Here is a 230,686-nt window from a genome sequence, read left to right as displayed (position 1 = left end):
CCGGTGCTGCTCCATGGTCTGGCGCAGCAGCGCCCCCAATATCGTGACCTTGACCACGCTCGCCGAGTCGAAGGCGGCGTCGGCCCGGAAGCTGCACGAGGTCGCCGAGGTGCGGTCGTACAACGCGAGCGCCGCGGCGCGGTCCCGCCCGTGCAGGGCGCCCGCGAGGTCCTTCGAGAGCCGGGCCGCGAGCCCCGGCCGCTGAGAGGTGCACTTCACCTGGGAGCCGCCGACGGTGACGGTGGCGGTGGACGCGGCGTCGGCGGTGCTCGCCTGGGCCGGCGTGGCGGCACACAGCGCCGCGAGCGCTGTCCCCACGGCCGCGGTCGCGGCCAGTCCACGCCGCGCGCGGCGCAGTGCGTGCATTTCCGGCATGAAGGTTCCCCGCTCCGTGTCTGCGGTCACATCGGCAGCCCGCTCATGGGCACGTTCCGATTCCCGAACGACGGCGACGCTACAGGGACAGCCGAGACGCCGGAGCTCGGTAGATGTAGATATGTCTGAATTGCGAGATTTTTAGCTGTGTGACATTCATCAACCCATTCATCCCGACGGACGTCCGCAAGCCGACGCCTCATTCCTGGTGCACGTCACACCTGGGGGGACGCCTGAGAAGGAGCCTTCACCACTGTGCGCCGACGGCGCGGCACGGGCCCCAGCAGGACGTAGCCCGCCGACCCCGCGGCGAACGCCAGCCGGATCAGGCCGCAGATCCGGTCGGAGGGCACCAGCAAGGTGCTGCCGTACAGGGAGAGCAGGGCGATCCAGCTCCACCACGGCACCAGACGACGCTGTCCGACCGCGTCCCACAGCAGGGTGCCGAGCAGGATCGAGGCGCTGTAGTACGTGTAGACGCTCGGGTCTAGTGCGATGCGGGCGTCGGCGCCGAGCAGCACGACCGCGGGCCAGCGGCCTCTGAGTACCGCCAGTGTGCCGAGCCCAAGTCCCAGTAGCAGTTGGGCCGGGCGGTCCCACCAGGGCGTGGCCGGGGCCGGCACCCCCAGCCAACGCAGCGCCGAAGCTGGCTGGTTGGCGATGGTGAATCTGGCGGCGGCCGCCGAGTTGAGATGGGTGACGTAGAACGGCAGCCATGCGACGGCCACGAGGCCGACCGTCCAGAGTGCGGAGTTGCGGCGTTGCGCGGCGGGCAGGGCGAGCAGCAGAGCCGCGAACGCCAACGCCCAGGGTTTCGAGTCCACCGCGAGGGCCAGCATGATGCCCACCGTGCGTCCCTGGCCGCGCACCAGGGCACGTACGGCCAACGTGGTGAAGAACAGCGCGAGCACGTCGTCCAAGTGGGCGAAACGGACGGCGACTTCGACCCACATCGGAATGAAGGCCACCCCTGCCACCAGCACCCGCTGCTGAAGCCGGCGATGGTTGAGTCCCGTGCCGCGGTTGTGGTCGGCGGCGCTGCGGCCGACGAGAACCAGCATGTAGAGGCCGAGCGCGGACATCACCGCCTCCGCCAGCATCTCCGCCAGGTGGGGTGGCAGGGGGGCGAACAGCGCGGCCGCCAGGAAGCTCACGGGGCCGATCTGCAGCTCCGGATGGTTGGCGTAGATGGCCAGGCCGCCACCGGGCGCGGCACCGAAGAGCAGCTCACCTCCGGTTCGCAGGTAGTGCCAGGAGATCCCCCCGTGTCTCCGCACGAACAGGAACCAGAGCAACGTCCATGCCGCCAGGACGACGATATGCGGTCGTATGCCCCTGCGCTCCTGTCGCACACCCCGGGCGACGCCGCGGGCCGGCGCGCACCGGTTCCCCACTGGAAGATCCGCGCCTTCCATCAACACCCCTTGCCGTTGCCGCACCCGCGGCACAGACCACGGACGGTTCCCCGCGGGCTCCGACGCCAAGGGGCCTGCCGCCACGACAACCGCTCTCAGGTGCGAGGCACTGAAGTCGCGTTGTCCGTACCGCCGGAGACATGATGCGAGGTCCTGGTCACGGCCCTCGCCGCTTTCCCGCGCTTACGGATCAACCCTAGGCACACATGCGGGCGCGACTTGCGACACAAGGGAAACACACACCCCACTCTCACCAGCCGCGCTACTCGGTGGACGCACGCGAGGCCGCGGCGAGGACTCCGTCCAGGATGACGTCCAGAGCCCAGTCGGTGCGGGTCGGGCCGTCTCCCGACATGAGTGTGTCGCCGAGCCGGGCGACGTGGGGGTAGCGCGCCGGGTCCGCCGCGGCGATCTTCGCGGCCAGGGCGGAGAACTCGTCGACCTCCTGTGTGACGGGCTTCGGGGAGCTGTGTTCGACGGCCACGGCGGTGGGATACAGCAGCAGCAAGTCCAGGGCCCAGGCCGCTTCCCGGCCCGACACCCCGCCCTCGTCGAGGAGGCCGAGGATCGCGTCGGCCAACGCCAGGTAGTTCGGGCCGCTCGGCTGCGTGGACATCGCCATCCGGGCGATCTCCGGGTGGCGGAAGAGCACCTCGCCATAGCCGGCCAGCAGCGCCTTCAGCCGGTCCCGCCATGTCCCGGCCTCCGGTGCGGGCACCTTGACCGGCGCCAGCAGGGAGTCGAGGATCTGGGCGTGCAGGTCCCCGGTGTTGCGGACGTAGACGTAGAGCGACGCGGGCCCGGTGTCGAGGGCCGTGGCGATGCGACGCATCGTCACCTTGCCCAGGCCCTCGTCACGAAGGATCGTCAGCGCGGCGTCGATGATTCCCTGCCTGGTCAGGGCGGGCTTCGCCGGTCGTTCGCGCCGGCTGATCGGAGCGGGCTTCTCTGAGGTCATGACACAAAACGATAACGAACGCGTTCGTGTAAAACAAGTTCGTACCGTACGCCGCGAGCGAGCCGGCGCGGTGGTGCTCACACCGCGATCCCGTTCAGCTCGGCCAGCTCCTTCTCGGGAAGGACCAGGGCGGCAGCGGCGAGGTTGTCGCGCAGGTGTGCCACCGAGGAGGTGCCGGGGATGAGCAGGATGTTCGGGGAACGCTGCAGCAGCCAGGCCAGGGCGACGGCGACCGGAGTGGTCTCCAGTCGGCCCGCGACCGCGTGCAGGGTGTCCGACTGCAGCGGGGAGAAGCCGCCGACGGGGAAGTAGGGCACATAGGCGATGCCCTGTTCGGCCAGGGAGTCGATCAGGGCGTCGTCGGCGCGGTTCGCGAGGTTGTAGAAGTTCTGCACACACACCACGGGCGCGATGGACCGGGCTTCCTCGATCTGCTCGGCGGAGACGGTGCTGACACCGAGATGCCTGATCAGACCCTCCTGCTGCAGCTCCGCGAGCACGGTGAACGGTTCGGCGAGCGAACCCGGCTCGGGGGCGTCGAGCCCTCCGACCCGCAGGTTGACGACGTCGAGTGTGTCCAGGCCGAGGTTCTCGAGGTTGCTGTGCACGGCCTGGCGCAGTTCGTCGCGCGACAGCGCCTTGGGCCAGCCTCCCTCGGCGTCCCGCAGGGCTCCGACCTTGGTCACGATGTGCAGGTCTGCCGGGTAGGGGTGCAGCGCTTCCCTGATGAGCTGGTTGGTGACGTACGGGCCGTAGAAGTCGGAGGTGTCGATGTGCGTGATCCCCCGCTCGACGGCCTCGCGCAGGACGGCCAGGGCGGCGTCCCGGTCGGCGGGCGGCCCGAACACATGCGGCCCTGCGAGCTGCATGGCGCCGTAGCCCACGCGGGTCACTGTCAGGTCCTTGGCCATGGTGAACGTTCCGCCGGGAAGTGACCGCACGGTCATGTCGATGCTCCTGTTTTCTGGGGGCTGGGGATCTGGTTTTTCTGGGGGCGGGCTGGGGATCTGGTCGGAGGATGCGCGACGCGTACGTGGTGACGTACTCGGACTACCAGGGAAGGGTGCCTTCGGCGTCGAAGAAGACCCCGGTGGGACCGTCGGGGCCGATCTGCGCCGTCCGTACGATGATCTCGGCGCCCTGCTCGACGGTCTGGATGCCGGTGTTCCCGTTCAGGTCGGTCTTGGTGAAGCCGGGCTCCACCGCGTTGATCCTCATGTTCGGGAACGCCTTCGCGTACTGCACCGTGAGCATGTTGACGGTGGTCTTCGACGCCGGGTAGGCGACGCCCGGGTAGGCGTACGTCGGGGTGCCCGCTTCGCTCACCCGGGCCAGCGAGGCCAGCCCACTGCTGACGTTGACCACCACCGGGGCGGCCGAGCGCCGCAACAGCGGGAGGAACGCGTGGGTGACGCGCACCATGCCGAAGACGTTCGTCTCGAACGTCTCACGCATCATGTCGGCGGTCACGTCCGCGGCGCCGATCACGGTGTTGCCGTCGCCCCTCGCCTCGATGCCCGCGTTGTTGATCAGTACATCCAGCCCGCCCTCGGCCTCGATGGCCTTCACGGCGGCCCGCACCGAGTCGTCGTCGGTGACATCGAGTTGGACGGTCCGGGCGCCCAGCCGTTCGGCGGCCCGGAGCCCGCGTTCGGCGTCCCGGCTGCCGACGTAGACGGTGTGGCCCGCGGCGACGAGTCGGCGGGCGGTCTCGTAACCGAGACCCTTGTTCGCTCCGGTGATCAGTGTTGTCGTCATGACTCCACCCTGCGAGCGGACGACGCGCACAGCCAGTGTCCCTGCCGTCCTGGGACTGCCGGTACCAGGCTCGTCCACCTCCCGCGCCGGCCGCCGCGCCATCCCCCACAGACGGGCCCTGCCGAAACGATCGCAGCGTGGGTGCCAGACTGCACGACGGGACCCCCGTGATCAGGTGGCCGCCGGAGATACGCGGGGCACCCCGAAACACCGAGGGACACCCGAGAGACAGTCGAGACAAGAAAGAGGACACCCATGACCGGCGTACGTGAAGTGCGGGGAACCTCCGTGAACATCCCCACCCAGGACGGCTCGGCCGACGCCTATCTGGCGCACCCCGACGACAACTCCGCCCACCCCGCGGTGCTGTTCTACATGGATGCCTTCGGACTGCGGCCTCAGCTGAAGGAGATGGCCGACCGGCTCGCCGGGGCCGGCTACACCGTGTTGGTCCCCAACGTCCTCTACCGCCATGGGCCGGCACCGGTGGTGGAACTGCCCGACGTCATCGACGCGGACCGACGTCCGGCGCTGTTCGAGCAACTCATGCCGATCATCCGGAAGTTGACCCCCAACCTGGCCATGCGCGACGCCGGCGCCTATCTGTCCTGGCTGGCCGCCTGCCCGCAGGCCACCGACGGACCGGTCGGCATCACCGGCTACTGCATGGGCGCCGGCCTGGCCCTGCGCACCGCCGGTACCTACCCCGAGCGGGTCGCGGCCGCGGCCGGCTTCCACGGTGCCCGGCTGGCGACCGATGCCCCCGACAGCCCGCACCTGCTGGCCGACCGGGTCACCGCGGAGCTGTACTTCGGCCATGCCGACCAGGACGCCTCCCTGCCTCCCGAGCAGATCGAGCGCCTCGACAAGGCGTTCACCGCGGCTGGTGTCCGCCACCACACCGAGGTCTACACCGGTGCGCACCACGGCTACACCATGGCCGACACCGCCGTCTACGACGCCAAGGCCACCGAACGCCACTGGGCAGCCCTGCTCGACCTCCTCAACCGCACGCTCTGAACACGCTGTTCCACCGAGCACGCGGGCGGCCGTTCCCGGTCCGGGACCGTCAGCGCGATTGAGACCTCGGACCCCGCGTACGCCCCTCACCACTTGGCGGGAACAGCCCCTCCAGGCCACTGCGTGACCACACCGCGAAGAGCAGGGCCCCGAGGGAATGCCACAGTCTTCGGCAGCGCCCGTGCAGCATCGCCAGGACGATCGCCGAGCCCACGGCGATCAGGTGCTCACGGCCTGCCAGATTGGGTTTGACGATCGACTCCCACACCATCGAGCCGCCGGTGAGCACGAACACGATGGGGGCGCGCCGGATGACCGAGAGGTAGGTGAACAGTCCCACCACAGCGGCCGACGGTCCGGTGTCGAGCACCTGCCCGATCTCGGGCGGCAGGCCCAGCCCCCACCAGCCCGGGCCGAGCGCGATCATCACGCGGACCATAAGGGTGCCGGCCAGGGTGGTGGCGTACGCGATGACCAGTGTCCGCGCCCGGCCGAGGGCGAGTTCCGCGAGAGCGAACGCGAAGAACAGCTGGGTGATGCCCGCCCACACGGGCAGGTCCAGGGCGGGGACGTACAACGACACCGGCGTACGCAGCAGGACCAGGGGCAGCGGCAGGCAGGCCTTCACTCCGCCGACCAGCCGCACGGCCACCGCACCGGTGGGATGTTGGGCGAGCGCGTGGAAGAAGATGACCCCGAAGACGGCCACGAACGCCAACAGGAGTCCGGACAGCCCACGGCGCACGAGTTGCCGTACAGGATCCACGACGATGCCGTGCCACTCGCCGTACAGCGTGCGCACGACGAACAACGCGAGCCGGCGAAGCGCGCCGCGCGGCCGCACGCCCGCATCGTCACTCGTGTCGGCCGCCGACCGGTCGTCCCCGGACCCCTCGCCGTACGCATGACCGTCCCCGGCATCACCGCGACGCTCGTCGACCGCCCAGCCCAAGGCTCTCTCCCCCAACCCCCCACAGGACGCCTCATCGTATAGACCGACAAAGGCCGCCCTGTGGAGCCCCCGGCCGCCGTTGCGACGTGTTGTGCGCAGTGCTGATGGAGGGGCCCATGTCCGAGCACGGGGACGGGGCGAGAGCGGGCGTGCGTGCGTACCGGACTGTCCGCGGGCACCTGCTACGGGACCGAGCGGTACGTCGAGGGTCGAGGGTCGAGGGCGGGAAGGGAGGGTCGGAGTTCCTCGTCCTTCCGCCCGCATCCGGCGGAAGTGGGATCGGCTGGGTAGGAGTCACCGATCCGGTCGGCGAACACCTGCCTCTACCGGATTGTGCGGAGTTCAGTCGGCCACTGCCTCCGGCTGCGGCTCGGCGGGAGCGGGCTCCGAGGCGGCCACGGTGGTGTAGAAGACCGACGATCCCTGCTTGGTGCGGTGGGCATGGCTCTTGGCGACCAGCCCTTCGAGGGTGGTGCGCACGACCGTGGTCTTCACGCTGCGGTCGGGGTGGGCCTGCGTGAGCGCGGTAGTGATCTCGGCGGCGGAACGCGGCTCGCTCTGCTGCTCCAGGTGGCCGCGGATCAGCTCGACGAGGGTCGGCTTGGTCGCTGCCGTGGGTGCCTTCACGGCCGCGGCCTTGACTGCGGCCTTGACCGCGGGCTTGGCTGCGGGCTTCTTGGACGCCGTCTTCTTCGCGTCGGTGGCGGCCGCCTTCTTCCCCTTGCTCGGCTTGCGTTCGGCAGATGCCTGGTGAGGCACCGACGGCGCACCCGCGACATCCGCCTCGACGACGGGGTTCGGACCGCCGAGCGCCTCCTGCATGTTCACCAGCACGGTGTGATCGTGCTGCAGGGCACGCAACTGCTCCTGCAGTGCTTCGATCTCCGCACCGACACGCTCCTGCTCCTTGGCATTGCGCTCAAGGTCACCCGTCACCTGAGCGACGTACTGTGACGTCAGTTCTGTGGCGTGGGAGTTGACTTCAGACATGACACGGACCAATCACTCGCGGGACACAACTGCCACGGCCTGCAGCAGTTTAGAGATAGTACGCACGAGTGGAACGGGATGCTCCTGTCGTGCCGGCATACGCGACACATGTGCCGCACAGGAGAGCCTCATGTCCAGGTGTGGTGACCGGTGAGCACGGGCGTGACCACGTGGGGGGCGGGTCACCGCCGTCTCGAACCGCTGACCGCGCCGTCAGCTGCCTCAGCCGTGCCCTTGGGCCACCCATCCCGTCGGAGATGCGTTCGAAGCGTTCCACGTACGTCACTGGCTCACCAGTGCGTCCCGCTTACGAGTGAACCTCGGCGAGGCCGGTCCATGTGACCCGACCCGGCCCCAGCCGGCGGCCTCGCCGTTCTCGAGCATCAGCGTCGGCGGCATGCATCCCGCGCTCGGGCTACGCCCCCCGACGAACCCGAGCGGCCTTGCGGGCCTCGGCTGTCTGGCGTGCCTCGGCGGCCCGGCGGGACTCGCCACCTGCACGGCCCGGGCGGGTGCCCAGGCCACGGAAGGGGGCACCACCGCGCTCGGGGCGCTCCGTGACCGGCCGGCTGCCGCCGATGGGAACACCGGAGGGAGCCTGCGCGCCGGTGATACGGCTCAACTCCGCCTCGCCGGAGCGGACCTGGGTGACATGGGGCCTGATGCCCGCGTCGGACATCAGACGGATCACGTCGCGGCGCTGGCCGGGCAGAACGAGCGTGACGACACTGCCGGACTCACCGGCACGGGCGGTACGGCCGCCTCGGTGCAGGTAGTCCTTGTGGTCACTGGGCGGGTCGACGTTGACGACGAGGTCGAGATCGTCGACATGGATGCCGCGGGCCGCGACATTGGTCGCCACCAGGGTCGTGATGTGACCGGTCTTGAACTGTGCGAGCGTGCGCGTGCGCTGGGGCTGCGACTTGCCGCTGTGCAGCGCCGCGGCCTTCACCCCACTGCCCAGCAGGTGCCTGGTGAACTGGTCGACGGCGTGCTTGGTGTCCAGGAACATGAGCACGCGCCCGTCGCGGGCGGCGATCTCGGTGGCGGTGGCGTACTTGTCGGCACCGTGCACCTGCAGTACGTGATGCTCCATCGTGGTCACCGCACCCGCCGAGGGATCGACCGAGTGGACCACCGGGTCATGGAGATACCGACGGACCAGGAGATCGATGTTGCGGTCGAGCGTGGCCGAGAACAGCATGCGCTGACCGTCGGGGCGTACCTGGTCGAGCAGTTCGGTGACCTGGGGCATGAAGCCCATGTCCGCCATCTGGTCAGCCTCGTCCAGGACGGTGATGCTCACCCGGTCGAGACGGCAGTCGTTGCGCTCGACGAGATCCATGAGGCGGCCCGGGGTCGCGACGACGACCTCGGCCCCGGTGCGCAGCGCACCGGCCTGCCTGCCGATCGACATGCCACCAACCACGGTGGCCAGCCGCAGCTTCAACAACCGGGCGTACGGAGTGAGCGCATCGGAGACCTGCTGGGCCAACTCGCGCGTGGGTACGAGGATCAGGGCCAGCGGCTTGCGGGCTTCGGCCCGTCGTCCGGCCGTACGCACGAGGAGCGCGAGGCCGAATGCGAGCGTCTTGCCCGATCCGGTGCGCCCGCGGCCCAGGACGTCCCGTCCCGCGAGGGAGTTCGGCAGCGTGGCGGCCTGGATCGGGAACGGCTCGTTCACGCCGAGGCTGGTGAGCGTCTCCAGCAACTCGACGGGGAGGTCCAGTTCACCGAAGGTCGCCACCGCGGGGAGGGCCGGGGTGATGGTCTCCGGCAGTGCGAACTCACCCTGCGGTGCGGAGGGGCCGCGCCCGTTGCCACCTGAACGGGCGCCGGGGCGCCCCTGGCCGCCCTGCAAGCGGGATCGGGCACCCCCGCCGGAACCGGCGAAGCCGTCCTTGCGGGTCTTGGAAAAACGGTCGCCCGTACGAGCTGAGCGGTTCATGGAGAACCTTCCTCGATATGGCACGTATCGAGGAATTCTCGGCAGGAATGAGCCGAACGAATTGCAAGAACGAGCCGAATTTAAGGCCGGATGCATCCGGCCACATCAGCGCCATAAAAAAACAAGCTGGGACCCCACCATAAAAGGTGGGTCCCAGCCGTCTCATACGGTCGACGTCACGCGGGAGTGATGTTCTCCGCCTGCGGGCCCTTCTGGCCCTGGGTGACGTCGAAGTTCACCTTCTGGCCTTCGTGGAGCTCACGGAAGCCCTGGGCGGCGATGTTCGAGTAGTGAGCGAAGACGTCCGGACCGCCGCCGTCCTGCTCGATGAAACCGAAGCCCTTTTCCGCGTTGAACCACTTAACGGTGCCAGTAGCCATGTCAAATCTCCTTCGGGGCAGTACCCAGGGGCCCACACCATGTGAACCGCCGCGTCACCGTAATGAACCCCGTCCGGAAAAGCACCGGGAATACAAAAATGCCTGACGACATAAAGTCATCAAAGGCACTTGAAGTTTACGGGAACCACAACTGCAACTACTGTCAACTTTACCACGGCACGCTCATCCGGGCGCGACAAGTACCACTTTCCGCCCATGCCGCCGTGACCGCGGGCCGCGCATACTCCTGGGCGTATTCCGGCCTTCCGCGGATCCTCACTACCTCGCGAGCCATCCTCGACGGACGTGCGCCGTCAGGCCGGCTGCGCGGCGGGGCGCGGCGCAGCCGCCGGCGCCGGGACCTCGACGGGGTGGGGGTACGCGGCGGTCCTGTGCTGGAAGGAGAGGATCTTCGGGTTGCGGACGACGCCGTCGCGGATCTCGATGGCGTTCCTGACCGTGGCGTCGGCCTCCCAGGCAGCGGGGCCTCTCATGACCTTGCGCAGGTAGGGAAGGAGCGCCTCGCTGATTTCCCACGTGGCCGAGTTCCACATGTGGGACGGGCTGTGATCCACCGCGTAGTAGTGGCAGCCCGGCCCGACGGTGGGCATGGGATCGCCGAAGGTGGTCGGCCGAGCCCATGCGAAGCCCATGCCCTCGTCGCAGGCGACGTCGATGAAGAAGGTGCCCGGCCGGAACAGGGCGAGTTCCTCGTCGGTGACGAACGTCAGCGGTGCGTCGGTGTCCTGCAGGATGCAGTTGACGATGATGTCGAACCCGGCCAGGTACTCCGCCAGTGGCACGGAACCGGCCGCGGTGAACGCCCGCAGACGGGACGGATCGTCCTCCTGCTCCTCGAAGTGGCCCATCACGACCGACGGCATCGGCGAGGCCACGGCCGCCGCGGCGCGTTGGGTGAGCACCGTGACGTCGGAGACTCCCATGGCGCCCAGGCCCGTGACAGCTCCGCGCGCGGTGGCACCGAAGCTGATGACCACCGCGCGCAGGCGCCGGCCATAGCTACCGGTCAGCCCGCCGAGCTGCAGGGCGTGCAGTACCGAGCAGTAGCCTGCGAGCTCGTTGTTCTTGTGGAACACATGGACGCTGAAGGCACCCTTGGAGGTCCAGTGGTTCATGGCCTCCCAAGCGACGAGCGTCAGCCGCCGGTCGATGCCGATCTGGGTCATCTTCTCGTCCTGCACGCAGTGCGGCCATCCCCACAGCACTTGGCCCTCGCGCAGCTCGGCGATGTCGTCGTGCATCGGCTTGGGCAGCAGCAGGACATCGCACTCGGCGACGAGCTGCTCTCGGGAGCGCAGTCCTGCCACGAGCGGCCGCAGCGCGTCGTCGCCGACACCGAACCGTCGGCCGTAGCCTTGTTCGAGGAAGATCCTTTCGCGTACGTCCGGGGCGATCCGGCCGAGGTGGTCGGGGTGCAACGGCAGGCGGAACTCGTTCTCCTTGCGGGAGGAGGCGAGCACTCCCAAACTCATCAGACTCATGCGCTTCCTTGTCATTTCACTTCGGTGGTCACTGGTGTGTGAAGCGCCGACGATGTCCCGGCGTGCGCCGACCGCGTCTGCCGCTGGTCGGTGCCGCAGATGAGGCAGGTCAGTCCGGAGACCATCTCGGCGGTCGGTTCGGAGCGGCCTCGGCGGCGGCCGGAAATCGCGTCCCGTGAATACATGAGTTGCGCATGCATTTCATCAGTCATCGATCTGAGGCCCGCGCAAGGTCGTCGATCTGAGGCGCACGAGGTGCCGGAATGCCTCGGAAGGCCACCGGAACGCCTCCGAAACCAAGAGGTCCGCTATCGCGGGGCGCGGAACGGGATACGGAAAACGGCGCGACGGTACGGGCCTGGAGGCATGGGGCGGCTCATCTCCGGCCGGACTGCATGTGCTCCGGCCTTGCCGTTCCCCGAGAGCGACGCCGAAACGGATGACGGCATGCGAGGTGCGCTCGGTAAGACCACCGTACTCCCCTCCAGACCCCGCAGCGTCCACCACTCGCGCCCCCACCACCAAGCTGCGCGACAGGGAAGACGGGGCGCGGCCGCGCCGGACAACGCATCCGCGCGTCGCGGCGCCCGCAACAGCCCTCGGTTAAAGGAAGACGTCCGAGCCTTCGCCGGCAGGAACCCCGGCGTTGACAGTCAGGGGGTCGCCGACACGCGGAACGAACTGATGGACGCCGGGAACGCGGGAACGCCCCACGGGAGTATGGGAACTTGCCGCTGAGGAACTTGAGGAAACTTCCTCCCTTTCCTCCGTGACCAAGGTCCCTCCCGTACTCGGGAGGGACCTTGGCGTGAGGATGGAGTCATGGCTGACTCTTTCACTACGCGGACCATCAACGTGACGACCGGCTCCACGGAGACCGTGTACGACCTGACCGCAGCGTGCGCATCGTTCCTACGGGAAGTGGCCCCCGGCCGGGACGGCCTGCTCAATGTCTTCACGCCCCACGCGACGGCGGGCCTGGCCGTGATCGAGACCGGCGCGGGCAGTGATGACGACCTCCTGGCCGCCCTCCACCAACTCCTCCCGGCAGACGACCGCTGGCAGCATCGGCACGGCTCCCCAGGTCATGGCCGGGACCATGTACTCCCGGCCATCGTCCCGCCCCACGCGACGCTCCCCGTGATCGGTGGAGCGCTGGAGCTGGGAACCTGGCAATCCGTCGTCCTGGTGGACACGAACAGGGACAACCCCCGGCGTCAGGTCAGGTTGTCGTTCCTGGGGTGACCGCCTCCGGCGTGTCCGGGACGGGGGTGTCCGGGGACACCGGATCGCGGTCGCCGTCGACAAGCCGCTCATCTCCTCGGAGCAGCGGATCGCGGACACCTTCACCGAGCTGAAACTGATCCCGGGCAAGGTCGACTTCGCCGCCTTCGTGGACACGCGTTTCAACGGCGGCCTGCCGCCCTCCACCACCACGCCCCGCGTCTACAAGGACTCCTGATGACCGTCCATCCGCACCGGTCCCTGCCGACCGGCGGCGACGGCCGCCCCCAGGCGAACCGGCGACCGGCTGGAGATCTCGCCGAACCTGTGGGCGGGGGTGCGTCTCGTCCGGGGTGGCGCGGGTACCGCTCTCGTAGGCAGCCATGCCGAGGTCGCCGACCGGATCGAGGAGTACCACGCGCTGGGCATCGAGCAGTTCGTTCTCTCCGGGTATCCCCGCATCTCGAGGAGGCGCACTGGTTCGAGGAGGGGGTGATCCCGGATCTGGCGGCCCCGGGGCTGCTGCCGACCAGGGCGGCCGGGCGCGGCGCCCGGGTCCCGGTCCTGGTCCTGGTCCCGGTCCTGGTCCTGGTCCCGGTCCTGGTCCCGGTCCTGGTCCTGGTCCTGGTCCTGGTCCTGGTCCTGGTCGCGAGCGGACGCCGACCCGACGGGTCGGGCGTCGGGTGGCTCACAGGCGTCGCCTTTCGGGAAGATCCCGCACCCCGGCCGGGTTGGTGGAAGCGTGAACAACACCGGGGCGCAGGCGCGTGAAGTCCGCAAGGTCGATGTCGTCGTCATAGGCGCTGGGCAGGCAGGGCTGTCCAGCGCCTATCACCTGCGGCGGGGCGGTTTCGAGCCGGAGCGGGACTTCGTGGTGCTGGATCACGCACCGCGTCCGGGCGGCGCCTGGCAGTTCCGGTGGCCGTCGCTGACGTACGGCAAGGTGCACGGGATGCACTCCCTGCCAGGTATGGAACTGCAGGGCGCCGACCCGGCGCGGCCGTCCTCCGAGGTGATCGCGGAGTACTTCGACGCCTACGAGCGCACCTTCGACCTGCGGGTGCGTCGGCCGGTGGACGTGCGGGCCGTGCGGGAGGGTTCCGGCGGGCGGCTGCTGGTCGAGTCCTCCGACGGCACGTGGTCGACGCGGGCGCTGATCAATGCCACGGGCACCTGGGACCGGCCGTTCTGGCCGCGCTACCCGGGCCAGGAGACCTTCCGGGGGCGGCAGTTGCACACGGCGCAGTACCCGGGGCCCGAGGAGTTCGCCGGGCAGCGGGTCGTCGTCGTGGGCGGCGGCGCGTCCGGCACCCAGCATCTGATGGAGATCGCCCCGTACGCGGCCGCGACCACCTGGGTGACACGGCGACCGCCCGTCTTCCGTGAGGGGCCCTTCACCGAGGACGTCGGGCGCGCGGCCGTCGCGCTCGTGGAGGAACGGGTCCGCCAGGGGCTGCCGCCCAAGAGTGTCGTGTCGGTGACGGGGCTGCCGCTGAACGACGCGATCCGGCAGGCTCTGGCCGACGGTGTGCTGGACCGGCAGCCGATGTTCGACCGAATCACCCCGGACGGCGTCGCATGGGCCGACGGCCGTCACGTCGACGCGGACGTCATCCTGTGGGCGACCGGCTTCCGGGCCGCCCTCGACCATCTGACACCGCTGCGGCTGCGTGAACCGGGCGGTGGCATCCGCGTCGAGGAGACGCGCACGCTCGCCGATCCCCGGATCCATCTGGTCGGATACGGCCCTTCGGCCAGCACGATCGGCGCCAACCGGGCCGGGCGCGCGGCGGTACGGGACATCAGGCGGCTGCTGGCGGGAGTGACCGTCGGCGCCTGATGCCCCGTGGCCGGCCCAGGAGACCTCGTGGGCCGGGTCCGGCATCGGACATCCGGCTTCAGCGCGCGGCCGAGGCGGACGGCGAGCCCGGGACCGCGGTCGAGGTGGAGTTCGAGGGCGTGGTCGAGGGCGAGGCGCGCCTGCGGAGCAGGTTGAATTCGGCGACGTTCCTCTGATGTTCCTCGTAGCTGGCCGTGAACCGGGTGTCGCCCGGCTTGACCGTGACGAAGTACAGCCAGTCGCCCGGGGTGGGATTGATCGCGGCGCGCATCGCGTCCTCGCCGGGGTTGGCGATCGGTGTGGGCGGCAGCCCCATGCGCTGGTACGAGTTGTAGGGGCTCTCGAGCTTCGTGTCGTTCGTGGTCGTGCTCAGCGTGAAGCGGTTCAGCGCGTAGTTGAGCGTCGAGTCCATCTGCAGCGGCATGCCCCGCTCCAGGCGGTTGAAGATGACCCGCGCCACCTTGGCCATGTCGGGCTTGGTGGCGGCCTCGGACTGGATGATGCTCGCGATGGTGACCGCCTGATAGACGTTCATCGCGTTGCGCTGGGCGCCCGCCGTGACCGGGCTGCCCCGGAACTTCTTGTTCGCGGTGTTGACCATCTGCGCCAGCAGGGACTCGGGGGTCGCCGTCCTGTCGAGGCGGTACGTCGCCGGGTAGAGGTAGCCCTCGGGGTTGCCCTCCGCGTCGCTGGGCAACTTGAGGTTGGCCTTGGCCAGGGACTTCTTGGTGGAACCCAGGGGCAGTGCGAGAGCCTTGTCGACGGCCTCGTAGACCTGGCCAGTGCGCCAGCCCTCCGGGATGACGAGGGACGTGGGCCGCGTCTCCTCGCCCTCCATGGTCAGGGTGAGCAGCGGCACCGCCACGGCGGTGGCCGCCACGACGGCTCCGGTCGCGATGAGGGCGACCCGGCCCCGGCGCGTCAGTCGAATCGTGCTCCGTGGCGGAGTGTTCATCTGCATGCGGGCACGGTAACCCGCTCATGCTCACAAACCCGGCATATCGTCATCTTGTCGGCTCCAGTTGGGCGTCCCGGTGGACCAGTGCCGCATAGCGTCCCTCCCGCTCCAACAGCTCCTCGTGCGTGCCGCGTTCGACCGCGCGACCGGAGTCCAGGACGACGATCTGGTCGGCGCCACGGATGGTGGAGAGCCGGTGCGCGATGGTGAGCGTGGTCCGGTTGGCCGACAGGGCGTCGATGGCCTCCTGCACGGCGTGCTCCGTGCGGGTGTCCAGGGCGCTGGTCGCCTCGTCGAGGATGAGGACCGGCGGGTCCCGCAGGATCGTGCGGGCGATGGCGAGGCGCTGCTTCTCACCGCCGGAGAACCGGTGGCCGCGTTCACCCACGACCGTGTCGTACCCGTCGGGCAGCGACGCGATGTGATCGTGGATCTGGGCCGCCCTGGCCGCCGCCTGCAGCTCCTCGTCGGTGGCGTCGGGCCTGGCGAAGCGCAGGTTGTCCGCGACCGAGGCATGGAAGAGGTACGTCTCCTGGGACACGACGCCGATCGCGCGGGCGAGCGTGTCGAAGTCGAGGTCCCGTACGTCGACGCCGTCCAGCGTGACACGGCCGCCCGTGACGTCGTACAGCCGTGGCACCAGATAGCTGAGCGTGGACTTGCCGGAGCCGGTCGGACCGACGACGGCGAGACTGCCGCCCGCGGGGACGGTGATGTCGATGCCCTCGAGGATCGGGCCGCTCTTGTCGTCGTAGCGGAACTCGACGCCCTCGAAGCGGATCTCGCCCTTGACCTGGTCGAGGTGAACCGGGCGCTCCGGCTCGGTGATGTCGATGGGCAGGTCGAGGTACTCGAAGATGCGCTGGAAGAGCGCGAGCGAGGTCTGGATCTGCACGCCGGTGGACAGCAGGCTGACCGTCGGCCGGAACAGGCCCTGCTGGAGCGAGACGAAGGCGACGAGCGTGCCGATCGACACGGCCGGGCCGCCGAACTGGAGGGCCATGCCCGCCGCCCAGTAGATGACGGCCGGCATGGCGGCCATGACGATGCCGATCACGGACATGCGCCAGCGGCCCGCCATGTTCGACTTCACCTCGAGGTCGACCAGGCTGTCGGACTCGGCCTCGAACGCCTTGGTGAGCGAATCGCCGCGGCCCATGGTGCGCCCGAGCAGGATGCCGCTCACGGAGAGCGACTCCGTGACGGTGGCGGCCATCGTGGCCATCTGCTTCTGACGCTGGGTGGCTATCTTCTTGCGTTCGTTGCCGACGCGCCGGCTGATCCACACGAAGACCGGCAGCAGGAGCAGCGACACGATGGTGAGCCGCCAGTCCAGGGCGATCATCGCGATGATCGTGGCGACCACACTGGTGAGGTTGGAGACCAGCGAGGTGGCGGTGGACGTCACGGTCGCCTGCATGCCGCCGATGTCGTTGGCGATGCGGGACTGGACCTCGCCGGTGCGGGTCCGGGTGAAGAAGGCGAGCGACATGCGCTGCAGCCGGCCGTAGACGGCGGTGCGCAGGTCGTGCATGACGCGCTGACCGACGGTCGTGGAGATCAGGGTCTGCAGGACGCCGAAGATGCTGGTGACGACCGCACTGAGGATCATGCCCAGCGCGAGCAGGCTCAGCAGACCGGTGCGACCCTGGGGGATCGCGACATCCAGGGTCTCCTTCAGCAGGAAGGGGGTCGCGACGGTGACGAGCGACGCGGCGCCGACCAGCAGGCCGACGATCGCCAGGCGGCCGCGGTAGGGCCGGAACAACTTCAGGATGCGACGCACCTGCCGTGGCTGTTCATCCTCGGCGGGTGACGGGGTCCAGGTGGATCGGTCGGGACGCATGGGCTCCTACGGGAGGTGAGACGACGGTTACACAGGGCAGGGAAAGGATGACTGTCGGAGCTTAGCTCATTGTTACCTATACTCACAATGAACCGCATCCTGATATTGTTCCCGCATGACCACCCCCGATGCCGACGGCCTGCTCGCCGAGCAGTTGCTGCGGCTGACCCGCCGTGTGCACCGAATCCAGAAGCGGCATCTGGAGCAGCGCGGGCTGGGCATCACCCCGGCCCAGTCACGGCTGCTGCGCACGCTCGCGCACTACAGCTCACCGCCGCGCATGGCCGATCTCGCCGAGCGCCTGGAGGTGGTGCCCCGGGCCGTGACCACGCTGGTCGACGGCCTGGAGGCGAGCGGGAAGGTGCGCCGGGTCCCCGATCCCACCAACCGGCGGGTCATCCGGATCGAGGTCACGGACGACGGGCGCACGGCACTGCGGGAGCTGCGCGGCGCGCGCCGGTCGGCCGCGGAGGAGATCCTGGCGCCGTTGACGGACGAGCAGCGCGAGGTGCTCGGGGGGCTGCTGGACACGCTGGTGGACGGCATGCCGAGGCTCGAGCACCGCTGCTGAGGGGTTGCCGTCGGCGGACACGAGGCGCGGCGGACAACGCGACGGGCCGCGCGCTCCCACTCCGTACAGCTGGAGTGGGAGCGCGCGGCCCTTTTCCAGGCTCCAGGTCGGTGACCCGTCCCGGGGCTCCAGGTCGGTGACCCGTCCCTGGTCGGTCAACCGACCTCGGGGGTGGGCTCCTTGGTCGACCGGGCGGGGATTTCCGCCTTGGCCGACTCGGGCCCCGGTCCTTGCGTCGCAGACTCCTGCGTCCGCGGTTCGCCGTCCTCCTCCACGAACGCGATCTCGCCGTCCAGCATCTTCTTCGCCCGCTCCGTGTCAAGCGCGCCCTCCCAGCGGGACACCGCGAAGACGGCGACACAGTTGCCGAGCAGGTTGGTCGCGACGCGCATCGAGTCCATGATGCGGTCCACGCCCAGGAGGAGGGCCACGGCTCCGGCGGGAATGACCCCGAGCGAGGAGGCCGTCGCCGACAGCGCGAGGAAGGCGGAACCGGGCACGCCCGCCATGCCCTTGCTGGTCAGCATGAGCACCAGGACGACGGTGATCTGCTGGCCCAGGCTCAGATCCACCCCCACTGCCTGCGCGATGAACAGCGTGCCGATGGACAGGTAGATCGAGGCGCCGTCGAGATTGAAGGAGTAGCCGGTGGGCAGGACCAGGCCCACGGCGTCGTCGCGGCAGCCCGCCTGGCGCAGCTTCTGCATCATGCGGGGCATGACGGTCTCGCTGGAGGCGGTACCGAGTGCGAGCAGCATCTCCTCGCGGGTATAGCGGACGAACTTCCAGAGGCTGAGTCCGGTGACCGCCTTCAGGGCGACGGCGAGCAGCGCGAGGAACAGCAGCGCGACCGCGTAGCACAGAACGATCAGCTTGCCGTACGTCTTGATGACGCCGAGCCCGTACTCCCCCACCAGGTGGACCATCGCGCCGAACACCGCGAGCGGGGCCAGCTTCATGATGAAGCCGACGATCGCGAAGACGACGTCCTGGACCTGCTCGATGGCGGGCAACACCTGGGGCACCTTTGCGTTGCCGAGGTGCAGCAGCGCGGCACCCACCAGGCAGGCGAGGACGAGGACTTGGAGCAGGGAGTTCTCGGCGAAGGCCCCGACCGCGCTCTGCGGCAGCGCGTTCAGGATGAATTCGCCGGTCGACGGGAGCGAGCCGCCGCCGGTCTTGCCGTCGACGGCCGAGGCGTCGAGCTTCGAGGGGTCGGCATGCATGCCCCAGCCCGGACCGACGACGTTGGCCGCGATCAGCCCGAGGAACAGTGCGGCGGTGGACGCGACCTCGAACCAGATCAGGGCCTTGAGTCCGATCCGGCCGAAGGCCTTCAGACCACCGGCCTTGGTGATGCCGACGACCACCACACAGAACACGAGCGGTGAGATGACCGCCTTGATGAGGCGTACGAAACCGTCGCCGAGCGGCTGGAAGGTCGTGGCCGTGTCCGGCCACAACCTTCCGACGACGATTCCGAGTACGAGTGCACAGGCGACCTGCGCGAACAGTGAGGTACGCAGTATGCGTGCGACGCGTCGCGGGGACGGTACAGACGGCGGCACGGGCACTCCTCCGAGGGAACTTCTGGTATGCGGAAACTTCCTTCCGCAGCGATCACCATTGAGGAGTTGCTGATGCCGCCGGATACCTCTGTGTCACGTCCATGTAAATCCTGGAACGGACATGCCGTTGCCCACCCAGGGCCCCCACAGGCTCAGCAGTCGCTGCGGTCCCGCGTCAGCACTCCCTGCACGGTGACCAGTACGCGGTCGTAGCAGCCGTCCGAGCCGTGCAGCCGATAGCGCTCGCTGGTCGTGCCGACGGCATGCCGTTGCTCGCGCGGCACGTTCGCGGTATAGGTCGCGTCTCCCGCGTACGTGTCGTCGAGCCGGGACCACGTGGCATGCCGGCCGCCGCGCGTCTCTTCGACCGCGGCCCGGTCGCCGAGCGTCAGAACGGTCCGCAACCGGTCGTCCGCGCCGAGCGTCGTGGTGCCGTCCATGGAGTACGTGCGGTGGGTGCGCGTCACGACGACCGGCCCGCGCCCGTCGACGGTGACCGTCTCGTCGTCGGTCCAGGTGGCTTTGAGCGCGTCCGTGTTCTCGCCGTCGGTCCAGCGGTGCGCGGAGGTGTTGGCGAGGGCGCGACGCACGGTGGTCCACACCCGGCCGTGCGAGGTGTCGACGTATCCGGCGGTCGTCAGGCGGTGTCCGCCCTCGGTGTCGAGACGTTCTTCCGAACCGGGCGTGTACGTCGAGGTGTTGGACAGGTCGCCCGCCTTGGCCGCGGTGAGCGCGCCGCTCACGTGCGCGCGCTTCGCGTCCTGCCAGACGAGGACGTTGACCGGGGTGCTCCAGCCGGTCTGCCCCGCGGGGACGCCCACGACGGAGACGTCGATCCGGTGCGGACGACCGTCGTCGAGGAGGCCGGCGAAGGGCGTCAGGTCGTATTCGATCGGCTTGATGTCGAAGGCGCGCGGGCCCGGGATCACGTACCAGAGGAAGGGGTTCGACCAGCCGCCGGTCCACACGGTCGGGAACGGCTCGGCGATGCCCGCGAGTTGGCCGTCGACCTTGATCTGCACCTCCCGGTAAGGGCCGTTGTCCGCCTTGCAGGAGTACGGGGCGGGGTCGGGCACCGTCAGGTACCAGTACTCCTCGCAGCCGCCGCCGGAGCCGGTCGCGTACACCTCGGCGACGACGCGCTCGCTGTTGCGCGGGGTGGTGAGGGTGCCGTCCTGGAGGGTGAGGACACGGTCGGGGGTCGCGGCGGGCTTCACGGCGCCACCCTCGGCGTAGAAGGTCAGGGTCACCTTCACGTCGAGGGCTCCCGTGTACGTGCCGTCGACGACGTTTCCGATGAGCATCTCGACGTCGCCGTCGCGCCGGAACGTGTCGCTGTACCTGGTCACGTCCTTCTCGACGGACCACTCGATGCCGTCGGGCGAGGGCTCCGGGGTGGAGGTGCGGAGGATCTCCACCCCACCTATGTGCAGATATCCGAGCCGGTCGAACTGGCGTCCCTTGACCTTGCCGTCGAGTCGCAGGACGACCTTGCTCCAGCGGTCGCCGCAGCCGCTCGGCGGTGCGTACGTGCCCCGATACGGCGTGAAGTCACGAAACTGCGCCTCGGCCACCGTCACCGCACAGGACTTGGTGGCGGGTTTCGCCACCGGCGGGGCGGCGGTCAAGGGGTCGTGCCAGTCGGTGCCGAATTCGGCGGGCGCATTGATGGGCGTCCCGGCAGCCGGGCCCGCCCCCAGGAAGGTGCCTGCCGAGAGAATCACTCCGGCGAGCATGGACATGACGATCCGTCTTCTCATGTGCGGTGTTCTACGGGGGAGTCGGCCCGCCCCGCAATGGGTACTCGGGGACCGCACCTCATGGGGCGGCCCGTTCGGCCACGGTGGCTACACCTTCAGATCGGCCCTGTCCCCCATCACGATGACAGGGTGCTGATTCGGGTCGAGCGTCCGCAGGAGATACTCCATGGCCGACTTGGGCACGCTGACGCACGCGGACGTACCGCTGCCGTGGTCCATGTGCAGCCAGATGCTTCCGCCCTTCGTCTCACCCAGGGGGCGGTCCGGGTTGTCGGGCGGGGTGCCCACCCGGCGGTTGTAGTTGATGGCGACGACGTAGTCGAAGTCGTGCCAGTGCGACCTGGCCCAGTCGCGGGGCGCCTGATAGGCCGTCGAGTGGTCGTACGGAAGCAGGGCGCCCGGGTCGTCGAGCACTCCGCCCGCGTCGGTGAGCGAGAACACCCCGACGGGGCTGCGCTTGTCGCCCTCGTGATGGTCGGTGGTCCAGCCCTTCACCCCGTTGTGAGCGCGCCAGGAACGCCGTACCTCCCAGGTGGAGCCGGACTTCTCATACAGCACGACGGTGGAGTCGGCGGAGTCCCTGCCCTCGCCGTAGACCGCCACGACCTGGTGGGAGTTGGATGGGATCCGGGCCCGCAGACGGTCGCCGACATTCGGTATCCGGGTGAGGTCGACGGTGCGCGCGGGAGCGTGTTCGGCCTTGCCGCCGGCTCCGCCGTGCCCCTTCACCGCGCCGCTCCCGCCTTGCGAACCACCGCAGGCCGACAGGAACACGGCAAGGACACCGCACGCCACAGTGGTGAACCCCGTACGCCTCGCACCGTCTATTCGCATGCGGCCCATCGTTGCATCACGTATCGGACGAATAACCCCTACCCCCCCGACTTCTCGGGCAGGCGTTGCCTTTCCGGGCACGCTTTCGGTGCGTCGGAGGTGGTCCCAGCCCTGCCTCGGAGCCCCTGCCCCGAACTCGCGTCTCCCGAACTCGTATCCCGATTCGCTGTCCTGAATCCATGTCCACGGGTGAAAAATCGTTTGCTTCCGGTCGCGCCATGACGCGAACCTTTCACGGTTTGCTGCCGACCCCCCGCGGTCGGCCGGTCGCCGGAACCCCACGGCTTCTCCCCGACCCCATTCCCTGACCCCACCCCTTACACGAGCCACTGGGACGTCATGCAGATTCAAGACCTTCCCTATCCCGACCCGGGTGTGCCGGACGCACGCTCGGGGCCCCGATTCCTGTGGTGGCTCGGCCGGAATCAGCTCGGCGGGCAGTTCAAGGCCCTCGCCTGGGGGCTGCTGCACTTCGTGGCCGTCTCCGGGCTGCCGTTCTGCGTCGGCCTCGCCGTCCAGGCCGTCGTCGACCGCTCCGGCACCCGACTCGCCCTGACCGGCGGGCTGCTGGTGCTGTGCGGTGCCTGCATCACGCTGGGCGACACCATGCTGCACCGGGCCGCGGTCACCAACTGGATCACCGCCGCCGCGCGCGTCCAACAGCTCCTTGCCCACAAGACCGCCCAGTTGGGCTCTGCCCTGACGCGGCGTGTCGCGGCCGGCGAGGTCGTCGCGGTCTCGACCGGCGACGTCGAGAAGATCGGCTGGTTCGTGGAGGCCCTGTCGCGGTTCGCGGCGGCCGCCCTGACCGTCGTGCTGGTCTGTGTCGGTCTGGTCGTCTACCAGCCCGCGCTCGGCGTACTCGTCGCGGTGGGCGTGCCCGTCCTGGCACTCGCCGTGCTGCCGCTGCTGCCCCGTGCCACCCGGCGCGCGGACTTCCAGCGCGAGAAGGCCGGACGCGCCACCGAGCTGGCCTCGGACACCGTCGCGGGCCTGCGCGTGCTGCGCGGCATCGGCGGGGAGGAACTGTTCCTCGACCGCTACCGCCGCGCCTCTCAGGAGGTCCGCCGCGCGGCCGTGCGCAGCGCCCGGATGTGGTCGCTGATCTCGGCCATCCAGGTGCTGTTGCCCGGCCTGCTGATGATCGCCGTCATCTGGCGCGGCGTTCACCTGGCCCACGGCGGCCGGATCACGGTCGGCGAGCTCGTCACCGTGTACAGCGCGGTCATGCTGCTCACGTATCCCTTGCGGCACTTCGAGGAGATCGCGATGGCCTACTCCTTCTCCCGCCCGTCCGCCAAGCGCGCCGCCCGGGTGCTGTCCCTGGAACGTGCCATGGACAGCGGCGGATCGCGCTCGGCCGAGGTACCGGACGGCGATCTGTACGACCCCGCGACCGGGCTGCTCGCGCCCGCCGGACGCCTCACCGCCGTGGTGTGCGGCGACCCGGACGCGGCGGGTGTGCTCGCCGCGCGGCTGGGTGGCCATCCCGCGGAGGAGGGCACCTCGGTACTCCTCGGGGGCGTACCGCTCGACGAGCTGCCACTCGACTCCGCCCGTACGGCCGTCCTCGTCCAGGACAAGGACCCGGTGCTGCTGTCCGGCTCGCTGCGCGAGCTGCTCGACGTGCCCTCCTCGGGTCTCGTCAGCGCCGAGGCCGCACTGACCGCCGCGCAGTGCGGCGACGTCCTGGACGCGCTCACCCAGGGTTCGCTGGACGCCGAGGATCCGATGGAGACCCGCATCACCGAACGTGGGCGCTCCCTGTCCGGCGGCCAGCGCCAGCGCCTGGCTCTGGCCCGGTCGCTGATCACGGACCCCGGGGTGCTGGTCCTGGACGAGCCGACCTCCGCCGTCGACTCGCACACCGAGGCCCGGATCGCCGACGGCGTGCGCGCCCTGCGCACCGGGCGTACGACGGTCGTGTTCACCTCCTCGCCGCTGCTCCTGGACCACGCGGACCGGGTCGTTCTGCTGCACGAGGGCAAGGTCGCGGCCGTCGGCGTACACCGCGAGCTGGTACGTGGTGAGCCGCGATACCGGGCCGTGGTGACGCGGGAGACCGATGACGAGGCCGACCTGAGCGGCGTACTGAAGGAACTGGAAGAAATCGAGGAGACCGCATGATCGGCGTGGCGCCACCGGCGTACGACCCGGCGGCCCCGACCACGGCGCACACCCTGCCCGTCGGTGCCCCCGCGACCGTACGCGCCTACGTGGCCGAACTCTTCCGACGGCACCGCCGGGCCTTCCTGCTGCTCATAGCCGCCAACACGGTCGCCGTGGTGGCCTCGATGGCAGGCCCCTACCTGCTGGGCGCGATCGTCGAGCGCGTCTCGGACCACGCACGCGAGCTCCATCTGGAACGCACCGTCGCCCTGTTCGTCGTCGCGCTCGTCGTGCAGGCCCTGTTCGTACGCGAGGTACGGCTGCGCGGGGCCGTGCTCGGCGAGCGGATGCTGGCCGATCTGCGCGAGGACTTCCTCGTACGGTCGGTCGGGCTGCCGCCCGGCGTCCTGGAGCGGGCCGGCACGGGTGACCTGCTGTCCCGCATCACCACGGACATCGACCGGCTCGCCAACGCGATGCGCGAAGCCGTGCCGCAGCTCGCCATCGGCGTGGTGTGGGTGGCACTGCTGCTCGGCGGGCTCGCCGTGACCGCGCCGCCGCTCGCTCCCGCCGTGCTGGTCGCCGTGCCCGTCCTGCTGATCGGCTGCCGCTGGTACTTCAAGCGCGCACCGTCCGCCTACCGCTCCGAGGCCGCCGGTTACGCCGCCGTCGCCGCCGCCCTCGCCGAGACCGTGGACGCGGGCCGTACCGTCGAGGCGCACCGCCTGGGCGAGCGCCGTATCGAGCTGTCGGAGCGCCGGATCAAGGAGTGGACGGCCTGGGAGCGCTACACCCTGTGGCTGCGCACGGTGCTCTTCCCGGTCATCGGCGTCACCCACGTGGTGATCCTCTGCTCGGTCCTGATGATCGGCGGGGTCTTCGTCCTGCAGGGCTGGATCGGTGTGGGGCAGCTGACGACGGGCGCGCTCATCGCGCAGATGCTCGTCGACCCGGTGGGCCTGATCCTGCGCTGGTACGACGAGCTGCAGGTCGCCCAGGTGTCGCTGGGCCGGCTGGTCGGCGTCCGGGACATCGAGCCGGACGCGGGCGACCCGGAGATGATCCCGGACGGGCGGGACGTGCGCGCGAACGAGGTGCGCTTCGGCTACCGGGCCGGAGTGGACGTACTGCGCGAGGTCTCCCTGGAGGTCACCCCAGGCACCCGGCTCGCCCTGGTGGGACCGTCGGGCGCGGGCAAGTCCACGCTGGGCAGGCTGCTCGCCGGGATCTACGCGCCCCGGGAGGGTCGCGTCACGCTCGGGGGCGCCGAACTGTCCCGGATGCCCGCCGAGGCGGTCCGCTCCCACGTGGCCCTGGTCAACCAGGAGCACCACGTCTTCGTGGGCTCGCTGCGCGACAACCTGCTGCTCGCCCGGACGGGAGCGGCCGACGCCGAGCTGTGGGCGGCGCTCGGGGCGGTCGACGCGGACGGCTGGGCGCGGGCGCTGGACGACGGTCTGGACACCGAGGTCGGCTCGGGCGGGCTCGCGCTCACCCCGGCCCAGGCCCAGCAGATCGCCCTGGCCCGGTTGGTCCTCGCCGATCCGCACACCCTGGTCCTGGACGAGGCGACCTCGCTGCTCGACCCGCGTGCGGCCCGTCACCTGGAACGCTCGCTGGCCCGCGTCCTCGACGGCCGCACCGTGGTCGCCATAGCCCACCGGCTGCACACCGCTCACGACGCGGATGTCATCGCCGTCGTGGAGAACGGCCGGATCAGCGAGCTGGGCAGTCACGATCAGCTGGTCGCGGCGGACGGCGCCTACGCGGCGCTGTGGAGGTCCTGGCACGGGTGAGAAGGTCCTGGGAGGGGTGAGGAAGCCCCGCCGGTGCGGTCCGCTCTCGGGTGTGGCGGCGGTCGCACCGGCGCCCGGGGCCTGCCTCCGTGGGCGGGCCGGTACCACCTCGGACCGTGTGGCGTTGCGCAGTGGCGAACCGGAGTGGAAGGCTGGATATCGGCACCGGCTCGGGGAACGCCCGGGAACCACCCGGTTCGCGAAGGGCGATGCCTGTGCCGAGTGGCCCGCGCGCCCGCCGTCGAGCGCGGTGGGATCGGGCTCGCCCGCATCACCTGGAGGTACCCGTGAACAGCGTCGACGGATGGGGAGACGACGTCTACCAGCCCGACGGATCCGAGGTACAGGACGACGCGGGGCTGCTCGACTCCGAGGACACCCTGCTCTCCGACGGCGTCGGTGACCCGCTCGACCGGGGCTGGTCCCCGCCGGAGCGGCCGTGGGCGGTGGAACATTCCGGGGTGACCGCCGCGGAACGCCGACAGGGCGAGACCCTGGACCAGCGCCTCGCGGAGGAGATGCCCGACGTCGCCGCGTCGGACGGGGACGGCATCGGAGACTGCCAGGGCACCGACGGCGAACCCTGGGACAACGAAGTGGGCGTCAGCCGCTCCGGTCGTCTCGTGGCCCCCAATGAAGGAGCGCACGAGGACGACGAGAGCGGGCTGATCGCCACCGACGTCGGCATCGACGGCGCCGCGGCCTCGGCCGAGGAGGCCGCGATGCACATCGTCGACGAGGAAAATCCGTCCGGCTGACCGGCCCCCGCCCCTCTCCCCCAAGGAGCACCCATGCAGCAGGACAAGCACCCCGACTACCACACCGTCGTCTTCCGCGACCGCGCCGCCGGATACGCCTTCCTGACCCGGTCCACCGCGACGAGCGACCAGACCATCGAGTGGGACGACGGCGAGACGTACCCGGTCGTGGACGTAGAGATCTCCTCGGAGAGCCACCCCTTCTACACGGGCAAGGCCCGGACCGTGGACTCGGAGGGCCGGATCGCACAGTTCGAGAGGCGGTACGGGGGTGCGGAGCAGGGAGCGGGCAAGGATGGGCCGGCATGAGGGGCCACGCCGCCGCCTCCCGCACCTGACCCACACCCGGCGCACCCTCGGACCCGCTACTTCCCGGCCTCCGGTCCGCTCGCCGCCGCGTCCAGCAGACGCATCAGGTCGTCACGGCCATAGCCCAGCAGCGCAGCGCGGTGAGCGACCCTGCCGTGCTCCGGCCCGCCACATATGGGGCCGGAGCACCGTGCCGCGGGTCTGCACGGGTGATCACGGCTGACGTGGGAGAGCCGGGAGCCTCCCCTTCCGGCGATGCCGGGGGCAAACTCCCGGCATCGTCCCGGCTCAGATGACGTTGAGCGCAGCCGCGCAACCCACTCCGCCGAGCAGCATGAAGACCGGCATGAGCACCTTGAGCTCGACCCAGCTGCCGGCCCGGAAGCGCATGGCCTTGGGCGGGCCGATCGGGTACCAGCGCTTGCGGCCGAGCGGGATGGGCCACAGGATCGGGCAGCCGGACACCGTCAGCGCGTCCCCGATGTCGTGCACCAGGGCGCCCAGGACGATCGGCAGTCCGAGCCACAGGTACTCCTGGCCGGGTGCGGTGAACAGCCAGTCCGAGCCGTTGCCCGGCTTGTCGAGGACGCCGGCGAGGATCCAGGCGCTGGTCGCCGCCAGCAGCCAGACCAGCACGTCGCTGCTGGAGCCGCGGGCGGCCCGCCACAGCAGGCCCTCGATCGCGAGCACCATGTGCACGAAGAGAATGGCGAGGACCGCCCAGCGGCCACCGGTGATCGCCAGGACCGCGGTCCCGGCGCCGATCGTCACCGCCCACAGCCAGGTGTGCGTCAGCGTGCGGTGGCCGCCGGAGCGCCGCGGGTCGCCCGGCTTGCGAGTCGACTTGTAGACGGCGTACGAGAGCTTGTCGACGATCTCGCACAGGGTCCGCGAGACGGGCCCGAAGGCTCGCGAGATCGTCGCCGCCTTGTGGTCCAGGTCGGGGGCGAGCGCGGCACCCGCGCAGATCAGGGCGCCGACGAGGAGGACCGGCCAGGGCATCGTGTGACCGGCGGCGGCCGCCGCCGCTCCGACGCCGAGCCAGGCCGCGGCTCCCGAGAGTGAGTGTGCTGGTCCCATCATGGCCGTTCCCCGCCCCATTCTTCTTTCGCCGCTGTCCAGTTGCCCGCATACGCTGACGCTTCGTCGGCGCCACAGCGTAACGGTCGTGATCTTCGGACGAGCATCCGATTCCCCCATCGAGCGGGTTGACAGGCAAGATGGGGGCGTGACCCTTATCGATCAGCTGCCACAGACCGCAGATCCCGACGCCCTCTACGAAGCCTTCGAGTCGTGGGCCGGGGAACGCGGTCTCACGCTCTACCCCCATCAGGAGGAGGCGCTGATCGAAGTGGTCTCGGGTGCGAACGTGATCGTCTCGACGCCCACCGGCTCGGGCAAGAGCATGATCGCCGCGGGCGCCCACTTCGCGGCGCTCGCCCGTGACGAGGTCACCTTCTACACGGCGCCGATCAAGGCACTGGTCTCGGAGAAGTTCTTCGAGCTGTGCAAGATCTTCGGCACCGAGAACGTCGGCATGCTGACCGGCGACGCCTCCGTGAACTCCGACGCCCCCATCATCTGCTGCACCGCCGAGGTGCTGGCGTCCATCGCGCTGCGGGACGGCAAGCACGCCGACGTCGGTCAGGTGGTCATGGACGAGTTCCACTTCTACGCGGAGGCCGACCGCGGCTGGGCGTGGCAGATCCCGATCCTGGAACTGCCGCAGGCTCAGTTCATCCTGATGTCGGCGACGCTCGGCGATGTCTCGATGTTCGAGAAGGACCTCACCCGGCGCACCGGACGGCCCACGTCGGTGGTCCGCTCGGCGACCCGGCCCGTGCCGCTCTCCTACGAATACGTGCTGACCCCGCTGACGGAGACGCTCACCGAGCTGCTCGCGACCAAGCAGGCTCCCGTCTACATTGTCCACTTCACCCAGGCGCAGGCCGTGGAGCGGGCGCAGGCGCTGATGAGCATCAACATGTGCACGCGCGAGGAGAAGGACCAGATCGCCGAGCTGATCGGCAACTTCCGTTTCACCACCAAGTTCGGCCGCAACCTCTCCCGGTACGTACGCCACGGCATCGGCGTGCACCACGCGGGCATGCTGCCCAAGTACCGACGGCTGGTGGAGAAGCTGGCCCAGGCCGGTCTGCTGAAGGTCATCTGTGGCACGGACACGCTCGGTGTCGGAGTCAACGTCCCGATCCGCACCGTGCTGTTCACGGCGCTGACGAAGTACGACGGCAACCGGGTGCGCACGCTCCGTGCCCGCGAGTTCCACCAGATCGCAGGCCGTGCCGGGCGCGCCGGATTCGACACGGCGGGCTTCGTGGTGGCCCAGGCGCCCGAGCACGTCATCGAGAACGAGAAGGCGCTCGCCAAGGCGGGCGACGACCCGAAGAAGCGCCGCAAGGTGGTCCGCAAGAAGGCTCCCGAGGGCTTCGTCGGCTGGACGGACAACACCTTCGAGAAGCTCATCGCCTCCGATCCCGAGCCGCTCACCTCCCGCTTCCGGGTCACCCACACCATGCTCCTGGCGGTGATCGCCCGGCCGGGGAACGCCTTCGAGGCGATGCGGCATCTGCTGGAGGACAACCACGAGCCGCGCAAGCAGCAGCTGCGGCACATCCGGCGGGCGATCGCGATCTACCGCTCGCTCCTCGACGGCGGCATCGTCGAGAAGCTCGACGAGCCGGACGCCACGGGCCGCATCGTGCGCCTCACCGTGGATCTGCAGCAGGACTTCGCGCTCAATCAGCCGCTGTCGACCTTCGCGCTCGCCGCGTTCGAGCTGTTGGACCCCGAGTCCCCCTCCTACGCCCTGGACATGGTGTCCGTCGTGGAGTCCACGCTGGACGACCCGCGGCAGATCCTCGCGGCCCAGCAGAACAAGGCGCGCGGCGAGGCCGTGGCCGCGATGAAGGCGGACGGCGTCGAGTACGAGGAGCGCATGGAGCGGCTCCAGGACGTGTCGTACCCCAAGCCGCTGGAGGAGCTGCTCTTCCATGCCTACAACACCTACCGCAAGAGTCACCCGTGGGTCGGTGACCATCCGCTGTCGCCGAAGTCCGTCATCCGTGACATGTACGAACGGGCCATGTCCTTCACGGAGTTCGTCTCCCACTACGAGCTCGCCCGTACTGAGGGCATTGTCCTGCGCTACCTGGCGAGTGCCTACAAGGCGCTTGAACACACCGTCCCGGACGACCTCAAGTCCGAGGACCTGGAGGATCTGATCGCCTGGCTGGGCGAGCTGGTGCGCCAGGTCGACTCCAGCCTCCTCGACGAGTGGGAGCAGCTCGCCAACCCCGAGGAGATGACGGCCGAGGAGGCCCAGGAGAGGGCCGACCAGGTCAAGCCGGTCACGTCGAACGCCCGCGCCTTCCGCGTCCTCGTCCGCAACGCGATGTTCCGCCGTGTCGAACTCGCCGCGCTCGACAACGTCGACGAGCTCGGCGAGATGGACGGCGAGTCCGGCTGGGACGCCGACGCCTGGGGCGAGGCGATGGACAAGTACTGGGACGAGTACGAGGACCTCGGCACAGGCCCCGACGCCCGTGGCCCCAAGCTGCTGTCGATCGTGGAAGAGCCGCAGAACAGTCTGTGGCGCGTCCGTCAGACCTTCGCCGACCCGAACGGTGACCACGACTGGGGCATCAGCGCGGAGGTCGACCTCGTGGCCTCCGACGCGGAGGGTCGCGCGGTCGTCAAGGTCACCGACGTCGGCCAGTTGTGAGCACAGGAGAATCCCACACATGACCAACCCAGCCGAGAGACTCGTCGACCTGCTCGACCTGGAGCAGATAGAGGTCAACATCTTCCGTGGCCGCAGCCCGGACGAGTCATTGCAGCGGGTGTTCGGCGGCCAGGTGGCGGGCCAGGCCCTGGTGGCCGCCGGGCGCACCACCGAGGGCGACCGGCCGGTGCACTCACTGCACGCATACTTCCTGCGCCCGGGCCGGCCAGGCGTGCCGATCGTGTACCAGGTCGAACGGGTCAGGGACGGACGGTCGTTCACCACGCGTCGGGTCACCGCCGTACAGCAGGGCCGCACGATCTTCAATCTGACCGCCTCCTTTCACAAGTCCGAGGAAGGGAGCTTCGAGCACCAGCTGCCGCCGGCCCGCGAGATCCCGCACCCGGAGACGCTGCCGACGGTCTCGCAGGAGATCACCGAGCATCTGGGCGCGCTTCCCGAGTCGCTGGAGCGCATGGCTCGCCGCCAGCCGTTCGACATCCGGTATGTGGACGGACTGCGCTGGGCCCCGGAGGAGATCAAGGACGCCGAGCCGCGCAGTGCGGTATGGATGCGTGCCGTGGGGCCGCTGGGCGACGACCCGCTCGTGCACACCTGTGCCCTCACCTACGCGAGCGACATGACTCTCCTGGACGCCGTCCGCATCCCGGTGGAGCCGCTGTGGGGTCCGCGCGGCTACGACATGGCCTCGCTCGACCATGCGATGTGGTTCCACCGGCCCTTTCGCGCGGACGAGTGGTTCCTTTACGACCAGGAGTCGCCGATCGCGACGGGCGGTCGCGGGCTGGCCCGCGGTCGCATCTACGACCTGGAGGGACGTCTGCTCGTCTCGGTCGTCCAGGAGGGGCTTTTCCGGGCGCTGTGAGAAAGGCTCCGACCGTCCCGGGAAGGAACCGTCCCGGGAAGGAACCGTCCCAGGCAGGCTTCGTCCTGGGAAGGATTTGTCAGGGAACTGCCGACAGGAGTTCCCCGTCAGGGGTTTCTGCGGCGCAGCCACCCGAGCAGCGTCCATTGCCGCTCGGGTGGCTGCACGCCCGGGGCCCGGTCGTCGAGGGCGGCTTCCCGCGGTCGCGAGGCCGCCGGAGCCGCTGCGGCCAAGGGGGAGACCGGCGTCAGTGAGGCCTTCGGGGTCGGGCGGGGTGTGGGGCGGGACGCTCGGGCTTCGACAAGTGCCTGGCCCAAGTCGGCACGGAGCCAGCTGATCTCGTCGGGATCCTCGGCCGTCACGATGCGCGAGACGAGCTGCGCGGCGGGAGTGTCCGGCGCGGCGCCGTGGGAGGCCCGCTCGGGCCGGAAGCGGTTCAGATACGCCCTCTCGTACGGGTCCCTGACGATCTCGGCCACCTGAACGGGGTCGAGCAGCGACGCCACGACCCCGGCCCGCGCCCAGGGATCCGCGGTCTGCCGCAGCAGGAATCCCATATGCCGGCCCCGCCAGTTGCGGGGTCGGAGGTCCAGGCCGGCTTCCAGCTGGTCTCGGAGTCCCTCGGGTGTACGGCCCTTCAGCAGCGGGGCGTTCTGCTCATCCGCCCCGAACTGGCGCAGTTCTTCCGCCAGGTACAGCCAGACCACAGCCCTGTAGCGGTTCAAGTAGAACTTCACGGGCACCACCAGACCCAGGCGTGCGCAGCGCGTGAACCTGCGGGTCGTCACGCCCATGAGCGCGGCGCCCTCCGTGGTGCCGACGGCCTTGACTCGCTCCCGCAATGCCTCGGGGAAACCGTCCTCGGAGCGCACCCGCTCGATCTCCGCGCGGGTGACGCGGCGTCCACCTCCCCCTTCGTCGGGAACGGTGCGGACGCGTCCGAGGTGCAGGGCGAGGTCGAACTCGCCGCGCCTGAGCTCCAGTTCCCGCGCGGCGCGTCCGAGCGACGACGTGGCGGACCGCGGGACGGTGGACTGCGTAATGGTGTTGCCGGACATGACGGTTCTCCCCCGTGGAGTGAGGTGCTCGCGCCGTCGGGCGCTTGCTTCGAGAAAAACCGTAGCCGGTTCGGCGGATCTCGTGGCGAGCCTGTGGATAACTCTGGCCGCTGTCACGTATCCGCAGGTCAGTCCCCCTGTTCCCTTCGGGTGCGCCTTGCCGGCGTGAAAACATGGCTGCGGCGCCTGCCCGCCGACGCCGGTAGCTCGTTGGGACGTTGAGCCCGTAGGTCAGTCTGGTGCCGGGGCCGCAGAGGGGCCACGCACTGTTGCCATCGAGCACGCCGGTCAGATTTTCGCTCCCCCCGCGGCCCCCTGGGCAGGCGTCGGCCCGTACGGATCGATACCAGGGAGTTGTGCATGGCGGACACCGACGACGGTGGCGTCGAGGAGATCGAGCAGGCCGAGGAGCTCGTGGCCCGTGTCGCGGCGATCGATATCGCCAAGGCGTCGGGCATGGTCTGTGTGCGGGTGCCGCACGAGGACAAGCCCGGCAAGCGCGTGCAGCGGGTCTTCAACACCGTCGCGACCAGCGGCGCGATCCTGGACCTGGCCGACCACCTGGTCTGCCAGGGCGTCACCCGGGTGGTGATGGAGGCGACGTCGACCTACTGGAAGCCGTACTTCTTTCTGCTGGAATCGCGTGGTCTGGAGTGCTGGCTGGTCAACGCCCGTGACGTCAAGAACGTCCCGGGCCGGCCCAAAACCGACCGCCTGGACGCGGTCTGGCTGGCCAAGCTCACCGAACGCGGCATGCTCCGGCCCTCGTTCGTACCCCCGAAGCCGGTCCGTGAACTGCGCGATCTGACCCGGGCCCGGGCCGTCATGACCCACGAGCGCACCCGCCACAAGCAGCGCACCGAGAAACTCCTCGAGGACGCCCAGATCAAGCTGTCCACCGTGATCGCCGACATCTTCGGCGTCTCCGGCCGGGCCATGCTGGAGGCACTGATCGCGGGCGAACGCAGCCCCAAGGCGTTGGCGGACCTGGCCCACGGCACCATCAAGGCCAGCCACAGCACCCTGGCCGAGGCCCTGACCGGCCGGTTCGAAGAACACCACGCCTTCATGTGCCGGATGCTGCTGGACACCGTCGACTACCTCACCGTGCAGATCGACAAGCTCACCGCCCGGATCACCCTGCGTCTGGCCGAGCTGTCCACCACCGAGGACGACGAAGGCCCCGGACAGGGCACCCTCATACCGATCACCGACACCGAACGCCTCGACGAGATCCCCGGCGTCGGCCCCAGCACCGCGCAGGTCATCCTCGCCGAGACCGGCCTGGACATGACGGTCTTCCCCACCGCCGGCCATCTCGTGTCCTGGGCGAAACTCTCCCCACGCACCCTCCAGTCCGGAAACAAGAACACCTCCGGCCCCACCGGCAAAGGCAACCCCTGGCTCCGCGGCGCCCTCGGCGAAGCAGCAATCTCCGCCGCCCGCACCGACACCTTCCTCGGCGCCCGCTACCGCCGCATCGTCAAACGCCGCGGCCACATGAAAGCCCTGGTCGCCGTCGCCCGCTCCATCCTGGTCGCCGTCTGGCACCTCATGAACGACCCGACCGCCCGCTACCGAGACCTCGGCCCCGACTTCCACACCCGCAACCTCGACCCGGCCCGCAAGAGCCGCGACCTCGTCCGCCAGCTCAAGGCCCTCGGCCACGACGTCACCCTCACCCCGGCAGCCGCCTGACATCCCACGACCCCACCGCCCCACACCAGCCCCCGACCGTCACCATCGAGGGGCTATCTCGCCATCCCCATCTGACCGTTGAGTTTTCCGGTCAGCGTTCCAGCGCACCTTCGGTGCGCGCCGGGGGCGTGGTAAATCCCGTGGCGTGCGCTGAGGTGCTTCTGTCCGCCCTGACGTGGGCTGATGCATGTCCGGGACGCTGGAGGGGTTCGTTCCGGCCGAAGTCGATGTCTCTGTGATGCCGGTGAGCTCGCAGGTCAGCGTGACGCTGAGGGCCGTCCACGGGAACCGTGGAGTGTTGCTGTGAGCACGTGCGTCAGAATTCCTGTTTTGCCCTGGCCCTCCCGGAACGGCATACCGGTTGTCGGCTGGGAGGGAGCAGAGCCGTGGACGTGTTGCACGAACGCTGCGCTGGTGCGGACATCAGCAAGAAGGACGCCAAGGTGTGCGTTCGCGCGCCGAGTACGAAGCGGCGGGGGTCGTTCACCACCGAGACCACGACGTGGGGTTCGACGACGAACGCGGTCCTTGCCCTGCGGGATCACCTGCTCGCGGCCGAGGTCACGCTGGTGGTGATCGAGGCCACCAGTGACTACTGGAAGCCGTTTTACTACCTGCTGGCCGAGGACTTGGACGTGATCCTGGTCAATGCGAGGCAGGTCAAGAACCTGCCCGGCCGCAAGACCGACGTCTCTGATGCGGCCTGGCTGGCCCAGCTCGGCGCTCACGGCCTGGTCAGGCCGTCGTTCGTGCCCGACCAGCCCGTGCGTGAACTGCGGGACCTGACCCGCGCCCGCACCCAGCTCACCCGCGAGCGCGGCCAGATCGTCCAGCGCCTGGAGAAGCTACTGGAGGACACCGGGATCAAGCTCGCCGCGGTCGCCTCCGACATCATGGGCGTCTCCGGCCGGGCCATGCTGGAGGCTCTCGTCTCGGGTGAACGCGAGCCACAGACCCTCGCGGAGCTGGCCAGGCGCAAGCTCCGCAACAAGATCCCCGAACTCACCGAAGCCCTGACAGGCCGCTTCCGCGACCATCACGCTTTCCTGGTCCGGCTGCACCTGGACCACTACGACCAGCTCACGGATTCGGTCGGACAGCTGGATGCACGGATCGAGGAGGCGATGGCCCCCTTTCGCCCCGCGCTCGACCTGCTCGACACCATCCCCGGGATCAACCGCGCGGTCGCCGAGGTGATCATCGCCGAGACCGGCGGCGACATGGCCCGGTTCGCCTCCGCCCGGCACCTCGCCTCCTGGGCCGGGGTCTGCCCCGGTCACCACGAATCCGCCGGCCGCACCAAAAACACCAAGGTCCGTCCCGGCAATCCCTACCTGAAGGGAGCACTCGGGCTCGCGGCGTTCGGCGCGGTGAGAACCAAAGACACCTACCTGCAAGCCCGTTACAAGCGGCTCACCGCTCGCCGCGGCCCGCTCAGGGCCCTGGTTGCCGTCGAGCACTCGATCATCACCGCGATCTGGCACATGCTCACCGACAACGTCACCTACCGCGAGCTCGGCGGCGCCTACTTCACCCAGCGCGACCCCGAACGCGCCACCCGCCGCGCGATCAACGCCCTCAACCAGCTCGGCTACACCGTCACCCTCAACCCGCGAGGAGCCACAGCCTGACCACCCCACGCCCAAACACCCGGCAGCCCCTCCGGCCACCGGACGCTCAGTCCTGCCCAAACAACCCCTGACCTGGACCTATTTACGCGTCAGAGATCTATGGACGACGGGCGTTCCGGTTGGCGCACGTCCACGCCGAGGTGTTCGCCGACACGATTCACCAGCAGTGTCATCTCGTAGGCGACCTGGCCGATGTCGGCCTCCGCGGCGCTGAGGACACACAGACAGCTGCCCGCGCCCGCCGCCGTGACGAAGAGCACCGCGTCGTCGAACTCGATCATCGTCTGGCGCACCCGACCGGCGCCGAAGTACCGACCGGAGCCCTTAGCCAGGCTGTGCAGGCCCGACGAGACAGCCGCGAGATGCTCGGAGTCCTCACGTCGAAGTCCCGTGCTCGCGCCGGTCACCAAGCCGTCGTTGGACAGCACCAATGCGTGCCGCACGTGTTCGACACGCTGGGTCAGGTCGTCGAGCAGCCAGCCGAGCCCCGTGTTCTGCGTCATGCTCCCTCTCCCCGTGTTGCTTTCCCCCTGGCTGGAGGATCCGAACAGCCAGCCTTCCCCACGGCCGCCCTCCGGGCAAGCAGGATGGGGGCATGGCACAGAAGATGACCGATGAGCAATGGCGGGCCTTCGTCTCGCTGGGCACCCGCACCGGAAAGCTGTCGACGGTCCGCGCCGACGGAAGTCCGCACGTGGCGCCGATCTGGTTCCTGCTGGACGGCGACCACGTGCTCTTCAACACCGCGAAGGAGAGTGTGAAGGGACGCAACCTGGCCCGCGACGGGCGAGCGGCCCTGTGTGTGGACGACGACCGGCCGCCGTTCGACTTCGTGGTCCTCGAGGGTCGTACCGAGTTGTCGGAGGATCTGGACGAGCTGCGTCACTGGGCGGCTCGGATCGGCGCACGCTACATGGGTGAGGATCGGGCCGAGGAGTTGGGGAAGCGCAACGGCGTCCCGGGTGAACTCCTCGTACGCATGAGGATCGAGAAGGTCGTGGCCTTGGCCTCGATGGCGGACTAGTAGCGTGTCGCTGCTTAGGTATGGGCTGTTTGATTGAGAGGCTTGCGTCTGGCAGATTCCTCTCCCGCTCTGCCAGACAGGACTGGTGCGATGGGTTCGCAGAAGAAGAGGCCGGTGGTGCTGACCGCGCAGGACCGCGAGGAGTTGGTCCGGGTGACCACGACGGGGGTTCATCCGGCCTCGGTAATCAGGCGGGCGAGGGTGCTGCTCGCACTCGACACCTCTGCAGGCGGGATCGGCTCGCAGGAGGTGATCGCGGCCCGGCTCGGCGTCTCCGGTGAGACGTTGCGGCTGGTCGCCAAGCGTTTCACCGAAACCGGTGGCGATGTTCACGCCACCATCGCGCGGAAGAAGCGCGACCTCCCGCCGGTGCCCTCACCGGTGACCGGTGAGGTCGAAGCCCGGCTGATCGCGATGGCGTGCTCACAGCCACCCCAGGGCTATACCCGGTGGTCGCTGCGGCTGCTGGAGAAGCACGTCGCACTGGTCGAGGACATCCCCGATCTGGACCATTCCACCATCGGCCGGGTCTTAAAAAAACGGAACTGCGTCCTCACCTGAAGAAGTGCTGGACCATCCCACCACGGGCGAACGCGGAGTTCGCGGCCCGGATGGAAGACGTACTGGCCGTCTATGCCCGGCCCTATGACCCGGCATGTCCGGTCGTGTGCATGGACGAGAAGCCCTACCAGCTCCTCGGCCATGTCCGCGACCCGCTCCCGGCCCGCCCAGGTCACGACGCCTGCCAGGACAGCGAGTACATCCGCTGCGGCACGTGCTCGATCTTCGTATGGGTCGAACCCCTGCGCGGGTGGCGTCGAGTTCAGGCACTGTCCCAGAGGACCCGGATCGACTGGGCCGGCCAGGTCAGGCAGCTGCTGAGCGTGGACTACCCCGATGCCGAGACGGTTGTGCTGGTGATGGACAACCTCAACACCCACGGCATCGCCTCACTGTACGAGGCATTCGAACCAGAAGAGGCCTTCGCCCTGGCTCAGCGCCTCGAGATCCACCACACGCCCAAGCACGGGTCATGGCTCAACATCGCCGAGATCGAACTCTCCGCGCTGACCAGGCAATGTCTCGACCGCCGGATCGGCGACCTCGACACCCTCAACACCGAACTCTCAGCCTGGCAGAACGCCACCAACACCGACCAACGTCAGGTGGACTGGCAGTTCACCACCCACGACGCACGCATCAAACTGCGCCACCTCTATCCCAGGAATTAGCTGCGACAGTCTACTAGGCCCTGTCGTCAAATCCCGTCTGCCCGGCGACGCCATGCACGCTCCCCCACTGCCTGAAGGGCGTGGGAGGTGCCCCCACTCGCCGCACCGGGCACAGACCCGAGTACATCCAGTACGAGGGTCTGCGCCCGGCACGCCGAGAGCACGCACCTGACGCCGCCGGGCCCGCCCTCCGGGCGGACGACGGGAATTTGACGACAGGACCTGGGTCCCTCCCTCGGAGGCCGCGGCCGTTTTTCCCATGGCCTCAACCGACAGAGTCGAGCAGCCGGGCGGTGTGGACCCGCCCGGCATACTCCACGAGCCGGATGAGTACCTCCTTCCCGGAGTCGCGGTCCCTGGCGTCGCAGAGCACCACGGGCGTACCCCGGTCGAGGTCGAGGGCGCGGGACACGTCCTGGGCGCCGTAGGCGCGGGCGCCCGCGAAGCAGTTGACGGCCACCACGAACGGGATGTGCCGGTGCTCGAAGTAGTCCACCGCGGGGAAGCAGTCCTCGAGCCTGCGGGTGTCCGCGAGGACGACGGCCCCCAGTGCACCCTGCGACAGCTCGTCCCACAGGAACCAGAACCGGTCCTGGCCCGGTGTGCCGAAGAGGTAGAGGGAGAGGCCGGACCGGATGGTGATGCGTCCGAAGTCCATCGCGACGGTCGTCGTGACCTTCTGGTCCACGCCGCCGGTGTCGTCCACCGACTGACCTGCCTCGCTGAGCAGTTCCTCGGTACGCAGTGGCCTGATCTCGCTGACCGCGCCCACCAGGGTGGTCTTGCCCACGCCGAACCCACCGGCGACCAGTATCTTCAACGCCAGGGCGGTCGGTTCGTCGGCCGAGGCATCGGAGTTCTCGGAGACCATCGATCACTTCTCTCGGGAGTGCCGGCAGCGGTCGGCGTCAGCCGAGCGGTGCCGAGTAAGCGTCGGTAGAGTCGGTACATATGTGCGCGTGTGGGCAGTTGCGTCGTTCATCTAGAGCGCCCTCAGTCCTTCGATCACCTCGCGCAGGATCCGCTCGTCGGGCAGTTGCGCGGGCGGCACCGGGCGGCTGATGGTGACGCAGCCCAGCTCCAGCAGATCGCCGAGCAGCACTCTGACCACACCCACCGGCAGGTCCGCGCCCGCGGCGAGTTCGGCCACTGATTGCGTCTCTGGGCGGCACAGGTCGATGAGGGCCCGGTGTTCCGGCCCGAGCAGGGAGTCCTCGTCGACTCCGAGTGCGCCCTTGTCGAGGGTGACCAGGGCGATCAGATCGAAGCGCACCCCGGTGGGGCCCGGTTGGGTGCGCCCGCCCGTCATCGCGTAGGGACGGACGAGCGGTCCCGCTTCGCTGTCGTACCACTGGCTGCCCGCGAGGTCCTCGGTCATCTGCGCCACCCGCCCTCGGTCATCCGGCGGCGGGCGGCTGCGCGGCGGCCCGCGGCGGCGTGTAGAGGTGCTCGCCGACGCGCTTGACCAGCCTCGCCATCTCGTAGGCCACCAGCCCGATGTCGGCCGTGACAGCGGTGAGGACGGCGAGGCAGGTACCGTCACCCGCTGCCGCCACGAACAGGAAGCCGTCGTCCATCTCCACCATCGTCTGGCGTACGCCCCCGGCGCCGAAGTGGCGTCCCGCGCCCTTGGCCAGGCTGTGAAAACCGGAGGCGACGGCAGCCAGGTGTTCGGCGTCCTCGCGCCTGAGGCCGGTGGAAGAGCCCACCGCCAGTCCGTCGTTCGACAGCACCACCGCGTGCCGTACTTCGGCGGCGCGCAGCACCAAGTCGTCCAGTAGCCAGTCGAGTTCGCCGGATCGCTGGGCGGCTCGCATGTTCGGGTCCTGGATCATGCGGGGTCTCCTTCACTGCTGTCGCTGCCCGCATCGGGGTCTGGAGTCGCGCCGCGACCGGGGGTTCTGCCGCCGCCGCGCGCCCAGCCGTCGCGGTAGGCCGCCATGCGGTCCCGTACGAGTTCGGGGGTGCGTGCGTCGTCGTGCTGGTGGGCTGCCACTTGTGCCGACTCCTCGATTCGCTGTTCGCGCAGTTGGGGAGCGAGGCTCGCCTGCCGTACGCGCCGTGGGAGGTCGTCGGACCCTTCGGAGTCGTCCGAAGGGCGGTGCAGCCGCAAAGTGGTGACTCCAGGTGGCGGGGTTTCCGGCGACGCGTTCACAGGCGTTTCGGACGAGACGTTCGCGGAGGCTTCGGGCGAGCTGGGCGCTGGGGGTTCGACAGCGGTCTGCACGAGAGGCACGAGTGCGGGCCGCTCGATGGGCGCCTGGACGGAGTCGTGCTCGGGGGCGGCCGACACACGCGCGTACTCGCGTTCGTCGGGCCTTCCGTTCTCGGTCTTGCGGGGGGAACGTTCCGCCGCTCCTCCGTGCAGCAGCGCGGTCGGCAGCAGGACGACGGCGGTGGTGCCCCCGTAGGGCGAGGTACGCAGGTGCACCTTGATGCCGTGCCGGGCGGCGAGCCTGCTGACCACGAAGAGACCGAGCCGATCGCTGTCGAACAGATCCAGCGCTTCGGACTGTTCGATGCGCCGATTGGCCTCGTCGAGCGACTCCTGGCCCATGCCGAGCCCCCGGTCCTCGACCTCCACGGCGTAGCCGTTGCCGACCGGTTCGCCGGTGATGCGGACGCGGGTGTGCGGCGGGGAGAACTGGGCGGCGTTCTCGACGACTTCCGCCAGAAGGTGCGTGAGGTCGGCCACCGCGGCACCGCCGACCGATGCCTCGGGCAGCTGACGCACCTCCACGCGCGCGTAGTCCTCGACTTCGGACACGGCCGCGCGGACCACGTTCGTCAGCGAGACCGGCATGCGCCAGGCCCGGCCGGGTGCTGCGCCGGAGAGGATGATCAGGCTCTCCGCGTGGCGCCGCATCCGGGTGGTGAGGTGGTCGAGCCGGAACAGGTCACTCAGCTCGTTCGGGTCCTCGGACCGGCGCTCCATGCTGTCCAGCAGGCTCAGTTGGCGGTGCACGAGGACCTGGCTGCGCCGGGCGAGATTGACGAAGACCCCGGAGATCCCGCTGGCCAGCTCCGCGCGTTCGACGGCGGCGCGCAGGGCGGCCCGGTGCACGGTGCCCAGGGCCTCCGCGACCTGTCCGGTCTCGTCCTCCGCGGGCGGTCCTGGCGGAGCCTCGGCGCGGACGTCGATCTCCTCCCCCGCACGCAGCTTGCGCATGGCGTCGGGCAGCTTGCGTCGAGCGATCTCGAGGGCGCTGTTGCGCAGGAGCACCAGCTCGACGACGAGGCCGCGGCCGATACGTACGGAGATCACGAGCGACGCGGCGACGGCGGCGAGGCCGAACACGACGGCGGCGCCGGCCGGGGTCAGCAGACCGCGGGTCAAGGGGTCGGCCCGGTCCGCGACACCGCGGCCCGCCTTGGCCTCGATGGCGCGCATGGCGTCCCGCACACGCGCGTGGGCGGTGTTCCAGTCAGCCTCCGGCGCGGCGTCGACGGCGTTTCCCCCGGGCCGAGAGGCGAGCACCCTGTCCTCGACGGCGCGTACGTCGGCGTACGCGCTCCCCGCCGCGAGGTCGCGCCAGGAGGCCTGTTCGGGTCCCCGCAGATCCGCGACGGCGGCGTCGGTCAGAGTACGACGGGTGCCGACCGCCCCGGTGAACAGCCGCAGTCGCTCACCGTCGAGTGTGTGGGCGAGTCGGGCCCCGGACAGCACGGTGTCCTCCTGAGCCAGCGCCTCGCCGGCCCGGGAGAATTCGAGGAGTACGCGCGCGTCGGAGCCCAGATCGGCGTCCTGGATGCCGGTGAGGGCGCCGTCGACCGCGAAGGCCGCCGAAATGGTCCTGGTGTACTGCCCGTACGCCTCGTCCCATCGGGTACGGCGCTCCAGTACGGCGGTGCGCAGGGTCTCCAGGTTCTCGGCGCCGTTGACGAAGGCATCGAGCCGGCGGGCCACTCCGGCGGGCAGGTCGGCGCCGTCGGCGACGGTGTTGTGGTCGCCCAGTCGCAACTTGGCCACCGCTTGGTCGGTGTGCTGCGCCAGCGTCTTGAGATCGCTCTGTGGCTCGGAGGACGGGTCGGTCGCGTAGCGGACGGCGGCCGCGCGTTCGGTCTGGAGCGCGGCGACGGCGTCGTCGACCGGGGCGCGGACCGTGGAGTCCACACGCTGCACCTGTCGCAGCCGCGCGACGTCCTGGGCGGTACTCACCGTGGCATACGCCCACAGGGCGAGCAGCGAGACGACCGGCACCATGAGCAGACAGACGATCTTGGCGCGCACCGTACGGGGACGTATGCGCCATCGTCCCGCGCGGGTGGATGCCTCTGGCTGCGTCTCTGTGACGTCGTCGTCGGGGTCGGTGTACTCGTCGGCGGGCGGGCCGGCGTGCGCGCGGCGGCCGCGCACCGGGGGTAGGGATGACGGCTCGGCGCCGGTTGCAGGGGTCCTACGGGGTGTACGCATGGCCTCCTCGCTCGGAGTGGTTCGGGGCGTGCCGGCCGAGCCGTCGTGGCTCGGGCCCGCCGCTAGCGGGCGACGCTCTCGACCGGCCGCTGGGCCGATGCGGATGCCTCGCGCTCATCGGCTGTCGGGGACAGCGCGACGAACGCCGAGGTCAGGAAGAGATAGGACCCGAGGCCGACGGCGAGGGGGAAGATGAACTGCATCGCCGTGGCCCCGGGAAGGGCCTCCCCTGAGGGGCTTACACGCACGCTCACCGCCAGCATTCCGGTGTAGTGCATGCTGCTCACCGCCCCGCCCATGACGAGGGAGGCGACGGCGACCGCGACGGGCGACTTGATGTTGAGTGCCGCCCACAGGGCCGCGGTGGCCGCGACCACGGCGATCACGACGGAGAGCCCGACCAGCACCGGGTCGTAGCGCACGACGCCGTGCAGCCGCAGCGCCGCCATGCCCAGGTAGTGCATGCTCGCCACGCCGAGCCCGGTGGTGAGCCCGCCGAAAGCGAGCGCACGGCCCCGGTCGCGGCCGTAGCCGACGGCGAAGACGCCCGCGCCGACGACGACCATCGCGACCAGCAGACTGAGGATGGTCAGCGGCACGTTGTAGCGTATTTCCGTGCCGCTGACACTGAAGCCGAGCATCGCCACGAAGTGCATCGTCCAGATGCCGGTGCCGATCGCGGAGGCCGCGGTGAGGAGCCAGTTGCGGCGCGAACGCCCGGTGGCGCCGAGCGCGCGGACCGTGCAGCGCAGCCCCAGGGCGGCGCCTATACAGGCCATCACGTACGACAGCGCGGGGGTCAGCCAGCCGAAGGCGGCGTGGTCCAGGTGTCCCATGGCTCAGGGACGCTAGTCCGGGCAGGGGCGCACAAAGAGGGCGCATTTCGAAAGGTGTTGAAATATGACACAGAGAGGTACGTGTCCGATCGTGTGACGTTCGAACGTGTGCGCAGCGTCGCACTTCGTGTCGGTGAGGGATCATGCGGAACATGAGCGACGACCACACGCACGTCCAGGAGTTCTTCACGGCTCGCGCGGCCGACTGGGACGCGCGGTTCCCCGACGACGGGCCGGCCTATGCGGCGGCGGTCGCCGAACTCGGCCTGCGCGAGGGGGACCGCGTGCTGGACGCGGGCTGCGGCACCGGGCGGGCGCTGCCGCCGCTGCGCGCGGCGGTGGGGCCCTCCGGAGTGGTCGTCGGGGCCGATCTGACCCCGGCCATGCTGGCGGCCGCGGTACGGGCCGGACGGCACCGTGACGGGCAGTTGCTGCTCGCCGACGTCAGTGCCCTGCCGCTGCGCACCGAGTCGCTGGACGCCGTCTTCGGGGCGGGTCTGATCGCGCATCTGCCCAACCCGGCGGAGAATTTGCGGGAGTTGGCGCGGGTGGTACGGACCGGGGGCACTCTGGCGCTGTTCCATCCGATCGGCCGGGCGGCACTCGCGGCGCGCCAAGGGCGCCGGATCACACCGGACGACCTGAGGGCGGAGGCCAATCTCCGCCCCCTGCTGGCCGCTTCCGGCTGGGACATGACCTCGTACGTCGACGAGGACGCCCGCTTCCTGGCGCTGGCCGCACGGCGGGGCTGAGGTCTCAGGCCCTTCCAGCGGCCTCCGCCACGACGGCGTCGGGGTTGCCGAGGTCTCAGACCTTTCCGGCGACCTCGGCCACGAAGACGTCGGGGTTGTCGAACATGACGTTGTGCCCCGCGCCAGGAACGGTCACCACCCGGACTCCGGCGGCCTCCAACCCCTCCCGACCCTCCAGTTCACCGCTCAGCTCCCCCTGGAGGTAGACACGGTCCGCCGTCACCTCTTCGAGCAGACGGCGCATCGTGGGGACCGTGCCGCGCATGAGGCCGATCGCGGTGCGGTGCAGGGCGCGCGGGTCGGCGAGCCGCATGGTGGCCGCCCAGGAGGGGCCTACCTTTCCGAGCACGCGCGCGTGGCCGCCGTTTTCGACGTACTCCTTCTCCGTGTACGTGGCGATGCCGCTGCTGCCCGCCGTGACCGGCGGATGCGGGTCCAGGTTCGCCTCCACGAGGACCAGCCTGGACACGAGCTCGGGGCGCCGATGGGCGAGCACGATGGCCACCGCGCCGCCCATGCTGTGCGCGACCAGCTCCACCGCCGTGACACCGGCCTCGTCCAGGGCGGCCGCCAGCGCGTCCGCGTGGTCCTCCAGGGTGTAACCGAAGTCCGCGGGCCGATCGCTGATGCCGTGACCGGGCAGGTCGACGAACAGGGTCGCGCGCCCCGCCAGTTCGGGCCGGGCCGCGATGTGGGCGTGGTAGACCGTCGAGGCCGACCCCAGTCCGTGTACGTACACCCGGGCAGGTTCAGCGCCCGTCGCCTCCGTCCAGCGGATACAGCTTCCCTTGCCGTCGAACTCGGCCTGCCTCATTGCTCTCCCTCAAGTCCGCCTCATCGTTTCTCACGCCCCAAGAGAATACCTCGGATCCGATGTATAGAGGAAGCGATGTACGAAGGGGAGGATGTACACCGCTGAGTGCGGCAGAATGCGGGGCATGCTTGAGCTGGCCATCCTCGGTTTTCTGTACGACGCCCCACTGCACGGCTACGAGCTGCGCAAGCGCATCACCGCGCTGACCGGCCACGTGAAGCCGGTCGCGGAGAGCACGTTGTATCCCGCGATCAAGCGGCTGGAAAAGGCGGAGTTGCTGGCGCGCGCGACGCGGCCCGGTTCCGTGGCCGCCCCTCGCCATGTCCTGACGCTCACCAACGAAGGCAGAGGCGAGCTGCGCCGCCGACTCGCGGAGCCCGTACAGCGCGACATCACCGACGAGAACCGCTGGTTCACGGTGCTCGCATTGCTCAGGCACCTGGCCGACACCGCCGCGCAGGCCGCGGTGCTGCGCCGCAGGCTCGCCTTCCTGGAGGAGCCCGCGAGCTTCTTCTACGAAGGCGACCGGCCGTTGCGCGCCGAGGAGCTCGACGATCCCTTCCGCCAGGGCATCCTCATCATCGCCCGGGCCACGAGCCGGGCCGAACTCACCTGGCTGCGGGCCACGATCGACTCACTCGAACACAGCGGGCGGTGAGTCGGGACGGCCGCACATGCGTGCGGCAGGGACAAGGGGCCCGGGAGCGTTCGTGACGCTTCACCGGGCCGCCCCTCTTCTGCCGCCGGGGCTTCAACTCTACGTTGAGTAGCAGCAGATGAACGATCAGCGATGGCAACCGCACAGGGGGAAGGTGGCCCGATGACCGGGATGTTCGGCAGACTCCGTGAGATATGGCACCGGAAGGCAACCGTGGCGGTCGAAGGGGCCGAGGTGCGGCGACCGGCCAAGCGGCGACCGGAGAAACGTACACACAATCTTTTCGAAGCGGCCGCGGCCTATGTGTCGGCGTGCGCGGAGGACGACCAGGAGCAGATCGACGAGGCCGCGGCCTGGGTGTCGCCCGAGGCGCTGTCGTTCGGGGTGAACGAGCTGGCCTGCCGTGCAGTGATCGCCCTGGCACGGGAACGCGACGAGTCGCCTCGGACGGTGGCGCGGACACTGCTCGGCCTGCCCGCCGCCTGACCGAGATGGGCGCGGGCCGGGCGTTTCGCCCCCGTCCAGCCGGATAACTGCAGCTCCGCGTCCGTTTCGGGCTCGTGACAAGCGCCTTCCGATCGCACTATGGTGCGCCGACGAACGTAGCGATCGGGAGGCTGGGATGGCCGGGACGGACGATGGCGCCGTCGCCACCGGGGACGACGACGCACTGTATGTACTGACGGCGGTGCTGTTGACGCCCGCGAAGTTCCCCAGTGTGCTGGGGGACGACTACCCGGAGGCCTGCGCGGCGCTCGACCTGGCGCCCCTGGCCGACGGGTACGGTCTCGTGCTCGGTCAGGATGGCGAGGGCGCACGCTGGACGGTTGTCATCGACGACGTCTCGCTGGTCGCCGTCGCCATCGCGTCCTGGGACTGCGGAATGGAGCACGAGTTGTCGCCCGACGAGCGCACGGTCGTCTCCGCGCTGCCCGGCTGGCCCCTGGATGTCGCCGTCGCGGCCCCCGGGGTGCCCGCACCGCACGACCCCGCGCCCGAGCTCGCGGAGAGGCCCGCGCTCACTCCACCGGACACCACCACCTGGGGACCGGCCCAACGGCGCCTCGGAGCCGACGAGATCGCCCTGCAGTGGGCGACCTGGCGGGACCAGATCGACGACGGCGACTTCGTCACGTCCCAGGACGCCGCCCTGCCCGACGACGCCTCCCAGGACGAGGCCGAGAACGACGAGACCGAGACCGAGAGCACCGGCACCGGCACCGGCACCGGCACCGGCACCGGCACCGGCACCGACGAGGCTCGCAGCGGCGTCCGCCGGGTGCTCGCGGAGGCGCGCTCCTACGTGGACACCCCGCCGCCCCTCGGCCGCGTCCGCTCGTCGTTCGCCACCGTCGACGCCCGGACCCTGCGCGCCGACGGTCCCGGCTGGTCCATGGTCGCCCGGACCGACGACATCGCCTTCGTCCTCCTCGACGAGGAGCCCGGAGAGGTGCTCCCCATCGGCCGGGGCCCTGAACTGCCCGGTCTCCTGGAGGCCCTCGACAAAATGGCCGTACGCCCCAGCTGAGCGGTCGCGCGGTGCCCGCGTCGCGGCGGGCGACGCCGGACGCACTCGGAGGCGCCCGAGATCCCCGCCTGAAGATCCCTGGCCGAGCGGCCCGCGGCCGGCCACTGTGGAGTGAGTGGCTCCTCGCCCCGGAGAAAGCGGGGTACGCGGCCGCTCGCGGACCGTGCCGTCGGCAGGCCCGCGAGCGGCGACGGAGCCGTCCCCCTCACGCGAGGGAACGAACCCGATCGGCGGTGCTTCAGCGGCCGAGTTCCTTGCGGGTGATGCGGCGCAGCCTGCGCCGCTGCGAGGGGTCCAGCGTCAGGTACGCGGCCGCCGGAACTCCCACCACGATCAGGAAGGAGACCCACCAGGGCAACCAGAACAGCAGGATGAGGCCGACCGCCACACCACCTGCGGCGATCTTCGCGTTCTTCGACATGTGTCGCCTCCTTCGCGGCTGCTGCCGCTCTCTGTCCTGAAAACGGGTCCGCGCCTCTCACGGTTCCAGTGCGCGACCCTGAGACATCCCTGAGGCGCTCCCCTGACTCACCCCTGAGATCCCCGGCTCTCGCTCGCCCCCTGAGACCTTCGCGGCTGCTCGGTCCTGAGGGGTTCGCCGACCTCGTGCATGTGGCGCAGGGCCTGCCGGTAGGAGTCGACAAGCCCGGTTTCCGCGTAGGGGATACCCAATTCCCGGCAGTGTGCGCGCACCAGCGGCTGGGCGAGCCTCAGATGGGGTCGGGGCATGCTCGGGAACAGGTGGTGCTCGATCTGATAGTTGAGGCCTCCGAGGAACCAGTCGGTCAGGGCGGCGCCGCGAACATTGCGGGAGGTGAGCACCTGGCGGCGCAGATGGCCCCAGCGCTCGCCGTCCGGGTCGGGCATCTGCATGCCCTTGTGGTTGGGCGCGAAGGCCATGCCCAGGTGCAGGCCGAACAGTGCCTGGTGCAGCGCGGCGAAGACCACGGCCTTGCCGAGGGACATGGAGGTGAGCAGCAAGGTCGCGTACGCCACGACGTGGGTCACGAGCAGCAGGGCCTCCACCACCCGCTCGCGCGGGGGCTGCCGGCGCAGGTCCTGGAAGCCGTGGACCTTCAGGGCGACGCCTTCCAGGAGGGTGAGCGGGAAGAAGAGCCAGGCCTGGTTGCGGGTGAGCCAGCGCCGGAAGCCGACCCGGACCTCTGCCTGCTCGCCGGTGAAGACCAGGACGTCGGCGACGACGTCGGGGTCCTTGTCGATGTGGTTCGGGTTGGCGTGGTGGCGGTTGTGCTTGTTGTTCCACCAGGAATAGCTCAGTCCGAGGAGCAGGTTGCCGTGGATCAAGCCGATAACGCGGCCGACCGCCTTGTCGCCGGTGATCTGTGCGTGGCCCGCGTCGTGGCCTATGAAGGCCGTGCGGGCCGAGAACACGGCGAGCAGCGGGGCGAGGAGCAGCGCCCACCAGGAGTTGCCGATCAGGGCGACACCCGTCACGACCGCGGCCAGGGCCAACGCGTTCACGGTGATGGCGCGTGCGTACCAGTCGTGGCGCCGGTCCAGGAGACCCTGCGCCCTGACGGTACGCAGGAGGGGTGCGAACTCACTTCCGGGGCTCTGCTCGACGCCCGCCCCTGGAGGGTCTTCCACGACGGCTGTGGCGGTCTGGGGCATGGCGGGTCTCCGGTTCTCAGGGAAGGGGCTGACCTGATGAAACGTACGAATCAGTGACCTCCAGCGACCATGGCGCCACCACCCGTGTCCGTACGGAGGCTTTCCCCGTGCGTCCAGGGGGGGTTACGTACACCCCCGACTCGGGGTGAGCCGCCTCACGTCCCGAGCCTCCCTGCCCCGGCGTGCGAAGTGCTGTAGCCTCGGCGACTCCGACCCAGTAGTCAAATTTGAGGAATACGCATCGCTGTGCAGAGAATTCCTGCGGCAACGCCCGCCGAGGTCTCCGAACTGGCCCGATGTTGTGCCGTGTTCATGCCTGCCGATCCGTCCCGTACCGGGAGCGTCGCTTTCTGGCGACCCGACGGCGACCTCCCACCGGCGGTGGCGTCCGGCACCGCCGAAGACCTGACCGTCACGCTGCCCGGAGACGACGGTGTCGAACTCGTGACGGTGCCCGCCGTCCTGCTCCCGGTGCGCGCCGCGCTGCCGGTCCTCACGCGCGCGCGTACCGCCGCACACGCACACCGGGCGACCGTGTTCTGGGGCGCGGCCGCCGTGCTCGCCCTCCAACTCGCCGCGCGGGGGCTGCTGCTGCCGGGTCTGACGGCGAGCGACCACGACGCGTGGCGCGCCGGTCCGCTGCGCGCCGACGACCTGGAACGCGTACGCGAACTCGCCGCGGCGATGCCGCCCGACGCGCACTCCGTGCCGGTGGACGGCGGTGCGCCGGTGCGGTTGCCCGACCCCGAGCGGCTGCTGCGCGCCTTCCTCGACGCGGTCGCCGACGCGCTGCCCCGCTCCCCCGCCGCCTCGCTGGCCGCGGGTGGCCCGGCCTACGCGGCGCCGGAGCCGCAGCACGTGCCGGAGCAGCGCGCCTGGACCGCCGACGTGGCCGCGGGACACGACGCGGGCGTGCGCATCTCGCTGCGCGTCGAGGTCCCCGGGTTGGCGTCGGTCGGGGCGGACGAGACGCGGCTCCCGTTCCGCGGAGTGCTGCAGGTGCACAGCGTGAGCGACCCCGGTCTCGTCGCGGACGCCTCCGCCGTCTGGGACGGATCGACGGCCCTCGGCCCGCGCGCGCGGATGGACGTTCTGCTCGCCCTGCGCCGTGCGGCCCGCACCTGGCCCCCGCTCACCCCGTTGCTCTCGGCGACGGTGCCGGAGGCCGTCGAACTCGCCGACGAAGAGGTCATCGAACTCCTCGGCGAGGGCGCCCGCATGCTGGCGTCCGCAGGCGTCGACGTCCACTGGCCCAAGGAGTTGGCGCGCAAGCTGACCGCGCGTGCCGTCATCGGCCCGCCGGACGACAAGCGGAGTCCGGACAAGGTCGCGTCGGACACCCCCTCCTTCCTGTCCGCGGACGCGCTGCTGGCTTTCGACTGGTGGTTCGCGCTGGGCGATCAACAACTCACACGTGAGGAGCTGGACCACCTCGCCGAGGCGAACCGACCCATGGTGCGGCTGCGCGACCAGTGGGTCCTCGTCGACCCGCAGGAGGTGCGCCGCGCCCGGGCGCAGCAGGACCGCAAGGTCACGCCCATCGACGCGCTCAGCGCCGCTCTGACGGGCTCTACGGAGGTCGACGGCCGGAGGGTCGACGTACGGCCCACGGGGTGGCTGGCGGCGCTGCGGGAGCGGCTCTCGGATCCGGAGGGGCAGGAGCCGGTCGGGCAGCCCGCCGCGCTCACCGCGACGCTGCGGGACTACCAGGTGCGAGGCCTCAACTGGCTCGCCCGGACGACCTCCTTGGGGCTGGGCGGCTGTCTGGCCGACGACATGGGTCTGGGCAAGACGATCACGCTGATCGCCCTGCATCTGCACCGGCAGACCGACCCGTCGACGGCGGGCCCCACCCTTGTGGTCTGCCCCGCCTCCTTGATGGGCAACTGGCAGCGCGAGATCGAGAAGTTCGCGCCCGGCACTCCGGTGCGCCGTTTCCACGGCTCGCGGCGCAGTCTGGAAGGCCTGGCTGACGGGGAGTTCGTACTCACCACCTACGGCACGATGCGGCTCGACGTGCCGCGCCTGGCCGAGCTGCCGTGGGGCATGGTGGTCGCGGACGAGGCCCAGCATGTGAAGAACCCCTACTCGGCGACGGCGCGGGCGCTGCGCACCATCAGCGCACGCGCGCGCGTGGCGCTCACCGGCACTCCGGTGGAGAACAACCTCTCGGAGCTGTGGGCGATCCTCGACTGGACGACGCCGGGCCTGCTCGGAAGTCTCGGCTCCTTCCGGACGCGTTACGCGCAGGCCGTCGAAGGCTCTCAGGATCCCGCGGCGGCCGAGCGGCTCGCCCAGCTGGTCCGGCCGTTCCTGCTGCGGCGGCGCAAGTCGGACCCCGGTATCGCGCCCGAGCTGCCGCCAAAGACCGAGACCGACCGTGCCGTCTCGCTCACCAAGGAGCAGGCGGGCCTGTACGAGGCGGTGGTGCGCGAGACCCTCGCGGAGATCTCGGGCGCGGACAGCATGGCGCGGCGCGGTCTGATCGTGAAGCTGCTCACCGGGCTGAAGCAGATCTGCAACCACCCGGCGCAGTTCCTCAAGGAGGACCGGCCGAAGATCCCGGGCAGGTCGGGGAAGCTGGAACTGCTGGACGAACTGCTCGACACCATCCTCTCCGAGGGGGCGAGCGTTCTGGTCTTCACGCAGTACGTGCGGATGGCCCGACTCATCGAGCGCCATCTCGCGGTGCGCGGCGTGGCGACGCGGTTCCTGCATGGCGGGACGCCCGTCCACGAGCGCGAGGCGATGGTGGAGCGCTTCCAGGAGGGCGAAGTCCCTGTCTTCTTGTTGTCGTTGAAGGCCGCGGGCACGGGATTGAACCTGACGCGGGCCGAGCACGTCGTGCACTACGACCGCTGGTGGAACCCCGCCGTGGAGGCGCAGGCCACGGACCGCGCGTACCGCATCGGCCAGACTCGGCCCGTGCAGGTGCACCGGCTGATCGCCGAGGGAACCATCGAGGACCGCATCGCCGAGATGCTGCGGCGCAAGCAGCAGTTGGCCAACGCGGTCCTCGGCGCCGGAGAGGCGGCGCTCACGGAGCTGTCCGACGCCGAACTGGCCGACCTGGTGGGGCTGCGAGGGGACGCACGATGACGGACGGGAACGAGGAGCGTACGTTCGCGGCGCTGCCGCCCGCACAGGGGCGGGGCTTCGCGCAGACGTGGTGGGGCCGGGCCTGGCTGAAGGCGCTGGAGGACGCGGCGCTGGACTCCCAGCAGGTGAAGACGGGCCGCAGACTCGCGCGCGCGGGGGCGGTGGGGGCCGTGTCGGTGCGGCCGGGACGCATCACCGCCGTCGTCCAGGACCAGGACGGCACCGCGCACCGCTCGGATGTGCTGCTTCAGGAACTGTCCGAGGAGCAGTGGGACCGTTTCCTGGACATGGCCGTTGAACGGGCCGGGCATGTCGCGGCGCTGCTCGACCGCGACATGCCCCCACATCTGGTGGAGGACGCGGCGGCCTCGGGAGTCGAGCTGCTTCCGGGGCTGGGCGACTTGGAGGCCGAATGCGACTGCGGGGCCTGGGACCAGTGCGGGCACACCACGGCGCTCTGTTATCAGATGGCGCGGCTGCTCGACCAGGATCCATTCATCCTGCTGCTGATGCGCGGCCGCGCCGAACGCGCGTTGCTGGACGAGCTTCAGTTCCGCGGCAGCGCGACCGCGAAGGATCGGCCGGACGCCCCGGAACCCGCTCAGCGGGGCGTGGACGCCGCAGAGGCGTTTGCGGCCGGGGACATCCTGCCGTCCCTGCCCGCTCCTCCGGTACTGCCCGAGGTGCCTGGCCGGCCGCCCTCCCTGGACACCGAGGCCGCGCCCGCACCAGGCATCGACCCGTCCGCGGTGGAATTCCTCGCTTCCGCGACCGCGGCCGAGGCGCACCGGCTGCTTGCCGAGGCGCTCAGGTCGGCTCACGGGCAGGAAGCACCGGCGGCGGAGTTGACGGTTGAGCAGGACGCGGTTCGGCTCGCGGCGGCCGCCACGGAGGGTGCGATCGTCGAGCGGCTGGCCGACGGATCGGGGCGCGACCGGCAGGAACTGGCGCTCGCCGTGCGCGCCTGGCACCACGGGGGTGTGGTCGCGCTGGCCGTCCTGGAGGACGAGTGGACCGTGGAGGCGGAGGCACTCGCACGCGCGCGTACCGCCTTGGAGGCGGCCTGGGACGAGGACAAGCGGCCGCGACTGCGCGCCACCCGCAACCGCTGGACAGCCGTCGGCGCACCTACCCAGCTGCGTCTGGGGCGCGACGGCCGATGGTGGCCGTACCGCAAGGAGCGGGGCCGTTGGGCTCCCGCGGGACCGGCGACAGGGGATCCGGCCACCGCCCTCGCGATGGCGCGGGGAGACACGGGCGGCGACACGATGAGTGGTTGACGCCCCACGTTCATCTCGAAGTCGCACAACGTCCGATGGAGCGGCCAACTCTGGCCACTGTCAACGAACTTGTGCCTCAGGAGGCTCGATGTCCCCGCACGCCGTCGGCCGGCGCCACGTCCACCGAACCGTCGCCGCGGGTGTACCGCTCGCGATGCTGGCCGCCCTCGTGGCGGTCGGCACCGCGAGCGCTCAGGGCTACCCCTCGCAGCCGAGGGTCACACGCACCGCGACCCTCGGCGACATCCCCCTGGGCGCGTTCAGCGACGCGCTGCTGCCCGGCACGGTGGGCGACGACCGAGGGGTGGACCTCGGTGGGATCGGCAGCGACATCTACCCGGCCGGGCGCCAGGGTGATTTCTGGACGGTCACCGACCGCGGACCCAACGGACAGATCAAGGTGGACGGCAAGAAGCGCCGCACGTTCCCGGTGCCCGGTTTCGACCCTGCGATCGTGAAGATCAAGGTGTCCGGTGACACCGTGAAGGTGCTGGACGCGCTCCCGATCACCACGTCCTCCGGGAAGCCCGTCACCGGGCTGTCCAACCAGGCGGGCCGCGACGAGGCGCCGTACTCCTATGACGCGCAGACCCCGCTCGCGTACAACCCCAACGGCGTGGACACCGAGGGCATCGTCCGTTCCGCGGACGGCAGTTTCTGGCTCGTCGACGAGTACGGTCCCTCGCTGATCCATGTCTCCGCGCGTGGGAAGGTCCTCACGCGTTATGTGCCCAAGGGGCTGAATCTGACCGGCGCGGACTACCCGGTGGTCGAGGCGCTGCCCGCCGTCCTGCTGCACCGGAAGGTCAATCGCGGCTTCGAAGGGCTCGCCCAACTCCCCGGCGGCGACCTGGTGATGGCCGTGCAGAGCCCGCTCTCCCTGCCGGACGGTGACGCGGGCGATGCCTCGCGCACGACGCGGCTGCTGCGTTTCTCCCCGAAGAAGCGGGCCGTCACCGCCGAGTACGCCTACCGCTTCGAGCCGGTGAACGTGGTCGACCCGAGCGAGGACGACACGTCCGAGCTGAAGATCTCCTCCGTGGTGGCAGTCGGCAACGATCGGCTACTGGTGGAGGAACGCACGGACAAGGCCGCACGGTTGGAGCTGGTCGAGCTCACGCGTGGCACGGACATCCTCGGCGGTCCCTGGGACAGCGACAAGACGTCCCCCTCTCTGGAACAGCTCGACGATCCCGCCGCCTCGGGCGTCCCGGTGCTCGCCAAGCGTCTGGTGGTGGACCTGGGAACAGTCGCGGGGGTACCCGGAAAGATCGAGGGCATCGCGCGCGTGGACCGCGACACACTCGCGCTGATCAACGACAACGACTTCGGGATGACCGACGGGGCGGGCGCGTTCGACGCGCAGGGCCGGCTGGTGGACAGCGGAATCGAGACGACGGTCACGTACGTACGACTGCCGCGCGGGATCTGACCTCAGGACCCTTTTCGTACGGCACGCGTGCGTGAGTCGCGAAACGGCCTCCACGCGCGCGTGCCCGTCATCGTCAGTGGATTACGGCACCGCGCCGTTCGCCAAGGTCGGCAGGAGCGACTGCAGATCACTCGGCAGGATGCTGCGCAGATCGCTCGGCAGCTCCGAGGGCAGGGACGAAGGCAGCGACGAAGGCAGTTCGCTGGGCAGCTCGGACGGAATGGTCAGCGACGGCGAGGACGATCCCTGAGTGCCGCCGCTCTCGGTGGGTCCCTTCTCGTCGGGCGACTTGCCACCGCCGCGGACCATCATCACCACGGCGACGACCGCCACGACGGCCACGAGCGCGGCGAGCGTGAGGAACAACGGGGTGCGGCGCCGTCCTCCGCCCTGGTCTCCCGGACCGCCGGGAGATCCAGAAGGAGGCTCGGGGCCATCACCCCCCGGAGGGGGACCGTAGCCCTCGAAAGGGGGACCGTAGCCTCCCGAAGGAGGCCCGTAGTCTCCGGGCGGGGGGCCGAAGCCACCGTTTCCCGGAGGGGGCGTGTTTCCTGGCGGCCGGGGAGGCTGGGGTGGTAAGGGCGGCGTGGCCATAGCGTCAAGAGTCGCCTCGAACCGGTCACGGGGCGAGCCCTGTGCCGAAGTTGATACGGACTCATGCCGTGGACCGCATGATTCCGGACCATTCCCGCAGGGTCCCGCGCAGTGAGATATGAGGCGCTGGCCCGCCAGGAGACGGGCCAGCGCCTCACCGGGGCACGATCAGCCCCGCGCGCCCAGCAGGTGGTCCATGGCGAGCTGGTCCAGCCGCTCGAAGGCCATCCCGCGCGCGGCGGCCGCCTCCACATCGAACTCCTCGAAGGCCGCACGGTCCGCGAGCAGCCCCGTCAGGCCGTCCGCCGCGGTCGGCTGCGCCAGTTCGTCGAGGCGCGACGCGAGCAGCGCCTCCTGGACCTCGGGGTCGGCGCGGAAGGCTGCCGCACGCTCCCGCAGGATCAGGTAGTTGCGCATGCAGCCCTCGGCCGACGCCCACACCCCGTCGAAGTCCTCGGTCCGCGGGGGCTTGAAGTCGAAGTGCTTCGGTCCCGCGTACCCGGCGGTCTCCAGGAGATCGACCAGCCAGAACGCGGAGCGCAGGTCACCGGCGCCGAAACGCAGGTCCTGGTCGTACTTGATGCCGGACTGGCCGTTGAGGTCGATGTGGAAGAGCTTGCCCGCCCACAGGGCCTGAGCGATGCCGTGCGGGAAGTTCAGTCCGGCCATCTGCTCGTGGCCCACCTCGGGGTTGACGCCGTACATTTCCGGGCGCTCCAGGCGCTCGATGAAGGCGAGCGCGTGGCCGACGGTGGGAAGCAGGATGTCGCCGCGGGGCTCGTTCGGCTTCGGCTCGATCGCGAACTTCAGGTCGTAGCCCTGGGAGACCACGTACTCGCCGAGGAGGTCGAAGGCCTCCTTCATGCGGTCGAGGGCGACGCGTACGTCCTTGGCGGCACCGGACTCGGCGCCCTCGCGGCCGCCCCAGGCCACGTACGTCTGCGCGCCGAGTTCGACCGCGAGGTCGATGTTGCGGATCGTCTTGCGCAGCGCGTAGCGACGTACGTCCCGGTCGTTCGCGGTGAACGCGCCGTCCTTGAAGACGGGGTGCGTGAACAGGTTGGTGGTGGCCATCGGCACCCGCATGCCGGTCGCGTCCAGGGCCTGGCGGAAGCGCTTGACGTGCGACTCGCGCTCACTGTCCGAGGACCCGAACGGGATCAGGTCGTCGTCGTGGAAGGTCACGCCGTAGGCGCCGAGCTCGGCCAGGCGCTGTACCGACTCGACGGGGTCCAGGGCGCGCCGGGTGGCGTCGCCGAACGGGTCCCTTCCCTGCCAGCCGACGGTCCACAGGCCGAAGGTGAACCTGTCCTCGGGGGTGGGCTGGTAGTTCATGCCGCGGCTCCTTGCTAGCTCCGACTATTTCGTCATGGCGGTTAACAAATTAGTATGCGGAGGCATCTCTGGGAAGAGACGAAGTGCGAAACCTGGGCCACACGGGTCCAGAAGCCCCACCACCAGGACAGATCCCGCGGAGCCGCGGAAGAGGGAGAGCCCGATGTCAGCAGCCGAGGGTCCGCTCGTCGTCGGGGTGGACACATCCACCCAGTCCACCAAGGCCCTGGTCGTCGACGCGTCGACCGGAGAGGTGGTGGCGAGCGGGCAGGCGTCGCACACCGTCTCCACCGGGGCAGGCCGCGAGAGCGACCCGCGACAGTGGTGGGACGCGCTCCGTGAGGCGCTGCACCAGTGCGGCGAGGCGGCCCACGAGGCCGCCGCGGTGTCGATCGGCGGCCAGCAGCACGGGCTCGTCACCCTCGACGCCCAGGGCGATCCCGTACGCCCGGCCCTGCTGTGGAACGACGTGCGCTCGGCGCCGCAGGCCCGCCGACTGGTCGAGGAGCTGGGCGGCCCGAAGGCCTGGGCCGAGCGCACCGGCAGCGTGCCCGGCCCCTCCTTCACGGTCACGAAATGGGCCTGGCTGGCCGAGAACGAGCCCGACGCCGTCCGCGCGACCGCGGCCGTACGGCTGCCCCACGACTACCTCACCGAGCGCCTCACAGGAGAGGGCACGACCGACCGGGGCGATGCCTCCGGTACGGGCTGGTGGGCTTCCGTGACGGAGAGGTACGACGAGGAGGTCCTCGCGCACGTCGGACTCGATCCGGCCCTGCTCCCCCGCATCGCCCGGCCCGGCGAGGTGGCCGGAACCGTGCACGCCCGCGATGAGCTGCCCTTCTCCAAGGGCACGCTGGTCGCCGCCGGCACCGGCGACAACGCCGCCGCCGCGCTCGGCCTCGGACTGCGCCCCGGCACCGCCGTACTGAGCCTCGGCACCTCCGGCACGGTGTACGCCGTCTCGACACGGCGCCCCGCCGACCCGACCGGCACGGTCGCGGGCTTCGCCGACGCGCGCGGCGACTGGCTTCCGCTGGCGTGCACCCTGAACTGCACGCTCGCCGTCGACCGTGTGGCCGCACTGCTGGGCCTCGACCGCGAGGCCATCGAACCGGGAGCCGGCGTGACGCTGCTCCCCTACCTGGACGGTGAGCGCACCCCGAACCTGCCCCATGCCTCGGGGCTGCTGCACGGCCTTCGGCACGACACGACGGGAGGGCAGCTGCTGCAGGCGGCGTACGACGGCGCGGTCCACTCGCTCCTCGGCGCCCTCGACCTGGTGCTCGACCCCGACGCGGACCGCTCCGCGCCGCTGCTGCTCATCGGCGGGGGCGCCCGGGGAACGGCCTGGCAGCAGACCGTCCGTCGGCTGTCGGGACGTCCTGTTCAGGTGCCCGAGGCCAAGGAACTGGTCGCACTGGGCGCCGCCGCACAGGCCGCGGGCCTGCTGACCGGCGAGGACCCGGCCGCGGTGGCCCGCCGCTGGGGAACGGCCCACGGGCCGGTGCTCGACGCCGTGGACCGGGACGAGGAGACGCTGGCCAGGATCGCCGGGGTACTCTCCGACGCGGCCCCGCTCCTGGAGCGGCAGCCGGACAAGCACTGAGCGAGCACGGACGAGGACAGCCCCGAGAGGGACCTGCCGGAAGAGGACCGACGGAGGCATGACCGCACCGCTGCACGAGGCCCACCCGACCGGTCCCGGCCGTCGACTGCCCGACACCCAACAAGGCATGCGTCGCCGCAACCTCTCCCGTGTCATGCACACCGTGAGCGCGGAGGGGCCGCTGTCGCGCGCCGCCGTCGCCTCGCGCATCGGTCTGACGCGGGCGGCGGTCTCGACGCTGGTGGACGAGCTGATCCGCTCGGGGCTCCTCGAAGAGCTGGGCCCCGAGCGCCCCGGACGGGTGGGACGACCGGGCTCGGCACTCGCCGTCAGCGGGCACGGCCCCGCCGGAATAGGCGCGGAGGTGGGCGTCGACCATCTGGCGGTGTGCGCGGTCGATCTGCGCGGTGCCGTACGGGCGCGGGCGGTACGACACGGCACCAACCGCGGCCGGCCGCCCGAGCCGGTGCTGCGGGAGCTGACCGCGCTGGTGCGACAGGTCATAGCCGAGGCCGAACGGGAGGGGCTGTGGCCCGCGGGCCTCGCGGTCGCGGTGCCCGGCCTGGTGGCCCGCGACGCCCGGACCGTGGTTCGCGCCCCCAACCTCGACTGGCATGACACGGACCTGGGCGCGCTGCTGCCCGGGGACCTCCCGCTGACCGTGGACAACGAGGCCAACTTCGGCGGCCTCGCGGAACTGTGGCTCGGCGACGCCACCCCGCGCGACTTCCTGCATGTGTCCGCGGAGATCGGCATCGGTGCGGCCGTGGTCGTGGACGGACGGTTGCTGCGCGGAACGCGCGGTTTCGCGGGCGAGTTGGGGCATGTACCGGTGCGGCCGGAGGGGCCTCCTTGCCCGTGTGGCGGACGGGGCTGCCTCGAGCAGTACGCGGGTGAGGAGGCCGTGCTGCGCGCGGCCGGTCTGGACCCGCGCGAGGACCGTGTCGGGCTGCTGGCCGAGCGCGCCGCCCAGGGCGATGTGGAGGTACGCCGTGCCCTGCGGGACGCCGGGACCGCGCTCGGTATCGCGCTCACGGGGGCGGTCAACCTGCTCGATCCGGAGACGGTCGTGCTGGGTGGGGCGCTGTCCGGTCTCGCGTCGTGGCTGCTGCCGTCGTTGGAGGGCGAGTTGGCACGGCGCACGGCGGGCCCCGCCTGTGCCGTGTCCGTGTCACCGCTGGGACCCGAGGGGCCGTTGCTGGGGGCCGCCCACTCGGTCGTGCGGGCGGTGCTCGACGACCCGGCGGGGTTCGCGGGGCGGGCGTAGCCCGGTCATCGCGGTCATGGCGGTCGACGGCGGGGTACTCAGGGTCTCTTTCCCCCTCATGGGTGGCCAAGTTGTCCACAGTCCCGGAGTTGTCCACCGACGCGCGTCGTGCCCTCCCGCCCAACCGGCAAGCGCCGTAACGTAATTCACGCGAGGCGCAGCCGTCGGACCGATGGCGGGCTGTCCGGGCGAATCGGGGGATCGGGGGGCAGATGTCGGGGGAGACGGTTCCAGAACTGCGGCGCGAGGCTGTCGGGCTGCTGGAGGTCCTGTTCCAGAGCATCACGGCCATGGCGCCGGCCGCGGCGGTCGCCGCGTCCATTCCGTCGGGCGCGGCCTTCGCGGGCGGCAGTCTGCCCCTTTCCGTGCTGATAGCGCTCGTCGCCTGCCTCTTCACCGCCTCCTGCGTGGCCGAGCTGGCACGACAGTTGCCCGCCGCGGGCTCGGTGGCCACCTACACGGCCCAGGGACTGCATCCGACGGTGGGGTTTCTCGTCGGCTGGGGCTACGTGTTCGTCGAGGCGCTGGTGCCACCGCTGCTGCTCCTGCAACTCGGGTTCACGACGGCGGGCACACTGCACCAGGAGTGGTCCTCCTACCCGGACGACCTGTGGTGGCCGTGGTCGCTCGCGGGCGCGGCGATCATCGCGGTCGCCGGATACTTCGGAGTGCGCGCCTCGGCACGCTTCGGCACCGTCCTCGGCGTCTTCGAGGTGCTGGTCTTCCTCGTCTTCGCGGTAGGGTGCGTTTCTTCTTGAGGGACGAGAAACACCTGGTCAACGCGTTGGTCCTCCGGAAACCGCGTCACGGTAGATCGTGTCGTTCTTCCCGGAACGACCACGTCCGTACTGGTCACCGACGAGGTCCCTCCAGAAGAAACGCACCCTTCGCGGTATGGCTGATCGCCAAGGCCGGAGGTGGCAACACGCTGTCGGTGTTCGGGACCGCTCACACGGCCAAGGGATACGAAGGCGTCAGCGGCGTGTTCGCGGGATCGGTCTATACGGTGCTCGCCTTCGCCGGATTCGAGGCGGCGGCACCGCTCGCCGAGGAGACGAAGGATCCCCGCCGGACCATGCACCGTGCGGTCCTCGGCGCGGCACTGGGGATCGGTCTCTTCTACGTCCTCACCACGTACGCCATATCGGTGTACTTCGGCCCCGATCGCCTCGGGGGCTTCGGAGCCTCCGGCGCGGCGTCCTGGGAAGGCGTGGCCCGCGCTTCCTTCGGACTGCTCTGGGTGCTCGTGTTCCTGGCGGTGGTCAACTCCACGATCGCCAACGCCAACGCCTGCGCGACAGTCTCCACCCGCACGGCCTTCGCCCTGGCCCGGATCAAGGTCTTCCCACGACTCTTCGCGCACGTGCATCCGAGACACCGCTCCCCCGTCGCCGGGGTCGCCGCGCAGTGCGCCGTGGCGGTCACCGCTGTGCTGGGCCTCGGCCTGTACTACGACCCCGTCACGGCGTTCCTGCTGCTCGCGACGGTGATCGTCACGGTCGTCATCGGCGTGTACATCGTGGTGAACCTCGCCTGTGCGGGTTATTTCCTACGCCGCAGACGCGAGTTGTTCAAACCGGTGCGGCACCTGATCTTCCCTCTGTTGGGCATCGTCGCCTTCGTCCCCGCGTTGCTGACCTCGGCGGGCCTGCCCGTCTTCGACTTCGTTTCCGAACTCACCGCGCCCGTTTGGTATGCGGGACCGGTCGTCGGAGTCTGGATGACGGCCGCGGTCGTGGTATTGATCGTCCTGTTGCGCCGCCACCCGGGGCGCACAGCCGAGACCGCCCGTGTCCACCTCGACGAGACCTCGTCCCCCGACCTTCGGCAGAGCGGAGCCGTGCAGCCATGAGTGACCCCCGCATCCTGACCGTGTGCCCGGAACCGGGCGAGTACGCCTGGACGTTCGGCGGCGCACCACCCGTGGCACGCATCGCGCCGGGCACCGTCCTCGATCTGTACACGGAGGACTGCTTCGCCGGGCGGGTGCGCTCCGAGAAGGACCTGGTGTCCGAGGTGTGCGAGTTCCCGTTCCTCAATCCGCAGACCGGACCCTTCCACGTGGAGGGCGCGGAGCCGGGCGACACCGTGGCGGTGCACTTCGTGTCGATCGAGCCGGCTCGCGACTGGGCGGCCTCGACGACGGTCCCGCTGTTCGGCGCGCTCACCTCCACGCACACCACGGCCACCCTGCAGCCTCCGCTGCCGGAGACCGTGTGGATCTGGCAGCTCGACCGGGAGCGGCACACCGCCCTGTTCAGCGCACGGAACAGCGACATCAGGATCGAGCTGCCCATGGACCCGATGCACGGCACCGTCGGAGTGGCGCCCGCGAACCTCGAGGTGCGCTCCGCTCTGGTGCCCGACGCGCATGGCGGGAACATGGACACTCCGGAGATGCGCGCCGGTGTCACGTGCTTCCTCGGGGTGAACGTCGAGGGCGCCCTGCTGAGCCTCGGTGACGGGCATGCGCGGCAGGGCGAGGGCGAGACGTGTGGTGTGGCTGTCGAGTGCGCGATGAACACGGTGGTGATCGTCGAGCTGCTGAAGGGAGTCGCCACCCCCTGGCCGCGCATCGAGTCCGACACGCACATCATCTCGACCGGGTCGGCACGCCCGTTGGAGGACGCGTTCCGCATATCGCAGCTCGACCTGGTGCAGTGGCTGGCGCGCGACTACGGGTTCAGCGAGCTGGACGCATACCAGTTCGCGACCCAGGCGGTCGAGTCGCCGCTCGCCAACGTCTGCGACACCAACTACACCTGCGTCGCCAAGCTCCGCAAGGAGTGGCTGCCCTCGCGCGAGACCCATCGCGGCCTGCATGCGCGACTGCGCGAGACCGCCGCGATGCTGCGCCGCTGAGCCGGACGGTCCCCTCACCTCACCTCACCTCACCAACGAAGCGTCCTCCACCACTGAAAGGCAACTCCCCGATGGAACGGGCAAGTTCGTTCCCGAGCCGGCGCCGCTTGCTCAAGGGTGGCGCCGCCCTCGCCGCCCTCCCCTACGTGTTACTTCCCGGTGCGCAGGCAACAGCGGAGACCACGGCCGTCGACTATCCGCTCGCCGAATGGGCACCGGCGGCCACCTCCAACTACACGGCGTCCGCTCGACCGACGGCCTATCCGCTCGACTACGTGATCATTCACGTCACGCAGGAGACGTACCCCAAGACCGTGTCCATCTTCCAGAACCCCGAGAAGAAAGTGTCCGCGCACTACCTCGTACGATCGGCCGACGGGCATGTCGCCCAGTGCGTCAAGGAGCGTGACATCGCCTGGCACGCGGGGAACTGGGACTACAACACCCGCAGCATCGGCATCGAACACGAGGGCTGGGTGGACCGGCCCGCCTATTTCACCAACGCACTGTACGAGGAGTCGGCCAAGCTGACCGCCTCGATCTGCGCGAAGTACGGCATCCCCAAAGACCGGGCTCACATCATCGGCCACTACGAGGTACCGGGCACCGACCACACGGATCCCGGGTCGAACTGGGACTGGACGCGGTACATAAAGCTCGTCAACCTCGCCTGACCGAGGGGCCCCGCGACGTGCCGACGACCCACGCCGATGTGAGCGCCGCGCAAGGAGCGCCGTCCCAGTGCTTGTCCGCGCCCACACCGGGAGTGACGATGGTCTCAGCCGCATCGCCTACCGGGAGGCCACGTTGACCGAACCGTGGGTGGCACTCGAAGCAGGAGCCGACCCCGTCGAGCGAGTGCGGACACTGCGCCGTGCGCACGAGGTGTTCACCCAGGCGGGCACGGTGCCACGACCGGTGCGCTCGGTGGTGGCCGATTCCTGGCGGCGATCGGCACGGGCCGGTGTCGCGCCGGACGGAACGGCACGGGTGGAGCTCACGGACGGCGACCTGGGCTCCTACCGGGCGGAGCATCCGCTGGCCCGGGTGATGCCGCTCTTCCGAGAGCTCATGGGGACGTTCGCGTCGGACGGCGAGCACCTCCTCGCGGTGTGCGACGCGCAGGGCCGGCTGCTGTGGGTCGAGGGACATCCGGCGACGCGGCGGCAGGCGGGGCGGATGAACTTCGTACCGGGCGCGCGTTGGTCGGAGTCGTCGGTCGGCACCAACGCGCCGGGAACGGCGGTCGCCGTGGACCGACCGGTGCAGGTGTTCGCGGCCGAGCACTTCATCCGCCGGGTCCAGCCCTGGACGTGTGCCGCGGCGCCGGTGCACGATCCGCGCACGGGGCGGGTGCTAGGCGCGGTGGACATCACGGGCGGGGACGGGCTCGCGCATCCGCACAGCCTCGGTTTCGTGCAGGCGGTGGCGCGGGCCGCCGAGTCCCAGTTGGCATTGCTCGCACCGGCGGAAGCAGCGGCCGACACGGTGGAACTGACCGCGCTCGGCCGCGACGAGGCCCAACTGGTCGCGGGCGGCCGAAAGGTCCGGCTCAGCCGCAGGCACAGTGAGATCCTGGTGTTGCTGGCCAGACACCCGGAGGGACTGTCGGGCGACGAGTTGCTGTGCGCGCTGTACGAGGACGAGTCGGTGACGCCAGTGACCCTGCGCGCCGAGCTGACCCGGCTGCGCCGGCTCCTTGGTCCCGGCCTGCTGGGCTCGCGGCCCTATCGGCTCACGGCGCCGGTCGAGTCCGACGTGGCGGTCGTCGAACGGCGGCTCGGCACGGGTGCGGTCACGGCGGCCGCGGCGGTGTACGCCGGTCCGCTGCTGCCGGGCTCGGGGGCTCCGGCAGTGGTGCGGTTGCGGCGCCGCCTCGCCGACGGGCTGCGTACGGCGCTCATCGCCCGTCGCGACCCCGACCTGCTGGCGGACTGGGCGTGCGCCCCGTGGGGCGAGGACGACCTCGACGTATGGCGGGCACTGGCCGCCGTACGCGCGACGGCGGCGGTGCGGGCGCGCCTGGAGGAGCTGGAGCGCGAACAGGCCGCGCCGCCGGGCCGGCCGCACCCCGCGGTGCTCGCGGCGCGGCGTCGGTCGGCCGCTGAGCAGGGGGGCCGACCTGCCGTGTCCGCAACGTCGTTGCAACGTTCGCGCTCCTAGCCTCGCGGCGAGAGCTGCCCAACGGCGGGCAGCGCTTCTCCGGGAGGCAGACCAGCATGACCCGTTACGCGGCGCCCGGCACCGAGGGCGCGATCGTCTCCTACCAGGCGCGTTACGACCACTTCATCGGCGGCGAGTACGTACCGCCGGCTCGCGGGCAGTACTTCGAGAACCCGAGTCCGGTGAACGGGCAGCCGTTCACGGAGGTCGCGCGGGGCACCGCCGAGGACGTGGAGCGCGCCCTGGACGCGGCGCACGCGGCCGCGCCCGGCTGGGGCCGCACCTCCGTCACCGCGCGCGGCGACATCCTGCTCAAGATCGCCGACCGGATGGAGGCGAACCTGGAGAAGCTGGCGGTCGCCGAGAGCTGGGAGAACGGCAAGCCGGTTCGCGAGACCCTGGCCGCCGACATCCCGCTCGCCATCGACCACTTCCGCTACTTCGCGGGGGCGATCCGCGCTCAGGAGGGCTCGCTCGGCGAGGTCGACGACGACACCGTCGCATACCACTTCCACGAGCCGCTCGGGGTCGTCGCTCAGATCATTCCGTGGAACTTCCCGATCCTGATGGCGGTCTGGAAGCTCGCCCCGGCGCTGGCGGCGGGCAACGCGGTCGTCATCAAGCCCGCCGAGCAGACCCCGGCGTCCATCCACTACTGGATGAGCCTGATCGCGGATCTGCTGCCGCCGGGCGTCGTCAACATCGTCAACGGCTTCGGCGTGGAGGCGGGCAAGCCGCTCGCCTCCAGCCCGCGGGTGGCGAAGGTGGCGTTCACGGGTGAGACCACGACGGGGCGGCTGATCATGCAGTACGCCTCGGAGAACATCAAGCCGGTCACGCTGGAGCTCGGCGGCAAGTCCCCGAACATCTTCTTCGACGACGTCTGGGCGCAGAACGACGACTTCCGGGACAAGGCGCTCGAGGGCTTCACGATGTTCGCGCTCAACCAGGGTGAGGTGTGTACCTGCCCGTCACGCGCCCTCGTCCAGCGGGGCCACTACGGCGAGTTCATGGAGGCCGCGGTCGCCCGCACGGAACTGATCAAGCCGGGCCACCCGCTCGACACCGACACGATGATCGGCGCGCAGGCCTCCAACGACCAGTTGGAGAAGATCCTCTCCTACCTGGACATCGGCCGACAGGAAGGCGCCAGGATCCTCACCGGAGGCGAACGTATCGAGCACGACGGGGAGTTGAAGGGCGGCTACTACGTCCAGCCGACGATCTTCGAGGGCGACAACCGGATGCGGATCTTCCAGGAGGAGATTTTCGGCCCGGTCGTCTCGGTCACGTCGTTCGACGACTTCGACGACGCCATCAAGACCGCCAACGACACGCTGTACGGCCTCGGCGCCGGCGTCTGGACACGCGACATCAACACCGCGTACCGCGCGGGCCGGGCGATCCAGGCGGGCCGAGTGTGGACGAACTGCTACCACGCCTACCCCGCGCACGCGGCGTTCGGCGGCTACAAGCAGTCCGGCATCGGCCGCGAGACGCACAAGATGATGCTGGAGCACTACCAGCAGACGAAGAACCTCCTGGTGTCGTACTCGCCGAAGAAGCTGGGCTTCTTCTAGAGCCTCAAGTCGGCTGCCTGGAGGGGAACTTTGCCCCTCCAGGCACCTCAGGTTCAAAGTCACTGTCCGCGAACATCCGCTACAAATCAGGGCGCGGCTCACGCTCCGAGACTGTCCGACGGCGGTTTGCCGCGACCGGATTGCGGTTAGGGTGCTGAAGGCTCCCGCGGAGGCGTACAAGCCAGGAGCGGGTGTCCGCGGGGCGGTTATGGTCGCTGGAGGGTGAATCGGACACGACGGGGGGCTCGCGGTTGGATCACCTGGAAGTCGGCCCGGCCCAGTTCGCGCTTGACGGGTTCATCATCCTGCTCGGTCCAGCCGCGCAGCCCGTACAGGCTAACGATCCCGGCCATGTCGGCGCGCGGCAGCGGAACAAAGTCACTACCGCAGGTCGACCGGACGCGGTGAACGTGTGACCGGCCGACCGGCGCCCGCGGTGCTGCCCCCGTCGCTGCGCCCGTGGCTCGGGCTGATCGCGGCCCTCGCCGCGCTGGTGGTCGTCGCGCTCGGGGTCCTGTACGCCGACCACAGCGAGCCCGGCGTGGTGGACAGGTGGATCATCCAGCCGACGGCGGACAGTCTGCGGCCGCCGTGGCGGTACGTCGCTCTGGCTATGGACTTCTTGGGGGAGCCCGTGGGAGCGGCGACGCTGGTCGTGGCCGCCGTGACGGGCTGCCTGCTGCTTCGGCGTCCTCGCGCGGCGGTGCTCGTCGTTGCCGGCGTCGGCATGGCCGTGGGGACGGCGACGCTGCTCAAGTCCCTGGTGGGACGCACCATCCACGACGGGAACCTGTCCTACCCGAGCGGGCACACCGCCTTCCTCACCGCGCTCGCCCTCGTGATGGCGCTGCAAGCGACCGGCCGACTCGGCCTCGGCAGGACGGCCGGCACGTCACTCGTGCTCGCCGCGGCGCTGGTTGCCGGCGCCGCCATGGGCTGGGCGCAGGTCGCCCTGGGCGCGCACTATCCGACCGACGTCCTCGGCGGCTGGTGCACTGCGCTGGCGGTGATACCGGCGACCGCGTGGCTGGTCGACCGGATGGCTGACCGGCTGGTCGATCGGATGGCCGAGGCCGGTCGGCGGGAGCGTCGCTGACGTCGCGTCACGCCAAGCGGCGGAATACGGGCTTCACGGGTCGTCCGGCCAGCCAGGCGGTGGGGTCAGCGGCGTCCAGTGCCTTCCGGTACACCGCACATGCCTGGGCCACCACGTCGACGGTGTGATCGATGTCGGCGTCGCCGAGCGCGCTGCTCACCACGAACGACGGGGCCAGCACCCCGCCCGCGAGGAGCCGGCGCAGAAACAGGGTGCGGTACTGCTGCGACGGCTGCCGGTTCTCGTCGAGGGTGGCGAAGACCAGGTTGCTGGCCCGGCCCCGGACGACGATGTGGTCGCCGACGCCCATGCCGGCCGCGGCGTCGCGGACACCGGCGGCCAACCGCTCGCCGAGGGCGTGCAGCCGCGCGGTGACGCCCTCTTCGACGTAGGTGGTGAGCACGGCCATCGCGGCTGCCAGGGAGTGCGTTTCCGCACCGTGCGTGGTGGACAGCAGGAACACCCGGTCGCCGGAGTGACGCAGCCCGCCCAGCTCCATCAGATCGCGGCGGCCGGCCAGCGCGGAGACGGCGAATCCGTTGCCCAGCGCCTTGCCGAACGTGGAGAGGTCGGGGACGACGCCGTACAGGCCCTGGGCGCCCGCCTCGGACCAGCGGAAGCCGGTGATCATCTCATCGAAGATCAGTACGCAGCCGTGCCGGTCGGCCTGCTCGCGCAGGCCGGCGAGGTACCCGGGCGGCGGCTCGGTGTGGGTGGCGGGTTCGAGGATCAGGCAGGCGACCTCGTCCTGGTACCGGGTGAGCAGCTCCTCCGTGGCGGCCAGGTCCCCGTAAGGGAACGCCACGGTGAGCTCGTTGGTCGCCGCCGGAACACCGGCGGACATCGGCGTGGTGCCGATGAACCAGTCGTCGACGGAGAAGAACGGATGGTCGGCGCAGATGGCCACCCGCGGGCGCCCGGTGGCGGCGCGGGCGAGGCGCACCGCGGCGGTGGTGGCGTCGGAACCGTTCTTCGCGAACTTCACCATCTCGGCGGTCGGCACCGTGGCCAGGAAGCGTTCCGCGGCCTCGACCTCCACGATGGACGGCCGGACGAAGTTGCTGCCGCGGTCGAGTTCCCGCCGCACCGCCTCGATCACGCGTGGGTGGGCGTGGCCGAGGCTGACCGACCGCAGGCCGGAGCCGTACTCAATGTAGCGGTTGCCGTCGATGTCCCACACGTGGGCACCGCGGCCGTGGCTGATGACCGGGGCCAGGTTTTCGGGGTACTGGTCGTCGCCCTTGGCGTAGGTGTGCGCGCCCCCGGGGACCAGGGCGTGCAGCCGCTCGTTGGCCAGCCGCGAGCGGGGCAGGAGGAACTCTTCGGTGTCTTCGGTGTGCACGCCGACCTCAACCTTCTTGGTGCTTAAGGACCTCGGCGAGGCTCGGCGCCTCCCGGTCCCGCTGGGACATCGATGCGACCGGCAGCGGCCAGGGGATGGCGAGCTCGGGGTCGTCGAAGGCGATCGTCACGTCCTCGGCCGGATCGTGCGGGCGGTCGATCCGGTACGAGGTGTCGGCGGTCTCGGTCAGCGCCTGGAAGCCGTGCGCGCACCCCGCCGGGATGTACAGGGTCGTCTGCGTCTCGCCGGACAGCTCGAAGAAGGCCCGGTTGCGGTACGTCGGCGAGTCCGGCCGCAGGTCCACGACGACGTCGAAGATCCTCCCGTACGAGCACCGCACCAGCTTGGCCTCGCCTGCGCCGGAGCGCAGGTGCAGGCCGCGCAGCACGCCCCCGGCCGAGCGGGACAGGCTGTCCTGGACGAAGGCGTCCGGGTCGATGCCCACCGAGCGGACCACGTCGGCGTCGAAGGTGCGGCAGAAGAAACCCCGTTCGTCGGCGTACGGCGTCGGCTCGAAGAGGTACGCGCCGGTGATCTCCGGGACTTCGGTCGCCTTCATGGAGCCTTCCGCAAGGTGTGGGCGTGGTCGGCCGCAGGGAACAGGGCCGCGGTCAAGGAGTTGAACTGGTGCTCGAGTTGCCGGGCGGCGGCCAGGTTCCGCTCGGTGAGGGTCTGCCGCAGCTCGGCCGAACGCTTCTCCAGCGCACGGAACTGCTCGAGCAGCCGGTCGGCGTCGACCTCGCGCGCCGGGTGGCGGAACGCGCCAAGGCCCATCTCCGCCATGAGCGCGTCGCTCTTCGCCGCGTAGCAGAGAGCGAGCACCGGCGTACCGGTCTTCAGCGCGCAGATCAGGTTGTGGTAGCGGATCGCCACCACGGTGTCGGCAGCCGCCATCTCCTTCATCAGGTCGGCCAGTGAGGACGGTTCGGCAGCGGTGACCAGCGGCGAGTCCACCGCGTCGAGGATCGCGGCGACCACCGACGCGTCGCACTCGTCACCGGTGAGCAGCCGGACAGCCCTGCCCTCCTCGACCAGCGCGCGGACGAACCGGACCGTCCCGTCGAGGTAGCGCCGGTATATCTCATCGGCCCGGGCGCGATCGTCGTTGCCGCCGTGGAAGTCCATGACGCCGACGCAGACCGGGCCCGGCGGGGCCGGCGGGCCCGAGGGCGCGCTCGCCCGTGGCGTCGGCAGGGCGAACGCGAGGTCCGGGTAGACCTCGTCGCGCGCGGTGTCCACGCCCATCGCCCGCATCGCGTCGCGGGACTGCGCGTCCCGGTACGACCGGTACGCGGCCAGCCGCGCCGACCAGCGCACCAGGGCCCGGGTCGGCCGATTGCCGATCGTCGCGGCGCCGACGCTGACCAGCGCCACCCGGGTGCGCAGCAGCCGGCCACTCGCGCAGAGCAGGAACAGCGAGTACGGGAAGCCCCACGGCCGCAGCGGCAGTGTCGCCTCCAGGACGCCCATGCCCGGCACGATCACCACGTCGTGCCGGCGCACCCAGGCGGCGGTGCGGAAGACGTCGACGAGTTTGCCCAGCCCCTTCGCCGCGATCGCGCCCACACGCGACGCGGTCCGGTACTCCCCGCGGTACCAGTGCAGCCGCGTCGCGGGGATCCCGAACCGGGTCGTCACGGCCTCGGGTCCGCCGCACAGCGCGTCCACGACCGCCTCTGGGTGTTCGGCGCGGAGGTACCCGAGCACGGCTTCGAGTGATCCGTCGTTGCCGAGGTTGCCGGAGCCGAGCAGGCCGAACACCCCGACGCGCACCGGGGCCCTGTCCGCGGCCGTCATGCTTGCCTCCCCTCACGGCCGGCGACGAGGGCGTCGACGGAGACCGTGAGCAGGGCCGGGTCGACCGGGGCGCGGTCCTCGACTCGCTCGCCGGCGCCCGGCCGGACCCGGCTGGTCACCCACGCGGCCAGGTGGCGGTAGCACGCGCGCCGGTCGGCCGGGGACAGCGGCGCCCGCCGGATCGCCGAGGCGAAGCCCCAGATGTACTCGGCGAGCAGCCGGGGCGTCGGGTGCAGCGGGCCTGCCCGGCGCGGGTCCAGGTTGACGCACCGGGAGCGCTTGGAAGGGTTGGCCCGCTCGGCGCGGGTGGGGTGGTCGCGGCGGAAGTACAGCAGTTCCGGCACCTGGTGGAAGGGCCCGTGCAGGGTGATCTCGGCGACGAACGTGCGGTCCGCGTGGTGGTAGCTGTCCATCGGTTTCACCCGGCGCAGCATGTCGGCCCGCATCACCCCGTAGAAGTCGTCGCCACCCGGCTCGAACAGCAGACTGCGGAAGCGCTCCGGCGCGTGCGGGCAGTCGGTGGCGAGCCCGTACTCGTAGGGCACCTTCACCTCGCCGTCGCCGTCGATGACCGCCTGGTCGGTGTGCGCGAGGATCACCTCCGGCCGCTCGTCCAGCGCTTCCACGCAGCGCCGCAGCAGGTCGCGGCCGTAAAGGTCGTCGTGCGAGGCCCACTTGAACAGTTCGCCGCGGGACTCGGCGAACACATGGTTGTGGTTCGGCGTGGCGCCGATGTTCCGGGGCAGCCGGAGGTACCGGATGCGCGAGTCCCGCGCGGCGTACTTGCGGCAGATCTCCTGGGTCCCGTCGGTCGAGGCGTTGTCGGAGATGACCAGTTCGAAGTCCTCGTAGGTCTGGCCGAGCAGGGCGTCGAGCGACTCGGCCAGGTACTCCTCGCCGTTGTACACGGGCAGGCCGATGCTCAGCCTGGGTTGGACGGTCATGAGGTCCTCACTTCGGGGAGGGGATTGCGGTGGCGCTCGCGCAGGGCGGACCGCAGTTGCAGCCACCACACGGCCGAGCCGCTGATGGTCGCGGCGGCGACGCCCCAGGCCGAGCCGACCGTGCCGGCGGCGGCCGCCCCGCCGAGCCCGCCGCCGACATAGCAGGCGGAGGCGAACAGCTGGCAGCGCAGGCTGCGCCGAGCCGCGCCGAGCGCGCGCAGCCCGGCCGCCGCGCCGGTGCCGAGGCCCGCGCCCGCGACGCCGAGGGTGATCGGCACGATGAGCTCCGAGGCGGAGTGCCAGACGCCGCCGAGCACCAGCTCGCCGAACCGGCCAGGCATCAGCAGCAGCGCCCCGCCCCAGAACAGCGCGCCGGCGGCCTGTCCGCCGCCCAGCAAGAGGCAGAACGTGCCGAGCCGGTGCGGGGCCTGCCGTAGCACCCGTGCCGCCTCCGGGACGGTGACCAGCGAAAGCCCCATGAGCACCGCGAGGAACGGGCCGAGCAGGAGTTCGGCGCCCCGCACCGCACCCACCGCGCCGACCCCTACGATCGCGCCGAGCCCGTACGCCCGCAGTTGGCTCGCGCCACTGAGGCTGACGTTCTCGACCAGGTACCGGTACCCGAGATCGCGCTGCTCGCGAAGCCACCCGCGCGCCTCGTTCATCCGGGGCCGGATGCCGGACTGGATGTAGCCGTACGCCGCCGCCACCGTGGCGGACGCGCCCCAGGCGAGCACGAAAGCGGCCACACTGCCCGCACGGGCCGCCACTACCATGGCCGGGACGAGTGCGACACCCCACACGACGTCGTTGACGAACGCTTTCCGCCCGGCGCCGGCGGCGAAGAACGAGAACCGCCAGGCGTCCTGGAGCAGCAGCCCCGGCAACATGACAGCAAGGGCGGCGAACGCGGGCCCCACGCGGCCGCCGAGGCTCAGCCCGGCCACCAGGCACGCGGCGCCGAGGGCGGCACCGACGCCGAGCGCGGTACCCGTCGACCGGGCCACCGCCCCGCGCCAGGACGCGCCCGGCACGCCGCTGAAGCGCACCACGAGCGGATCGGTGGCCAGCCCGCGGGAGACGTTGAGCACCACGCCGTACGTCACCCAGGCGAGGCTGAACACACCGAACGCGGTCACCCCCAGTGAGCGGGCCACGTAGATGCCCACCGCGAAGTTGCTCACGCTGGAGGCCGCCTGGTCGGCCAGTCCCCAGGACAGCCGGCCGACGAGGGCCCGCCTGGCGGATCCGGCCGGTGGCGCCGTTGTCTGCGGATTCTCCCCCTCGGTGGTCATCGGCGTCATGCCTTGATCAACCCGGCGCCGTGCAGAGCACCGGCCGCGGCGGCGATGGTGTCGAAGGGCAGCCCGGACCGCTCGGCGACGTCCAGCAGACTGTGCTCGCCGTCGGAGAGGTTGAGCACCCAGAGCATGGCCATCTGGGCCTGCTTGGTGTCGCTGCGTCCGCCGAGCGCGTCGTACAACCCGCGTCGGCCCAGCTGTGGTTCGCCGTAGGGGCTGAGGTTGAGGTACCGCCGGTTGCGGTCGAGGACGGCGAATGCCTCGCGGCAGACGGCGAGCGTGTCCGCCATCGCCTCCGGGGAGACGAAGTCCAGGTTGTCCGCCGAGGTGTGGTACTCGGGGTAGCCGGCGTAGGGGGTCCGGGTGAGCGAGCCGACGCCGAGATCGAACCCGGGCGAGCAGAACTGCCGCTCGTCGTAGCCGTACGGCGTGAACTCGGTTACGTGGTACGGGCGTTCGGAGGCGGCCAGCACGTGCCGCAGCACCCGGTCGATCTCCGCGTCGCCGCGCCTGCTCTGCTTGTACGTCAGCTGGCCCGGGTCCCCGGCGCAGGCGAGCACGAGGCCGTGCTTGACCCGTTCCACCCGCTCCGCGTTGCGGGCCAGCCAGGTGATCGCCCCGATGGTGCCGGGCGCGAACAGGAACCGGTAGCTGTAGTACGGCGTCTGCTCCGCCAGCGCCCGGGCAAGGAGCGTCGCCACGGCGATGCCGGCCAGGTTGTCGTTGGCCAGCGACGGGTGGCAGACGTGGCAGGAGACGATCACCTCGTCGGCTACCTGTCCGGGGACCACGTGCTCGGCGTAGGTGAGGTGGCCGTCCGCGAGCGTGGAGTCGATGCGTACCTCGTACTCGCCGTCCGGCAGCGCGTCCAGGGTCTCCTGGGCCAGGCAGAACCCCCATTCCGGCTTGTAGTAACTCGTGCGGTACGGGACCCAGGACGGGTGGTCCGGCAGGGTGTGCAGGTGTCCGCGCAGCTCGGCCAGCGGCATGGTCGCCGACACCGGAACGCTGTAGCCGAGCACGTGCAGGCTGGACGCGGCGAAGTCGACGACCCGGTGGCCGGCCGTGTCGGCGATGTAGGCGTCCCGGATGTTCCACTCCTGCGGCACCGTCCAGTCGAGCACCTGCGTCCCGGTCGGCACCTCGTGCACCTGCAGCGGGACGTACTCGCCGACGATCTCCAGGGTGGCGCGCACACCGTCACCGGTGATGCTCCGACACAGCGGGTACAGCCGCTCCACCAGCGCGTACATCTCTTCGCCGGCGTCGGTCATCGGCGCCACCGCAGGGTGTCGTCGACGGTGCCGGCGTCGGTCGCCGCGCGCAGCACGGCAAGGCGGGTGAAGCGTCGCTCGAAGTCCTCCCGGGTCAGCCCGTGTTTCCGGTAGGCGTCGGCGAGTTCGAGCGCACCCTGCTTCACCGTCCACTCACAGTCGAAGTCGGGCACCGCGGCGCGGAACCGGGAGAAGTCCACCCGGTACGACCGCGGATCGGCACCGTTCTCTCCGGTGATCACCACCTTCGCGCCGGACACCGCCTCGGCGACCTGCTCGGCGATCTCTGCGACCATGACGTTGTTGATCTCGCTGCCGATGTTGAACGCCCGGTCGTGCACCGCTTCGCGCGGCGCGGTCAGCGCGGCCGTGAAGGCGCGTGCGATGTCGGCGGCGTGCACCAGCGGGCGCCAGGGGGTGCCGTCGGAGAGCACCAACACCTCGCCGGACAGGAGCGCGTGGCCCACCAGGTTGTTCAGCACGATGTCGGCGCGCAGCCGGGGCGAGTAGCCGAAGGCGGTGGCGTTGCGCATGAACACCGGGGTGAAGTCGCCGTCGGCCAGCGCGTGCAGGTCGTCCTCCACCCGCACCTTCGACTCCGCGTACGGCGTCACCGGGCGCAGCGGGGCGTCTTCGGCCACGAGGTCGTCGCCGCCGGAGGCGCCGTAGACCGAGCAGGTCGACGCGTACAGGAAGCGCCGCACTCCGGCGTCGCGGGCCAGCCGTGCGAGGCGGACGGACGCGTGGTGGTTGATGTCGTAGGTGAGTTCCGGCGCCAGCGATCCCAGCGGGTCGTTGGACAGCGCGGCCAGGTGGATCACGGCGTCCACCCCCGCCACGTGTTCGGCCGTGACGTCACGCAGGTCCACCCGCTCCCCCGGTGGGTCCGCGGGCGCCGGGCCAAGGACGCAGTCGGCGAACAGGCCGGCGTCAAGGCCGACGACCTCGTGCCCGGCGGCCGCGAGGACCGGGGCCATCACGGTGCCCAGATAGCCCTGGTGTCCGGTCAGTAGTACGCGCAAGGTTCAACCCCCTAGGTTGAGCGTGAGTTTGGCGACTGCGAACGCCTCGGCGTAGCGCGCGTGGCATTCGATGCCGCGGATCCGGGCAAGGCCGAGGAATGCCTCCCGGTCGTACCAGGGCCGGTGCCGCTGCGAGGGGTAGTGCTCCTGCAGCAGCCGCACCTTCCGTTCGGCAATCTCGGGCGACAGCGGCTGGTACGCCGCCGGTCGGCCGAGATCGCCGTCCCACTTGACGATCTCGTAGCCGAGCACGAGGTGGTCACGGAACGCGGTGGTCATCAGCTTCGCCAGGCCGCGGTGATCCTGATGAGCGTCATCGGTGCGCGGCGCAAGGACCAACTCCGGTTCGGTCTGCAGGCGCAGCTCCTCGACCGCGGCCTTGGCCTCCTCCCAGTGCGCGGGCAGCCGTCCGTCCGGCAGCTTGTGCACGGTCAGCCGCAGGTCGGCGCCCGGGCAGAAGGCGGCGAGCGCGGCCTGCTCCTCCTGCTCCCGCTCGCTGCCACCGCCGGAGAGCACCAGCGCGTCGACGCGGATACCCGGTCGCGCGAGGCACAGCGTCAGCAGCGTGCCGCCGGCGCCGATGGCGATGTCGTCGCAGTGCGCGCCCACTGCGACGATCCGGTCCAGCCGCCCGGCGCCGAGCTGGATCATGCGGTCCTCACTCCGGCGTTCGCCCCCGCGCCGTCCCGTTCCCACACGGCCCACGGACGGTCGCCCCGGGCGTAGGCGTCGTCGAGCGCGGCCCGCTCCTTCACGGTGTCGGTCGGCTTCCAGAAGCCGCGGTGCTGGTGCGCCACCAGCCGTCCCCGCTTGGCCAGTTGGGCACATCCGTCGGCGACCAGGTCCCCGTTCTCCGGTATGTGGTCGAAGACCTCCTGGCGGAGCACGAAGTAGCCGCCGTTCTCCCACAGCGGCATGTCGCTCACCGCGGTGATGCCCCCCACCAGGCCGTCCTCGCCCAGTTCCACGCAGTGGAACGAGGACTGCGGCGGTACCACCATCATCGACGCACCGGCGTCGCGTCGGGCGAACCGGTCGATCATCTCCGGCAGCGGGACGTCGGTGAGCACGTCGGCGTAGTTGGCGAGGAACATCTCGTCGCCGTCCAGGTGGTGCCGTACCCGGCGCAGCCGCTCCCCGATCGGTGACTCGATGCCGGTCTGCGCGAACGTGATCGTCCAGTGGGCTATGTCGGTGGACAACAGCTCGGGCCGCCCGCCCCGCAGCACGAAGTCGTTGGACGCCGTCTCCTCGTAGTTGAGGAAGAAGTTCTTGATGTGGTGAGCCCCGTAGCCGAGGCACAGGATGAACTCCGTGTGGCCGAAGTGCGCGTAGTAGCGCATGACGTGCCAGATCAGCGGTCGCGGCCCGACCATCGCCATCGGCTTGGGCACGTCGTCGGAGGCTCCGTTACGCATGCGCATCCCGTAACCGCCGCAGAACAGAACGACCTTCATGACTTGACCTCGACAATGCTCAGTTCCGGGATCGGAAACACCAGCCGGCCGCCCCAGTCGTGCACGAAGGACAGCTGCTCGACCAGCTCGGCCCGCAGGTTCCACGGGAGGACGAGGACGTAGTCCGGCTTGTCGGCGGCTATCTGCTCGGGCGGCAGGATCGGGATGCGGGTGCCCGGGGTGAACCTGCCGTGCTTGTACGGATTGCGGTCGACCGTGTACGCGAGCAGGTCGGGCCGGACACCGCAGTGGTTGAGCAGGGTGTTGCCCTTGCCCGGGGCGCCGTAGCCGACGACCGTCTCGCCGCGCTCGGCCGCCTCGATGAGGAACCGCAGCAGGTCTCGGCGCACCTTGGCCACCCGGGCGGAGAACTCGGTGTACCCGGACAGCTCCTGCAGCCCGGCGGCCTTCTCCCGGTCCAGCACGTCGGCGACCCGACGGGTCGGCTCGTCGGCCACCTCGGCAGGCCGGGCCCACAGCCGGATGGAGCCGCCGTGCGTGGGCAGCAGCTCGACGTCCACGAGCGCGAGTCCGCCGCTCGCAAGGGCTCGCGTCGCGGACGCGACCGTGTAGTACTGGAAGTGCTCGTGGTAGATCGTGTCGTACTGGTTCTCCTCGATCAGGGTCAGCAGGTGCTGCACCTCGATGGAGACCCAGCCGTCGTCGGCGACCAGGGCGCGCAGTCCCCGGGTGAACCCGACCACGTCGGGGATGTGCGCGTACACGTTGTTGGCCACGACCAGGTCCGCCGGCCCGTGCTCGGCGCGGACGGCGGCGCCGGTGGCCGGGTCCAGGAACGCCGTGAGCGTGGGCACACCCGCCTCCCGCGCCGCGGCGCCGACGTTCACCGACGGCTCGATGCCGAGGCAGCGGATCCCGCGGTCCACCACGTGCCTCAGCAAGTACCCGTCATTGCTCGCCACCTCGACCACGAAGGCGTCGGGGTCAAGACCCAGCCGCTGTACGGCGTCGGCGACGAACGTGCGCGCGTGCTCCACCCAGGAGGTCGAGTAGGAGGAGAAGTACGCGTACTGCGTGAACGTCTCCTCCGGCGTGATCAGCGGAGGGATCTGCGCGAGCCAGCAGTCGGTGCAGACCCGCAGGTGCAGCGGGTACGCCGACTCCGGCTGGTCCAGTTGGTCCGCGGCGAGAAAGCTCTCGCACGGTGGCGTCGCCCCAAGATCGACGACGCTCGTCATCGCTTCCGAGCCGCAGAGTCGGCATCGTGTCATCTGCTGTCCCCATCCCCCCTGCTCGCGCGGGTGTCTCCACCGCGAGCCAGTGCTGACCGACCCGCGATCGCGGTGCGGTACTCATCCACCAGGCGCTCCAGGCCGACGGCCGGGCTGAATCCCTGCTCGTAGCGGCGCCGGGCCGCCTGGCCCATCTCCCGGTTGCGGGCCGGCTCGGCCGCGATCCGGCGTATGCAGGACGCGAGCGAGGCGGGCTCGCCCGGCCGGTGCAGCAGCCCGGTGACGCCGTCCTCGACGAGTTCGACGAAGGCGCCGTGGCCGGCGGCGACGGTCGGGACCCCGGCCGCCATCGCCTCCACGACCACCAGGCCGAACGCCTCCAGCCACGTCGAGGGAGCCACCACGGCGACCGACCGCGCGATGGCCTTTCGGCACTCCGCCGCGTCCAACAGGCCGATGTAGCGCACATCGTCCCGGCCTGCCGCCCAGGCGGTGACCTCTCGCTCCAGTGGCCCCGCGCCGGCGATCACGAGCGGGACGCCCACACCGCCGCTCGCCGTGATCTCGTCCCACGCGGCCATGAGCAGCCGCACACCCTTGGCCTCCGCGAGCCGGCCGAGATAGAGCAGATGCTCTCCCCCGCCCGCTCGGCAAGTGCCCGGATCGGGCACGAAGTTGTGCTTCAACGCCAGCCGCTCGGCCGGCATGCCGGACCGCACCAGGACGTCGCGCTGCGCCGCGGAGATGCAGAAGAACCGCTCCACGCCGGACCACCACCGCCGCCTGTTGACCGACAGGCTGACCGCGAGCGGCACCGTCGCAAGGCGGGAGTTCCGGTAGCAGCCGTGCCGGACGGCGGGCAGCGGCGCCGATCCGACGCACTCGGTGCATGGTCGGCCGTCCCGCTGCAGCGTGCCGGGAGGGCAGACCTGCGTGTAGTTGTGCAGCGTGGCGACGGCGGGCACACCGGCGTCGGCGCAGGCGGCAAGCACCGCGGGCGACAGGAGCGGGAAGACGTTGTGGACGTGCACCACGTCCGGCCGCTCGGTGCGCAGCCGAGCGGCGAGCTCCGCGCGCACCGCCGGGTTCCACGGTACGAGGAGCGGCACCGCGACCTTGCCGAGGAGGGAGCGGGCGGCGATGTCGTCGCTGCGCCGCTCGAACACCTCGACCCGGTGGCCGGCCGCGCGCAGCAGCTCCACCTCCTGGTCGACGACCTTGTTCTCCCCGCTCGGCTGCGCCGAGGCGTAGCGGTTGTGCACCACGAGGACGTGCATGCTCAGGTCACCTCCGATCTACGGGCCCAGCGCGGGATGTGTCGTCGAGGGACTGCGGGCGTCGAGAGGGGAGCGGCCTCGGCGGGTGCCGCCAGCAGCGAGGCGGCCAGGGCCAGATGCAGCAGATACGGCGAGGCGTCGCCAAGACCGGCCTCGGTACACGACGCGATCGCGCAGTAGCCGATCAGGAAGATCGCGCAGGCTCTCTGCAGCGACGGGGGCCGCAGCAACGCGACGCCGCCCAACACGATGATGATCGCCGCGACGAGGGTGACGCCGATCAGACCCTGCTCGTTGTAGACGGCCAACCAGCTGTTGTCGATCGGCAGCCCGCCGAACGACTTGTCGCCCAGGCCCACGCCGAACAACTTCTCCGAGGTCGACCGGGGCGCAGCCAGCAGGGCGTCCCAGACCTTGGCCCGACCGGTGAGGTTGGAGAAGTTCTCCTTGCTCTGTCCGCGCAGGAACCACGCCTGCAGCGCGGAGGCGAACCCCACCGCGGCCACCACGGCGCACAGCACCGCCCAGGTGAAGAACCGGCGGGCTGCGGCGCTGGTCAGGATGAGCGAGCCGATCGCCAACGCCAACCCGATGAACAGGCCGAGCGTGGCCGTCCGGGTATGGGTCAGCGCGAGCAGCACGAATGACGGCACGATGACCACCGCGGCGCTGGCCCCGTCGGTCCGGCGGCCCAGAACGAGCAGCACGGTGAGCCCGATGATCACCGCTGCGTACTGCCCGATCTGCGGCGGGGTGAGTGGCCACAACGCGCCGACAAGGCGTCCGCCGTAGAGGTCGGGCAGGGCCGCGCCCGGTGAGACGACCAGGCCGGCGGCCACCGATCCGAGCACCGCGAAGTACATCCGGATGTGGTACCGGACGAACGTCAGGCTGCCGTCCCACCAGCGGCTGAGCAGCCACAGTGTGCCGATGAAGAGAGCCAGCCGGCCGCAGCGGAACAGCGCGCCGATCCCGGACTCCAGGTTCGCGCTGGAAATCACGCTCGGCACCAGTAGCAGGGTGAGCAGGAGCACGTAGGCGCTGGCTCGGATGCGCAGCCGAAGATTGACCGCGAGCGCCAGCGCGAACGCGGCGACCAGCGCGCCCATGGTGACCATCTGGATGAGGGAGCGGGGCAGCGGGACGATGGTCTTCGCCCCGGCGGAGCCGAGCGTGTTGAGGATCAGCAGCCCCCAGGCGACCCCGACGATCCTCGGTGTGCCGGCCGGGCGCGGTTCGGCGCCGGGCCGCGTTCCCGCCGTGTCCCGTCCGCCCGGCAACCCGCCGCGCGTCAGGTCCCCGCCCATCTCAACCACCAACTTGTAGGTCGAGGGTGCTGCCCTTGTCCTGCAGGTACGGCGTCCCCTGCCACTGCCCGAAGTCGAGTATCCGGTCCGGGTCGTGGGCGACGAACTTCCATGGTCCGACGTAAACGTTGTCGTGCCAGCGGTTGTGCTGCTTCTCGGTGATCGCGTCGGCCACCCCTTCGCCCTGGTACGGCGACCAGTCCGGATAGGTGCCGTAGTTGGCCAGCACCGCCATGCGGTCGCACTTCTCCGTGCACTTGACGACGGACTTGTCGAGCACGAAGCGGTTGCCGTGGATGTCCGCCCGCTGGGTCTTCCACCGGCAGTCGGCGTAGAGCGGTGCCTTGGCGATCGCCGGCTTCGCGCAACGGTCGGTGTCCCGCACCAGCAGGGTGCAGTCACCGGACGAGGTGTTGGCCGGGCTGTTGCAGAACCGGTCGGCGTTCTCCCACAGGGTGATCCCGGACCAGTTGTTCTCCAGCACGTTCCGGTAGATCTCGATCTTGTCGGTGCGGGCCGGGATCCGTGGTTCGCCGCCGGACTCGGACAGGTAGACGGTCGCGTACGGGAAGTTGTCGCCGCTGTCGGCCTCCCTACGGCCCTCGACCCAGTTGTTCCGCCGGATCGTGTTGTCCCGGATGACCGCGTTGTAGCTGGTCTCGTAGATCAGTGCGGCACCGTCGTTGGCCTCGATCACGTTGTTCTCGATGCGGAAGTCGTTGTTGTTGGTGTCCGCCCACAACCCGGGTCCGCGGTTGTCGTGCACCCAGTTGCCGCTCACGTCGGCGCCGTCGACGGCCCAGAACTTGATGCCTCCGGTGCAGCCGCAGCCCTTCCGCCGCCGCTCCCAGTCGCCAGTGTTGTTGCCCACGATCTCGTTGCCCTCGACCACCAGGCCGGTGATGCGGCCGTTGCCCTTGTACGCGTTCATGCCGTACTGACCGTTGTCGCGCAGGCAGCTGGCGCGGACCTGCTGGCGGGCACCGGCCATCAGCCCGGCGCCGGAGTTGTCCTGGATCTTCGCGTGTTCGATCACCCACCCGTCGGCCGAGTCATGGTTGACCACGCCCTCGTCCTGCGGTGCGACGAAACCCTGCACGGTCAGATAGCGGATGGTGACATCGCCGGCGGTGCCGGCGAAGGCGTACTGGTTGACCTTCCGGCCGTCGAGCACCGCGCCCGGCGCACCGAAGTAGCGGTCCCCCTCCTTGGGGATGACCTGGGCGTAGCGGTCCGGGTCGAGCCTGTGCTTGCCCGGTCGAAGCCAGAACGTGGTGTTCGGGGGGCTGCTCTTGGTCTTCGCCGCCAGGTCACCGACCACCGCGGGATCGACGGTCACCGCGCCCGCCGGCGCCTTCGCCGGCCCGGCCGCGGGGTTGGCGCACACCCGGGCCACGGATCGGGCCGCGGACGTGGACGGCGCAGCGGTCGGCTTCGCTGCCGGGGCGCCCGACGTGTTCTCACAGCCGGTCGCCGCCAGCAGGGCCAGCGCCAGCGGTGCCGCCGCCAACGCCCGGTGCCGCCTCTTGATCCCCACGCGCCCCCCTAGCCGCGGAACCTGAGCACGGTGGTGAACCCGTCCGCGCCGTCGGCGAAGCCGGTGCCGACCAGCGTTGTGGTGGGTTCCTTGCGCCCGAATCCGGCGGAGTACCAGCCCAGCGGCGGGTCGGTCTCGCCGCGATGCGCCCGCCAGGACAACTGCCCGGGCAGGTCGAGCACCGCGGAACGCCCCTCACCGTCCCGGATCCAGGTGAGCACTACCCGGTTCCCCACCAAGTCCGCGGCGATCGCCGGGCCGAGGTGGAACGCCAGGTGCACGGCCCGGCGCGGGCCGCGCACCTCGTCGACCACCCGCAGCTCCTGACTCGCGGCCGTCAGCTCCACCCGGCGGCGGTGCACGGAGCCCTGGTAGCCGTCGTGCTCGGCACACCAGCGGGCCGTCCCCCCGTCGGAGGCGTCGGATGTGTCCGCGACCAGGACGCGGCTGCGGGCATGCCGGGTCCACAGGAACGGGCCGCCGGAGACGGACTGGTCACTGCCATCCAATTGCAGGGTGTTGTGGCCGAGGGTCGACCGGAAGTACTGCCGCCACTCGGGCTGCCCGTGGTAGCAGAACGTCCCCGGGTCGGCGAGCACGTCGACCCCGTCGTGCCGGACCTCCACGGACAACGCGTCCGCGTGGGCATGCGCGGCGATGGACAGGAAGCCGTGCGGACCACCGTCGCAGCGGCACCAGATCTCTCCCGGCCCGCGCAGGACGGTGAGCCCCGCGTCGGCGAAGTGGGCCGGTCGGCTTGCCGGGCGGGTCACGGCCGGTGCAGTTCCGTCTTCCGAGTACGGCCGGATGAGCGCGGCCAGCAGCGGGGTGCGCACATCACTGCCGGTCACCGCCGGCCACCATTCGAGCCGGCCGAACACGGCGTCGCCGGTGGCCAGCAGCGAGGCCCAGCGGTCGGTGCCCGCGCCGTCCACGACCAGACCGTACCCGTCGTCCGTGTCCCCCTGGCGCGGCGGCCGCAGCCGGCTGTCCACGATGGCCGCGAGCGTGTCGGTCATCCGCAGCAGCACCAGCCGGATCGACGCGGGGACCGGCACGTCGGCGGCATCCGCCTCGGCCACCGCGGCCAGGCCGAGTTCCAGCACAAGTCCGTGATACTCGGTGGCCAACTCGCGGTTGAGGCCGGAGTCGAAGGTGTTGCTGCGCAGATGCCGCTCCAGCGACCGCAGCGCGTCGGCTCGCCAACGCGCCGAGGAGGGGAACCACCCGAACGCGCAGGCTGCGGCGAACTGCCCGGCGGTCTCGGCGATGACGTGGTTGTTCGCCGAAGACCCTCGGCTGGGGAAGGCGGCCAGCCAGCGCTGGTGGTGCCAGATCTGGTTCAACGCCACCGGGTTGCCCTCGAACAGCCCGGTCGCGCCCGGCCAGCCGTCGAGCAGCCGGCGGATCCACACCCAGGACAGCAGCCGGATGCCCAGCTCGATGCCGCTGATCCAGTGCACGCCGCGCAGCGGTGGGTTGGCCGCCCACCACGACCGCAGGTGCTCGGCCACGCGCTCGGCGTACCGCTCGTTCCCGGTGATCGCGTAGGCGGCGGCGAGCACGGTGAGGTACTGATGCCGGGACAGCTCCCAGATCTGCTTGATGTCCCCGACCGCGTCCTCGTTCCGATACGGCACGTCGAAGGCGTAGCCCCACGGAGCCCGGCGCCCGGTCTTCGGGTCGCACCACCAGTCCGGGTCGGTCAGGTCGTCGCGGACCACCCCGAAATACTCGACGTGCCCGTACATCAGCCGGTCCGCCTCGGCAATGAGACGTTTCGCGGCGTCCGGAGGTATCGCGGCGATCGTCCCGGCGGGCAGCACCGCGGTGAACCGGGCGCCGGTCATGCTCGGGCAGTCCGGCTGCGCCGACCGCCACCGCCGCCTGCGCACCGCGTCGCCCGCCCGGCCGCCGACCTCCCGCGGTCCCATCCGGGACAGCCGCCGCAGGTACCAGCCCGCGCTCATGGTCATCGCGCCCTCGCCAGCGTCACCGGCGCGCCGCCGACCAGGCCGGCCTGCACGGCGAGGGTGGCCGAGGTGGTGGCGCCCAGCGACTCCAGCGGCACCGGCATCGGCCCGCCAGTCCGCACGGCCTTGATGAACGCGGCCAGCTCGGCGGACTGGCCCTTGTCCCGAGCCTTGGGCAGCCGCGAGCTGACCCACCGCTTGCGGCGGCCGTCGTACACAGTGGCACGGACGAAGTCGTCGAGCCGCAGCACCTTGCCGTCCGCGACAAGGTCCAGCGTCTCCTTGGGGAAGCCGGCCGCGCCGGTGGTGACGTAGCTGATGGTGGCGGTGGACCCGTCCGGGTAGCGGAGCACGACCTGCAGGTCCTCGTTGCCGGACGTGGCGACCGCGTACACCGAGACCGGGTCGGCCTCGAGCAGCCAGCTCGCCGTGTCGATGAAGTGTCCGCCCTCGCCGGCGAACCGCGAGCCCTCGGTGCCCTGTTGGAGGTACCAGCTGCCGTGCTGCAGCCGGCCCGCGTTGACCAGGTAGCGCAGGCTCGCCGGACCGGTCCGGGCGCCGAACCTCTTCCTGGTCTCCTGCAGCAGCGGCGCGAACCGGCGGTTGAAGCCCACCTGCAGCCGGTCGTTGCCGGACTCCTCCACCGCCGCGAGTACGCCGGCCAGCTCGTCCTCGGTGAGGGCCAGGGGCTTCTCCACGAACACGGTCTTGCCGGCCAGCAGTGCTCTTCGGGTCAGTTCGGCGTGCGAGCTGTGCCGGGTGACCACGAACACCGCGTCGATGGACTTGTCGCCGAGCACGGCGTCGAGATCGGTGGTCGCCTCGGCGAAGCCGAACTTCCGCTGCGCGTTGGCCGCGGACAGCGCCGTCGTGGTGACGACTGTCGACAGCGTGACTCCGTCGCGCTGTGCCAGGTGCGGCAGCAGCATCGACGTCGCGTAGTTTCCCGCGCCGACGAACGCAAGGCGTACCGGCGTCTTGGCGGCCCGGGCCGGCGTGGACACTCCGCCGCTGGGTCGCTTCACCGCGGGCACGGCCACCGCCGGGGCCACTGCTTCCTTCGTTTCCCCCGCGTGTTCGGGGTACCGGAACAGCACAGCCACGGCCTTGAGGTCGCCCTCCTTCAGGCGCTGGTACGTCTCGACGGCGTCATCGAAGTCGGCGATGTGGGAGACCAGGGGCTCCACGTCGACGCTGCCGCGGGCGAGGAGATCGAGGAAGCACGCCAGGTTGCGGCGCTCGGTCCAGCGCACGTAGCCGATCGGGTAGTCCCGCCCCTCGAGCTCGTACGCCGGGTCGTAGCGCCCGGGGCCGTACGAGCGCGAGAAGCGGACGTCGAGCTCTTTCTCGTAGTACGCGTTCCACGGCAGGTCCAGGCGGCACTTGCCGATGTCGACGACCCGGCCGCGGTCCCGGCAGAGCCGGGCGGCCAGCTCGACGGGCTGGTTGCTGCCGCCGCCGGCGGCCAGGTACACCTGGTCCACGCCGTGACCGCCGGTGAGTTCGGCGACGGCGGCTTCCACGCTGGCGGCCGCGGGATCGCCGCAGGCCGCGGCACCCAGGCGCTCGGCGAGCTCGCAGCGCACCGGGTCGGGGTCGACCCCGACGACGCGGACCCCCGAGGCGGCAAGGAGCTGCACCACCAGCTGCCCGATCAGCCCGAGGCCGATGACCAGCGCCACGTCGCCGAGTTGCGGCTCGCCGCGGCGGACGCCCTGCATCGCGATCGACCCGACGGTGCCGAAGGCCGCGTGGCGCGGCGCGAGGCCGTCCGGCACCCGGGCGTAGAGGTTCTTCGGCACCCAGTTCAGCTCGGCATGCAACGCGTGCTCATTGCCGGCGCAGGCCACGAGGTCGCCGACCGCCACGTCGTCGATCCCGGTGCCGACCTGCTCGACCACCCCGCACAGTGAGTAGCCCAGCGGCGTGTAGGAGTCCAGCTTGCCCATCACCTTGCGGTAGGTGGCGGGCACCCCGTTGGTGGCCACACTCTGCATGACCTTGGCCACCTGGTCCGGCCGGGAGCGGGCCTTGCCCAGCATCGACATGCCGGCCTCGGACACCTTCATGAGCTCGGTTCCGGTGGATATCAGCGAGTAGGCGCTGCGGACCAGCACACCGCCCGGCTTGCACCCCGGCACGGGCACCTCGAGCACCGCCAGATCGCCACTCTTGTAGTTCTGAACAACCTGTTTCACCCGAACTCCTCATGTTTAAACGCCGTCAAGCCGCTTGGCTCTGGCCGGAGCCAGAGGTCGCGCCGCGATACCAGTACTCGAGGGTCAGCACATGCCACAGATGCTTGGAGAAGTCCCGCTGCCCGGCGGCGTCCTCGGCGACCATGCGCGCCAGGGCGTCGCGGCGCAGGAGCCCGGAATTGACGAGCAGGCCGTCGTTGACCACCTCGCGCACCAGCGGTGCCAGATCCCGGCTCATCCAGGCGCGCAACGGGGCGCTGAACAGGCCCTTGGGCCGGTAGACGATCTCCCGGGACAGGATCGAGGTGGCCGCCTCCTTGAGGACGGCCTTGCCCTGTCGTCCGACGATCTTGCGATCGCCGGGCACGGCGAACGCCGCCTTGACCACCTCGACGTCCACATACGGCACCCGTACCTCGGTCGACGCCGCCATGCTCGACCGGTCCGTGTACGTGAGGTTCAGGCCCGGCAGGAACATCCGGGCGTCGGTCAGGCACATGCGGTTGACGAAGTCGTCGAGGTCGTTGTCCTGGTAGACGTCCGCATGTTCGCTCAGCACGTCGTCGACCGTCCCGGCCAGGTCCGGATCGAGAAGGGCGAGCAGCTCGTCCTGGTCGTACATGGTGTAGCTGCGCCGGAACGCGGTCTCCTCCGGCAGATCGGCGAAGGAGAGGAACCGCTTCGCGAAGCGCACCGACCGATACCCCCGGCGGGACGTGGCGACCGGCAGCCGGTCCACGACCCCGGACACCCCGCGGCGCAGTGGCCGCGGGACGCGCTGGTAGCGCAGCGCGAGCAGGTTGGCCAGATGCTTGCGGTACCCCGCGAACAGCTCGTCGGCACCCATCCCCGAGAGCATCACCTTGACCCCGGCCTCCCGGGCGGCCGAGCAGATCAGGTACGTGTTGATCGCGGCGGGGTCGCCGATCGGCTCGTCCAGGTGGTACGTCATCTGCGGCAGCAGGTCGAGCACGTTCGGGGCGATCTCGATCTCGTGCAGGTCGACGCCGAACCGCTCGGCCACCTGCCGGGCATAGCGCAGGTCGTCCGGCATCGCCTCGAACTTGGCGTCCTCGGCGCGGAAGCCGATCGTGTAGGCGGAGATCCCGGGTTGGTGGCGGGCCGCCAGCGCGGTCAGGTAGCTGGAGTCGAGGCCGCCGGAGAGGAAGGTCGCCACGGGTACGTCGGAGAGCAGGTGGCGCCGGGTCGACTCCTCGACGATGGCGGCGAGGTCCGGCTGCTCGCCGGCCCGGGCCCGCTCCCGGCCCTCGGCGGCGACGTCCTTCAGGTTCCAGAACCGGCCGCGCTCCACCCGGCCGTCGGGCCGGCACCTCAGCCAGCTCCCCGGCGGCAGCTTCTCCGCTTCGCGGAACGCGCAGCGCGAGTCCGGCACCCAGTAGTACAGCAGTGAGGCCACCAGCGCCGCATGGTCCACCTGCAGCGACCCGCCGGTCGCGGCGGCGAGCGCCTTGAGCTCGGAGGCGAACATCAGGCCCCCGCCGCGCCGGAGCAGGAACAGCGGCTTGATGCCGAGCTGGTCGCGGGCGAGCACCAGGTCACCGGTTCGCTCGTCGAAGATGCCGAACGCGAACATGCCGCGCAGTCGGGGCAGGCAGTCCGTGCCCCAGCGCCGCCAGGCCTCAAGGAGTACCTCGGTGTCGGAGGTACCGCGGAAGCGCACCCCGGTGGCTGCCAGCTCGGCACGCAGCTCGGGCGCGTTGTACAGCTCGCCGTTGTACGTCAGGGCGAGGCCGTCCGAGACCATCGGCTGGGCGCCGGTCTCGGACAGGTCGATGATGGCCAGCCGGCGGTGCCCGAGCTGCACTTCGCCGTCACCGACGGGGTGGCCGTAACGGCCCGCGCCGTCCGGGCCGCGGTGGGCGAGGGTGTCGGTGAGCCGGTCGGTCACGACCTTTCCGTCCGGCCATCGGTAAGTGCCTGCGATGCCACACATGTCCTACCGCACCTCCTGGTCGTCGTCCGGGACCCGTGCCGCCCACATCGGCAGCCGCTCAGCCCGCCGCCGGCCCGTCCCGTTCTGTCGGGCCAGCAGCTCGATCTGGCCGCGCAGCGCGGTGTGCAGCCCGTCCCACAGCGTGCCGTCGGTCCGGTCACGCGGATCGGGGTCGATCAGCACCACACCGATCACCGGAATGCGCTGGTCCGCGAGCTGCCGCGCCACTGTGTGCAGCCATGCGGCGCTGCCGTGCCCGGCACGCACGACGAGCACGGTCTGGGTGCCGAGGTACTGGAGGTCGGTCCACGCCGTGCCGGGCGCCACCGAGCCGACGCCGATCCGGTGCTCCTGAGGCGACACGGCCGCGGCACGTTCGCCGCTGACCACGGTGGGGTCTCCTGGTTTCGGGCTGCGGCCTGCGAGCTGCGGGCCGGGGAGACCGTCGATGACGACCACTGGCCCGTCCGCCGCCAGTGCCCGGGCGAGGCCCAGGGCGATCACGCTCGTGCTGCGCGCGCAGCCCAGTTCCAGCAGCGACAGCGGTTCCGCGGAGCCGCGCACGGTGCGGGCCAGCGTCGTGGTGAGCCGTTCGCGTGCCACCCGGGTCCGTCGGCGCTGCCACAGCCTGCCCGACCGGCGGGGCAACTCCGCGATGACCGAGGCGCCGAGGTTCGCCGCGATGTCCCGGCGCAGCACGGGGCGGTCTGCCACCACCACGCCGACCGCGGCCAGCGCGAGCCCGAGGAAGAGCCCGAGAACGAGTCCGATCACGGCGTTGGTGACGGCGGCCTTGGGCAGGGAGTGCCGCACCGCGCGCGGGGCGTCCACGATCTGCGTGCCGACGATGAGCTGGGGCGTGCCGATGCGCGCCTCCTCGGCGCGCTGACCGAAGTCGTCGATCCGCGAAGTGAGCTCGGCCCGGCGGGCGAAGAGCGACTCGATGCTCGCCGACGCTTTCGGATCGCTGTCCGGCGATCGGCCACCGATCTCCTTGTTGACCTCGGCGAGCTCCGTCTGCATGCGGTCACGCTGGTCGAGCAGGGCCTTGGCCTCGGCGTCCGCGATGTCCCGTATCCGCTTCACATGGTCCGCGACAAACGCATCGGCCAGTGCCTTGGCCCGGGCCACCGCTTCCGCGTCGGTGTCACCTGCCACATCGATCTGGAGCACGTTGTTGGTCAATCCGGTACCCCGGTAGTCCCGCATGAAGTCTTCCGGTTTTTCCGGGGACTTGAGGGACCGCAGGGCCTGGTCGGCGATCTGCGTGGTCCCCAGCAGCTGGACGTCGGTGCGGATCAGCGTTCCGGTGTCGTTCGCCTGGTCCTCCTGATGCGCGACCAGCACCTTGGTCACCGCGGTCGGCGACGGCGGCAGCAGGACCGCCACCGCCGCGCCGATCAGCAGTCCGAGCAGCGCCATGGCGCTCCAGAGACGGCGGCGTCTGCGGACCGCGACCACCAGCGCCTGCAGGTCCAGGAGCGGAGTGGCGGCCGACGACTCCGAAGTCGTGCTCGTCGTCACGCTGAATCTCCCGTCGCGTGGCCGTGAACCGCGAGCGCCAAAGTGGCCTCGTCCGAAGGACGGCCGGCAGTCCGCGTCGGGCGGGTGCGGACCGTGCCGGCGACGACGATGCCGACGACCTCATGCCCGCCGTCCGCACACGCCTCGGCGATGCCGGCGAGCTCCTCCGCGGTCCAGCTGCCCGCGCTGAGGACGACCAGGGCACCGGACTCGGTGTCGCGGTCGGGCACGATCGGCCGGTCCACCGAAACCTCCACCGTCCGCAGCAGCGGATCGCTCTTGGCCTCGGCGACGAGCTGCCCGGCGGCCCGGCGGGCGACCTCGTCGCCTTCCGGTACGACAACCAGCAGCCGCCGGGGGGCCGGTAGCCGGTCCCGCAGGCGAGTGCACACCCGCCGGTAGCGGATCCGCCTGTCGGCCTCGTCGCCTGACCTCTGCGGGCTCGGTATGTCCCACCGGGCGTCAACGCCGAGAAGTCGGCGCATCCGGGCCCGTGAGCCATGGCTTTTCGACCGGTGCGCGCGCCGTTCACCGGGCACATCGACGGCGCCGAGGAGCGTCGAGCCCAGCGCCGCGGCGATCTGCGGTTCGGTGCGCAGCCGGCGACTCACCCGTGCGGCGGCGAGATGGCCGATGACCGCGAGCAGGAAGAACAGCAGCGCCCCGCCGACGATGAGCTGCATCCTCGTCGGCGCTGCCGCGCCAGTCGGCCGGGGCGCCGGCCCCATGACGACCATGCTGGCCTTGTTGGTCGCCGGGTCGGCCTCGTCCAGTTTCTTGATGGCGTCCTGCAGCGCGGTGCGCAGGCCCTCGAGCTCGGTGCGGGCCTGCACGCTCTCCACGGTCTGCCCCGGATCGGCCGCATTGGCCAGGTCGGTGATGCGGCGGTTGGTCTCCGCCACCTTCTTCCGCAGCGCCTCGGTCCCGGTAGCCGTTGCGGGGTCGGCACTGCCGCCCGCGATGCGCGCGGCGAAGGTGACGAATTGCTGGGCCACCTGGTCGGAGAGCCGTTGCGCGCGCTCCGGGGTGTCAGCCGTACCCGAGATCTTGATGATGTTCCCGTCGTCGGCCTTGGCGCTCACTTGATCCCGCAGTTCGGCGCCGCTGACGCCCTTCCAGCCGAGCGTGGCGGCCGCGCGGTCGACCACCGCCGAGCTGGTCGCGATGTCCACCTGAGTCAGCAGTTCGCGCTCCTCCCACTGCCCCGGCAGCAGTACCGATGCCGCCGCCGTGTACCGCGGCGGAAACAGCAGCACCGAGGTGCCGTAGCCGACGAGCGCACCCACCACGGCGAGTACGGCGAGGAGCCGCCACCGCCGACGAAGAATCCGTCCGATCGTGACCAGGCGGATCGTGTCATCACTCAATGGCGCGGCCTCTTCCCCGTACGGACCGGCCCACCCGCCGACACCGGGGCATGGTCCCGGCAGGCGGCGGCGTAGGCGGCGAGCAGCGACGCTTGCGAGTTCTGCCAGGAGAGCGGGCCGCTGATCCGCTCCTGGCCGATCTTGCCCATCCGGGCCCGCTTCTCCGGATCGTCAAGGAGCAGCGCGATGAGCTTGGCGAACTGAGCCTCGTCGTTGGCGGGCGCGTAGACGGCAGCGTCACCGGCGGAGACGCGCGCCTCCCGGAGGTCGAACGAGACGATCGGCCGCCCCATCGCCATGTACTCCAGGACCTTGTTCATGGTCGACACGTCGTTGAGCGGATTGCGCGGGTCGGGGGAAAGGCACACGTCCGCGGTGCACAGGTAGCGCACCAGGTCGGCGTCCGGAATGCGCCCGGTGAACTGCACCTGTTCGGAGAGGCCGAGCCGCTGGGACAGCTCCACCATCGCGTCGAAGGCGTCGCCGGCGCCGACGAAGACCGCATGCCAGTCGGTCCGTCCGAGCTCGTCGCGCAGCTTCGCGAGGGCCCGCAAGGCGTAGTCGACGCCGTCCTGAGGGCCCATGACGCCGAGGTAGCACAACAGATGAGGCTTGCCGCGCTTCAACTCCGGCTCCGGCGGCACCGGTTGGAACCGGTCGGTCGCGGGCGCGCTGCGCACCACGAAGACGTCCTCCGGCCGCCGGCCGCCACGGCGCAGCGCGACGTCCCGGTAGCTCTCGTTCGTGGCGAGCACGATGTCCGCGGCCCGGTAGGTCCGCCGTTCCAGCGCGCACACGGCGCGGTAGAGCAGGTCTTCGCCGCGGTCGAACCGGGAGAGGTACAGCTCGGGTACCAGGTCGTGCTGGTCGAAGACGAACCGCGCGCCGCGCCGCTTCAGCCACAGTGCCGGCAGGAACAGCAGGTCGGGCGGGTTGCAGGCGTGGACCACGTCGACCGGGCCGACCTTGCGGGCCAGCCGGACCGTGTGCCACAACGCCGATCCGTACTCCCGCAGGTAGCCGGCTGGCCCTCCGGTGGCCGCGCGCAACGGGTAGCGGTGGATCCGCACCCCGTCGATCACCGCCTCCGGCTCCGTGTCCCGCTTCTCCCCCCGGGGACAGATGACGTGCACCTCCCAGCCCGCGTCGCGCAGCGTCGTGCACTCCTGCCACACGCGCCGGTCGAACGGCACCGAGAGGTTCTCCACCAGGATCAGCGCGCGACGGTTCGTCCCGTCGCCGCTGGTCGCGTTACCAAGCAAGGCCCATGTACCCCGGTTCGGCCCGGCGCGCCTCGGCGTCGGGAAGGCGGATGAGGTCGACGATCACCGGTCCGCCCTTATGGGGCAGCGCCGACAGCACGGCCGGATCCCTGGTCCCGACCAGGCACACCTCGGCGTGCTCGAGCACCTCGTCGACGGACTCCGCGAGCAGCTGCGCGAGATGCGGCAGCCGGCTCTCGATGTACTCGCGGTTCGCGCCGAGCAGCCGGGAGAGGCTCACATTGGCGTCGTAGATCTTGAGGTCGTAGCCCTTGCCGAAGAGCCTCTCCGCCAGCTCGACGAGCGGGCTCTCGCGGAGGTCGTCGGTGCCGGGTTTGAAGGACAGCCCGAACAGGCCCACCCGGCGCTTGCCGGTGCGCTCGACCAGGTCCACCGCGCGCTGCAGATGGTCGGAGTTGGAGGCCAGTACGTGGGAGAGGATGGGCACCGAGACGTCGGCCCGCTGCGCCGCGTGGACCAGGCTGCGCAGGTCCTTGGGCAGGCAGGAGCCACCGAAGGCGAAGCCGGGCCGCAGGTAGGCGGGGCTGATGTTCAGCTTGCGGTCGGCCAGGAACACGTCCATCACCTGGTGCGAGTCCACCCCGAGCGCCTGGCACACCGCGCCCAGCTCGTTCGCGAAGCCGATCTTGAGGCCGTGGAACGCGTTGTCCGCGTACTTGATCGCCTCGGCGGTCGGGACCGGCACCCGGAACACCTCGCCGGGCAAGCCGTCGTACAGCGCCGTCACCGCGTCGCCGCTTGCCGGGTCGAGCTCGCCGATGACGGTCTTGGGCGGGTCGAAGAAGTCCCGCACGCTCGTGCCCTCGCGCAGGAACTCCGGGTTGACCGCGACCCCGAAGTCCACCCCGGCCGTGCCGCCGACGCTCTTCTCCAGGATCGGCACCAGCAGGTTCAGACAGGTGCCTGGGAGCATGGTGCTGCGGAACACGACGGTCTGCCGCCCACCCCGCTCGGCCAGCGCGGCGCCGATCTGCTCGGTGACCCGCTCCAGATACGTGGTGCACAGGCTGCCGTTGGGCTCCGACGGCGTGCCCACGCAGACCAGCGACACCTCACTGCCCGTGATCGCCTCGTGGACGTCGCCGGTGGCGCGTAGCGCTCCGGTCCGCACGACCTCGGCGATGAGCTCGCCGATACGTTCCTCCACCACCGGGGCCTTGCCGTCGTTGACCAGGTCGACCTTCACCTGGTTCACGTCCACCCCGATGACCTCGTGACCCATGCTGGCCAGGCACGCGGCCGACACGCAGCCCACGTAGCCGAGCCCGAAAACGCTGACTCTCATGACCCGTTCCTCCCCCAGGCAGGCCCTGTCGGCCTGCGGTCCGCGCGTCGGCCGGACGACGACTCCCGCGCATCAGTAGGCCCCCTGCCCATAGAGCACCGCACGCAGCGTCTTCCACAAGATCACTGTGTCCAGGGCGAGCGACCAGTCCTCCACGTACCGCAGGTCCAGCCGGACCGCCTCCTCCCACGACAGGTCGCTGCGTCCGCTGATCTGCCACAGGCCGGTGAGCCCAGGCTTGACCAGCAGCCGCCGTCGGATGTCCGGGCCGTACGCGGCGGACTCCTCCGGCAACGGAGGCCGCGGACCGACGAGCGACATCGATCCGGTGAGCACGTTGAAGAGCTGCGGGAGCTCGTCGAGCGAGTACCGGCGCAGCACTGCTCCCAGCCGGGTCACCCGCGGATCCCGGCGAAGCTTGAACAGCAGGCCCGCGCCCTCGTTGCGGTCGGCCAGCTCCGCACGTGCCCCGTGGGCTCCGGCGACCATGGTGCGGAACTTGACAATGGTGAACTCGCGGCCGTCCTTGCCGACCCTGCGCTGCCGGTAGAACGCCCCGCCCCGGCTGTCCACCAGCACGAGCAGCCCGACGAGGACCATCAGCGGCGCGAACAGCATCAGCAGGATCGCCGCGCCCATCCGATCGACGACCCCTTTGATCGCCCGGCGGCCTCCGGTGAAGGTCGGCATGCTGACCCGCAGCAGCGGTATCCCGAGCACCGCGTCGACGTGCAGCCGCGGGCCGGCCACCTCCATCAGCACGGGGGCCACGATCATCTCGGCGTCGCTGCCTTCGAGGTTCCAGGCCAGCCGCTGCAGCCGGTCCGGTGACCAGTGCGGGTCCGGTGTGACCGCGACGACACGGTAGCCGTCGTGGCGGACGTGCTTGGCGACGTCCTCCAGCAGGCCGATGACCGGCACTCCGTCCAGTTGGTCACCGTCGAGCCCGCGACCGTCCGTCGTGCACACCGCCTCCACCCGCCAGCCGAGGTGCGGGAACTTGCGGGTTCGGTTGATCAGGTCGCGCACGGTGGCCGGGCTCCCGGCAGCGAGCACCGGTCTCAGGCATCGTCCTTCCTTGCGCTGTTTGTGCAGCCAGAGGCGGAGCAGATACCGCGCGGTCATGGTGACGAGCGCGATCGCGGGGATCGCGACGAAGATCCAGAGCTTGATGTTGCGCGAGGTCAGGGCGATCCCGCCGAGCGCCAGGACGACGGTCGCCGTGAACAGCGAGCGCCCGAGCCGGCGGAATTCCTCGGCACCCTGGCCGAGCACGGCCGGAGCCCACGACCGGCTCACCGCAAGCGCTCCCAGCACCAGCAGCTGGGTGCCGAATGCGAGAATTCCCCACTTCTCGTGCCAGTTGGCCGCGTCCCGGGCCCCGAAGAAGTTGCCGATCGCCGCCACCACGAAGGCGGTGGCTACGGTATCGCTGGTGATCACGGCACGGCGGTACCGCTGCTCCCATTCGATCGCTGGCTGGCTGATTGCGCCGTTCGCCAGACGCCCGCGCGCCGACGGAAACGGGCCGACTAGTCCCCCTTGCCGCACAGAACCCCCCAAGGTCCCCAGTGGTTCGACGTGTTCGCCTAACACTGTTTCGCCCCCTGCGGGAGGCCCCCGCCCCCCGCGCTGTTCCTCCCCTCGGGAGGCCCCCGCCCCCTCGCGCATGACATCCCGGCTGTTTCAGAGCTACGTGAACAACCCACCCTGGCGGCAGCAGACTCGCATGTCCTGCCAGGCTCTTGAGGTGCGCGGGAACCCGTCGAAACCTCGGATGCTCCCCGCACCCAAAGCCCCTCTCTGGCTCCAAGAATTGATCACCCCCACGTCTGGCACCAAAGACGCGGCTGCTGGCCGTCTGTATCGCCGGACCCATAGATCATCATTTGTCGACTCGTGTCCCAGCATGCGAAGCACGGTCAATCTAGACCATCGGGGCCCGTCTGGAGAGAGGGGTGTGTGGAATTTGTGCGCAAGATTTGAAGCCGGATCCATGGATCGGTGACCACCTGCGGGTGCCTTGGCGACGAAAGTCGTCCTGACCTGCCTCGTCACGACCGTTCTTGTACTTGTGCAAGCACATCCACGGTCATGTCATGTGGCTCGATGCCCTGCGGGTGGGCGCGAAGCCGGCCTCGTCTTGTCAACAGGACTCACAGGACTCACAGGACTCAATGGTCCGGGCATACTCGAAGGCTTGCTTCGCGCCCCGAAGACAGGTGCTCGAGATGAGGGCTCGCGTACCAGCCTTCGGATTCCATTACTGATCTCTTCGGGGTGTTGTCGGCTGTTGACCGAGTGTGAGGCCGGTGCCGGTGAGGCAGCCGTCGATGAGGTCGGGCCGTAGCTGGATATGGCGCAGGCCCCGGCGGAGAGTGAGTTCGAGGTGTTCGTCGTCGGTGAAGGCGACGTTGGCCAGCGGGCCGCGTCGTAACAGTGACCAGACACCTTCCACCGGATTCAGATCCGGTGCGTAGGAAGGCAGTTGCACGATGGTGAGCCAGTCGTGTTCGGCGGCGTACTCGCGCATCCCGGCGGCCCGGTGGGTGTTGAGATTGATGCCCCTATGTGCTGTCAACCGGTGCCAGGTGCCGGTTGTGGCAGTGAGACGCCTCGAATGTATTGGTAGATCTCTCGTGCCACGTAGCGCTTGAGACACCGGATGATCTCGCGTTTGGTCTTGCCCTCAGCGCTGCGTCGTTCGAGGTAGTGCTGGGTTCGTTCCTCGCGTCGGAGGCGAGTGAGCACGATGCGGTAGAGCGCCGCGTTCGCTTGCCGGTTGCCGCCGCGGTTGAGGCGGCGGTGCCGGCTCTTGCCGGATGAATGCTCGACGGGGCTCGCGCCGCAGACGACGTGGCGCTGAGACGTGCAGGTCGTGCCTTTACCTCGTTGGCGTTGAAACCCGACGCCTGGAAGGTCAAGCGGCCGCGGCGGGAACAGCCGGTCCGGCCTTCACTGTTGCATCGACCGAGGGACCGGCGCCGCACGGGCGGGGAACACGGAGACCACAAGGTCGTCCGCCCCGACAGGATCCGGGCCCTGGGATCGCGGTACGCCCGCCGCGCACTCAGACCAAGACGCATTTCTGCAGGAGGACTGTTTCATGACTGACCGGCCCTTGACGCTCATGGCAGTGCACGCCCACCCCGACGACGAGGCCACCAGTACCGGAGGGATCCTCGCGCAGTACGCGGCGGAAGGCATCCGCACGGTTCTCGTGACATGTACCGACGGCCGTTGCGGTGACGGACCGGGGGGTGTCAAGCCGGGCGATCCCGGGCACGATCCGGCGGCCGTCGCCTTGATGCGCCGCCAAGAACTCAAGGCGAGCTGTGACGTCCTGAAGGTCAGCGATCTGGAGATGCTGGACTATGCCGACTCCGGGATGACGGGCTGGCCGAGCAACAACACCCCCGGATCCTTCTGGCAGACCCCCGTGGAGGAAGGCGCCGCCCGACTGGCGGAACTCATGCGGCACTACCGACCCGATGTGGTCGTCACTTACGACGAGAATGGTTTCTACGGCCACCCCGACCACATCCAGGCCCACCGCATCACGATGGCGGCGCTGGAGATGACCGCGCTGACACCGAAGGTGTACTGGACGACGATGCCCCGCTCGATGATGCAGCGGTTCGGCGAGATCATGCGCGAGTTCCATGAGGACATGCCGGAGCCGGATCCTGCCGAGGCCGCCGCGATGGCCGAGATCGGCCTCCCCGACGATGAGATCACCACGTGGGTGGACACCACCGCATTCAGCGTTCAGAAGTTCGACGCGCTGGCCGCGCACGCCAGTCAGGGCGAGAACATCTTCTTCCTCAAGATGGGCAAGGAGAGGTTCGGCGAGTTGATGGGCATGGAGACCTTCGTACGTGTCCAGGACGCCACCGGTGCGGCCGTACCCGAGAACGATCTCTTCGCCGGACTGCGCTGATCCGTCCGCGCCGCCGACCCGACTCCGCGCCCGTCCCCAAACCACCTGGTAACCGGACAGGTGGGAGACTTGCCGGCTGCCGACTCGCAACGAAGCCAGTCGACCGCGAGGCCCCGGCCAGTAAGGACAAAGTTCGTTGAGACGGTCGACGCACTGAGCGGTCCGCTCGTTCCCGGCCGCCGGCCTGCGTCAAATCGATTCGGCGAGACGGGACGTTCCCCGAGGGAACGCGCCGTCGGTTCGTTGGAGGAACCGGAACGGCTGTGATGGGCCTGCACGCCGAGCGTGTTCGTGCCGAGGGCCACGACATCAAGGACGAGGACGTCGCACGGCTGCCCCCGCTCAAGCACGGGAATGTGAACTGCCTGGGCCGTTACCGCTTCACCGCCTCCCAGCCGGTCGACAGGCTGCGGCCCCTGCGCGCCCCGGACGCCGTCGACCTTGACGATGACGACGACGGCCAGGAGGAGTGAGCCGCACCTGGACGGTGTTCGGCCCCGACGGTGCCCCTTGGGGGAAAGGGCACCGGCGGGGCTGATGGTGTGGACACCCTGCCTGGAGGCTGGTCAGGTGACGGGGATGACGTAGGCGTGGGCGAAGCGGGTGCCGATGTGGGCTTCGTGGAGGTGTCCGGCGATGGCGTGGTCGTCTTCGACGCAGGGGCGTTTGCCTCTTGCCCTTGTCCGGCGGCGGCTGCTCGTTCGGGTTGGTCTTCGTCAAGGCGAGCGGCCGCGAGACCGATCCGGTCCATCGTGCGAACGCGGTCGAAGCCGGGGGCGCGTAGGCGCAGGGCTGTCTCGAAATGGGGGCTGGCGGGGTGTCCGCGGTGATCTGGATGGGTCAGGTCTCGGGCGCTTACGACCCGGGCTCCGGCGTGCTCGGCGGCGTCGAAGTAGGCCACCCAGGAGGGCGCGGAGCCTGTGGACTGGGCAAGGAGTTCGTCTGCGTGGTCGAGTTGCCGGGCGGCCTGTTTGGGTTCGGCGCCGGCAGTGAGCCCGGCTGCGGAGAGGATCCCGCCGGCTCGTACGAGGACGGGGGCGCCGAAGGCGGCGGTGAGCCGGTCGCCGGTCAGCCGCCCGGTGGCCATGGCCGCGCTGTAAAAGGCGAACGCGGCTGCGCCCATGGATGCCGAGGTGCGTCCAGGGCGCTGCTCCCTCCGTTCCTGGGCTGACCGGCCGACCGCGCGTGGCCCCTACGCGGCGGACCAGCCACGCGACAGGCACCCGGGCACACCACCTACGTCGACGCCTCGGGCGTCCCAACCGGACGGGGGATGAGCTCCCGCTCCGGGTCCGGATTTCCCATGAGAACCATGGTGGCGATATGGAGCTGTCTGTTCACATGTCATGGCCTGCCAGTGCGGGCTTCCTTCTGTCAAGGCGCCATCGGACTGGCTCTCGTGCCTATCGCGCCCTTCGGGGCGGGGTGAAGACGTAGAGGTCGAGGATGTCGGGACAGGGGGCGATGCCGGGGCCCCCGGCCTGTACCCAGGCGGCGATGTCCTCGGTGGCATCGGGGTCGTTGACGAGGCCGAGCCAGACCGGGCGGGCGCCGGCGGCGCGCCCGGCGGCGGAGGGCTGAACGACGATCACGTTGGCGTGTTCGCATACGTCGAGGCAGGCCGAGATACGTACGGGGGCGGACTCTGCCAAGCGCGCGGCCTGCTGAGCGTGATCGACTCCAATCACTTTCGGACTTCCGCAGCAGCAGTCCCGGCAGACCACGATGCGACACGGTGCCGGTTCGGCTGGGGTGTGCTCTGTACGGCCTTCCTCAGGTCGCTGCCGAGACGTCACTCGTCGTGCTCCTCTTCCGGAAGGATCCATCCTGGGCGGCCGGCCGCAGGAAGCGGATCACGGGGTGGCCGGGGTCCTGGGTGACTTCGGCGCGGACGCCGTAGACCTGCCCGATGAGTGCGGGGGTGAGGACCTCGGCCGGGGTGCCTTCCGCGACGGCACGGCCGTCACGCAGGACGAGCAGGCGGTCGCAGTACATCGCGGCGAGGTTGAGGTCGTGGAGGGCGACCACTGTGGTGACCGGCAGGCTCGCGACGAGATCCAGCAGGTCGAGCTGGTACTGGATGTCGAGGTGGTTGGTGGGTTCGTCGAGGAGGAGTTCGCGGGGTTCCTGGGCGAGGGCGCGGGCGATCTGGGTGCGCTGGCGTTCGCCGCCGGACAGGGTGTGCCAGGACTGACCGGCGAGTTCGGTCAGTCCTGTGCGTGCCAGGGCTTCGGTGACGGCCTCGGTGTCGGCGGCCGTGGGCGGTATCCATGCTCGGCAGTGGGGGATGCGGCCCAGGGCGACGACGTCTTGGACGGTCAGTTCGGTTTGGGTGTGGGCGTGCTGCTCGACGGTGGCGATGCGACGGGCCGTGGCCCGGCGGCCGACCTCCGGCAGCGGGCGTCCGTCCAGGGTGACGACTCCGGCAGTGGGTGCGAGGGTCCCGGCGAGGAGTCTCAACAGAGTTGATTTCCCTGAGCCGTTGGGGCCGAGCAGGCCGACGGTCTCGCCGGGCCTCAGTGTGAGGGTGACGCCGTCGACGAGTGCCTTGTCGGCGATGCGCCGGACGACGCGGTCCGCGTGCAGGCTGGTCATACTCTTCTCCGTCCGCGGTAGAGCACGGCCACGAACGCCGGCACACCGATCAGGGACGTCACCACGCCCACCGGGACCTCCTGGGGGTCGAGGACGGTACGGGCGACGGTGTCCACCCACACCATGAAGACCGCTCCGGTCAGCGCCGTGACCGGCAGGAGGCGGGCGTGCCCGGAACCGGTGAGGGCACGGGTCGCGTGGGGCAGGACCAGGCCGACGAAGCCGATGGCGCCGGCACAGCTGACCAGGGCTGCGGTGAGCAGCGCGGTCACGCACAGCAGGATCAGCCGGGTGCGGGCGACGCGGACTCCGAGTGAGGCGGCGGTCTCCTCTCCGAAGGCAAACGCGTCCAGGGTGCGGGCGTGGCCGAGACAGACCAGGAGGACGACGGCCAGGGCGACCGTGCAGAGCAGCACCTGGTCCCTGTCGGCACCCGTGAGGGAACCCAGCATCCAGAACAGCACTCCCCGAGTGGTCTCAGCGTCGGCGGAGGTCAGCACGATGAACGAGGTCAGCGCGGAGAACATTTGCATGGCCGCGACCCCGGACAGCACCACACGGTCGACACTGTCGCCGAGGATGTGGCTGAGCAGCAGCACAAGCACGAAGGAGAGCAGCGCGCCGAGGAAGGCGCCCGCCGACACAGACACGACTCCCCCGCCCACCCCCAGCACGACCACGGCGACTGCTCCCGTGGCCGCACCGGAGGACACCCCGAGCACGAACGGATCGGCCAGCGGGTTGCGCAGCAGCGACTGCATGACGGCCCCGCACACGGCGGCGAGCAGGGTGCGGGGCATACGCAGGTTCCACACGATGCCGTCGCGCAGCGGTGCCAACGTGCTGTCACCGAACCCCAGATGGGCCGCGACGGACGCCCACACGTCGCCCGTGGAGATGTCGGCGGGCCCGATCGTCACGGCGACGGCGACCGACGCGAGCAACGCGACCAGTCCGCCGCCGGTCATCAGCAGGAGACGGGTGCTCACTTGGCGAGCCCGAAGTCCCGCAGCCCGGCGGCGACCTTCTCGATCCCTTCGACGGTACGGATGGACGGGTTCATCGCCTGCCCGCTCAGCAGGACGTACCGCTTCTTCTTCACCGCGGTCAGGTTGCGGGTGGCGGGGTTGGTCTCCAGGAAATGGATCTTGGCCTGCGCAGTCTCCGCGGTCTGCTGCTTGCGGGTCAGGTCGCCGATCACGATGACGCCGGGGTCGCGGTCGGCGACGGTCTCCCAGCTGATCTGGGGCCACTCGTCGTGGGTGTCGTCGAAGGCATTCTTCGCGCCGACCGCGCGGGTGATGGCGCCCGGCGCGCCACAGCAGCCGGCCAAGTAGGGCGACTGGGAGTTGGCGAACCAGTACATGAGGGAGACGTCGGAGGCGTGCAGCCCGGCGGTTGCTTGGCGCACCCGCTGCCGCAGCTCGGCGACGAGTTTCTCGCCGCGTTCCTCAATGCCGAACGCCCGTGCCAGGTCACGTATTTCGTCGTACGTGACGTCGAGTGTGAGCGGTGTGCTTCGCGATCCGTCGCCACCGCCGTCGTTGTCCTTGCCCGCCGAACAGTCGGAGGGCGAGACGTACGTCGGAACGCCCAGCTTCTCGAACTGCGACCCAGTGGCTACGCCACCCTTGCCGAGGGTGGAGACGAACGCCGCGGTGACGAAGTCGGGTTCGGCGTCCAGGACCCTCTCGAAGGAGGGCGCGTTGTCCGCGAGCCGTGGCACGGACGCGTTGGCCTTCCCCAGCCTCTTCATCACCGGGTCGGTCCAGGTCGCTGTGCCGGCCATGCGTTCGGCGAGACCGAGGGAGAGCAGGATCTCCGTGGTGCCCTGGTTCAGGGAGACGGCCCGCTTCGGGGCCGACTTCAAGGTGACCTTGTGGCCGCAGTTGTCGATGGTCACTGGGTAGCCCGCGGCGGCGGACTTCCCGGGGTCATCGGTGCCGCTCTTCGAGCCGCCGCAGGCGGTGAGCAGCACGGCGGATGCGAGGAGAAGTGCGGGGGTGCGGAGCACGGGCATGCCTCGGGGGTCGGGGCTCGTACGCGGAGCCTGGCCTACGGACGTCCCTCCGCGCGGGACGCGAAGGTGCCAGCAGGTCTTCGGACTCGGGTTCGTCCGGACAGGGCGCCTTCCCGGTCTCCCAGTGGCGTTCTGTGCCCCGCCCGTCCCCCTCACCGCTGCGCGTCAGTTCCGGATTCGCACCGGATTCCCTGGCCTCGGGTGTGGCTCGACTGGCCTGATGAGGCTATCAAGCCCGTCGTACGGTCAGTTCGTGCGATCCGTCACTGGATACGGGACGAACGTGCTGGTGTTCTCGTCGATCCGCAGGAGCTGGCCGAGTGGCGGTGCGGCGCGCTGGGGGCAGTCGAGGCGTTCGCAGACGCGGCAGCCCATGCCGATGGGGGTAGCGGCGGAGGGGCTGGACAGGTCGAGGCCGTCGGAGTAGACGAGGCGGTGGGCGTGACGGATCTCGCAGCCGAGACCGATGGCGAAGGTCTTGCCGGGTTCGCCCCAGCCGCCGCGGTACCGGTGATCGCGCGAGCCGTCCAGAGGTAGCGCTGCCCGTCGGGCATCTCGGCGATCTGGACATGGATGCGGCCGGGGTCGGCGAACGCCTCGTAGACGTTCCACAACGGGCAGGTGCCGCCCGCCCGGGAAAAGTGGAAACCGGTGGCGGACTGCCGTTTGGACAGGTTGCCGGCGCGGTCGACGCGGACGAAGGAGAAGGGTACGCCGCGCAGTCGCGGGCGTTGCAGAGTGCTGAGCCGGTGGCAGACAATCTCGTAGCCGAGGCCGTAGCGGTCGGTGAGGCGTTCGATGTCGTAGCGGACCTCTTCTGCGGCCGAGTGAAAGGCGGTGTACGGCAGAATCAGCGCCGCCGCGCAGTAGTTGGCGATGCCGATGCGGGCCAGGTCACGGGCAGAGGAACCGGGCGGGAAGTCCTCGCCGGCCTGGCGGTCCAGTTCGTCGCCGTATTCGAGCAGGGCCAGCTGAGTGGCCATGCGGAGCGCGCGCTGGCCGGGACGCAGGCGGGTGGACAGGAACAGGGTCCGGCTCGGCTCGTCGTAGTGGTGCAGGCGCTCGCCGGTCTCGGCCGCCAGTCGCACGCCATGCCGGTCGGTGAGGCGCGCGCCGAGGGCCCTTACGACCTCGCCCGGGCGGACGCCGATCTCCTCGGCCAGCCGTTCTGCCGCGAGGTCGGTGTCGTGCACGTAGTTCTGGCGGCGGTAGAAGAAGTCGCGGATCTCCTCGTGCGGCAAGCGGGGGGCCTCCCGTCCGGCGTCTCGGCCGTCGGCCGTACCGGCGAGCCGTTCGGCCAGGAGCTGGTTGCGGCGGCCGAGATCGAGCAGGACCTGGGCAATGGCCGTATAGGCGGGGCGGTCGAAGGGACGGCCCCCGGCCGGGTGAGCGTCGGCGACCGCGAGCTCGTCGTCGATCACCGAGCCGTCGTCCAGGGTGATCACGGCACGGCCGCCGAAGGCGCGGCGGTCCGGGTCGGGGTCGTGGTCGTGGTACCGGCGGGTCCACTCCAGGTCCTCGACCGTGGTGATCTTCCGCTCGCGGCTCTCCGCCGCGCAGAATGATGGACGTCACCGCCGTGTTCGAGGACTCGGTGCGCCCGATCGCCGAAGCCGGGCTGGTCAGCTTCGTGGAACCGGGCAGCGCGCTGACGCCTGATCTGCCGACCCCCAGCTCCTGGTCGCGCCGCAGGACACCCGCACTGCCCGGCCATGCTCGCCCTGAACCCGCCTGACACCCGGAACATCCGAAGACGCCGCGTGTCGTCGTCCCGCACACTCACGCCCTTCCCGCGCGCCGTTCATGAACCCTTTTTCCAGGCCGGGTGAACCTGAACGGCACCGCGCGCGTAATGGTCTTCGTCCGCCCCAGTCGGGCGATGACGGATCGGCGGATTTCTTGACGGGCAGGAGGAATGGTGCAGCGTTCGCTGAACATGGTGGGCGGTATCTTCGTAGGGGGCGCGCTGGCCCTGACACTTGGCGCACTGATCTACCCGTCGATGCTCGGAGTTGACACCGTGTCGACCTCGAACGACCGGATCATTGCCAACACCCAGTGGGGGCCGTTGACCGAGGGAGACAGGGCCTTCGTGGTGGCGGTGCGCGCTGCCGGCCTGTGGGAGCACCCGGTGGGGCAGATCGGGCTCCAGAAGGGACAGAGCAAGGGGGTCCTCACCGCCAGTCAGCACCTGATCGACGGGCACGCGGCGCTGGACGAGACCTGCCGCAAGATCGCGCCGATGCTGAACGTGACGCTGCCCAACGTGGCCAGTCCGCAGCAGGAAGGTTTCGTCACCACCCTCAAGGCGGACAGCGGCAAGCAGTTCGACATCGACTTCGCCAACATTCTTCGCCAGACGCACGGTTCGATCTTCAACACCGTGGCAAAGATCCGCTCGACGACGAAGAACACGCTGGTGCGCGCCCTGGCCGACCAGGCCAACGACACCGTCCTGGATCACATCACGGTGATGGAGAAGACCGGCCTGATCGACTTCGACACCACGCTGTTCAAGCAGACCACCCCGCCGAAGCTGCCCAAGTCGGACATGACCCCGCCGGTCCCGCCCGCCGGCCAGCCCCCGATCGTCCTCGCTCCGCCGCCGAACGCCACGTCCACCCCGGTGGACCTGGGCCCGGCCTTGAACGGCCAGTCCGCCAACGGCGGGTAGGCGCTGTTTCTCGGATCTCACGACGTGAGTGGGGTGTGGGCATCAGGCTGGCTGTAGGTGGGAGACGGTCTATAGACGTCATCGCCGATGGTCAGCCGATGGAACCTGGGCGATGCTGCTGCCTCGCATCCAGGCGGCCGAGGACGCCGCGGGCGGCATCGACTGGGACGTGTCGGTGGACTCGACAGCGGTGTGGGCTCACCAGCATGCAGCCGGCTCGAGGAGGGCGCCCCCGGCTGGCGGTTGTTCAAAAGGGGGCTGGCCGGGGGCCGAACCAGGCCACTGGCGCGGGCAGTCCGCGGGCATGGACGACCTGGCCGACTACGACGACGAGTGCGAGGTCGTCAAGGAAGTCGAACACCAGATGGTCATCGTGGTGTCCGCCGGGGTCGACCTCTCCCAGGTGATCGTCGACCCAGGGCTGGGCTTCGCCAAGACCCGCGAGAACGACTGGACGCTGTTGGCAGACCCCGTCGGGCCGGTCCTGGAGCAGTGCGTCGCCGAAGTCCACGAAGGGGAGTTCGGGAAGGCCGAGCACCGGGGCGATCCACCGGTTGGCGTCGTCCATCCATACTGCCCACTTGACCACTCGTTGGTGAATGTGGTGCGGGCCTGCCGCATGGCGACCCCTCGTGATGCCCAAGCCTTCAGCTCCAACGCAGACCGGGGCCCGTGCGGTGAGCTGGTGTCACGAACAGCTACTGGGGCGGCGGACCGGCCCCGTGTCGAGTCCTGGGATCACAGTAAGGACTCGCGCCCCCATCCACTCGGCGATCAGCTTCACCATCCGCCACCACCGAATCGCCGATCTGCGCGAGCGCTTCAGCAAGTTCACTGCCGGGCTGGACACGGAAGAGGCTCCCGCCGATGTACAGGTGCCCGCCGAGCGCGCCCCCAGTCTCACCACCCCGACATAACCCGCACCGCCCAACCAGCGAATCGGAACGCATTATCCACTTCCAGTGGTACGGTGAGCATGTCCGACACCGTCCTGCATGACGACCCGAAGGACATCGCCGCCCACGGCTTCAAGGCCCCCTACAGGACGATGGAGTTCGACTTCCTCCTCAAGACCCACGCCGGCCCGGACAGCATCGCCTCGGAGGAGCGGACGGGATGACTCCGGAGGATGCGACCGTCTGAGCACTAGCGAGTAGCCGGGAGGGATCTCACCTCCCGGCTCTCTCAGAACCGTGCGTGAACCTCTCGATTCACACGGCTCCCATCACCCGGTCGTTCGAGGCCGGAGGAGTTTCCAGTGGGCGAAGAGCCCCGGGTAGAGCTTGGCGGTCTTCTCCAAGCCCTGCCATGCCCGGCTCCGGCGACGCCGGAGCCGCTTGTACTTCTGCACGGCCCATCGCATCAGATACTGATCGATGCCCTTCAGGCTCGGGACCAACGCGGACGGATAGAACCGCCCGTAGTAGCTGATCCATCCCCGCACGACGGGATTGATCTCCCGTGCAAGGTCTGCCAGGGACGACCCACTGCGCAAGTGCAGCCGCCATCGGCGGATCTGTGCCCGGATGCGCTTGGCCGCCTCGTCGCTGATCGCCGGGTTGAAGCCGAAGAAGTAACTCCCCGTCCTCGACCGGACTTTCCGCGAGCGGAACGTGTACCCGAGGAAGGTGAACGAGACGTGCTCGTACGAACCACGCCTCTTGCCATCCTTGCAGTACACGATGCGGGTCTTGTCGGGATGCAGCCGCAAGCCCCCGCACTCGGCCAGCCGCTGGCCGATCGCCTGACGCACCTGGTGCGCCTCGGCCTCGGTGCGGCAGTGAACCACCATGTCGTCGCAGTAGCGCTCGAACCGGACACCCGGGAAGACCCGATCCATCCAGGTGTCGAACGCGTAGTGCATGAACAGGTTCGCCAACAGGGGCGAGATCGCCGAGCCCTGGGGACTCCCACGATCCCGCGCGACCAGTTCGCCACTCTTGTGCCGCAGCGGAGCCTTCAGCCAGCGCTCCACATACAGCAGAATCCACCGCTGGTCGGTGTGGTGGGCCACCGCCTTGAGGACCAGGTCGTGGTCGAGGTTGTCGAAGAACCCCTGGATGTCGATATCGACCGTCCAGTTCGTCCTCCAGCACCGCTCCCGACAGGCCGCGACCGCGTCCAGCGCGCTTCTGCGCGGCCGGTATCCATAAGAATCGGGGTGGAACATCGGTTCCACCTCCGGCTCCAGGACCATGGCCGCCGCAGTCTGCGCGATTCTGTCCGCGACCGTCGGCATGGTGGCTTCATACTGCCCCTCCTGCTGTGGGTGTTCGGGTTGTGAGGTCGGATTTCATGGTCTGGGCGGCGAGTTGGAGACCGGCGGCCTCGTTGTCGCTGGTCCAGGGGATGCTCAGGCGGCCGTCGGCGGCGCGGTGGGCGTCCAGGCGGTGGCGGGCGATCCAGTAGTAGACCGCGCCGGCGCGGACGCCGAGCCGGTCGGCGACCTGCTGGACGCTCAGTTCGCCGCGTGCGGTGGTGGTGTCGGGCAGTGGGTGACTGCCGGGGCCGGTGGGGCCGGAGTGTTTGGGCCGGTCCAGGTCGGCCCGCAACGCGGCCTCGACCTGGTCGTTCCAGGGGATGGCGATGCGGCCGCTGGGAGTGCGATGTGCGGGCAGGCGTCCGATACGTACTTGGTAGCGCACGGCCGCGTCGAGGACTCCGAGGCGGGCTGCTGCTTCGGGAATGCTGATCTCGTCGGCTCGGGCGGCCTCGGCGGGCAGTGGGCGGCGCCCGGTGGGCATGAACTGCTCGGGGTGGGTGATCCAGTCCCGGCAGTCGGCTTCGACCTGGTCGTCCCAAGGGATGCACCAGCGGCCCCCGACGTCCTTGCGCGCGGTCAGCCGTCCGCAGCGGATCCAGTAGTAGAGGGCGTGCTCGACCACGCCCAGGTGGGCGGCGCCCTGCTGGACGCTGACCTCGCCGGGCAAGGTCTGCGGCGGTGTCGTGGGGCGGGGGGTGAGGTGGCCGGAGGTGTCGATCTGGCGGCGGCAGTTGGCTTCGACCTGGTCATTCCACGGGATACACCAGCGGCCGCCGGAATCCTTGCGGGCGTCCAGGCGCCCGTGGGTGAGCCAGTAGTAGACGGCGTCCGCAGTGATGCCCAGGATCTGGGCTGCCTGATTCACGCAGATCTCCCCGTCCCGGAACGGGACCGGTGCCGGGATCTTGTAGGTGTAGCTGACCCACTTGACGGCCGCCACGTCATAGGGGCGCCCGGTCCCGGTGGTCAGCTGGGCGGCGGCGAGCGCGGCGACGACCTGCTCGTCGCTGTGGTCCGGACGCAGGGTCGCGATCAACTCCCGCGCCGCCGCCGGGGTCCGCCGGATGTCGGCCGAGAGCCGGGGGCGGGTCAGGGCGAGTTCGTCGGTGGCGCCGGTGTGCCAGCGCACCCCGACCCGGGCGCGGGCCCGGTCGGTCTCGGGCAGCAGGGTCACATCCGAGATCAGTGTCCGCAGCAGGCGTTTGCGGTCGCGGTCCCTGGTGTCGGGGGCGTGCCACAGTCCGGGCAGGTCAGCGGCCAGGGCCTGCAGTGCGGAGCGGTCCGGCAGGGCCGGCTTGGCTTCGCGGGCGCTGTTCAGGGCCGCCTGGGCCTGGTCGAGTGCGGCGAGTCTGGCTTCCCAGCGGGCTTCCAGGGTGCGGGCGACCATGCGGTTCTCCGGATCGACGGCGGTGAACGTCCGCTCGGCGCGGTCCGCGTCGTACTGGGCTCGCTCCACCGCCAGCTCGGCGGCGCGGTGCGAGCGGGTGTGCCGGCCGGCGACCTCGTCGGCGGCGGCCAGGGCCAGCTCGATGTGCTCAGGGCTGAGGGTTTCCAGCAGTGCCGCCACCACGGCGTCGTCCACGATGTCGGCGCGGATCGAGCGGCAGGTCGCGGTGGCCTCGTGGTCGGCCCGGGACAGCGAGCATTCGTAGGCAGCCCGGCCGCTCGAGTGGTAGCGGGTGGTCATCGGGCGTCCGCACGATCCGCAGAACATGATCCCCTGACACAGGGCCAGTCCCTCACGCGCCGGCCTGGCGCCGTCGCGGGTGCAGTTGGCCTTGAGCTTCGCCTCGGCCGCCACGTAGTCCGCCCAGGTCCAGTAGCCCTCGTGGTGGTCATGCAGGACCACCGGCCACTGCTCGCGGGGTACCCGCGTCAGGCTGGTGCGCACGCTGCCGTCCGGCTGGACCCGGCGCCGGGTGGTGTTGCGGCCATAGACATACGTGCCCGCGTAACAAGGGTTGCTCAGTACCCCCAGTGCCCGGGCGTGGGTGAGCTTGCCCCACCGTAACTGGCCTGCCCACGCGCCGCCGTAGGCGCGGAGCGGGAAGCGTCGGTCGACGAATGCTGCGACGACCTGGTAGGCCGAGCCGCCGGCCGCGAACGCGGCGAAGACGTCGCGGATCGCGGCCTGCACCTCCATATCCGGGTCGATCACGCAGTTGCCCTCGTCGTCGTAGACGTAGCCCACCGGCAGCGGGGACCGCAGGTCGCCGCGCTCGGCGGCGGCCCGCTTCGCGCCCTGCAGCCGGCTCGACAGGATGTGCAGCTCGGCCTCGCTCATCGATCCTTTGAGGCCGAGCAGGAGTCGGTCGTTGAAGTTGGTCAGGTCGTAGACCCCGTCGTCGTCGATCAGCAGTACGTCCGTCAGCCGCGCGAGTTCCAGCAGCCGGGCGAAGTCGGCCGAGGACCGCGCGAGACGCGAGACCTCCAGGCCGAAGATCGCTCCGACCTCGCCCAGACAGACCTTGGCGACCAGATCGCGAAAACCCTCCCGGACCTGCCCGAACTTCCCCGACAGGCCCAGGTCCGCGTCGATGACCAGCACATCCTCGCGGTCCCAGCCCAGCCGGACCGCCTCGTCGCCCAGCGCGTACTGCCGCAACGTGGACTCGGTGTTGTCGCGGACCTGGATCAACGTGCTCTGCCGCAGATAGACCGCCGCTGTCCTCAAGCGGTGGGACGCTGTGATCTTCGAGGTCCCGTTCACGATCACGGCTGCCTCCCAACGCGGACTCGACCATGTTGGCCAGCACCATCACCATCTCCACGCGGCACTGCGGTGATGACGGCACGGCCCCTCGCTTCCGCCCGCCCCGGGGCTGATGCGCGACACAACTCTCGTCGCATCAGGATCCGCCTCCGCTCGCGCCAGCACCACGGCTCACCAGGGCATCCACCAGCGCACGAAGAGCACTCAGCCCCTCGACCGCGAGCCGGTCCCCGCCCGGCTCCCCGCCGCGATCCGTCCACTCCTGCGGCAACGTCACACTCCGGCTTACGCCGTACGCGCAGACGAAGACCAGCGCGCCACTGCGCCGCTTGACGAACAGAATGTCCAACTGCTGGCCCGCCAGCGCGTGGAACGGGTGGGTCACCGTCAAAGAACCCAAAGACTGCCTGGACGCTACGGCGCTATGCCGTGTCCGTCGGCACCCCGAGAACCCTGACCTTGCCCGATCCCCCAGACTTGGGGATCTCCACCATCCGCACCGGCGGCGGGAAGTAGCTGCCCGACGACAGGCGATTCCACAGTTTGTAGAGGTTGCCCCGCAGGTCAGCCTCAAACCGCTCGATCGACTCGCCATCAACCCCGGCCGCTCCCCCGTTCGCCTTGACCCTGAGATACGCCTCCCAGACCACATGCTTCGAAATCTCGAACGACTTCAGCCCACTCATCCGGCTCCTCCCGGGAACTCCGGTTGACCGCCAAGCAGACCTGGATGATCCGTCCCCTTCGCTCCACCCGCATTACCGGGCTTCGTCACTACTACGAGACGGTCTGCCCCCGTGCCCCGCGTCAGTACTCCGCCCCTTGCGGTGTTGGCCGCTTGGGGATCTCCCTCTCGGCGCCGGCCCCACGGGCCGGCAGCAGTATCGGGGCGACAGGTTCTCACGTTCCATGCAAGAGCCCAGGTCAGGCTCGCGCCGCCTACATGCCGGACGCCATCCGGGCAGTCAGCAGGCTCCCCCCGGACTTGTCCCAGAGCCCTGGTCTCGCCCTGGTTTCGACGCCACTGGAATTTGTTACGACACGTCATCAGCGGTTCGCTCCCGCTCGCCTTCCTGACCCACACCTGACGCGATCAGGTCGCGCCTTTTCCCGCAGCGCTCACCACGAACGGCACTTAACCGACGCAGCCTGCGGTGGTTTGAAGCCTCCCCCTGCAGGGCGACCCCGGAGGACCTACCTCCATCTCCTGCACAGCACCGCTTCCAGAAGCTCCTACATCGACGCCTCCTTCAGCGTTCGTGACACACGACCAGGCTCAACACGGCCCTCTACCATCATTACGACCGCCGCGGGCACGCCGCCGTACTCGAATTCTTCGCCGCCGACGCGCTGTACGAGGTGCACGGACGCGAGCTGCGGGGCCATGCCGAGATCCTGAAGGAGCTCAACGCCCGCCCCGGCCCCCAGGTGACCATCCGCCACGCCGTGGCCGCCCAGCACTTCCCCACCATCAGCGACACCACCGCCCAGGGAACCATCACCCTGCTCGGATACGGCGGCCATCTTCGAACTCTCCGATCACTAGCGACTCGACAACGGGCGGTGGAAGATCACCCACCGCGCCGCACGCCAGATCCTCGCCCCGGCAACCAGTTGACGGTCCACACGGCGGAGCACCGCCTGACGGCGGGTGCCTCCGCCGTCGGGCATGCCACGGCTCGGCCGGGGCACGGCCGTCGGCCTGGCACGCGAGGGAGCTCTGGTCACCGTGCACGACGCGCACAACGAACAGGCCGCACAGGAGACCGCCGCGCTCATCGGCAGGAACGGCGGCCGGGCCTTCACCATCGCCGCCGAACTCGGCGTCCCTTCCTCATCACCCAGCGGGCCCTCGGACTGATCCCCGGCGGAGGGCGCACCATCAACATCTCGTCCGGCCTGACCCGGGTCGCCACCGGGATCACGGACAACGGAAACGCGATCTTCAAGATCCCCGAGGCTCGCGAACGGATGTCGCAGCTGTCGGCGTTCAAGCGCGTCGGTGAGCCGGAGGACGTCGCCGACGTCGTCACCTTCCTCTCCACTGACCAGGCCCGCTGGATCACAGGAGCGTTCATCGACGCCACCGGCGGTGGCCTCCTCGGCCAGACCGGACCGCCCCGGCACCGGGCGTACAGGAACGCACCCCGGTGCCTTCGACGCCTGCGACATCTTCGCTGCTCGCACCAACAGCGAGTCCACTTGAGGCCAACGAAATCCGATGCAACAAGGCCGGGTTGACCGTCGGGACGACAGGATGGTCCCCAACGCCGCGTTCCCGACGGCAGTGGCCGAGACATTCTGCGCCACCATCAGTGGGGGCCGAACCCAGGCCCCATCCCCAAGGTCAGCTCTTGCTGTTCGGGGCGGCGGCCGCGGGGCCTGCCGGGGCGGCGCGGAGCATGGCCTTGTAGAGGGCCTCGTGCTCGGGCGAGGCGGGCAGCGGGCCCCGGACGGGGGCCTCGAAGGACTGGACGAACAGGGCCACGACGCGGCGCCAGGCGTCGGGCGCGGCGTCTCCGGTCGCGTTGACGACGCCGGCGTTCGCCATGTGGAGCAGCACCAGGTCCGAGGGGTCGAAGTCCTCACGCAACCGGCCGGTCTCCTTGGCGCGACCGATGAGCCGCACCATGCCCTCGTACGCCTCGTTGCGGCGCGCCTCCAGCGCCTTGGCGGTGGGGAAGGTCGTGGTCAGCACGCCGACGCGGTCGCCGTCGCCCTGGACGACCCCGACCCCTGGCACGGCTTCGTCGGCTACATCGAGGCCGCCTGCGCGATGCAGGCCGCCGAGCTGGCCGAGCGCCTGGAGGCGTACCAGGCGTACCCGCCGCAGTATCGCCTCGCGAAGTTCTCGGGTGAGCCCAAGTACGAGCCGGAGGCCCGGGCCGAACTGGCCATCAGCTACCTCCTGCACGAGTGGCGGGGGCGGTCGGGGCGAGCTCCCGTGCGACCGCTGTCGCGGCGCGAACTCTTCGAGCTGGCGAGCGGCGTCGCCGACTACGGCTCGGGTCCCGGTCTCGTCTCCCATCAGTCGCCGGGCGCGTGGTCCGGTGTGGTCAGCAAGTCCGGCTTCGTGAAGTTCGCCTGGCAACCGGCCCATGACGACTGGCTGTTCGCACTCAGCGGTACGACACCGATGTTCCTGCCGAGCACCGGCGCCAAGGTCACCGGCCGTTCGGTCGCCACGTACTCGCGGCTGCGTGACGGGTTCGACGGCAGCGCGAGCCTGCTCACGCTGGACCACGGCTATGCGGGGTTCACCACGTTGCCGACCGGCGCCGTCGTGTACGCGACCTCCGGGACGGCGTACGGCGAGGGCCACTTGGAGGTGCGCAACCTGGCGATGCCCGGGATGCCGGGGCTGGACGGGAGCCGCACCTATCAGGCGGCCGAGGGGAGCACCACGGTCGGGGCCGGGAGCGGTACCACCACGTCCGGCCCGCGCGTGGACGAACTCACCTTTCCGCGCGGCCGGTTCCGCCATCTGCGCATGCTCGGGGCGCGTCCCGACCCGTCGTACGGCTACTCGCTGTACGCGTTCGAGATACGTGACGGAGCCTCGGGCCCGGACCTCGCGCGCGAGGTCGGCGCCACAGCCTCCGCCTCTTCCTTCGACGCGGGCAAGGAGCCCGCGCTCGCCGTCGACGGTATCGCCGCCAGCCGCTGGGCGGTGTCGCGCGCGGACCGCCCACGGGCGGACAGCTGGATCGCGGTCGACCTCGGCTCGTCCCGGGACGTGGACCGGGTGACGCTGCGCTGGGAGTCCGCGGCGGGCCGTGCGTACCGGGTGGAGGGATCGGTCGACGGGCAGCAGTGGACCGAGCTGGCCGCCTGGCCGCGACCGGACCTCACCTGCCGCGGCGGATGGCTGGACATCGACGGCCGCGCGGGGCTCCTCGTACGAGGCGCCGCCAACCCGCTCTCGGTGTACGGCGACACGGTCGTCCTCTCCGACGGGCCGGCCGAGAGCGTGCTGGTCGAGGCACTCCCCGGCGCAACGGCCGAGGAACTGCGCGCCGCGGCCGCCCACACAACGCCGTCGACGCAGTCCGCACAGGTGAAGGCAGCCCTCACCGACCACTACCTGAGCCTGTTCAACCTCTCCTCGGACTCCGTGACCACCACCGTGACGATCCCGGGCTCGTCCGCCGAGGGAATCCGCCTTTACCAAGGCGTTCAGACCGTCACCGATTCGGGCACGGCACTCCTCGCCGAACTGCCCGCGGCCTCTGCCACCTTGGCGCCTGCGCGCATCGTCCTCTCCGGCGGCCGTATTCCTGTCGGGCTGCGCGCCGAGGTGCGCGACGGCCGCACCGTACGGCTCACCGGACCCTCCTGCCGCGTCACCGTCTCGGCACAGGGCAGGAGTCTCGACGTCACGGTCCGTGCGGGCCGCACGACCACCGTCACCGTGCCGCGCGCCGCGGCGTACCCCCTGGCCGACCTGGCACTCGCCCGCACCGTCTTCCCGACCGCACCGTTGCCGCCCGCGATGACGGACCCGGGGGCCGCGGTCGACGGCGACGCGGGCACCGCGTGGTCGCCCGGTCCCGAAGGTCGTATGGTCGTCGACCTGGGTGCCGAACAGCACATCACCGAGATCCGGACCCAGTGGCGAGGGGGTCACACCCCGGTATCCCAGGCCGAGTTCAGCCTGGACGGCCGTACGTACAGTGGCGCGGCCCAGCTGTCCGCGCGTGGCGTCCTGCGCACCGACCGCACCGCCCGCTACGTGGCACTACGGGTCACCACATCGGCCACACGCCCTGCCTCACTCGTCGCCCTCAACATCGCGTAGGAGTGACCGCACCGGCTTTGACCACCGGTGCGGTCGCACAAGCAATTTCCTATATGATTTTTCGCATGGCAGGACCTCTTGGGAGGCGGGGACGCAAGACCTTCCGGGGTCGCCGCGCAGCCGACCCGGAGCACTTCTCAGCAGCGTACGAACGCCCACGCACCACCTGCCCGCGCCGAAAGCCCTTGACGCGCGAGCGTTCCTGCCCCACGATCTCCGCATCGATTTCCTATTTTATTCTTCAGGGGTGGGCCATGCGCTTCCCAATCAGATCCGTCCTGCCCGGAGTTGTCACAGCAGCGTTGCTGGCCGCGGGGACAACGGCCTGCACCTACAAGAACTCGGGTGCTTCGTCCGGCGGTCAGGCCGCACCGGCCGCGCGGGCGGGCAGCGGCGCCGACCTCGTGGACGGCTCCGGGACCAAGGTCGCCCTCGTGCCCGGCGGCGCCCACCCGTACTTCCAGCCCTGGAAGACCGCGGGGGCCACCGCGAAGAAGACGTACGGCCTTGGATCCGTCGCCTTCGACGAGACGGCGGAGTGGGACCAGCAGAAGCAGAACAACCTGCTGTCCACGCTCGCGGCGCGCGGCTACAACGCCTTCGGGGTGTTCGGCGTCTCCCCCACCGACATCAACACGACCTTCGCGGACCTCAAGTCGCAGGGCTTCCCCGTGGCGTCCCTGGGCTCCTGCCCCGCCGGTGACAAGGACGAGGCCGACTTCTGTCTCTCCACGGACGTCGAACTCGCCGCCTACAAGGCCGCGAAGGCGGCGATCGAGGCCATGGGCGGCCGCGGCACCCTGGTCCATCTGACCGGCAACAACGTGGACGCCAACACGCAGTTGCGGATCAAGGGCGTCACCCGGGCCGTGCGGGAGTCGGGCGGCAAGGTGCGGCTCCTGCAGACCATCACCGACATCGACACGGACCTGCAGACCGCGCAGAAGGCGGTGTCCGACCTGATGGCGGCCAAGGGCGACCGGATCACGGGCATCGTCGCCACCGCCTACAACCCGGCCGTCGCCGCCGCCGACGTCGTCAGGACGTCCGGATCGAAGGCGAAGGTCATCGCCATCGACGACGACGCCAAGATCCTGAGCGCCATCAAGCAGGGCACGGTCACGGCCACCGTGGTGCAGAACCCGGTCGGTCAGGCCGAGATCGGGACGTGGGCCCTGGCGCTGCTGCAGACGAAGCAGTGCACCGTGCGCGATCCCGGGGTGGAGGTGGACTCCGGTTCGTTCGTCGTCAACAAGGCGAACGTCTCCGGCTACGACAGGGCCCGACAGGCGAAGACCGCGCAGCTGAAGAAGCAGTTCGCCGACAAGATCCTCTCGTGCGGCTGACCGGCTCCCACGACGACAGACCCACGACAGAAAACGGAATCGCCGCATGAGCATCATCACGACCGCGACCGCCAGGCTGGCCGACATCGCCGTCGAGCAGGACCGCACCGACGCGGTGCAGTCCTTCGTCAAACAGGAGACGGTCCTGGTCGACCTGGAGACCGCGGACGGCCTCACGGGAACCGGCTACTCCTACACGATCGGCACCGGCGGCACTTCCGTACTGGCCCTGCTGCGTGACCATCTGCTGCCCGCCCTCGTCGGACAGGACGCCCGCAATGTCGAGGCACTGTGGCAGCGGTTGTTCGCCCTGACCCGGGCGACCACCACCGGAGCCATCACCTCACTCGCCCTCGCCGCCGTGGACACCGCCCTGTGGGACGTGCGCTGCAAGCGGGCGGGCGAGCCGCTGTGGCGGCTGGCCGGCGGACACCGCCGGGAAGTGCCGGTCTACGACACCGAGGGCGGCTGGCTCCATCTGAGCGCCGAGGAATTGGTGAAGGGCGCCCTGCGGGCCCAGGAGGCTGGGTGGGCGGGCGTCAAGATCAAGGTGGGCCGGCCGCATCCCGCCGAGGACGCGGAACGGCTGCGCGTCGTACGCGAGGCCGTGGGCCCCTCGCTGCACATCATGACCGACGCCAACCAGTCCCAGACGGCGTCCTCCGTCCTCCGGCTCGCGGTCGCGCTCGAGCCCTACGACCCGTACTGGCTGGAGGAGCCCCTGCCCGCGGACGACATCAGCGGTCACGCCCGGCTCGCGGGCGCGACGCGGATTCCCGTCGCCGTCGGCGAGTCCATGTACTCGCTCGTGCAGTTCCGCAGCTACCTGGAGGCCGGCGCCGCCTCCGTCGTACAGGTCGACGCCGCCCGGATCGGTGGCATCACCCCGTGGCTGAAGGTCGCGCACCTGGCGGAGAGTCACAACGTCATGGTCTGCCCCCACTTCTTGATGGAACTGCACGTCAGCCTCGCCGCCGCGGTGCCCAACGGCAGGTACGTCGAGTACATCCCGCAGCTGCGGGCCGTGACCCGGACCGAGCTGACCATCCGCGACGGCATGGCCGTGGCCCCCGACGTACCGGGAATCGGGATCGACTGGGACCTGGACGCGCTCGACGACCGGAGGGTGGCATGACTACTTCCCTCAGCCGACCCGACACCGTCCCGGAGGAAAGAGCGGCGAGTCACCGCATGCCGTTCTGGGTCAACCAACGACTCGGCCTGCTCGTGCTGGTCATCGCGCTCAGTGTGCTGTTCGGCGTGCTGCGGCCGGCATTCCTGGACGAGCGCCTCGTGCTCTTTCCACTCCTGCGGGACGTCGCCACGCTGACCGTGGTGGCGCTCGCCCAGATGGTCGCCCTGTCCGTGGGGCACATGAACCTCGCGGTCGGGCGGATGGCGGCCTTCGGGGCCATGTTCGCGGGCCTCGGGTACGACCGGCTCGGTCTGCCGATGCAGGCGGGGCTGCTCCTGTGCCTGACCGCCGGTGCCGCCATCGGCGCGGTCACCGGCTGGCTCATCGCCCGTACCGGGGTGAGTTCCTTCGTCGTCACGCTGGCGATGGACTTCGCCCTGCTGGGCCTGGTGTCCCTGCTGTACTCGGCCCTCACCGAGGACGCCGCCTTCACCACCCGCCCGTCCGGAATCGGCGAACTGCGCTCCTACTCGCTCGCCGACATCTGCGTGGGACCCATCTGCGGCTCGCCTGCCGTACCGCAGATCGCACAGTTCACCGTGCTCGCCATGCTCGGCCTCGGTTTCCTGTACGGCTGCACACGCATCGGCAGGGAGCTGCTGCTCACCGGTGCGAATCCGGCGGCCGCCGAGCTGTCCGGCATTCCCACCGGTCGCCGTGTCCTTCTCGCGCACACGCTCTCCGGGCTGCTCGCCGCGCTCGCCGGATTCATGGCGGCCACCGGCACGGGCACGTTCCGCGCCTCCATCGGCGACGACTTCATGCTGCCCTCCTTCCTGGGCGCGGTCCTCGGCGGCACCCTGCTCACCGGCGGCGTGGTGTCCGTGCTCGGCACGCTGCTCGGCACCGCCCTGGTCGGCGTGATCCGCAAGGGCCTCGACCTGCTCGGCGTCGGCTTGGAAAGCCTGAACATCTACCTCGGCTGTGTCCTCCTGCTGGCCCTGTCGGCCGACCGGATCCGCAGCGTGGTGTCCTATCGCAAGGTGGTGCGCTCCACATGAGTACGATCCGCGAGCAGTGGAGCCGGACCACACCGGCACTGCGCCGGTTCTCCCGTTCCACGGCGGCGATGCTGTTGTGCGTGGTCGTGGCGGGTTACGTGGCACTGGGCGCGGCCTCGTCGGGCTCCTTCTTCGAAGGGCCCTCGGTGCGCGTCTTCCTCCAGTACCTGGCCACCCCCATCCTCATCGGCCTGGCCCAGATGGTGGCGCTGTGCGTGGGGCAGCTCAATCTCGCCGTCGGCGCCCTGGGCGGCTTCACCGCCTGTCTGATGGGCGTCCTCATGGCCGACCACGGCGTGCCCGCCGCGGTCGCCGTGATCATAGGCCTGCTGACGGCTACGGCCACCGGCCTGGTGACCGGCGTCGTCATCGTGGCCACACAGATCAACGGGTTCATCGTGACACTCGCCACCATGACGATCCTCCTGGGAGCGCAGTACCGGCTCACCGGCACCCGTACCGTCGACGGCTACTCCCGCACGCTGCGCGACCTCGGCACGGCGGCGCCGCTGAACATCCCCCTCGTCTTCGTCACCGCGCTCGTCGCGGCGGCTGCGCTGGCCGCCTTCATGTACCGCACGATCGCGGGCCGACGACTCCTCGCCGCGGGCGGCAACCCTCTCGCCGCCCGGCTCTCGGGTATCTCCACCGACCGGCAGATCGTGGCCGCGCACACGCTGTCCGGGCTGCTGATCGGCGTGGCCGCGGTGACGTCCACGGCCTCGCTGCCCGGCGTCAACCGCAGCGTCGGCGGCGACTGGCTGCTGCCGAGCTTCGCCGCACCCATCATCGGAGGCGTGGCACTCACCGGCGGTTCCATCGCCGTATTCGGGACCGTGCTGGCAGCCTTCGTGACACGGCTGATCGACGCCGCGCGAGCGCAGTTCTCGCTGGATCCGAGCTGGGTGAACCTCCTGATCGGCCTGGTCGTGCTGAGTACGGTCGCCGGTGGACGGCTGCACCAGACGCGCCTGGAGAAGATCACGCCCTCCCCGTCGCCGGACGGCGGTGCGCAGCCACTGGCTCACTCAGGAGGTGCCCGTTGAGCACGGTCCTTCTCGAATGCCACGACCTGGTCAAGGTCTTCCCCGGTGTGCGGGCGCTGGACGGCGTCGGGCTGCGGCTGACCGCCGGCACCGTGCACGCGCTTCTCGGTGAGAACGGCGCCGGCAAGTCCACCCTCATCAAGGTCCTGACCGGTGTGCACTCCCCCGACGGCGGCCGCCTCACCTGGTGCGGTGAACCGGTCCATCTTCGCTCGCCGTTGGAGGCGACCCGTACCGGCATCGGCGTCGTCCACCAGGAACGCAACCTGATCCCGGGCTTCTCGGTGGCGGAGAACATCACCCTGCAGAACCCTCCCTCGCACCGTGGACTGGTCGACCGCGAGGCCATGACCGCACCGGCCCTGGCGTGCCTCGCGGAGCTCGGTGTGGACCTCGATCCGCAGCAGCCGGTGCGTGAACTGTCCGTCGCGCAGCAGCAGTTGGTGGAGATAGCCAAGGCCCTGTACACCGAGAGCCGGGTGCTGCTGCTGGACGAACCCACCGCCTCCCTCTCCCCGCAGGAGACGGAGCGTCTGTTCGAGGTGATCCGGCGGCTGGCCGCCCGCGGCGCCTGCGTCGTCTTCGTCAGCCACAAGCTGGAGGAGATCTTCGCCGTCTGTGACACCGTCACCGTGCTGCGCGACGGGAAGTCGGTACTGGAGTCCTCGCCCCTGGTCGACCACACCCACGACGACATCGTCGGCCTCATGGTGGGCCGCGCCCACGCGGCGACGGAGATGCGCCCGCGCACGGTCGACCGGACCACCGCGCCGACGCTCGCACTGGACGCGGTCTCCACGGCCGGTGGACACCGTGACATCAGCCTGGAGGTCCGGCCCGGGGAGATCGTCGGCCTGTACGGACTGGTCGGCGCCGGGCGGAGTGAGCTGGTCAAGGCGGTGCTAGGCCTGGACCGCATCACGGGCGGCGAGGTGCGGGTGCACGGCAGGCCGGCCCGGATCGCCTCGCCGCGCCAGGCCCTGCACGAGTTCGGCATCGGATACGTCACCGAGAACCGCAAGGAGGAAGGCGTCTTCCTGGAGCAGCCCATCGTCCGCAACATCACGGTGACGGTGTGGAAGAGACTGGCCAAGGCGCTCGGGTTCGTCTCGGCACGCGAGGAGCGTGACACCGCCCAGGACCTGGTCGACCGGCTCGGCATCCGTATCTCGGGGCTCGGGCAGAACGCCGGTGAACTCTCCGGCGGAAACCAGCAGAAGGTCAGCCTCGCCAAGTGGCTCGCCGCCGACACCCGACTGCTCGTCATCGACGAACCGACGGTGGGCGTCGACGTCCGCACCAAGCGTGCCTTCCACGAACTGATCTGGGATCTGGCCCACGACGGCCTGCCCATCCTGCTGATCAGCAGCGACCTCGCGGAGATGGTCACCCTCGCCGATCGCATCGTCGTCATGACGGACCACCGCGTCCGCGGCGAGGTCGACAACGACCGCGACTACGACCGCATGAGCGGCCGGGTCATCCGCCTGATCCACGACCGCGCGGGCTCCGCCGCCGACGCGAAGGCGGTGGGCGGATGAGACGTGTGGCACAGGTCATCGCGGTGCGCACGGAACAGCTCGCCGCATACCGGGAGTTGCACCGCGACGTGCCCCAGCCGGTGCTCGACCGGATCCGGCGCAGCCACATCTCCAACTACTCGATCCACCTGCTGGGCGACCGTCTGTTCAGCTACTTCGAGTATCACGGCGACGATCTCGAGGCGGACCTGGCCCTGATGGCCGCGGACGAGGCCACGCAGCGGTGGTGGAAGCTCACCGCCCCCTGTCAGATGCCTGTACCGGAGGCGGCCCCCGGTGAGTGGTGGGCCGCGGCGGAACAGGTGTTCCTCATGGAGTAGGCGCTCGAGCGACCGAGCACCGGCCCTCACGAGTAAGGCACAGCACATGCAGATCATCGATGCCCACCACCACCTCTGGGACCTCGGTGTCCGCGACCAGGAATGGATCAGCGGCCCCGAACTCCAACCGCTGCGACGGTCGTTCACGCTGCTCGACTTCGAGGCGGAGGCGCGCGAGGCCGGTGTCGCCGCCGGCGTCCTGGTGCAGACGGTGGGCGTGCCCGAGGAGACACCGGAGTTCTTGTCCCTGGCGGTCGGCAGCGACCTGGTCGGTGCCGTCGTCGGCTGGACGGACCTGACCTCGCCCGGCGTCGCCGACGAACTCGCCCGCCTGCGTGGACTTCCCGGCGGAGCGTTGCTGCGCGGCATCCGCCACCAGGTTCAGGGGGAGGCCGATCCGCAGTGGCTCACCCGCCCCGATGTGCTGCGGGGACTGCGCGCCGTGGCGGCCGCGGGCCTCGTCTACGACGTGGTGGTTCTCCCCCACCAACTCCCCGCCGCGGTCCAGGCGGCCGCCGCGGTGCCGGAACTGACCTTCGTACTGGACCATCTGGGCAAGCCGGCCATCGCCTCCGGCGAACTGGAGCCCTGGTCCACCGAGCTGGGGCGGCTGGCCTCGCTGCCGAACACCGTGTGCAAGCTGTCCGGGCTGGTCACCGAGGCCGACTGGGCGTCATGGACCACGGCCGACCTGCGCCCCTTCGCGGACCGTGTCCTGGCGGCCTTCGGCGCGGACCGGCTGATGTTCGGCTCCGACTGGCCGGTCTGCACACTCGCGGCCGGTTACCCGGAGGTCGTCGCCTCCGCGCGCGCACTCACCGACACGCTCACCGCGGCCGAACGGACGGCCCTGTGGTCCGCCACCGCGACGCGCGTCTACCGGATCGACGGCACGGCAGCGGACTCGCAGCCGTCACCCCGCTGACGTTCCAGGCTGCGGCCCGTCGCCGTCCTCCCGCTGACGTTCCAGGCTGCGGGTGAGATGCTCCGTCATCGCCTCGGCCGCACGCTCGGGGTTGCGACGCAACACAGCTCGTACGATGCGTTCGTGCTCCGCGACGGTCGGGCCCCCCGCGCCGACGACCTTGCTGAGCCGGAAGATGTGCAGGTGCGCGTGGAGCCGTTCCACCGCGTCCGCCAGTAGCGGCCGGTGCGCGGCCTGTCCGATCGCTTCGTGGAAGCGCTGGTCGAGAGCGGCGAAGTCGCGGTACGACGCGTACCGTCCGTTCGGGCTCGGGTGGGCCTGCATCTCCTCGACGATCCGCTCGATGCCGTCGAGCTGCGCCTCGGTGGCGTTCACGGCAGCCAGAGCGGCCGCCCTGGGTTCCAACAGCAGGCGCATTTCGAAGAGTTCGTCGAGACCCTGACGGGTCAGCAACTGCGTGGCCCGATATCCGGACAGCGCGCGCTTCACCACCAGACCATCGGACTCCAGCCTGGCCAGCGCCTCCCGGACGGGGGTCGGCGAGACCTTGAGTGCCCGGGCCAGCGCCTCGATGCCCACGCGTGCGCCGGGGGCGATCTCATGGTCCATGACCATCGCCTTGATGCGTTCGTACACGCTGTCCGACAGCGCCTGCCGGACGGGGGGCACACTCCGCCCGTCGCCCTCGTCCGGGACCCCGGCCGCGGAAGGGCTGTGCGGCGGCATCCCGGCTCCTCCTCAAGACTCTGCGTATCCCTCCTCAGTTTACCCAGGTAGACGCGATGGGAGGCTCGCCCGCGGCACAGGCGTGGTCGAAGGCCGGCTCAGGAGACGGGCGCAGGTCCGTGGCGGGCAGCATGAGGGGCGCCAGGATGCCCGTCGCGATGATCACGGTGGTGTCGGCGAGGACCACGTCTTCGCGCAGATGAACGCCGTGGCTGTGGCACGGCCGCTGAGGTCCGGTCTGTGGCCGCGCGGGTCAGTTTTCGCCGAACGGCGGGTGCATACGTGCCGGGCGGCGGGGCCGCACGGGTGGCCGCCGGAATGCGAGCGCCGAACGCTTCGACGTGCGCAGCGTCGAGAGCATCGAGCGGGAGATCGCCCTCAACCTGACCTCCCCGCTGGTCGCGACCCGGATCGCGATCCCCCTGCTGAAGGCCTCTCGGGATGCCCGGGTGGTCACCACGGTCTCCCTCGGCGGGATCTTCCCGCTGGGCGAGACCCCGATCTACACGGCTTCCAAATTCGGGCTGCGGGGCGCGATGCTCGCCATCGGACTCGACCTCAGGAGCAAGGGCATCCTGGCCGGCGCGGTGCTGCCCTCGGCGACCGACACCGGATGCTGCGCCAGGAGGCCGTGGACGGCGGGAACTCCATGCAGTTCCAGGACCCGCCGCAGCAGCCCGCGGACGTCGTCCCGGTGTCAGGGGCGGCCGTGCCACGCAACCTGGGTGCAACCAAGCCAGGAGTTAGCTGGGCACCACGACCGGCGATTCGGCCGCACAGCGAGATCCGGACCGGTTCTCCGGACCAACCAACCGTCGCGCGGAGCGGTTACCCCCGTTTCCGCGGGTCAAGACAAGGACACGCCATGGACCACCAGGAGACGACGGATGCCGCCCCGCGCGTGGAGCTGACGCCCTCGGCCGCCGAGTTGGTGCGACGGCTGCGCGCGGTCCACGGACCGCTGATGTTCCACCAGTCCGGCGGTTGCTGCGACGGCAGTGCGCCCATGTGCTACCCGGAGGGCGAGTTCCGTACCGGCGGCTCCGACGTACTGCTCGCCGAGCTGGACGTCGAGGGGCTCGACGAACCGGTGACCTTCTGGATGTCGAAGAGCCAGTACGCGCTGTGGAGTCACACGCGGCTGATCGTCGATGTCGTGGCGGGCCGCGGCAGCGGTTTCTCTCTGGAAGCACCCGAAGGAGTGCGTTTTCTCATCCGTTCCCGCGTCGTCGACGCCTAGGCCCTGCGGAGGCCGTCGCGGTCTGGTGCAATCCCCCTGAGTCCTACGACAGTTGATGTGAGATCAGGGGGAACCGTGACAACTCGTGACGAACGACTCAGAACGGTACTGACGCTTCTCACGGCATGGAGTGCGCTGGCCGGTGCGGCCCTGGTGGGGGCGGCACCGGCCAGCGGCATGGAAGGCACCGACGCGGGCACGTCCGCCGCCGCGAAGGTCCTCGTGGACAAGGCCCTCGCCCCGGGCATCACGTACAAGGAGTTGGACGTCCCGGCCGCCCGGGGCGTGGCGCGCGCCCACGTGCTGAGCGTCGATCTGAGCAACCGTCATGTGCGGGTCGATCTCCTCCACTCGGCGGCTGTGGCCTCCCGGGCGGCCGTCTCCCGACTGGCCGAGGCGCAGGGGGCCCTCGCGGGTGTCAACGGTGACTTCTTCGACATCACCGAGACCCAGCATCCGGGGGTCGAGGCCACGGGCGCGACCGTGGGCCCGGCGATCGCGAACGGCCGCGTTCTGAAGGCGGCGGTCCCGGACGGTCAGCGTTTCGGTCCCGCCCTGCCTCCGGGCACGACCACGAAGGACGTCCTCGGCGTGGGCCTGGACGGCCGGGCACGGCTGGACAGCCTGGCCCTCGACGGCTCCGTGCGCAGCTCCCGCGGGCGGTGGGCGCTCGGGGGGCTCAACCAGTACGCGCTGCCGCAGGGTTCCATCGGCGCGTTCACCTCGGCCTGGGGCGGCGTCTCCCGGAAGCGGGCCACCTGCGGCACCGACATCGACCGCGCCGCGCCCTGCGGCACGGACACCTACGAGGTGACGGTCCGACGCGGCCACGTCGTGTCGGTGGCCGGCACGCCCGGCAGCGGTCCCATCGCCTCCGGCACCACCGTGCTGGTGGGGCGTGAGGCGGGTGCGCAGCGGCTGCGCGGGCTGGTGAAGGGGCAGGCGGTCCGCATTCAGCACTGGCTCGTCGCGGCTGGCACCCGGATCCGGTACCGCTTCGCGATCGGCGGCTGTCCGGTCCTCACCCACGGTCAGCCGCTGCCCGGTCTCAACGACACCACCTCGGCCGTACGGACCGCCGTGGGCATCGCGAACAAGGGGCGGCGTCTGCTTCTGCTCGCCCTCGACGGCGCGCCCGCGTTCCGCACCGGGCTGACCATCGCCGAAGTGGCGCACACCATGCGGACGTTGGGTTCCGTCGACGCGTTGAGCCTGGACGGCGGCGGCTCCACGACCATGGTCGCGCGGAAGCCGGGAGCGGGCGCGGTGAGCGTCCTCAACCACCCCTCCGACGGAGCCGAACGCCCGGTCCCCAACGGCATCGGCGTGTTCTCACACGGCTGACACACGGCCGACGTGCATCTGGACCCGAACATCAGGGGCGCAGGCTGCTCACGATGTCCGCCGTCGCGGTGAGCCCGTTTTGAATGGTCGGCCCCATGCTGGTACTCGCCAGATAGAAGCCGAGCAGTACGCAGACCACCGCGTGTGAGGGCTTCAGCGCGCCGTTGCGCAGGAAGACCACCGCGAGGATCAGGAGCAGTACCACCACAGAGATGGAAATGGCCATCGTCAACCTCCTCCGCCACGTCGACACCGCGGCTTTCGGCCGCAAGTGTCGCGTAGCGGAGGGTTCGTCCGGGCGGCTGACGTGTCCTCCGAACGTGTGATGTCCACGCCCGTTCGCACATCCGCGCGTGCGTCTACTCGAGGGCGTCAACTCGTGTGCGTCTACTGGTGTGCGTCTACTGGTGTGCGTCGAGGAAGGCTTCCAGCCCGGCGAGGTCGTCGGTGTTGAAGTAGTCCAGGTCGGCGGCCAGCAGTTCGCCCCACAGCGCCTCGCGGGCCGGGCCCGCCAGATCGGGCGTGGCCCAGAACCGCACCTTCTGGCGTCGCCGGTGTGCCTCCGCGATGATGCCGCGCAGCTTCACGCGCTCCGCGTCCGGGAACGGGCCCTCGCCCAGCCAGGTGAAGTTGAGCGTCCAGTTGTCCGAGATCAGCGGGATGAAGGAGGCGGGGGCCGCGCTGCCGAGGTCGGTGAGCCGGCCGTCGTAGAAGGCGCGCCGCACGCTCTGCGCCTCCATGGGCGTACGGGCGGCGCGGTCGCCGGAGATCACCGCCGTGATTGGCCCCGGGCGCACACGGCCGTGCGCGTAGGTCGTGAACAGGTACGGGTACCGGCTCAGATGGCGGTCGAGTTCGAGGTAGGTCGACGAGCCCTCGGTCTTGATGTCGATGAGGAGTTGCAGGGGCCTCCGGTATCCCCGGTAGACCGAGCCGTGGTTGGCCTTCACGCGGGCGACAAGGGCGCGCGCGGTGCTTCTCCTCCCCCGCATGAGGGCGGTTTAACTCGATCGTGTGACGGTCGACTTCCAGGCTTGCGGCGTACTGGGCCGTCCGGGTTAACGTGATCGTGTGATCTGGGACGCCGGGTGCGGCGCCAGCGTGCGGGGCCCCTGCTCCACCGGAGTGATGGTTCAGGGCCTCCCCGTTGCCTCTGGCTGTATCCATGTGGCCAGGTCGCGCAGGGAACCGACCTCCCGGGCCCGGACCACGCACAGGATGCGTGTCGCCGCCCCGGGGTTGAGTACGCCGGGGACCAGTCCGCCCAAAACCGTTCGGGGCGTGCGGCTGAGCAGACTCACTCCTGCTCAGTCCAGAGAAACGGTTCACTACGGACCTCAGCGAGTATGCGGTCCTCGGAGGCCCGACAGACCCTGCTGCGAGGGGAGTTGGCCGGACCGCCGCTGCCCGTTCACTTCACCCGCGCTAGGCCCTGTCGTCAAATTCCCGTCGTCCGCCCGGAGGGCGGGCCCGGCGGCGTCAGGTGCGTGCTCTCGGCGTGCCGGCCAGACCCTCGTACTGGATGTACTCGGGTCTGTGCCCGGTGCGGCGAGTGGGGGCACCTCCCACGCCCTTCAGGCAGTGGGGGAGCGTGCATGGCGTCGCAGGGCAGACGGGAATTTGACGACAAGGCCTAGGCACACCAAGAGGCCCGCCCCTGGTGGGGCGGGCCTCTGGAAGGGGTACGTCAGGGGGCTTGCAGGTCCACCAGTTCGGCCAGCGCCGCGCGGTGGGCTCCCGCCGTGCCGTACGCGATCGAGTCCGCCTTCGCCCGCTTCAGATACAGGTGAACGGGGTGCTCCCAGGTCATCCCGATGCCGCCGTGCAACTGGAGGGCCTCCTCGGCGGTGTGGACGGCGACGGGTGCCGCGTACGCCTGGGCGACGGCGACCGACAGATCGGTGTCCGCGCTGCCGGTCGCGAGCGCGTCAGCGGCACCGCGGGCGGCGGCGCGCGTGTTGACGACCTCCAGCCACAACTGCGCGAGCCGGTGCTTGAGCGCCTGGAATCCGCCGACGGGCCGGTTGAACTGCTTGCGCTCCTTGAGGTAGCGGACCGTCTCGGTCAGGCACCAGTCGGCGAGTCCGAGTTGCTCGGAGGCGAGCAGTCCGGCGCCGGTGCGCAGAGCCCGTCGTACGGCGGGTTCGGCGGCGCCGAGGCGACGTGCCCGCACTCCGTCGAAGGTGACCGTGGCGAGCGACCGGGTGAGGTCGAGGGACACCTGCGGGGTGATCGTCACGGCGTCCCCGTCCACCGCGTACAGCCCGCCGTCGTCCGCCGGAACCAGCAGTACGTCGGCCACCGCCGCGTCCGCGATCCCGGTCAGCTCCCCGTGCAGGACGCCGTCCTCGTTCCGTACGGCCTTGTAGGCGCCACCGGGGGCCACGGACAGCGCCACGGCGAGCGCGCCGATCGTCCGGCCCGACGCCAGCGCGGTCAGCAGTCCGGCGGCCTCCTCGCCCTCGCAGGCCAGCAGTGCCTCGGTGGCGACGACGGCGCTCGTCAGATACGGCACCGGCGCGACCGCCCGCCCCAACTCCTCCAGCACCACGGCGACTTCGCGGTGGGTGGCGCCCTGGCCCCCCAGCGACTCGGGCACGAGCAGGCCCGCCAGACCCATCGCGTCCGTGAGCACCTTCCACAGCTCGGGGTCGTGCGGGGTGTCCGACTCGGTGCGGGCGATGACGCCCGCCGCGTCGCAGTGGTCGGAGAGGAGGCCGCGGAGGGCGGCGCGCAGCGCCTCTTCCTCCTCCGAGTACAGCAGATCGGGCTGTGTGCTCTGTGTTGTCATCGGGCGAGGTCCTTCCACGCGACGTCCTTGTCGGCGCGCGGCTCGGACGGCAGGCCCAGCACGCGTTCGGCGACGATGTTGAGCAGGACCTCGCTGGTCCCGCCCTCGATGCTGTTGCCCTTGGAGCGCAGATAGCGGTAGCCGGCGTCGCGGCCGGTGAAGTCGACCAGTTCCGGCCGGCGCATCGTCCAGTCCTCGTACAGCAGGCCTTCCTCACCGAGGAGTTCGACCTCCAGGCCGCTGATCTCCTGGTTGAGGCGGGCGAATCCGAGCTTCATCCCAGAGCCCTCGTGGCCGGGCTGGCCCGCTACGAGCTGCTGGCGCAGCCGTTCGCCGGAGAGCCGGGCGACCTCGGCTTCCACCCACAGCTTCAGCAGCCGCTGGTGCAGATCGTGGGTGCGCAGTACGGGACGCTCGCGCCAGGTCTTGGAGACCGGGCCGATCATGCCGCCCTCGCGCGGGATGCGCATACCGCCGATGGAGACGCGCTCGTTCATGAGCGTGGTCTGCGCGACCCGCCAGCCGTCGCCGACCTCACCCAGCCGGTGCGCGTCGGGAATGCGGACGTCGGTGAGGAAGACCTCGTTGAACTCGGCCTCGCCGGTGATCTGGCGCAGCGGCCGCACCTCGACGCCGGGGTCGGTCATGTCGCAGATGAAGTACGTGATGCCGCGGTGCTTGGGCACGTCCGGGTCCGTGCGGGCGATGAGGATGGCCCAGCGGGCGAGGTGGGCGCTGGAGGTCCACACCTTCTGCCCGTTGACCACCCAGTTGTCGCCCTCACGGACGGCACGGGTACCGAGCGCGGCCAGGTCGGACCCGGCGCCGGGCTCGCTGAAGAGCTGGCACCAGACCTCCTCGCCGATCCACAACGGCCGCAGGAAGTCCCGCTTCTGCTCCTGGGTGCCGAAGCCGAGGATGGTCGGCGCGGCCATGCCGAGACCGATGCCGATGCGCCGCGGGTCGTTGTCGGGAGCGCCCGCGGCCTCCAGCTCGGCGTCCACGACGGCCTGGAGGGAGCGCGGGGCGCCGAGGCCGCCGAGGCCCTCGGGGTAGTGCACCCAGGCGAGTCCGGCGTCAAAGCGGGCCTTGAGGAAGTCGGTCCGGTCCGTCGTCGCGGGCGGATGAGCCGCCAGCAACTCCTTCGTCCGGGCGCGCAGTTCGGCTGCGTCGGTCATGCGGCTGCTCCGTTCTCGAGAGAGGGCACCACGACGACCCTGCCGGTCGTGACACCGTCGGCGACCCGCTGCACGGCCGCGCCGCCACCGCTCAGTGGGACGCGCTCGCTGACGAGTGGCTTGATGGCGCCGCGCGTGGCCAGCTCGGTGAGCTGCTCGTGGCAGTGCTGGATCAGCTTGGGGTTCTTGGTGCCGTACAGACCCCAGTGCAGGCCGAGGATCGCGTAGTTCTTCACCAGGGCGTGGTTGAGCGCCGGGCTGGGGATCGAGCCGCTGGCGAAGCCCACGACGACGATGCGGCCCTCGAAGGCGACGACCTTGGTGGACTGGGTGTACGCCTCACCGCCGACGGGGTCGTAGATCACGTCGGCGCCGCGGCCGCCGGTGGCTTCCTTCACGGCGGCGATGACGTCCTGGGTACGCCGGTCGATCACGACGTCGCAGCCCAGCTCGCGCGCCACGGCCGCCTTGTCGGCTCCGCCGACCACGCCTATGACGGTGGCGCCCGCGGCCTTCCCCAGCTGCACGGCCGCGCTGCCGACCCCTCCGGCGGCGGCGTGGACGAGCAACGTCTCGCCGGCTTCGAGACGAGCCCGGCGATGCAGGCCGAACCAGCCCGTCTGGTAGCCGATGTGCAGGGCGGCCGCCTCGGCGTCGTCGAGGGCGTCGGGCGCGGGCAGCAGGGCGGCGGCGTCCGCGACGGCGTACTCGGCGAAACCGCCGTACGGCAGTGCGGGGTTGGCCAGCACGCGGTGCCCGTCCTCCATCTCGCCGCAGATCTCCACTCCGGGCGTGAACGGCAGCGGCGGCCTGACCTGGTAGTGCCCGCGGCACATCAGCGCGTCCGGGAAGTTGATGTTCGCCGCGCGTACCTTGAGCAGGACCTGCCCCGCACCGGGTACCGGTCGCTCCACGTCCTGGAGCCGCATCACCTCACTCGGCTCGCCGAGCTGGTGCACTTGCCATGCCTGCATGCGGGGCCTCCACGGGACTGCTCTGTCTGACCGGGCTCGACCGCATACTAAGCGGTCGCTTGCCGATCAGGGAACAGTCATCTGCGTCACGCCCTCACGAGCGGGTCGGACGCGCCCTGACGTGCATCCGCTCCCCCTGCGGCCCGAACAGGCTCAGGAACTCCACGGGCCCCTCCCCCGTCGACCCGAACCAGTGCGGCACCCGCGTGTCGAACTCGGCGGCCTCCCCCGGACCGAGCACGACGTCGTGGTCTGCCAGCACGAGCCTCAGCCGCCCCGACATCACGTACAGCCACTCATAGCCCTCGTGGGTCCGGGGCTCCGGCTCGAGCTTGCGCTGCGGTTCGAGCACCTTGTACGCCTGAAGTCCGCCGGGCTGCCGGGTGAGCGGCCAGTGGGTGCGGCCGCCGCGCACGATCGGCTGGGCGCGTACGCGCGGGTCGCGCACCGGGGGCGCCCCGACCAGCTCGTCCAGCGGCACCTCGTGGGCCCGGGCGATCGGCAGCAGGAGCTCCAGGCTCGGCTTGCGCAGCCCCGACTCGAGCCGCGACAGGGTGCTCACGGAGATACCGGTCGCCTCGGACAGCCCCGCGAGCGTCGCGCCCCGCTCCTTGCGTATGCGCCGCAGCCTCGGCCCGACCTCGGCCAGCACCTGGTCCGTCCGGGAGCCGTCATCCCCACCCTCGTCCATGCCCATACCCATACCCATACCCATATTGCAGATTCGGCAAAGCCATTTGTCAATGCGGCACCGGTCGCGGGACCTTCCGGGTGGAGGTGGTCACCATGACCGACATGACCGAGGGGTACGAGGCCGTCGTCGTCGGAGGCGGCGCGGCCGGCCTGTCCGCCGCGCTGGTCCTCGGCCGGGCCAGGCGCCGCACGCTCGTCGTCGACGCGGGCGAGCCGCGCAACGCGCCCGCCGCACATCTGCAGGGCTATCTGACCCGGGACGGCATGCCGCCCGCGGAGTTCCTCGCCGCGGGCCGCGGCGAGATCGCGCGGTACGGAGTCGAGCTGGTCCGGGACCGGGCGGTGGACGTGTCCCGGCAGCACAACGGCGAGTTCCTCGTGACGCTCGCGGCCGGACGGACCGTGCGCGCGCGGCGGCTGATCCTCGCCACCGGGCTGGCGGACGAGCTCCCGACGGTCCCGGGCGTCGCCGAGCGCTTCGGGCGGGACGTGCTGCACTGCCCGTACTGCCACGGCTGGGAGGTGCGCGACGAGCCGTTCGGGGTGCTGGCCACCACGCCGATGAGCGTCCACCAGGCGCTGATGGTCTCCCAGTGGTCGAAGGACGTCACCCTGTTCCTGCACACGGTCGCCGAGGAGGAGCTGACGGCCGACGACACACGGCGGCTCGCCGCGGCCGGAGTCGTCGTGGTGCCCGGTGAGGTCGCGGGTCTCGTCGTCGAGGACGACCGGCTCACGGGGATCCGGCTCGCGGACGGCACCGTCCACGACCGCTCGACGCTCTTCGTGGCGCCGCGCGCGGTCCCCCGCAACGACCTGTTCGAGCGACTGGGCGCCGAACTGCGCGAGACGCCGTTCGGCACCTACCCCGTGGTCGACGAGACGGGTCTGACGACCGTGCCGGGCGTCTGGGCGGCGGGCAACGCGATCGGCTTCGCCGAGCAGGTCGTGAACGCCGCGGGCGCGGGCTACCGGGCGGCGGCCACGCTCAACGGCGAACTGCTCTTCGCCGACCTCGACGCCGCCCAGGGCGTGTTTCAAAAGTAGCGTCGTCCGCCCGAAGGGCAGGGGCCCGCGGCCGTGCCGGTCCGTGAGGACCGGTCTTTCCATACCTCCACAGGCCTGACTTCCCGCCCGTCCGGCGGTAGGTCCGACAACTGCGTGTCGGACAAGGCGCTAGTGCCATGGCTCTGCGGCCCTCGGGGCCGCGAGGGCGAAGATGCCCTACACCTCCCCCTGAAGGATGGAGACTGGGCAAGCGTTCGTAGCACCATGGCTCCATGCTGCTCGCCCGGCTCGCCCGTGTGTCCCGGGAGGTCGCCGCCGCCTCGGCGCGGTCCCGGAAGATCGCCCTGCTCGCCGAGCTGTTCCGGGACGCCGACGCGGACGACGTGCCGATCGTCATCCCGTATCTGGCGGGCCGTCTCCCCCAGGGACGGCTCGGCATCGGCTGGAAGCTGCTGAGCGGGCCGGTCCCGCCCGCGCCCGAGCCCTCGCTCACGGTGCGGGACGTGGACGCCCGGCTGACCGAGGTCGGCGCGGTCACGGGGACCGGCTCGCAGGCGGAGCGCAAGCGGCTGATGGACGGGCTGCGGGCGGCGGCCACCGAGGACGAGCAGCGGTTCCTGTCCGGGCTGCTCACCGGCGAGGTGCGGCAGGGCGCGCTGGACGCGGTCGCGGTCGAGGGGCTCGCCGCGGCGACCGGCGCGCCCGCCGCGGACGTACGGCGGGCGGTGATGCTCGCCGGATCGCTGCAGACGGTGGCGCAGGCGCTGCTGACGGGCGGGCCGGCGGCCCTGGTCGGCTTCCGCCTCACGGTGGGCCGTCCGGTGCTGCCCATGCTCGCCCACACCGCCGGGTCCGTGTCCGAGGCCGTGGAAAAGCTCGGCGCGTGTGCCGTCGAGGAGAAGCTCGACGGCATCCGCGTACAGCTGCACCGCGTCGGCGACGACATACGGATCTGCACCCGCACCCTCGACGACATCACCGACCGACTGCCGGAACTCGCCTCCCTGGCAATGGAGTTGAGGGGAACCCGGTTCATCCTGGACGGCGAGGTGATCGCGCTGGACGAGGACGGGCGGCCGCGTTCCTTCCAGGAGACGGCCGGGCGGGTGGGCTCGCGGGTGGATGTGGCCACGGCCGCGCGGAGCGTGCCGGTCTCCCCCGTCTTCTTCGACGCGCTGTCGGTCGACGGGCGGGATCTGCTGGACCTGCCGTTCGCCGAACGGCACGCGGAGCTGGCACGACTGGTGCCCGAGCCGATGCGGGTGCGGCGCGCCCTCGCCCACGGCCCTGAGGACATCCCCTTGGCGGAACGATTCCTCGCCGAGACGCTGGAGCGCGGTCACGAAGGCGTGGTGGTGAAGGCCCTGGACGCCCCCTACAGCGCGGGCCGACGCGGTGCGTCGTGGCTGAAGGTCAAGCCCGTGCACACCCTCGACCTGGTGGTTCTGGCGGCCGAGTGGGGCCACGGGCGGCGCACCGGCAAGCTCTCCAACCTGCACCTCGGGGCCCGCGCCGCGGACGGCTCCTTCGCGATGCTCGGCAAGACCTTCAAGGGCATGACGGACGCGATGCTGGCCTGGCAGACCGAGCGCCTCCAGGAGCTCGCCGTCGAGGACAGCGGCCACGTGGTGACCGTACGGCCCGAACTCGTCGTGGAGATCGCGTACGACGGTCTGCAGAAGTCCACCCGTTACCCGGCCGGGGTCACCCTCCGGTTCGCCCGCGTGGTGCGCTACCGCGAGGACAAGACGCCCGCCGAGGCCGACACGGTCGAGACCCTGCTCGCCGCACACCCGGAGGTGACCCCGTGAAAGGGAAGCGCAGTGCCGGACTGCTGCTGTACCGGCGCACCGACAACGGCCCGGAGGTGCTGCTCGGCCATATGGGCGGCCCGTTCTTCGCGCGGCGGGGCGCCGGGGCGTGGACCGTGCCCAAGGGCGAGTACGAGCCCGACGAGACCGCCTGGGACGCGGCGCGCCGGGAGTTCCAGGAGGAACTGGGGCTGCCGCCGCCCGACGGGGAGGCGGCCCCGCTCGGCGAGGTCAAACAGACGAACGGCAAGGTCGTCACGGCCTGGGCGATCGAGGCGGACCTCGACCCGGCGACGGTGGTCCCGGGCACCTTCGAGATGGAGTGGCCGCCGAAGTCGGGGCGCAGGCAGGAGTTCCCCGAGCTGGACCGGGTGGAGTGGTTCGGCCTGGACCGGGCACGGGAGCTGATCGTGCCGGCGCAGGCGGCGTTTCTCGACCGGCTGGCGGAGCACTCGGACTGAGAGCGCCCTCCGCGTTGCGCCGCACCGCGCCGCGCGGGAGGGTCGGAAAAAAGCCCGCTTTTCAAGAACAGCCCGCTCGGAGAAAAGCCCGGCTCGAAGAACAGCCCGCTTCAGGAGGTCGGCCATGCCCATCGCGACGGTGAACCCGGCGAACGGCGAGACGCTCAAGACGTACGACGCGCTCGGCGCCGAGGAGATCGAGCGCCGGCTCGCCACGGCCGAGACCACGTTCCGCAGCTATCGCACCACGTCCTTCGCCGAGCGGGCGCGGCTGCTGCACAAGGCCGCCGACCTCCTCGACGAGGAGCGGGACGACATCGGCCGGGTGATGACCACGGAGATGGGCAAGCCCGTCAAGCAGGCCCGCGCGGAGGCCGCCAAGTGCGCGAAGTCGATGCACTGGTACGCCGACCACGCCGAAGAGTTGCTCGCCGACGAACAGCCCGCCGCCTTTGACGTGAAGGACTCGGGCGCCTCCCGCGTCCTGGTGCGCTACCGGCCGCTGGGCCCGGTGCTGGCCGTCATGCCGTGGAACTTCCCGCTCTGGCAGGTGGTCCGGTTCGCCGCGCCCGCCCTCATGGCGGGCAACGTCGGCCTGCTCAAGCACGCCTCGAACGTGCCGCAGACCGCGCTCTACCTGGAGGACCTGTTCCGCCGGGCGGGCTTCCCCGAGGGCTGCTTCCAGACGCTGCTGATCGGCTCGGGCGCCGTCGAGGGCATTCTGCGCGATCCCCGGGTCAAGGCGGCGACGCTGACCGGGAGCGAACCGGCGGGACGCGCCGTGGCCTCGGCCGCCGGGGACGAGGTCAAGAAGACGGTGCTGGAGCTGGGCGGCAGCGACCCGTTCGTCGTCATGCCGTCCGCCGACGTCGACCGGGCGGCGAAAACCGCGGTGACGGCCCGGGTGCAGAACAACGGGCAGTCGTGCATCGCGGCCAAGCGGTTCATCGTGCACACGGACGTGTTCGACGCCTTCGCCGAACGCTTCACGGCGGGCATGAAGGCGCTCAAGGTCGGCGACCCGCTGGACGAGGACACCGACATCGGCCCGCTCTCCACCGAACAGGGACGCGGCGACCTGGAGGAGCTCGTCGACGACGCCGTGGAGAACGGCGCGACCGTGCTGTGCGGCGGCGAGCGCCCCGAAGGTTTCACGGAACGCGGCTGGTACTACGCGCCGACCGTCCTCACCGACATCACCCCCGAGATGCGCGTCCACCAGGAGGAGACCTTCGGGCCCGTCGCCACGCTCTACCGTGCCGCCGACCTGGACCAGGCGGTGGCGCTGGCGAACGACACGCCGTTCGGACTGAGTTCGAACGTCTGGACGAGCGACGAGGCCGAGATGGAGCGGTTCGTCCGTGATCTGGAGGCGGGGGGCATGTTCTTCAACGGGATGACCGCCTCCCACCCGGCGTTCCCGTTCGGCGGGGTCAAGCGGTCCGGCTACGGGCGCGAGCTGTCGGGGCACGGAATCCGCGAGTTCTGCAACATCACCACGGTATGGCACGGAGCGTAAGCGTTCCGCAGCTACGATCCCCCTGTGAACCGCGAAGTGACCCTGCCTCTGATCGTCGACGACCGCGGCACGTTGCAGGTGGCGGCCGCCGACGTCAGCAAACTGCTGCGCACGGTGGGCGGCCGGTGGCTGCACCTGGTGGAGGCCGGCCAGGACGGACTCGACGAGGACACGGTGGCGACGCTGACCATCGAACTCGCCAAGCTCGCCGACCGCATCGACGTGGCTTGCATCGCGCACAGCAGCGGCGCGTCGACCGACTAGGGCCGGTCCCCTGTGAGTTGGACCGGCACTAGTCGGTGGTCGAGTTCCGAGAGTGTCTGCCAGAACTTCACCTCTTGACGTCCTCGCCTGCGCGAACGCAGGCCACTTTGGTCCGCACCGCTACGCGGCACCACCACGGGTTCCTGCTTCACGGGCCCTCGCCCTCCCCCTTGCGGGAGCTGGTCTTACAGGGGCCTCCACAGGCGTCACTTCACGCCCGTCCGGTGGTAGGTCTGGCAACTCCACTGCCGGACAAGCCGACGTTAGCATCGACACCACCCCTCACCAGGCCACCCGGACAGGATGCCCCACCTCTCCACACTGAAGGATCGTGCGCCGGACAACCGTTCGACGGTCCGCGAGCGGCTCGTAGGCCGCCGCCCGCGCCTCGTCCACCCCGCAGGCGGCGGCCACATCCAGCCTGTCCTGGGCCAGAGCCTCACCCTCCGCGAGCAGGGCGAAGAAGGCGGCGCTCTCCGGCCCGGCGTCCGGGCGCTCGGCCAGATGCAGGAACGCACGGCGGTCCGCGGCCATCACATGGCGCTGTTCGTGGGCGAGGGCGGCGAGCGTGGAGCGCCGGGCCGCGCCTCGGGCGATGAGGGGCAACAGCCGGTTGGCGTGGGGGTCCGGGGCGAGCTTCCCGGTGGTGTCCTCCAGCAGCTCCCTGGCCGTGCGCACCATGGCGTACTCCTTCGGTTCGGCCGCCCCGGGGCCTTTTCCCCTGCACTCCCATACCCTCCCAAAATTCCCCGGAATGGAGTAACCCGACGAGAGATCCCCACGCTTCCGGGTGATCGTGGGTGGACCACCCCAGCGGGTGAACCACCCCCGTGGGTGAACCACCCTTCCGCCGGGGGACGAGAGTTCCCCGGAAGGCGAAAGAAGGCGCGCGTCATGGCGACTTTGTGCAGACCTTCGGTCTCCGTGCCGGAATACGTGATCACCATGGAGGAGACGCTGGAGCTGGCTCGCTCCCGTCATGAGGACCACCCACAGCTGCCGTTGGCACTCCGGCTGATCGAGAACACCGGCGTCAGCACCCGGCACATCGTGCAGCCCATCGAGGAGACGCTGAAACACCCGGGCTTCGAGGAACGCAACAAGGTCTACGAGAGTGAGGCGAAGGCCCGCGTCCCCGCCGTCATACAGCGGGCACTGGACGACGCCGAGCTGCTCACCACCGACATCGACATGATCATCTACGTGTCGTGCACCGGGTTCATGATGCCCTCGCTCACGGCCTGGCTGATCAACTCGATGGACTTCAGCAGCGACACCCGGCAGATACCCATAGCCCAGCTGGGCTGCGCGGCCGGCGGCGCCGCGATCAACCGGGCCCACGACTTCTGCCAGGCGTACCCCGACGCCAACGCACTCATCGTGGCCTGCGAGTTCTGCTCGCTCTGCTACCAGCCGACCGACCTCGGCGTCGGCTCGCTGCTCTGCAACGGCCTGTTCGGCGACGGCATCGCCGCCGCCGTCGTCCGCGGCAGCGGCGGCACCGGCATCGAACTGGAGCGCAACGGCTCGTACCTGGTCCCCAAGACCGAGGACTGGATCATGTACGACGTCCGCGCCACGGGCTTCCACTTCCTGCTGGACAAGCGGGTTCCCGGGACGATGGAACCGCTCGCCCCCGCCCTCCACACCCTCGCGCGACAGCACGGCTGGAACGCCTCCGAGCTGGACTTCTACATCATCCACGCGGGCGGGCCCAGGATCCTCGACGACCTCAGCAAGTTCCTCGAGGTCCCACCGGAGGCATTCCGGTTCAGCCGAGCCACCCTCACCGAGTACGGGAACATCGCCAGCGCCGTCGTCCTGGACGCGCTGCGCCGGCTGTTCGACGAGGGCGGCGCCGAGCACTCCGCACGCGGACTGCTCGCGGGCTTCGGCCCCGGCATCACCGCGGAAATGGCCCTGGGCCGCTGGCACAAAGACGAGACGGCGTGAGCGGAATGACCGAGAAGACGATCGCCGGGCCACTGCCGCCCATTCGGCACTGGCCCGCCCTCGACCTGAAGGGCGTGGACTTCGACCCGGTCCTGACCGAGCTGATGTGCGAGGGACCGGTCACCAGGGTCCAGCTGCCCAACGGCGAGGGCTGGGCCTGGCTGGTGACCCGCCACGACGATGTACGCATGGTCGCCAACGACCCACGGTTCAGCCGCGAGGCGGTCATCGACCGGTCGGTCACCCGGCTCGCCCCGCACTTCATCCCGATCCGGGACGCGGTGGGGTTCCTGGACCCGCCCGACCACACCCGACTGCGCCGCTCGGTGGCCGCGGCCTTCACGGCACGCGGGGTGGAGCGGGTCCGCGTCAAGGCCCGGCGCACGCTCGACGAGATGGTCGACGAGCTGCTCCGGGTCGGACCGCCCGCCGACCTCACCGAGGCGATCCTCGGCCCCTTCCCCATCGCGGTCATCTGCGAGCTGATGGGCGTCCCGACCGCCGACCGGCGAGCCATGCACGCCTGGACGCAGCTGATCCTGTCCTCCTCCCACGGCGCCGAGGTCAGCGAGGAGGCCAAGGACGAGATGGGCGCGTACTTCAGGAAGCTCATCGGCGCCCGTGGCCGCAGCAGGGACGAGGACGTCACCTCGCTGCTGGGCGCCGCCGTGGGCCGGGACGAGATCACTCTGGAGGAGGCCGTCGGACTCGCCGTCCTCCTCCAGATCGGCGGCGAGGCGGTCACCAACAACAGCGGGCAGATGTTCTACCTGCTCATGACCCGCCCGGCGCTGGCCGACCGGCTGCGCTCCCAACCGGAGATCCGCCCCCAGGCCATCGACGAGCTGCTGCGCTACATCCCGCACCGCAACACGGTCGGCCTGTCGCGGATCGCGACCAAGGACGTGGAGATCGGGGGCGTACTGATCCGGGCCGGCGACCCGGTCTACGTCTCGTACCTGGCCGCCAACCGCGACCCGGACGTGTTCCCCGACCCGGAACACATCAACTTCTCCCGCAATCCCAATCCGCACGTGGCCTTCGGCTTCGGCCCGCACTACTGCCCGGGCGGAATGCTGGCCAGGCTGGAGTCGGAACTCCTGGTCGACGCGCTCCTGGACCGGATGCCGGGGCTGCGGCTCGCCGTGCCCGCGAGTCAGGTCCCCTTCAAGAAGGGCGCGTTGATCCGCGGGCCCGAGGCCCTGCCGGTGCGGTGGTGACCGGCCGATGACCGCCGCCGAAGGGCTCCTCGTGCCGCCGGGTCACGGCCGGATCGTGGAGACCCCCGCCCAGCATGTGACGTTCAAGGTGACCGGCTCGCACTCGCGCACCGCGTCCACCTTCGAGGTGCTGGTACCGCCCGGCTTCGACGTGGGCGCCCATGTGCACACGCGCAGCGAGGAGCTGTTCTACGTGCTCGAAGGCGAGCTGGACGTGCTCGCCTTCGAGCCCCGGATCCGGACCCCCGACAACTGGCAGAAGTGGGAGTCGAGTTCGGGCAACCGGGTGGTACGGGCAACCCCGGGCACGGTCATCGTCGTGCCCCCGGGCTGTCCCCACGCCTTCTCCAACCCCACCGAGACCCAGGCGAAGATGTTCTTCCAGGCCTCCCCGCCCCCGGACCACGAGCGCTACTTCGAGGAGCTGCTCGAGATCCTGGGTTCGGGCGGCCCACCCGACCACGCGGCCATCGAGGAACTGAGGGCGAGGTACGACATCGAGCAGCTCACACCTCTGAAACTCCGGTGAGGGCGGCGCACTGCCTCTTGAGGCGCGGGGTGCGGCTCCGCCGTGGGCGCGACCAGCCACGGCGGAGCCGCATCCCGCGCCTCACCGCTACCGGATCGACATCCCGGACAACGTCCGCGCGATCACCAGCCGCTGAATCTCGCTCGTACCCTCGAAAATGGTGTAGATCGCCGCATCCCGATGCATACGCTCCACCGGGTACTCCCGGGTGTACCCATTGCCGCCCAGAATCTGAATGGCCTGCCCGGTGACCTTCTTCGCCGTCTCACTGGCGAACAGCTTGGACATCGACCCCTCGGCCGCGGTGAACGGCTTCCCGTTGATCGCCATCCACGAAGCCCGCCACACCAGCAGACGCGCCGCATCGATCGACGTACGCATGTCGGCGAGCTGGAAGGCGACACCCTGATTGTCGATGATCGGCCGCCCGAACTGCTCACGCGTCATCGCATAGTCGAGGGCGACCTCGTACGCCGCGCGGGCCGTGCCCACCGCCATGGCCCCGACGGCCGGACGCGACGCCTCGAACGTGGCCATCGCGGCGTTCTTCACCCGCTCACCGCCACCCGCCTTCGCGCGCTCCCGGGCGCGGGCCAGGCGCTCGTCCAGCTTCGCCTTGCCGCCGAGCAGGCAGGAACCGGGGATGCGAACGTTGTCCAGGACCACCTCGGCGGTGTGCGAGGCGCGGATGCCGTGCTTCTTGAACTTCTGCCCCTGGGACAGGCCCGGCGTGTTCGGCGGCACGATGAAGGAGGCGTGCCCCTTGGAGCCGAGGTCCGGGTCGACGACCGCGACGACGACGTGGACGTTGGCAATGCCACCGTTGGTCGCCCAGGTCTTGGTGCCGTTGAGCACCCACTCGTCCTTGGCCTCGTCGTAGACGGCACGCGTGCGCATGGAGGCCACGTCGGAGCCGGCGTCGGGCTCGGAGGAGCAGAAGGCGGCGACCTTGACGTCGTTCGCGTCGCCGTACATCTGCGGGATCCAGGTGCCGATCTGCTCCTCGGTGCCGTTGGCGAGGACGCCCACGGCGGCGAGGCCGGTACCGACGATCGACAGGGCGATGCCCGCGTCACCCCAGAACAGCTCCTCCATGGCCATGGGTATGCCGAGGCCGGTGGGGTCGAAGTACTGCTGGGCGTAGAAGTCCAGGGAGTAGATGCCGACCTTCGCGGCCTCCTGGATGACCGGCCATGGAGTCTCCTCACGCTCGTCCCACTCGGCGGCCGCGGGGCGGATCACATCGGCGGCGAACCCGTGGAGCCAGTCGCGGACCTCTTTCTGTTCGTCGTTGAGCTCCATGGTGAACTCGACCATGTCCCCTCCAGCGCTGCACTAAAGTGTTACTTGCGGTAACTGGAGTCTGTTACTGACCAGTAGTAAAAGTCAACTCCCGCGTTCAGCTCGGCAGCCCGTTCGATACGCATGGGCCGATCAGTGTTAGTTTGCGCAAGCGTCACCGAATCACCACGGGTGGGGAGAGATCATGGACACCACGCAGCGGACCGATCAGCAGAGGTCCGCCGACCGCCGCCGGCGTGAGCTGCTGGAGGCCGCCGACAGAGTGGTGCTCCGCGACGGCCCCGGAGCCTCGATGAACGCCATCGCCGCCGAGGCGGGCATCACCAAGCCGATCCTGTACCGCCACTTCGGCGACAAGGGCGGACTCTACGCGGCACTGGCCAAGCGGCACACCGACGCCCTGCTCGGAGCGCTGCGGGCCGCGCTGGACGCGCCCGCCGAGCGCCGGGAGCGGGTGGAGGCCACCCTCGACACGTATCTCGCGGCCATAGAGGCGCACCCTCAGGTCTACCGCTTCCTGATGCACCCCACGGAGGGCGCCTCGTCCGCCGACCAGGGCTTCGACCTGGGCAAGCACTCCGCGCCGCTGCTGCGCCGCATGGGCGAGGAGCTGGCCGAGGTCATCGAGGAACGGGTGGATCTCGGACCGGACAGTCAGCAGCTGGCGCGGGCGTGGGGGCACGGGATCGTCGGCATGATGCATGCCGCCGGGGACTGGTGGCTGGGTGAACAGCCGTGCTCCCGCGCCGTGTTGGTACGGAGTCTGGCCGACCTGCTGTGGGGTCGGCTGGCCGCGGCCGGCGATCGTGTCGGGGGTCCTGGGTTCTGAGGTCGGGTGTCGGCCGCGGGTTGTTCTCGGCGAACAACCCACAGCCGCCCGACAGAGCTCAGCGCCCCCAGGACGCCCGCGCCGCCTGCCTCATCACCCGGCGCCGGCGCCAACCGCTCAGCCGGTCCACGTAGAGACCACCCTCCAGGTGGTCGTACTCGTGCTGCAGGCACCGCGCGAACCACCCCGTGCCGTGCACCAGCACCGGCTCCCCGTCCACGGTGAAACCCTCGACGACGGCGTGGTCGTACCGTTCCGTGCCCGCTTCCAGGCCGGGCAAGGAGAGACAGCCCTCCGGCCCGCGCAGGACCACTCCGTCCGCCTCGACGAGACGGGGGTTCACCACGTGTCCCACATGGCGGACGTCCTCGTCGTCCGGGCAGTCGTACACGAAGACCCGCGACGCGACGCCGACCTGGTTCGCGGCGAGGCCGACGCCCTGGGCGGCGTACATCGTCGCGAACATGTCCTCGACGAGTCGGGCGAGTTCGGGGCCGAAGTCCGTGACGTCCTCACACCGTGTGTGCAGAACGGGGTCGCCGAGCAGAGTCACCGGCCGGACGCGCCCTCTGGTGCCGGGGATGGAGCCGTGTCGCATGGCGGCAAGGGTACGGTCCTCATGGGCGCGCGAATGTCGCGCGGGCACCGCAGAGGTGCCGCGATTCGGGCACGTGAGTGGATCTCGATAGGCTGAGGCCCACACGGTGCCGGGGGCAGAGGCGCGGCGCGTACGCAAGGAGGATCGAGAAACGATGTCAGGCAACTCGGACCCGCTGACGCCGCGGGCCAAGCTGGCCGTGACGGCGGGCAAGGCGGCGGCGGCCGTCTCGCGGGCCGCTGGACGCGGCAGCGGATCGGTGATCGGCGGCCGGGTGGCACTCAAGCTCGACCCCGATCTGCTGGCCAGGCTCGCCACCCACCTGGACGTGATCCTGGTGTCGGCGACCAACGGCAAGACCACGACCACCCGGCTCATCGCGGAGGCGCTGCGGGCCGCGGGCCCGGTCGTGTCCAACGCGCTGGGCGCCAACATGCCGGCCGGTATCACCTCGGCGCTCGCCGGGGGTTCGGACGCCAAGTACGCGGTCATCGAGGTCGACGAGAAGTACCTCTCGGGTGTCGCCCGCGACACCGACCCGAAGTGCATCGCGCTGCTCAACCTCTCCCGCGACCAGCTCGACCGGGCCGCCGAGACCCGGATGATGGCCGAGCACTGGCGCGAGGGCCTGGCCGGGTCCAAGGCCGTCGTGGTCGCCAACGCCGACGACCCGCTCGTCGTGTGGGCCGCTTCCTCCTCGCCGAACGTCATGTGGGTGGCGGCCGGTCAGATGTGGAAGGAGGACGCCTGGTCCTGCCCGTCCTGCGGCGGTGTGATGCAGCGCCCCGGCGACGACTGGTTCTGCGGCGACTGCGGCTTCCGCCGTCCGACGCCGACCTGGGCGCTGTCCGGGGACCACGTCCTCGACCCGCACGGCTCCGCGTGGCCGATCCACCTCCAGCTGCCCGGCCGGGCCAACAAGGCGAACGCCGCCTCGTCGGCCGCCGTCGCCGCGGTCTTCGGGGTGCCCCCGCAGGTCGCCCTGGAGCGCATGTACCAGGTGCAGGCGGTCGCCGGACGCTACGACGTCGTGCAGTTCATGCAGCGCGACCTGCGTCTGCTGCTCGCCAAGAACCCCGCGGGCTGGCTCGAGACGTTCTCCCTCATCGACCCGCCGCCGACCCCGGTCATCCTGTCCGTGAACGCACGCGGCGCCGACGGTACCGACACGTCCTGGCTGTGGGACGTCGACTACACCCGTCTGACCGGGCACCCGATCTTCGTGCTCGGCGACCGCAAGCTCGACCTCGCCGTGCGTCTCGAGGTCGCCAACCAGTCCTTCCAGGTCTGCGAGAACCTCGACCAGGCGGTGCAGCTCGCCCCGCCCGGTCGCATCGAGGTCATCGCGAACTACACCGCATTCCAGGATTTGAGGCGTCGTGTCGGCAACTGAGCAGCCACGGAGGACCAAGAGAATGAGTGACAACAGCCTGCGCCTGGTGTGGATCTACCCGGACCTGCTGAGCACCTACGGCGACCAGGGCAACGCCCTCGTCGTGGAGCGCCGGGCCCGTCAGCGCGGTCTCGACGTCGCTCGTCTCGACGTACGCAGCGACCAGCCGATCCCGACCTCCGGCGACATCTATCTGATCGGCGGCGGCGAGGACCGGCCGCAGCGGCTCGCCGCGGAGCGCCTGCGCCGCGACGGCGGTCTGCACCGCGCGGTGGGCAACGGCGCGATCGTCTTCTCGGTCTGCGCCGGCTACCAGATCCTCGGCCACGAGTTCATCAACGACCTCGGACAGCGCGAGCCCGGCCTCGGCCTGCTCGACGTGGTCTCGGTGCGCGGCGAGGGCGAGCGGTGCGTCGGCGACGTACTCGGAGACATCGACCCGCGTCTCGGCCTGCCGCAGCTGACCGGCTTCGAGAACCACCAGGGCGTCACCCATCTCGGCCCCACCGCGCGCCCGTTCGCGCAGGTACGGCTCGGCAAGGGCAACGGCACCGGCGACGGCACCGAGGGCGCGTACAACGACACGGTCTTCGGCACGTACATGCACGGGCCCGTGCTCGCCCGCAACCCGCAGATCGCGGACCTGCTGCTGAAGCTGGCCCTCGATGTGAACGCGCTGCCGCCGATCGACGACCGCTGGTACGAGGCGCTTCGCGGCGAGCGCATCGCCGCGGCGCAGCAGCCCGCCTGAACCGTCGGCCAACGGCGGACAAACGGTGCGGGACGTCCACAGGGCGCGCTCGAGGGATACCTCAGGCGCGCCCTAGGCGTTTCCGGCACGGTGTACCCAGGTCGGGCCCGCCTGACAGCGTGTCCGCTCACTTGTGCGGCCGCGTCCACCAGGCGGACGCCCGCTAGGGCACCACCCCGTCCCGCCGGTAGGGTGACCGGGATTCCAGCCGGACAGCGTGGTCCGGTCCCCGGCCCACGTTGAGAAGGTATTTCGGGCTATGCGCATTGGTGTCCTCACGTCCGGCGGCGACTGCCCCGGCCTGAACGCCGTCATCCGGTCCGTCGTGCACCGCGCCGTCGTCGACCACGGCGACGAGGTCATCGGCTTCCGGGACGGCTGGAAGGGGCTTCTGGAGTGCGACTACCTGAAGCTCGACCTCGACGCGGTGAGCGGCATCCTGGCTCGCGGCGGCACCATCCTCGGCTCCTCCCGGGTCCAGCCCGCGCAGCTGCGTGACGGTGTGGAGCGGGCCAAGGGGCATGTCGAGGAGCTCGGCCTCGACGCGATCATCCCGATCGGCGGCGAGGGCACGCTGAAGGCGGCGCGGCTGCTCTCGGACGGCGGTCTGCCGATCGTCGGCGTTCCGAAGACCATCGACAACGACATCGCCGTCACGGACGTGACCTTCGGCTTCGACACGGCCGTCGGTGTCGCGACCGAGGCCCTGGACCGGCTGAAGACCACCGCCGAGTCCCACCAGCGGGTGCTGATCGTGGAGGTCATGGGCCGCCACACGGGCTGGATCGCCCTGCACTCCGGGATGGCGGCGGGCGCGCACGCCATCGTCGTACCGGAACGCCCCTTCGACATCGAGGAGTTGGCCGCACGGGTCGGCGAGCGCTTCGAGGCGGGCAAGCGGTTCGCGATCGTCGTCGCCGCGGAGGGGGCGAAGCCTCGCCCGGGCACCATGGAGTTCGACGAGGGCGGCAAGGACGTCTACGGGCACGAGCGCTTCGCGGGCATCGCCCGGCAGCTCTCCCTGGAGCTGGAGGAGCGCCTCGGCAAGGAGGCCCGGCCGGTGATCCTCGGGCACGTCCAGCGGGGCGGGACACCCACGGCGTACGACCGCGTGCTCGCCACGCGGTTCGGCTGGCACGCGGTGGAGGCCGCGCATCGCGGCGACTTCGGGCAGATGACCGCGCTGAAGGGGACCGACATCGTCATGGTGCCGCTCGCGGAGGCGGTGGAGAGCCTGAAGACGGTTCCCGAGGAGCGGTACGCGGAAGCGGAGTGCGTGCTCTGAGGGTTCGTTTTCGGCTGCGGGTTCGTCGTGGCTTGTCGCGCCCACGCGGCGGAGCCGCATAGTGACACAGCCCCGCGCCCCTGACGGGGCGCTGCACTGACCCCGATCATAGTTGTGACCGGGGTCAGTTCTACTCTGGTTCGGACAGACAGCGCACAACGTACGAATCAGGAGCCGGCGGATGGATCACAGCGGGCACGGCATGACCATGGATCTGCCGCCGTTCACGCTGGGGCGGGGGCTCGAGTGGTCCGCGGACCCGTTCTTCCTCATCGCCTGCCTGGTGGGACTCGGCCTGTACGGCTGGGGGGTCGTACGGCTCGCGCGGCGCGGCGACAAGTGGTCGGTCGGCCGGACCATCGCCTTCGTGCTCGGTGTGCTGACCGTGATGCTCGCGATGTGCACCAAGCTGAACGACTACGGCATGGTCATGTTCAGCGTGCACATGGTGCAGCACATGGTGATCAGCATGCTGTCGCCGATCCTGATCCTGCTCGGGGCGCCGATCACGCTGGCGCTGCGCGCACTGCCGGTGGCCGCCACGCGAGGCAACAAGGGTCCGCGTGAGCTGCTGCTGATGTTCCTGCACAGCCGCTACATGCGGATCATCACGCACCCGGCGTTCACGATCCCGCTGTTCATCGCGAGTCTGTACGCGCTGTACTTCTCCCCCATCTTCGACTTCCTGATGGGCTCCAAGACCGGGCACATCGCGATGATGTGCCACTTCCTCGCCGTCGGCCTGGTCTTCTTCTGGCCGATCATGGGGGTCGACCCCGGACCGCACCGACCGGGCTATCTGATGCGGATGCTGGAGCTGTTCGCGGGCATGCCGTTCCACGCGTTCTTCGGTATCGCGCTGATGATGGCGTCCGAGCCGATGGTCGACACGTACAAGAACCCGCCCGCCTCGCTCGGCATCGACGCGCTCGCCGACCAGAGCGCCGCGGGCGGTATCGCCTGGGCGTTCAGCGAGATCCCCTCTGTCCTCGTGCTGATCGCGCTGCTCTTCCAGTGGTACGCCTCCGAGAAGCGACAGGCCCGCCGCACGGACCGGGCCGCCGACCGCGACGGTGACAAGGAACTCGCGGCGTACAACGCCTATCTGGCCTCACTCAACGCACGCGGCCGCTGAATTAACTTTGCAATTCACCTTGCGTGCAGGGGTTTTCCGTTCAGTAGCATGGGGGGACAACGGGGGAAACCGCAGGGGGAGCGGTCATGTCAATTCGTGCGTCCATGCAAAGGGCGGGGATTTCCGCCGCCCGAAGGCTCGCTCTACTGCTGGTTTCGGTACTGATAGTCAGCGGGTGCAGCAAATCCGATCAGTTGTTCGTAGTGCGGGCCGTGGCGGCGGGGGTTTCCTCGGTCTCGCCCTTCTTCAAGGAGGACGGACAGCTCGGCAAGGACATCCCACTGCGCGAGGCCCGGCCCAGCGGTGGTGTGCAGGCCAGCAACAGCCCCGGTCTGTACGGCGGCGCCCCTGACGGCAGTAACGGCAGCGGTTCGCCGGCACCGGATCCCGGCAACGACCCCGGCACCGGCGTCTGGGGCGGCTCCACGAAACCCGGCACCTGCGCCGTGGCGAAGTTGAAGAAATTCCTCACCGACCCCAAGAACTCGGCGAAGGCCCAGGAATGGGCGCGGGTACTGCATATAGGCACCGATCAGATCCCGAGTTATATCGATCAACTCACACCCGTCGTACTGCGTCACGACACTCTCGTAACGAATCACGACTACACGGACGGCAAGGCGGTTTCGTACGCCGCGCTGCTCCAGGCCGGAATCGCCATTCTGGTCGACCAACAGGGACTGCCCGCGGTGAAGTGCTCCTGCGGCAATCCGTTGCTCCCCTTCGAGGGAAAGACCTCGAAGACCGACGTGCAGTTCAAGAACGGCAACAAGAAGTGGGCCGACTACCGGCAGGACCGCGTCGTGGTGGTCGAGCCGCCGCCCGGGAAGCGGGAGATCCACCAGCTCCAGCTCGTCGACGTGCACCACCCCGACCAGGGGATCGCCCGCCCGGTGGGCAGCGACGGCAGCCAGGACAAGTCGTTCAGCACCCAGCAGAAGCACGCCGTACCGACCGTCACCGGCACGACCTTCGCCGAAGCGACCAAGCGGCTGACCGACGCGGGGCTGGGAATGTCGTACGCCGGTGACACCCTGCCGGCCGACGGCGCCCGGGTGACGGCGTCCCGGCCGACCGAGGGCAGCCAGGTCGACTGGGGCACGTCGGTGGTCCTCTCGGTGGTACAGCCCGAGGGCCCGTCCGAAAGCGGCAGCGACCGGACCACGCCGTCGCCCTCGGGCACGACGACGGATGGCACGACATCGGGTGGCACGACCACGGATGGCACGACGACGGATGGCACGACCACGGGCGGTCCCACGACCGGCACGACGCCCTCCACCCCGTCCGGGGGATCGTCCGGCCCCTCCTCGAGCGAGTCGTCGGGCGGCCCCTCGTCTTCCGGCAGCGACACCGGTTCACCCACGACGCCCGGTGCGGTCGGCGGGACGGGCGGCAAGACGGGCTCGTCGCCCCCGCCGGACATCTCGCCGTCGAACACTCCGACCAGCATCGCCCCGACCACCGCCTCGGCGTCCGCCCCGACCGAACCGCCGCCCAAACCGACGCCGACCCAATCGCCGCCCAAACCGACGCGAACCGCGCCCACCACGGAACCGACCTCGGCCAGGCCCACCATCAGCAGCGCGCCACCGGCGAGCAAACCCGTGTCGAGTGAACCCGCCCCGGTCGACCCCGGCACGAGCGACTCCGCCGGGCCCGGCGAAAGCGCCGCCTGACCCCTGTACGACAGCACGCGGAACCCGGGGAGCAACCCGATGACAGCAGGTGCAGCACAGCCGGACGGAGCGGGTCGGCTCATCGGTGGGCGGTATCTGCTCCTGGAGCAGGTCGGCTCCGGCGGGATGGGCCACGTCTGGCTCGCCCACGACCAGCGGCTCGACTGCCATGTCGCGCTCAAGGAGATCAGGTTCCGCGGCACCCCGGAGGGCGGCGAGGAACTCGAGTCGCGGATCGCGCGCGCCCGCGCGGAGGCGCGGCACGCCGCGGTGCTGCGCGACCACCCGCACGTGGTCACCGTGCACGACGTCCTGGAGCACGACGGCCTGCCGTGGATCGTGATGGAGTACGTGGCGGGCGCGGAGGACCTGCGGGCCTGGCTCGCCCGGCGCGGTCCACTGGCCCCCGACGAGTGCGCCCGTGTCGGCCTCGCGGTGCTGGACGCGCTGACCGCCGGGCACGAGCGCGGCATCATGCACCGGGACGTCAAACCGGCCAACATCCTGCTCGCCCCGGACCGCACGGGCACCCCCGGCGCCCGCATCCTCCTCACCGACTACGGCGTCTCGGTCCAGCCGGACTCCCCCGAGACTCGCTGGACCCGGACCTCCGTCGTGGTCGGCACGGCCGCCTATCTGGCACCGGAGCGGGCCCAGGGCGGGCAGCCGACCGCTGCGGCCGACCTGTTCTCGCTGGGCTGCACCCTGTATTTCGGCGTGGAGGGCCACGGCCCCTTCGACCGCGACAGCCACCTCGGGGCGCTCGCCGCGGTGGTCTCGGAGGAGGCGCCACCGTCCCCGCGGGCCGGCGCGCTGGGGCCGGTCATCGACGCGCTGCTGGTCAAGGACCCCGGCCTGCGGATCTCCGCGGAGCGGACGGCGGCGGCCCTGGCCCGGATCATCCTGCCCGAACCCCATCCGCCGACCCAGGTCGACACCGGCTCGCAGCCGCCGTGGGCGGGGTTCGTCACCTCCGACGGTCCCGGGGGTCCCACGCCCCCCGGCCGGGCTTCGGGCGGCTCGTCCCGGGACCACGACTACGCCCCGCCCGCACACGACCAGAGCCCGTCCCCGGCCCGGGGCCAGGGTTTCGCCGCGCCGGGTCCGTACGTCCCCACGGCCCAGGCCGCCGCTCCCGCGCAGGCGCACCACGCGGCGTACACACCCATGGCGCAAGCGGCCGGGGCGCGTACCGTCGGTGCCCCGGCCGCGTACGCACCCCGCCCGGGGCAAGGATTCGGCCCACCGGCCCCGCACACCCCGCAGCCCGGCGCCGGTTTCGGTCCGCCCCGGTACACGGGGCCCGCCGTACCCGTCCCCGGCCCCGGCGGGGGACGCCGCAAGCGGACGCTGCTCCTACAGGTGACCGTGGCACTGCTCCTCGCGCTGTCGCTGACGGCGGGGGTGATCTGGGGCATGGCCCAGTACGGCAGGACGCACACGCCCGTAGCGCCGTACGGCACCCGGGTCGGGCTCTCCGCACCGCTCAAGAAGGGCGACTGCGTGCTGAGCGACCCGTCGCCCGCACCGGCCTCGGGCACCCCGCGTCTGCAACTGGATCCGAGCTGCGGAGCGCTGCGCCCCGACGGGCAGGTGATGGCGCTGTACAAGGCCCGCTCCTTCGAGGAGGCCGACAGCGACGGCGCGGACGAGTGCGCGCAGCGGACGAAGGCGACCGCCGACAAACTCGCCTGGCACGTCCAGAGCCTGGCCGTGGTGCCCACCCGCGAGGGCTTCGACGCCACCGGCGGGAACGTCGCTTGCCTGCTGGTCGGGAAGCACGGTCCGGTGTACGGCAGGCTCGGCAACCTCCGCCCGTACGGGATGGCGTTCGAGGACGCGACCCAGATGCAGCAGGGCGACTGCCTCGGCCATGCCCGCGGGGATGCCAGCGAATACACCCACTACGAGCTCGTCTCCTGCGACAAGGACCATGTGGGCCTGGTCTTCCGGATCACGCATCTCACCAGCCTCACGCCCGGCAAGAAGCCCGAGGTGGAGGCGGACGCACAGTGCGCGGCCGACGCCCCGCCGCAGCAACTCCACTACCCCGCCGACACCTATGTGAGTCATGGTCTGCGCAGCACAGGACTGTGGAGGAAGGGGTACTACCTGGTGGTCTGCAGCATCGAGCGGCTGGACAAGGCCCTCATGCACGGAGGCGAGTAGCCCACCCGGCCCTGGCGAACCGCGTCCGTTCGGGTGAAAATGGGCGCAGGCCACGGCCCGCGTCGTGGACCCCGCCGGGAGAAGGGTGTGCCGCGATGCCCGGTTCGACGAAGGCGATGGGGGTGCTCACCGTCGGCGGACTCGTCATGGTGACGGCCTACACGGTGGCGCTCGGCAGCAACGGCTGGCTGTGGTTCGGCTGGGTGGTGCTCGTTCTGCTCACGATCGCGATGGTGGCCTCGCGCAACGCCTGACGTGCGCGCGGGTCACTCCCTGGGCAGCCGCCGCGCCGAGTGCACCCCCGGCTGGTACTTCGGGAGCCGGGCGGTGATCTTCATGCCCGCTCCGACGGCGGTCTCGATGACGAGGCCGTACTCGTCCCCGTACACCTGGCGCAGCCGGTCGTCGACGTTGGACAGTCCGATGCCGCCGGAAGGGCTCACCTCCCCGGCGAGGATGCGGCGCAGTCGGTCGGGGTCCATTCCGGTGCCGTTGTCCTCGATGACGACCAGCGCCTCGGCGCCCGCGTCCTGTGCGGTGATGCTGATGTGACTCTTGTCGGTCTTGCCCTCCAGCCCGTGCTTGACGGCGTTCTCCACGAGCGGTTGGAGGCAGAGGAAGGGCAGCGCGACCGGCAGTACCTCGGGGGCGATCTGCAGGGTGACCGAGAGGCGGTCGCCGAAGCGGGCCCGTACCAGTGCCAAGTAGTGGTCGATGGCGTGCAGTTCGTCGGCGAGGGTGGTGAAGTCGCCGTGCCTGCGGAACGAGTAGCGGGTGAAGTCAGCGAATTCCAGGAGCAGTTCGCGAGCGCGCTCGGGGTCGGTGCGGACGAACGAGGCGATCACCGCGAGCGAGTTGAAGATGAAGTGCGGGGAGATCTGGGCGCGCAGGGCCTTGATCTCGGCCTCGATCAGCCGGGTGCGGGACTGGTCGAGGTCGGCGAGTTCCAGTTGCACGGAGACCCAGCGGGCGACCTCGCCCGCGGCCCGGACCAGGACGGCGGACTCGCGGGGCGCGCAGGCGACGAGCGCTCCGTGGACACGGTCGTCGACGGTGAGCGGTGCGACGACGGCCCAGCGCAGGGAGCAGTCGGGCTCGTCGCACTTCAGCCGGAAGGCCTCGCCGCGGCCGGTCTCCAGGGGGCCGCCGAGCCGTTCCATGATCTCGGTGCGGTGGTGCTCCCCCGCGCCGTCCCAGGCGAGGACGGTGTCCTGGTCGGTGAGGCACAGGGCGTCCGTGCCGAGCAGGGTGCGCAGTCGGCGGGCGGACTTGCGGGCGGTCTCCCCGGTGAGGCCCGCGCGCAGCGGGGGCGCGGCCAGCGAGGCGGTGTGCAGGGTCTCGAAGGTGGCGTGTTCGACGGGGGTGCCGAGCCCGCCGAGGTTCTCGGGCCGCGCGGTACGCCTGCCGAGCCAGAACCCGGCGGCGAGCAGCGGGAGTACGGCGACGCACAGGCCCGCCAGGAAGCCGCTCACGCCGTCACCGCCCCGCTCGACGATCCGCTCACGCCCTGGCCTCTCCGCGTACGTCGACGTCTGCGCGCATGTCTCCTCCGGCCAGCTCTTCGGGCAGGTGGAACCGGGCCAGGATCGCCGCCGTCCCGGCCGGCACCCGTCCGGCCGTGGCCAGCGACACCAGGACCATGGTGAGGAACCCGAGCGGCACCGACCAGAGCGCGGGCCAGGCGAGGAGTGCGTGCAGCGCGCCCGAGCCCGGGTAGCCCGCCATGGTCGCGGCGACGGCGACGAAGGCCGCGCCGCCGCCGACGAGCATTCCGGCGGCCGCGCCGGGCGGGGTCAGCCGCCGCCACCAGATGCCGAGGACGAGCAGCGGACAGAAGGAGGACGCGGACACGGCGAAGGCGAGTCCGACGGCGTCGGCGACGGGCAGCCCGCCGACGATCACGCTCGCCGCGAGCGGCACCGCCATGGCGAGTACGGTGCCCAGCCGGAAGTGGCGTACCCCGCGCGAAGGCAGCACGTCCTGGGTGAGCACCCCGGCCACCGCCATCGTCAGTCCGGACGCGGTCGACAGGAACGCGGCGAAGGCACCGCCCGCCACCAGCGCGCCCAGGAGGTCCGCGCCGAGCCCGCCGATCACCCGGTCCGGCAGCAGCAGGACGGCGGCGTCGGCGTTCCCGGTGAGGCTCAGTTCGGGGGCGTACAGGCGGCCGAGCGCCCCGTAGACGGGCGGCAGGAGGTAGAACGCGCCGATGAGGCCGAGGACCGCGACCGTGGTGCGGCGGGCCGCGACGCCGTGCGGGCTGGTGTAGAAGCGGACCACCACGTGCGGCAGTCCCATCGTGCCGAGGAAGGTGGCGAGGATCAGTCCGTACGTGGCGTACAGCGGGCGTTCCTCGCGGCCCGCCGCCAGCGAGGTCGACATGCCGCCGTTGCTGCCCCGGTCGGCGGCCGGGACGGGGTCGCCTTGGGCGAAGGTCAGCCGGGTGCCGCGCTCGATGTGGTGGACGCCCGCGGGGAGTCGCAGCCGCTCACCGTCGTAGCGGTGGCCGTCGACCGTGCCGGTGGCCGTGACGCCCAGTGGGTCCGCGAGTTTCAGGTCGAGGCTGTCGTCGACGCGGACGACGCGCTGTTCGCGGAAGGTCGCGGGTTCGGCGAAGGCCTGGCGCGGGGCGCCGTCGGCCTGCCAGGCGAGGACCAGGAAGAGTGCGGGGACCAGCAGGGCGGTGAGCTTGAGCCAGTACTGGAAGGCCTGCACGAAGGTGATGCTGCGCATGCCTCCGGCGGCGACGGTGGCGACCACGACGACGGCGACGAGCACCCCGCCGAACCAGTCGGGCGCGTCGGTCAGGACCGCCAACGTCAGCCCGGCGCCCTGCAGTTGGGGCAGCAGATACAGCCAGCCGACCCCGACCACGAAGGCACCGGCGAGGCGCCTTACGGCCGGTGAACCGAGGCGTGCCTCCGTGAAGTCGGGCAGGGTGTACGCCCCGGAGCGGCGCAGCGGGGCCGCGACGAACAGGAGCAGTACGAGATAGCCGGCCGTGTAGCCGACGGGGTACCAGAGCATGTCGGGGCCCTGGACGAGGACGAGGCCCGCGATGCCGAGGAAGGATGCGGCGGAGAGGTACTCGCCGCTGATCGCGGCCGCGTTGAGCCGGGGGCCCACGGTGCGTGAGGCGACGTAGAAGTCGGAGGTGCTCCGGGAGATGCGCAGGCCGAACGCGCCCACCAGGACGGTCGCCACGACGACGAGGGCGACGGCGGGGACGGCGTAGTTCTGATTCACGGCTCAGCGGTCCTCGACCAGGCGCACGAAGTCCTTCTCGTTGCGCTCCGCGCGCCGCACGTACCAGCGGGCGAGCAGTACCAGGGGCGGGTAGACGCAAAAGCCGAGCACGGCCCACTCCAGGCTCTCGCCGTCTGGCATCGCGGCGAAGACCAGCGGCAGTGGCCCTACCAGCAGGACCAGCACGGCGAACACCACGAGTGCCGCGCGGAGTTGGCTGCGCATCAGGGAGCGGACGTAGGTGTGGCCGAGCGTGGTCTGTTCGTCGATCTCGGTCCTGGGCCGGTAGTAGCCGGAGGTGCGGCGGGTGCGCCGGGGCACCCCGGTGACGACCACCCGGCGTTCGGTCGGGTCCTGCGGCACGGTGTTTCCCTCTCTCAGCTCGTGGTGCGGCGCATGAGCAGATCGCGCAGTTCGCGGGTGTGCCGACGGCTGACCTGGAGTTCGACGGAGTCGACGAGGACGCTCACGGTGCCCGCGTCCAGGCGGAGTTCGCCGATGTGGCGCAGGGCGACCAGATGGCGCCGGTGGATGCGGACGAAGCCGCGTGAGCGCCAGCGTTCCTCCAGGGTGGAGAGCGGGATGCGGACGAGATGGCTGCCCTGGGCGGTGTGCAGACGTGCGTAGTCGCCGTGCGCTTCGACGTGGGTGATGTCCTCGACGGCCACGAAGCGGGTGACGCCGCCGAGTTCGACGGATATGTGGTCCGGGTCGGGTTCGTGGACGGGTATCCGCGGTGCGGTGTCCTGGAGTTGGGCGGCCCGCCGCACGGCTTCGGCCAGCCGCTCCCGACGTACCGGCTTGAGGACGTAGTCGACGGCCTTGAGGTCGAAGGCCTGGACGGCGAAGCCCTCGTGGGCGGTGACGAACACGACGAGCGGCGGCGAGGCGAAGCCGGTGAGCAGCCGGGCGAGGTCGAGTCCGTCGAGTCCGGGCATGTGGATGTCCAGGAAGACGACGTCGATGGCCTCGGGCCCGTCGGGTCCGGATTCCAGGGCCCGGTTGATCCGGCGCAGCGCCTCGGTCGCGTCGCTCGCGCCCTCGGCGCTGGAGATCCGGGGATCGGTGTTCAGGAGGTAGAGGAGTTCCTCGAGGGACGGTTGTTCGTCGTCGACGGCGAGCGCGCGCAGCATGAGAGTGGAGTGTAGGAGCGATCGGCATGCCTGGACATGTGCGGGACGTGGACGTCGCCGCCGGACATGCGGACGTTGTCGCTGGTTGTGTGGACGTTGTCGCTGGATACAGTGCCGCCATGAACAGCAAGCCCGCAATGTTCGACGAACTCGACCGCAAGATCATCACGGCCCTGATGGCCAATGCCCGGACGAGCTTCGCCGAGATCGGCACGGCGATCGGACTGTCGGCCACCGCGGTCAAGCGCCGTGTCGACCGGCTCCGCGAGACCGGTGTGATCACCGGGTTCACGGCCACGGTGAAGCCGACGGCGCTGGGCTGGCGCACGGAGGCATACGTCGAGGTGTACTGCGAGGGCGCTGCGCCGCCCCGGCGGCTCGCGGAGGTGGTCCGCAACCATCCGGAGATCACCGCGGCCATGACCGTGACGGGCGGCGCGGACGCCCTGCTGCATGTGCGGGCCACGGATGTGGACCACTTCGAGGAGGTGCTGGAGCGGATCCGCACCGAGCCCTTCATCCGGAAGACGATCAGCTACATGGTGCTGTCGCATCTGCTGCCGGAGGCCCCGGAGGCGGGCGCGACCCACGCGGCCCCCCAGGATGCACTGGACGCATCAAACCTGCGTTGACCTGAGTGATTGCGCAGCGATGCTGCGCACACACGCAGCTCTCGTCTCTTGTCGCCCGTATCCCCCGTTTCCTACCTTGGAGGCACCCCCAGTCGACACCGCAGGAAGCGGAGGTACCTCTCTGTGCCCGACAGCCGTGTGCCGCGCCCTCGGCGCTTCCTCGTCTGTGAACCCAGACACTTCGCCGTGCAGTACGCGATCAATCCCTGGATGCATCCCGACACCCAAGTGGACGTGGATCTGGCCCGTGGCCAGTGGGCGGCGCTGATCAGCGCCTACCGGACCCATGGCCACACCGTGGACACCGTGGAGCCCGTGGCGGATCTCCCGGACATGGTGTTCGCGGCGAACTCCGCGCTCGTCCTGGCGGGCCGGGTCTTCGGCTCGTACTTCCACGCGCCGCAGCGCCGCCCCGAGTCCAACGCGTACGAGACCTGGTTCAAGGCGGCCGGTTTCGACGTCTACCGTCCCGAATCCGTCTGCGAGGGCGAGGGCGACCTCGTCCCGGTGGGCCGGTATGTGCTGGCCGGCACCGGATTCCGTACGACCCCCGAGGCGCACCGCGAGGTGCAGGAGTTCTTCGGCGTCCCGGTGGTCAGCCTCCAGCTGGTGGACCCGCGCTTCTACCATCTGGACACGGCACTCTTCGTCCTGGACGACGGGCCCGAGGCGAACATCGCGTACTACCCGGAGGCGTTCTCACCCGGCAGTCGCGAGGTCCTGGCCCGTCTCTTCCCGGACGCGGTGCTCGCGACCGGTGAGGACGCGCACACCTTCGGCCTGAACTCCGTCTCCGACGGCCGCCACGTCTTCATCGCGCCCCGCGCCGAGGCCCTCGCCGACCGGCTCGCCGGCCACGGCTATGTCCCCGTCCCCGTCGACCTGTCCGAGTTCCACAAGGCCGGCGGTGGCATCAAGTGCTGCACCCAGGAGATCCGCTCATGACCGCTCCCGCCCGTACGCTCGCGTCCTCCGCCGCCGGTCCGCGCTCCTCCGCCGACCTGATCCGCGCCGAGGAGCCCGTCCTCGCGCACAACTACCACCCCCTGCCCGTGGTCGTCGCCCACGCCGAGGGCACCTGGGTCGAGGACGTGGAGGGCCGGCGCTACCTCGACATGCTGGCGGGCTACTCGGCCCTCAATTTCGGCCACCGAAACCCGGTGCTGATCGACGCGGCCCACCGTCAGCTGGATCGGCTGACGCTCACCTCGCGCGCCTTCCACAACGACCGGCTGGCCCAGTTCGCCGAGTCGCTGGCCGAGTTGACCGGCCTGAACATGGTCCTGCCGATGAACACGGGCGCGGAGGCGGTGGAGAGCGCCATCAAGGTGGCCCGCAAGTGGGCGTACGAGGTGAAGGGCGTCGCCCCGGACCGGGCGACGATCGTGGTGGCCGCGGACAACTTCCACGGCCGTACGACGACGATCGTGAGCTTCTCCACGGACGAGACGGCCCGTGCCGGCTTCGGCCCCTTCACCCCGGGCTTCCGCGTCGTCCCGTACAACGACCTCGCCGCGCTGGAAGCGGCCGTCGACGAGACGACGGCGGCCGTGCTGATCGAGCCCATCCAGGGCGAGGCGGGCGTCGTCATCCCGGACGACGGCTACCTGACCGGCGTCCGCGAGCTGACCCGGCGCGCCGGCTGTCTGTTCATCGCGGACGAGATCCAGTCGGGCCTGGGCCGCACCGGCACCACGCTCGCCGTCGAACATGAGGACGTCGTCCCCGACCTTCTCCTCCTGGGCAAGGCACTCGGCGGCGGCATCGTGCCGGTGTCGGCGGTGGTCGGCCGCCGGGACGTGCTCGGGGTGCTGCGGCCCGGCGAGCACGGCTCGACCTTCGGCGGCAACCCGCTGGCCGCGGCGGTCGGCTCCGCGGTCGTCGGACTCCTGGAGACCGGTGAATACCAGAGCAGGGCGGCCGAGTTGGGCGTGGTCCTGCGAGGCGGTCTGACGGCGCTCGTGGGCCGGGGCGTGGAGGGCTTCCGCTCCCGCGGGCTGTGGGCGGGCGTCGACATCGACCCGGCCATCGGCACCGGCCGCGAGATCAGCGAGGGCCTGATGCGCGAGGGAGTCCTGGTCAAGGACACCCACGGATCCACCATCCGACTGGCCCCGCCGCTGACCATCACCGGCGAGGAACTCCAGTCCGCGCTGGGCGCCTTGGAGAAGGTGCTGACGCAGGGGGTCTGACACCGGCACCGTCGGCGGGCGCCTGTTCTGGAAGGCCGGACCCTGTCGGCGCTTCCGCAGCGGCGCGGCACCACCCTCTGCGGAAGTCGTGAGCACTAAAGCGGTTTAGTGTTCACGGCTTCCGGCACACATGCGGGGGAGCCGACATGGCCGACCGCCGGTCGCTCTGCCGGTGCGCTACGGGAACCGTGTGAGGACGAAGTCCAGCGCGGCGCTGACATTCACCAGTCCGGCTCCGGTGGCCTCGTCGGGGCCGGGACGGGCCTGATTCCGGAACCTCGGGTTGCAGGACCCGGTGGTGATGTCCGTGGCTGTCACGGTGAGCGCTTCGGCGACCTGCGCCGGAGTGAGCCCCGGACGGGCTCCGAGCAGTACGGCCACCGCTCCGGCGAGCTGGGGTGCCGCTGCGGACGTGCCCGAGAACAGGGCCCAGCCGTCATGGTCCGACGTGGTGTCGGTCGTGGTGTCGCCGGGGGCCTGCCGGCTCTCCGCGACGTCGATCTCGCAGCCGGGCGGCACCGGCAGCATGAGGTACTGCGCACGCGGCAGCATGCCGACCAGACCGGAGACCTTGGGGACGACGACGCCTTGGACCCAGGGGCTGATGTAGCCACTCGCGTAGTTCGACGCCTGCAGCTTCCCGTCCGGTCCCGCGAAGACGCCGCCGGCCGAGATCACACCGGGGACCTGCGGTTCGATCGAGAACTGGCCGTTGCCCGCGGAGAAGACGACTACGATGCCCTGCTCCACCGCGTCGAGGATCTCCATTCCCCACATCACATCGGTCTGAGCGGGCGATCCGAGCGGAGGGAAGCGCCTGATGTCACCGCCCCACGAGTTCGTCAGCACCTGCGGGTGGTCCGACTTCGCCCGGAGGATGGCCGCCATGGCCGCGGTCAGATGACCCGCCTGATCGCTCGCCCGGTACGGGTGCAGCGTCGCACCGGGCGCCACGGCGAAGATGTTCGCCGATTCACCGGTGCCGTGCCCGACCGGGTCCTCCCTGGGGTCGGCGCCCGGCACGAGGACCACGGTCGGGGCGACGCGGTACGACTGCGCGGCGAAGAACGGATGCCGGAACTGGCCCGTGTCCACCATGGCCACCTGGACGCCACGCCCTGTCTCTCCGTGCTCGTGCGCCTTGGTGGCACCGAGCAGCCTGGCCACGTCGCCCGGCACTTCGAGATGGAATCGGGCGACTCGCGGTGGCGTGCCGGCGACGGGAAGAACGCGCATGGGGATGCGCGGCTGTTCCAGTGCGACGGCCTCGATGGCGTCCTCGCCCGGCACGGCGCCCATTCCGCGGACATCCGGCTGTCGCTCGCCCACGATGTCGAGGTGCGTGACGAAGCGCTCCTGGTTCATCGCGACGCGCTGGCGTTCCTCGTAGGTCTCGACCCTTCCTCCGGTCAGCTGTTCGTACGCCCCCGGTGGGCCGCTCACGGTGAATCCCAGGCGGCTCTCGGCCGTCACGGTCAGCCCTGCGGCCCGCGCGTACTCCTTGGCGCGGTCCCGAGTGCCGTCGTCGGCCCGGAACGGCGCTGCCGACTCGAATCCCACCGCCTCGTGCATCGGCATCTCGCCCTGTGACCGGGCGGAGACGTAGCCGAAGACGGTGTCCGGTGCGTGTGACCCATGACTGGGCGCTGTCGGGAGTGTCATCTGTCCTCCAGAAGCAACCGCCCGGGCGCATACGTCATGGGATCCGGTCACGAGCGCCGAGCGTCGGTCCGGTTCCCCCGCCTCTCCAATCTTCGCATTTGTTGCACACCTCCGCAAAAGATGGTAAGCCGATCACTTGTTCAACTGATGTGGTATGCAGGCCCATCGGGCCGGACCTGGTTCCGCATGGCTCTCCCCGCGCATACACTGGCAGCCCGCGATATGCCGGTTGACCTGCTAGAACGCGGCGGTCGAGCCGATCCGCGCGCGTGAGGAGCGACCCCATGTTCTATTACGTGCTCAAATACGTGCTTTTGGGTCCACTGTTGAGGTTGATGTTCCGGCCCCGGATCGAAGGCCTTGAGCACATACCGGCGTCGGGCCCCGCCATCGTGGCCGGCAACCATCTCTCGTTCTCGGACCACTTCCTCATGCCCGCGATTCTGAAGCGGCGGATCACCTTCCTGGCGAAGGCCGAGTACTTCACGGGGCCCGGTATCAAGGGGCGGCTGACGGCTGCCTTCTTCCGCAGCATCGGACAGATCCCGGTGGACCGCTCCGGCAAGGACGCGGGCCAGGCCGCGATCCGCGAGGGACTGGGCGTGCTGCGCAGGGACGAACTGCTCGGCATCTACCCGGAGGGGACACGTTCGCACGACGGCCGCCTCTACAAGGGCAAGGTCGGCGTCGCGGTGATGGCGCTCAAGGCCGGGGTTCCGGTCATCCCCTGCGCCATGATCGGCACCTTCGAGGCACAGCCGCCGGGTCAGAAGATCCCGAGCCTCCACCCCGTGGTGATCCGCTTCGGGAAGCCCCTGGACTTCTCCCGCTACGCCGGGATGGAGAACGAGAAGGCCATCCTGCGTGCCGTGACCGACGAGATCATGTACGCCATCCTCACCCTCTCCGAGCAGGAGTACGTCGACCGGTACGCGGCCGTCGTCAAGGCGGAGGAGGCGGCCGAGGCCGCGGCGCAGGCCCGCAAGTTCCCGCGGATGCCGTTGAGTTGAGCGAGGTACGGCAGGCAAAAGGGGCGGCCGGATCTCCGGCCGCCCCTCTGTGCGTGGAGTGTTACGGGGTCGGCGTGGCGTGCGGGGTGCACGTCACATCGGCCGCGTCCGTCTTGCCGGTGAGCAAGTAGGAGTCCACCCGGGTGTTGATGCACGGGTTGACCAGGCCGGTCACTCCGTGCGAGCCCGCACCGTTCTCGGTGATCAGGCGGGAACCCTTGAAGCGCTTGTGCAGTTCGACGGCGCCGGGGTACGGGGTGGCGGCGTCACGCGTGGACTGCACGATCAGGACGGCGGGCAGACCCTTGCCGGTCTTGACGTTCACCGGGTTCTGCTGCTTGACCGGCCAGGTCGCGCAGGGCAGGTTCATCCACGCGTTGGCCCACGTCATGAACGGGTAGCTCTTGTGGAGCTTCGTGTTGTCCTTGTCCCACTTCGACCAGCTGGTGGGCCACTTGGCGTCGGTGCACTCGACGGCCGTGTAGACGGCGTTGCCGTTCTCCGAGGCGATGTTGCCCACGGTGTCGGACATGTCGGGGGCTGCGGCGTCGACGAGCGCCTGGGCGTCACCGGCGACGTACTTGCTGAACGCCGTCGCGACCGGCACCCACGACGAGTCGTAGTACGGGGCGCTCTGGAAGAAGGAGATCAGTTCGGCGGGGCCGACGACGCCACCGAGCGGGCTCTTCTTCGCGGTGGCACGCAGCTTCAGCCACTGGTCCTGGACCTTGGCGCGGGTGTCGCCGAGGTGGAAGGCGGCGTCGTTCTTGGCGACCCAGTCCTCCCAGTCCTTCCAGCGGCCCTCGAAGGCGATGTCCTGCTCCAGGTTGGCCTGGTACCAGATGTTCTCCTGCGCCGGGTTGACGACACTGTCGACGACCATGCGGCGGACGTGGCCCGGGAACAGGGTGCCGTAGACGGCTCCGAGGTACGTGCCGTAGGAGACGCCCAGGTAGTTGAGCTTCTTCTCACCGAGTGCGGCCCGGATGACATCCAGGTCGCGGGCGGTGTTGGGCGTGGTCATCTGCGCCAGCATCGCCTTGCCGCTACGCTTGGCACAGCCGTCCGCGTACGCGGCGGCGAGCTTGCGCTGGGCGCGCTTGTCGGCCTCGGAGTCCGGCACCGGGTCGGCCTTGGGCGCCTTCACGAACTCCTGAGGGTCAATGCAGGAGATCGGGGCCGAGTGGCCGACACCGCGCGGGTCGAAGCCCACGAAGTCGTACGCCTTCGAAGTGTTCACCCACAGAGGGGCCTTGGTGGTGACGCGGCGCGGGAAGCGCATGCCCGAACCACCGGGGCCGCCCGGGTTGTAGACGAGCGCGCCCTGGCGCTCCGCCTTGGTCCCGGTGTTCCCGATGCGGTCGACGGCAAGCTTGATCTGCTTGCCGTACGGGTGGGCGTAGTCGAGCGGGACGGACACCCAGCCGCACTGGATCGGCTTCTCGAAGCCCCAGTCCGCAGGGCAGTCCTGCCAGTTGATCCCGGCCTTCGAGGCTCGGGCGGCGGCGATCGCCGCGCCGTGGGCCTCTCGGTCCTGACCGTGACGCGAGTCGGCGGTGGCCGACGGCGCCGCGACGGCTCCGGCTATCAGGGTCGCCGTGACGAGTGCTCCGGCCGAAGCGAACGCGGTCAGGCGTCTCGTCGGTCTCTTAGCCCTCAAGTGGGACCTCCCCGTACATCGTTGCGATTGGTACGGGGATCCTTTCGGCTGTGAGGTCCCTGAGAACAGGGGTGACCGGCCTTCTTTGCCATTCCGATAACCGGAGCACCAAGTACCGTTGAGCGGACCGTACTTATCGGTCGAGCGTGCGCAAGGCCTCGTCCAGGACCCGCCGCAGCAGCAGCGCGTCCGGCGCCAGGGCACTCACCAGTGCCGCGGGCCCGGCGAGCGGCATGAGGGCCGCGTACTCCCCCAGCAGCCGTGCCACCGGCGGCTCCCGCTCGAACTCCGGCCGTACGACGAGGAGTTGCCCCAGAGCCCGATGCCCCCCGAGCATCGCGGGACCGTCCCAGCCGCCGGGTGCACCAGGGCCGCACGACAGCTCCTGGTCCAACAGCGGCCGTTCGTCGAGCCGCACAGTAAGACGGCTGGTGAGCCGCCCGGGTTGCTCGCCGACGCGCCCGAGCACCTGCTCCTCCCGGAAGACGAGCCGGGCGCCCGACCGGAGCTCGACACGCGAGGACACGTACAGGTCACTCCCCTGCGCGGAGATCAACTGCTCCGGCAGCCAGCGTAGTTCGCCCCCCGCGGAGACGTCGAGCCGCACATCGTATCGGGCGTCGCCCTTGGCCTGTCCCGGCAGGGCGATGGTCGCGGCTGCCGACCCGACATGCAGCCGGGCCCCCTCCCCCACTTCCGCCTCCACGGCGAAGCGGTCACCGCCGAGCGGCCCGCTCATCGCCCCGACGAGCATGACCCGTGCCTCGTCCCCGCTCGCCCGTGTGCGCCGCAGCGCGAGCGGCCCCTCGCCCTCCAGCACGGGCAGCGCGGTACCACCGCGCCCGTCGGCCCGTGCGCCGATCCGGGCGGTGGCCCGCACTCCCGCTGTGGTCATGCCGTCCACGCGACCAGTTGCCGCCGCACCCAGTCGGCGACGGCCGTGACCCCGGCCTCGGTGCGCAGCGACTGGAGGACGACGGGCAGCTCGGCCCGCTGCGCCTTGGCGTCGGCGGCCATCCGCCCCAGGTCGGACCCCACGTACGGCGCGAGGTCGGTCTTGTTGACGACGAGCAGATCGGCGGTGGTGACACCGGGCCCGCCCTTGCGCGGAATGTCGTCCCCGCCCGCCACGTCGATGACGAAGATCTGCGCGTCCACCAGTCCCTTGGAGAACGTGGCGGTGAGGTTGTCACCCCCGGACTCGACGAGGATGAGGTCCAACGGCCCCACCTCGTCCTCCAGGTCCTCCACCGCTTCGAGGTTCGCGGAGATGTCGTCCCGGATCGCGGTGTGCGGGCAGGCCCCCGTCTCCACGGCGGTGATCCGCTCCGGCGGCAGCACGGCCTCCCGCAGCAGGAACTCGGCGTCCTCCCGCGTGTAGATGTCGTTCGTGACGACCGCGAGCGACAGTTCCTCGCGCAGCGCCCGGCAGAGCGCGGCGACGGTGGCGGTCTTCCCGGACCCGACGGGCCCACCGAGCCCGACACGCAGCGCGCGCCGCGAGCCGTCGGGCCGGCGAGCGTCGGCGCTGACGGCGGAGGCTCCGTCGTGGATATGGTCAAGATGCACGGTACGGCTCCAGTTTCCTTCAGGCCGATACGGGGGTCTGGGGGCGGAGCCCCCAGGGGACGGGAATGGGTAGGGGCGGCGGGGGCGATCCACCTACGACGCGAAGAGCCGTACAGCCCAGGCGGCATGCGCCTGCGCACTGATCTCCAACAACGGCGCCGACGCCGCCGGCAACGCGTCGACCCCACCGTCGACCACGTTGCGCGCCGCATCGACCGCCGCACACGCGACGACGTCCAGCTCCGGCGCCAGCCGGGCCAGCACCCCTGTGGCGTCGAACGGATCGAGGCTCAGCAACCGCACGGTCGCGGTCGCGGGACCACTGACGCTCTCGTACGCGGAGCAGTACGCGGCGTCCACGGGCCCGAGCCCGGCGGCCCGCGCCGCCAGCCCCAGTACCACCGGCTGATGCGCTCCCTTGGGAAAGGCCCGCGCCAGCGCGTCGAGTTCCCCGGACGGCCAGGTCGCCCGGGCCGCCCGCATCAACTGCCGCCCGAGCCGCCGTGCGGCGACCCGCAGAGCCGGCGACGGCGTACGGGCATCCGCGGCCGAGTCCAGCAGCACCGGATCGACCCCGAGCGCGGCCGCCGCGGCCAGGGCGGCCGACGCCAGCCCCGCCGTGTTGAGGCGCCCCCGGCAGAAGTCCTCCAGGCTCGCCGCCCCGCTGATCCGCCCGGCCTTGACGGCCGCCTCGGCCCCGCCGGAGTGGGCGTGCCCTCCGGCGGGGAAGCGGCCGTCGGCCAGGACGAGTAGTGCCGCGCGGGACATCAGAAGAGGAAGTAACGCTGGGCCATGGGCAGTTCGGCGGCGGGCGTGGCCTCCACCAGCTCCCCGTCGATGTGCACGGCGAAGCTGTCGGGATCGACCCGCACATGCGGCCGGGCGTCGTTCTCCCGCATGTCGGCCTTGGTCACCCCGCGCGTCGACTCGATCGCCACGAACCGCTTCCCCAGCGAGAGCCGCTCCGGGAGCCCGTCCTCGATGGCGAGCGGCGCCACGAAGTTGAACGAGTTCGAGGCGGGTGCCCGTCCGATCGCCCCGAACATCGGCCGGGGCAGGATCGGCTGCGGTGTCGGGATGGACGCGTTGGCGTCGCCCATCTGCGCGTACGCGATCTGCCCGCCCTTGATGACGAGCTGCGGCTTGACCCCGAAGAACGCCGGCTCCCACAGCACGAGGTCGGCGAGCTTGCCGGTCTCGACGGAGCCGATCTCACGGGCGAGGCCCTGCGCGAGCGCCGGGTTGATCGTGTACTTGGCGACATAGCGACGTACGCGGTGATTGTCCGCGCGCCCGTCACCGGGGAGGGCGCCGCGCCGCCGCTTCATCACATGGGCCGTCTGCCAGGTCCGCATGATGACCTCGCCGACCCGCCCCATGGCCTGCGCGTCGGACGAGATGATCGAGATGGCACCCAGATCGTGCAGAACGTCCTCGGCGCCGATGGTCGACGGCCGGATCCGGGACTCGGCGAACGCCAGGTCCTCCGGGACGGCCGCGTTGAGGTGGTGGCAGACCATCAGCATGTCGAGATGTTCCTCGGCGGTGTTGACGGTGTAGGGCCGGGTCGGGTTGGTGGAACTGGGCAGTACGTGCGGCTCGGAGACCACGGTCATGATGTCGGGGGCGTGCCCACCGCCCGCCCCCTCGGTGTGGTACGCGTGGATGCCGCGTCCGCCGATCGCGGCGAGCGTGTCGCCGACGAACCCGGCCTCGTTCAGCGTGTCCGTGTGGATGGCGACCTGGATGCCGGTGCGATCGGCGACGGTCAGCGCGGCGTCGATGACGGCGGGCGTGGAACCCCAGTCCTCGTGCAGCTTGAGACCGAGCGCCCCGCCGCGGATCTGCGACAGCATCGCGTCGCGCGAGACCGTGTTGCCCTTGCCGAGCAGACCGAAGTTGAGCGGGTACTGCTCCATCGCCTCCAGCATCCGGGCGAGGTGCCAGGGGCCAGGAGTGACCGTCGTCGCCTTCGAGCCCTCGGCGGGACCGGTGCCGCCGCCGACCAGCGTCGTGATCCCGGAGGCGAGCGCCTCGTCGGCGATCTGCGGGCAGATCAGGTGGACGTGCGCGTCGATGGCGCCCGCGGTGACGATCCGTCCGTTGCCCGCGATGATCTCGGTCTCGGGGCCGATGACGAGGTCGGGGTGGACCCCGTCCATGGTGTCCGGGTTGCCCGCCTTGCCGATGCCGGTGATCCGGCCGTCGCGGATGCCGACGTCGGCCTTGACGATCCCCCAGTGGTCGACGATCACGACACCCGTGATGACCGTGTCCGGAGTGCCTTCTGCGCGCGTAGCGCGCGCCTGGCCCATGGATTCGCGGATGACCTTGCCGCCGCCGAAGACGGCCTCGTCACCGGCGAGCCCGGGACCGCCGGAACGATCCTCCTCGATCTCGATCAGCAGGTCGGTGTCGGCGAGCCGGATGCGGTCGCCGGTGGTGGGACCGAACAGGTCGGCGTACGCGCCGCGCGAGAGCTCAGGCATCGAGGGCACCTCCGGTCTCACCGCGCAGGCCGGGCACGACACGGGCGCCGGTGAGCGGAACGAGTTCGACGTCGACGGGGATCCCGGGCTCGAAGCGCACGGCCGTGCCGGCGGCGACGTTGAGCCGCTTGCCGCGCGCGGCGGCGCGGTCGAAGTCCAGACCGGGGTTGGCCTCGGCGAAGTGGTAGTGGGAGCCGACCTGGACGGGCCGGTCGGCGGCGTTGAGGACGGTCAGCCGGGTGACCTCGCGGCCCTCGTTGAAGGCGACGGGGCCGTCGGCGAACAGGATCTCTCCGGGAATCATGGCTCTCGCTCCCGCGTCAGACGATCGGGTCGTGGACGGTGACGAGCTTGGTGCCGTCCGGGAAGGTCGCCTCGACCTGGACGTCGTGAATCATCTCGGGGATGCCCTCCATGACGTCGTCCCGGGTGAGGATCTTGCGCCCGGAGGACATCAGCTCGGCGACCGTACGGCCGTCGCGCGCGCCTTCGAGGATGTGCGACGTGATGAGGGCGACGGCCTCCGGGTGGTTCAGTTTCAGCCCGCGGGCCCGTCGCTTCTCGGCCACGTCGGCGGCCACGTGGATCAGCAGCCTCTCTTGCTCGTGCGGGGTCAGTTGCACGGCGTCCCACCTCACAGTCCTCGCTCCGGACCGTGCGGGGTCCGGTGGCCGTAGCCACCAAAACCCCTGGTGGCATGGATGGGCACGCTAGTTGGCCGTCGTTTCGAGGACGTTAACCGGGCTGTGGCCCACGCAAGACCGACGAGAACGCTCCGGGGCCGTCGCCGAGGCCACCGCCCGGCGCGGCGTCGAGGATCGGACCATATACGGCGCTGCCTTCGCGGCCCCGCTTCGGCGCGACCGTCGCCCTCGGACGGGCGCAGGGGCCCTACTAGGCGCCGGGCCCCCGGTGCTCGGCCGCGATACCGAAGCGCTGGCGCTCGCGGGGGGCGGAGGCGACCTCGCGGACGCTGGAGAGGGAGCTGACCACCTGCTCCTCGACGGACTCCGGGAGCTCCTCGAGCCGCTCCAGGTCGGCGGCGGAGACCAGGGCGACGAGGGGCTTGCCGTGCCGCGTCACGACGACGCGCTCGCCTCCGTACACCACCCGGTTGATCAGATCGGCGAGCTCAGCCCTGGCTTGCGTCACCGGAATCTCGTAGGCCATGCCCACCAGCTTAGACCGGACCCCCGGCACCCCCGCAGAGCGGACGATCTCGTTCAGCTCCGCCGAAAACGATGCGTTCGTACGATCAAGCGACCGCCTCATCCGGAGGCGCACATGACAAACCGGAGGGGATCATGTCCAGCATTTCCAGGCGCTCACTGCTGGGGTACTCGGGAACGGCCGCGGCGGGGGCGGTACTCACCACCGGCGGGGCGGCCCAGGCGGCGGAGGCCGACGCCCCCACCGCGGCGGCGGTCGATTTCCCCAACGGCACCGAGTTCAAGGGCAGCGCCTTCACCCCGGGCAGGGAGGGGGGCATCGCGTTCACCTTCAGCGTCGAGGCCATCGAGACCGCCCCGGAGTCCTACCGGATCAGCCCTCTCGAGGTCGCGAACGCCCTCAACGAACTTGCGACGTCGCGCGGCTGGCCGCCCATCACCTTCTACGGGACCCCGGCTCCGGCTCCGCTCGGCTGAACCCACGTCCGTACCGGAAATCCCCGCGGAACAGCTCGTTCCGCGGGGATTTTCGCTGTCAGCCGAGCACCCTTCCTGGCCTCTGTACGTCCTGTACATTTTTTACAGAAACCTTCAGAGGAGGCGCGAGCCATGAATGAACCGTCCGCCCGCCATGTCCTGCCCGAGTTCACCGAGCGCACGAGTGCGGGGCACCGGACCCTGGATCCGTACTCGAAGCTGCTGGACGAGCGGATCGTGTTCCTCGGGACGCCGATCGACGACACCTCGGCGAACGATGTGATGGCGCAGTTCATGCACCTCGAATACCAGGCACCCGACCGGGACATCTCGCTGTACATCAACTCCCCCGGGGGCTCGTTCACCGCGATGACGGCGATCTACGACACGATGCAGTTCGTCAGCTGCGACGTGGAGACCACCTGCCTGGGACAGGCCGCGTCGGCCGCCGCGGTGCTACTGGCCGGCGGCGCGCCGGGCAAGCGGTTCGCGCTGCCGGGGGCCCGGGTGCTGATCCACCAGCCGTCACTTCCCGAGCCGGTACAGGGGCAGGCGAGCGATCTGGCCCTCCAGGCCGAGGAGTTGATGCGCACTCGGCGGCTGCTGGAGGACATGCTCGTACGGCACACGGGGCAGAGTCCTGAACAGGTCTCCGCCGACATCGAGCGGGACAAGATCCTGGACGCACAGGCCGCGTTGACCTACGGACTGGTGGACGGGGTCATCCCCAGCCGCAAGACCTCGCGCACCGCGCCCGGCGCGAGGAACGCCACACCCGACGCGAGGTGATCCGCCGATGGTGCCCGAACTGCCCCCGCTGCCCGCGCTGACGCGTGCCGAGGCCGAGTTGATCGACCGTTACCTCGACGTGGTCGACCTTCTCGGCCGCATCAACCCGGCCAGGCCCGGAGACACCTACCGGGGGCTGCGCGCCGCCCAGGCGCTGGTCGCCAAGGCGGCGGAGCTGCGCGACGCCCTCGCACTGATGCATCAACGGGGCGAGAGCGAGGTGCACGCCCCGACGCTGGCACAGGCCCTGCGTGTCCTCGACGGTGAGCGGCGGGCGGCCCGCATCACCCTGCCACCCGACGCCGACAGTTGACGCATCCCCACCCGGGCCGCCGTGCGTGCCGCGTCGGCGAGGCGTCTGGTCCGGGGCTCAAACGGACCAGATGGCGTACCCCCTGATGGAGTAATCACAGGTCCCTTCGGGGAACCGAAAAAGTTGCGCGACGGGCGTAGCCGCGAGGCGGAATGAGATGCTCCGGTGCTGGTACGAGCGTCGTCGGTGTCCTCAACATCGCCCGAACAGAGGGGTGTCCACCCGAACGGGTGAGTGGTGAGTAACCCCACAAATCGCCGGTTCCGCTCGGATATTCGGACCGTGATGCGTGAAGATCCCTTCCGACGACAAGCCCCCGCCACAGCGGCGGGGCGGTCCGGGCGGACGCCGAGTCCTGCCGCTGCCCGGATGACCGGTCGACAGAAGTGCATCGGCAGGAGTGGAGGACCCAGCACGACGGGTCGCCGGAGAGATCCGGGCGGTCCTTGGGGTGAAGCCGCGCAAGCGGCCGGGCTACTTCGCCAGCCCGAATCCGACAGGTCATCCTTCACAGGCGGCTGACGAAGGGTTGCGCATGACTGCGCTCAATCGTGTCCCGTCGCTGTGGACCCGGGCCGGTACGGCCTCGGCGCTCACCATCGCCGCCGTGGGCGGCAGCCTTGTGGTTCCTGGCGCCGCATCCGACGCCGAAGCGGCCACCTTGGCGACGAAGGCACTCCAGGTCGCGGCCTCCAAGAAGGGTTCCCCGTACCAGTACGGTGCCGCCGGGCCACGCCGCTTCGACTGCTCCGGGCTCACGCTCTACTCGTTCAAGAAGGCGGGCAAGACGCTGCCTCGTACGGCCGCGGCGCAGTACAACAAGACGCACCACATCTCCGCGTCCCACCGCAAGGCCGGAGACCTGGTGTTCTTCCACTCGGGCCGGAACGTGTACCACGTCGGCATCTACGCCGGGAAGGGAAAGATCTGGCACTCCCCGAAGACCGGGGAGGTCGTGAAGCTGCAGAAGATCTGGACGAAGAGCGTCTGGTACGGCCGGGTCAGCTGACCCGGCCGAGGGGGTGCCGTCGGCCGGCACCCCCTCCGGGTCCCGCCCCAGGGCGTGAAAAGTGGCTGGATCGGATACTCGTTCAGCATGGCTGAACCACCCCTCCCCGAGGAACGGCACGAGACGCCCCTCCAGCGCGCCGATCGCAACTTCGGCGAGCTGCTCCAGGAGCTGCGGGTCGCCCAGACCGGTGTGCAGATCCTCTTCGCGTTCCTGCTGACGCTGGCCTTCACCCCGCGCTTCCGGTCCCTCGACACCGTGCAGCGCACCACGTACGTCACCACGCTCCTGCTGGCCGTGGTCGCCGCCGCGCTGTTCACGGCTCCGGCCGCGCTGCACCGGTCGTTGTTCCGGCAGGGTGCGAAGGCGGCCATCGTGCGGGTCTCCTCCGTCCTGGCCAGGATCGGCATGGTTGTGCTCGTGCTGGCGCTGACGGGGTCGGTGCTGCTCGCCGTGGACGTGGCACTGGGACGGGCCGCCGGGATCGCCTCCGGCGCGGCCACCCTGCTCGTCTGTGTGGCGCTGTGGGGCGTCCTGCCCCGCCTGGTGCACCGTGCCGTCGTCAGGGCGGCAGCGGCTCCGAAAGAGGCACCACGCCGAGAAACGTGAGCGCGCGCCGAGCGGCCGCGGCGCCCGGAACAGCGCCCGCGCGGGCGTGAGCGCCCCGGCGACCCCGGGGTACGCGCCCGGGTTACGCCCTGGTGTGCGCCGCTTCTCAGGGCTCTTGTGGGCCCCCGGCCGTCACCGCTTGGGCCGGCACCGTCCAGGGCAGCTCGATGGCGACCGTCTTGCCGCCCTCGCGGGTGGGCTGGACGACCAGTCTGCCGCCGCACTCGGCGGTCAGCCAGCGGATGATCACCATGCCGCGCCCGTTGTCCTGCTGAACCGCGGCGGGCAGGCGTTTCGGGAAGCGCGGATGGCTGTCGGTGACACCGATCCGCAGGTGTTCGTCTCGGTCGAGCCGGACGTCCACCGTGAAGGTGGGCGACTGCCCGAATGTGTGTTGGACGGCGTTGGTGGCTAGTTCTGACACGATCAGGCGTACGGTGTCCGCGACTTCCGCGTCGCATGGCAGGCCCCATTCGGCCAGCACATCGGCGACGAATTTCCGGGCCGCGAAGACCGAGGCGGGATCGCTCGGCAGAGTGACGGATGCTTCCTGGTGATCTGCCATGGCGACGTCGTCCCTTTCCCACGGGACCGGAGTCCGACACGGAGCGGATGGTTCGAGTACGGTCCCAGACCGGTGCTTCGCGCCAGACTGCCATCACTGGGACGGTCACGGGCGCGATCCACCGAGATATGCATATATCTGTCGCTCGATGCGGTGAACTCTGCGACGGCGGAACGTATTTGGGCGGCCCGGAAGGAGTAAGGAGTACGGCCATGCAGCACGGTCCCGCGGTGCGCCGCCGCAAGCTCGGTGCCGAACTGCGCGCGCTGCGCGCCGGTGCGGGTCTCACCAGTGGTGAGGCGGCCCGTATCGTCGGCTGGCACCAGTCGAAGGTGAGCCGGATCGAGACCGGTATCAGTGGGGTGAAACCGGCGGACGTGGAACGCCTGTTGGACGCCTACGTCGTCACGGAGCCCGAGTTACGGGAGCTCCTGGTCGGTCTCGCGGGCTCCGAGGGCAACGGGCGCCATCACTGGTGGCACGCCTACCGCGGCGTCCTGCCGCCCACGTACCGCGACTTCATCAGTCTGGAGTCCCAGGCCAGCGGGATGCGCACGCTGGAGACCTCGGTGGTCCCCGGACTGCTCCAAACACCCGAGTACGCCCGGGAGGTGACCCGGGTCGCCGTCGGCGGGCTCGAGGACGACAAGCTCGACGCGCTCGTCGAGGTCCGCCTCGCCCGGCAGGACGTCCTGCGTTCGAATCCGCCGCTGGAACTGACCGCGGTCCTCGACGAGGCCGTGTTAAGACGCGAGGTCGGCGGTCCCGAGGTGATGGCCCGGCAACTCGATCGTCTGCGGGAGGCCGCCACCCTGCCCCAAGTGCGGCTTCAGGTCCTGCCGTTCGCCGCGGGAGCCCATATCGGAGTCACCGGGCCTTTCGTTATCTTCTCATTTCCGAACACAACTGATCTGGATGTGGTTGTTCTCGACCACTTGACGAGTAGCCTCTACCTCGAGCGGAAAGAAGACCTTCAGGCCTACACCGAGGCCTTCAACGCCCTTCAGTTCCACGCCCTTTCGCCCGAGGACTCGTTGGACTACATCGCCGGGATAGGTGACGGCGCGTAAGGAGGCACCCCCATGACTGCACTGCCTCGGTACGTACCTTCCAGTACTTCACTCCGTGACGTGCGATGGCTGCGCAGCAGCCGCAGTACGGGAATGAACAACTGCGTGGAGACGGCCCGACCCGGCCCAGGACCCTGGGCCGGACTCGTCGCCGTACGCGATTCCAAGAACAAGGCGGGCCCCGCCCTGCTGTTCGCTCCCGCGAGCTGGGAGGGCTTTATCGCCGGACTGAGCTGATCACGTCCACGGCGTGCTCGATCTGCGCGTCGGTGAGGTCCGCGCGAGCGGTCAGCCGCAGGCGTGAGATGCCGTCCGGCACGGACGGGGGGCGGAAGCAGCCGACGGCCAGTCCTGCCTCGCGGCAGTCCGCGGCCCACTGTACGGCCCGTTCGGGGCACGGTGCTCGTACGGAGACCACGGCGGCATCGGGTCGTACGGCTTCCAGGCCCGCCGCGGTCAGCCGGGTGTGCAGCGCCGTCGCCACCTCACGGGCCCGGGCGGCGCGCTCCGGCTCACGGCGCAGCAGTCTGAGCGCCGCGAGGGCCCCGCCGGCCGCCGCGGGCGCGAGACCGGTGTCGAAGATGAAGGTGCGCGCCGCGTTGACCAGGTGGTCGATGACCGGGGCGGGGCCGAGGACGGCGCCGCCCTGGCTGCCGAGCGACTTGGAGAGCGTGGCGGTCGCGACGACGTCCGGCGCGCCCGCGAGCCCCGCCGCCTGCAGGGCGCCCCGGCCGCCGGCGCCCAGGACGCCCAGCCCGTGCGCGTCGTCGACGAGCAGCGCCGCGCCGTATTCGCGGCAGGCGGTGGCGAGTTCGGCCAGCGGGGCCGCGTCGCCGTCCACCGAGAAGACCGTGTCGGACACGGCGACGGCGGGTCCCTCGTGCGTGCCCAGCGCCTTGCGCACGGCGTCGGGGTCGGCGTGCGCCACGACCTGGGTCGCCCCTCGGGCGAGCCGGCAGCCGTCGATGAGGGAGGCGTGGTTGCCCGCGTCCGAGACGACCAGCGAGCCGTGCGGCGCGAGCGTGGTCACGGCGGCGAGGTTGGCCGCGTAGCCGGAGGAGAAGACGAGCGCGGACTCGAAGCCGCAGAAGTCGGCGAGCTCCCGTTCGAGTTCGCCGTGAAGTTCGGTCGTGCCGGAGACGAGCCGCGAGCCGGTCGCACCGGCGCCCCAGCGGTGGGCGGCCGCCGCGGCGGCCGCCGTGATCTCGGGGTGGCGGGCCAGTCCGAGGTAGTCGTTGCCGGCCAGATCCAGAAGGGGTGAGTCGGCGGCACGAGGGCGCAGGGTGCGGACGAGTCCGGCCTGCCCGCGCTGGTACGCCTGCTCGTCGATCCATGCGAACGGCGATCCCGCCATGCTGGTGCCTCCGGGCCCTGGGAGTGGTCGTGAAGGGGTCATGAAGGTGGTCGTTTTGTAGGCAGTGCACAGACCCTAGCGGGGCGACCCGCCGCCCAGGATGTGGCAATACCCACAGCCAGAATTATCAAGCAAAGAATCAACACAGGTCAGAGGCCGTATCACACCCTAGACCGAAGATCGTTTCTCACGGTCTGTCGAGCAATGCTCAAGACCTGTGGATCGGCCTCGGGTTGGCGCGCGAAGGGCGTACCTTCCCGAATGATCCTGTGAGGGTCATCGAGTAGGCCGACGTTGGCGCGTCGGTCGGGAACGCACGCCCGTGCAACGTGAAGTCACATCGCACGCAGAGTCCGCAGGAGAGGAGACGTGCCATGCGGACCTGACCAGTGACCAACGGTCAGTCTCCAGCCTCCGGTGCGCCGGGAGTAATCCCGGAGTGCTAAGCGGAGGTGGTCAAACCCAAGGGCTCGCGGGCCATTCGCGAGCTACAGGTGAAGGGGAAGTCCGAAAGGGTGAGTGAAAACGAACTCCCGTCGACTCGTCGTCAGACTTACACCGCTCAATGGTCGGCACTCGGCGGTGGAATCCTCTAGGGCTGGGAAGCCCAGCATGGCAGGTCCCCATCGGGAAGAGGCCTGTAGGTCACCACGGAGGACGGCGTAAAGGGAGCACCCCACCCGGACGTAACTGCACGATGTGGAACACGGAAACCCCGTACGGGTCCGGCCTCGTCAGCCGGTAAGCCGAAGGTAACGGAAGCCGAACCCCCGTGCGGGAACAGGATGGTCCAAGAAGCGAACGCCACCAGGGCGAAAGCCCAGGGGAAGTGGTCGCCGACCAGGAGTCTCTGCGCTGTGCGGCGCGTCACCATGGCGCGGGGTCCGGCACCGACGGCACCGGACCCCGCGCATGCCCTACGCGTGCAGCCGCACGGTCACCAGGACACGGCCTTCAGCGCGTTCACGGTGCCCCACCCGTAGAACCCGTTGTGGTTCTTCGAGCCCTTGCACACCGCGTCGATCTTTCCGTCCGCGTCGATGTCATACGGATCGGTGCACGCCGTCCCGTCCGCCTCGGCGTACAGCAGGGCCTTCACCACGGCGGCGGAGGCGTCCGGATGCGTCGACTTGATGAGGGCCGCCACGCCGACGACATGCGGGGTGGCCATCGAGGTGCCCGACATGTATCCCCACTCGCCGCCGGGCAACGGGCCGAGGATCTTACCGCTGGTGGCGGGCGGGGCGGGGGCCTGGTAGGCGGTCGAGTCACCGCCGGGGGCGGCGACGTCGATGACACCGAGGCCGTAGTTGGAGAACGACGACTTGAGGCCCTTCGCCCCGGTCGAGGCCACGGTCACCACGCCCGGCAACTGAGTCGGGATGGCGAAGCACTGGTGCGGGTCGATCACCCGGTCACTGGGCGTGCCGTCGTTGGGGGAGACCGGGTCGGTGATGGAGGCGGCGTCCAGGTCGTAGCCATCGTTGCCGCCCGCCGCGACATTGACTGTGCCCTTGCGCTCCGCGTACTGCGACGCCCGGGTGATGGCCTCCGCGAGAGCCTTCTGGTCCGGGTCGCTCGCGCAGTTGAAGTACCAGGGGTCAGTGTAATAGCTGTTGTTGGTGACATCGACGTGGTGGTCGGCCGCCCACATGAAGCCGCAGACCGCGGCCTCGGTGTAGATGTAGCCGGCCGTGGTGGCCACCTTGATGCCCGCGACCCGCACGCCGGGCGCCACACCGGTGATACCGACGCCGTTCTTGGCGCCCGCGATCTCACCCGCCACATGGGTGCCGTGCGGGCTCTCCTCGGCGGTCGGCCGCCAGGAGCCCTCGGTGGTGTCCGGCTTGCCCGACACGCAGTTGGCGGACGCGTCGCGGTTGAAGTTCGGCGCGATGTCCGGGTGGGTGTCGTCCACACCGGTGTCGATGACGGCCACGGTGACACGGCGGCTGCCGAGCGTCCGCTCGTGTGCCTTGTCCGCCTTGATGGCGGGCAGGTCCCACTGCAGCGGCTCCAACGGGTCCTGCCCGTCAGCGGCCTTGGCGTGCGCGACCTCGTCGGCGGTGAGCGCCTTCGGCGTACCGACGTCCGTCGTGGACTGCGCCGGGAGCGGCGCGTGACGTGTGGCGCCCGCCGACTGCACTCCGGGTACCGCGCGCAGGGCGGTGGCGAAGCCAGGGTTCGTGGAGTGGACGACGATCACACCGATCTTGTCGTACGTCACGACGATCGTGCCGCCCGCCGCGGATATGGCTCGCTGGACCGCTGAGAGGGTGTGACGGTCCGTCCTGGTGTTCACCACGTACGACAGTTCGGGTCCCTCGGCGGCCTGTGTGGCGGAGGCGGCGGGCGCGGTGCCCGCGGCGGCCGAAGCCGCGCCGGGCAGGAAGCCCAGGGAGGCGGTGAGCGAAAGTACGACAGGTACGGCGAGGGCGAGGCGTCGTTTGGAAGTCGGCTGAGCCACAAGGTCTCCATATCATTCGAAGAGGTGAACAAGCTGGTGCTGGGTAGCGCCCAGCACACGAGTGCGGCCGGGGGACTCGCGGGTGTCAGATCCCGAGCGCGGTCTCGGGGAGCCGGGCGCGCAGCGGGTCCGCGAACGCCAGCAGGACGCGCCGGTCGCCCTCGAAGGCCTCCCGGCTGTGCGCCATCCGGACGTTGTCCACCATCAGCAGGTCGCCCGCCTGCCAGGGTTCGCGGCGGGTCGCTCGCACATAAGCCTCGTTGATCACCTGGATGAGGTCGGCGGTGAAGGGTTCGCCGTTCCCCCACCCGGTGTTGAAGGAGAGGCCGTCGGGCCCGAGCACCGAGACGAGGTAGTCGCGGACGTCCTCATCGAGGCTCCACTCGGAGAAGAAGGCGATCTGGTTGAACCAGGACCGCCGTCCCGTGACCGGGTGGGTGATCAGGGCGGGTCGACGGTGCCAGGTCCGCAGGTCGTCGCCTCGCCACTCGAACTCGATGCCCCCCTCGCGGCAGTACCGTTCCACCTCGTCCCGGGAGGAGGTGCCGAAGGCCTCCGCCCAGGGCAGCCCGACCGTGTCGCTGTAGTTGCGAGTGAGCAGCCAGCCCTCGGTCTCCAGGCGGTCCACCACCTCGGCGGGGAGCGCGTCGACCACGGCGCTGGAGTCGGCCACGGCGGTGCAGCCGCCCTGGTCCGGGGCGGTCAGGCAGCCCATGATGAGCATGGCGGGGAACTCGCGGGCGTAGCTCAGCTCGTGGTGCATGCACATGGTCTGGTCGTCGGCCCAGCTGGCGGTGGAGTAGACCGGTCCGGGGGCCTCGTCGCGGTGGGCGAACCCCTCGTGTTCCACCATCAGTTCGTCGGTGTCGGCGAGCGCCTTGCTGACCGCGGCGAAGGTCTCCGGGTCGCCCAGCCCGAGGCCCCGCACCAGCACGGCACCGTGCTCCGTGACGGCCGACCTCAACTCCCCCCTGTTGCGCCGGGCCCAGTCGAGGGCTCCATCAGGTGCGTCATCAAGTGCGTCCACATGCCATACAACCAACGGGGAGCCGTTGCTGACCGCTGTCATCATCCGTCCTTCATCCATCACGCCGGCCGTGCCGGTGCTGTTCGATTCGCCGATGTCCGGGCCGTGCGGGACGGGAGCCCGTCCCGCACGGCCGGAACTTTCCGTGGTTCCAGGAAGAGGGGCTAGAAATCCAGCACGATGATCCCTTCACCGAGGAGGCTCTCCTCGTGGCGGACCTGGCGCGGGGCAACCAGCTCGGCCTGACCGGCGACGGTCGCGTGGGTGAACAGCTGTGCCACCCGGACCGCGCTGGAGAAGTGCTCGTTCAGCAGCGCGTGCAGGCGCAGCACCTTCAACGAGGAGCCGCCGAGTTCGAAGAAGTTCTGGTCGATCCCGGCGACCGGGCCGCCGAGGACGTCCTGCCAGATCGCGCAGATCTGCTCCTCGGTCGCGGAACGCGGTGGCGTGGCGGAGACGGCCTGGTCGGACAGGAAGCGCGGGAGCGGCAGGGCGGCCCGGTCCTGCTTGCCGTTCGCCGTCGTCGGAATCACGTCGATCACGATGAACTCGGCGGGGACGAGGGCCGACGGCAACTGCTCGGCCAGGTGCGAGCGCAGCTGCGACGGCAGACGGTCCGTATCGGCGCCCGCACGAGGGACGGCGTACGCCACCAGGTGGTACTCCTCCGTGCTGCGGCGGTGCGCCACGACGACGCACGCGGACACCGACGGGTGCGCCAGTGCGACGCTCTCGATCTCGGCGGGGTGCAGGCGCACTCCGTTGATCTTGAGCTGGTCGTCGATCCGGCCGCGGACCTCCAGCAGCCCGTCGGGGCGCAGCCGGCCCAGGTCACCGGTCCGGTAGAGCAGGTCCGACGCGTCGGCGTGCTGCGGGTTCGGCAGGAAGGCCGCCTCGTTCGCCTCGGGGTTCTCGAAGTAGCCGAAGGTCCGGAACGGCGTGCGGATGAGGATCTCCCCCAGCTCGCCCACACCGCACAGCTCACCGTCGCGCATCAGGACGGCCTGGCACTGCGGCAGCGGCGAGCCCACCGGCAGCAGCTGCGGCAGCGCGGCGTTCCGCGGGACGCGGTAGGCGAACTTCGCCATCGTCGTCTCGGTCGGGCCGTAGAGGTTCACCACCTCGGCGGAGTCGGGGAGGACCTCCCGGAACCGCTCGACGAGCGCCGCCTTGAGCGGCTCGCCGGCCAGGAAGGCCAGCCGCAGCTCGCCCAGGCCGGTACCGGCCGACGCGTCCAGCAGCCATGACTGGAGCACCGTCGGTGCCGCGTGCAGCACCGTGATCCGCTCCCTCACCAGCCAGGAGAACACCGCCTTCCCGCCCAGCACGTCCTCGGGCCCGGGCAGCACCGTGGTGCCGCCGCTGACCAGGCCGACGAGCGTGTCACGGAGCATCACATCGAAGGAGGAGCTGGTCAGCTGAGCGCACCGGTCCTGCGACGTCACACCGAACTCCTGGCTCTGCCAGCGCAGGAAGTGGGTCAACGAGGCGTGCCGGCCCAGGACTCCGCGGGGCGTGCCCGTGGTTCCCGAGGTGAAGAACAGGTACGCGGGGGAATCGGGGTCCACCGCCGGTAGCGCCACCTCAGGGGCCGCCGGGAGCGACGCCTCGCGGCCCGCCAGCTGCGACAGCCCGGTACCGGCGTCCACGGTGGTCTGCGGCATGCCCTCGGTGACGGCGGGCTGCGGCTCGTCGGCCTCCTCGACCCGGACGCAGAACACCGGAGCGCCGACGTCGACCAGGTGCCGACGCCGCCCTGGTGGCAGCGCCGGGTCCACGGGGAAGAACACGGCGCCGCTGCGCAGCACCGCCAGCATCGCCACGACGAACCCCGGACTCCGCGGCCCCGTCACAGCGACCACCTGTCCCCGCCCGCACCCCGCCGCGACCAGGTGCCGGGCGAGCTCCTCGGAGCGGTCGACCAGCTGCCGGTAGGTCAGGGCGGAGCCGCCGTGGCTGACGGCCGTGGCGTCCGGTGCGATCGTGGCCCGGGCCGCGATCAGTTCGGTCACCGGCGGCTGCGCGGGCGCGTCCATCGGCGTCGCCAGGGCCGCACCGGCATGGGCGTCACCGGGCAGGACCAGGGAGTACGCGGCCAGCGGGCGGTTCGGTGCGGCGACGACCTGGGTCAGCAGTGCGCTGAACTGCCCCAGCATGGCCGCCGCGCGGGCCGCCGAGCAGGAGTCGGTACGGTAGACGAGCTCGATGTGCAGGGCGGCGTCGTCCCGCTCCGAGACGTAGAACGTGAACGGCAGCTTGGCCTCGGGCTCCCAGAGGGTGTCGTCGAACAACGTCTCCACGCCGTCGATCACCGCCTCCTCGTGGAGCCGGCCGAGGTAGTTGAGCAGCACGTCGAACACGGGACTGCGGTCGAGGCGCCGCACCGGGTTGAGTCGCTCCACCAGCAGCTCGAACGGCGCGGCCTCGTGCGCGTAGCCCTCGTGGAGCCCGGCGCTGACCCGGGAGAGCAGGTCGAGGAAGGTCGAGTCGCTGGCCAGCTCGGTTCGCAGCACGAGCGTGTTGAGGAACAGGCCGACGATGCTCTCCGTCTCGAGGGCGTCACGGTGGGCCACCGGGTAGCCGACCACCACGTCCGACTGGCCGCTGAGCCGGGACAGGAGCAGGTTGAGCGCGGCCATGGCGATCTCGAACGGGGTCGTCGAGGTCTGCGCCGCGAGCCTGTGCAGTGCCGCGCCGGTCTCCACGGGCACGCTCCGCGCGAGGCGGCCGTCGGCCCGGCCGCTGCCCTGGGGCTCCGGCACGTCCGTCGGCAGTTCGAGCTGGGGCGCGCCCGCGAGCTTGGCGTGCCAGTACTGCAGATCGGGCTCGACCGCCCCGCTCGCCACCCGTTCCCGGACGGCCGCGGCGTAGTCGATGTACTGGACCCGCGACGGCGCCGGCACGGACTGCGCCTGCGACGGATCCGCCCGCCGGCCGTAGAGGGCCGCGAGATCGCGCATCAGCAGCCGCATGGACCAGCCGTCACCCGCGATGTGGTGGAGCGTGAGCAGGAACCGGTGCTCGGACGGGCCCGTCCGGAACAGGGCGAACCGGACCGGTGCCTCCTCGGTGAGCCGGAAGGGCACCATGTCGTCGGTCTGCACCAGGCGTGCGACGGCCTCGTCCAGCTCCACGGGATCGCACACGGTCAGGTCGTGCTCGGCGTAGGCCAGGGGCAGCCCTTCCCGGACCCGCTGGGTCGGTGTCCCGCCGGCCGCGTCGTAGGTGACGCGGAGCAGCTCGTGCCGGGCGACGAGGTCCTCCAGCGCGAGGCGCAGGGCGGGGACGTCCAGCGGGCCGCGGAAGGTCGCCAGCGTACGGATGTGGTAGGCGGTGCTGTCGGAGTCGAGCTGGGACAGGAACCACATCCGCTCCTGCGCGAAGGACAGCGGGTGGCCGTCCGTGCGGGCGACCACCGGTATACCGGTGTGGGTCCGCGGGGCCGTCTCGTCCACCAGGCGGGCCTGGGCGGCGATGGTGCGGTGGGCGAAGTAGGCGGCTGACGGCAGGTCGAGACCGAAGTGCTCGTTGACCCGGCTGGCCAGTTGCAGGGCCAGCAGGGAGTGGCCCCCGATCACGAAGAAGTCGTCCGTGCTTCCGAAGGCGTCGCTGCCGAGCAGTGCGGACCAGATCCCGGCCACCGCCCGCTCGGTCTCGGTGGAGGCCGCCACCCGCTCCGCGGTCGCCAGCTCCCCGTCGCCGAGCCGGGACAGCGCCCGGCGGTCCACCTTGCCGTTGGCGGTGAGCGGCAGGGTGTCGACGCGCAGGAAGTGGGAGGGCACCATGTGGGTCGGCAGGCGGCGCAGCAGCGCCGCGCGCAGGGCCTCGTTGGAGGGCGCCGAACCGGTGGCCTCCAGGTAGGCGTAGAGCAGCCCGGTCTCCCCGCCGGTCGCGCGGGGGAGGACCACGGCGCGCTCGATCCCGGGTTCGCCCCGCAGCGCCTGTTCGATCTCGCCCAGCTCGACGCGCTGGCCGCGGATCTTGACCTGGTTGTCGCGCCGCCCCAGGTAGCGCAGCTGTCCGTCGGGCGACCAGCAGGCCAGGTCACCGGTGCGGTACATCCGGCCGGTGCCGTCCCCCTCCGCGACGAACGGGCCGGTGCCGAACGGGTCCGCGACGAACCGCTCCGCCGTCAGCTCCGGGCGGTTCAGGTAGCCGCGGGCCACCTGGGCCCCGCCGATGCAGAGTTCACCGGTGACGCCGATCGGGCACGGCCGGCCGCTGTCGTCGAGGACGTAGAGGCGGTTGTTGGGCGCCGGACGGCCGAGGGTGACCGGCCGGTCGCGTTCCACGTGCAGCGTGGTGACGTCCACGGCCGCCTCGGTCGGGCCGTAGTAGTTGATCAGTCGCGCACCGTCGTCCCCGACGGCGCCGAAGAAGCTCCGCGCGAGGCTGCTGTCGAGCTCCTCGCCGCTGCAGACGCAGAACCGCACTCCCGGGAAGCCGTCCTGACAGGAGTTCAGGTACTGGCTGAGCATGGACGGGACGAAGTGCACCACGGTCACCGCGTGGCGGCGGATGGTCGACCGGATCAGCTCGGGGTCGGACTCTCCCCCGGGCGGGAGCATGACCTGCCGGGCGCCGATCGTCCCGGGCAGCAGCAGTTCCCAGACGGAGACATCGAAGGTGTACGGCGTCTTCTGCAGGATGACGTCGTCCTCGCCGAGGCTCAGGTCCTCGACCATCCAGTGCAGCCGGTTGACCAGGGAGCGGTGCTCGACCAGGGCGCCCTTGGGGAGCCCGGTGGACCCTGAGGTGTAGATGCAGTAGGCGAGGTCGTCCGGCCCCGCGGCGGGCGGCGGGTCGTCGGTGCGCTCCGACAGCGGCCCGGCCAGGTCCAGCAGCGTCCGGCCGGTGAGGGGGAGGTCCGCGGCGTCCGCGGGGTCCACGGCGTCCCCGACCCGCAGCACGACGGCGCATCCGCTGTCGTCCAGGACGTGGCGGACCCGGTCGTCGGGGTCGGTCGTGCTCAGCGGCAGGTACGCGCCACCGGCTTTCAGGACGCCGAGGACCGCCGCCGTCAGGTCGGCGGACCGGGCCAGCCGCAGCGCCACCAGGGAGCCGGTCGCCACGCCGTACTTGTCGCGCAGTGTCCACGCCAGTCGATTGGCCTGCGCGTTGAGCTCGGCGAACGTCCAGGACCGTTGCTCGTCGACGACCGCGACGGCGTCCGGGGTGCGCCGGACCTGCTCCTCGAACAGCCGCACGACGGTGGTGTCGAGGTCGTACGGTGCGTCGGTGCGGTTGAAGCCGTGCATGACGAGCTCGCGCTCGGCGGCGTCGAGCAGTTCGAGGGCCTCCACCGGCTCGTCCGGCCTGGCCACCGCGTCCGCCAGCAGGACCTCGAAGTGGCGCAGCAGCCGTTCGATGCGGTCGGCGTCGAACAGTTCGACGGCGTACTCGACGGTGGCGAGCAGCCCTTCGGGCGTCTCCGCGAAGAACAGCGTCAGGTCCATCTTGCTGTGGCCGTTGCCGGCGCGGACCGCCTGCACTCCGAGGCCGGGCACCTGTTCTCCGGGCTCGCCGAAGCCCTCATCGGACATGATCATGATGTCGAAGAGCGCGTTGCGCCCCGCTTCGGTGTCGGCGCCCGCGTCACGGACCACCCGGTCGAACGGGTACTCGGCGTGGCCGAGGGCGCCGCGCACGGTCCGGTGGCTGCTGAGCAGCAGCTCGCGGAAGCTCGCGCCGGGCGCCACCGGATCGCGCAGCGCCACGCTGTTGACGTAGCAGCCGACCTGGTCGAACAGCTCGGGCAGCGGCCGGTTGACGGCGGAGGTGCCCAGGGCGATGTCCCGCTGCCCGCTGTAGCGGTACACCAGCACCCGCAGTGCGGCGCTGAGCGCGGCGAACGCCGTGGTCCGCTCCAGCCGGCAGAGGTCCTTGAGGGCGGCCACCGTCTCATGCCGCAGGACGCGGGTGGCGTTCGCGCCGAGGTGGCTGCGCACCGTCGGGCGGGGGCGGTCGGCGAGCAGGTCCACCCGCTCGACCGGCTCCTGGAAACGCTGCCGCCAGTACTCCCGGGAGGCGTCCAGGGCGCCGCTGTCGAGCACGGTCTGCTGCCAGACCGCGTAGTCCTTGTACTGGAGCCGGGCACCGTCCTCGGCTTCCTGCGGGGCGCCCTGCACACCTCGCCGGTAGGCGTCCAGTGCCTGGTCGAGGAGCACGGTCAACGACCATCCGTCGACCGCGATGTGGTGCGCCGCGAGGACCAGGACGTGGCGGTCGGCGGCCTCCTGCACCAGCATCACGTGCAGCAGGCGCCCGGCGGCCAGGTCGAACGGGCGCGACACGAAGTTCTCGATCAGCCGGTCGGTCCCCTGGGCGGCGACCCGGTACGTCCAGTCCAGGTCCGCGTCGGCGGCCGGCCGCTGCCGGGGCACGCCGTCCACGCTGCCGAACACGGTGCGCAGCGCCTCATGGCGCCGCAGCAGCTCGGTGAACGCCTCCTTGAGCGCCTCGACGTCCAGCTCGCCGTCCAGCCGGTAGACGGCGGGAACCGTGTACGCGGCGTGGGCGTCGCCGGACTGGACAGCCAGCCACATCGTCAGCTGCGCCGACGACAGCGGGTACCACTCCGCGTCCGGGGCGGACGCGATCTCGCTGATGCTCTGCGGTGCGGTCATTGCGTTCACCTCGCGACTCGGGACTCGGCCAGTTCGGCGCGGCCGATCAGGACACCACCGCAACTGGTGCGGCACACCAGCTCCAGTGCCTCGTACTTCTCCCAGGTCGGCAGCGCCGCGCGGAACAGCGGGGCGACCTGCCGCAGGAACGCGGCGGCTGGGTAGACCTGGGCCTCGGCATGCTCCGGGCTGTTCGGCGGCTTCGCGAGGACGTCCTCGATGGCGAGCTCGCGGACCACCTTGGCGTACTGCGACCAGCGGACGAAGGTCGAAGTGCCCTCCTCCATCAGCAGGTGGAACATGCGCTGCGGCTCGGCGTCGGGGTCCACCGGACGGGCCCAGATGTCCTCCAGGTACTCCTCGTCGACCCAGGCGCGGCCCCAGGCGGTGTGCTGCCCGCGGGCGGCCCGGGTGGCGCGCTCATGGAGTTCGGCACGGCCCGGCAGCGGGATCAGGTCCGCCTCGGCGGTGCCGTTGGAGTACATCGGCACGCTGGTGAACGGCCACTGCTCCGAGCTGACAACCAGGACGTAGAGGAGCGCGGCGGTGAGCGCGCAGCCCACGACGGCCATGGTCGTGGCGACCGGCCCGTCGGAGGTGAATACGTGCGTCGCCGGGCGGTCGCCGGTGACCTGCTCGATCAGCCAGGGCCAGTCGAACAGCAGCAGGTAGCACCACATCTGGATGTAGTAGGCCGGGAACATGACCCAGAGGATGACGATGTGCATGGCGATCCACGCCAGGACCATGGGCATGCGCAGCTGCCAGCTGAAAATGGCGGCCACCGCGCCGAGTTCGACGACCAGCGTGCCCCAGGCAGCCAGTCGGCACAGCCACGGCTTGGAGATCATCAACCGCGACAGCCACAGCCAGCGTGCCGCCGGCTGGGAGATCCGGAGGTAGAAGTTCAGCGCGGTGCCGTCGAACCAGCCCTGTCGGCCGAAGCGCAGCTTCGCGACGCCGGCGGCGAGCAGGGTGTAGGCGAGTGCCACCAGCAGCAGGCAGGGGGCGAATCCCGACGTGAACGCGGAGTCGCGGGCCACCAGCAGGGGCCAGGCGGTGTGGTCGGCGAGCAGCCCGTCGAGCGAGAAGTCGTAGGACACCGAGAAGCACATGGCGAACAGGGTGTAGAGGGCTGCGTGGCTGGAGTGGTTGGCGCCCAGCGCACCGGCGTTCACCGCGTGCAGGAACGCGAAGCCCAGGAAGGTGAGGATCCCGGCGACCGGTTGCAGCAGGCCCGCCGTCGCGGCGATCCAGGCGACGATGGTCAGATTCCTGACCACCACGAGCACCGCCGGGCGGACCCATCGGATCCCAAGGACGCGCAGCGCGAGGACGGGAGTGTAGAAGGCCGACTCGGTCTTCGCCATGATCTTCGGCGCGAACAGCGGCGTGGGCTGCTGGTTCATACAAAGTACGAGCAGCCCCGCGTAGAGGACCGCCCTGAGGACGCCGGAAACCGGGGGTAGCTGATGGAGCCACCAATGGGTGATCATAGTGCTTCTTCCTCACCGTGAGAGATGTGAGTGGTCGATGGACCCGGTCCGGTCAACCGGTCGCGCAGGAGTCTGACCACCTCGCCGAACGTCCCCGGCGCCACGAGGAAGAAGTGGTCTCCGTGGAAGATCCGCAGTTCGTACGATCCAAGCGTGAGCTCGGACCAGGCCTCTGCGGTGCCCGGCCGCACCCGGGGGTCCATATCACCGATCAGCGCGGTCATCGGGACGCGCAAGGGTTGCCGGGGCCGGTGGCTGTACGTCTCCACGGCACGGAAGTCGGCGCGCAGTGGCGGTAGGACCATCTGGCGGATGTCCGGGTGGCTGAGCAGCTCGACGTCGGTTCCCCCCATCGCCGCCAACTCGGCCATCAGGGCGTCGTCGTCGGCGTGCAACCGCCGTGGATCGTCGGGCACGGCCGCGCCACGGCACCCGGAGACGAACAGTCGCGCGACCGGCACACCGCGTTCTTCGAGGAGCCCGGCCATCTCGTACGCGACAAGAGCGCCCATGCTGTGTCCGAACAGCGCCAGCGGCACATCATCGAGTCCGTCCGCCGTCAGCGCGGCGAGCACCGCGACCGCCAGCTCCTGGATGTCGGTGATCGACGGCTCCCTGTGGCGTTCCTGCCGGCCTGGATACTGCGCCACCAGCACGTCCACGTCGCCGGACAACGCCTCCGAGAACGGGAAGTAGAAACTGGCGGAGCCGCCGGCGTGCGGCAGCATCAACAGGCGCGAGGTCGGACGCCTCGGTGCCGGGTGGAACCCGCACAGCCATCGCCCGGCGCGGGACCCGGTGTCGGTGGTCATGGCTGACCCGCCATCTCGGCCAGGCAGCGACGCAGCTCCACGTCCACACGGGCGACAGCGTCGGCGCTGACGCCGTCCTCCCGCCACTGCGTGACGACCGTCCAGGAGCCGTCTGCGCCGGGAATCGCCTCGATCACGAGCTCCATCGCGGTGCGCGGCGGCCGGATCCGTATGGGCATCAGCTCGACACCGGCGCCCAGAGCGTCGGCCGGCGGCGGCAGTTGGAGGACGACGAAGGTCTGGAAGAAGGGGTGGCGCCCTCGGGCGGGTGCCAGTGCGCCCACCACGTCGTCGAACGGCGTGCGCGCGTGGTCGAGGCCGTCCACGACCAGCCGCACTGCACGGGCGAGTACGGTGCTCGCGTCCTCTTCCGGCTTCGCCGTCAGGCGGACGACGAACGGGTTGACGAAGTAGCCGACGGTCGACTCCGGGACGGGGTCGAACCGGCCGGCCGTCACGGTTCCGAGCGCCGGGTCGGCGATCCCGAAGGTCCGTGTCAGGGCGAGCCCGGCCGCGGCCATGAGTCCGGTCAGGACCGGTCCGCCCAGACCCGCGCAGACCGCCGCCAGGGCTGTCACCGTTTCGGCGTCCACGCGGGTGGCGAGCTCCCGTCGGGCCGCCTCGGCGGCACCACCGGTGGGCGCCGGCAGGAACGGCTCGGGAGCCGGCCGCAGTTGGTCGGACCAGTAGGGGAGGTCCCGGTCGGCCCAGTCGGCGAGCTGGTGCGCCTCCCAGGCGGCGTAGCGCCGGTAGCTCAGCCGCCCTTCGTGCGCGGGGACGGGCCGTCTGGCGCAGCGGGCTTCGTAGGCGGCCCGCAGGTTGGCCACGAAGGCGTGCTCCGAGCTCCCGTCGAAGGATATGTGGTGCGCCTGGAGGCAGAGCAGGTGCCGTTCGTCACCGATGCGGCAGAGCCTGAACCGCACCGGGATCTCCGAGTCCAGCGCGAACGGCCGGTCCCACCAGTCGGCGACGAGCGCCTCGGCGAGTTCCTGCGGTTCGCGCCCGACGGCGTCGGACGGCGGCTCGACCTCTTCCAGGATTCTGCCGGTCGGCTCGGGCGGCAGGATCCGCTGCACCGGGCCCTCGTCGCCCCAGAGGTAGACCGTCCGCAGTGCCGCGTGCGACCGCAGGCACTCGGCGAGTGCCTCGGCGAGGATGTCCCGCCGGAGCGGACCGGCGAGCAGGTAGGCCAGCACGATGGTGTTGTCCGCCGCTCCCGGCGAGGCCATCTCGGCGAGCCAGAAGCGCTGTTGGGCGTGGGAGAGCGGGCCGTCGCTCTCCTCGTCGACTGCTTCCGGCAGTTCGTCGGCCCGCGCCGCACCGGCGCAGTAGGCGGTGATCGCCTCGACCGAACGGAGCCGGTAGACGTCGGCGGCGGTCAACCGGGCGTCGAGCCGTCGGCCCAGCCGGGCCGCCAGCCGGATGACGTCCAGGGAGGTCGCCCCGGCTTCGAGGAGGTCGTCGCCGGCGGTCAGCCGGGCGGTGCCCAGGAGTGCGCGCACCTCCGCCAGCGGACCGCCGGGGGCCTCGCCCACCGCCCCGACGCCTGCGGCCCGGTCGTCTCCGCCGGGGTCGGCTGCGGCCAGGTGCTCCTGGATCAGCGCGGCCACCGCCCGGCGGTCGGTCTTGCCGTTGGCGTTGCGGGGCATCCGGTCGACGTGGTGGAGGAGCGTGGGGACCATGGCGTCCAGCAGCCGGGTCGCCGCGAAGGCCCTGAGTTCCGGCGGGTCCAGGGGGCGCCGGTCGGCGGTGGTGTACCCGGCCACCAGGTGCCGACGGCTCCCCGACGGCGAGTCGACCACCACGGCGCAGGCCTGCGTGATCGAGGGGTGCGTCTCGAGGACGGCCTCCACCTCGCCGGGCTCGATGCGGATCCCGCGGACCTTGATCTGGTCGTCGATGCGTCCGCGGTAGCGGAGCAGCCCGTCCGCGTCCCGCTGGGCGAGGTCGCCGGTGCGGTAGTAGCGCTCGCCCTCGAGGTCGAAGAAGCGCCGCCGGGTCTCCTCCGGGTCTCCGGCGTAGCCGAGGGCAACGCCGTCGCCACCGACCGCGATCTCGCCCTCGTACTCGCCCGTGGCGGCGCCGGGACGGCCGTCCGGGTCCAGCAGCCGGACCACGGTCCTGGGCAGGGGCGTGCCGATGGGGATCTCGGTGCTGCCCTCGGCCACGTCGCCCGGCCGGACGACGTGGTGGGTGGCGAAGATCGTCGACTCCGCCGGACCGTAGCCGTTGACCAGGTGCAGCTCCGGGAAGCCGGCGAGGACCTGCCGTGCGGCGGCCACCGGGACCCGCTCGCCGCCGGTCAGCACCAGGCGCAGCCCTTCGAAGACATCGGGCCGGTCCTCGGCCAGCGCGGCGAACAGCGAACTCGTCAGCCAGACGCTGTTGACGCCACGGCGGACGGCGGCCTTCAGGAGCTCCGCGTCCAGGGCGGCGGCACCGCGGTCCAGCAGCACGCTCCGGCCGCCGTTGAGCAGCGGCGCCCACAGCTCCAGCGAGAACGCGTCCCACGGCAGCGGTGACGCCTGGAGGAACACGGTGTCGGCGCCGACCGAGATCGCGGGACAGTCGACGACCGTCCGGAGGGTGCCGCGGTGCGGCGACAGCGCGCCCTTGGGCCGGCCGGTGGAGCCCGAGGTGTAGAAGACGCTCGCCGTGCGCGTGCCGTCGGTCTGCGCGGGGGGTGCGGCGGCGGGGTCGCCGGCGAACAGCTCGCCCGGCGTGACGGCGGGGACGCCCGTCCCGGCACACACCTCCCCGGCGAGCTCGCCGTCGTCGGTGACGAGGAGACAGGTGTCCGTTCCGCGCACCGCGTCCGCGATCCGGAGCCGGGGCCACTGCGGGTCGACGGCCACGTAGGCGGCACCGGCCCGCAGGACGCCCAGCAGCGTGGCCACCAGGTCGATCGAGCGGTCCATCGCCACCGCGACCTGGGCGCCGACGGGCACGCCCCGGCGGCGCAACTGCGCGGCGACGGCCTCGGCCCGTTCGACGAGCGAGCCGTAGCTGATCGTCTCCTCGGCCTGCTGGACCGCGACGGCGTCGGGACGGAGCCGGGCGTGGTGGGCGACCACGAGTTCTATCCGCTCGCCGTGGGCGTACGGATCGGGCGCGGCCCCGCCCGGGCGGGCGCGGTGAACGTCGGCGGCCGTGCTCACTTGCCCGCCGCCGGCGTCCGTACCAGGTCGAGCTGCTCGGCCAGGCCCTGCACGGTGGTGTGGTCCAGCACGACCGAGAAGGCGAGCCGGGTGCCGAGTTCGCGGTTGATCCGGTGGCTCATCCGGAAAGCGAGCATGGAGTGCCCGCCCAGGGCGAAGAAGTCCTGGTCGCGGCCCACCCGTTCGACGCCGAGCAGGTTCGCCCAGAGGGCGGCCACGTAGTGCTCGGTCTCGCCGAGCGGTTCCGCGAAGTCTTCCGCGGCGTGGGCGTCGTGCCCTGCCAGCGCCTCCCGCAGGGCCGCGCTGTCTCGCTTGCCGTGCTGGGTGTACGGGATCTCGCTCTGGACGATGAAGCTGCTCGGCACCATGTAGTCGGGCAGGTCCCGCTCCACCCGGGCGCGCAGCTCCGCGATGTCCAGTTCCTCGCCGAGCACGACGAAGGCGACCAGTCGGCGGTCGTCGCCCTCGCCCTCGGCGAGCACGACGGCGTCCTTCACCCCGGGGTGGTGCCGGAGCGACTGCTCGACCTCGCCGGGCTCCACCCGGTAGCCGTGGATCTTCACCTGGTCGTCGGCGCGGCCGATGAACAGCAGCGCCCCGTCCGCACGCAGCTGTGCCAGGTCGCCCGTCCGGTACATCGGCATCGGGGCGCCGTCGACGGTGACCGTCACGAAGCGCTCGGCGGTGAGGTCCGCGCGGTCGAGGTAGCCGCGGGCCAGGCCCGGGCCGCCGACGAAGATCTCACCGCGCTCGCCCGCAGGCACCTCCCGCAGGTCCGCGTCGAGCAGCCGGACCGTCACTCCGGCGAGCGCGGTCCCGATCGGCACCGTGCCGGACCGCACATCCGACTCGGTCACCAGGTGCGCGGTACAGGCGGTGGTGGTCTCGGCTGGCCCGTACAGGTTGTAGAGCTGTCCCTGGAAGCAGCCCGTGAGCAGGTCGCGACAGGCGGAGGGCTGGAGGACGTCACCGCCGGCGCAGAGCACCCGCAGCGAGGCGAACGCGTCCCGGTCCTCCCGCACGACGTGGTTGACCACCATGGTGGGCACGAGCATCGCCGAGACGCCGTACTCCTCCATCTGCCGCCGGAAGCCCGCGGCGAGCAGTTCCGGTGCCGGCGGCAGGACGACTATCTGGGCACCGGCCGCGAGGGTGGTCCACATCTCGAAGTGGAAGGCGTCGAAGGAGACGTTGGAGATCTGCCCCGTCCGGTCCTCGGGGTGGAGCTGCGGCAGGCCGGGGTTGGTCGCGAACGACACGATGTTCCGGTGCTCCAGCACGATCGCCTTCGGCCGGCCCGAGGAGCCCGAGGTGAACAGGACGCTCGCCGCGTTCTCCGGCAGCGGTGTCGCGCCCGCGCCCTGGCCATCGAACCCGGCCCAGTCACCGATCGGCACGACCTCAGCGGGTACCGCCGTCAGCGAGTCGGCCGACGCCTGGTCGCTGAGGACGACCTTCGCGCCGCTGTCCTGCAGCATCCGGTCCCGGCGGGCGTCGGGGTAGCGCTGGTCCACCGCGACGTAGGCGGCTCCGGCCTTGAGGACGCCGAGCACCGCGACGGCGAAGTCGACGGAGCGGGGCAGGTAGACCCCGACCCGGTCCTCGACGCCCACCCCGTGGCTGCTGAGCAGCGCGCCCACGGCGTCCGACCTGCGGTCCAGCTCCTCGTAGGTGAGCGTCGTCGTGCCGTCTCCGACAGCCGACCGTCCCCCGTGGCGCCGCACCGAGTCGGCGAAGAGCTCGACCAGGGTGGCGGCGCGTTCGTTCGTTGTCTTCACAGCTTCCTCCCGCACGCGTGCTCAGCGGCGGCGTGCGATCTCATCGTGGAATTCAGGCGATCCGGCGAACCGGCGGTGTGAACGACCCGGCCGTGCCGACCCGGACCACGTCATCGCCGCGGGCTGCGCGGCCCCGATCGGTGCGCGTCGGCTGGTCGATCGGGGCCGCGGTCAGGGGCGAGGACGGCTGCCCGGTGGGTCAGGACGACGGCGTGTAGACGAACGGCTGCGTCCCGACCACGGTCCGGAATCCACGCTTGGCGAGGATCGGCTCCGAGGTGGGCAGGGCGTCGGTGAAGACGAGGTCGAGTCCCCGGGCGGAGACCTCCGCCAGCCGGGAGCCCACGACCGCGGTGAACATGCCGCGCAGCCGGTGCGTCGTCTTCGTCCGGCCGCCGGCCAGTTCGGCGTAGCCGGCGCCCTCGGGGTAGTGCACCCGCCCGCCGGCCACGGGCTCCGAGCCCACATAGGCCACGTGGACGCTCATCACGTCCGGCGTCTCCTGCAGGCAGGCCCACAGCCGGCGCCGCTCCGAGTCGGCGTTCTTGCGGCCGATCTCCCGGGCGATCTCGGCGTAGTCGGCGAGGCCCTCCTCGTCGACCACACGGCGCACGTCGAAGGCGCTGGTGTCGAAGACCGCCATCGTCTCCGCGTCCAGCGGCAGGGCCAGCACCTGCTCCCGGTCGTCGGCGACGAAGCCGGCGGCCTCCAGGCGCGCGGCCAGGTCGGAGGGCGCGTCGTGGGTGTAGAGCTTCCACTCCAGCTCGTAGCCGCCCTTGTCCGCGAGGGCCTTCTCGGCCTCGATCACGGCGTCGGCGTCGTCCGCCGAGAGCCGGGAGAACCGGATCTGGCAGGACGAGCGGTCCTCCGAGAACTCGCGCACCACGCCGCCGTGTTCGGCCCGCTCACCGGTGGCGGCACGCCCGTGGTCCAGGGCGGTCAGGAAGTTCTCACTGGGGAAACCGGTCATGGGGGAATTCCTCCTGGGTCAGGATGTCGCTGATGGGTCGTGCGGTGGTCATGCCGTCGAGGACCGCCTGCAGGCGCCGCAGGATCAGCTGCGCCAAGTCCGGCGAGAAGACCTCCGTGTTGTAGCTCATCGCCAGGACCAGGCCGTCGGCGTAGCGCTGGAAGACGAACTGCAGGTCGGCCTGCTTGGCGCGCCGGTGGATGTCCTTCGAAACGAAGGCGACGGTCGCCCCGACCGGTGCCGCGTCCCAGCCGGACTCCATCTGGTCCAGGTTGACCACGACGTCGAAGAGCGGGCTGCGCTCGGGGCCCCGCTGCCAGCCCAGGTCGCGCATGATCTCGCCGTACGGGTACTCGTCGTGCTCGAACGCCCGCAGGATCGTCTGCTGGGCCCGGGCGAGCAGCGCCGGCACCTCGTCGTCCGCGGCCACCTTGAGGCGCAGCGGGACGGTGCCGATGAAAGTGCCGATCTGGTCCTCGAACTCCTGGCGGTCCCGGCCGAGGGAGTACGTCCCGATCAGGGAGTCGGTGACCCCTGTGGTGGCGAGGAGTAGCCCGACCGCGCACCAGCCGACGGTGAACTCGGTGACCGAGTGCTGCCGGGCGAGCGCCCCGAACCGCTCGGCGAGGTCGGTCGGGAGGGTCAGGTAGAGCCGGTCGCCGGCGAGCGCGCTGACCTCGGGCCGCGGCAGGTCGGCCGGAAGCGTTACTGGCACGGCCAGCCCGCTCAGCTCCCGGCGCCAGAACTCCCGGTGCTCGCTGCGGACTTCGGGGGTCAGCCGGTCGTTGCGCCAGGCCGCGGCGTCCTTGTACTGGATCGGGAGTTCCGGCAGGTCGGCGGCGCGTCCGGCCACCAGTGCCTCGTACAGCTCGTGCCAATCGCGGAAGAGCACCCGCGCGGACGAACCGTCGGCGAACACGTGGTGGATCGACGTGAGCAGCAGGTGGGTGTCGGTGTCGAGGCGGATCAGGTCGGCCCGCACCAGCGGCTCCCACGCCGTCTCGAACGGCTCGTCCTTGCGGGCGACCACGAACTCGTGGACCTGCTCCGCGGAGCTGCCGGTCATGTCACGGAAGCGGTAGTTGAGGGGGAGGGCACCCGGCGCGTGCACGGTCTGCACCGTCCGACCGTCGACGAGGTCGCAGGTCGTCCGCATGCTCTCGTGCCGCTCGACCAGCAGCTCGAAGCCGCGCCGCAGCAGCGACGGGTCGAGCGGGCCGCGCAGTTCCTGCAGGTCGTTGCGGTGGAAGGCACCGGGGTAGGCGCTCCCGCGGTCGATCTCCATCAGCAGGTCCTGCGTGCGGGAGCCCTCGTACTCCCCCGGGCCGCCCAGGCTCGGGATCGGTGCGACCACCTGCCGCTGGGCCTCGGCCAGGGCCTCGGCGAGGCCGGCGATCGTGGGGCTGACGAAGAACGTTTTCAGGTCGAGCGTGACGCCCAGTCGGCTCTGGACCCGTGCCAGCAGCTTGATGGCGCGCAGCGAGTTGCCGCCGACATCGAAGAACCGGTCCTCCTCCGTGACGTCGGAGACGCCCAGCACCTCGCACCAGATCCCCGCGAGGTCCTGGGTGACGGCGTCGGAGGGCCCCTGCGCTCCGGCCGGAGCGAGGGCGGGGGCGGCTGCAGTGGCCGGCTCGGCCGTCGTGCCGTCGGCCGGGCTCGCGGCGAGGCGCATCGGGGCCGAGGGGTCGTCGAGCGCCCGGTCGAGCAGGCGGCTGATGTCCGCCCAGAGCCGGTCGATCATCTCCGCGGTGAACCGGCCGCTGTCGAAGCGGATGGCCGAGCGGACCGTGCCCTCCTCCTCCGCCATCATGATGTTGATCGGGACGTCCCTGGTGTCCAGGTTCACCTCGACCGGCCGGACGGTGAGGCCGGGGCCCGCGAGAGCGCTGTGCGGCGCCTCGCCGTCCTCGCCGAACTGCTGGAACGCCACGATGACGTCGAACAGGCCTGAGGCCTGGAGCAGGCCGCGCTGCTGCAGCTCCTCCACCAGTTCCTCGTACGGGTAGTCGCTGTTGCGCAGGGCGTCGACGAATGTGGTGCGGACCCTCTCCGACAGCTGCTCGAAGCCGCCGTCAGCGTCGACCCTCAGTCGGAGCGGCAGGGACCGGATCAGCATCGCCACCAGCTGCTCCAGCGACTCGCTGTTGCGCCCCGCGATCAGGGTGCCGATGACCAGGTCGCCATCCCGGCTGTACCCGTGGAGCGCGGCGGCGACGGCGCTCAGCATCGAGGTGAACACCGTCACCCCGCCGGCCTGGCAGAACGACTTGAGCCGCTGCCACAGCGGCACGGGGAGCTCGTAGTGCCGGTAGGCGCCGCGGTAGCAGGGGAGGCCCTCCGAGGCGACGGGGGCGGCCGGCAGGTCGAGGGCCGCCACCGGGGTGCCGAACCGGTCGAGCCAGTAGGCGGCGGCATCGTCGTGGCGGCCGCCTGCCTGCTGTGCCAGCTTGCGGTAGTGCTCGCCGTAGCTGATGCCGATCTCCGGCAGGTCCAGGGCCGCGCCGCGGTCGAAGTGGGCGTAGTAGGCGCCCAGGTCCCGGACCAGCAGCCCCAGCGACCACCCGTCGACGACGACGTGGTGGGTGCAGAGCGTCAGCAGGTGGCGGTCGGCGCCGATGGACGCCAACTGGGCCCGCAGCAGGGGGCCCTTCGCTAGGTCGAACGGACGGGAGGCGAAGGCCTTGGCCAGCGCGACGCTGTCCACGGCGCCGTGCGCGTCCCCGTCCAGCGGCGCTTCCAGCAGCTCCAGCGGCACGGTGAATCCGGCCGCCGGGGTGATCCGCTGGGTCAACTCCTCGTCCGCGTAGGAGAAGACGGCCCGCAGCGCGTCGTGCCGTGCGGCCAGTGCATCCAGGGCGCGCCGCAGCGCCTCGGTGTTGACCGTCCCGGTCAGCTCGAAGCTGCGGATCAGGTTGAAGGCCACCGAGCCGCCCGCGAACTCGGCCGCGAGCCATACGTTCAGCTGCTCCGCGGAGGTCGGCGCGGCGTCGAGGTCCGGCGGCGCGCCCTGCACGGCGGGCGTCATGGTGGCGAAGGTGGTGATGTCCGCCAACTTCTCCAGGTGGGCGGCGAGTTCGGCCGGCGTCTCGTAGTCGAAGATCGCGTAGGGGTCGAGCTCCACGCCGTACACCGTCTGGAGCCGGTTGAGCACCTGGATGGCACCGATCGAGTCGCCGCCGAGGTTGAAGAAGGACTCGTCGGGAGCGATGGTCTCGATGCCTAGCACGCCCTGCCAGGCCGCCAGGACCGACCCGAGCACATCGGCGGGCTGAACGGCCTGGGCCGGGTCGGCGGCGACCGTCGCGCCGGTGACCGCTTCGCCGACCTGCGGGGCGGGCGCCACCGTGTTGGCGGGGTCCAGCCAGCAGCGGGTGCGGTCGAACTGATAGGAGGGCAGCTCGATCCTGCGACCGTCGCCGGCGGTCTCCGCCCACCTCCAGCGGGCCCCTGTCAGATACATGTCACATACAAAGACCTCGAAGGCATCGGGGCGTTCGGCGAGCGCCACGACGGAGCGTGCGGCGCCACCGCGGCCCGCGACCGCCGAGGAGACCGTCGACATGGGGCCGGCCTCGACGAACAGCACCCGCTGGTCGCCCAGCGCGGCGAGCAGACGGTCGACGCGGGCGTCCAGGTCACCGGCGTCGGCGTCCTCGGCGTTCACCGCCTGCCTTACCGCTTCGGCGAGTTCGACCCGGCCGAGGCTCGCGTCGATCACCAGCTTGCCGACGCCCTCCCCGACGACGTGGCGCGACTCGACGCCCATCCGCCCCAGCAGGCCGTACATCGCGTACTGGAAGGCGAACTGGCCCGCCTTCGGGTCTCCGGCGTGCGCACCGGCGGCCTGCTCGGCCTGGACGTACAGCCGGTCGAACTCGGGGTGCGCGCGACGCAGGGAGGCGGTCAGCGAGGCCGACGCCGTGCACCTTCCGGAGACCAGGATCACGGTGACCGCGGCGCTGCTCTCCGGGCCGGTCGTCGCGGGGTCGACGAGCGCGGCGGTGAGCCCGGCCGTATCGGCCGCGGTGACGCAGGCTCGGTACGGGAAGTGCTGCCGGCCCGTGACCAGGGTGCGCTGGACGTCCTCGATGCACAGGTCCGGGTGCTCGACGAGCCAGGACCGCAGGGCCTCGACATTGGCGGCGAGCGCCGTGGCGGTCTTCGCCGAAACGGGGATCCAGTTGCCGGTGTTCGAGGAGGGGCCCGGTTCCTCACGGGCGGGCGCCTCCTCCAGGACGGCGTGCACGTTGGTCCCCATGACGCCGAACGCGCTGACGCCGGCCCGGCGGACGCCAACGGCCGGCTCCCACGGCGTCAGTTCCCTGGTCACGGTGACCGCCGAGTTCGCGAAGTCGATCAGCGGGCTCATCGTCTGCGCGTGGAGGCTGGGGAAGAGCTGCCGGTTCCGCAGTGCGAGCACCGCCTTGACCAGGCCGGCCAGGCCCGACGCACTCCAGGTGTGGCCGATGTTGCTCTTCACCGAGGAGAGCGCGCAGAACTGCTTGCGGTCCGTCACTCGGCTGAACGCCAGGTCGATGGCCTCGATCTCGATCGGATCGCCGAGCCGCGTGGCGGTCCCGTGCGCCTCGATGTAGGAGATCGTGGTGGGGTCGACGGCGGCCTTCGCCCATGCCTGCTCGATCACCTCGGCCTGCGCCGAGCTGTCCGGCGCGGTGAGGCTGCCGGAGCGGCCCGCCACATTGTTGGCCGCGGTGCCCTTGATGACGGCATGGACGACATCCCCGTCGCGCAGTGCCCGGTCCAGCGGCTTGAGTAGGACGCTGACGACGGCCTCGCCGGAGCCGGTGCCGTCCGCATCCGCCGAGAACGCCCGGGTCTTGCCGTCCGCGGACCGGATGCCGAGGTCCAGCTCGTCCTCGTCGTCCTTCGGGTCGCCGAAGAGGTTCAGGTTGACGCCGCAGACCAGGGCCAGCTCGGCGTCGCCGAGCAGTAGGTCGTTCACGCCGTGGTGGACGGCGAGCAGGGCCGACGAACAGGACGAGTCGACCATGGCGGCCGGCCCGCGGAGCCCGAAGAACCGTGCGATCCGGCCCGCAGTGGCTGCGGCGTGGGTGCCCATCACCATGGTCGGCTCGACCTGGCGGGCGAGCTGCTGGTAGACCAGCCGGGTGTCGCCGACGTAGACCGAGGTCCGGGTGCCGTCGAGCGAGGTCGGATCGTATCCGGCGTTCTCCAGCGCCTGGTACGCGCTCTGCAGGAGCAGCCGGTGTTCCGGCGCCATGTTCCGCGCCTCGCCCGGGGAGATCCCGAAGACCTCGTCGTCGAACGAGTCGATGTCCTCGATGTAGCCGTTGAGCTGGTACCGCGCGTCGATCGACAGTGACGTACGGCTACGGCGCTCAGCGGACAGCTCCCGGACGCTGTCGCGGCCGTCCTGGAGATTCGCCAGGAACTGCGACAGATCGTCGGCCTCCGGCATCCGGACGGCCATCCCGATAACCGCTACATCGCGTGCCATGACCGGGATCTCCCCGGAAATCGCGACGCCCCCGTCCGCAGACATAGTCCACCCCTTCTAGATCGCATTCACAATACGGCCGACTGGGGATCGTCCCCGACGTCCCCCGGCCAGACAGGGTGAAAACCCCGGTTTCGAAATCGATCCACCCAGCACATCGGCCTGCGCCACTCCCGCACGAGCAAATGGGCTTCGCTCCAATCGGAGTGGGGCTCGATGCACACGCTCCCAATCATGCCCATGCCGCACTGGAAAACAGTAAACGCACGATCACAGGCCGTCAGGGCCGACGCAGGGATTTTGCGACCAAGGCAAAGCCCGAATGGGCGTTTGATGACGTTTTGCGCTGATCGTTTCGCCCTGTTCTGCCATATAAGCACCCGCATGAAACCTTCAAGATCTTTTTACTATCGAGACGCTCGGCCACCCCTCGAAGGGTCGCAAAAGCCCCCTTCGAGGCACGGCCCCGGCGTTGTTCGGTTGTGTCCGGCTTCGTGGTAGTTGATCAGATGCCGTAGACGGCGAAGGCGTCGTTGTGGTTGAGGAGATCGCGGCGGGCGTGGGCGATGTTGGCTCGTCCGGCCAGGCGGAGCGTGCTGATGCCCAGGTTGCGGAAGCTGGCCAGTGCTCGGGGTGCGGTGCCGGTCCTGACCTGGGAGTTGTCCTCATGGAAGGTGACGTCCCGCACCCAGTGGATCTTGTTTTCTATGGACCAGTGGACCCTCTCGTAGTGGTTGAGGTGAGCGGGGCCTGCGAGGTGGGCGGGCAGGCTGGTGACGCCGAAGACGATCTCCTTCCCGGTCCAGGTTCCGTCGAGGCCGCCGGTGTCACGGCGCAGGCGGAAGACCTGTCCCGCGCCGGGGAAGAGGGCGTCGTCGGCTTGGGCGGTGCGGATCGTGCGACGCTTGGTGCGCCCGTGCCCACGGTCGTCCTCGGCCTCGGTGGTCTCGGTCCACTCGGCGTCGGTACCGGCCAGCAGCGCCTGGGCGGCGGCGCGGGCCAGCGGCTGGTTCCCCTTCAGGATCAGGACGTAGTGGGCGTCGAGCCGGTCCGTGATCAGGTGGGCGGTCTTCTTCGTGGTGTGCAGGGCGTCCAGGGTGAACACCCGGCCGGACAAGGCGAGTTGGGCCAGCAGCATGCGGGCCGCCTCGCCCTCGCCGCGCTTGTCCGGAACCTGCCTCTGGCCGAGGACCGCGCCGCTGGCGTGGTCGACCGCCCCGACCAGGAAGACCCGCCCCGATTCGGTGCGGGCGCCGGTCAGGGCCTTGCCGTCGAGAGCCGCAGCGGGCAGCAGCCCGGCCGGCGCCGGGTGTTCCACGGCCCGCTGGGCGGCGCGGCGCTGTTCGCGCTCGATGGGCCCCGGGGTGTCCGGGACCTCGGGCGTCGGTGCCTTTCCGGTCGCGACGTCGGTGACGTATGCGCAGGTCGCCGCGTCCAGCACGTCGGCATCCAGGTCGGCGAGCACGCGGCGGAAGGTGCGCTCGCTGGGCACAAGGTACTGGCCGGCCAGCGGGTCGTACCGGGCGCCGAGGCGGGCCAGTTTGACCTGCGGGGCGCGGGCGGACCACTGCCAGATCGCGGTCATGGAGTCACCACCGACCACCAGCGTCGCGCACGCGGCCAGCACCAGGATCACCACCAGGGGATGCCGCCGCCCACGCTCCGCACGCCGGTCAGGGACCTGCCGCAACCTGCTGACCAGCGCGGATTCCACTGCCACAGGGTCGGCGGCGAGCTCGGCCTCCCACAGCGCGAGATCGGTGAGCTGGCCAAGGACAGGGCTGATCAGGGAGGATGCGGACACGAGCGCGGCTCCTGAGACGATCTTCTGGCGTAGGAACCTGAAAGATCATCAGAGGCCGCGCTCGTCTGGCAACTCGCACCCCTCCCCCTGGGCAAACGACCCAAAACCCATCAAAGATCAACTACGCCGGGGCCGTGCCCTTCGAGGGAGATCGAAGGAATTTGTCCCGGCGTTTTTATCCTTTGACGTGATCACCAGCAGGCTGATAGAAGATTCCCCGAATGGAATGCCTGTCGGGGATGAAGCGGCGACGGCCGGCAGCGAAACCGAAGACCTGCCGCAGTACCGGGGGCGCACATTCCGCAGCAAATTCTGTGTTCGCCGTCCCGCCCCGATTGAGCCAGCGAACAAACTGGTCGCCCTTGCCCTCGGCGGCGCGGGCAGCCGGTCAACGACCTATGGATAGGCGTGCACAAATGTCCACCACCGTTTCTCCCCGAGTTCTGATGATTGGCTGGAACACCCCGGCGTTCCTGGCGCTCAAGGAGCACCATGCCGATGTGGTGTCCGTGATCGCTCCCCGGCACGTGCGCAGGGCCAAGTCCCACGCCCCCGACGCGACCCACGTGGTCGTGCCGAACGACGGCGATGTGGAGCAGATCCTGGCCGGCCTGGCCAGGGCCGAGATCGCAATCGACGAGTTCGACTTCGTGTGCACGATCGGCGAGTGGCCGATCGTCGCCGCGGCGCTGCTCGCCGAGCACGGCAAGGCGGTCGGCATGAAGCTCTCCGCCGCGATCGCCCTGCGTGACAAGTTCGTTCAGAAGCGCCTCGTCCGCGAGGCGGGACTTCCCGTGGCCGGTGCGCAGATGCCGGACCTCCTGTCCGACCTGGACGGCGAGCAGCTGACCTATCCGATCGTCATCAAGCCGCTCACCGGCGCCGGTTCGCAGGACACCCACGTCGTCTCCGACGCCGCCGAGCTGGCCTCCCTCGTCGAGACCTACCAGCAGCCTCCCCGCGGCCCCTGGCTGGTGGAGGAGTTCATGGAGGGGGAGGAACTCCACCTCGACGGGGTCGTGCGGGCCGGAGTCGTCCGGGCGCTCTCGGTCTCGCGCTACTTCCAGAACGTGATCGACATCAAGTCCGGCGGACTGGTCGGATCGGTCCTGCTCGACCCGAACGAGAACCCGGACCTCTACTCGAAGGCCCAGTCCCTGCTGACCGGGGTCCTCGACGCCCTCGGCCACGAGGACGGTATCTTCCACGCCGAGGCCTTCGAGAAGGACGGCGAGCTCACGTTCAGCGAGGTCGGTGGCCGCCTGGGCGGCGGCGTCGTCCAGGACATCGTGCTGCGCCGCTTCGGCGTCGACCTGTCCGACGAGTGGGCCCGCGCGGCGCTGGGCCTGCCCCCGGGGGAGCCGGCCGAGCCCAGCAAGGAGCAGTGCGGCTGGGTCCACCTCCAGGCACCGGCCGGCGTGGCGGAGCACGTGCCCGACGAGTCGGAGCTCCTGGCGCAGCCCGGCTGCGTGGAGGCCGCCATCAGCATCGGCCCCGGTTCGCAGATCCCGTCGTTCAGCGCGGCGTCGAACATGAAGGCCGGCGCCGTGATCATCGTCGGCGACAGCGAGGAGCAGGTCCGCGAGCGCACCCTCGCCGCGGCCGCGTGGTTCTCGCAGGCCGTGACCGTACAAGCCCCGGAAACGGTGTGACGCAGACAGCCACGCCGCCCTGGGCCGCGATCCGCCGCGCACTGACGTCCGTGCTGCCGGAGCCCGGCCCGGGGCGCAACCTCTACTGGTCCACGCTGATCAACTCCGCCGGCAACGGCCTGTTCCTGACCACGAGTTCGCTCTACTTCGTGCGCTGCGTCGGCCTGACGCCGGCCGAGGTCGGGCTCTGGCTCACGGTCTCGGGCCTGATCGGCATGCTGGCCGGCGTCCCCGTGGGCCGCATTGCCGACCGCCACGGACCGCGCGAGACCTATGTCGTGTCGCTGGTCGCGGAGGCACTCGCGACCGGCGCCCTGCTGCTCACCCGCTCACTGGTCTCGTTCGTGGCAGTCACCACCATCGCCTTCCTGGCGGCCTCGGCGAGCAGTTCCTCGCGCGGGCCGCTGGTCCGCGCCGCCGGAGGCGAGCGGGCGGCCCAGCTGCGCTCCCGCCTGCGCACCGCGATGAACCTGGGCGTCACCCTGGTCGGCCCAGTGGCGGCGTTCACCATCAACGTGGACAGCCCGCTCGCCTACCAGTCGATGATCGCCTGCGACGCCCTGTCGTTCGCCGTGTGCGCGCTGATGACGCTCAGGATGCCGCGCGTGCCGGGCACCAAGGGCACCGGCACCGCGAGCAGGCGGTGGCGAGTCTTCACCGACCGCCCCTACCTGACGCTGATCGGGATCAACGCGGTGATCATGCAGCAGTTCCCGGTCCTCACCCTGGTCCTGCCGCTGTGGATCTCGCTGCATACCCAGGTGCCGCGCTGGGTCGTGGGGCTGGTGGTCCCGCTCAACACCGTCCTGGTGGTGCTCCTGCAGGTACGGCTGTCCCAGGGGATGGAGTCTCCGCTCTCGGCAGCCCGGGTCATGGTCAGAGCGGGGCTCGCCTTCCTGGCCTCGCTCGCGCTGATCGGCTTCCTGGGGCACATGTCGGCGGCCCCTGCCACGGTCGCCCTCATCGTCGCCATCGTCGTGTACACCCTCGGGGAGATCTGGTCGACCGCATCGGTCTACGAGCTGAGCTTCGGCCTGGCCCCCGCGGAGGCACAGGGCGAGTACCTCGGGCTGCTCTCCAACGGCACGGCGATAGGACGCCTCACCTCCCAGGCCCTGGTCACCACGCTGTGCCTGACCGTCGGCACGGCGGGCTGGATCGTCCTGGGGCTCCTGCTGCTGGGAGCGGGGCTGGTGGCCGTGCCGACCACCAAGTGGGCCGGACGAAAGCAGGCCGCCCACGCGTAAGTGGGCCAGGCGAAACAGGCCGCCCCCGCGTAACTCCGAAAGGTCAGTCATGATCCTCACCAGCTACGACCCCGAACCGGGCGGCGCCGGTAACGTCTACCACGAGATCGAGGGGCACTGGGACGTAGCGCGGCTGGAGGCGGCGCTGCGCACCGTGGTGGCGCGGCATCCGGCGCTGCGCACCACGTTCGCCTCCGACGGGTGCCAGGTGGTGCACGACGACGTACCGGTGCACGTCCGCATCCGGGACCTGCGGCGACTGCCGCGCCGGGCACGCGACCAGGCGCGGGCCACCTACCGGGAGCGCGCCTCGCACCGGGTCGCCTCACCGGACCGGGCGCCGTCGGTGCACGTCGAGGTGAGCGTCCTGGCCGACGACCGGATGGTGCTGCACGTCAACCATGACCGGCTGACCATGGACGCTGGCAGCATGTTCCTGTTCTTCCGGGAATGGTGGCGGGCCTACCAGGGCGACGCCCCCACGGAGACGGAGAGCGCGTTCTCCGGCGAGGTCGCGGAACCGAAGGGCCCCCGGGACGACGCCGAGGCCCAGCGCTCCCTCGCCTTCTGGCGCGAACGGCTCGACGACCTCGCGCTCGCCCCCGACCTGCCGCTGGCCCCCAATCCCCCGGTGGCCAGGCCGCGGTTCACGCAGCGTCAGGTACGGCTGACCGCCGGGCGCTGGGCCGCGTTCAAGGCGCACGCGCTCCGCCTGGGCATCACGCCGAGCGCGGCGCTGCTGACCGCCTACGGCCAGGTGCTGGCGTACTGGGGCGGCGGCGAGCGGTTCACGATCGCCACGACGGTGGAGCGCACCGCCGGGAGTCTCCTGCCGCCCCGCGGCGCGATCGGCGGCTTCTCGGACGTCCTGCCCGTCGAGGTCGCCATCGACCCGGCGGCCACGTTCGCGCAGCGCTGTGCGCCGGTGCAGCAGCGGATGCGCGCCGCCGCGGAGCACGGGCACGCCTTCGGCGCCGCGTCGCGCCAGGCGGCCGGGTCCGGCACCGCGTACCCGCAGGCGCCGTACGCGTTCACCTCCGTCATCGGGCACGAGCGCTCCGGCCTCGACGGAGCCGCGCTCGAGCTGTTCGGCCGGGAGGTCTTCTCGGTCGGCCAGGCTCCGCGAACCCACCTCGACGTCTTCGCGATGGAGCAGGCGGGCGACCTGGTCCTGCGGGTCGACTCGGCGGACCGGCTGTTCCCGGCCGGGCTTCCGGCCGCCCTGGTCGCCGGCTTCCAGCAGCTGCTGAACCAGCTCTGCGACGCGGCGGGCTGGACGGAGACCACGCACGACCTGCTGCCCGAGGACCAGCGGCGGCGGCGGGCCGAGACCAACGACACCGCGGCGCCGCTGGCCACGCGCATGCTGTGGGAGGACGCCGTCGCACAGGCCGCGGCGCGTCCCGACGCCCCGGCGGTGATCACCACGGGCGGCGTCGTGAGTTACGGCGGACTGCTCCACCGCGCGCAGGGCGCCGCCGCGTGGCTGCGGGAGCGCGGGGTCGGCCGCGGCGACCTGGTCGGGCTGGTCATGCGGCGCGGGCCGGAGCAGATCATCGGCATCCTGGCCTCGTTGCTCGCCGGGGCCGCGTATCTGCCGGTCGACGCGGACCTACCCGACGAGCGACGCGCGTACCTGCTCCGCGACGGCGGGGCGCGGTGTGTGCTCACCAACGTGCCCGCCAACGTGCCCGGCAGCGGCGCGCCCGGTACGGAGCCGGACACGCTGCTGCTCGACTCGGCGCGGCCGGTGGTGCCCGTCGAGCCGGTGGAGCCGGCCGCTGGGGCGACCACCGACGACCTCGCGTACGTGCTCTACACCTCCGGTACCACCGGACAGCCCAAGGGTGTGATGGTCAGTCACCGCAACGTCGCGAACGTGGTCGCCGACTGCACGGCCCGGTTCGGCGTCGACGCCACGGACCGCTTCTTCGGCATCAGCGCGTTCAATTTCGACCTGTCCGTGTACGACGTGTTCGGCGCGCTGTCGGTCGGCGCGGCGATCGTGCTGCCGGACGCGGACCGGGCGGCAGATCCCGCCCACTGGCTGGACCTCTGCGCGGAGCACCGCGTGACGGTGTGGAACTCGGTGCCGGCGATCATGGCGATGCTGAGCGAGGAGGCCGAGTCGGCGCCGGGCCGGATCGGCGCGCTGCGGCTGGTCATGATGAGCGGTGACCGGATCCCGCCGGAGTTCCCCGCAGCGCTCCTCCGGCTCAAGCCCGACCTCGAGGTCGTCTCGCTGGGCGGCCCGACCGAGACGACGATCTGGAACATCCTCCACCCGGTGGACGCCCAGGACGACGGCAGTCGGCCGGTGCCGTACGGGCGGCCGAACCGCAACAACACCGCCCACGTCCGCGGCCCCGAGGGCTGGGACCGACCGGACTGGGTGGCCGGAGAGATCTGGGCCGGTGGCACCGGCGTGGCCCAGGGCTACCACGGCGACCCCGCGCGCACCGCGCACCGCTTCGCGGACGGGCTGTACCGCACCGGTGACCTGGGCCGATTCCTGCCGGACGGGTCGATCGAGATTCTCGGCCGCAGCGACTTCCAGATCAAGGTCAACGGCTACCGGATCGAGGCGGGCGAGGTCGAGACGCGGCTGACGGCCCTGCCCGAGATCCAGCAGGCCGTCGTGGTCCGACAGGCCGGGACGTACGGCGACCGCCTGGCGGCCCACCTGGTCCCGGCCGGTGCGAACCGCCCCGGACTGGACGAGCTGCGCGGGCGGCTGGCCGTGCACCTGCCCGGCTACATGATCCCGACCCTGGTGGTCTGGCACGACGCGCTGCCGCTCACCCGCAACGGCAAGGTCGACCGCGGCCGGCTCACCGCGATCCAGCTGGAGCCGCCGACACCCGCCGAACCGGCCACTCCGGCGGTCCCGGCGGTCCCGGCGGTCCCCGCGGAGCCGACGCCAGCGGATGGGCTCCCGGCGGGCGGGTCCGTGGAGGCCGAGCTGGCGGACGTGTGGTCCCGCATCCTGCGCGTGCCCCCGGTCACGCCGGAGACGGACCTGTACGACCTCGGCGCCGACTCGCTGACCGCCATCCGGCTCCTCAGCGAGGTGCGCAAGCGCTTCGGCGTGACCATCCCGCTGGCCCAGGTGCACGAGGTCCGCACCGTGCGCACGATGGCGGCACGCGTGCGATCGGGCGGGTGAGCGGGTAGCCGCCGACGTTCCCGGCCGGCCGGTCGGCCGGGAACGTCGCGCTCGAACGGCTTGTATCGGATCAACCTCGGATCAACTTTGGATCGGAGATGATGTGGGCGACAACGACATCGACGCGGTCGTGGTCGGCTCCGGCCCGAACGGGCTCGCGGCCGCCCTGGTCCTGGCCGCCGCCGGGCTGCGGGTCCAGGTCCACGAGGCGGCCGACAGCGTGGGCGGCGGCGTCCGCACGCGGGAACTGACCCTGCCGGGATACCGTCACGACGTCTGCTCGGCGGTGCACCCGATGGCCGTCGCGTCCCCGTTCTTCCGCGCCTTCGATCTGGCCTCCCAGGGTGTCCGGATGGCCTGGCCGGAGGCGTCGTACGCGCACCCGCTGGACAGCGGCCGGGCCGCGGTGGCGTGGCGTGACCTGGACCGTACCGCCGCCGGGTTGGGACCGGACGGATCCAGTTGGTCCCGCCTGCTCCGCCCTCTGGTCGATCGGACGGAACCGCTGGTGGAGGCGGCGATGTCCGACCTGCGCGGGATCCCCCCGCAGGTGACGGCCCTCGCACGCCTCGGGCTGCGCGTCACCGAACAGGCGTCGCCGTGGTGGAACGCCCGGTTCCGCGGCGATCTCGCCCCCGCCCTGCTGACGGGCGTCGCGTGCCACTCGATCGCGCCGCCGCGCACGCTCGCGTCGGCCGGCGTGGGCCTCCTCCTCGGGTCGCTCGCCCATTCCGTCGGCTGGCCGCTGCCGATCGGCGGCAGCCAGGCCATCGTCGACGCGATGGTGGGGCAGCTGACCGAGCACGGTGGCCGCATCGTCACCGGCCACCGGGTCGGGTCGCTCGACGAACTGCCACCCGCGCGGGCCGTTCTCCTGGACGTCGCACCGGGTGCCCTGCTGGAGATCGCGGGCCCACGACTGCCCGAACGGTATCGCCGTCAACTGCGCGGCTTCCGGCACGGCGGCGCGGCGTGCAAGGTGGACTTCGCCCTGTGCGGTCCGGTGCCGTGGTCCGCACCGGACTGTGCGAAGGCGGGCACCTTGCACCTGGTGGGTTCACGCGCCGAGGCGGTACGGGCGGAGTCCGACGTGGCGGCCGGCCGGCACGCCGAGCGTCCGTTCGTGCTGGCCGTACAACCGGGGGTGGTGGACCCGGGGCGTGCCCCTGCCGGACGGCATGTGCTCTGGACTTACGCCCACGTACCGAACGGGTCCACCAGGGACGTCAGCGAACAGATCAAGCAACAGGTGGAACGGTTCGCCCCCGGCTTCCGGGACCTGATCCTCGCCGAGCACGTGGTCACCGCGGCCGAGCAGGGCCTGCACAACCCCAACTACGTGGGCGGGGACATCTCCGGCGGCGCGACGACCGCCTGGCAACTGGTGATGCGACCGGCCGCCCGCTGGGACCCCTACCGAACACCGCTCCCGGGCGTTTACCTGTGCTCCGCCTCCACCCCACCGGGCCAGGCGGTGCACGGGATGTGCGGAGTGCACGCCGCGCGGCGTGCACTGCGCGACCGCTTCGGCGTGCGGTCGGACCCCTTGCGGCTGGTCGCCGAGGCGTACGGCGGCGGGACGAACACGGCGGCGGCCGACCGGTAGTGACTGGTCGGCTGTGCCTCGGGACCCGCGGGCTGCTGGGAGGCCCTGGCCCCATTCGTCGACCTGGTAGTAGTGAAGCTTCCCTTTGATCGTGGACACCTGGAGACTGGGACCTGAGGTTCTAGAGGAAGTAGCCCCAGGTGGGAAGCAAATACACGAAGCGGTACACCGAGGAGTTCAAGCGGGACGCGATCGCGCTCGTCGACTCCTCGGGCTAGACGGTCACCGCGGTGGCCCGGGAACTCGGCATCAGCTACGCACGGCGCTTGAGGGAACAGCCCATTCGGGGTGTTGTAGGAACCCTCCATACTGATCCACTGGCCCTTGCGTCTCGCTCATGTCTCTCACCAAATCGGCGGTGAGATCCGGACTCTTGGCCTCTGACCTGGTCTTCCGTGCTCTCTGTGGACCCTACGTACTGGGGTGGTCGTGTTACATACCCCACACGTCGAACCGTCTCTCTTGTGCAAACTCTCCTTGGCCGCAGCGGCTCGCATACGTCAGGATCGGATCTCATGGACCTGCTGAACACGCTGGTGGACAAGGGGCTTCGGCGCGAGCTGCCGACCCGTGACGAGGCGCTGGCCGTGCTGGCCACGTCCGACGACGACGTGCTCGACGTGGTGGCCGCGGCCGGAAAAGTCCGCCGGCACTGGTTCGGCCGTCGAGTGAAACTCAACTATCTGGTCAATCTGAAGTCCGGTCTGTGCCCCGAGGACTGCTCGTACTGCTCGCAGCGCCTCGGCTCCAAGGCCGACATCCTCAAGTACACGTGGCTCAAGCCCGACCAGGCCTCACAGGCCGCGGCGGCCGGGCTCGCCGGGGGCGCCAAGCGGGTCTGCCTGGTGGCCAGCGGTCGCGGTCCGACGGACCGTGACGTGGACCGGGTCTCCGACACCATCAAGGCGATCAAGGACCAGAACGAGAACGTAGAGGTGTGCGCCTGCCTCGGTCTGCTCTCCGACGGCCAGGCCGAGCGGCTGCGCGAGGCTGGCGCGGACGCCTACAACCACAACCTGAACACGTCCGAGGGGACGTACGGGGACATCACGACCACGCACACGTACGCCGACCGGGTGGACACGGTCCAGAAGGCGCACGCGGCGGGTCTGTCCGCCTGCTCGGGTCTGATCGCGGGCATGGGCGAGTCGGACGAGGACCTCGTCGACGTCGTCTACGCGCTGCGCGCGCTCGACCCGGACTCCGTTCCGGTGAACTTCCTGATCCCCTTCGAGGGCACCCCGCTCGCCAAGGAGTGGAACCTCACGCCGCAGCGGTGTCTGCGCATCCTGGCGATGGTCCGCTTCGTCTGCCCGGACGTCGAGGTGCGTATCGCGGGCGGCCGTGAGGTCCATCTGCGCACGATGCAGCCCCTCGCCCTCAACCTCGCCAACTCGATCTTCCTCGGCGACTATCTCACCAGCGAGGGCCAGGCGGGCAAGGCCGACCTGGAGATGATCGCGGACGCCGGGTTCGAGGTGGAGGGCGCGGGCGAGCTGACCCTGCCGAAACACCGCGTGACGACGGGCGGAGGCTGCGGTTCGCACGCCGAGACCGGCTGTGGCTCGCACGCCGACGCCGGGTGCGGGTCCCACGAGGGCGGTGGCGTCTGCGGTTCCGTGAAGGTGGCGGCGAAGGAGCAGGCGAAGGACGAGCAGCCTTCCGAAGCGCGTACGGATCTCGTCGCCGTACGCCGCAGGGGTGCCGGAACGGATCTCGCCCCCAATGCCTGATCTGTCCGAGCCGTCCCTGCTGCCCGTGGCCGAACTGCTGGAGCTGGACCGGCGGCACGTCTGGCACCCGTACGGCCCCATGCCCGGCCGCCAGGAACCGCTCGTCGTCGAGTCGGCGAGCGGCGTACGCCTGCGGCTGGCGGACGGCTCGGGCGAACTGGTCGACGGCATGTCGTCCTGGTGGTCGGCCATCCACGGCTACAACCACCCGGTCCTCAACGACGCGGCGCGCGACCAGTTGGAGCGCATGAGCCATGTCATGTTCGGCGGGCTCACCCACGAGCCCGCCGTACGGCTGGCGAAGCGTCTGGTCGACATCACGCCCGAGGGCCTGGAGCACGTCTTCCTCGCCGACTCCGGCTCGGTCTCGGTCGAGGTCGCCGTCAAGATGTGCCTCCAGCACTGGCGCTCGCTCGGCCGCCCGGGCAAGCAGCGGCTGCTGACCTGGCGCGGCGGCTACCACGGGGACACCTGGCAGCCCATGTCGGTGTGCGACCCCGAGGGCGGGATGCACGACCTGTGGCAGGGCGTGCTCCAGCGCCAGGTGTTCGCCGACGCCCCGCCGGCCGGGTACGAGGAGTCGTACGCCGACCATCTGCGCGAGTTGATCGAGCGGCACGCCGACGAGCTCGCCGCGGTGATCGTGGAGCCGGTGGTACAGGGCGCGGGCGGGATGCGGTTCCACTCCCCCTCGTATCTGCGGGTGCTGCGGGAGGCCTGCGACGCGCACGACGTGCTGCTCGTCCTCGACGAGATCGCGACCGGTTTCGGCCGTACGGGCGCGCTGTTCGCGGCGGAGCACGCCGGCGTCACGCCGGACGTGATGTGCGTCGGCAAGGCGCTGACCGGCGGCTATATGACGATGGCGGCGACGCTCTGCACGGCGCGGGTGGCCGAGGGCATCTCACGCGGTGAGGTCCCGGTCCTGGCTCACGGACCGACCTTCATGGGCAATCCGCTGGCCGCCGCGGTGGCCTGCGCCTCGATCGACCTGCTGCTCGGACAGGACTGGCAGACCGAGGTCAAGCGGATCGAGGCGGGTCTGCTGGACGGGCTGGCGGAGGCGTCCTCGCTGCCGGGTGTCCGGGACGTACGCGTCCTGGGCGCGATCGGCGTCGTACAACTCGACCACGAGGTCGACATGAAGGCGGCCACGGCGGCCGCCGTGCGCGAGGGTGTGTGGCTGCGCCCGTTCCGCGACCTCGTCTACACGATGCCGCCGTACGTCACGGGTGACGCGGACGTGGCACGGATCGCACGCGCGGTGTGCGCGGCGGCGCGGGAGGGATGACATGGCGGTTCTGGTGATCACGGGGACGGGCACGGAGGTCGGCAAGACGGTCACGACGGCCGCCGTCGCCGCCACGGCCGTCGCCGCCGGGCGCTCCGTGGCCGTCCTCAAGCCGGCGCAGACGGGTGTACGCCCGGACGAGCGCGGGGACGCCGACGAGGTGGCCCGGCTCGCGGGCGCCGTGACGACGCTCGAACTCGCCCGCTATCCGGAGCCGTTGGCTCCCGCGACCGCCGCGCGGCGGGCCTGCCTGCCCCCGGTGCGCCCGGTGGCGGTGGCGAAGGCGGCGGCGGAACTGGCCACCGAGTACGACCTCGTACTGGTCGAGGGAGCGGGCGGTCTCCTCGTCCGCTTCGACGACGAGGGCGGCACACTGGCGGACGCGGCGAGCCTGCTGGACGCGCCGGTGCTGGTGGTGGCGTCGGCGGGCCTCGGCACCCTGAACACCACCGAGCTGACGGCGCGTGAACTCCGGCACCGGGGACTGGACCTGGCGGGAGTCGTCATCGGCAGCTGGCCCGACTCCCCCGACCTGGCGTCCCTTTGCAACCTCGCGGACCTGCCGGTCGTGGCCGAGGCTCCGCTGTTGGGAGCGCTGCCCGCGGGGGCAGGTGCCTACGACGTCACCGACTTCCGTGCGGAGGCGCCCAGCTGGCTGGCGCCGCGGCTCGGGGGAAGCTGGGATACACACACTTTCCACTCGACGCAAGCAGCAAGCGCCCCCTAGGAGCGTGTCTCAGTAACGGACACCCCGCTTGCGGTTCGTGATCATTCATGCGGGATGATCTCGGTATGCGTGATCGGGATGGTCTGTTCGAGATCGAGCCGGGTGAGAAGGAGCAGCCGCAGGGTCGTCCGGCGGCGGTGGACAAGACGTTCCGGGCGTTCGACCCGCACCAGGTCCTGCTGCTGCCGCCGTCGCTGGACGACTGGCTGCCCGAGGATCACCTGGCCCGGTTCGTTGCCGACCTGGTCGACGAGGTGCTCGACCTGTCGCCGATCCTGGCGGACTACACCGAAAAGCGCGGCTACCCGCCCTACGATCCGCGGCTGATGGTGCGGCTGCTGATCTACGGCTACACCACCGGGGTGCGCTCCTCGCGGGCGATCACGCGTAAGTGTGTCGATGACGTCGCGTTCCGGTTCCTGGCCGCCGACCAGGCTCCGGACTTCCGCTCGATCGCCCGGTTCCGCCGCCGCCACCTGGACGCGCTCGCCGGCCTGTTCCTGCAGTCGCTGCACCTGGCGCGGAAGCTGGACATGGTCAAGATGGGCCGCGTCGCGCTGGACGGCACCAAGCTGGAGGCCAGCGCATCCAAGCACAAGGCGATGAGCTACGGCCGCCTGATCGGCAAGGAAGAGCAGATCGAAGCCGAGATCGCCGCCCTGGAGGCCACGGCCCGGTCCCTGCTGGACGACGCCGAAGCAGTCGATACCGCCGAAGATGCCCGGTTCGGCGTGGACGGCAAAGAGGCCGACCTGCCCGCCGAGCTGGACCGGCGCGAGAAGCGCCTGGCCAGGCTGCAGGCCGCCCGCGCGCAGATCGAGACCGAGGCCGCCGACAAGGCCCGCGCTCACGCCGAAGACAAGGAACGCCGCCGTCAGGAACGCGCCGGGACCAGCGACGAGCGGGCCGTCACCGACGCGGGCGAGCAGGCAGCAGCCAAGGCCCGGCCCAAGCCCAAGGCCCAGGCCAACTTCACCGACCCCGACTCGCGGATCATGAAGAACAGCGACGGCGCCTACATCCAGGCCTACAACGCCCAGGCCGTCGTCGATGAAGAGCACCAGGTCATCACGGCCGCCGACATCACCACCAACGCCTCGGACGCGCTGAACTACACCCCGATGCTCGACCAGTCCGCGCAGAACACCGGCGTCCACCCGGGGCAGGCCCTCGTCGATGCCGGCTACTGCTCCGAGACCAACCTGCAGGCCTCCAAAGAGCGCCAACTCGCCTGCGGCACCGATACGTTCATGGCCACCGGCCGACTCGGCCACGACGAACAGGTCCCGCCCGCACCCCGCGGACGCATCCCCGCCAGCGCCACCCTCAAGGAGCGCATGGCCCGCACACTGCGGACGAAGCCCGGCAAGGCCGCCTACAGCCGCCGCAAAGCGATCGTCGAACCCGTCTTCGGCCAGATCATGACCTGCCAGAACGGCCGCCAACTCCTCCTCCGCGGCGAGGACGGAGCCCGCGGCGAGTGGCGACTGCTGGCCGCCTGCCACAACCTCCGCAAGATCTTCCGACACGCCGGAACCGCAGGACTCGCCGTCCTGGCCGGCTGACCATCCGGCCACACCGGCCTCAGCGGGCCGAAATCCCCCTCCGACCGACCCGCTCATCGGCCCCACAGGCGCTGACCGAGCGACCACGACCGATCCCGCCCATCACGACCTCCCGGCCAGTTGCCCGTTACTCAGACACGCTCCTAGGGGCGCGGGGCGGTGACACTGTGCGGCTCCGCCGCGTGGGCGCGCTCAACCCCCACCGGCGCGCAGCCGAAGAACGGCCCCCCTCACCCCTCCCCCAACAACCGCACCAACTCGATCCGCGACCGGATCCCCAACCGCGCGAACACCCCCCGCAGATGGTGGTCGATGGTCCGCGGACTGAGCGACAACCGCGCCGCGATCTCCCGATTGGTGGCTCCGTCGGCCGCCATGCGCGCGACCATCAACTGCTGCGCGGTGAGGCGGGCGACGAGGTCGTCGGCACCCCGCACAGGGGAGACGGGCTCGCCCAGGACACGGAGTTCGGCCCGCGCCGCGGCTGCACACTGCGGCGAACCGAAGTGCTCGAACGCCTCGAGGGCGCTGTGCAGCCGGTCACGGGCCTCCGTCCGGTGCCGCAGTCGCCGTAGCGCACCGCCGAACAGCAGCTCCGTGCGGGCGCGTTCGAAGTCACGGGTGCCCGAGGCGTGCAGGTCGAGGGCGGTGCGGTAGTGCTCGACGGCCTCCCCGCCGGAGGCGAGCAGGGCCCGGCAGCGTGCGCTGAGGGCCAAGTCGTCGAGGCTGCGCACGGTGCGCGCCCAGTGGTCGTAGTCGGCGTGGGCGGCCCGGGCGACGCGGGTGTCGCCGGTGCGGACGGCGGCCTCGACGTAGTGCGGTGTGGCAAGGTGCCGGATGGCCCGGTGCCCGTGCCCAGGGCCGAATCCGGCGAGGGCGCGCAGCCGGGCCGCGGAGGCGGCGAAGCGGCCGGTGCTCAGGTCGAGGAAGGCGAGCGCGAACAGGGCCAGCGCGGCGGGCAGCCCGAGCCCGCGCGCGAGGGCGTAGGAGCGGGCGGCCTCGGCGCGCTCCCGGCAGACGTCCTCGTCGCCGGTGACCGCGGCGAACATCGCGAGGGCCGCCTGCAGATGGCAGGCCCCGTTGTCCTGGCCGGTGGTGTACGCCTGGCGAAGGGCCTCCAGGGTGGCGGCCTCGGCGGCGCGTGGCCGCCCGGTCCAGAAGTCGGCGTACGCCCGGAACTCCATGGCCTGGGGAACGGTGACCCCGTCACCCCAGGCCCGGGCGGAGGCGGCCGCCCGGACGGTCGCGGTGGCGGCCGCGGTGTGGTCGCCGAGCATGAGTGCGGCGATCCCGGAGTGGATCAGCAGAGTGGGGTCGCCTCCGGGACCGCAGCGCCCGGCTGCCGCCTTCAGCAGGTCCCGCGCGTCGTCGTACCGGCCCTCGAACGCCGCGGCCAGCCCGCCCAGCGTGCCGGGCGGCACGATCCCGAGCCGGTCGGCGACGGCCGCGGCCTCCCGGCATCGGCGCAGGTCGCCGGTGTAGATGGCGGCTTCGGTGGCGCGGGCGAGGAGATGGACGGCGGAGTGGTGGGCGTGGTCGACAGCGGCCGGGCCCGGGCTCGCGGACCCGGTGGTGCCGCCGTACGCGAAGCGGCCGCCCGACACCGTACGACCGTCGAGCGCGGCCAGGCCCTCGGACATCGCCGCGCCCCCGGGGCCGTCGGCCACCGGCCCGCCGCCGGCGCAGCGCACCGCGGCCGTCAGCAACGCGTCGAACGCGTCCGTCGCGTTGCCCGCGCGGAGCGCGAGCAGACCGGCCAGGGCGTCGTCGTCGGTGGCGGCGACGAGCCGGCGGGCACGGTCGGCGTCGCCGGACCGCCAGGCGTCGGCAGCGGCGCGGGCGAGCAGCCGGGCCCGCTCGACCGGCTCGGGGGACAGCGTGGCGGCGCGTTCGACGAGGGCGCAGGCCAGGTCGTGCTCGCCCGCGGTGCGCGCGCTGTGGGCCGCGGCCCGGAGTTCGGCGGCGAGCCGTCGGCTGGGGCCGAGGGCGGCGGCGCCCCGGTGCCAGGACCGCCGGGGTGACTCACCCTCGCCGCGCAGGACGCGGGCGAGCAGGAGATGGACGGAGCGCCGGTCCGTCACGGAGGCGATCTCGTAGGCCGCTGTCCGGGTCCATGGATCGCGGAAGACGATCCCGCCCGCCGTGGCGTGGGCGATTCCGGCGACCTCGGCGGCGACAAGGGGCCGGGTGTCGAGCCGGGCCGCGGTGACGGCCCGCAGGAAGGCGTGGGTGTCGACCGGGTACTGGTCGGCCGCCGCGAGCAGCAGGAGGCGCCGGGCGGCGTCCGGGAGGGCACGGACCTCCTGGCGGTACGCGCGCAGGAGTACGGGAGGCTGCGCGGGAAGCGGGTCGAGGCCGGTCAGCTGACGCTCGGTCAGTACGGCGGCGAGTTCCGCGGCGGCGCGGCGGTCGCCGTGCGCGGTGCGCAGGATCCGCACCCGTACGCCTTCGGGAAGCGAGGGGCCGAGCTCGGATTGTGCGGGGCCGCGTACGGGGTTCACCGAAGTCACCACACGAATGACGTTACTGGTGAGTTAACTGGCAAGTAAAGACCGGCGATTTCACCGATGCGCCGCGCGTAGATCCCGGCTGACACTCCAGGCAACCCCACCCGTGTCTGGAGGCACCATGCAACGCCGTTCGCGTCGCATCGCCACGTTCTTCTCCACCGTGGCCGCAGCGCTCCTCGTGTCGCTCTCCCTCTCGGCGGCCCCCGCCCAGGCCGCCACCCACAACCCCGTCATCTTCGTGCACGGCCTCAGCAGTTCGGCGAGCAGTTGGGACGACTGGATCGCCGACTTCAAGGCCGACGGGTACAGCGGCTCCGAACTGTTCGCGTGGTCGTACGACTGGGGGCAGTCGAACGTGACCACGGCCCAGCAACTCTCCACCGAGGTCAACAACGTCCTCGCGCAGACCGGCGCGTCGAAGGTGGACCTGGTCGTCCACTCCATGGGTGCGCTGAGTGCCCGCTACTACCTCAAGAACCTCGGCGGGACCTCGTACGTCGACGACTTCGTGTCGACCGCCGGGGTGAACCACGGAACCACGGTCGCGGGCTGGTGCACGTGGCTCTACACCTCGTGCGCCGAGATGTACACCGGCAGTTCGTTCCTGACCTCGCTGAACTCCGGTGACGAGACGCCGGGCAGTGTCTCGTACGCCAGTTACTGGTCGAACTGCGACGAGCTGATCAACCCGGACAGCAGCGCGATCCTGAGCGGCGCCACCAATGTGGAGGCCGGCTGCATCTCGCACACCGACATGAACAACGACCACGGCGTCTACGAACAGGTGCGCGACTTCATCGCCTGACGCGGGGGCCGGCCGACGTAGGACGTAGGACGTAGGCCGAGCGTCGTAAAGCGTGTGGCGGACGTCCTGGGGGGACAATCCCGGTAAGGCCCCGTCCTCCCGGGAGGTCCGTCATGCCCTTCAGGTCAGCCGGCTCCGGCAAGGTGTCGCAAGACGCGGTGCACCATCCGCTGTTCGCCCGCTACTACGCCCGTATCAGCGTGGCGGCCGAGACCAGGATGGGCATCGGCGCGGTACGCGACCGGCTGCTCACCGGTCTTTCGGGACGGGTCATCGAGATCGGCGCGGGCAACGGGCTGAACTTCGCGCACTACCCGAGCGCCGTTTCCGAGGTGGTCGCGATCGAACCCGAGCGGCTGCTGCGGCAGTTGGCCGTGGAGGCCGCGCTGCGCTCCGAGGTGCCGGTGGACGTGGTGCCGGGCGCGGCGGAGGCGCTGCCGGTCAAGAGTGAGGCGTTCGACGGGGCGGTGCTCTCGCTGGTGCTGTGCAGTGTGCGCGATGTGCCGCGGGCCCTCGGTGAGGTGCGGCGCGTGCTGCGGCCCGGTGGCACGGTGTGGTTCTTCGAGCACGGCAAGGGCGGCGGGCACGTGATGGCGTCCGTCCAGCGCGGGCTGGACCGGACGGTGTGGCCGCGGCTGAACGGCGGTTGCCATCTGGCCCGCGACCCGATCGCCGCGCTGCGCGAGGCCGGGTTCGAACTGGGCCCCTACCGGCGGCTGTTCATTCCCGAGAAGGGGCCGCGACTGCCCACGTCGTACTGCGTGCTGGGCAGCGCGAGGCGCCCGCCGATCACCGAGTAGTCGCCGATCACCGAGTAGTCACAGACACCACTGCCGCAGCTCCTGGGCGATCTCGTGCACGGTCGCGTCACCGCCCTTCACCAGACGGGCGAGTTCGCGCACCTGCTCGGGCGAGGTGACGACCTTGAGGCCGCTGGCGACGAGATAGGCGTACGCGACGGCCGAGGCGAACATCGCGTTGGATCTCTCGAGCGCCGGGACGTGCAGCAGCAGTTGGAGCAGCGCGGCGGCGCGTGCGTGCGGGCTGTCGTAGACGGGAATGCCGAATATCTCCGCCTCGTGCCGGCTGACGGCGGCGACGAGGGCTCCCCAGTCGGTGACCTGGGGATCTCCGGGCGTCTTCTGTTCGGCGATCATGAGGAGCCAGGCGAGGTCGACTCTGAGACTGCTCAAGGGATCAACGACGACCTTCGCGTGAGCCGTCCCGGAACGCGCTCCGCGCGCCCTCCCGGTCCGCGCCGAACTCCTCGGCGAAGACGTCTCCGTACTGCTTCATGAAGTCGGAGGCGGCGTCCACGAAGGTGTGCCCCACTTCCCCGGTGTCCTGTCTGACCAGCTCTTCGATGTAGCGGTTCACGCTCATACCGCGCTCCAGGGCCCGCTCCCGGGCCGCCCGGGCCGTGCCCTCGTCCACCCGTACGTTCAGCTGAGTCTTCGCCATACTTCGAAGCTAGCGCCGAAGTGCTAGCACCGGCAAGGGGGCGACTCGCCGGAGCCGGTACCTCGGGGGGATACCGGCTATGGGCGGCATCACACTACGCTCGGCCGGGACCAGGGAGTCAGGACGTCCATCACGGAGGAGGCGGCCTTGTCCACACCTGCTGCGGAGCACGCCGTCGGACGACGGGACGCCGACGGGGTCGCCGCCCGCGCCCGCGGCCTGACGAAGGCGTACGGATCCGGCGAGACCACCGTCCTCGCCCTCGACTCGGTCGACGTGGACATCGCGCGCGGCCGTTTCACCGCGGTCATGGGCCCCTCGGGCTCGGGGAAGTCGACGCTGATGCACTGCCTCGCGGGACTCGACACCGTCTCGGCCGGACAGGTGTGGCTCGGCGACACCGAGATCACGGGGCTCAAGGACCGTGAGCTGACCCGGCTGCGCCGGGACCGGATCGGGTTCATGTTCCAGTCGTTCAATCTGATCCCCACGCTGAACGCGGCCGAGAACATCACGCTGCCGATGGACATCGCGGGCCAGAAACCCGACCAGAAGTGGCTGGACCAGGTCATCGACACGCTCGGGCTGCGGGACCGGCTGAAGCACCGGCCCGCGCAGCTCTCCGGCGGGCAGCAGCAGCGCGTCGCCTGTGCGCGGGCGCTCGCCTCCCGCCCCGAGCTGATCTTCGCGGACGAGCCGACCGGCAACCTCGACTCCCGTGCGGGGCTCGAGGTCCTCGGCTTCCTGCGCGAGGCGGTCGACGACCTGGGCCAGAGCGTCGTCATGGTCACGCACGATCCGGGCGCGGCCGCCCACTCCGATGTGGTGCTGTTCCTCGGGGACGGGCGGATCGTGGACGAGATGGAGCGGCCCACGGCGGAGGCGGTGCTGGAGCGCATGCGCCACTTCTCCGGAGGCCGCCCGACCGCCGGGGGCGCCCGCGACGACGTGGACGTGGACGTGGTCCTGGCCGCCGACTCCGACGACGCGTCTCTCGACGCATCTCTCGACACTCTCGACACCTTCGACAAGGACTGAGGCGGCGGCCGTGCTCAAGGCGACTCTGCGGAGCTTCCTCGCCCACAAGGGACGACTGCTGCTCTCGGCGCTGGCCGTCGTGCTGTCCGTGGCGTTCGTGGCGGGCAGCCTGATCTTCTCGGACACGGTCACCGGTACGTTCAACCGGCTCTTCGCCTCCACCGCGGCCGATGTGACCGTGTCGCCGAAGAACGAGCTCAAGTCGCGGGTTGCGACCGGCGCCACTCCGACGCTGCCCGCCTCGCTCGCCGACCGGCTCGCGAAGGTCGACGGCGTGGCGGCCACCCATGTGGACGTGAGCGTCGAGAACCTCACCATCGTCGACCGCGAGGACAAGTCGATCGGACCCACCTCGGGCGCGCCGACCATCGCCACCAACTGGCAGGTCACCAAGCGCAGCCCGGTGAAACTGACCTCCGGTCACGCCCCGCACGGCGGCGACGAGGCGCTGCTCGACGCGGACACCGCCCAGCGCAAGCACGTGGCGATCGGCGACACCCTGACGGTGCAGGCGCAGCGCACCTTCCCGGTGAAGATCGTCGGCATCGCCACCTTCACCACCACCAACCCCGGTGCCGCGCTGCTGTTCCTCGACACCCCGACCGCGCAGACGAACCTGCTCGGCGACCCGGACGCCGCCACGAGCATCGCGGTGGACGCGGCGCCCGGGGGCGCCGACGCCCCGCTCAAGCAGCGGATCGCGGCCCAGGTCGGCACCGGGACCTACGACGTGAAGACGGCCGACGAGCAGGCCAAGGACGCCGCCGCGCAGCTCGGCGGATTCCTGGACGTCATCAAGTACGTGATGCTCGGCTTCGCCGGCATCGCCGTACTGGTCGGCGTCTTCCTGATCGTCAACACCTTCTCGATGCTCATCGCCCAACGCACCCGTGAGCTGGGCCTGTTGCGCGCGCTGGGCGCCGACCGGCGGCAGGTGCGGCGGTCCGTGCTCACCGAGGCGCTGCTGCTCGGCCTGGTCGGCTCGACGCTCGGTCTCGCCGCGGGGATCGGGCTCGCCCTCGGACTGATCCGGCTCATGTCCGCGTTCGGGATGAACCTCAAGTCCACCGAGATGGCGATCGGTTGGCCGACCCCCGTCACGTCGTACGTCGTCGGGGTCGGTGTCACCTTCGTGGCGGCGTATCTCCCCGCCCGCCGCGCGGCCGGTGTCTCCCCGATGGCGGCCCTCTCGGACGCCGAGGTCGCCGGGGTGGGTCGGCCGTTGCGGACACGTGCCCTGGTGGGCTCGGTCGTGGGGGTGGCCGGCGGCGCCGCGCTGGCCGGCTGCGCCGCGGCGTCGAAGACCTCGACGGCCGCCTCCCTGCTGGGCCTCGGTGTCGTGCTCACCCTCATCGCGACGGTGATCGCGGGTCCGCTCCTCGTGCGGCCGGTGATCCGGGTCCTGGGCGGGGCCTTCCCCGCCCTGTTCGGCCCGGTCGGCCTGATGAGCCAGCGCAACGCGCTGCGCAATCCGCGGCGCACGGGCGCCACGGCGGCCGCACTTATGGTGGGCCTCGCGCTGGTCGGTGGGATGTCCGTGGCGAGCGCGTCCATGAGCAAGTCCTTCGACCACCAGATCGACAAGACGCTGGGCTCCGACTTCGTGATCCAGAACAGCAACTTCGTGCCGTTCACCGCGGAGATCACGGACAAGGTGCGCACCACCCGGGGTGCCGGGCTCGTCGTCCGCCAGCGGTTCACGCCGGTCGCGGTGCGGCTGCCGGACGGCAAGCGGGTGGAGACGACCGCGGCGGGCTACGATCCGCGGCTCGACGACGTCGCCCACGTCACGTACACCCAGGGGGACACGGCGGCGGCGCTCGGTGCCGGTCGCCTCGCGATGGACGCGAAGTTCGCGCGGGAGCACGGGGTGCGCGTCGGCACCACGATCCCCGTCGAGTTCCCCGCCGAGCGGAAGACCGAGCTGACCGTGGGGGCGCTCACCGACCAGGGCGGTTCCGGTGGGTTCGGAATGCAGGGCGGGCTGTTCTTCGGCTTCGGCACGATCGAGAAGTACGTGCCCGGCGGGCAGGACTCCGCGCTGTACGTGAACGCGGCCCCCGGCACGAGCCCCGACCAGTTGCGCGCGGACCTGGAACAGACGCTCAAGCCGTATCCGCAGGTACAGGTCCGCGACCAGGCCGACTACAAGAAGCTGGTTCACGATCAGATCGCCGTGCTGCTCTACCTCGTGTACGCGCTGCTCGGACTCGCGATCGTGATCGCGGTGCTCGGCGTGGTCAACACCCTCGCCCTGTCGGTGGTCGAACGCACCCGTGAGATCGGGCTGTTGCGCGCCATCGGGCTCGCCCGGCGCCAACTGCGCCGGATGATCAGGCTGGAGTCGGTGGTGATCGCCGTGTTCGGCGCCGTTCTCGGCCTCGCGCTCGGGCTGGTCTGGGGTCTGTGTGTGCAGCGCGTCCTCGCGCTGCAGGGCATGAAGTCGCTCGCCGTTCCCTGGACCACCATCGTCGCCGTGGTCGTGGGTTCGGCGGTCGTGGGCATCGTGGCGGCGCTGCTGCCGGCGTTGCGTGCCTCGCGCATGAACGTACTGGCGGCGATCGCGCACGAATGAGGTCCTCGCGTCCGGCCCGCCCCGTTCGCCCCTTGCGCTCAAGTGGCTTGTGAATGAGGAGAGTTCATGTCGCAGTCCGCACGTCCCGCCCGCCCGTTCCGGTTCGGCGTCAACCTGCTCGCCCCCGCGCCCGTCGACGAGTGGCGCGCCAAGTGCCGACGGGCCGAGGAACTCGGTTACGACGTGATCCTGGTCCCCGACCATCTGGGCATGCCCGCCCCCTTCCCCTCGCTGGTGGCCGCGGCCGAGGTCACCGAGCGGCCCCGCCTGGGTACCTTCGTGCTCAACGCGGGCTTCTGGAATCCCACGCTGCTGGCCCGCGAGGTCGCCACCACGGACACGCTGATGGGCGGCCGACTCGAACTCGGGCTCGGCACCGGCTACATCCGGGCGGAGCACGACACGGCCGGCCTCCCCTGGGGCTCGCCGCGCGAGCGCGTCGACCATCTCCTGCACACCGTCGAGGAGTTGGACCGCCTCCTCGGCTCCGACGAACACCAGCCCCAGGCCGTGCAGCGACCTCGTGTGCCACTGCTGATCGGCGCCAACGGCGACCGGATGCTGCGGCTCACCGCCGAGCACGCGGACATCGCGGCGTTCACCGGGGCGCGCACCAGCCCGGGCGGCACGCTGGAGCCGATCACGGCCGCCGAGATGGACGAACGCGTCGCCCTGTACCGGGAGGCGGCCGACGGGCGCAAGGAGCCCGCCGAGCTCAATCTGCTGATCCAGGTCCTCGACGTCACCGACGACCGCGGCGCCGCGATCCGGCCCTGGCTGCCCCGTATCCCGAACCTGCCCGAGGACCAGGTCCTGGAGCTGCCGATCGTGCTGGTGGGAACGCTGGAGCAGATCGTCGCTCAGGTGCGGGCGCAGCGGGAATGGTACGGATTCTCGTATCTGACGGTCCTGGAACCGAACATGGAGGCGTTCGCCCCCGTCATCGAGGCGCTGCGGGGCGAGTGACCGTCCGCATCGTGGAATTCGGCACCGCCCCGCGGAACACGTGATGGGATCGATGTCATGACCGACCTGCGGATACGGGCCGCGATGCCCGAAGACCTCGACACCGTGCTGGCCTTCTGGAAGGTGGCCGCCGAGGGCACGAGCATCAGTGACGACCGGGACGGCGTGGAGCGACTGCTCGCCCGCGATCCGGAGGCATTGATCCTGGCCGAGACCGGCGGCGAGCTGGTGGGCACGGTGATCGCGGGCTTCGACGGCTGGCGCTGCCATCTGTACCGGCTCGCGGTGCATCCCGAGCGACGGCGCCTCGGGATCGGTTCGGCGCTGCTCGCCGCCGCCGAGGAGCGGTTCGTACGGCTCGGGGGGCGGCGCGCGGACGCGATGGTGCTGCGACGGAACGAGACCGGACAGCATGCCTGGCGGGCCGCCGGGTACGCGCCGCAGGAGCAGTGGCGCCGCTGGGTGAAGCCACTCACCGACTGACGTCCAGCACCCAAGAGGGTACTTTGCCGATCCTTTACCATGGGGGGATCACCCGGTCCTCCCATGAAAGGTGTGAGCGTCCGCCCATGGGCGAGCCTCCCCGTACCCGACATCGCGCGATCCCCCCGCCCCTGGACGACCATGGGACGGAGGTGACCCGATGACCGAAGTGCTCCTCCTCCTGGTGGCAGTGCTGCTCTCGTTGGCCTGTGGCGCCTTCGTCGCGGCGGAGTTCTCCCTGACCACGGTCGAGCGCAGCGAGCTGGAGCACGCCGTCGAGCGCGGCGAGCGCGGCGCGGCGGGTGCCCTCAAGGCCGCACGGAATCTGACGTTCCAGCTGTCCGGCGCCCAGCTCGGCATCACGGTCACCAACCTGGTCGTCGGCATGCTCTCCGAGTCGTCGATCGCCAAGCTGATCGCGGGTCCACTGGAGTCGATCGGCGTCTCGCCCTCCGCGTCCCGCTCGGTGGCGCTGGTCATCGGTACGGCCCTGTCGACGGTCTTCCTGATGGTCGTCGGCGAGCTGGTCCCCAAGAACTGGGCGATTTCCTCCCCGCTCGCCGTGGCCAGGCGGGTGGCGACGCCGCAGCGCTGGTTCAGCGGCGCGTTCCGCCCGTTCATCACGCATCTCAACAACACGGCCAACCGTGTCGTACGCGCCTTCGGCCTCGAGCCCGCCGAGGAACTGGCCTCCGCGCGCGGACCCCAGGAGCTGGTCGCCCTGGCCCGACACTCCGCCAAGCAGGGCGCCCTGGAGGCGGACACCGCCGAGCTGTTCGTGCGCACGCTGAACCTCGCCGACCTGACCGCGGAGAACGTGATGACCCCGCGCGTCCAGGTCATCGCGCTGGACGTCCAGGCGACCTGCGAGGACGTGGCGAACGCGACACGGGCGACGGGTCTGTCCCGCTTTCCCGTCTACCGCGGCAACCACGACTCGGTCGTGGGCGTGGCGCACATCAAGGACGTGGTGGCGGTACCCGCCGAGCGGCGGCCCCGCACCCCCGTCTCCCAGGTCATGCGCGAACCCCTGTTCGTACCGGAGTCACTCACCGTCGACCGCCTGCTCGACCGGCTGTCCGGCAGGCGCACCATGGCTGTCGTCATAGATGAGTACGGCGGCACGGCCGGCGTCGCCACCCTGGAGGACATCGTCGAGGAGGTCGTCGGCGAGGTCCGCGACGAGCACGACCCGCACGAGACACCCGACCTCGCCCCGGCCGGCACGGACGAGACGGGGCGGGCGCTCTACTCGGCCGACGGGTCCGCCCGCACCGACCAGCTGGCCCGCGTGGGGCTGCGGGTGCCCGAGGGGCCCTACGAGACGCTGGCCGGTTTCCTCGCGACCGAGCTCGGCCGCATTCCCGCCGTCGGGGACGCCGTCGAGGTCGCCGGGTGGCGGCTCCAGGTGGTGGACGCCTCCGGGCGGCGGGCCGCGCGGGTGCTGCTGCACGCGCCGCTCGACGAGCAGCGGCGCCACGACGAGGACAGGGGGGCGCGATGACCGCCGTACAACTGCTGATCGGGCTGGCGACGCTGGTCGTGAACGCCTTCTTCGTGGGCGGCGAGTTCGCGCTGATCTCGGTGCGCCGCAGCCAGATCGAACCGCATGCCGAGGAGGGCGACCGGCGGGCGCGCAGCGTTCTGTGGGGCCTGGAGCACGTGTCCGCGCTTCTGGCGGCCGCGCAGCTGGGCATCACCCTGTGCACGCTGGTCCTGGGCATCGTGGCCGAGCCCGCCATCGCGCACCTGCTGGAACCGGCCTTCCACGCGATGGGTGTCTCGCAGAGCGCGGGCCACGCCATCTCGTTCGTGATCGCGCTCACCCTGGCGACCTATCTGCACATGCTGCTCGGCGAAATGGTGCCGAAGAACATCGCGCTCGCGGAGCCGGTGCGCACCGCGCTGCTGCTCGGGCCGCCGCTGGTGGCGCTCGCCCGGGCGCTGCGCCCCGTGATCTTCACGGTCAACGCCTTCGCGAACGGCCTGCTGAAGCTGCTGCGGGTCGAGACCAAGGACGAGGTCGTCGCCACCTTCTCCGACGACGAGCTGGCCCGGCTGGTCAAGGACTCCGGCGAGGCAGGGCTCATCGACGACCGCGCTCGGGAGCGGCTGCACGACGCACTGGAGCTCGGCCGCCGGCCCGTACGGGACGTGGTGCTGCCGTTGGAGCATGTCGTCTACGCGCGCGTGGGCGTCACTCCGGAGGAGCTGGAGCGGCTGTCCGCCGAGTCCGGCTTCTCGCGTTTCCCGGTCGTGGACGAGGGGCGCCGCATCGTGGGCTATCTGCACGTCAAGGACGCGCTGGACGCGATGCCGCGCGATGTGCCCTGCCCGGTGGAGGACATGCGGCCCATCGCGCGGGTGCGGGAGAGCACCCCGCTGGACGACGTGCTCACGGCGATGCGCCGCAGTCGTACGCACCTCGCGGCCGTCATGGGCAGCGACGGACGGATGACGGGGCTGGTGACGATGGAGGACGTACTGAGGGAGCTGTTCGGGCAGACGGTGTGAGCGCGGCCGGGCCGTCCCGGGTGGCGGCCCGACCGACCGGCGAGTATGCGTGCGGGTTACCATCTTGTCCGCCATGCAGACGAATGCCACCTACACCAGTCTTGTCGCGGTCGGCGACTCCTTCACCGAGGGCATGTCGGACCGGCTGCCCGACGGCTCCTACCGCGGCTGGGCCGATCTCCTCGCGGGCCGGATGGCCGCGCGGACGTCCGGTTTCCGGTACGCCAACCTCGCGGTACGCGGCAAGCTGATCGGCCAGATCGTCGAGGAGCAGGTGAACGTGGCGGTCGCGATGCGGCCCGACGTGATCACCCTCGTCGGCGGACTCAACGACACCCTGCGCCCCAAGGTCGACATGGGACGTGTCCGCGGTCTCCTGGAGGAGGCCGTGGAGCGGCTCGCTCCCGCCTGCGAGCGGCTCGTCCTGATGCGCAGCCCGGGCCGCAACGGTCCGGTGCTCGAACGGTTCCGGCCGCGCATGGAAGAGCTCTTCTCCGTCGTCGACGGGCTCGCGGAACGGCACGGCGCGCTGGTGGTCGACCTCTACGGGGCGCCCTCGCTCGCCGACCCCCGGATGTGGGACGTGGACCGGCTGCATCTGACGGCCGAGGGGCACCGTCGGGTCGCGGAGGCCGTCTGGCAGACGCTCGGGTACGAGCCCGAGGACAAGGAGTGGCGTACGGCGATGCCGCCGACGGCGCCGCCCGGCTGGGTCGCCCGCCGTGCCGCCGACGCCAGCTTCGCCAAGCAGCACCTGCTGCCGTGGATAGGACGACGGCTGACGGGACGCTCGTCGGGGGACGGCCGGACAGGCGCCCACTTCAGCGCTGAGTTGGGCGAAGCCTTCTGGGTCACACCTGCGAACCACACAAACCCCGGCCCTGTAACGGACTGGCGACGGGTGGAGCCCTGACCCGGAGCACCGCCCGCCTGCCATGCACCGATCAAACGCGGGGCCTCACCCGCACGAGGGGTCCAGTACTGGTGAGGTCGCGTATTCAACTGTCGCCAATTCCTCGTAAAGTCCTGCCTGCTGGTGACCGTGTGTGGTCGCCGACTGGGTGCCGGCTCGAAGTCCCTCCGGCATCGGCGGAGGGTCGGTCGTGGTGACGTGGTGGTAGCCGAGGGGCGACGACGGGGGCGGGCTGCTGACCGCTGCGGCGCGGTCCGGTGTCAATGGCGGTGAATTGGTACGGCGGCCGACCTCGACGCCGTGGCCACACCGGCAGGCCGCCCCCTGAGCCGACCTCACACCTTCCGGCTGTTCAAGCAGTCCTCGGCCGTCACGTTCCCAAGATCCTGGACCCGCACACCGCCGCAGCTCGTGTTGCGCAGACTGCGCAATCCGGGTGGGCATCCAGTCCGCACACATCAGGCGCCGTGCGCAGCGTCGTGTGCTTCGACCGGAGTTGGAGGGCCTGATCGAGGTCTGGACGTTGATTGCTGTGACTGGTGGACTCTTGTCCTGCCTTTCATTGGGAAGGGTAAGAGGCAAGCCGTTCAAGGACTTGTGAAACGGCGAGGAGGGACATGCTGAGCAAGACCGTGTTCCGGAGCGATGATCTGCCGGCGGCGGACCGGTTCGACTGCTGGCGCGAGCTGGTCAGTCGGACCCATGCTCCGCTGGAGTTGCGCAGTGACCATCGGGCGGATTTTCGGGCTTCTCAACGTGTGCTCGACCTCGGTGCTGTATCGGTGTGGCCCACCACGTTCCAGCCGGTGTGCTTTCGGCGATCGCCGAAGCTGATCCGGCAGTCGGATCCCGAGGGGCTGCACGTTTCTCTGCCGTTGAGCGGGGCGCTGCGCACAGTGCGGGGTGAGGAGGAGGCCGAGTACGGTCCGGACAGCCTGTGTGTCGTCGACACATCGCGCACCGTCGACGTCCATGGGGGCGATGGCTCTCTTCCGCATACGGGAGTTGGGCTGGAGGTCCCAAAGGCCCTGTTGCCTCTGCCGCGGAACCGGCTGGACCACGTGACCGGTCTGCGATTATCGGTGCAAGAAGGATTCGGCGCCTTGTTGAGGCAGCTGCTCACTCAGCTGGCGCGAGGCACCGATTCGTACCGGCCCGCCGATGGGCCGCGGCTCGGGTCCGTGGTGGTTGACCTGCTGTCAGCGCTGTTCGCCCAAGCCCTCGAGGCGGAAAGCTCGCTACCACCGGAAACTCGCCAGGAGACTCTTGTCTTACGCATCCGGGCGTTCGTGCGGGATCACCTGCACGACCCGAACCTGACTCCCGGCGCCATCGCTGCGGCGAACCACATATCCCGCAGCTACTTGTATCGACTCTTCGAGCACGAAGAGGAGTCGATCGCTGCCTGGATCCGTGGACAGCGCTTGGAAGGCGCCCGCCGCGACCTCGCGGAGCCCGCCCTGGGGGCCACCCCCATCCACGCCATCGCCGCCCGCTGGGGCTTCCCCCGGGCCGCCGACTTCACGCGTGCCTTCCGCTCCGCTTATGGCATTCCCCCAAGGGACTACCGCCAGGGAGCCCAGCGTTTCCCCGAGTAGACGCCACACCAATCGGGTGTGGATTCATCGCTAACGACGCCCCTCTGTCCGTCCGCCAGTCTGATGGTGACTCCGGTACCGACGCCCGGAACTGTCAGTCCGACAGCGCCGCTGGAGATCACCAGTCCTCCGATCGGCTTGTCCGCGCCGGTGAGCGCACTGGGCAATATGAAGCACACGTGCAAGGAATTGGGTGCCGGTGAACTGTGTGTCCTGGCCTTGTCGGCGGGCAATGGCCGCATCGGCTCCGCCATCGTTTCGTATCATAAGAAGTCGGGCGCGACAATCCGAGCCAAATTGGGGCTGCTCGGCCATAGCGCGGTAGGTCAGGGTTCAGCCCGCCGAACGGGCTGGCGCACGGTCAAGAAGGGGGACAGCACCGGCAAACAATGGAAGGACGTGCGGGTGGTGGGCGAGTGCAGCCCGGTCTACGGATTCGAGATCTGGGGGGAACTCCAGGTCAAAGGCGGGTCTACCTACGCGACCGAGGATCTGACATTCAAATGCTGAGCCCGGGTCTCGCCCTCTAGAAATTGTCCCGTACGGGGCGTGAGTTATCCGGTGAGGGCCAGGTTGTGGAGCCGGGCGATGCCGAGCACGGCCTGGTGAACGCCGTCGCCCTTGAGCCGGCAGTCCCGCAGGATCCTCCAGTTCAAGGTCACCTTCGGGCAGGCAGAGTTCTCGCAGTACAGACGGCGCACGCTCAGCTCGATCCGGACCGGTCGGCTACCGATCGCGACGTCGGACACGTGCCGTACATAACGGCTGTAGATCCACTGGCTCAGCGTGCCGCACGCCGTACACCCTGCCGGTGCAGGGGACCGTGTCCGGGCCTGGACCACCACGACAGCGCCGAACAGGTAGACGAGCGAGCTACCGACGGAATTCTTTGACCCGCGAAAATGTGGCTCGCCTTGCGTGCAATTCCCGCGCTGAGGCGTGTGGGTTCCCGTCAGAACTTGCCCATGTGCTCCACAGTACGATGCCCCAGCTGCTGGCTGAACGTCGCGCAGAAGCCGACGGAGAGTGGCGGCCAGCCCCAGAAGTCGAAGGCGAGGGCACCCACCGCGAAATTGGACTCCCATTGCCACTCTGTGACCGAGACCGAAGCGCCGCAGGCGGGGCAGGGGGCACTCCCCTCACCCGTTTCCTTCCAGGCGGCGATGCCGTCCTTGAACGGCTGCCAGACATCCTCGTCCGCCTCGAACTCCTCGGGATAGTTGATGATCACGGTCTTGATTTCGCACCGTGGGCAGACGGCGTACTCCGCATCGTCCGCTCCCTGACCGCCCACGTGGTACTCGCGCCCAACGACGACAGCCACCGGGCCCGGCAGCCAGTCCGGGTCCGATGAGTCGGCAACGGCCCGCGCCCAGTCAGGTCCTGGCACATAGCCCTCGTCCACGGTCAGGCTGTACACACCGTCGCTGGACACCTCACGCGTGATCAGGCCCTCAGTGACCATCCAGGCGACCATCCGCTCCGCCAGCGGCCCGGCCTCCTCGCCGGCCACCTCGACGTCGACGATCCGCTCAAAGAAGTCACCCATCGTCTCCCCCTCCTATTGATCAGTCCCGGATACTGTGTCACCACGCTCTGACACCAGCCCCGGCATCGGTAAGGGAATCAGGGGCGGGAGGTGCCCGCAGCTCCTGACCCCGCGACTGCCATTTCGTCGGTAGCCCCGAGCAGGCCATGGGTGCGCGAGCCGCGCCGGATCTTGGGGACCATCAAGGGCGCCTCTTGACCAGGGTGTCATCCGCGTCGCTGGGGGTCGGCCTCGTGGTGTCGCACCGGCCGGTCCTCTGGGGACGGCCGGACAGGCGCCCAGTTTAGCGCTGAGCTGGGCAAAGCCTTCTGGGTCACCCCTGCGGACCACACAAACCCCGGCCCTGTGACGGACTGGCGACGGGCGGAGCCCTAACCCGGAGCCCCGCCCGGCTGCCGTGCACCGAATAAACGCGGGACGCCGCCTTACTCCCTGCCGTCGCCCGCTGTTGTTTGCCGATCCGCGGCTGGCGTCGTAGCCTCCCGCTCCACGCGCCCGATCGGACCGAAAGGAAGCGGGATGACCGAGTCGTTCGAGGAGCTGGAAGACCGTACAGGGCCACCCTGAACCGCATGATCACGGCTTAGCTTGACTCCTGATCAACGGGCATGCGCGAGCCGTTCCGATGACCGATGCAGTTGTCGAGGTGTCCGTTGTCCCTCCGCCCGAGCGAGTTCGTCGCCCGCGCCGGCGGCATCGTCGTGCAGTCCGTCGGCAGCGCCATACGGACGACCAGCTGACGACTGACATTCCCCGGACCTGCTGGCCCTTCACCATGAGCGGGTTCCGAAGGGCGCCCCGATCGTTGGACGGGACATGGAACTGGAAGTGGCCGGGCCGGGCGTCGAGGAGCACGCGGCCGCGGCGGCCGATGCCGCGTGCGAGCTGGCCGACGCGGTGACGCCCGACACCTGGAGCGCCGACGCGGAGAGGACGCCGTCGACGCGATCGACATGCTCACTGAGGCCCTCACTGCGATCGCCCCGGAGACCGCCCGGATCCTCGCCGCGATCCCGGCCGCCACCGCCATCCTGCGTCGTCGGCTCTCCCTGCAGCCCGAGGCCGTCGTCGCGGTGCCCCCGTCTCGCTCTGGCCGAACCCGTCGCCGGGGCCTGGGACCAGGCTGGAAGGGCATGAACGCAGCCCGCTGAACAGCGGCCATGCGCCGATGCCCGCTCCTGGTAGTGGTTGCCGCAGGTCAGTCCCCCTGTTCCCTTCGGGTGCGCCTTGCCGGCGTGAAAACATGGCTGCGGCGCCTGCCCGCCGACGCCGGTAGCTCGTTGGGACGTTGAGCCCGTAGGTCAGTCTGGTGCCGGGGCCGCAGAGGGGCCACGCACTGTTGCCATCGAGCACGCCGGTCAGATTTTCGCTCCCCCCGCGGCCCCCTGGGCAGGCGTCGGCCCGTACGGATCGATACCAGGGAGTTGTGCATGGCGGACACCGACGACGGTGGCGTCGAGGAGATCGAGCAGGCCGAGGAGCTCGTGGCCCGTGTCGCGGCGATCGATATCGCCAAGGCGTCGGGCATGGTCTGTGTGCGGGTGCCGCACGAGGACAAGCCCGGCAAGCGCGTGCAGCGGGTCTTCAACACCGTCGCGACCAGCGGCGCGATCCTGGACCTGGCCGACCACCTGGTCTGCCAGGGCGTCACCCGGGTGGTGATGGAGGCGACGTCGACCTACTGGAAGCCGTACTTCTTTCTGCTGGAATCGCGTGGTCTGGAGTGCTGGCTGGTCAACGCCCGTGACGTCAAGAACGTCCCGGGCCGGCCCAAAACCGACCGCCTGGACGCGGTCTGGCTGGCCAAGCTCACCGAACGCGGCATGCTCCGGCCCTCGTTCGTACCCCCGAAGCCGGTCCGTGAACTGCGCGATCTGACCCGGGCCCGGGCCGTCATGACCCACGAGCGCACCCGCCACAAGCAGCGCACCGAGAAACTCCTCGAGGACGCCCAGATCAAGCTGTCCACCGTGATCGCCGACATCTTCGGCGTCTCCGGCCGGGCCATGCTGGAGGCACTGATCGCGGGCGAACGCAGCCCCAAGGCGTTGGCGGACCTGGCCCACGGCACCATCAAGGCCAGCCACAGCACCCTGGCCGAGGCCCTGACCGGCCGGTTCGAAGAACACCACGCCTTCATGTGCCGGATGCTGCTGGACACCGTCGACTACCTCACCGTGCAGATCGACAAGCTCACCGCCCGGATCACCCTGCGTCTGGCCGAGCTGTCCACCACCGAGGACGACGAAGGCCCCGGACAGGGCACCCTCATACCGATCACCGACACCGAACGCCTCGACGAGATCCCCGGCGTCGGCCCCAGCACCGCGCAGGTCATCCTCGCCGAGACCGGCCTGGACAT

At 70.4% G+C, this 230,686-nt stretch carries 194 protein-coding genes, 11 pseudogenes and 2 riboswitches (2 of these 207 cut by a window edge); of the genes and pseudogenes, 103 read left to right on the top strand and 102 right to left on the bottom strand.

The genetic code is table 11. The features are described 5' to 3' along the window. The 5 genes from OG819_RS29980 to OG819_RS29960 all read right to left on the bottom strand — a co-directional run. Positions 1–366, bottom strand: partial view of a serine hydrolase gene (locus OG819_RS29980; RefSeq protein WP_266634115.1) — the start only. The gene continues 531 nt to the left of window position 1, outside the view; 366 of the gene's 897 nt are visible here — the first part of the coding sequence; the start codon lies at positions 364–366; the stop codon falls past the left edge of the window. Positions 367–590: 224 nt separating this feature from the next. Then, a complete protein-coding gene (locus OG819_RS29975; RefSeq protein ID WP_323139387.1) occupies positions 591–1,727 on the bottom strand; it encodes a hypothetical protein in 1,137 nt (378 codons plus the stop codon). A gap of 325 nt (positions 1,728–2,052) precedes the next feature. After that, the gene (locus OG819_RS29970) at positions 2,053–2,748 is read right to left on the bottom strand and encodes a TetR/AcrR family transcriptional regulator (protein WP_266651659.1); all 696 of its coding nucleotides are present in this window, start codon (positions 2,746–2,748) and stop codon (positions 2,053–2,055) included. A 77-nt stretch (positions 2,749–2,825) separates the two neighbouring features. After that, positions 2,826–3,695, bottom strand: coding sequence for an aldo/keto reductase family oxidoreductase (locus OG819_RS29965; protein WP_266622447.1), 870 nt, complete (start codon positions 3,693–3,695; stop codon positions 2,826–2,828). A gap of 103 nt (positions 3,696–3,798) precedes the next feature. Beyond that, on the bottom strand, positions 3,799–4,506 hold the full coding sequence (locus tag OG819_RS29960) for an SDR family NAD(P)-dependent oxidoreductase (RefSeq protein ID WP_266651657.1): 708 nt from the start codon (positions 4,504–4,506) through the stop codon (positions 3,799–3,801). Positions 4,507–4,761: 255 nt separating this feature from the next. On the opposite strand from OG819_RS29960, the gene OG819_RS29955 reads away from it, so the two are divergent. Further along, a complete protein-coding gene (locus OG819_RS29955; protein WP_266651655.1) occupies positions 4,762–5,526 on the top strand; it encodes a dienelactone hydrolase family protein in 765 nt (254 codons plus the stop codon). 49 nt (positions 5,527–5,575) lie between these two features. On the opposite strand, the gene OG819_RS29950 is transcribed toward OG819_RS29955, so the two are convergent. The 5 genes from OG819_RS29950 to OG819_RS29930 all read right to left on the bottom strand — a co-directional run bounded on the left by OG819_RS29950 (position 5,576) and on the right by OG819_RS29930 (position 11,298). Continuing rightward, positions 5,576–6,337 (bottom strand): hypothetical protein, encoded by a 762-nt coding sequence (locus OG819_RS29950; protein ID WP_266652879.1) that lies wholly within the window; start codon positions 6,335–6,337, stop codon positions 5,576–5,578. Between the two features lie 483 nt (positions 6,338–6,820). Further along, entirely contained in the window at positions 6,821–7,468 is a 648-nt protein-coding gene (locus tag OG819_RS29945) for a hypothetical protein (RefSeq protein ID WP_266651653.1), read from the bottom strand. Between the two features lie 415 nt (positions 7,469–7,883). Next, positions 7,884–9,416: a DEAD/DEAH box helicase gene (locus OG819_RS29940; protein ID WP_266622453.1), complete on the bottom strand. Its 1,533-nt coding sequence runs from the start codon at positions 9,414–9,416 to the stop codon at positions 7,884–7,886. Between the two features lie 176 nt (positions 9,417–9,592). Beyond that, entirely contained in the window at positions 9,593–9,796 is a 204-nt protein-coding gene (locus OG819_RS29935) for a cold-shock protein (protein ID WP_266417336.1), read from the bottom strand. Positions 9,797–10,110: 314 nt separating this feature from the next. Next, entirely contained in the window at positions 10,111–11,298 is a 1,188-nt protein-coding gene (locus OG819_RS29930; RefSeq protein WP_266622455.1) for a N(5)-(carboxyethyl)ornithine synthase, read from the bottom strand. 822 nt (positions 11,299–12,120) lie between these two features. On the opposite strand from OG819_RS29930, the gene OG819_RS29925 reads away from it, so the two are divergent. The 4 genes and pseudogenes from OG819_RS29925 to OG819_RS29910 all read left to right on the top strand — a co-directional run bounded on the left by OG819_RS29925 (position 12,121) and on the right by OG819_RS29910 (position 14,362). Then, positions 12,121–12,543, top strand: coding sequence for a YjbQ family protein (locus OG819_RS29925; RefSeq protein ID WP_266417331.1), 423 nt, complete (start codon positions 12,121–12,123; stop codon positions 12,541–12,543). Between the two features lie 40 nt (positions 12,544–12,583). After that, positions 12,584–12,760: pseudogene (locus tag OG819_RS29920) on the top strand (ABC transporter substrate-binding protein); the annotation flags it as partial. Between the two features lie 63 nt (positions 12,761–12,823). Beyond that, positions 12,824–13,047, top strand: a pseudogene (locus OG819_RS29915) (alkanesulfonate monooxygenase); the annotation flags it as partial. A 217-nt stretch (positions 13,048–13,264) separates the two neighbouring features. Next, complete coding sequence (locus OG819_RS29910) at positions 13,265–14,362, top strand: NAD(P)-binding domain-containing protein (RefSeq protein ID WP_266651651.1); 1,098 nt, start codon at positions 13,265–13,267, stop codon at positions 14,360–14,362. Between the two features lie 58 nt (positions 14,363–14,420). Here the strand turns inward: OG819_RS29910 and mltG are convergent, their stop codons facing one another. Both mltG and OG819_RS29900 read right to left on the bottom strand, forming a co-directional pair. After that, on the bottom strand, positions 14,421–15,323 hold the full coding sequence (gene mltG, locus OG819_RS29905) for an endolytic transglycosylase MltG (RefSeq protein ID WP_266622458.1): 903 nt from the start codon (positions 15,321–15,323) through the stop codon (positions 14,421–14,423). 43 nt (positions 15,324–15,366) lie between these two features. Then, a complete protein-coding gene (locus OG819_RS29900) occupies positions 15,367–17,166 on the bottom strand; it encodes an ABC transporter ATP-binding protein (protein ID WP_266622459.1) in 1,800 nt (599 codons plus the stop codon). A 115-nt stretch (positions 17,167–17,281) separates the two neighbouring features. Here OG819_RS29900 and OG819_RS29895 point away from each other — a divergent pair, with 115 nt between their 5' ends. Further along, positions 17,282–17,737 (top strand): MarR family winged helix-turn-helix transcriptional regulator, encoded by a 456-nt coding sequence (locus OG819_RS29895; protein WP_266417316.1) that lies wholly within the window; start codon positions 17,282–17,284, stop codon positions 17,735–17,737. Between the two features lie 155 nt (positions 17,738–17,892). Here OG819_RS29895 and OG819_RS29890 read toward each other — a convergent pair whose 3' ends face one another. From OG819_RS29890 to OG819_RS29880, 3 genes are all read right to left on the bottom strand, one after another. Continuing rightward, positions 17,893–19,305 carry a cation:dicarboxylase symporter family transporter gene (locus OG819_RS29890; RefSeq protein ID WP_266651649.1) on the bottom strand — a complete coding sequence of 471 codons (1,413 nt, stop codon included), beginning with the start codon at positions 19,303–19,305 and terminating at the stop codon, positions 17,893–17,895. Between the two features lie 152 nt (positions 19,306–19,457). After that, positions 19,458–21,065 carry a peptide-N4-asparagine amidase gene (locus OG819_RS29885; RefSeq protein ID WP_266622464.1) on the bottom strand — a complete coding sequence of 536 codons (1,608 nt, stop codon included), beginning with the start codon at positions 21,063–21,065 and terminating at the stop codon, positions 19,458–19,460. A gap of 87 nt (positions 21,066–21,152) precedes the next feature. Continuing rightward, complete coding sequence (locus OG819_RS29880; protein WP_266651647.1) at positions 21,153–21,899, bottom strand: L,D-transpeptidase family protein; 747 nt, start codon at positions 21,897–21,899, stop codon at positions 21,153–21,155. A 339-nt stretch (positions 21,900–22,238) separates the two neighbouring features. Between OG819_RS29880 and OG819_RS29875 the strand changes: the two genes are divergently transcribed. The 4 genes from OG819_RS29875 (at position 22,239) to OG819_RS29860 (ending at position 26,871) form a co-directional block, all read left to right on the top strand. Further along, a complete protein-coding gene (locus OG819_RS29875) occupies positions 22,239–24,026 on the top strand; it encodes an ABC transporter ATP-binding protein (protein WP_266651645.1) in 1,788 nt (595 codons plus the stop codon). After that, positions 24,023–25,804: an ABC transporter ATP-binding protein gene (locus OG819_RS29870; protein ID WP_266651643.1), complete on the top strand. Its 1,782-nt coding sequence runs from the start codon at positions 24,023–24,025 to the stop codon at positions 25,802–25,804. The genes OG819_RS29875 and OG819_RS29870 overlap by 4 nt, the downstream gene beginning before the upstream one ends. 287 nt (positions 25,805–26,091) lie before the next feature. Next, the gene (locus OG819_RS29865) at positions 26,092–26,562 is read left to right on the top strand and encodes a DUF5709 domain-containing protein (RefSeq protein ID WP_266417306.1); all 471 of its coding nucleotides are present in this window, start codon (positions 26,092–26,094) and stop codon (positions 26,560–26,562) included. Positions 26,563–26,595: 33 nt separating this feature from the next. Then, the gene (locus OG819_RS29860) at positions 26,596–26,871 is read left to right on the top strand and encodes a type B 50S ribosomal protein L31 (protein WP_266622471.1); all 276 of its coding nucleotides are present in this window, start codon (positions 26,596–26,598) and stop codon (positions 26,869–26,871) included. 288 nt (positions 26,872–27,159) lie between these two features. On the opposite strand, the gene OG819_RS29855 is transcribed toward OG819_RS29860, so the two are convergent. Next, on the bottom strand, positions 27,160–27,954 hold the full coding sequence (locus OG819_RS29855) for a metal-dependent hydrolase (RefSeq protein ID WP_266417295.1): 795 nt from the start codon (positions 27,952–27,954) through the stop codon (positions 27,160–27,162). Between the two features lie 145 nt (positions 27,955–28,099). Here OG819_RS29855 and OG819_RS29850 point away from each other — a divergent pair, with 145 nt between their 5' ends. Both OG819_RS29850 and OG819_RS29845 read left to right on the top strand, forming a co-directional pair. Further along, positions 28,100–30,613: an RNA helicase gene (locus OG819_RS29850; protein ID WP_266622474.1), complete on the top strand. Its 2,514-nt coding sequence runs from the start codon at positions 28,100–28,102 to the stop codon at positions 30,611–30,613. A 19-nt stretch (positions 30,614–30,632) separates the two neighbouring features. Then, positions 30,633–31,499 carry an acyl-CoA thioesterase II gene (locus OG819_RS29845; protein WP_266622476.1) on the top strand — a complete coding sequence of 289 codons (867 nt, stop codon included), beginning with the start codon at positions 30,633–30,635 and terminating at the stop codon, positions 31,497–31,499. Between the two features lie 107 nt (positions 31,500–31,606). On the opposite strand, the gene OG819_RS29840 is transcribed toward OG819_RS29845, so the two are convergent. Continuing rightward, entirely contained in the window at positions 31,607–32,557 is a 951-nt protein-coding gene (locus OG819_RS29840; protein WP_266651641.1) for a DUF6397 family protein, read from the bottom strand. Positions 32,558–32,917: 360 nt separating this feature from the next. On the opposite strand from OG819_RS29840, the gene OG819_RS29835 reads away from it, so the two are divergent. Together OG819_RS29835 and OG819_RS29830 are read left to right on the top strand one after the other, a co-directional pair. Then, entirely contained in the window at positions 32,918–34,255 is a 1,338-nt protein-coding gene (locus OG819_RS29835) for an IS110 family transposase (RefSeq protein WP_266647905.1), read from the top strand. Between the two features lie 386 nt (positions 34,256–34,641). Continuing rightward, complete coding sequence (locus OG819_RS29830) at positions 34,642–35,886, top strand: IS110 family transposase (RefSeq protein WP_266651373.1); 1,245 nt, start codon at positions 34,642–34,644, stop codon at positions 35,884–35,886. A gap of 89 nt (positions 35,887–35,975) precedes the next feature. On the opposite strand, the gene OG819_RS29825 is transcribed toward OG819_RS29830, so the two are convergent. Next, positions 35,976–36,389, bottom strand: coding sequence for a roadblock/LC7 domain-containing protein (locus tag OG819_RS29825; RefSeq protein ID WP_266622478.1), 414 nt, complete (start codon positions 36,387–36,389; stop codon positions 35,976–35,978). Between the two features lie 92 nt (positions 36,390–36,481). Here OG819_RS29825 and OG819_RS29820 point away from each other — a divergent pair, with 92 nt between their 5' ends. The 3 genes from OG819_RS29820 (at position 36,482) to OG819_RS29810 (ending at position 38,142) form a co-directional block, all read left to right on the top strand. Continuing rightward, positions 36,482–36,910 (top strand): PPOX class F420-dependent oxidoreductase, encoded by a 429-nt coding sequence (locus OG819_RS29820; protein ID WP_266622480.1) that lies wholly within the window; start codon positions 36,482–36,484, stop codon positions 36,908–36,910. A 90-nt stretch (positions 36,911–37,000) separates the two neighbouring features. Continuing rightward, complete coding sequence (locus OG819_RS29815; protein WP_266624875.1) at positions 37,001–37,471, top strand: helix-turn-helix domain-containing protein; 471 nt, start codon at positions 37,001–37,003, stop codon at positions 37,469–37,471. Further along, positions 37,360–38,142 (top strand): IS630 family transposase, encoded by a 783-nt coding sequence (locus tag OG819_RS29810; protein WP_266420292.1) that lies wholly within the window; start codon positions 37,360–37,362, stop codon positions 38,140–38,142. The genes OG819_RS29815 and OG819_RS29810 overlap by 112 nt, the downstream gene beginning before the upstream one ends. Before the next feature lie 265 nt (positions 38,143–38,407). Here OG819_RS29810 and OG819_RS29805 read toward each other — a convergent pair whose 3' ends face one another. The 5 genes from OG819_RS29805 to OG819_RS29785 all read right to left on the bottom strand — a co-directional run bounded on the left by OG819_RS29805 (position 38,408) and on the right by OG819_RS29785 (position 43,392). Beyond that, complete coding sequence (locus tag OG819_RS29805; RefSeq protein ID WP_266622482.1) at positions 38,408–39,013, bottom strand: ATP/GTP-binding protein; 606 nt, start codon at positions 39,011–39,013, stop codon at positions 38,408–38,410. A gap of 111 nt (positions 39,014–39,124) precedes the next feature. Beyond that, the gene (locus OG819_RS29800) at positions 39,125–39,520 is read right to left on the bottom strand and encodes a DUF742 domain-containing protein (protein WP_266417285.1); all 396 of its coding nucleotides are present in this window, start codon (positions 39,518–39,520) and stop codon (positions 39,125–39,127) included. A gap of 19 nt (positions 39,521–39,539) precedes the next feature. Beyond that, positions 39,540–39,977 (bottom strand): roadblock/LC7 domain-containing protein, encoded by a 438-nt coding sequence (locus tag OG819_RS29795; protein WP_266417283.1) that lies wholly within the window; start codon positions 39,975–39,977, stop codon positions 39,540–39,542. Beyond that, positions 39,974–42,556: a nitrate- and nitrite sensing domain-containing protein gene (locus OG819_RS29790; RefSeq protein WP_266622483.1), complete on the bottom strand. Its 2,583-nt coding sequence runs from the start codon at positions 42,554–42,556 to the stop codon at positions 39,974–39,976. The genes OG819_RS29795 and OG819_RS29790 overlap by 4 nt, the downstream gene beginning before the upstream one ends. A 62-nt stretch (positions 42,557–42,618) precedes the next feature. Then, positions 42,619–43,392 (bottom strand): MHYT domain-containing protein, encoded by a 774-nt coding sequence (locus tag OG819_RS29785; protein ID WP_266622485.1) that lies wholly within the window; start codon positions 43,390–43,392, stop codon positions 42,619–42,621. Between the two features lie 152 nt (positions 43,393–43,544). Between OG819_RS29785 and OG819_RS29780 the strand changes: the two genes are divergently transcribed. Then, positions 43,545–44,144 (top strand): class I SAM-dependent methyltransferase, encoded by a 600-nt coding sequence (locus tag OG819_RS29780; protein WP_266580511.1) that lies wholly within the window; start codon positions 43,545–43,547, stop codon positions 44,142–44,144. Between the two features lie 55 nt (positions 44,145–44,199). Here the strand turns inward: OG819_RS29780 and OG819_RS29775 are convergent, their stop codons facing one another. Beyond that, positions 44,200–44,958 carry an alpha/beta fold hydrolase gene (locus OG819_RS29775; RefSeq protein ID WP_266651635.1) on the bottom strand — a complete coding sequence of 253 codons (759 nt, stop codon included), beginning with the start codon at positions 44,956–44,958 and terminating at the stop codon, positions 44,200–44,202. Positions 44,959–45,082: 124 nt separating this feature from the next. On the opposite strand from OG819_RS29775, the gene OG819_RS29770 reads away from it, so the two are divergent. The 3 genes from OG819_RS29770 to OG819_RS29760 all read left to right on the top strand — a co-directional run bounded on the left by OG819_RS29770 (position 45,083) and on the right by OG819_RS29760 (position 47,144). Further along, a complete protein-coding gene (locus tag OG819_RS29770; RefSeq protein WP_266651633.1) occupies positions 45,083–45,616 on the top strand; it encodes a PadR family transcriptional regulator in 534 nt (177 codons plus the stop codon). A gap of 171 nt (positions 45,617–45,787) precedes the next feature. Continuing rightward, positions 45,788–46,102: a hypothetical protein gene (locus OG819_RS29765; RefSeq protein WP_266634121.1), complete on the top strand. Its 315-nt coding sequence runs from the start codon at positions 45,788–45,790 to the stop codon at positions 46,100–46,102. A gap of 136 nt (positions 46,103–46,238) precedes the next feature. Continuing rightward, positions 46,239–47,144 (top strand): hypothetical protein, encoded by a 906-nt coding sequence (locus OG819_RS29760; RefSeq protein ID WP_266651631.1) that lies wholly within the window; start codon positions 46,239–46,241, stop codon positions 47,142–47,144. A 238-nt stretch (positions 47,145–47,382) separates the two neighbouring features. On the opposite strand, the gene OG819_RS29755 is transcribed toward OG819_RS29760, so the two are convergent. Both OG819_RS29755 and OG819_RS29750 read right to left on the bottom strand, forming a co-directional pair. Further along, complete coding sequence (locus OG819_RS29755; RefSeq protein ID WP_266651630.1) at positions 47,383–47,565, bottom strand: hypothetical protein; 183 nt, start codon at positions 47,563–47,565, stop codon at positions 47,383–47,385. A 107-nt stretch (positions 47,566–47,672) separates the two neighbouring features. Beyond that, a complete protein-coding gene (locus OG819_RS29750; protein WP_266622493.1) occupies positions 47,673–48,776 on the bottom strand; it encodes an acyl-CoA desaturase in 1,104 nt (367 codons plus the stop codon). A 246-nt stretch (positions 48,777–49,022) separates the two neighbouring features. Here OG819_RS29750 and OG819_RS29745 point away from each other — a divergent pair, with 246 nt between their 5' ends. The 3 genes from OG819_RS29745 (at position 49,023) to OG819_RS29735 (ending at position 54,587) form a co-directional block, all read left to right on the top strand. After that, positions 49,023–51,875, top strand: a complete 2,853-nt coding sequence (locus tag OG819_RS29745) for a DEAD/DEAH box helicase (protein ID WP_266651628.1) — start codon at positions 49,023–49,025, stop codon at positions 51,873–51,875. Next, on the top strand, positions 51,872–53,155 hold the full coding sequence (locus tag OG819_RS29740; protein WP_266651626.1) for an SWF or SNF family helicase: 1,284 nt from the start codon (positions 51,872–51,874) through the stop codon (positions 53,153–53,155). The genes OG819_RS29745 and OG819_RS29740 overlap by 4 nt, the downstream gene beginning before the upstream one ends. A gap of 88 nt (positions 53,156–53,243) precedes the next feature. Next, complete coding sequence (locus OG819_RS29735; protein ID WP_266651624.1) at positions 53,244–54,587, top strand: esterase-like activity of phytase family protein; 1,344 nt, start codon at positions 53,244–53,246, stop codon at positions 54,585–54,587. A gap of 81 nt (positions 54,588–54,668) precedes the next feature. Here OG819_RS29735 and OG819_RS29730 read toward each other — a convergent pair whose 3' ends face one another. Both OG819_RS29730 and xylA read right to left on the bottom strand, forming a co-directional pair. Further along, positions 54,669–54,953: a hypothetical protein gene (locus OG819_RS29730; RefSeq protein ID WP_266651622.1), complete on the bottom strand. Its 285-nt coding sequence runs from the start codon at positions 54,951–54,953 to the stop codon at positions 54,669–54,671. A 396-nt stretch (positions 54,954–55,349) separates the two neighbouring features. After that, positions 55,350–56,516, bottom strand: a complete 1,167-nt coding sequence (gene xylA / locus OG819_RS29725; protein ID WP_266622500.1) for a xylose isomerase — start codon at positions 56,514–56,516, stop codon at positions 55,350–55,352. A gap of 163 nt (positions 56,517–56,679) precedes the next feature. On the opposite strand from xylA, the gene xylB reads away from it, so the two are divergent. From xylB to OG819_RS29680, 9 genes are all read left to right on the top strand, one after another. After that, on the top strand, positions 56,680–58,125 hold the full coding sequence (xylB, locus tag OG819_RS29720) for a xylulokinase (protein ID WP_266651620.1): 1,446 nt from the start codon (positions 56,680–56,682) through the stop codon (positions 58,123–58,125). Between the two features lie 58 nt (positions 58,126–58,183). Next, positions 58,184–59,392 carry an ROK family transcriptional regulator gene (locus OG819_RS29715; RefSeq protein WP_266622503.1) on the top strand — a complete coding sequence of 403 codons (1,209 nt, stop codon included), beginning with the start codon at positions 58,184–58,186 and terminating at the stop codon, positions 59,390–59,392. Positions 59,393–59,604: 212 nt separating this feature from the next. Further along, a complete protein-coding gene (locus OG819_RS29710; protein ID WP_266651618.1) occupies positions 59,605–60,150 on the top strand; it encodes an amino acid permease in 546 nt (181 codons plus the stop codon). Beyond that, positions 60,135–61,244: an APC family permease gene (locus tag OG819_RS29705; RefSeq protein WP_266651616.1), complete on the top strand. Its 1,110-nt coding sequence runs from the start codon at positions 60,135–60,137 to the stop codon at positions 61,242–61,244. The genes OG819_RS29710 and OG819_RS29705 overlap by 16 nt, the downstream gene beginning before the upstream one ends. Beyond that, positions 61,241–62,254: an acetamidase/formamidase family protein gene (locus OG819_RS29700; protein ID WP_266651614.1), complete on the top strand. Its 1,014-nt coding sequence runs from the start codon at positions 61,241–61,243 to the stop codon at positions 62,252–62,254. Before OG819_RS29705 ends, OG819_RS29700 begins: the two co-directional genes overlap by 4 nt. 71 nt (positions 62,255–62,325) lie before the next feature. Then, complete coding sequence (locus OG819_RS29695; RefSeq protein ID WP_266651612.1) at positions 62,326–62,928, top strand: N-acetylmuramoyl-L-alanine amidase; 603 nt, start codon at positions 62,326–62,328, stop codon at positions 62,926–62,928. A 133-nt stretch (positions 62,929–63,061) separates the two neighbouring features. Continuing rightward, positions 63,062–64,417 (top strand): helix-turn-helix domain-containing protein, encoded by a 1,356-nt coding sequence (locus tag OG819_RS29690; protein WP_266634123.1) that lies wholly within the window; start codon positions 63,062–63,064, stop codon positions 64,415–64,417. Between the two features lie 56 nt (positions 64,418–64,473). Beyond that, positions 64,474–65,997, top strand: coding sequence for an aldehyde dehydrogenase family protein (locus OG819_RS29685; RefSeq protein ID WP_217570694.1), 1,524 nt, complete (start codon positions 64,474–64,476; stop codon positions 65,995–65,997). Positions 65,998–66,409: 412 nt separating this feature from the next. Beyond that, the gene (locus OG819_RS29680) at positions 66,410–67,093 is read left to right on the top strand and encodes a phosphatase PAP2 family protein (RefSeq protein WP_266417206.1); all 684 of its coding nucleotides are present in this window, start codon (positions 66,410–66,412) and stop codon (positions 67,091–67,093) included. 7 nt (positions 67,094–67,100) lie between these two features. On the opposite strand, the gene OG819_RS29675 is transcribed toward OG819_RS29680, so the two are convergent. From OG819_RS29675 to OG819_RS29565, 23 genes and pseudogenes are all read right to left on the bottom strand, one after another. Continuing rightward, positions 67,101–68,435 carry a glutamate-1-semialdehyde 2,1-aminomutase gene (locus OG819_RS29675; RefSeq protein WP_266651610.1) on the bottom strand — a complete coding sequence of 445 codons (1,335 nt, stop codon included), beginning with the start codon at positions 68,433–68,435 and terminating at the stop codon, positions 67,101–67,103. 7 nt (positions 68,436–68,442) lie between these two features. Then, positions 68,443–68,994: a dTDP-4-dehydrorhamnose 3,5-epimerase gene (gene rfbC, locus OG819_RS29670; RefSeq protein WP_266622648.1), complete on the bottom strand. Its 552-nt coding sequence runs from the start codon at positions 68,992–68,994 to the stop codon at positions 68,443–68,445. Next, the gene (locus OG819_RS29665; protein WP_266622649.1) at positions 68,991–70,232 is read right to left on the bottom strand and encodes a polysaccharide pyruvyl transferase family protein; all 1,242 of its coding nucleotides are present in this window, start codon (positions 70,230–70,232) and stop codon (positions 68,991–68,993) included. The genes rfbC and OG819_RS29665 overlap by 4 nt, the downstream gene beginning before the upstream one ends. Further along, a complete protein-coding gene (locus OG819_RS29660; protein WP_266651608.1) occupies positions 70,229–71,176 on the bottom strand; it encodes a glycosyltransferase family 2 protein in 948 nt (315 codons plus the stop codon). The genes OG819_RS29665 and OG819_RS29660 overlap by 4 nt, the downstream gene beginning before the upstream one ends. Further along, positions 71,173–72,480, bottom strand: coding sequence for a hypothetical protein (locus OG819_RS29655; protein WP_266651606.1), 1,308 nt, complete (start codon positions 72,478–72,480; stop codon positions 71,173–71,175). The genes OG819_RS29660 and OG819_RS29655 overlap by 4 nt, the downstream gene beginning before the upstream one ends. After that, a complete protein-coding gene (locus tag OG819_RS29650) occupies positions 72,477–73,760 on the bottom strand; it encodes a DUF4910 domain-containing protein (RefSeq protein ID WP_266651604.1) in 1,284 nt (427 codons plus the stop codon). Before OG819_RS29650 ends, OG819_RS29655 begins: the two co-directional genes overlap by 4 nt. Next, positions 73,748–74,773, bottom strand: coding sequence for an SDR family oxidoreductase (locus tag OG819_RS29645; RefSeq protein WP_266651602.1), 1,026 nt, complete (start codon positions 74,771–74,773; stop codon positions 73,748–73,750). Before OG819_RS29645 ends, OG819_RS29650 begins: the two co-directional genes overlap by 13 nt. 3 nt (positions 74,774–74,776) lie before the next feature. Next, positions 74,777–75,424 (bottom strand): PIG-L deacetylase family protein, encoded by a 648-nt coding sequence (locus tag OG819_RS29640; protein ID WP_266622656.1) that lies wholly within the window; start codon positions 75,422–75,424, stop codon positions 74,777–74,779. Then, the gene (locus OG819_RS29635; protein WP_266622658.1) at positions 75,421–76,230 is read right to left on the bottom strand and encodes a glucose-1-phosphate cytidylyltransferase; all 810 of its coding nucleotides are present in this window, start codon (positions 76,228–76,230) and stop codon (positions 75,421–75,423) included. Before OG819_RS29635 ends, OG819_RS29640 begins: the two co-directional genes overlap by 4 nt. Then, positions 76,227–77,462 (bottom strand): class I SAM-dependent methyltransferase, encoded by a 1,236-nt coding sequence (locus OG819_RS29630; protein WP_266651600.1) that lies wholly within the window; start codon positions 77,460–77,462, stop codon positions 76,227–76,229. The genes OG819_RS29635 and OG819_RS29630 overlap by 4 nt, the downstream gene beginning before the upstream one ends. Continuing rightward, positions 77,459–78,700 (bottom strand): glycosyltransferase, encoded by a 1,242-nt coding sequence (locus OG819_RS29625; protein WP_266651598.1) that lies wholly within the window; start codon positions 78,698–78,700, stop codon positions 77,459–77,461. Before OG819_RS29625 ends, OG819_RS29630 begins: the two co-directional genes overlap by 4 nt. Before the next feature lie 2 nt (positions 78,701–78,702). Further along, a complete protein-coding gene (locus OG819_RS29620; protein WP_266651596.1) occupies positions 78,703–80,007 on the bottom strand; it encodes an O-antigen ligase domain-containing protein in 1,305 nt (434 codons plus the stop codon). Position 80,008: 1 nt separating this feature from the next. After that, positions 80,009–81,544: a right-handed parallel beta-helix repeat-containing protein gene (locus OG819_RS29615; RefSeq protein WP_266622664.1), complete on the bottom strand. Its 1,536-nt coding sequence runs from the start codon at positions 81,542–81,544 to the stop codon at positions 80,009–80,011. A gap of 8 nt (positions 81,545–81,552) precedes the next feature. Further along, positions 81,553–83,520, bottom strand: a complete 1,968-nt coding sequence (locus OG819_RS29610) for an alginate lyase family protein (protein WP_266622665.1) — start codon at positions 83,518–83,520, stop codon at positions 81,553–81,555. Further along, positions 83,517–85,715, bottom strand: coding sequence for a bi-domain-containing oxidoreductase (locus OG819_RS29605; RefSeq protein WP_266651594.1), 2,199 nt, complete (start codon positions 85,713–85,715; stop codon positions 83,517–83,519). Before OG819_RS29605 ends, OG819_RS29610 begins: the two co-directional genes overlap by 4 nt. 25 nt (positions 85,716–85,740) lie before the next feature. Continuing rightward, complete coding sequence (gene asnB, locus OG819_RS29600; RefSeq protein ID WP_266622668.1) at positions 85,741–87,669, bottom strand: asparagine synthase (glutamine-hydrolyzing); 1,929 nt, start codon at positions 87,667–87,669, stop codon at positions 85,741–85,743. A 3-nt stretch (positions 87,670–87,672) separates the two neighbouring features. Beyond that, a complete protein-coding gene (locus tag OG819_RS29595; RefSeq protein ID WP_266622670.1) occupies positions 87,673–89,193 on the bottom strand; it encodes a Wzz/FepE/Etk N-terminal domain-containing protein in 1,521 nt (506 codons plus the stop codon). Further along, the gene (locus OG819_RS29590; RefSeq protein WP_266651592.1) at positions 89,190–90,560 is read right to left on the bottom strand and encodes a Wzz/FepE/Etk N-terminal domain-containing protein; all 1,371 of its coding nucleotides are present in this window, start codon (positions 90,558–90,560) and stop codon (positions 89,190–89,192) included. Before OG819_RS29590 ends, OG819_RS29595 begins: the two co-directional genes overlap by 4 nt. Beyond that, positions 90,557–91,822 (bottom strand): glycosyltransferase family 4 protein, encoded by a 1,266-nt coding sequence (locus OG819_RS29585; protein WP_266622673.1) that lies wholly within the window; start codon positions 91,820–91,822, stop codon positions 90,557–90,559. Before OG819_RS29585 ends, OG819_RS29590 begins: the two co-directional genes overlap by 4 nt. Then, positions 91,812–93,128, bottom strand: coding sequence for a nucleotide sugar dehydrogenase (locus OG819_RS29580; RefSeq protein ID WP_266622674.1), 1,317 nt, complete (start codon positions 93,126–93,128; stop codon positions 91,812–91,814). The genes OG819_RS29585 and OG819_RS29580 overlap by 11 nt, the downstream gene beginning before the upstream one ends. Before the next feature lie 72 nt (positions 93,129–93,200). After that, complete coding sequence (locus OG819_RS29575; RefSeq protein ID WP_266622675.1) at positions 93,201–94,679, bottom strand: sugar transferase; 1,479 nt, start codon at positions 94,677–94,679, stop codon at positions 93,201–93,203. A gap of 712 nt (positions 94,680–95,391) precedes the next feature. Beyond that, positions 95,392–95,688 (bottom strand): annotated as a pseudogene (locus OG819_RS29570) (transposase); the annotation flags it as partial. Positions 95,689–95,705: 17 nt separating this feature from the next. Beyond that, positions 95,706–96,071 carry a transposase gene (locus OG819_RS29565; protein ID WP_323138234.1) on the bottom strand — a complete coding sequence of 122 codons (366 nt, stop codon included), beginning with the start codon at positions 96,069–96,071 and terminating at the stop codon, positions 95,706–95,708. Between the two features lie 163 nt (positions 96,072–96,234). Between OG819_RS29565 and OG819_RS29560 the strand changes: the two genes are divergently transcribed. From OG819_RS29560 to OG819_RS29550, 3 genes and pseudogenes are all read left to right on the top strand, one after another. Continuing rightward, the gene (locus tag OG819_RS29560) at positions 96,235–97,068 is read left to right on the top strand and encodes a PIG-L family deacetylase (protein WP_266651590.1); all 834 of its coding nucleotides are present in this window, start codon (positions 96,235–96,237) and stop codon (positions 97,066–97,068) included. A 284-nt stretch (positions 97,069–97,352) separates the two neighbouring features. Further along, positions 97,353–97,541: pseudogene (locus OG819_RS29555) on the top strand (hypothetical protein); the annotation flags it as partial. A gap of 353 nt (positions 97,542–97,894) precedes the next feature. After that, positions 97,895–98,239, top strand: a complete 345-nt coding sequence (locus OG819_RS29550; RefSeq protein ID WP_266622680.1) for a hypothetical protein — start codon at positions 97,895–97,897, stop codon at positions 98,237–98,239. 232 nt (positions 98,240–98,471) lie between these two features. Here the strand turns inward: OG819_RS29550 and OG819_RS29545 are convergent, their stop codons facing one another. The 5 genes and pseudogenes from OG819_RS29545 to OG819_RS29525 form a co-directional block, all read right to left on the bottom strand. Then, positions 98,472–98,894: a (2Fe-2S) ferredoxin domain-containing protein gene (locus tag OG819_RS29545; RefSeq protein WP_266622682.1), complete on the bottom strand. Its 423-nt coding sequence runs from the start codon at positions 98,892–98,894 to the stop codon at positions 98,472–98,474. Continuing rightward, the gene (locus tag OG819_RS29540) at positions 98,842–99,663 is read right to left on the bottom strand and encodes an ABC transporter ATP-binding protein (protein WP_266651585.1); all 822 of its coding nucleotides are present in this window, start codon (positions 99,661–99,663) and stop codon (positions 98,842–98,844) included. The genes OG819_RS29545 and OG819_RS29540 overlap by 53 nt, the downstream gene beginning before the upstream one ends. Beyond that, the gene (locus OG819_RS29535; protein WP_266651583.1) at positions 99,660–100,652 is read right to left on the bottom strand and encodes an iron chelate uptake ABC transporter family permease subunit; all 993 of its coding nucleotides are present in this window, start codon (positions 100,650–100,652) and stop codon (positions 99,660–99,662) included. The genes OG819_RS29540 and OG819_RS29535 overlap by 4 nt, the downstream gene beginning before the upstream one ends. Beyond that, a complete protein-coding gene (locus tag OG819_RS29530) occupies positions 100,649–101,683 on the bottom strand; it encodes an ABC transporter substrate-binding protein (RefSeq protein ID WP_266651581.1) in 1,035 nt (344 codons plus the stop codon). The genes OG819_RS29535 and OG819_RS29530 overlap by 4 nt, the downstream gene beginning before the upstream one ends. A 53-nt stretch (positions 101,684–101,736) precedes the next feature. Continuing rightward, positions 101,737–101,915: riboswitch (cobalamin riboswitch) on the bottom strand. Positions 101,916–101,929: 14 nt separating this feature from the next. Next, positions 101,930–103,029: pseudogene (locus OG819_RS29525) on the bottom strand (short-chain fatty acyl-CoA regulator family protein); the annotation flags it as partial. A gap of 215 nt (positions 103,030–103,244) precedes the next feature. Here OG819_RS29525 and OG819_RS29520 point away from each other — a divergent pair. The 5 genes and pseudogenes from OG819_RS29520 to OG819_RS29500 all read left to right on the top strand — a co-directional run bounded on the left by OG819_RS29520 (position 103,245) and on the right by OG819_RS29500 (position 105,477). Continuing rightward, on the top strand, positions 103,245–103,418 hold the full coding sequence (locus tag OG819_RS29520) for a hypothetical protein (protein WP_266622685.1): 174 nt from the start codon (positions 103,245–103,247) through the stop codon (positions 103,416–103,418). Positions 103,419–103,598: 180 nt separating this feature from the next. Beyond that, complete coding sequence (locus OG819_RS29515; protein WP_266622687.1) at positions 103,599–104,357, top strand: DUF4142 domain-containing protein; 759 nt, start codon at positions 103,599–103,601, stop codon at positions 104,355–104,357. Positions 104,358–104,472: 115 nt separating this feature from the next. Beyond that, positions 104,473–104,586: pseudogene (locus tag OG819_RS29510) on the top strand (transposase); the annotation flags it as partial. A gap of 75 nt (positions 104,587–104,661) precedes the next feature. Then, positions 104,662–104,763, top strand: a pseudogene (locus OG819_RS29505) (hypothetical protein); the annotation flags it as partial. A 570-nt stretch (positions 104,764–105,333) separates the two neighbouring features. Continuing rightward, complete coding sequence (locus tag OG819_RS29500) at positions 105,334–105,477, top strand: hypothetical protein (protein WP_266652958.1); 144 nt, start codon at positions 105,334–105,336, stop codon at positions 105,475–105,477. Between the two features lie 105 nt (positions 105,478–105,582). Here the strand turns inward: OG819_RS29500 and ltrA are convergent, their stop codons facing one another. From ltrA to OG819_RS29475, 5 genes are all read right to left on the bottom strand, one after another. Further along, on the bottom strand, positions 105,583–106,596 hold the full coding sequence (ltrA, locus tag OG819_RS29495; protein ID WP_266651580.1) for a group II intron reverse transcriptase/maturase: 1,014 nt from the start codon (positions 106,594–106,596) through the stop codon (positions 105,583–105,585). A gap of 7 nt (positions 106,597–106,603) precedes the next feature. Continuing rightward, on the bottom strand, positions 106,604–109,336 hold the full coding sequence (locus tag OG819_RS29490; RefSeq protein ID WP_266648310.1) for a recombinase family protein: 2,733 nt from the start codon (positions 109,334–109,336) through the stop codon (positions 106,604–106,606). Between the two features lie 133 nt (positions 109,337–109,469). Beyond that, positions 109,470–109,718, bottom strand: coding sequence for a DUF5372 family protein (locus tag OG819_RS29485; RefSeq protein WP_266648312.1), 249 nt, complete (start codon positions 109,716–109,718; stop codon positions 109,470–109,472). Positions 109,719–109,755: 37 nt separating this feature from the next. Beyond that, the gene (locus OG819_RS29480; RefSeq protein WP_323139370.1) at positions 109,756–110,019 is read right to left on the bottom strand and encodes a hypothetical protein; all 264 of its coding nucleotides are present in this window, start codon (positions 110,017–110,019) and stop codon (positions 109,756–109,758) included. A 547-nt stretch (positions 110,020–110,566) separates the two neighbouring features. Then, positions 110,567–110,857: a hypothetical protein gene (locus tag OG819_RS29475; protein ID WP_266651579.1), complete on the bottom strand. Its 291-nt coding sequence runs from the start codon at positions 110,855–110,857 to the stop codon at positions 110,567–110,569. A gap of 145 nt (positions 110,858–111,002) precedes the next feature. Between OG819_RS29475 and OG819_RS58650 the strand changes: the two genes are divergently transcribed. Next, complete coding sequence (locus OG819_RS58650; RefSeq protein WP_323138266.1) at positions 111,003–111,194, top strand: hypothetical protein; 192 nt, start codon at positions 111,003–111,005, stop codon at positions 111,192–111,194. A gap of 110 nt (positions 111,195–111,304) precedes the next feature. Then, the gene (locus OG819_RS58645; protein ID WP_323139369.1) at positions 111,305–111,574 is read left to right on the top strand and encodes a hypothetical protein; all 270 of its coding nucleotides are present in this window, start codon (positions 111,305–111,307) and stop codon (positions 111,572–111,574) included. 106 nt (positions 111,575–111,680) lie between these two features. On the opposite strand, the gene OG819_RS29465 is transcribed toward OG819_RS58645, so the two are convergent. Then, positions 111,681–112,076 (bottom strand): hypothetical protein, encoded by a 396-nt coding sequence (locus tag OG819_RS29465; protein ID WP_266622693.1) that lies wholly within the window; start codon positions 112,074–112,076, stop codon positions 111,681–111,683. Between the two features lie 45 nt (positions 112,077–112,121). Here OG819_RS29465 and OG819_RS29460 point away from each other — a divergent pair. The 8 genes and pseudogenes from OG819_RS29460 to OG819_RS29425 all read left to right on the top strand — a co-directional run. Beyond that, positions 112,122–114,131: pseudogene (locus OG819_RS29460) on the top strand (discoidin domain-containing protein); the annotation flags it as partial. Between the two features lie 254 nt (positions 114,132–114,385). Further along, positions 114,386–115,477, top strand: a complete 1,092-nt coding sequence (locus tag OG819_RS29455) for a substrate-binding domain-containing protein (RefSeq protein WP_266651578.1) — start codon at positions 114,386–114,388, stop codon at positions 115,475–115,477. Between the two features lie 46 nt (positions 115,478–115,523). Beyond that, entirely contained in the window at positions 115,524–116,612 is a 1,089-nt protein-coding gene (locus OG819_RS29450) for a mandelate racemase/muconate lactonizing enzyme family protein (RefSeq protein ID WP_266622696.1), read from the top strand. Then, on the top strand, positions 116,609–117,673 hold the full coding sequence (locus OG819_RS29445) for an ABC transporter permease (RefSeq protein ID WP_266622698.1): 1,065 nt from the start codon (positions 116,609–116,611) through the stop codon (positions 117,671–117,673). The genes OG819_RS29450 and OG819_RS29445 overlap by 4 nt, the downstream gene beginning before the upstream one ends. Further along, a complete protein-coding gene (locus OG819_RS29440; RefSeq protein ID WP_266651577.1) occupies positions 117,670–118,719 on the top strand; it encodes an ABC transporter permease in 1,050 nt (349 codons plus the stop codon). The genes OG819_RS29445 and OG819_RS29440 overlap by 4 nt, the downstream gene beginning before the upstream one ends. Beyond that, the gene (locus tag OG819_RS29435) at positions 118,716–120,260 is read left to right on the top strand and encodes a sugar ABC transporter ATP-binding protein (RefSeq protein ID WP_266622700.1); all 1,545 of its coding nucleotides are present in this window, start codon (positions 118,716–118,718) and stop codon (positions 120,258–120,260) included. The genes OG819_RS29440 and OG819_RS29435 overlap by 4 nt, the downstream gene beginning before the upstream one ends. Beyond that, a complete protein-coding gene (locus OG819_RS29430) occupies positions 120,257–120,580 on the top strand; it encodes an L-rhamnose mutarotase (protein ID WP_266622702.1) in 324 nt (107 codons plus the stop codon). The genes OG819_RS29435 and OG819_RS29430 overlap by 4 nt, the downstream gene beginning before the upstream one ends. A gap of 46 nt (positions 120,581–120,626) precedes the next feature. After that, positions 120,627–121,505, top strand: coding sequence for an amidohydrolase family protein (locus OG819_RS29425; RefSeq protein WP_266651576.1), 879 nt, complete (start codon positions 120,627–120,629; stop codon positions 121,503–121,505). Here the strand turns inward: OG819_RS29425 and OG819_RS29420 are convergent. Further along, positions 121,494–122,231, bottom strand: a complete 738-nt coding sequence (locus OG819_RS29420; RefSeq protein WP_266622706.1) for a GntR family transcriptional regulator — start codon at positions 122,229–122,231, stop codon at positions 121,494–121,496. The genes OG819_RS29425 and OG819_RS29420 overlap by 12 nt on opposite strands. Positions 122,232–122,554: 323 nt before the next feature. Between OG819_RS29420 and OG819_RS58640 the strand changes: the two are divergent. The 3 genes and pseudogenes from OG819_RS58640 to OG819_RS29405 form a co-directional block, all read left to right on the top strand. After that, positions 122,555–122,922, top strand: a pseudogene (locus tag OG819_RS58640) (SDR family NAD(P)-dependent oxidoreductase); the annotation flags it as partial. 174 nt (positions 122,923–123,096) lie between these two features. After that, complete coding sequence (locus OG819_RS29410) at positions 123,097–123,471, top strand: DUF779 domain-containing protein (protein WP_266417081.1); 375 nt, start codon at positions 123,097–123,099, stop codon at positions 123,469–123,471. 75 nt (positions 123,472–123,546) lie between these two features. Beyond that, positions 123,547–124,815, top strand: coding sequence for a phosphodiester glycosidase family protein (locus tag OG819_RS29405; protein ID WP_266622711.1), 1,269 nt, complete (start codon positions 123,547–123,549; stop codon positions 124,813–124,815). A 31-nt stretch (positions 124,816–124,846) separates the two neighbouring features. On the opposite strand, the gene OG819_RS29400 is transcribed toward OG819_RS29405, so the two are convergent. The 6 genes and pseudogenes from OG819_RS29400 to OG819_RS29375 all read right to left on the bottom strand — a co-directional run bounded on the left by OG819_RS29400 (position 124,847) and on the right by OG819_RS29375 (position 130,461). Then, positions 124,847–125,041, bottom strand: a complete 195-nt coding sequence (locus OG819_RS29400; RefSeq protein ID WP_266417076.1) for a hypothetical protein — start codon at positions 125,039–125,041, stop codon at positions 124,847–124,849. Between the two features lie 175 nt (positions 125,042–125,216). Beyond that, a pseudogene (locus OG819_RS29395) lies at positions 125,217–125,771 on the bottom strand (hypothetical protein); the annotation flags it as partial. Between the two features lie 731 nt (positions 125,772–126,502). Beyond that, a complete protein-coding gene (locus OG819_RS29390; RefSeq protein ID WP_266622713.1) occupies positions 126,503–127,606 on the bottom strand; it encodes an acyl-CoA dehydrogenase family protein in 1,104 nt (367 codons plus the stop codon). After that, a complete protein-coding gene (locus tag OG819_RS29385; protein ID WP_266651574.1) occupies positions 127,603–128,784 on the bottom strand; it encodes an acyl-CoA dehydrogenase family protein in 1,182 nt (393 codons plus the stop codon). The genes OG819_RS29390 and OG819_RS29385 overlap by 4 nt, the downstream gene beginning before the upstream one ends. Further along, on the bottom strand, positions 128,781–129,758 hold the full coding sequence (locus OG819_RS29380; protein ID WP_266651573.1) for an NADPH:quinone oxidoreductase family protein: 978 nt from the start codon (positions 129,756–129,758) through the stop codon (positions 128,781–128,783). The genes OG819_RS29385 and OG819_RS29380 overlap by 4 nt, the downstream gene beginning before the upstream one ends. A gap of 94 nt (positions 129,759–129,852) precedes the next feature. Further along, a complete protein-coding gene (locus tag OG819_RS29375; protein WP_266652877.1) occupies positions 129,853–130,461 on the bottom strand; it encodes an XRE family transcriptional regulator in 609 nt (202 codons plus the stop codon). An 83-nt stretch (positions 130,462–130,544) separates the two neighbouring features. Between OG819_RS29375 and OG819_RS29370 the strand changes: the two genes are divergently transcribed. From OG819_RS29370 to OG819_RS29350, 5 genes are all read left to right on the top strand, one after another. Beyond that, positions 130,545–131,498, top strand: coding sequence for an NAD(P)/FAD-dependent oxidoreductase (locus OG819_RS29370; protein WP_266622718.1), 954 nt, complete (start codon positions 130,545–130,547; stop codon positions 131,496–131,498). A 233-nt stretch (positions 131,499–131,731) separates the two neighbouring features. Continuing rightward, positions 131,732–133,270: an ATP-dependent DNA ligase gene (locus OG819_RS29365; RefSeq protein WP_266651572.1), complete on the top strand. Its 1,539-nt coding sequence runs from the start codon at positions 131,732–131,734 to the stop codon at positions 133,268–133,270. After that, the gene (locus tag OG819_RS29360; protein ID WP_266622720.1) at positions 133,267–133,731 is read left to right on the top strand and encodes an NUDIX domain-containing protein; all 465 of its coding nucleotides are present in this window, start codon (positions 133,267–133,269) and stop codon (positions 133,729–133,731) included. Before OG819_RS29365 ends, OG819_RS29360 begins: the two co-directional genes overlap by 4 nt. 124 nt (positions 133,732–133,855) lie before the next feature. After that, positions 133,856–135,250, top strand: a complete 1,395-nt coding sequence (locus OG819_RS29355) for an NADP-dependent succinic semialdehyde dehydrogenase (RefSeq protein WP_266651571.1) — start codon at positions 133,856–133,858, stop codon at positions 135,248–135,250. A 24-nt stretch (positions 135,251–135,274) separates the two neighbouring features. Then, a complete protein-coding gene (locus OG819_RS29350) occupies positions 135,275–135,514 on the top strand; it encodes a DUF6213 family protein (RefSeq protein WP_168489781.1) in 240 nt (79 codons plus the stop codon). Positions 135,515–135,796: 282 nt separating this feature from the next. Here the strand turns inward: OG819_RS29350 and OG819_RS29345 are convergent, their stop codons facing one another. Continuing rightward, positions 135,797–136,195: a hypothetical protein gene (locus tag OG819_RS29345; protein ID WP_323139368.1), complete on the bottom strand. Its 399-nt coding sequence runs from the start codon at positions 136,193–136,195 to the stop codon at positions 135,797–135,799. Positions 136,196–136,408: 213 nt separating this feature from the next. On the opposite strand from OG819_RS29345, the gene OG819_RS29340 reads away from it, so the two are divergent. From OG819_RS29340 to OG819_RS29330, 3 genes are read left to right on the top strand one after another with little or no spacing between them, the layout of a single operon-like run. Next, a complete protein-coding gene (locus OG819_RS29340) occupies positions 136,409–137,467 on the top strand; it encodes a type III polyketide synthase (RefSeq protein ID WP_266417052.1) in 1,059 nt (352 codons plus the stop codon). Between the two features lie 5 nt (positions 137,468–137,472). Beyond that, the gene (locus tag OG819_RS29335) at positions 137,473–138,687 is read left to right on the top strand and encodes a cytochrome P450 (RefSeq protein WP_266652875.1); all 1,215 of its coding nucleotides are present in this window, start codon (positions 137,473–137,475) and stop codon (positions 138,685–138,687) included. Positions 138,688–138,694: 7 nt separating this feature from the next. Next, entirely contained in the window at positions 138,695–139,216 is a 522-nt protein-coding gene (locus OG819_RS29330) for a cupin domain-containing protein (protein WP_266417050.1), read from the top strand. Positions 139,217–139,303: 87 nt separating this feature from the next. Here the strand turns inward: OG819_RS29330 and OG819_RS29325 are convergent, their stop codons facing one another. Then, positions 139,304–140,533 (bottom strand): acyl-CoA dehydrogenase family protein, encoded by a 1,230-nt coding sequence (locus tag OG819_RS29325; RefSeq protein WP_266651570.1) that lies wholly within the window; start codon positions 140,531–140,533, stop codon positions 139,304–139,306. Between the two features lie 169 nt (positions 140,534–140,702). Here OG819_RS29325 and OG819_RS29320 point away from each other — a divergent pair, with 169 nt between their 5' ends. Further along, positions 140,703–141,347 (top strand): TetR family transcriptional regulator, encoded by a 645-nt coding sequence (locus tag OG819_RS29320; RefSeq protein ID WP_266651569.1) that lies wholly within the window; start codon positions 140,703–140,705, stop codon positions 141,345–141,347. Between the two features lie 58 nt (positions 141,348–141,405). Here OG819_RS29320 and def read toward each other — a convergent pair whose 3' ends face one another. Further along, complete coding sequence (def, locus tag OG819_RS29315; RefSeq protein WP_266417044.1) at positions 141,406–141,945, bottom strand: peptide deformylase; 540 nt, start codon at positions 141,943–141,945, stop codon at positions 141,406–141,408. 154 nt (positions 141,946–142,099) lie between these two features. Between def and OG819_RS29310 the strand changes: the two genes are divergently transcribed. The 7 genes from OG819_RS29310 to OG819_RS29280 all read left to right on the top strand — a co-directional run bounded on the left by OG819_RS29310 (position 142,100) and on the right by OG819_RS29280 (position 150,611). Continuing rightward, positions 142,100–143,338, top strand: coding sequence for a MurT ligase domain-containing protein (locus tag OG819_RS29310; protein ID WP_266651568.1), 1,239 nt, complete (start codon positions 142,100–142,102; stop codon positions 143,336–143,338). Between the two features lie 22 nt (positions 143,339–143,360). Beyond that, a complete protein-coding gene (locus OG819_RS29305; protein WP_101407826.1) occupies positions 143,361–144,089 on the top strand; it encodes a type 1 glutamine amidotransferase in 729 nt (242 codons plus the stop codon). A 259-nt stretch (positions 144,090–144,348) separates the two neighbouring features. Beyond that, a complete protein-coding gene (locus OG819_RS29300; protein ID WP_266417036.1) occupies positions 144,349–145,374 on the top strand; it encodes a 6-phosphofructokinase in 1,026 nt (341 codons plus the stop codon). Positions 145,375–145,555: 181 nt separating this feature from the next. Continuing rightward, a complete protein-coding gene (locus tag OG819_RS29295) occupies positions 145,556–146,509 on the top strand; it encodes a cytochrome c oxidase assembly protein (protein ID WP_266651567.1) in 954 nt (317 codons plus the stop codon). Positions 146,510–146,721: 212 nt separating this feature from the next. Further along, entirely contained in the window at positions 146,722–148,188 is a 1,467-nt protein-coding gene (locus tag OG819_RS29290) for a PASTA domain-containing protein (protein WP_266651566.1), read from the top strand. 39 nt (positions 148,189–148,227) lie between these two features. Beyond that, positions 148,228–150,357, top strand: coding sequence for a serine/threonine-protein kinase (locus OG819_RS29285; protein WP_266651565.1), 2,130 nt, complete (start codon positions 148,228–148,230; stop codon positions 150,355–150,357). A 95-nt stretch (positions 150,358–150,452) separates the two neighbouring features. After that, a complete protein-coding gene (locus OG819_RS29280; RefSeq protein WP_266651564.1) occupies positions 150,453–150,611 on the top strand; it encodes a hypothetical protein in 159 nt (52 codons plus the stop codon). Positions 150,612–150,623: 12 nt separating this feature from the next. Here OG819_RS29280 and OG819_RS29275 read toward each other — a convergent pair whose 3' ends face one another. The 4 genes from OG819_RS29275 to OG819_RS29260 are packed head-to-tail and all read right to left on the bottom strand — an operon-like array spanning position 150,624 to position 154,736. Beyond that, a complete protein-coding gene (locus tag OG819_RS29275; RefSeq protein ID WP_266622736.1) occupies positions 150,624–151,829 on the bottom strand; it encodes a sensor histidine kinase in 1,206 nt (401 codons plus the stop codon). A 28-nt stretch (positions 151,830–151,857) separates the two neighbouring features. Beyond that, a complete protein-coding gene (locus OG819_RS29270) occupies positions 151,858–153,603 on the bottom strand; it encodes a cation acetate symporter (protein ID WP_266651563.1) in 1,746 nt (581 codons plus the stop codon). Positions 153,604–153,606: 3 nt separating this feature from the next. Beyond that, positions 153,607–153,966, bottom strand: coding sequence for a hypothetical protein (locus tag OG819_RS29265; protein WP_266651562.1), 360 nt, complete (start codon positions 153,964–153,966; stop codon positions 153,607–153,609). A 14-nt stretch (positions 153,967–153,980) separates the two neighbouring features. Then, positions 153,981–154,736, bottom strand: coding sequence for a LytTR family DNA-binding domain-containing protein (locus OG819_RS29260; RefSeq protein WP_266417012.1), 756 nt, complete (start codon positions 154,734–154,736; stop codon positions 153,981–153,983). Positions 154,737–154,855: 119 nt separating this feature from the next. On the opposite strand from OG819_RS29260, the gene OG819_RS29255 reads away from it, so the two are divergent. The 3 genes from OG819_RS29255 to rocD all read left to right on the top strand — a co-directional run bounded on the left by OG819_RS29255 (position 154,856) and on the right by rocD (position 157,560). Beyond that, entirely contained in the window at positions 154,856–155,368 is a 513-nt protein-coding gene (locus OG819_RS29255) for an Lrp/AsnC family transcriptional regulator (protein WP_067378689.1), read from the top strand. Between the two features lie 123 nt (positions 155,369–155,491). Then, positions 155,492–156,313: a dimethylargininase gene (gene ddaH, locus OG819_RS29250; protein ID WP_266651561.1), complete on the top strand. Its 822-nt coding sequence runs from the start codon at positions 155,492–155,494 to the stop codon at positions 156,311–156,313. Continuing rightward, positions 156,310–157,560 carry an ornithine--oxo-acid transaminase gene (gene rocD / locus OG819_RS29245; protein ID WP_266651560.1) on the top strand — a complete coding sequence of 417 codons (1,251 nt, stop codon included), beginning with the start codon at positions 156,310–156,312 and terminating at the stop codon, positions 157,558–157,560. The genes ddaH and rocD overlap by 4 nt, the downstream gene beginning before the upstream one ends. Before the next feature lie 177 nt (positions 157,561–157,737). Here rocD and OG819_RS29240 read toward each other — a convergent pair whose 3' ends face one another. Further along, positions 157,738–159,222: a S8 family serine peptidase gene (locus tag OG819_RS29240; RefSeq protein ID WP_266622742.1), complete on the bottom strand. Its 1,485-nt coding sequence runs from the start codon at positions 159,220–159,222 to the stop codon at positions 157,738–157,740. Between the two features lie 284 nt (positions 159,223–159,506). Between OG819_RS29240 and OG819_RS29235 the strand changes: the two genes are divergently transcribed. Continuing rightward, complete coding sequence (locus OG819_RS29235) at positions 159,507–160,232, top strand: 1-acyl-sn-glycerol-3-phosphate acyltransferase (protein ID WP_266416999.1); 726 nt, start codon at positions 159,507–159,509, stop codon at positions 160,230–160,232. A 61-nt stretch (positions 160,233–160,293) separates the two neighbouring features. On the opposite strand, the gene OG819_RS29230 is transcribed toward OG819_RS29235, so the two are convergent. The 8 genes from OG819_RS29230 to OG819_RS29195 all read right to left on the bottom strand — a co-directional run bounded on the left by OG819_RS29230 (position 160,294) and on the right by OG819_RS29195 (position 167,120). After that, entirely contained in the window at positions 160,294–161,892 is a 1,599-nt protein-coding gene (locus tag OG819_RS29230) for an alpha/beta hydrolase (protein ID WP_266651559.1), read from the bottom strand. Positions 161,893–162,025: 133 nt separating this feature from the next. After that, the gene (locus OG819_RS29225) at positions 162,026–162,787 is read right to left on the bottom strand and encodes an urease accessory protein UreD (RefSeq protein WP_266622745.1); all 762 of its coding nucleotides are present in this window, start codon (positions 162,785–162,787) and stop codon (positions 162,026–162,028) included. Continuing rightward, on the bottom strand, positions 162,784–163,461 hold the full coding sequence (gene ureG, locus OG819_RS29220) for an urease accessory protein UreG (protein ID WP_266416991.1): 678 nt from the start codon (positions 163,459–163,461) through the stop codon (positions 162,784–162,786). The genes OG819_RS29225 and ureG overlap by 4 nt, the downstream gene beginning before the upstream one ends. A gap of 93 nt (positions 163,462–163,554) precedes the next feature. Continuing rightward, on the bottom strand, positions 163,555–164,229 hold the full coding sequence (locus tag OG819_RS29215; RefSeq protein WP_266651558.1) for an urease accessory UreF family protein: 675 nt from the start codon (positions 164,227–164,229) through the stop codon (positions 163,555–163,557). Next, positions 164,229–165,950 carry an urease subunit alpha gene (locus tag OG819_RS29210; RefSeq protein ID WP_266622749.1) on the bottom strand — a complete coding sequence of 574 codons (1,722 nt, stop codon included), beginning with the start codon at positions 165,948–165,950 and terminating at the stop codon, positions 164,229–164,231. The genes OG819_RS29215 and OG819_RS29210 overlap by 1 nt, the downstream gene beginning before the upstream one ends. Then, entirely contained in the window at positions 165,943–166,254 is a 312-nt protein-coding gene (locus OG819_RS29205) for an urease subunit beta (RefSeq protein WP_054228979.1), read from the bottom strand. Before OG819_RS29205 ends, OG819_RS29210 begins: the two co-directional genes overlap by 8 nt. 16 nt (positions 166,255–166,270) lie before the next feature. Continuing rightward, entirely contained in the window at positions 166,271–166,573 is a 303-nt protein-coding gene (locus OG819_RS29200) for an urease subunit gamma (protein WP_054229180.1), read from the bottom strand. Between the two features lie 271 nt (positions 166,574–166,844). Then, positions 166,845–167,120 (bottom strand): type II toxin-antitoxin system Phd/YefM family antitoxin, encoded by a 276-nt coding sequence (locus OG819_RS29195; protein ID WP_266651557.1) that lies wholly within the window; start codon positions 167,118–167,120, stop codon positions 166,845–166,847. A 134-nt stretch (positions 167,121–167,254) separates the two neighbouring features. Here OG819_RS29195 and OG819_RS29190 point away from each other — a divergent pair, with 134 nt between their 5' ends. The 5 genes from OG819_RS29190 (at position 167,255) to OG819_RS29170 (ending at position 170,316) form a co-directional block, all read left to right on the top strand. Then, positions 167,255–167,596 carry a twin-arginine translocation signal domain-containing protein gene (locus OG819_RS29190; protein WP_266651556.1) on the top strand — a complete coding sequence of 114 codons (342 nt, stop codon included), beginning with the start codon at positions 167,255–167,257 and terminating at the stop codon, positions 167,594–167,596. A gap of 132 nt (positions 167,597–167,728) precedes the next feature. After that, the gene (locus OG819_RS29185) at positions 167,729–168,385 is read left to right on the top strand and encodes an ATP-dependent Clp protease proteolytic subunit (protein WP_266622757.1); all 657 of its coding nucleotides are present in this window, start codon (positions 167,729–167,731) and stop codon (positions 168,383–168,385) included. A 7-nt stretch (positions 168,386–168,392) separates the two neighbouring features. Next, positions 168,393–168,698, top strand: coding sequence for a hypothetical protein (locus OG819_RS29180; RefSeq protein WP_266416971.1), 306 nt, complete (start codon positions 168,393–168,395; stop codon positions 168,696–168,698). Positions 168,699–169,044: 346 nt separating this feature from the next. Continuing rightward, a riboswitch (cyclic di-AMP (ydaO/yuaA leader) is annotated at positions 169,045–169,230 on the top strand. A gap of 3 nt (positions 169,231–169,233) precedes the next feature. Continuing rightward, entirely contained in the window at positions 169,234–169,707 is a 474-nt protein-coding gene (locus OG819_RS29175; RefSeq protein WP_266622759.1) for a C40 family peptidase, read from the top strand. Positions 169,708–169,794: 87 nt separating this feature from the next. Next, a complete protein-coding gene (locus OG819_RS29170) occupies positions 169,795–170,316 on the top strand; it encodes a DUF6328 family protein (RefSeq protein WP_266622760.1) in 522 nt (173 codons plus the stop codon). Between the two features lie 106 nt (positions 170,317–170,422). Here the strand turns inward: OG819_RS29170 and OG819_RS29165 are convergent, their stop codons facing one another. Beyond that, the gene (locus OG819_RS29165; protein WP_266622762.1) at positions 170,423–170,881 is read right to left on the bottom strand and encodes an ATP-binding protein; all 459 of its coding nucleotides are present in this window, start codon (positions 170,879–170,881) and stop codon (positions 170,423–170,425) included. Positions 170,882–171,093: 212 nt separating this feature from the next. Here OG819_RS29165 and OG819_RS29160 point away from each other — a divergent pair, with 212 nt between their 5' ends. Together OG819_RS29160 and OG819_RS29155 are read left to right on the top strand one after the other, a co-directional pair. Next, on the top strand, positions 171,094–171,951 hold the full coding sequence (locus OG819_RS29160; protein WP_266622764.1) for a helix-turn-helix transcriptional regulator: 858 nt from the start codon (positions 171,094–171,096) through the stop codon (positions 171,949–171,951). A 12-nt stretch (positions 171,952–171,963) separates the two neighbouring features. Further along, entirely contained in the window at positions 171,964–172,188 is a 225-nt protein-coding gene (locus OG819_RS29155) for a DUF397 domain-containing protein (RefSeq protein WP_266580722.1), read from the top strand. On the opposite strand, the gene OG819_RS29150 is transcribed toward OG819_RS29155, so the two are convergent. From OG819_RS29150 to OG819_RS29100, 11 genes are all read right to left on the bottom strand, one after another. Next, positions 172,169–173,305 carry an 8-amino-7-oxononanoate synthase gene (locus OG819_RS29150; protein ID WP_266651555.1) on the bottom strand — a complete coding sequence of 379 codons (1,137 nt, stop codon included), beginning with the start codon at positions 173,303–173,305 and terminating at the stop codon, positions 172,169–172,171. The genes OG819_RS29155 and OG819_RS29150 overlap by 20 nt on opposite strands. A 937-nt stretch (positions 173,306–174,242) precedes the next feature. Next, entirely contained in the window at positions 174,243–175,772 is a 1,530-nt protein-coding gene (locus tag OG819_RS29145; protein WP_266651554.1) for a S8 family serine peptidase, read from the bottom strand. 85 nt (positions 175,773–175,857) lie between these two features. After that, entirely contained in the window at positions 175,858–176,841 is a 984-nt protein-coding gene (locus OG819_RS29140) for a TauD/TfdA family dioxygenase (protein ID WP_266651553.1), read from the bottom strand. Positions 176,842–176,963: 122 nt separating this feature from the next. Further along, positions 176,964–183,425 (bottom strand): non-ribosomal peptide synthetase, encoded by a 6,462-nt coding sequence (locus OG819_RS29135; RefSeq protein ID WP_266651552.1) that lies wholly within the window; start codon positions 183,423–183,425, stop codon positions 176,964–176,966. Positions 183,426–183,430: 5 nt separating this feature from the next. Continuing rightward, positions 183,431–184,834 (bottom strand): hypothetical protein, encoded by a 1,404-nt coding sequence (locus tag OG819_RS29130; protein WP_266651551.1) that lies wholly within the window; start codon positions 184,832–184,834, stop codon positions 183,431–183,433. Positions 184,835–184,917: 83 nt separating this feature from the next. Then, positions 184,918–185,733, bottom strand: a complete 816-nt coding sequence (locus OG819_RS29125) for an alpha/beta fold hydrolase (protein WP_266651550.1) — start codon at positions 185,731–185,733, stop codon at positions 184,918–184,920. Next, positions 185,730–188,891 (bottom strand): amino acid adenylation domain-containing protein, encoded by a 3,162-nt coding sequence (locus OG819_RS29120; protein ID WP_266651549.1) that lies wholly within the window; start codon positions 188,889–188,891, stop codon positions 185,730–185,732. Before OG819_RS29120 ends, OG819_RS29125 begins: the two co-directional genes overlap by 4 nt. Further along, on the bottom strand, positions 188,888–190,669 hold the full coding sequence (locus OG819_RS29115) for a non-ribosomal peptide synthetase (protein ID WP_266651548.1): 1,782 nt from the start codon (positions 190,667–190,669) through the stop codon (positions 188,888–188,890). Before OG819_RS29115 ends, OG819_RS29120 begins: the two co-directional genes overlap by 4 nt. Positions 190,670–190,868: 199 nt before the next feature. Continuing rightward, complete coding sequence (locus OG819_RS29110) at positions 190,869–191,639, bottom strand: hypothetical protein (RefSeq protein WP_266651547.1); 771 nt, start codon at positions 191,637–191,639, stop codon at positions 190,869–190,871. Then, complete coding sequence (locus tag OG819_RS29105) at positions 191,620–197,121, bottom strand: condensation domain-containing protein (protein WP_266651546.1); 5,502 nt, start codon at positions 197,119–197,121, stop codon at positions 191,620–191,622. Before OG819_RS29105 ends, OG819_RS29110 begins: the two co-directional genes overlap by 20 nt. A 505-nt stretch (positions 197,122–197,626) precedes the next feature. After that, the gene (locus OG819_RS29100) at positions 197,627–198,925 is read right to left on the bottom strand and encodes an ISAs1 family transposase (protein ID WP_266651545.1); all 1,299 of its coding nucleotides are present in this window, start codon (positions 198,923–198,925) and stop codon (positions 197,627–197,629) included. A 416-nt stretch (positions 198,926–199,341) separates the two neighbouring features. Here OG819_RS29100 and OG819_RS29095 point away from each other — a divergent pair, with 416 nt between their 5' ends. The 8 genes from OG819_RS29095 to OG819_RS29060 all read left to right on the top strand — a co-directional run bounded on the left by OG819_RS29095 (position 199,342) and on the right by OG819_RS29060 (position 211,912). Further along, on the top strand, positions 199,342–200,577 hold the full coding sequence (locus OG819_RS29095; RefSeq protein WP_266651544.1) for an ATP-grasp domain-containing protein: 1,236 nt from the start codon (positions 199,342–199,344) through the stop codon (positions 200,575–200,577). Further along, complete coding sequence (locus OG819_RS29090) at positions 200,574–201,824, top strand: MFS transporter (protein WP_266651543.1); 1,251 nt, start codon at positions 200,574–200,576, stop codon at positions 201,822–201,824. The genes OG819_RS29095 and OG819_RS29090 overlap by 4 nt, the downstream gene beginning before the upstream one ends. 49 nt (positions 201,825–201,873) lie before the next feature. Beyond that, positions 201,874–204,990, top strand: coding sequence for an amino acid adenylation domain-containing protein (locus OG819_RS29085; protein WP_266651542.1), 3,117 nt, complete (start codon positions 201,874–201,876; stop codon positions 204,988–204,990). A 103-nt stretch (positions 204,991–205,093) separates the two neighbouring features. Beyond that, on the top strand, positions 205,094–206,596 hold the full coding sequence (locus tag OG819_RS29080) for an NAD(P)/FAD-dependent oxidoreductase (protein WP_266651541.1): 1,503 nt from the start codon (positions 205,094–205,096) through the stop codon (positions 206,594–206,596). A 515-nt stretch (positions 206,597–207,111) separates the two neighbouring features. Then, the gene (bioB, locus tag OG819_RS29075; RefSeq protein WP_266622768.1) at positions 207,112–208,329 is read left to right on the top strand and encodes a biotin synthase BioB; all 1,218 of its coding nucleotides are present in this window, start codon (positions 207,112–207,114) and stop codon (positions 208,327–208,329) included. After that, on the top strand, positions 208,322–209,620 hold the full coding sequence (locus OG819_RS29070; protein WP_266651540.1) for an adenosylmethionine--8-amino-7-oxononanoate transaminase: 1,299 nt from the start codon (positions 208,322–208,324) through the stop codon (positions 209,618–209,620). The genes bioB and OG819_RS29070 overlap by 8 nt, the downstream gene beginning before the upstream one ends. 1 nt (position 209,621) lies before the next feature. Next, positions 209,622–210,347, top strand: a complete 726-nt coding sequence (bioD, locus tag OG819_RS29065; protein ID WP_266622772.1) for a dethiobiotin synthase — start codon at positions 209,622–209,624, stop codon at positions 210,345–210,347. 83 nt (positions 210,348–210,430) lie between these two features. Further along, positions 210,431–211,912 (top strand): IS1182 family transposase, encoded by a 1,482-nt coding sequence (locus OG819_RS29060; RefSeq protein WP_266652810.1) that lies wholly within the window; start codon positions 210,431–210,433, stop codon positions 211,910–211,912. Between the two features lie 230 nt (positions 211,913–212,142). Here OG819_RS29060 and OG819_RS29055 read toward each other — a convergent pair whose 3' ends face one another. After that, positions 212,143–214,431, bottom strand: coding sequence for a LuxR family transcriptional regulator (locus tag OG819_RS29055; protein WP_266652873.1), 2,289 nt, complete (start codon positions 214,429–214,431; stop codon positions 212,143–212,145). A 109-nt stretch (positions 214,432–214,540) separates the two neighbouring features. Between OG819_RS29055 and OG819_RS29050 the strand changes: the two genes are divergently transcribed. Then, the gene (locus OG819_RS29050) at positions 214,541–215,227 is read left to right on the top strand and encodes a triacylglycerol lipase (RefSeq protein ID WP_266651539.1); all 687 of its coding nucleotides are present in this window, start codon (positions 214,541–214,543) and stop codon (positions 215,225–215,227) included. A 113-nt stretch (positions 215,228–215,340) separates the two neighbouring features. After that, positions 215,341–216,027 carry a class I SAM-dependent methyltransferase gene (locus tag OG819_RS29045; RefSeq protein WP_266622775.1) on the top strand — a complete coding sequence of 229 codons (687 nt, stop codon included), beginning with the start codon at positions 215,341–215,343 and terminating at the stop codon, positions 216,025–216,027. A gap of 18 nt (positions 216,028–216,045) precedes the next feature. Here the strand turns inward: OG819_RS29045 and OG819_RS29040 are convergent, their stop codons facing one another. Together OG819_RS29040 and OG819_RS29035 are read right to left on the bottom strand one after the other, a co-directional pair. Continuing rightward, positions 216,046–216,420, bottom strand: a complete 375-nt coding sequence (locus OG819_RS29040; protein ID WP_266416940.1) for a fic family toxin-antitoxin system, toxin component — start codon at positions 216,418–216,420, stop codon at positions 216,046–216,048. 4 nt (positions 216,421–216,424) lie between these two features. Then, on the bottom strand, positions 216,425–216,688 hold the full coding sequence (locus tag OG819_RS29035) for a toxin-antitoxin system HicB family antitoxin (protein ID WP_266622777.1): 264 nt from the start codon (positions 216,686–216,688) through the stop codon (positions 216,425–216,427). A 147-nt stretch (positions 216,689–216,835) separates the two neighbouring features. On the opposite strand from OG819_RS29035, the gene OG819_RS29030 reads away from it, so the two are divergent. The 9 genes from OG819_RS29030 (at position 216,836) to OG819_RS28990 (ending at position 227,285) form a co-directional block, all read left to right on the top strand. Continuing rightward, a complete protein-coding gene (locus tag OG819_RS29030) occupies positions 216,836–217,726 on the top strand; it encodes an ABC transporter ATP-binding protein (RefSeq protein ID WP_266622779.1) in 891 nt (296 codons plus the stop codon). Positions 217,727–217,736: 10 nt separating this feature from the next. Then, entirely contained in the window at positions 217,737–220,301 is a 2,565-nt protein-coding gene (locus tag OG819_RS29025; protein WP_266651538.1) for an FtsX-like permease family protein, read from the top strand. 66 nt (positions 220,302–220,367) lie between these two features. Beyond that, on the top strand, positions 220,368–221,267 hold the full coding sequence (locus OG819_RS29020) for an LLM class F420-dependent oxidoreductase (protein ID WP_266651537.1): 900 nt from the start codon (positions 220,368–220,370) through the stop codon (positions 221,265–221,267). Positions 221,268–221,324: 57 nt separating this feature from the next. Next, positions 221,325–221,750, top strand: coding sequence for a GNAT family N-acetyltransferase (locus OG819_RS29015; protein ID WP_266651536.1), 426 nt, complete (start codon positions 221,325–221,327; stop codon positions 221,748–221,750). Between the two features lie 160 nt (positions 221,751–221,910). After that, the gene (locus tag OG819_RS29010; protein WP_266622785.1) at positions 221,911–223,254 is read left to right on the top strand and encodes a hemolysin family protein; all 1,344 of its coding nucleotides are present in this window, start codon (positions 221,911–221,913) and stop codon (positions 223,252–223,254) included. After that, entirely contained in the window at positions 223,251–224,264 is a 1,014-nt protein-coding gene (locus tag OG819_RS29005) for a hemolysin family protein (RefSeq protein ID WP_266622786.1), read from the top strand. The genes OG819_RS29010 and OG819_RS29005 overlap by 4 nt, the downstream gene beginning before the upstream one ends. 73 nt (positions 224,265–224,337) lie before the next feature. Continuing rightward, positions 224,338–225,177: an SGNH/GDSL hydrolase family protein gene (locus OG819_RS29000; protein ID WP_266622787.1), complete on the top strand. Its 840-nt coding sequence runs from the start codon at positions 224,338–224,340 to the stop codon at positions 225,175–225,177. A gap of 617 nt (positions 225,178–225,794) precedes the next feature. Beyond that, positions 225,795–226,775 carry a helix-turn-helix domain-containing protein gene (locus OG819_RS28995; RefSeq protein WP_266651535.1) on the top strand — a complete coding sequence of 327 codons (981 nt, stop codon included), beginning with the start codon at positions 225,795–225,797 and terminating at the stop codon, positions 226,773–226,775. A 63-nt stretch (positions 226,776–226,838) separates the two neighbouring features. Further along, positions 226,839–227,285 carry a hypothetical protein gene (locus OG819_RS28990; protein WP_266622789.1) on the top strand — a complete coding sequence of 149 codons (447 nt, stop codon included), beginning with the start codon at positions 226,839–226,841 and terminating at the stop codon, positions 227,283–227,285. 44 nt (positions 227,286–227,329) lie between these two features. On the opposite strand, the gene OG819_RS28985 is transcribed toward OG819_RS28990, so the two are convergent. Both OG819_RS28985 and OG819_RS28980 read right to left on the bottom strand, forming a co-directional pair. Next, a complete protein-coding gene (locus tag OG819_RS28985) occupies positions 227,330–227,617 on the bottom strand; it encodes a transposase family protein (RefSeq protein WP_266652871.1) in 288 nt (95 codons plus the stop codon). Between the two features lie 110 nt (positions 227,618–227,727). Continuing rightward, on the bottom strand, positions 227,728–228,324 hold the full coding sequence (locus tag OG819_RS28980; protein ID WP_266622793.1) for a hypothetical protein: 597 nt from the start codon (positions 228,322–228,324) through the stop codon (positions 227,728–227,730). Positions 228,325–228,567: 243 nt separating this feature from the next. On the opposite strand from OG819_RS28980, the pseudogene OG819_RS28975 reads away from it, so the two are divergent. The 3 genes and pseudogenes from OG819_RS28975 to OG819_RS28965 all read left to right on the top strand — a co-directional run. After that, positions 228,568–228,699: pseudogene (locus tag OG819_RS28975) on the top strand (SGNH/GDSL hydrolase family protein); the annotation flags it as partial. A gap of 503 nt (positions 228,700–229,202) precedes the next feature. Then, positions 229,203–229,475 (top strand): hypothetical protein, encoded by a 273-nt coding sequence (locus OG819_RS28970; RefSeq protein WP_266622795.1) that lies wholly within the window; start codon positions 229,203–229,205, stop codon positions 229,473–229,475. A 279-nt stretch (positions 229,476–229,754) separates the two neighbouring features. Further along, positions 229,755–230,686, top strand: partial view of an IS110 family transposase gene (locus OG819_RS28965; protein ID WP_266647905.1) — the 5' portion only. It continues 406 nt past the right edge of the window; the window shows 932 of its 1,338 coding nt (coding positions 1–932); the start codon lies at positions 229,755–229,757; its stop codon lies beyond the right edge, outside the window.

The organism is Streptomyces sp. NBC_01549, from assembly GCF_026339955.1.
Taxonomy (GTDB): domain Bacteria; phylum Actinomycetota; class Actinomycetes; order Streptomycetales; family Streptomycetaceae; genus Streptomyces.
The sequence above is the reverse complement of the archived record's forward strand: the minus strand, read 5'-3'. Positions and strand labels throughout refer to the sequence as shown.

Excerpts from the sequence above, each read along its gene's own strand:
- OG819_RS29530 (WP_266651581.1), bottom strand. The coding sequence starts at position 101,683 with ATGCCCGTGCTCCGCACCCCCGCACTTCTCCTCGCATCCGCCGTGCTG.
- OG819_RS29185 (WP_266622757.1), top strand. The coding sequence starts at position 167,729 with ATGAATGAACCGTCCGCCCGCCATGTCCTGCCCGAGTTCACCGAGCGC.
- OG819_RS29875 (WP_266651645.1), top strand. The coding sequence starts at position 22,239 with ATGCAGATTCAAGACCTTCCCTATCCCGACCCGGGTGTGCCGGACGCA.
- OG819_RS29760 (WP_266651631.1), top strand. The coding sequence starts at position 46,239 with ATGGCCGGGACGGACGATGGCGCCGTCGCCACCGGGGACGACGACGCA.
- OG819_RS29625 (WP_266651598.1), bottom strand. The coding sequence starts at position 78,700 with ATGCACGTCCTCGTGGTGCACAACCGCTACGCCTCGGCGCAGCCGAGC.
- OG819_RS29105 (WP_266651546.1), bottom strand. The coding sequence starts at position 197,121 with ATGGCACGCGATGTAGCGGTTATCGGGATGGCCGTCCGGATGCCGGAG.
- OG819_RS29410 (WP_266417081.1), top strand. The coding sequence starts at position 123,097 with ATGGACCACCAGGAGACGACGGATGCCGCCCCGCGCGTGGAGCTGACG.
- OG819_RS29695 (WP_266651612.1), top strand. The coding sequence starts at position 62,326 with ATGGAACGGGCAAGTTCGTTCCCGAGCCGGCGCCGCTTGCTCAAGGGT.
- OG819_RS29545 (WP_266622682.1), bottom strand. The coding sequence starts at position 98,894 with ATGGATCCTTCCGGAAGAGGAGCACGACGAGTGACGTCTCGGCAGCGA.
- OG819_RS29355 (WP_266651571.1), top strand. The coding sequence starts at position 133,856 with ATGCCCATCGCGACGGTGAACCCGGCGAACGGCGAGACGCTCAAGACG.
- OG819_RS29925 (WP_266417331.1), top strand. The coding sequence starts at position 12,121 with ATGGCTGACTCTTTCACTACGCGGACCATCAACGTGACGACCGGCTCC.
- OG819_RS29790 (WP_266622483.1), bottom strand. The coding sequence starts at position 42,556 with ATGCGTACACCCCGTAGGACCCCTGCAACCGGCGCCGAGCCGTCATCC.
- OG819_RS29015 (WP_266651536.1), top strand. The coding sequence starts at position 221,325 with ATGACCGACCTGCGGATACGGGCCGCGATGCCCGAAGACCTCGACACC.
- OG819_RS29180 (WP_266416971.1), top strand. The coding sequence starts at position 168,393 with ATGGTGCCCGAACTGCCCCCGCTGCCCGCGCTGACGCGTGCCGAGGCC.
- OG819_RS29300 (WP_266417036.1), top strand. The coding sequence starts at position 144,349 with ATGCGCATTGGTGTCCTCACGTCCGGCGGCGACTGCCCCGGCCTGAAC.
- OG819_RS29630 (WP_266651600.1), bottom strand. The coding sequence starts at position 77,462 with ATGACACGATGCCGACTCTGCGGCTCGGAAGCGATGACGAGCGTCGTC.
- OG819_RS29860 (WP_266622471.1), top strand. The coding sequence starts at position 26,596 with ATGCAGCAGGACAAGCACCCCGACTACCACACCGTCGTCTTCCGCGAC.
- OG819_RS29130 (WP_266651551.1), bottom strand. The coding sequence starts at position 184,834 with ATGAACCAGCAGCCCACGCCGCTGTTCGCGCCGAAGATCATGGCGAAG.
- OG819_RS29500 (WP_266652958.1), top strand. The coding sequence starts at position 105,334 with ATGTCCGACACCGTCCTGCATGACGACCCGAAGGACATCGCCGCCCAC.
- OG819_RS29640 (WP_266622656.1), bottom strand. The coding sequence starts at position 75,424 with ATGATCCAGCTCGGCGCCGGGCGGCTGGACCGGATCGTCGCAGTGGGC.
- OG819_RS29320 (WP_266651569.1), top strand. The coding sequence starts at position 140,703 with ATGGACACCACGCAGCGGACCGATCAGCAGAGGTCCGCCGACCGCCGC.
- rocD (WP_266651560.1), top strand. The coding sequence starts at position 156,310 with ATGACCGCTCCCGCCCGTACGCTCGCGTCCTCCGCCGCCGGTCCGCGC.
- OG819_RS29165 (WP_266622762.1), bottom strand. The coding sequence starts at position 170,881 with ATGGCAGATCACCAGGAAGCATCCGTCACTCTGCCGAGCGATCCCGCC.
- OG819_RS29210 (WP_266622749.1), bottom strand. The coding sequence starts at position 165,950 with ATGCCTGAGCTCTCGCGCGGCGCGTACGCCGACCTGTTCGGTCCCACC.
- OG819_RS29285 (WP_266651565.1), top strand. The coding sequence starts at position 148,228 with ATGACAGCAGGTGCAGCACAGCCGGACGGAGCGGGTCGGCTCATCGGT.
- OG819_RS28990 (WP_266622789.1), top strand. The coding sequence starts at position 226,839 with ATGGTGACTCCGGTACCGACGCCCGGAACTGTCAGTCCGACAGCGCCG.
- OG819_RS29970 (WP_266651659.1), bottom strand. The coding sequence starts at position 2,748 with ATGACCTCAGAGAAGCCCGCTCCGATCAGCCGGCGCGAACGACCGGCG.
- OG819_RS29225 (WP_266622745.1), bottom strand. The coding sequence starts at position 162,787 with ATGACCACAGCGGGAGTGCGGGCCACCGCCCGGATCGGCGCACGGGCC.
- OG819_RS29750 (WP_266622493.1), bottom strand. The coding sequence starts at position 48,776 with ATGCCCCAGACCGCCACAGCCGTCGTGGAAGACCCTCCAGGGGCGGGC.
- OG819_RS29520 (WP_266622685.1), top strand. The coding sequence starts at position 103,245 with ATGATGGACGTCACCGCCGTGTTCGAGGACTCGGTGCGCCCGATCGCC.
- OG819_RS29310 (WP_266651568.1), top strand. The coding sequence starts at position 142,100 with ATGTCAGGCAACTCGGACCCGCTGACGCCGCGGGCCAAGCTGGCCGTG.
- OG819_RS29635 (WP_266622658.1), bottom strand. The coding sequence starts at position 76,230 with ATGAAGGTCGTTCTGTTCTGCGGCGGTTACGGGATGCGCATGCGTAAC.
- OG819_RS29400 (WP_266417076.1), bottom strand. The coding sequence starts at position 125,041 with ATGGCCATTTCCATCTCTGTGGTGGTACTGCTCCTGATCCTCGCGGTG.
- OG819_RS29095 (WP_266651544.1), top strand. The coding sequence starts at position 199,342 with ATGTCCACCACCGTTTCTCCCCGAGTTCTGATGATTGGCTGGAACACC.
- bioD (WP_266622772.1), top strand. The coding sequence starts at position 209,622 with ATGGCGGTTCTGGTGATCACGGGGACGGGCACGGAGGTCGGCAAGACG.
- OG819_RS29885 (WP_266622464.1), bottom strand. The coding sequence starts at position 21,065 with ATGAGAAGACGGATCGTCATGTCCATGCTCGCCGGAGTGATTCTCTCG.
- OG819_RS29170 (WP_266622760.1), top strand. The coding sequence starts at position 169,795 with ATGGCTGAACCACCCCTCCCCGAGGAACGGCACGAGACGCCCCTCCAG.
- OG819_RS29610 (WP_266622665.1), bottom strand. The coding sequence starts at position 83,520 with ATGACCATGAGCGCGGGCTGGTACCTGCGGCGGCTGTCCCGGATGGGA.
- OG819_RS29870 (WP_266651643.1), top strand. The coding sequence starts at position 24,023 with ATGATCGGCGTGGCGCCACCGGCGTACGACCCGGCGGCCCCGACCACG.
- OG819_RS29755 (WP_266651630.1), bottom strand. The coding sequence starts at position 47,565 with ATGTCGAAGAACGCGAAGATCGCCGCAGGTGGTGTGGCGGTCGGCCTC.
- OG819_RS29160 (WP_266622764.1), top strand. The coding sequence starts at position 171,094 with ATGCAGCACGGTCCCGCGGTGCGCCGCCGCAAGCTCGGTGCCGAACTG.
- OG819_RS29880 (WP_266651647.1), bottom strand. The coding sequence starts at position 21,899 with ATGCGAATAGACGGTGCGAGGCGTACGGGGTTCACCACTGTGGCGTGC.
- OG819_RS29785 (WP_266622485.1), bottom strand. The coding sequence starts at position 43,392 with ATGGGACACCTGGACCACGCCGCCTTCGGCTGGCTGACCCCCGCGCTG.
- OG819_RS29940 (WP_266622453.1), bottom strand. The coding sequence starts at position 9,416 with ATGAACCGCTCAGCTCGTACGGGCGACCGTTTTTCCAAGACCCGCAAG.
- OG819_RS29735 (WP_266651624.1), top strand. The coding sequence starts at position 53,244 with ATGTCCCCGCACGCCGTCGGCCGGCGCCACGTCCACCGAACCGTCGCC.
- OG819_RS29085 (WP_266651542.1), top strand. The coding sequence starts at position 201,874 with ATGATCCTCACCAGCTACGACCCCGAACCGGGCGGCGCCGGTAACGTC.
- OG819_RS29155 (WP_266580722.1), top strand. The coding sequence starts at position 171,964 with ATGACTGCACTGCCTCGGTACGTACCTTCCAGTACTTCACTCCGTGAC.
- OG819_RS29935 (WP_266417336.1), bottom strand. The coding sequence starts at position 9,796 with ATGGCTACTGGCACCGTTAAGTGGTTCAACGCGGAAAAGGGCTTCGGT.
- OG819_RS29710 (WP_266651618.1), top strand. The coding sequence starts at position 59,605 with ATGTCGGGGGAGACGGTTCCAGAACTGCGGCGCGAGGCTGTCGGGCTG.
- OG819_RS29340 (WP_266417052.1), top strand. The coding sequence starts at position 136,409 with ATGGCGACTTTGTGCAGACCTTCGGTCTCCGTGCCGGAATACGTGATC.
- OG819_RS29780 (WP_266580511.1), top strand. The coding sequence starts at position 43,545 with ATGAGCGACGACCACACGCACGTCCAGGAGTTCTTCACGGCTCGCGCG.
- OG819_RS29365 (WP_266651572.1), top strand. The coding sequence starts at position 131,732 with ATGCTGCTCGCCCGGCTCGCCCGTGTGTCCCGGGAGGTCGCCGCCGCC.
- OG819_RS29005 (WP_266622786.1), top strand. The coding sequence starts at position 223,251 with ATGACCGCCGTACAACTGCTGATCGGGCTGGCGACGCTGGTCGTGAAC.
- mltG (WP_266622458.1), bottom strand. The coding sequence starts at position 15,323 with ATGCAGATGAACACTCCGCCACGGAGCACGATTCGACTGACGCGCCGG.
- OG819_RS28980 (WP_266622793.1), bottom strand. The coding sequence starts at position 228,324 with ATGGGTGACTTCTTTGAGCGGATCGTCGACGTCGAGGTGGCCGGCGAG.
- OG819_RS29805 (WP_266622482.1), bottom strand. The coding sequence starts at position 39,013 with ATGGTCTCCGAGAACTCCGATGCCTCGGCCGACGAACCGACCGCCCTG.
- OG819_RS29700 (WP_266651614.1), top strand. The coding sequence starts at position 61,241 with ATGAGTGACCCCCGCATCCTGACCGTGTGCCCGGAACCGGGCGAGTAC.
- OG819_RS29825 (WP_266622478.1), bottom strand. The coding sequence starts at position 36,389 with ATGACGCAGAACACGGGGCTCGGCTGGCTGCTCGACGACCTGACCCAG.
- OG819_RS29010 (WP_266622785.1), top strand. The coding sequence starts at position 221,911 with ATGACCGAAGTGCTCCTCCTCCTGGTGGCAGTGCTGCTCTCGTTGGCC.
- asnB (WP_266622668.1), bottom strand. The coding sequence starts at position 87,669 with ATGTGTGGCATCGCAGGCACTTACCGATGGCCGGACGGAAAGGTCGTG.
- OG819_RS29795 (WP_266417283.1), bottom strand. The coding sequence starts at position 39,977 with ATGATCCAGGACCCGAACATGCGAGCCGCCCAGCGATCCGGCGAACTC.
- OG819_RS29665 (WP_266622649.1), bottom strand. The coding sequence starts at position 70,232 with ATGACGGCCGCGGACAGGGCCCCGGTGCGCGTCGGGGTGTTCGGCCTG.
- OG819_RS29280 (WP_266651564.1), top strand. The coding sequence starts at position 150,453 with ATGCCCGGTTCGACGAAGGCGATGGGGGTGCTCACCGTCGGCGGACTC.
- OG819_RS29765 (WP_266634121.1), top strand. The coding sequence starts at position 45,788 with ATGTTCGGCAGACTCCGTGAGATATGGCACCGGAAGGCAACCGTGGCG.
- xylB (WP_266651620.1), top strand. The coding sequence starts at position 56,680 with ATGTCAGCAGCCGAGGGTCCGCTCGTCGTCGGGGTGGACACATCCACC.
- OG819_RS29370 (WP_266622718.1), top strand. The coding sequence starts at position 130,545 with ATGACCGACATGACCGAGGGGTACGAGGCCGTCGTCGTCGGAGGCGGC.
- OG819_RS29945 (WP_266651653.1), bottom strand. The coding sequence starts at position 7,468 with ATGTCTGAAGTCAACTCCCACGCCACAGAACTGACGTCACAGTACGTC.
- OG819_RS29580 (WP_266622674.1), bottom strand. The coding sequence starts at position 93,128 with ATGAGAGTCAGCGTTTTCGGGCTCGGCTACGTGGGCTGCGTGTCGGCC.
- rfbC (WP_266622648.1), bottom strand. The coding sequence starts at position 68,994 with ATGAAGGCGACCGAAGTCCCGGAGATCACCGGCGCGTACCTCTTCGAG.
- OG819_RS29855 (WP_266417295.1), bottom strand. The coding sequence starts at position 27,954 with ATGATGGGACCAGCACACTCACTCTCGGGAGCCGCGGCCTGGCTCGGC.
- OG819_RS29345 (WP_323139368.1), bottom strand. The coding sequence starts at position 136,195 with ATGGTGCGCACGGCCAGGGAGCTGCTGGAGGACACCACCGGGAAGCTC.
- OG819_RS29930 (WP_266622455.1), bottom strand. The coding sequence starts at position 11,298 with ATGAGTCTGATGAGTTTGGGAGTGCTCGCCTCCTCCCGCAAGGAGAAC.
- OG819_RS29450 (WP_266622696.1), top strand. The coding sequence starts at position 115,524 with ATGAGCATCATCACGACCGCGACCGCCAGGCTGGCCGACATCGCCGTC.
- OG819_RS29070 (WP_266651540.1), top strand. The coding sequence starts at position 208,322 with ATGCCTGATCTGTCCGAGCCGTCCCTGCTGCCCGTGGCCGAACTGCTG.
- OG819_RS29135 (WP_266651552.1), bottom strand. The coding sequence starts at position 183,425 with ATGACCGCACCGCAGAGCATCAGCGAGATCGCGTCCGCCCCGGACGCG.
- OG819_RS29895 (WP_266417316.1), top strand. The coding sequence starts at position 17,282 with ATGACCACCCCCGATGCCGACGGCCTGCTCGCCGAGCAGTTGCTGCGG.
- OG819_RS29775 (WP_266651635.1), bottom strand. The coding sequence starts at position 44,958 with ATGAGGCAGGCCGAGTTCGACGGCAAGGGAAGCTGTATCCGCTGGACG.
- OG819_RS29240 (WP_266622742.1), bottom strand. The coding sequence starts at position 159,222 with ATGACACTCCCGACAGCGCCCAGTCATGGGTCACACGCACCGGACACC.
- OG819_RS29260 (WP_266417012.1), bottom strand. The coding sequence starts at position 154,736 with ATGCTGCGCGCGCTCGCCGTCGACGACGAACAACCGTCCCTCGAGGAA.
- OG819_RS29420 (WP_266622706.1), bottom strand. The coding sequence starts at position 122,231 with ATGCCGCCGCACAGCCCTTCCGCGGCCGGGGTCCCGGACGAGGGCGAC.
- OG819_RS29815 (WP_266624875.1), top strand. The coding sequence starts at position 37,001 with ATGGGTTCGCAGAAGAAGAGGCCGGTGGTGCTGACCGCGCAGGACCGC.
- OG819_RS29375 (WP_266652877.1), bottom strand. The coding sequence starts at position 130,461 with ATGGGTATGGGCATGGACGAGGGTGGGGATGACGGCTCCCGGACGGAC.
- OG819_RS29035 (WP_266622777.1), bottom strand. The coding sequence starts at position 216,688 with ATGGCGAAGACTCAGCTGAACGTACGGGTGGACGAGGGCACGGCCCGG.
- OG819_RS29475 (WP_266651579.1), bottom strand. The coding sequence starts at position 110,857 with ATGGCCGCCGTATCCGAGCAGGGTGATGGTTCCCTGGGCGGTGGTGTC.
- OG819_RS29845 (WP_266622476.1), top strand. The coding sequence starts at position 30,633 with ATGACCAACCCAGCCGAGAGACTCGTCGACCTGCTCGACCTGGAGCAG.
- ltrA (WP_266651580.1), bottom strand. The coding sequence starts at position 106,596 with ATGCCGACGGTCGCGGACAGAATCGCGCAGACTGCGGCGGCCATGGTC.
- OG819_RS29255 (WP_067378689.1), top strand. The coding sequence starts at position 154,856 with ATGAACAGCAAGCCCGCAATGTTCGACGAACTCGACCGCAAGATCATC.
- OG819_RS29540 (WP_266651585.1), bottom strand. The coding sequence starts at position 99,663 with ATGACCAGCCTGCACGCGGACCGCGTCGTCCGGCGCATCGCCGACAAG.
- OG819_RS29800 (WP_266417285.1), bottom strand. The coding sequence starts at position 39,520 with ATGACCGAGGACCTCGCGGGCAGCCAGTGGTACGACAGCGAAGCGGGA.
- OG819_RS29380 (WP_266651573.1), bottom strand. The coding sequence starts at position 129,758 with ATGCAGGCATGGCAAGTGCACCAGCTCGGCGAGCCGAGTGAGGTGATG.
- OG819_RS29215 (WP_266651558.1), bottom strand. The coding sequence starts at position 164,229 with ATGTCCCGCGCGGCACTACTCGTCCTGGCCGACGGCCGCTTCCCCGCC.
- OG819_RS29440 (WP_266651577.1), top strand. The coding sequence starts at position 117,670 with ATGAGTACGATCCGCGAGCAGTGGAGCCGGACCACACCGGCACTGCGC.
- OG819_RS29515 (WP_266622687.1), top strand. The coding sequence starts at position 103,599 with ATGGTGCAGCGTTCGCTGAACATGGTGGGCGGTATCTTCGTAGGGGGC.
- OG819_RS29325 (WP_266651570.1), bottom strand. The coding sequence starts at position 140,533 with ATGGTCGAGTTCACCATGGAGCTCAACGACGAACAGAAAGAGGTCCGC.
- OG819_RS29655 (WP_266651606.1), bottom strand. The coding sequence starts at position 72,480 with ATGACGCCGATGACCACCGAGGGGGAGAATCCGCAGACAACGGCGCCA.
- OG819_RS29715 (WP_266622503.1), top strand. The coding sequence starts at position 58,184 with ATGACCGCACCGCTGCACGAGGCCCACCCGACCGGTCCCGGCCGTCGA.
- OG819_RS29740 (WP_266651626.1), top strand. The coding sequence starts at position 51,872 with ATGACGGACGGGAACGAGGAGCGTACGTTCGCGGCGCTGCCGCCCGCA.
- OG819_RS29150 (WP_266651555.1), bottom strand. The coding sequence starts at position 173,305 with ATGGCGGGATCGCCGTTCGCATGGATCGACGAGCAGGCGTACCAGCGC.
- OG819_RS29685 (WP_217570694.1), top strand. The coding sequence starts at position 64,474 with ATGACCCGTTACGCGGCGCCCGGCACCGAGGGCGCGATCGTCTCCTAC.
- xylA (WP_266622500.1), bottom strand. The coding sequence starts at position 56,516 with ATGAACTACCAGCCCACCCCCGAGGACAGGTTCACCTTCGGCCTGTGG.
- OG819_RS29620 (WP_266651596.1), bottom strand. The coding sequence starts at position 80,007 with ATGGGCGGGGACCTGACGCGCGGCGGGTTGCCGGGCGGACGGGACACG.
- OG819_RS29385 (WP_266651574.1), bottom strand. The coding sequence starts at position 128,784 with ATGACCGACGCAGCCGAACTGCGCGCCCGGACGAAGGAGTTGCTGGCG.
- OG819_RS29295 (WP_266651567.1), top strand. The coding sequence starts at position 145,556 with ATGGATCACAGCGGGCACGGCATGACCATGGATCTGCCGCCGTTCACG.
- OG819_RS29050 (WP_266651539.1), top strand. The coding sequence starts at position 214,541 with ATGCAACGCCGTTCGCGTCGCATCGCCACGTTCTTCTCCACCGTGGCC.
- bioB (WP_266622768.1), top strand. The coding sequence starts at position 207,112 with ATGGACCTGCTGAACACGCTGGTGGACAAGGGGCTTCGGCGCGAGCTG.
- OG819_RS29770 (WP_266651633.1), top strand. The coding sequence starts at position 45,083 with ATGCTTGAGCTGGCCATCCTCGGTTTTCTGTACGACGCCCCACTGCAC.
- OG819_RS29235 (WP_266416999.1), top strand. The coding sequence starts at position 159,507 with ATGTTCTATTACGTGCTCAAATACGTGCTTTTGGGTCCACTGTTGAGG.
- OG819_RS29305 (WP_101407826.1), top strand. The coding sequence starts at position 143,361 with ATGAGTGACAACAGCCTGCGCCTGGTGTGGATCTACCCGGACCTGCTG.
- OG819_RS29835 (WP_266647905.1), top strand. The coding sequence starts at position 32,918 with ATGGCGGACACCGACGACGGTGGCGTCGAGGAGATCGAGCAGGCCGAG.
- OG819_RS29955 (WP_266651655.1), top strand. The coding sequence starts at position 4,762 with ATGACCGGCGTACGTGAAGTGCGGGGAACCTCCGTGAACATCCCCACC.
- OG819_RS58645 (WP_323139369.1), top strand. The coding sequence starts at position 111,305 with ATGTCGCAGCTGTCGGCGTTCAAGCGCGTCGGTGAGCCGGAGGACGTC.
- OG819_RS29390 (WP_266622713.1), bottom strand. The coding sequence starts at position 127,606 with ATGACAACACAGAGCACACAGCCCGATCTGCTGTACTCGGAGGAGGAA.
- OG819_RS58650 (WP_323138266.1), top strand. The coding sequence starts at position 111,003 with ATGCCACGGCTCGGCCGGGGCACGGCCGTCGGCCTGGCACGCGAGGGA.
- OG819_RS29820 (WP_266622480.1), top strand. The coding sequence starts at position 36,482 with ATGGCACAGAAGATGACCGATGAGCAATGGCGGGCCTTCGTCTCGCTG.
- OG819_RS29430 (WP_266622702.1), top strand. The coding sequence starts at position 120,257 with ATGAGACGTGTGGCACAGGTCATCGCGGTGCGCACGGAACAGCTCGCC.
- OG819_RS29140 (WP_266651553.1), bottom strand. The coding sequence starts at position 176,841 with ATGACAGCGGTCAGCAACGGCTCCCCGTTGGTTGTATGGCATGTGGAC.
- OG819_RS29480 (WP_323139370.1), bottom strand. The coding sequence starts at position 110,019 with ATGAGTGGGCTGAAGTCGTTCGAGATTTCGAAGCATGTGGTCTGGGAG.
- OG819_RS29840 (WP_266651641.1), bottom strand. The coding sequence starts at position 32,557 with ATGTCCGGCAACACCATTACGCAGTCCACCGTCCCGCGGTCCGCCACG.
- OG819_RS29425 (WP_266651576.1), top strand. The coding sequence starts at position 120,627 with ATGCAGATCATCGATGCCCACCACCACCTCTGGGACCTCGGTGTCCGC.
- OG819_RS29020 (WP_266651537.1), top strand. The coding sequence starts at position 220,368 with ATGTCGCAGTCCGCACGTCCCGCCCGCCCGTTCCGGTTCGGCGTCAAC.
- OG819_RS29560 (WP_266651590.1), top strand. The coding sequence starts at position 96,235 with ATGACTGACCGGCCCTTGACGCTCATGGCAGTGCACGCCCACCCCGAC.
- OG819_RS29190 (WP_266651556.1), top strand. The coding sequence starts at position 167,255 with ATGTCCAGCATTTCCAGGCGCTCACTGCTGGGGTACTCGGGAACGGCC.
- OG819_RS29110 (WP_266651547.1), bottom strand. The coding sequence starts at position 191,639 with ATGACCGGTTTCCCCAGTGAGAACTTCCTGACCGCCCTGGACCACGGG.
- OG819_RS29660 (WP_266651608.1), bottom strand. The coding sequence starts at position 71,176 with ATGACCGTCCAACCCAGGCTGAGCATCGGCCTGCCCGTGTACAACGGC.
- OG819_RS29965 (WP_266622447.1), bottom strand. The coding sequence starts at position 3,695 with ATGACCGTGCGGTCACTTCCCGGCGGAACGTTCACCATGGCCAAGGAC.
- OG819_RS29195 (WP_266651557.1), bottom strand. The coding sequence starts at position 167,120 with ATGGCCTACGAGATTCCGGTGACGCAAGCCAGGGCTGAGCTCGCCGAT.
- OG819_RS29000 (WP_266622787.1), top strand. The coding sequence starts at position 224,338 with ATGCAGACGAATGCCACCTACACCAGTCTTGTCGCGGTCGGCGACTCC.
- OG819_RS29125 (WP_266651550.1), bottom strand. The coding sequence starts at position 185,733 with ATGACCACCGACACCGGGTCCCGCGCCGGGCGATGGCTGTGCGGGTTC.
- OG819_RS29455 (WP_266651578.1), top strand. The coding sequence starts at position 114,386 with ATGCGCTTCCCAATCAGATCCGTCCTGCCCGGAGTTGTCACAGCAGCG.
- OG819_RS29960 (WP_266651657.1), bottom strand. The coding sequence starts at position 4,506 with ATGACGACAACACTGATCACCGGAGCGAACAAGGGTCTCGGTTACGAG.
- OG819_RS29900 (WP_266622459.1), bottom strand. The coding sequence starts at position 17,166 with ATGCGTCCCGACCGATCCACCTGGACCCCGTCACCCGCCGAGGATGAA.
- OG819_RS29045 (WP_266622775.1), top strand. The coding sequence starts at position 215,341 with ATGCCCTTCAGGTCAGCCGGCTCCGGCAAGGTGTCGCAAGACGCGGTG.
- OG819_RS29205 (WP_054228979.1), bottom strand. The coding sequence starts at position 166,254 with ATGATTCCCGGAGAGATCCTGTTCGCCGACGGCCCCGTCGCCTTCAAC.
- OG819_RS29445 (WP_266622698.1), top strand. The coding sequence starts at position 116,609 with ATGACTACTTCCCTCAGCCGACCCGACACCGTCCCGGAGGAAAGAGCG.
- OG819_RS29175 (WP_266622759.1), top strand. The coding sequence starts at position 169,234 with ATGACTGCGCTCAATCGTGTCCCGTCGCTGTGGACCCGGGCCGGTACG.
- OG819_RS28995 (WP_266651535.1), top strand. The coding sequence starts at position 225,795 with ATGCTGAGCAAGACCGTGTTCCGGAGCGATGATCTGCCGGCGGCGGAC.
- OG819_RS29335 (WP_266652875.1), top strand. The coding sequence starts at position 137,473 with ATGACCGAGAAGACGATCGCCGGGCCACTGCCGCCCATTCGGCACTGG.
- def (WP_266417044.1), bottom strand. The coding sequence starts at position 141,945 with ATGCGACACGGCTCCATCCCCGGCACCAGAGGGCGCGTCCGGCCGGTG.
- OG819_RS29330 (WP_266417050.1), top strand. The coding sequence starts at position 138,695 with ATGACCGCCGCCGAAGGGCTCCTCGTGCCGCCGGGTCACGGCCGGATC.